The organism is Anabaena sp. WA102 (assembly GCF_001277295.1).
In the GTDB taxonomy this organism is placed as follows: Bacteria; Cyanobacteriota; Cyanobacteriia; order Cyanobacteriales; family Nostocaceae; genus Dolichospermum; species Dolichospermum heterosporum.
In genome coordinates this window covers 1384115-1614800 of sequence record NZ_CP011456.1, presented here as the reverse complement: position 1 = coordinate 1614800, position 230686 = coordinate 1384115, and the positions used below count along the sequence as shown (strand labels likewise).

At 38.6% G+C, this 230686-nt stretch carries 223 protein-coding genes, 2 tRNA genes, 1 other RNA gene and 1 pseudogene (2 of these 227 cut by a window edge); 128 read left to right on the top strand and 99 right to left on the bottom strand.

Annotated features, from left to right (window positions below; translation table 11 throughout):
• The 3 genes from AA650_RS07005 to AA650_RS06995 form a co-directional block, all read left to right on the top strand.
• Positions 1 to 87 carry the final stretch of a hypothetical protein gene (locus AA650_RS07005; protein WP_053538484.1) on the top strand. 1332 nt of this gene lie to the left of the window's left edge, so only the last 87 of its 1419 coding nucleotides appear in the window; its start codon lies off the left edge, out of view; the stop codon is at positions 85 to 87.
• 368 nt (positions 88 to 455) lie between these two features.
• Positions 456 to 1415 carry an IS110 family transposase gene (locus AA650_RS27665; RefSeq protein WP_027404406.1) on the top strand — a complete coding sequence of 320 codons (960 nt, stop codon included), beginning with the start codon at positions 456 to 458 and terminating at the stop codon, positions 1413 to 1415.
• A 292-nt stretch (positions 1416 to 1707) separates the two neighbouring features.
• Positions 1708 to 2004 carry a hypothetical protein gene (locus tag AA650_RS06995; RefSeq protein ID WP_053538483.1) on the top strand — a complete coding sequence of 99 codons (297 nt, stop codon included), beginning with the start codon at positions 1708 to 1710 and terminating at the stop codon, positions 2002 to 2004.
• A 220-nt stretch (positions 2005 to 2224) separates the two neighbouring features.
• Here AA650_RS06995 and AA650_RS06990 read toward each other — a convergent pair whose 3' ends face one another.
• The 5 genes from AA650_RS06990 to AA650_RS06970 form a co-directional block, all read right to left on the bottom strand.
• On the bottom strand, positions 2225 to 2587 hold the full coding sequence (locus AA650_RS06990; protein WP_442853953.1) for a PAP/fibrillin family protein: 363 nt from the start codon (positions 2585 to 2587) through the stop codon (positions 2225 to 2227).
• Between the two features lie 152 nt (positions 2588 to 2739).
• Positions 2740 to 2922, bottom strand: coding sequence for a chlorophyll a/b-binding protein (locus AA650_RS06985; protein ID WP_027402141.1), 183 nt, complete (start codon positions 2920 to 2922; stop codon positions 2740 to 2742).
• 409 nt (positions 2923 to 3331) lie between these two features.
• Positions 3332 to 4267, bottom strand: a complete 936-nt coding sequence (locus AA650_RS06980; RefSeq protein ID WP_053538482.1) for a cation diffusion facilitator family transporter — start codon at positions 4265 to 4267, stop codon at positions 3332 to 3334.
• Between the two features lie 355 nt (positions 4268 to 4622).
• Entirely contained in the window at positions 4623 to 5414 is a 792-nt protein-coding gene (locus AA650_RS06975) for a YdcF family protein (RefSeq protein ID WP_053538481.1), read from the bottom strand.
• Positions 5415 to 5660: 246 nt separating this feature from the next.
• Positions 5661 to 6377 carry a biliverdin-producing heme oxygenase gene (locus AA650_RS06970; protein ID WP_053541210.1) on the bottom strand — a complete coding sequence of 239 codons (717 nt, stop codon included), beginning with the start codon at positions 6375 to 6377 and terminating at the stop codon, positions 5661 to 5663.
• Positions 6378 to 6590: 213 nt separating this feature from the next.
• Here AA650_RS06970 and glmM point away from each other — a divergent pair, with 213 nt between their 5' ends.
• Both glmM and AA650_RS06960 read left to right on the top strand, forming a co-directional pair.
• Positions 6591 to 8027: a phosphoglucosamine mutase gene (glmM, locus tag AA650_RS06965; protein WP_053538480.1), complete on the top strand. Its 1437-nt coding sequence runs from the start codon at positions 6591 to 6593 to the stop codon at positions 8025 to 8027.
• 108 nt (positions 8028 to 8135) lie between these two features.
• The gene (locus AA650_RS06960) at positions 8136 to 8774 is read left to right on the top strand and encodes a peroxiredoxin (protein ID WP_053538479.1); all 639 of its coding nucleotides are present in this window, start codon (positions 8136 to 8138) and stop codon (positions 8772 to 8774) included.
• A 101-nt stretch (positions 8775 to 8875) separates the two neighbouring features.
• Here the strand turns inward: AA650_RS06960 and AA650_RS06955 are convergent, their stop codons facing one another.
• The 4 genes from AA650_RS06955 to AA650_RS06940 form a co-directional block, all read right to left on the bottom strand.
• Positions 8876 to 10486 (bottom strand): hypothetical protein, encoded by a 1611-nt coding sequence (locus tag AA650_RS06955; protein ID WP_053538478.1) that lies wholly within the window; start codon positions 10484 to 10486, stop codon positions 8876 to 8878.
• A gap of 68 nt (positions 10487 to 10554) precedes the next feature.
• On the bottom strand, positions 10555 to 11448 hold the full coding sequence (locus tag AA650_RS06950; RefSeq protein ID WP_053538477.1) for a hypothetical protein: 894 nt from the start codon (positions 11446 to 11448) through the stop codon (positions 10555 to 10557).
• On the bottom strand, positions 11432 to 12892 hold the full coding sequence (locus AA650_RS06945; protein WP_053538476.1) for an AAA family ATPase: 1461 nt from the start codon (positions 12890 to 12892) through the stop codon (positions 11432 to 11434). The genes AA650_RS06950 and AA650_RS06945 overlap by 17 nt, the downstream gene beginning before the upstream one ends.
• A gap of 90 nt (positions 12893 to 12982) precedes the next feature.
• Entirely contained in the window at positions 12983 to 13786 is an 804-nt protein-coding gene (locus tag AA650_RS06940; protein ID WP_053538475.1) for an AlbA family DNA-binding domain-containing protein, read from the bottom strand.
• A 245-nt stretch (positions 13787 to 14031) separates the two neighbouring features.
• Here AA650_RS06940 and argZ point away from each other — a divergent pair, with 245 nt between their 5' ends.
• From argZ to AA650_RS06925, 3 genes are all read left to right on the top strand, one after another.
• Positions 14032 to 16143: a bifunctional arginine dihydrolase/ornithine cyclodeaminase gene (gene argZ, locus AA650_RS06935; protein WP_053538474.1), complete on the top strand. Its 2112-nt coding sequence runs from the start codon at positions 14032 to 14034 to the stop codon at positions 16141 to 16143.
• A gap of 160 nt (positions 16144 to 16303) precedes the next feature.
• Positions 16304 to 16543 carry a type II toxin-antitoxin system HicB family antitoxin gene (locus tag AA650_RS06930; RefSeq protein WP_053538473.1) on the top strand — a complete coding sequence of 80 codons (240 nt, stop codon included), beginning with the start codon at positions 16304 to 16306 and terminating at the stop codon, positions 16541 to 16543.
• A 48-nt stretch (positions 16544 to 16591) separates the two neighbouring features.
• Complete coding sequence (locus tag AA650_RS06925) at positions 16592 to 17209, top strand: hypothetical protein (protein WP_053538472.1); 618 nt, start codon at positions 16592 to 16594, stop codon at positions 17207 to 17209.
• Between the two features lie 48 nt (positions 17210 to 17257).
• On the opposite strand, the gene AA650_RS06920 is transcribed toward AA650_RS06925, so the two are convergent.
• From AA650_RS06920 to AA650_RS06885, 7 genes are all read right to left on the bottom strand, one after another.
• Positions 17258 to 17497: a DUF4351 domain-containing protein gene (locus AA650_RS06920; protein ID WP_234413326.1), complete on the bottom strand. Its 240-nt coding sequence runs from the start codon at positions 17495 to 17497 to the stop codon at positions 17258 to 17260.
• Positions 17498 to 17598: 101 nt separating this feature from the next.
• On the bottom strand, positions 17599 to 18462 hold the full coding sequence (locus tag AA650_RS06915; protein WP_053538470.1) for a DUF4351 domain-containing protein: 864 nt from the start codon (positions 18460 to 18462) through the stop codon (positions 17599 to 17601).
• Between the two features lie 688 nt (positions 18463 to 19150).
• Positions 19151 to 21139 carry a bifunctional serine/threonine-protein kinase/formylglycine-generating enzyme family protein gene (locus AA650_RS06910; protein ID WP_053538469.1) on the bottom strand — a complete coding sequence of 663 codons (1989 nt, stop codon included), beginning with the start codon at positions 21137 to 21139 and terminating at the stop codon, positions 19151 to 19153.
• 464 nt (positions 21140 to 21603) lie between these two features.
• Positions 21604 to 21801, bottom strand: coding sequence for an NblA/ycf18 family protein (locus AA650_RS06905; RefSeq protein ID WP_027402129.1), 198 nt, complete (start codon positions 21799 to 21801; stop codon positions 21604 to 21606).
• A 780-nt stretch (positions 21802 to 22581) separates the two neighbouring features.
• Positions 22582 to 23310 carry a Stp1/IreP family PP2C-type Ser/Thr phosphatase gene (locus tag AA650_RS06900; protein WP_053538468.1) on the bottom strand — a complete coding sequence of 243 codons (729 nt, stop codon included), beginning with the start codon at positions 23308 to 23310 and terminating at the stop codon, positions 22582 to 22584.
• A gap of 21 nt (positions 23311 to 23331) precedes the next feature.
• Positions 23332 to 25017, bottom strand: a complete 1686-nt coding sequence (locus tag AA650_RS06895; protein WP_053538467.1) for an ABC1 kinase family protein — start codon at positions 25015 to 25017, stop codon at positions 23332 to 23334.
• Positions 25018 to 25334: 317 nt separating this feature from the next.
• On the bottom strand, positions 25335 to 25658 hold the full coding sequence (locus tag AA650_RS06885; RefSeq protein ID WP_053538466.1) for a DUF6825 family protein: 324 nt from the start codon (positions 25656 to 25658) through the stop codon (positions 25335 to 25337).
• 236 nt (positions 25659 to 25894) lie between these two features.
• Between AA650_RS06885 and AA650_RS06880 the strand changes: the two genes are divergently transcribed.
• The 4 genes from AA650_RS06880 (at position 25895) to AA650_RS06865 (ending at position 31868) form a co-directional block, all read left to right on the top strand.
• The gene (locus AA650_RS06880) at positions 25895 to 26140 is read left to right on the top strand and encodes a type II toxin-antitoxin system HicB family antitoxin (RefSeq protein WP_053538465.1); all 246 of its coding nucleotides are present in this window, start codon (positions 25895 to 25897) and stop codon (positions 26138 to 26140) included.
• A gap of 208 nt (positions 26141 to 26348) precedes the next feature.
• Entirely contained in the window at positions 26349 to 29417 is a 3069-nt protein-coding gene (locus AA650_RS06875; RefSeq protein ID WP_053538464.1) for a type ISP restriction/modification enzyme, read from the top strand.
• 971 nt (positions 29418 to 30388) lie between these two features.
• Positions 30389 to 31048: a Uma2 family endonuclease gene (locus AA650_RS06870; RefSeq protein ID WP_053538463.1), complete on the top strand. Its 660-nt coding sequence runs from the start codon at positions 30389 to 30391 to the stop codon at positions 31046 to 31048.
• 217 nt (positions 31049 to 31265) lie between these two features.
• Complete coding sequence (locus tag AA650_RS06865; protein WP_053538462.1) at positions 31266 to 31868, top strand: hypothetical protein; 603 nt, start codon at positions 31266 to 31268, stop codon at positions 31866 to 31868.
• Positions 31869 to 32105: 237 nt separating this feature from the next.
• On the opposite strand, the gene AA650_RS06860 is transcribed toward AA650_RS06865, so the two are convergent.
• Positions 32106 to 32681 carry a Uma2 family endonuclease gene (locus AA650_RS06860; protein ID WP_053538461.1) on the bottom strand — a complete coding sequence of 192 codons (576 nt, stop codon included), beginning with the start codon at positions 32679 to 32681 and terminating at the stop codon, positions 32106 to 32108.
• Between the two features lie 25 nt (positions 32682 to 32706).
• The gene (locus tag AA650_RS06855; protein ID WP_053538460.1) at positions 32707 to 35406 is read right to left on the bottom strand and encodes a CBS domain-containing protein; all 2700 of its coding nucleotides are present in this window, start codon (positions 35404 to 35406) and stop codon (positions 32707 to 32709) included.
• A gap of 346 nt (positions 35407 to 35752) precedes the next feature.
• Here AA650_RS06855 and psbZ point away from each other — a divergent pair, with 346 nt between their 5' ends.
• The 5 genes from psbZ to AA650_RS06830 all read left to right on the top strand — a co-directional run bounded on the left by psbZ (position 35753) and on the right by AA650_RS06830 (position 38840).
• Entirely contained in the window at positions 35753 to 35941 is a 189-nt protein-coding gene (gene psbZ, locus AA650_RS06850) for a photosystem II reaction center protein PsbZ (protein WP_053538459.1), read from the top strand.
• A gap of 323 nt (positions 35942 to 36264) precedes the next feature.
• A complete protein-coding gene (gene ribH / locus AA650_RS06845; protein WP_053538458.1) occupies positions 36265 to 36756 on the top strand; it encodes a 6,7-dimethyl-8-ribityllumazine synthase in 492 nt (163 codons plus the stop codon).
• A 136-nt stretch (positions 36757 to 36892) separates the two neighbouring features.
• Positions 36893 to 36964 (top strand) — tRNA-Gly (locus tag AA650_RS06840).
• 198 nt (positions 36965 to 37162) lie between these two features.
• The gene (locus tag AA650_RS06835) at positions 37163 to 37570 is read left to right on the top strand and encodes a hypothetical protein (RefSeq protein WP_053538457.1); all 408 of its coding nucleotides are present in this window, start codon (positions 37163 to 37165) and stop codon (positions 37568 to 37570) included.
• A 4-nt stretch (positions 37571 to 37574) separates the two neighbouring features.
• Positions 37575 to 38840 carry a glutamate-5-semialdehyde dehydrogenase gene (locus AA650_RS06830; RefSeq protein WP_053538456.1) on the top strand — a complete coding sequence of 422 codons (1266 nt, stop codon included), beginning with the start codon at positions 37575 to 37577 and terminating at the stop codon, positions 38838 to 38840.
• Positions 38841 to 38979: 139 nt separating this feature from the next.
• Here the strand turns inward: AA650_RS06830 and AA650_RS06825 are convergent, their stop codons facing one another.
• Positions 38980 to 39249 carry a hypothetical protein gene (locus AA650_RS06825; protein ID WP_053538455.1) on the bottom strand — a complete coding sequence of 90 codons (270 nt, stop codon included), beginning with the start codon at positions 39247 to 39249 and terminating at the stop codon, positions 38980 to 38982.
• A gap of 57 nt (positions 39250 to 39306) precedes the next feature.
• On the opposite strand from AA650_RS06825, the gene AA650_RS29280 reads away from it, so the two are divergent.
• The 4 genes from AA650_RS29280 (at position 39307) to AA650_RS06810 (ending at position 40734) form a co-directional block, all read left to right on the top strand.
• A complete protein-coding gene (locus AA650_RS29280) occupies positions 39307 to 39669 on the top strand; it encodes a 4-Cys prefix domain-containing protein (RefSeq protein WP_335337435.1) in 363 nt (120 codons plus the stop codon).
• 84 nt (positions 39670 to 39753) lie between these two features.
• Complete coding sequence (locus AA650_RS06820) at positions 39754 to 39984, top strand: hypothetical protein (RefSeq protein WP_053538454.1); 231 nt, start codon at positions 39754 to 39756, stop codon at positions 39982 to 39984.
• Positions 39971 to 40273, top strand: coding sequence for a hypothetical protein (locus tag AA650_RS06815; RefSeq protein WP_053538453.1), 303 nt, complete (start codon positions 39971 to 39973; stop codon positions 40271 to 40273). The genes AA650_RS06820 and AA650_RS06815 overlap by 14 nt, the downstream gene beginning before the upstream one ends.
• Positions 40274 to 40299: 26 nt before the next feature.
• Entirely contained in the window at positions 40300 to 40734 is a 435-nt protein-coding gene (locus AA650_RS06810) for a DUF29 domain-containing protein (protein WP_053538452.1), read from the top strand.
• Between the two features lie 43 nt (positions 40735 to 40777).
• Here the strand turns inward: AA650_RS06810 and AA650_RS06805 are convergent, their stop codons facing one another.
• Positions 40778 to 41860, bottom strand: a complete 1083-nt coding sequence (locus AA650_RS06805; RefSeq protein WP_199924394.1) for an ATP-binding protein — start codon at positions 41858 to 41860, stop codon at positions 40778 to 40780.
• Positions 41861 to 41920: 60 nt separating this feature from the next.
• Between AA650_RS06805 and AA650_RS06800 the strand changes: the two genes are divergently transcribed.
• Complete coding sequence (locus tag AA650_RS06800) at positions 41921 to 42580, top strand: Uma2 family endonuclease (protein ID WP_053538450.1); 660 nt, start codon at positions 41921 to 41923, stop codon at positions 42578 to 42580.
• A gap of 48 nt (positions 42581 to 42628) precedes the next feature.
• On the opposite strand, the gene AA650_RS06795 is transcribed toward AA650_RS06800, so the two are convergent.
• A complete protein-coding gene (locus AA650_RS06795) occupies positions 42629 to 43105 on the bottom strand; it encodes an NAD(P)H-quinone oxidoreductase subunit N (RefSeq protein ID WP_039204347.1) in 477 nt (158 codons plus the stop codon).
• A gap of 871 nt (positions 43106 to 43976) precedes the next feature.
• Between AA650_RS06795 and rplC the strand changes: the two genes are divergently transcribed.
• The 31 genes from rplC to prfA all read left to right on the top strand — a co-directional run bounded on the left by rplC (position 43977) and on the right by prfA (position 62446).
• On the top strand, positions 43977 to 44615 hold the full coding sequence (rplC, locus tag AA650_RS06790) for a 50S ribosomal protein L3 (protein ID WP_027402107.1): 639 nt from the start codon (positions 43977 to 43979) through the stop codon (positions 44613 to 44615).
• A gap of 95 nt (positions 44616 to 44710) precedes the next feature.
• On the top strand, positions 44711 to 45343 hold the full coding sequence (rplD, locus tag AA650_RS06785) for a 50S ribosomal protein L4 (RefSeq protein ID WP_027402106.1): 633 nt from the start codon (positions 44711 to 44713) through the stop codon (positions 45341 to 45343).
• Positions 45336 to 45653, top strand: coding sequence for a 50S ribosomal protein L23 (locus tag AA650_RS06780; protein ID WP_027402105.1), 318 nt, complete (start codon positions 45336 to 45338; stop codon positions 45651 to 45653). The genes rplD and AA650_RS06780 overlap by 8 nt, the downstream gene beginning before the upstream one ends.
• 136 nt (positions 45654 to 45789) lie before the next feature.
• The gene (rplB, locus tag AA650_RS06775; RefSeq protein ID WP_027402104.1) at positions 45790 to 46653 is read left to right on the top strand and encodes a 50S ribosomal protein L2; all 864 of its coding nucleotides are present in this window, start codon (positions 45790 to 45792) and stop codon (positions 46651 to 46653) included.
• Between the two features lie 142 nt (positions 46654 to 46795).
• A complete protein-coding gene (gene rpsS, locus AA650_RS06770) occupies positions 46796 to 47074 on the top strand; it encodes a 30S ribosomal protein S19 (RefSeq protein ID WP_027402103.1) in 279 nt (92 codons plus the stop codon).
• 91 nt (positions 47075 to 47165) lie between these two features.
• Complete coding sequence (gene rplV, locus AA650_RS06765) at positions 47166 to 47525, top strand: 50S ribosomal protein L22 (RefSeq protein WP_027402102.1); 360 nt, start codon at positions 47166 to 47168, stop codon at positions 47523 to 47525.
• A 57-nt stretch (positions 47526 to 47582) separates the two neighbouring features.
• Positions 47583 to 48368, top strand: coding sequence for a 30S ribosomal protein S3 (gene rpsC, locus AA650_RS06760; RefSeq protein ID WP_053538449.1), 786 nt, complete (start codon positions 47583 to 47585; stop codon positions 48366 to 48368).
• A gap of 74 nt (positions 48369 to 48442) precedes the next feature.
• A complete protein-coding gene (gene rplP / locus AA650_RS06755) occupies positions 48443 to 48868 on the top strand; it encodes a 50S ribosomal protein L16 (protein WP_027402100.1) in 426 nt (141 codons plus the stop codon).
• 3 nt (positions 48869 to 48871) lie between these two features.
• Positions 48872 to 49099 carry a 50S ribosomal protein L29 gene (gene rpmC, locus AA650_RS06750; RefSeq protein ID WP_027402099.1) on the top strand — a complete coding sequence of 76 codons (228 nt, stop codon included), beginning with the start codon at positions 48872 to 48874 and terminating at the stop codon, positions 49097 to 49099.
• Positions 49100 to 49105: 6 nt separating this feature from the next.
• On the top strand, positions 49106 to 49354 hold the full coding sequence (rpsQ, locus tag AA650_RS06745) for a 30S ribosomal protein S17 (RefSeq protein WP_027402098.1): 249 nt from the start codon (positions 49106 to 49108) through the stop codon (positions 49352 to 49354).
• A gap of 46 nt (positions 49355 to 49400) precedes the next feature.
• Positions 49401 to 49769, top strand: coding sequence for a 50S ribosomal protein L14 (gene rplN / locus AA650_RS06740; protein WP_027402097.1), 369 nt, complete (start codon positions 49401 to 49403; stop codon positions 49767 to 49769).
• Positions 49769 to 50119: a 50S ribosomal protein L24 gene (gene rplX, locus AA650_RS06735; protein WP_027402096.1), complete on the top strand. Its 351-nt coding sequence runs from the start codon at positions 49769 to 49771 to the stop codon at positions 50117 to 50119. The genes rplN and rplX overlap by 1 nt, the downstream gene beginning before the upstream one ends.
• 103 nt (positions 50120 to 50222) lie before the next feature.
• On the top strand, positions 50223 to 50771 hold the full coding sequence (rplE, locus tag AA650_RS06730) for a 50S ribosomal protein L5 (protein WP_027402095.1): 549 nt from the start codon (positions 50223 to 50225) through the stop codon (positions 50769 to 50771).
• Positions 50772 to 50791: 20 nt separating this feature from the next.
• Positions 50792 to 51193 (top strand): 30S ribosomal protein S8, encoded by a 402-nt coding sequence (rpsH, locus tag AA650_RS06725; protein WP_027402094.1) that lies wholly within the window; start codon positions 50792 to 50794, stop codon positions 51191 to 51193.
• An 87-nt stretch (positions 51194 to 51280) separates the two neighbouring features.
• The gene (gene rplF, locus AA650_RS06720) at positions 51281 to 51829 is read left to right on the top strand and encodes a 50S ribosomal protein L6 (RefSeq protein WP_027402093.1); all 549 of its coding nucleotides are present in this window, start codon (positions 51281 to 51283) and stop codon (positions 51827 to 51829) included.
• Positions 51830 to 51831: 2 nt separating this feature from the next.
• Positions 51832 to 52194, top strand: coding sequence for a 50S ribosomal protein L18 (gene rplR, locus AA650_RS06715; RefSeq protein WP_027402092.1), 363 nt, complete (start codon positions 51832 to 51834; stop codon positions 52192 to 52194).
• Positions 52195 to 52277: 83 nt separating this feature from the next.
• A complete protein-coding gene (rpsE, locus tag AA650_RS06710) occupies positions 52278 to 52802 on the top strand; it encodes a 30S ribosomal protein S5 (RefSeq protein ID WP_027402091.1) in 525 nt (174 codons plus the stop codon).
• Positions 52803 to 52866: 64 nt separating this feature from the next.
• Positions 52867 to 53310 (top strand): 50S ribosomal protein L15, encoded by a 444-nt coding sequence (gene rplO / locus AA650_RS06705; RefSeq protein ID WP_027402090.1) that lies wholly within the window; start codon positions 52867 to 52869, stop codon positions 53308 to 53310.
• Positions 53311 to 53440: 130 nt separating this feature from the next.
• Positions 53441 to 54754, top strand: coding sequence for a preprotein translocase subunit SecY (gene secY / locus AA650_RS06700; protein WP_027402089.1), 1314 nt, complete (start codon positions 53441 to 53443; stop codon positions 54752 to 54754).
• Positions 54754 to 55308 (top strand): adenylate kinase, encoded by a 555-nt coding sequence (locus AA650_RS06695; RefSeq protein WP_027402088.1) that lies wholly within the window; start codon positions 54754 to 54756, stop codon positions 55306 to 55308. The genes secY and AA650_RS06695 overlap by 1 nt, the downstream gene beginning before the upstream one ends.
• Before the next feature lie 208 nt (positions 55309 to 55516).
• A complete protein-coding gene (gene infA / locus AA650_RS06690; RefSeq protein WP_006276978.1) occupies positions 55517 to 55741 on the top strand; it encodes a translation initiation factor IF-1 in 225 nt (74 codons plus the stop codon).
• A 760-nt stretch (positions 55742 to 56501) separates the two neighbouring features.
• Positions 56502 to 56615 (top strand): 50S ribosomal protein L36, encoded by a 114-nt coding sequence (gene rpmJ, locus AA650_RS26185; RefSeq protein WP_015079193.1) that lies wholly within the window; start codon positions 56502 to 56504, stop codon positions 56613 to 56615.
• Positions 56616 to 56721: 106 nt separating this feature from the next.
• A complete protein-coding gene (gene rpsM, locus AA650_RS06680) occupies positions 56722 to 57102 on the top strand; it encodes a 30S ribosomal protein S13 (RefSeq protein WP_027402087.1) in 381 nt (126 codons plus the stop codon).
• Between the two features lie 54 nt (positions 57103 to 57156).
• The gene (gene rpsK, locus AA650_RS06675) at positions 57157 to 57552 is read left to right on the top strand and encodes a 30S ribosomal protein S11 (RefSeq protein WP_015079191.1); all 396 of its coding nucleotides are present in this window, start codon (positions 57157 to 57159) and stop codon (positions 57550 to 57552) included.
• Between the two features lie 97 nt (positions 57553 to 57649).
• Complete coding sequence (locus AA650_RS06670) at positions 57650 to 58594, top strand: DNA-directed RNA polymerase subunit alpha (RefSeq protein WP_027402086.1); 945 nt, start codon at positions 57650 to 57652, stop codon at positions 58592 to 58594.
• A 39-nt stretch (positions 58595 to 58633) separates the two neighbouring features.
• Positions 58634 to 58984, top strand: coding sequence for a 50S ribosomal protein L17 (gene rplQ, locus AA650_RS06665; protein WP_039201057.1), 351 nt, complete (start codon positions 58634 to 58636; stop codon positions 58982 to 58984).
• Between the two features lie 99 nt (positions 58985 to 59083).
• On the top strand, positions 59084 to 59917 hold the full coding sequence (gene truA, locus AA650_RS06660; RefSeq protein ID WP_053538447.1) for a tRNA pseudouridine(38-40) synthase TruA: 834 nt from the start codon (positions 59084 to 59086) through the stop codon (positions 59915 to 59917).
• A gap of 48 nt (positions 59918 to 59965) precedes the next feature.
• A complete protein-coding gene (gene rplM / locus AA650_RS06655; protein ID WP_027402083.1) occupies positions 59966 to 60421 on the top strand; it encodes a 50S ribosomal protein L13 in 456 nt (151 codons plus the stop codon).
• Positions 60421 to 60837 (top strand): 30S ribosomal protein S9, encoded by a 417-nt coding sequence (rpsI, locus tag AA650_RS06650; protein WP_039201058.1) that lies wholly within the window; start codon positions 60421 to 60423, stop codon positions 60835 to 60837. Before rplM ends, rpsI begins: the two co-directional genes overlap by 1 nt.
• A gap of 150 nt (positions 60838 to 60987) precedes the next feature.
• Entirely contained in the window at positions 60988 to 61224 is a 237-nt protein-coding gene (gene rpmE / locus AA650_RS06645) for a 50S ribosomal protein L31 (RefSeq protein ID WP_039201059.1), read from the top strand.
• A 121-nt stretch (positions 61225 to 61345) separates the two neighbouring features.
• Positions 61346 to 62446, top strand: coding sequence for a peptide chain release factor 1 (gene prfA, locus AA650_RS06640; RefSeq protein WP_053541209.1), 1101 nt, complete (start codon positions 61346 to 61348; stop codon positions 62444 to 62446).
• 194 nt (positions 62447 to 62640) lie between these two features.
• Here prfA and AA650_RS06635 read toward each other — a convergent pair whose 3' ends face one another.
• From AA650_RS06635 to AA650_RS06625, 3 genes are all read right to left on the bottom strand, one after another.
• Positions 62641 to 63720 carry a ParM/StbA family protein gene (locus AA650_RS06635; protein ID WP_422387084.1) on the bottom strand — a complete coding sequence of 360 codons (1080 nt, stop codon included), beginning with the start codon at positions 63718 to 63720 and terminating at the stop codon, positions 62641 to 62643.
• A gap of 513 nt (positions 63721 to 64233) precedes the next feature.
• Positions 64234 to 65079: a hypothetical protein gene (locus tag AA650_RS06630; RefSeq protein ID WP_053538446.1), complete on the bottom strand. Its 846-nt coding sequence runs from the start codon at positions 65077 to 65079 to the stop codon at positions 64234 to 64236.
• A 19-nt stretch (positions 65080 to 65098) separates the two neighbouring features.
• Positions 65099 to 66109, bottom strand: a complete 1011-nt coding sequence (locus AA650_RS06625) for a hypothetical protein (RefSeq protein WP_053538445.1) — start codon at positions 66107 to 66109, stop codon at positions 65099 to 65101.
• A gap of 277 nt (positions 66110 to 66386) precedes the next feature.
• Here AA650_RS06625 and AA650_RS06620 point away from each other — a divergent pair, with 277 nt between their 5' ends.
• Positions 66387 to 66611, top strand: a complete 225-nt coding sequence (locus tag AA650_RS06620) for an addiction module protein (protein WP_053538444.1) — start codon at positions 66387 to 66389, stop codon at positions 66609 to 66611.
• A 32-nt stretch (positions 66612 to 66643) separates the two neighbouring features.
• On the opposite strand, the gene AA650_RS06615 is transcribed toward AA650_RS06620, so the two are convergent.
• The 4 genes from AA650_RS06615 to AA650_RS06600 all read right to left on the bottom strand — a co-directional run bounded on the left by AA650_RS06615 (position 66644) and on the right by AA650_RS06600 (position 69730).
• Complete coding sequence (locus AA650_RS06615; protein WP_053538443.1) at positions 66644 to 67228, bottom strand: Uma2 family endonuclease; 585 nt, start codon at positions 67226 to 67228, stop codon at positions 66644 to 66646.
• A 123-nt stretch (positions 67229 to 67351) separates the two neighbouring features.
• Positions 67352 to 67852 carry a 2TM domain-containing protein gene (locus AA650_RS06610; protein WP_053538442.1) on the bottom strand — a complete coding sequence of 167 codons (501 nt, stop codon included), beginning with the start codon at positions 67850 to 67852 and terminating at the stop codon, positions 67352 to 67354.
• Positions 67853 to 68264: 412 nt separating this feature from the next.
• On the bottom strand, positions 68265 to 69164 hold the full coding sequence (locus AA650_RS06605) for a M48 family metallopeptidase (RefSeq protein ID WP_053538441.1): 900 nt from the start codon (positions 69162 to 69164) through the stop codon (positions 68265 to 68267).
• A 47-nt stretch (positions 69165 to 69211) separates the two neighbouring features.
• A complete protein-coding gene (locus tag AA650_RS06600; protein WP_053538440.1) occupies positions 69212 to 69730 on the bottom strand; it encodes a DUF29 domain-containing protein in 519 nt (172 codons plus the stop codon).
• 319 nt (positions 69731 to 70049) lie between these two features.
• Between AA650_RS06600 and AA650_RS06595 the strand changes: the two genes are divergently transcribed.
• Positions 70050 to 70340 carry a type II toxin-antitoxin system TacA family antitoxin gene (locus AA650_RS06595; protein ID WP_053538439.1) on the top strand — a complete coding sequence of 97 codons (291 nt, stop codon included), beginning with the start codon at positions 70050 to 70052 and terminating at the stop codon, positions 70338 to 70340.
• Positions 70337 to 70840: a GNAT family N-acetyltransferase gene (locus AA650_RS06590; RefSeq protein ID WP_053538438.1), complete on the top strand. Its 504-nt coding sequence runs from the start codon at positions 70337 to 70339 to the stop codon at positions 70838 to 70840. Before AA650_RS06595 ends, AA650_RS06590 begins: the two co-directional genes overlap by 4 nt.
• 714 nt (positions 70841 to 71554) lie before the next feature.
• Here the strand turns inward: AA650_RS06590 and AA650_RS06580 are convergent.
• Both AA650_RS06580 and AA650_RS06575 read right to left on the bottom strand, forming a co-directional pair.
• Positions 71555 to 73273, bottom strand: a complete 1719-nt coding sequence (locus tag AA650_RS06580) for an ABC transporter ATP-binding protein (RefSeq protein WP_053538436.1) — start codon at positions 73271 to 73273, stop codon at positions 71555 to 71557.
• A 100-nt stretch (positions 73274 to 73373) separates the two neighbouring features.
• Positions 73374 to 73979 carry a DedA family protein gene (locus AA650_RS06575; RefSeq protein ID WP_039201960.1) on the bottom strand — a complete coding sequence of 202 codons (606 nt, stop codon included), beginning with the start codon at positions 73977 to 73979 and terminating at the stop codon, positions 73374 to 73376.
• A gap of 373 nt (positions 73980 to 74352) precedes the next feature.
• Here AA650_RS06575 and AA650_RS06570 point away from each other — a divergent pair, with 373 nt between their 5' ends.
• A complete protein-coding gene (locus AA650_RS06570) occupies positions 74353 to 75135 on the top strand; it encodes an ABC transporter permease (protein WP_039201961.1) in 783 nt (260 codons plus the stop codon).
• Between the two features lie 102 nt (positions 75136 to 75237).
• On the opposite strand, the gene AA650_RS06565 is transcribed toward AA650_RS06570, so the two are convergent.
• The 4 genes from AA650_RS06565 to AA650_RS06555 all read right to left on the bottom strand — a co-directional run bounded on the left by AA650_RS06565 (position 75238) and on the right by AA650_RS06555 (position 80733).
• Positions 75238 to 75957 carry a Uma2 family endonuclease gene (locus AA650_RS06565; protein ID WP_053538435.1) on the bottom strand — a complete coding sequence of 240 codons (720 nt, stop codon included), beginning with the start codon at positions 75955 to 75957 and terminating at the stop codon, positions 75238 to 75240.
• A 39-nt stretch (positions 75958 to 75996) separates the two neighbouring features.
• A complete protein-coding gene (locus AA650_RS27660) occupies positions 75997 to 76158 on the bottom strand; it encodes a hypothetical protein (RefSeq protein WP_199924393.1) in 162 nt (53 codons plus the stop codon).
• A gap of 609 nt (positions 76159 to 76767) precedes the next feature.
• Positions 76768 to 78291, bottom strand: coding sequence for an ArnT family glycosyltransferase (locus tag AA650_RS06560; protein WP_053538434.1), 1524 nt, complete (start codon positions 78289 to 78291; stop codon positions 76768 to 76770).
• Positions 78292 to 78294: 3 nt separating this feature from the next.
• Positions 78295 to 80733, bottom strand: a complete 2439-nt coding sequence (locus AA650_RS06555; RefSeq protein WP_053538433.1) for a hypothetical protein — start codon at positions 80731 to 80733, stop codon at positions 78295 to 78297.
• 47 nt (positions 80734 to 80780) lie between these two features.
• Between AA650_RS06555 and AA650_RS06550 the strand changes: the two genes are divergently transcribed.
• The 5 genes from AA650_RS06550 to AA650_RS06530 all read left to right on the top strand — a co-directional run bounded on the left by AA650_RS06550 (position 80781) and on the right by AA650_RS06530 (position 85825).
• A complete protein-coding gene (locus AA650_RS06550) occupies positions 80781 to 81725 on the top strand; it encodes a glycosyltransferase family 2 protein (protein WP_027402068.1) in 945 nt (314 codons plus the stop codon).
• A gap of 130 nt (positions 81726 to 81855) precedes the next feature.
• Positions 81856 to 82230 (top strand): EamA family transporter, encoded by a 375-nt coding sequence (locus AA650_RS06545; RefSeq protein ID WP_027402067.1) that lies wholly within the window; start codon positions 81856 to 81858, stop codon positions 82228 to 82230.
• 356 nt (positions 82231 to 82586) lie between these two features.
• On the top strand, positions 82587 to 83525 hold the full coding sequence (locus AA650_RS06540; RefSeq protein WP_053538432.1) for a polysaccharide deacetylase family protein: 939 nt from the start codon (positions 82587 to 82589) through the stop codon (positions 83523 to 83525).
• A gap of 296 nt (positions 83526 to 83821) precedes the next feature.
• Positions 83822 to 84136 (top strand): hypothetical protein, encoded by a 315-nt coding sequence (locus AA650_RS06535; protein ID WP_053538431.1) that lies wholly within the window; start codon positions 83822 to 83824, stop codon positions 84134 to 84136.
• A gap of 489 nt (positions 84137 to 84625) precedes the next feature.
• Positions 84626 to 85825 (top strand): IS4 family transposase, encoded by a 1200-nt coding sequence (locus tag AA650_RS06530; protein ID WP_053537530.1) that lies wholly within the window; start codon positions 84626 to 84628, stop codon positions 85823 to 85825.
• Here the strand turns inward: AA650_RS06530 and AA650_RS06525 are convergent.
• Positions 85806 to 86156 (bottom strand): hypothetical protein, encoded by a 351-nt coding sequence (locus tag AA650_RS06525; protein ID WP_053538430.1) that lies wholly within the window; start codon positions 86154 to 86156, stop codon positions 85806 to 85808. The genes AA650_RS06530 and AA650_RS06525 overlap by 20 nt on opposite strands.
• 241 nt (positions 86157 to 86397) lie before the next feature.
• Between AA650_RS06525 and AA650_RS28625 the strand changes: the two genes are divergently transcribed.
• Both AA650_RS28625 and AA650_RS28620 read left to right on the top strand, forming a co-directional pair.
• The gene (locus tag AA650_RS28625; protein ID WP_233455368.1) at positions 86398 to 86679 is read left to right on the top strand and encodes a hypothetical protein; all 282 of its coding nucleotides are present in this window, start codon (positions 86398 to 86400) and stop codon (positions 86677 to 86679) included.
• Entirely contained in the window at positions 86622 to 87032 is a 411-nt protein-coding gene (locus tag AA650_RS28620; protein WP_233455369.1) for a hypothetical protein, read from the top strand. The genes AA650_RS28625 and AA650_RS28620 overlap by 58 nt, the downstream gene beginning before the upstream one ends.
• Before the next feature lie 229 nt (positions 87033 to 87261).
• On the opposite strand, the gene gltB is transcribed toward AA650_RS28620, so the two are convergent.
• Positions 87262 to 91947: a glutamate synthase large subunit gene (gene gltB, locus AA650_RS06515; protein ID WP_053538429.1), complete on the bottom strand. Its 4686-nt coding sequence runs from the start codon at positions 91945 to 91947 to the stop codon at positions 87262 to 87264.
• A gap of 1135 nt (positions 91948 to 93082) precedes the next feature.
• On the opposite strand from gltB, the gene AA650_RS06510 reads away from it, so the two are divergent.
• The 9 genes from AA650_RS06510 to AA650_RS06465 all read left to right on the top strand — a co-directional run bounded on the left by AA650_RS06510 (position 93083) and on the right by AA650_RS06465 (position 102564).
• Positions 93083 to 94936: a phosphodiester glycosidase family protein gene (locus AA650_RS06510; protein WP_053538428.1), complete on the top strand. Its 1854-nt coding sequence runs from the start codon at positions 93083 to 93085 to the stop codon at positions 94934 to 94936.
• A gap of 358 nt (positions 94937 to 95294) precedes the next feature.
• Positions 95295 to 95711, top strand: coding sequence for a phosphomannose isomerase type II C-terminal cupin domain (locus AA650_RS06505; RefSeq protein WP_027402060.1), 417 nt, complete (start codon positions 95295 to 95297; stop codon positions 95709 to 95711).
• Positions 95712 to 95900: 189 nt separating this feature from the next.
• Positions 95901 to 96227, top strand: coding sequence for a HesB/IscA family protein (locus AA650_RS06500; protein WP_053538427.1), 327 nt, complete (start codon positions 95901 to 95903; stop codon positions 96225 to 96227).
• A 313-nt stretch (positions 96228 to 96540) separates the two neighbouring features.
• Positions 96541 to 96924 (top strand): 30S ribosomal protein S12, encoded by a 384-nt coding sequence (rpsL, locus tag AA650_RS06490; RefSeq protein ID WP_015078104.1) that lies wholly within the window; start codon positions 96541 to 96543, stop codon positions 96922 to 96924.
• 381 nt (positions 96925 to 97305) lie between these two features.
• Positions 97306 to 97776: a 30S ribosomal protein S7 gene (gene rpsG, locus AA650_RS06485; protein ID WP_027402058.1), complete on the top strand. Its 471-nt coding sequence runs from the start codon at positions 97306 to 97308 to the stop codon at positions 97774 to 97776.
• A 178-nt stretch (positions 97777 to 97954) separates the two neighbouring features.
• On the top strand, positions 97955 to 100033 hold the full coding sequence (gene fusA / locus AA650_RS06480; RefSeq protein ID WP_053538425.1) for an elongation factor G: 2079 nt from the start codon (positions 97955 to 97957) through the stop codon (positions 100031 to 100033).
• A gap of 22 nt (positions 100034 to 100055) precedes the next feature.
• The gene (tuf, locus tag AA650_RS06475; RefSeq protein WP_053538424.1) at positions 100056 to 101285 is read left to right on the top strand and encodes an elongation factor Tu; all 1230 of its coding nucleotides are present in this window, start codon (positions 100056 to 100058) and stop codon (positions 101283 to 101285) included.
• 164 nt (positions 101286 to 101449) lie between these two features.
• The gene (rpsJ, locus tag AA650_RS06470) at positions 101450 to 101767 is read left to right on the top strand and encodes a 30S ribosomal protein S10 (protein ID WP_015113498.1); all 318 of its coding nucleotides are present in this window, start codon (positions 101450 to 101452) and stop codon (positions 101765 to 101767) included.
• 146 nt (positions 101768 to 101913) lie between these two features.
• Positions 101914 to 102564, top strand: coding sequence for an LON peptidase substrate-binding domain-containing protein (locus tag AA650_RS06465; RefSeq protein WP_053538423.1), 651 nt, complete (start codon positions 101914 to 101916; stop codon positions 102562 to 102564).
• Between the two features lie 12 nt (positions 102565 to 102576).
• On the opposite strand, the gene AA650_RS06460 is transcribed toward AA650_RS06465, so the two are convergent.
• On the bottom strand, positions 102577 to 103140 hold the full coding sequence (locus AA650_RS06460; RefSeq protein WP_053538422.1) for a WD40 repeat domain-containing protein: 564 nt from the start codon (positions 103138 to 103140) through the stop codon (positions 102577 to 102579).
• Positions 103141 to 104258: 1118 nt separating this feature from the next.
• On the opposite strand from AA650_RS06460, the gene AA650_RS06455 reads away from it, so the two are divergent.
• From AA650_RS06455 to AA650_RS06430, 5 genes are all read left to right on the top strand, one after another.
• Entirely contained in the window at positions 104259 to 105293 is a 1035-nt protein-coding gene (locus tag AA650_RS06455) for a helix-turn-helix domain-containing protein (RefSeq protein WP_053538421.1), read from the top strand.
• 827 nt (positions 105294 to 106120) lie between these two features.
• Entirely contained in the window at positions 106121 to 107485 is a 1365-nt protein-coding gene (locus AA650_RS06445; protein ID WP_205748390.1) for an AAA-like domain-containing protein, read from the top strand.
• 365 nt (positions 107486 to 107850) lie between these two features.
• Positions 107851 to 109980 (top strand): AAA-like domain-containing protein, encoded by a 2130-nt coding sequence (locus AA650_RS06440; RefSeq protein ID WP_053538419.1) that lies wholly within the window; start codon positions 107851 to 107853, stop codon positions 109978 to 109980.
• Between the two features lie 589 nt (positions 109981 to 110569).
• Positions 110570 to 111106: a GNAT family N-acetyltransferase gene (locus AA650_RS06435; protein ID WP_053538418.1), complete on the top strand. Its 537-nt coding sequence runs from the start codon at positions 110570 to 110572 to the stop codon at positions 111104 to 111106.
• Positions 111107 to 111534: 428 nt separating this feature from the next.
• On the top strand, positions 111535 to 111723 hold the full coding sequence (locus AA650_RS06430) for a hypothetical protein (RefSeq protein ID WP_053538417.1): 189 nt from the start codon (positions 111535 to 111537) through the stop codon (positions 111721 to 111723).
• Between the two features lie 195 nt (positions 111724 to 111918).
• Here AA650_RS06430 and AA650_RS28615 read toward each other — a convergent pair whose 3' ends face one another.
• Positions 111919 to 112059 (bottom strand): hypothetical protein, encoded by a 141-nt coding sequence (locus AA650_RS28615; protein ID WP_190382246.1) that lies wholly within the window; start codon positions 112057 to 112059, stop codon positions 111919 to 111921.
• A gap of 61 nt (positions 112060 to 112120) precedes the next feature.
• Here AA650_RS28615 and mutS point away from each other — a divergent pair.
• Positions 112121 to 114722 (top strand): annotated as a pseudogene (gene mutS / locus AA650_RS06425) (DNA mismatch repair protein MutS).
• A 103-nt stretch (positions 114723 to 114825) separates the two neighbouring features.
• Here mutS and AA650_RS06420 read toward each other — a convergent pair.
• Together AA650_RS06420 and AA650_RS06415 are read right to left on the bottom strand one after the other, a co-directional pair.
• On the bottom strand, positions 114826 to 115284 hold the full coding sequence (locus tag AA650_RS06420; RefSeq protein WP_053538416.1) for a DUF29 domain-containing protein: 459 nt from the start codon (positions 115282 to 115284) through the stop codon (positions 114826 to 114828).
• A gap of 220 nt (positions 115285 to 115504) precedes the next feature.
• Positions 115505 to 115828, bottom strand: coding sequence for a hypothetical protein (locus tag AA650_RS06415; RefSeq protein WP_053538415.1), 324 nt, complete (start codon positions 115826 to 115828; stop codon positions 115505 to 115507).
• Positions 115829 to 116261: 433 nt separating this feature from the next.
• On the opposite strand from AA650_RS06415, the gene AA650_RS06410 reads away from it, so the two are divergent.
• The 3 genes from AA650_RS06410 (at position 116262) to ssrS (ending at position 118125) form a co-directional block, all read left to right on the top strand.
• Positions 116262 to 116750 (top strand): pentapeptide repeat-containing protein, encoded by a 489-nt coding sequence (locus tag AA650_RS06410; RefSeq protein WP_039205198.1) that lies wholly within the window; start codon positions 116262 to 116264, stop codon positions 116748 to 116750.
• On the top strand, positions 116741 to 117901 hold the full coding sequence (locus AA650_RS06405; protein WP_053538414.1) for a 5-(carboxyamino)imidazole ribonucleotide synthase: 1161 nt from the start codon (positions 116741 to 116743) through the stop codon (positions 117899 to 117901). The genes AA650_RS06410 and AA650_RS06405 overlap by 10 nt, the downstream gene beginning before the upstream one ends.
• A gap of 39 nt (positions 117902 to 117940) precedes the next feature.
• Positions 117941 to 118125: non-coding RNA, 6S RNA (gene ssrS, locus AA650_RS26170), on the top strand.
• Positions 118126 to 118131: 6 nt separating this feature from the next.
• On the opposite strand, the gene AA650_RS28610 is transcribed toward ssrS, so the two are convergent.
• Entirely contained in the window at positions 118132 to 118296 is a 165-nt protein-coding gene (locus AA650_RS28610) for a hypothetical protein (RefSeq protein ID WP_234413324.1), read from the bottom strand.
• A 144-nt stretch (positions 118297 to 118440) separates the two neighbouring features.
• On the opposite strand from AA650_RS28610, the gene rimP reads away from it, so the two are divergent.
• The 6 genes from rimP to AA650_RS06375 all read left to right on the top strand — a co-directional run bounded on the left by rimP (position 118441) and on the right by AA650_RS06375 (position 127332).
• Entirely contained in the window at positions 118441 to 118902 is a 462-nt protein-coding gene (gene rimP / locus AA650_RS06400) for a ribosome maturation factor RimP (RefSeq protein ID WP_053538413.1), read from the top strand.
• 275 nt (positions 118903 to 119177) lie between these two features.
• Positions 119178 to 120455, top strand: a complete 1278-nt coding sequence (nusA, locus tag AA650_RS06395) for a transcription termination factor NusA (protein ID WP_174763439.1) — start codon at positions 119178 to 119180, stop codon at positions 120453 to 120455.
• A 169-nt stretch (positions 120456 to 120624) separates the two neighbouring features.
• Positions 120625 to 120894: a YlxR family protein gene (locus AA650_RS06390; protein ID WP_053538412.1), complete on the top strand. Its 270-nt coding sequence runs from the start codon at positions 120625 to 120627 to the stop codon at positions 120892 to 120894.
• A gap of 441 nt (positions 120895 to 121335) precedes the next feature.
• Positions 121336 to 124425 (top strand): translation initiation factor IF-2, encoded by a 3090-nt coding sequence (gene infB / locus AA650_RS06385; protein WP_053538411.1) that lies wholly within the window; start codon positions 121336 to 121338, stop codon positions 124423 to 124425.
• A gap of 512 nt (positions 124426 to 124937) precedes the next feature.
• Positions 124938 to 125186 carry a hypothetical protein gene (locus AA650_RS06380; protein WP_039205187.1) on the top strand — a complete coding sequence of 83 codons (249 nt, stop codon included), beginning with the start codon at positions 124938 to 124940 and terminating at the stop codon, positions 125184 to 125186.
• 490 nt (positions 125187 to 125676) lie between these two features.
• Entirely contained in the window at positions 125677 to 127332 is a 1656-nt protein-coding gene (locus AA650_RS06375) for a DUF1565 domain-containing protein (protein WP_053538410.1), read from the top strand.
• A 25-nt stretch (positions 127333 to 127357) separates the two neighbouring features.
• Here AA650_RS06375 and AA650_RS06370 read toward each other — a convergent pair whose 3' ends face one another.
• On the bottom strand, positions 127358 to 127648 hold the full coding sequence (locus AA650_RS06370; protein ID WP_039200401.1) for a DUF3493 domain-containing protein: 291 nt from the start codon (positions 127646 to 127648) through the stop codon (positions 127358 to 127360).
• A gap of 33 nt (positions 127649 to 127681) precedes the next feature.
• Between AA650_RS06370 and AA650_RS06365 the strand changes: the two genes are divergently transcribed.
• Positions 127682 to 127753 (top strand) — tRNA-Thr (locus AA650_RS06365).
• A gap of 755 nt (positions 127754 to 128508) precedes the next feature.
• Here the strand turns inward: AA650_RS06365 and AA650_RS06360 are convergent.
• The 6 genes from AA650_RS06360 to AA650_RS27655 form a co-directional block, all read right to left on the bottom strand.
• Entirely contained in the window at positions 128509 to 128763 is a 255-nt protein-coding gene (locus AA650_RS06360) for a hypothetical protein (protein ID WP_053538409.1), read from the bottom strand.
• A 45-nt stretch (positions 128764 to 128808) separates the two neighbouring features.
• The gene (rdgB, locus tag AA650_RS06355; protein WP_053538408.1) at positions 128809 to 129390 is read right to left on the bottom strand and encodes an RdgB/HAM1 family non-canonical purine NTP pyrophosphatase; all 582 of its coding nucleotides are present in this window, start codon (positions 129388 to 129390) and stop codon (positions 128809 to 128811) included.
• A gap of 152 nt (positions 129391 to 129542) precedes the next feature.
• Positions 129543 to 129692 carry a hypothetical protein gene (locus tag AA650_RS28605; RefSeq protein ID WP_234413322.1) on the bottom strand — a complete coding sequence of 50 codons (150 nt, stop codon included), beginning with the start codon at positions 129690 to 129692 and terminating at the stop codon, positions 129543 to 129545.
• Positions 129693 to 129712: 20 nt separating this feature from the next.
• A complete protein-coding gene (locus tag AA650_RS28600) occupies positions 129713 to 129862 on the bottom strand; it encodes a hypothetical protein (RefSeq protein WP_234413320.1) in 150 nt (49 codons plus the stop codon).
• A gap of 239 nt (positions 129863 to 130101) precedes the next feature.
• Complete coding sequence (locus AA650_RS06350) at positions 130102 to 130395, bottom strand: hypothetical protein (RefSeq protein ID WP_039204548.1); 294 nt, start codon at positions 130393 to 130395, stop codon at positions 130102 to 130104.
• A 325-nt stretch (positions 130396 to 130720) separates the two neighbouring features.
• Complete coding sequence (locus AA650_RS27655; protein ID WP_027402036.1) at positions 130721 to 130891, bottom strand: chlorophyll a/b-binding protein; 171 nt, start codon at positions 130889 to 130891, stop codon at positions 130721 to 130723.
• Positions 130892 to 131141: 250 nt separating this feature from the next.
• Between AA650_RS27655 and ald the strand changes: the two genes are divergently transcribed.
• Positions 131142 to 132233, top strand: a complete 1092-nt coding sequence (gene ald, locus AA650_RS06345) for an alanine dehydrogenase (RefSeq protein WP_053538407.1) — start codon at positions 131142 to 131144, stop codon at positions 132231 to 132233.
• A gap of 94 nt (positions 132234 to 132327) precedes the next feature.
• Here ald and AA650_RS06340 read toward each other — a convergent pair whose 3' ends face one another.
• A complete protein-coding gene (locus tag AA650_RS06340) occupies positions 132328 to 132717 on the bottom strand; it encodes an MAPEG family protein (RefSeq protein WP_015083489.1) in 390 nt (129 codons plus the stop codon).
• A 79-nt stretch (positions 132718 to 132796) separates the two neighbouring features.
• On the opposite strand from AA650_RS06340, the gene AA650_RS06335 reads away from it, so the two are divergent.
• The gene (locus AA650_RS06335) at positions 132797 to 133588 is read left to right on the top strand and encodes an ABC transporter ATP-binding protein (protein WP_053538406.1); all 792 of its coding nucleotides are present in this window, start codon (positions 132797 to 132799) and stop codon (positions 133586 to 133588) included.
• A 51-nt stretch (positions 133589 to 133639) separates the two neighbouring features.
• Complete coding sequence (locus AA650_RS06330) at positions 133640 to 135064, top strand: MlaD family protein (protein ID WP_053538405.1); 1425 nt, start codon at positions 133640 to 133642, stop codon at positions 135062 to 135064.
• Between the two features lie 138 nt (positions 135065 to 135202).
• Here AA650_RS06330 and AA650_RS06325 read toward each other — a convergent pair whose 3' ends face one another.
• Positions 135203 to 135499, bottom strand: coding sequence for a DUF3288 family protein (locus AA650_RS06325; protein WP_039204075.1), 297 nt, complete (start codon positions 135497 to 135499; stop codon positions 135203 to 135205).
• A gap of 243 nt (positions 135500 to 135742) precedes the next feature.
• Here AA650_RS06325 and AA650_RS06320 point away from each other — a divergent pair, with 243 nt between their 5' ends.
• Positions 135743 to 138193 (top strand): ATP-dependent Clp protease ATP-binding subunit, encoded by a 2451-nt coding sequence (locus AA650_RS06320; RefSeq protein ID WP_053538404.1) that lies wholly within the window; start codon positions 135743 to 135745, stop codon positions 138191 to 138193.
• A gap of 153 nt (positions 138194 to 138346) precedes the next feature.
• On the opposite strand, the gene AA650_RS06315 is transcribed toward AA650_RS06320, so the two are convergent.
• Positions 138347 to 138688 (bottom strand): hypothetical protein, encoded by a 342-nt coding sequence (locus tag AA650_RS06315; protein WP_053538403.1) that lies wholly within the window; start codon positions 138686 to 138688, stop codon positions 138347 to 138349.
• A 935-nt stretch (positions 138689 to 139623) separates the two neighbouring features.
• Entirely contained in the window at positions 139624 to 140991 is a 1368-nt protein-coding gene (locus tag AA650_RS06310) for a sensor histidine kinase (protein ID WP_053538402.1), read from the bottom strand.
• Between the two features lie 80 nt (positions 140992 to 141071).
• Between AA650_RS06310 and AA650_RS06305 the strand changes: the two genes are divergently transcribed.
• On the top strand, positions 141072 to 141764 hold the full coding sequence (locus AA650_RS06305; protein ID WP_053538401.1) for a response regulator transcription factor: 693 nt from the start codon (positions 141072 to 141074) through the stop codon (positions 141762 to 141764).
• Positions 141765 to 141992: 228 nt separating this feature from the next.
• Positions 141993 to 142304 carry a hypothetical protein gene (locus AA650_RS06300; protein WP_027402027.1) on the top strand — a complete coding sequence of 104 codons (312 nt, stop codon included), beginning with the start codon at positions 141993 to 141995 and terminating at the stop codon, positions 142302 to 142304.
• A gap of 205 nt (positions 142305 to 142509) precedes the next feature.
• Here the strand turns inward: AA650_RS06300 and AA650_RS06295 are convergent, their stop codons facing one another.
• From AA650_RS06295 to kdpA, 9 genes are all read right to left on the bottom strand, one after another.
• Entirely contained in the window at positions 142510 to 143034 is a 525-nt protein-coding gene (locus AA650_RS06295) for a DUF2085 domain-containing protein (RefSeq protein ID WP_053538400.1), read from the bottom strand.
• Between the two features lie 51 nt (positions 143035 to 143085).
• Positions 143086 to 143883: a Uma2 family endonuclease gene (locus tag AA650_RS06290; RefSeq protein WP_053538399.1), complete on the bottom strand. Its 798-nt coding sequence runs from the start codon at positions 143881 to 143883 to the stop codon at positions 143086 to 143088.
• Between the two features lie 386 nt (positions 143884 to 144269).
• Positions 144270 to 145931 (bottom strand): serine/threonine-protein kinase, encoded by a 1662-nt coding sequence (locus AA650_RS06280; RefSeq protein ID WP_053538397.1) that lies wholly within the window; start codon positions 145929 to 145931, stop codon positions 144270 to 144272.
• 288 nt (positions 145932 to 146219) lie between these two features.
• Positions 146220 to 146687, bottom strand: a complete 468-nt coding sequence (locus AA650_RS06275) for a hypothetical protein (protein WP_027402023.1) — start codon at positions 146685 to 146687, stop codon at positions 146220 to 146222.
• 84 nt (positions 146688 to 146771) lie between these two features.
• Positions 146772 to 147923, bottom strand: a complete 1152-nt coding sequence (locus AA650_RS06270) for an anhydro-N-acetylmuramic acid kinase (protein ID WP_053538396.1) — start codon at positions 147921 to 147923, stop codon at positions 146772 to 146774.
• A 395-nt stretch (positions 147924 to 148318) separates the two neighbouring features.
• A complete protein-coding gene (gene kdpC / locus AA650_RS06265) occupies positions 148319 to 148909 on the bottom strand; it encodes a K(+)-transporting ATPase subunit C (protein WP_053538395.1) in 591 nt (196 codons plus the stop codon).
• Positions 148910 to 149068: 159 nt separating this feature from the next.
• Entirely contained in the window at positions 149069 to 149206 is a 138-nt protein-coding gene (locus AA650_RS27650; protein ID WP_160290050.1) for a potassium-transporting ATPase subunit F, read from the bottom strand.
• Between the two features lie 403 nt (positions 149207 to 149609).
• Entirely contained in the window at positions 149610 to 151706 is a 2097-nt protein-coding gene (gene kdpB, locus AA650_RS06255; RefSeq protein ID WP_053538394.1) for a potassium-transporting ATPase subunit KdpB, read from the bottom strand.
• A 78-nt stretch (positions 151707 to 151784) separates the two neighbouring features.
• A complete protein-coding gene (gene kdpA, locus AA650_RS06250) occupies positions 151785 to 153470 on the bottom strand; it encodes a potassium-transporting ATPase subunit KdpA (RefSeq protein WP_053538393.1) in 1686 nt (561 codons plus the stop codon).
• Positions 153471 to 153629: 159 nt separating this feature from the next.
• Here kdpA and AA650_RS06245 point away from each other — a divergent pair, with 159 nt between their 5' ends.
• Both AA650_RS06245 and dnaN read left to right on the top strand, forming a co-directional pair.
• Positions 153630 to 154364 carry a DUF1995 family protein gene (locus AA650_RS06245; protein ID WP_053538392.1) on the top strand — a complete coding sequence of 245 codons (735 nt, stop codon included), beginning with the start codon at positions 153630 to 153632 and terminating at the stop codon, positions 154362 to 154364.
• Positions 154365 to 154451: 87 nt separating this feature from the next.
• Positions 154452 to 155624 carry a DNA polymerase III subunit beta gene (gene dnaN, locus AA650_RS06240; protein WP_053541206.1) on the top strand — a complete coding sequence of 391 codons (1173 nt, stop codon included), beginning with the start codon at positions 154452 to 154454 and terminating at the stop codon, positions 155622 to 155624.
• A gap of 363 nt (positions 155625 to 155987) precedes the next feature.
• Here the strand turns inward: dnaN and psbV are convergent, their stop codons facing one another.
• The gene (gene psbV / locus AA650_RS06235; protein ID WP_053538391.1) at positions 155988 to 156479 is read right to left on the bottom strand and encodes a photosystem II cytochrome c-550; all 492 of its coding nucleotides are present in this window, start codon (positions 156477 to 156479) and stop codon (positions 155988 to 155990) included.
• Between the two features lie 177 nt (positions 156480 to 156656).
• Positions 156657 to 157097 carry a hypothetical protein gene (locus AA650_RS06230; RefSeq protein ID WP_053538390.1) on the bottom strand — a complete coding sequence of 147 codons (441 nt, stop codon included), beginning with the start codon at positions 157095 to 157097 and terminating at the stop codon, positions 156657 to 156659.
• 369 nt (positions 157098 to 157466) lie between these two features.
• Here AA650_RS06230 and AA650_RS06225 point away from each other — a divergent pair, with 369 nt between their 5' ends.
• Positions 157467 to 158309 (top strand): lysophospholipid acyltransferase family protein, encoded by an 843-nt coding sequence (locus AA650_RS06225; RefSeq protein WP_053538389.1) that lies wholly within the window; start codon positions 157467 to 157469, stop codon positions 158307 to 158309.
• A 34-nt stretch (positions 158310 to 158343) separates the two neighbouring features.
• Here the strand turns inward: AA650_RS06225 and AA650_RS06220 are convergent, their stop codons facing one another.
• Together AA650_RS06220 and AA650_RS06215 are read right to left on the bottom strand one after the other, a co-directional pair.
• Complete coding sequence (locus tag AA650_RS06220; protein WP_053538388.1) at positions 158344 to 159069, bottom strand: DevA family ABC transporter ATP-binding protein; 726 nt, start codon at positions 159067 to 159069, stop codon at positions 158344 to 158346.
• 577 nt (positions 159070 to 159646) lie between these two features.
• Positions 159647 to 161497 (bottom strand): chloride channel protein, encoded by a 1851-nt coding sequence (locus AA650_RS06215; protein ID WP_053538387.1) that lies wholly within the window; start codon positions 161495 to 161497, stop codon positions 159647 to 159649.
• A gap of 368 nt (positions 161498 to 161865) precedes the next feature.
• Here AA650_RS06215 and AA650_RS06210 point away from each other — a divergent pair, with 368 nt between their 5' ends.
• The gene (locus AA650_RS06210) at positions 161866 to 162243 is read left to right on the top strand and encodes a hypothetical protein (protein WP_053538386.1); all 378 of its coding nucleotides are present in this window, start codon (positions 161866 to 161868) and stop codon (positions 162241 to 162243) included.
• A gap of 491 nt (positions 162244 to 162734) precedes the next feature.
• Here AA650_RS06210 and AA650_RS06205 read toward each other — a convergent pair whose 3' ends face one another.
• Positions 162735 to 164348, bottom strand: a complete 1614-nt coding sequence (locus AA650_RS06205; RefSeq protein ID WP_053538385.1) for an ArnT family glycosyltransferase — start codon at positions 164346 to 164348, stop codon at positions 162735 to 162737.
• Positions 164349 to 164605: 257 nt separating this feature from the next.
• Between AA650_RS06205 and AA650_RS06200 the strand changes: the two genes are divergently transcribed.
• Positions 164606 to 166132, top strand: a complete 1527-nt coding sequence (locus AA650_RS06200) for a hypothetical protein (protein ID WP_053538384.1) — start codon at positions 164606 to 164608, stop codon at positions 166130 to 166132.
• Positions 166133 to 166181: 49 nt separating this feature from the next.
• Here AA650_RS06200 and AA650_RS06195 read toward each other — a convergent pair whose 3' ends face one another.
• The gene (locus tag AA650_RS06195; protein WP_053538383.1) at positions 166182 to 167474 is read right to left on the bottom strand and encodes a recombinase family protein; all 1293 of its coding nucleotides are present in this window, start codon (positions 167472 to 167474) and stop codon (positions 166182 to 166184) included.
• A gap of 231 nt (positions 167475 to 167705) precedes the next feature.
• Here AA650_RS06195 and AA650_RS06190 point away from each other — a divergent pair, with 231 nt between their 5' ends.
• Positions 167706 to 169079, top strand: coding sequence for an MFS transporter (locus AA650_RS06190; RefSeq protein WP_053538382.1), 1374 nt, complete (start codon positions 167706 to 167708; stop codon positions 169077 to 169079).
• A 200-nt stretch (positions 169080 to 169279) separates the two neighbouring features.
• On the opposite strand, the gene accD is transcribed toward AA650_RS06190, so the two are convergent.
• The 9 genes from accD to AA650_RS06145 all read right to left on the bottom strand — a co-directional run bounded on the left by accD (position 169280) and on the right by AA650_RS06145 (position 176196).
• On the bottom strand, positions 169280 to 170233 hold the full coding sequence (gene accD / locus AA650_RS06185; RefSeq protein WP_053538381.1) for an acetyl-CoA carboxylase, carboxyltransferase subunit beta: 954 nt from the start codon (positions 170231 to 170233) through the stop codon (positions 169280 to 169282).
• Between the two features lie 239 nt (positions 170234 to 170472).
• The gene (locus tag AA650_RS06180; protein ID WP_053538380.1) at positions 170473 to 171294 is read right to left on the bottom strand and encodes a prepilin peptidase; all 822 of its coding nucleotides are present in this window, start codon (positions 171292 to 171294) and stop codon (positions 170473 to 170475) included.
• A gap of 26 nt (positions 171295 to 171320) precedes the next feature.
• Complete coding sequence (locus AA650_RS06175) at positions 171321 to 171581, bottom strand: hypothetical protein (protein WP_027402002.1); 261 nt, start codon at positions 171579 to 171581, stop codon at positions 171321 to 171323.
• An 85-nt stretch (positions 171582 to 171666) separates the two neighbouring features.
• Positions 171667 to 172761, bottom strand: coding sequence for a 3-isopropylmalate dehydrogenase (gene leuB / locus AA650_RS06170; RefSeq protein WP_053538379.1), 1095 nt, complete (start codon positions 172759 to 172761; stop codon positions 171667 to 171669).
• A 470-nt stretch (positions 172762 to 173231) separates the two neighbouring features.
• Positions 173232 to 173456: a DUF167 domain-containing protein gene (locus AA650_RS06165; protein WP_053538378.1), complete on the bottom strand. Its 225-nt coding sequence runs from the start codon at positions 173454 to 173456 to the stop codon at positions 173232 to 173234.
• Positions 173457 to 173657: 201 nt separating this feature from the next.
• Entirely contained in the window at positions 173658 to 174089 is a 432-nt protein-coding gene (locus AA650_RS06160) for a zinc ribbon domain-containing protein (RefSeq protein ID WP_053538377.1), read from the bottom strand.
• 241 nt (positions 174090 to 174330) lie between these two features.
• Complete coding sequence (locus AA650_RS06155) at positions 174331 to 174645, bottom strand: hypothetical protein (RefSeq protein WP_052149829.1); 315 nt, start codon at positions 174643 to 174645, stop codon at positions 174331 to 174333.
• 154 nt (positions 174646 to 174799) lie between these two features.
• A complete protein-coding gene (locus tag AA650_RS06150) occupies positions 174800 to 175987 on the bottom strand; it encodes a M20 family metallopeptidase (protein ID WP_053538376.1) in 1188 nt (395 codons plus the stop codon).
• Positions 175981 to 176196 (bottom strand): hypothetical protein, encoded by a 216-nt coding sequence (locus AA650_RS06145; protein ID WP_168637124.1) that lies wholly within the window; start codon positions 176194 to 176196, stop codon positions 175981 to 175983. Before AA650_RS06145 ends, AA650_RS06150 begins: the two co-directional genes overlap by 7 nt.
• Positions 176197 to 176765: 569 nt before the next feature.
• Here AA650_RS06145 and AA650_RS06140 point away from each other — a divergent pair.
• Both AA650_RS06140 and AA650_RS06135 read left to right on the top strand, forming a co-directional pair.
• Positions 176766 to 176984, top strand: a complete 219-nt coding sequence (locus AA650_RS06140) for a type II toxin-antitoxin system HicB family antitoxin (RefSeq protein ID WP_233455595.1) — start codon at positions 176766 to 176768, stop codon at positions 176982 to 176984.
• On the top strand, positions 176977 to 177198 hold the full coding sequence (locus AA650_RS06135) for a type II toxin-antitoxin system HicA family toxin (protein ID WP_053538374.1): 222 nt from the start codon (positions 176977 to 176979) through the stop codon (positions 177196 to 177198). Before AA650_RS06140 ends, AA650_RS06135 begins: the two co-directional genes overlap by 8 nt.
• A gap of 23 nt (positions 177199 to 177221) precedes the next feature.
• On the opposite strand, the gene AA650_RS06130 is transcribed toward AA650_RS06135, so the two are convergent.
• The 5 genes from AA650_RS06130 to AA650_RS06110 all read right to left on the bottom strand — a co-directional run bounded on the left by AA650_RS06130 (position 177222) and on the right by AA650_RS06110 (position 183511).
• The gene (locus tag AA650_RS06130) at positions 177222 to 178229 is read right to left on the bottom strand and encodes an IS4 family transposase (RefSeq protein ID WP_199924443.1); all 1008 of its coding nucleotides are present in this window, start codon (positions 178227 to 178229) and stop codon (positions 177222 to 177224) included.
• A 53-nt stretch (positions 178230 to 178282) separates the two neighbouring features.
• Positions 178283 to 179302, bottom strand: coding sequence for a transposase (locus AA650_RS06125; protein WP_053537527.1), 1020 nt, complete (start codon positions 179300 to 179302; stop codon positions 178283 to 178285).
• A 336-nt stretch (positions 179303 to 179638) separates the two neighbouring features.
• Positions 179639 to 181531, bottom strand: a complete 1893-nt coding sequence (ilvB, locus tag AA650_RS06120; RefSeq protein WP_053538372.1) for a biosynthetic-type acetolactate synthase large subunit — start codon at positions 181529 to 181531, stop codon at positions 179639 to 179641.
• 134 nt (positions 181532 to 181665) lie between these two features.
• On the bottom strand, positions 181666 to 182922 hold the full coding sequence (locus tag AA650_RS06115; RefSeq protein ID WP_053538371.1) for an MFS transporter: 1257 nt from the start codon (positions 182920 to 182922) through the stop codon (positions 181666 to 181668).
• 31 nt (positions 182923 to 182953) lie between these two features.
• Complete coding sequence (locus tag AA650_RS06110) at positions 182954 to 183511, bottom strand: hypothetical protein (protein ID WP_053538370.1); 558 nt, start codon at positions 183509 to 183511, stop codon at positions 182954 to 182956.
• A 168-nt stretch (positions 183512 to 183679) separates the two neighbouring features.
• Between AA650_RS06110 and AA650_RS06105 the strand changes: the two genes are divergently transcribed.
• Positions 183680 to 184660 (top strand): aldo/keto reductase, encoded by a 981-nt coding sequence (locus tag AA650_RS06105; RefSeq protein WP_053538369.1) that lies wholly within the window; start codon positions 183680 to 183682, stop codon positions 184658 to 184660.
• 169 nt (positions 184661 to 184829) lie between these two features.
• On the opposite strand, the gene AA650_RS06100 is transcribed toward AA650_RS06105, so the two are convergent.
• From AA650_RS06100 to AA650_RS28590, 4 genes are all read right to left on the bottom strand, one after another.
• A complete protein-coding gene (locus AA650_RS06100) occupies positions 184830 to 185399 on the bottom strand; it encodes a T4SS efffector SepA family protein (RefSeq protein WP_233455596.1) in 570 nt (189 codons plus the stop codon).
• Between the two features lie 295 nt (positions 185400 to 185694).
• Positions 185695 to 186078: a hypothetical protein gene (locus tag AA650_RS06095; protein ID WP_053538368.1), complete on the bottom strand. Its 384-nt coding sequence runs from the start codon at positions 186076 to 186078 to the stop codon at positions 185695 to 185697.
• On the bottom strand, positions 186075 to 186317 hold the full coding sequence (locus AA650_RS28595) for a site-specific DNA-methyltransferase (RefSeq protein WP_257720906.1): 243 nt from the start codon (positions 186315 to 186317) through the stop codon (positions 186075 to 186077). Before AA650_RS28595 ends, AA650_RS06095 begins: the two co-directional genes overlap by 4 nt.
• A 12-nt stretch (positions 186318 to 186329) precedes the next feature.
• Complete coding sequence (locus AA650_RS28590; RefSeq protein WP_053538366.1) at positions 186330 to 186566, bottom strand: site-specific DNA-methyltransferase; 237 nt, start codon at positions 186564 to 186566, stop codon at positions 186330 to 186332.
• 216 nt (positions 186567 to 186782) lie between these two features.
• On the opposite strand from AA650_RS28590, the gene AA650_RS06080 reads away from it, so the two are divergent.
• Both AA650_RS06080 and AA650_RS06075 read left to right on the top strand, forming a co-directional pair.
• Positions 186783 to 187658, top strand: coding sequence for a hypothetical protein (locus tag AA650_RS06080; RefSeq protein ID WP_053538365.1), 876 nt, complete (start codon positions 186783 to 186785; stop codon positions 187656 to 187658).
• Between the two features lie 148 nt (positions 187659 to 187806).
• Complete coding sequence (locus AA650_RS06075; protein ID WP_053538364.1) at positions 187807 to 189012, top strand: DUF4336 domain-containing protein; 1206 nt, start codon at positions 187807 to 187809, stop codon at positions 189010 to 189012.
• Positions 189013 to 189028: 16 nt separating this feature from the next.
• On the opposite strand, the gene AA650_RS06070 is transcribed toward AA650_RS06075, so the two are convergent.
• Both AA650_RS06070 and AA650_RS06065 read right to left on the bottom strand, forming a co-directional pair.
• On the bottom strand, positions 189029 to 189808 hold the full coding sequence (locus AA650_RS06070) for a DUF3226 domain-containing protein (protein WP_053538363.1): 780 nt from the start codon (positions 189806 to 189808) through the stop codon (positions 189029 to 189031).
• Positions 189805 to 190980, bottom strand: a complete 1176-nt coding sequence (locus AA650_RS06065) for an AAA family ATPase (RefSeq protein ID WP_053538362.1) — start codon at positions 190978 to 190980, stop codon at positions 189805 to 189807. Before AA650_RS06065 ends, AA650_RS06070 begins: the two co-directional genes overlap by 4 nt.
• 202 nt (positions 190981 to 191182) lie before the next feature.
• On the opposite strand from AA650_RS06065, the gene crtD reads away from it, so the two are divergent.
• The 3 genes from crtD to AA650_RS06050 all read left to right on the top strand — a co-directional run bounded on the left by crtD (position 191183) and on the right by AA650_RS06050 (position 196302).
• Positions 191183 to 192697 (top strand): C-3',4' desaturase CrtD, encoded by a 1515-nt coding sequence (gene crtD, locus AA650_RS06060; RefSeq protein ID WP_053538361.1) that lies wholly within the window; start codon positions 191183 to 191185, stop codon positions 192695 to 192697.
• Between the two features lie 684 nt (positions 192698 to 193381).
• On the top strand, positions 193382 to 195571 hold the full coding sequence (locus AA650_RS06055) for a transglycosylase SLT domain-containing protein (protein ID WP_053538360.1): 2190 nt from the start codon (positions 193382 to 193384) through the stop codon (positions 195569 to 195571).
• Between the two features lie 134 nt (positions 195572 to 195705).
• On the top strand, positions 195706 to 196302 hold the full coding sequence (locus tag AA650_RS06050; protein ID WP_027401978.1) for a Uma2 family endonuclease: 597 nt from the start codon (positions 195706 to 195708) through the stop codon (positions 196300 to 196302).
• A gap of 62 nt (positions 196303 to 196364) precedes the next feature.
• On the opposite strand, the gene AA650_RS06045 is transcribed toward AA650_RS06050, so the two are convergent.
• The 4 genes from AA650_RS06045 to AA650_RS06030 all read right to left on the bottom strand — a co-directional run bounded on the left by AA650_RS06045 (position 196365) and on the right by AA650_RS06030 (position 200544).
• The gene (locus AA650_RS06045; RefSeq protein WP_053538359.1) at positions 196365 to 197138 is read right to left on the bottom strand and encodes an ion transporter; all 774 of its coding nucleotides are present in this window, start codon (positions 197136 to 197138) and stop codon (positions 196365 to 196367) included.
• A 58-nt stretch (positions 197139 to 197196) separates the two neighbouring features.
• On the bottom strand, positions 197197 to 197691 hold the full coding sequence (locus tag AA650_RS06040) for a hypothetical protein (RefSeq protein ID WP_053538358.1): 495 nt from the start codon (positions 197689 to 197691) through the stop codon (positions 197197 to 197199).
• Positions 197692 to 198055: 364 nt separating this feature from the next.
• A complete protein-coding gene (locus tag AA650_RS06035; protein ID WP_053538357.1) occupies positions 198056 to 200152 on the bottom strand; it encodes a pentapeptide repeat-containing protein in 2097 nt (698 codons plus the stop codon).
• Between the two features lie 59 nt (positions 200153 to 200211).
• On the bottom strand, positions 200212 to 200544 hold the full coding sequence (locus tag AA650_RS06030; RefSeq protein ID WP_053538356.1) for a hypothetical protein: 333 nt from the start codon (positions 200542 to 200544) through the stop codon (positions 200212 to 200214).
• Between the two features lie 436 nt (positions 200545 to 200980).
• Between AA650_RS06030 and AA650_RS06020 the strand changes: the two genes are divergently transcribed.
• The 11 genes from AA650_RS06020 (at position 200981) to AA650_RS05975 (ending at position 208680) form a co-directional block, all read left to right on the top strand.
• Positions 200981 to 201877 carry a glycosyltransferase family 2 protein gene (locus tag AA650_RS06020; protein ID WP_199924392.1) on the top strand — a complete coding sequence of 299 codons (897 nt, stop codon included), beginning with the start codon at positions 200981 to 200983 and terminating at the stop codon, positions 201875 to 201877.
• A complete protein-coding gene (locus tag AA650_RS06015; protein WP_168637152.1) occupies positions 201861 to 202163 on the top strand; it encodes a hypothetical protein in 303 nt (100 codons plus the stop codon). Before AA650_RS06020 ends, AA650_RS06015 begins: the two co-directional genes overlap by 17 nt.
• Positions 202135 to 202410 (top strand): hypothetical protein, encoded by a 276-nt coding sequence (locus AA650_RS06010; protein WP_053538353.1) that lies wholly within the window; start codon positions 202135 to 202137, stop codon positions 202408 to 202410. Before AA650_RS06015 ends, AA650_RS06010 begins: the two co-directional genes overlap by 29 nt.
• A gap of 634 nt (positions 202411 to 203044) precedes the next feature.
• The gene (locus AA650_RS29065) at positions 203045 to 203179 is read left to right on the top strand and encodes a hypothetical protein (RefSeq protein ID WP_257720896.1); all 135 of its coding nucleotides are present in this window, start codon (positions 203045 to 203047) and stop codon (positions 203177 to 203179) included.
• A gap of 175 nt (positions 203180 to 203354) precedes the next feature.
• A complete protein-coding gene (locus AA650_RS06005; RefSeq protein WP_053538352.1) occupies positions 203355 to 203807 on the top strand; it encodes a DUF29 domain-containing protein in 453 nt (150 codons plus the stop codon).
• 54 nt (positions 203808 to 203861) lie between these two features.
• On the top strand, positions 203862 to 204725 hold the full coding sequence (locus tag AA650_RS06000) for a class I SAM-dependent methyltransferase (RefSeq protein WP_081424349.1): 864 nt from the start codon (positions 203862 to 203864) through the stop codon (positions 204723 to 204725).
• Between the two features lie 20 nt (positions 204726 to 204745).
• Positions 204746 to 205690 carry a DUF4351 domain-containing protein gene (locus AA650_RS05995; RefSeq protein WP_053538351.1) on the top strand — a complete coding sequence of 315 codons (945 nt, stop codon included), beginning with the start codon at positions 204746 to 204748 and terminating at the stop codon, positions 205688 to 205690.
• Positions 205691 to 205732: 42 nt separating this feature from the next.
• A complete protein-coding gene (locus AA650_RS05990) occupies positions 205733 to 206665 on the top strand; it encodes a DUF4351 domain-containing protein (RefSeq protein WP_053538350.1) in 933 nt (310 codons plus the stop codon).
• Between the two features lie 42 nt (positions 206666 to 206707).
• Complete coding sequence (locus AA650_RS05985; RefSeq protein WP_053538349.1) at positions 206708 to 207676, top strand: DUF4351 domain-containing protein; 969 nt, start codon at positions 206708 to 206710, stop codon at positions 207674 to 207676.
• Between the two features lie 79 nt (positions 207677 to 207755).
• The gene (locus AA650_RS05980) at positions 207756 to 208100 is read left to right on the top strand and encodes an aminotransferase class I/II-fold pyridoxal phosphate-dependent enzyme (RefSeq protein WP_199924391.1); all 345 of its coding nucleotides are present in this window, start codon (positions 207756 to 207758) and stop codon (positions 208098 to 208100) included.
• A gap of 145 nt (positions 208101 to 208245) precedes the next feature.
• Positions 208246 to 208680, top strand: a complete 435-nt coding sequence (locus tag AA650_RS05975) for a hypothetical protein (RefSeq protein ID WP_053538348.1) — start codon at positions 208246 to 208248, stop codon at positions 208678 to 208680.
• Between the two features lie 190 nt (positions 208681 to 208870).
• Here the strand turns inward: AA650_RS05975 and AA650_RS05970 are convergent, their stop codons facing one another.
• The 3 genes from AA650_RS05970 to AA650_RS05960 all read right to left on the bottom strand — a co-directional run bounded on the left by AA650_RS05970 (position 208871) and on the right by AA650_RS05960 (position 212434).
• On the bottom strand, positions 208871 to 209803 hold the full coding sequence (locus tag AA650_RS05970; RefSeq protein ID WP_053538347.1) for an energy-coupling factor transporter transmembrane component T family protein: 933 nt from the start codon (positions 209801 to 209803) through the stop codon (positions 208871 to 208873).
• Positions 209804 to 209950: 147 nt separating this feature from the next.
• Entirely contained in the window at positions 209951 to 211315 is a 1365-nt protein-coding gene (gene der, locus AA650_RS05965; RefSeq protein ID WP_039202145.1) for a ribosome biogenesis GTPase Der, read from the bottom strand.
• A gap of 375 nt (positions 211316 to 211690) precedes the next feature.
• Positions 211691 to 212434 (bottom strand): response regulator transcription factor, encoded by a 744-nt coding sequence (locus AA650_RS05960; protein WP_027401963.1) that lies wholly within the window; start codon positions 212432 to 212434, stop codon positions 211691 to 211693.
• Positions 212435 to 212666: 232 nt separating this feature from the next.
• Between AA650_RS05960 and AA650_RS05955 the strand changes: the two genes are divergently transcribed.
• Together AA650_RS05955 and hetI are read left to right on the top strand one after the other, a co-directional pair.
• A complete protein-coding gene (locus AA650_RS05955; protein WP_053538346.1) occupies positions 212667 to 213701 on the top strand; it encodes a YheT family hydrolase in 1035 nt (344 codons plus the stop codon).
• Between the two features lie 118 nt (positions 213702 to 213819).
• Entirely contained in the window at positions 213820 to 214542 is a 723-nt protein-coding gene (gene hetI, locus AA650_RS05950) for a 4'-phosphopantetheinyl transferase HetI (RefSeq protein WP_053538345.1), read from the top strand.
• 592 nt (positions 214543 to 215134) lie between these two features.
• On the opposite strand, the gene AA650_RS05940 is transcribed toward hetI, so the two are convergent.
• Together AA650_RS05940 and AA650_RS05935 are read right to left on the bottom strand one after the other, a co-directional pair.
• Entirely contained in the window at positions 215135 to 215356 is a 222-nt protein-coding gene (locus AA650_RS05940; protein ID WP_053538343.1) for a ferredoxin-thioredoxin reductase variable chain, read from the bottom strand.
• Between the two features lie 253 nt (positions 215357 to 215609).
• Positions 215610 to 217529: a protein phosphatase 2C domain-containing protein gene (locus AA650_RS05935; RefSeq protein ID WP_053538342.1), complete on the bottom strand. Its 1920-nt coding sequence runs from the start codon at positions 217527 to 217529 to the stop codon at positions 215610 to 215612.
• Positions 217530 to 217745: 216 nt separating this feature from the next.
• Here AA650_RS05935 and AA650_RS05930 point away from each other — a divergent pair, with 216 nt between their 5' ends.
• A complete protein-coding gene (locus tag AA650_RS05930) occupies positions 217746 to 218177 on the top strand; it encodes an NfeD family protein (RefSeq protein ID WP_039204334.1) in 432 nt (143 codons plus the stop codon).
• A 66-nt stretch (positions 218178 to 218243) separates the two neighbouring features.
• A complete protein-coding gene (locus tag AA650_RS05925; RefSeq protein WP_039204335.1) occupies positions 218244 to 219221 on the top strand; it encodes an SPFH domain-containing protein in 978 nt (325 codons plus the stop codon).
• Positions 219222 to 219481: 260 nt separating this feature from the next.
• Here the strand turns inward: AA650_RS05925 and AA650_RS05920 are convergent, their stop codons facing one another.
• Positions 219482 to 219883 carry a Fur family transcriptional regulator gene (locus AA650_RS05920; RefSeq protein ID WP_039204337.1) on the bottom strand — a complete coding sequence of 134 codons (402 nt, stop codon included), beginning with the start codon at positions 219881 to 219883 and terminating at the stop codon, positions 219482 to 219484.
• Between the two features lie 127 nt (positions 219884 to 220010).
• Between AA650_RS05920 and purS the strand changes: the two genes are divergently transcribed.
• The 4 genes from purS to AA650_RS05895 all read left to right on the top strand — a co-directional run bounded on the left by purS (position 220011) and on the right by AA650_RS05895 (position 228290).
• Positions 220011 to 220289, top strand: coding sequence for a phosphoribosylformylglycinamidine synthase subunit PurS (gene purS, locus AA650_RS05915; RefSeq protein WP_027401955.1), 279 nt, complete (start codon positions 220011 to 220013; stop codon positions 220287 to 220289).
• A 323-nt stretch (positions 220290 to 220612) separates the two neighbouring features.
• Complete coding sequence (gene purQ / locus AA650_RS05905) at positions 220613 to 221284, top strand: phosphoribosylformylglycinamidine synthase subunit PurQ (RefSeq protein WP_053538340.1); 672 nt, start codon at positions 220613 to 220615, stop codon at positions 221282 to 221284.
• A gap of 141 nt (positions 221285 to 221425) precedes the next feature.
• Positions 221426 to 224437, top strand: coding sequence for a hypothetical protein (locus tag AA650_RS05900; protein WP_053538339.1), 3012 nt, complete (start codon positions 221426 to 221428; stop codon positions 224435 to 224437).
• A 241-nt stretch (positions 224438 to 224678) separates the two neighbouring features.
• Positions 224679 to 228290, top strand: coding sequence for a helicase-related protein (locus AA650_RS05895; protein WP_053538338.1), 3612 nt, complete (start codon positions 224679 to 224681; stop codon positions 228288 to 228290).
• A 569-nt stretch (positions 228291 to 228859) separates the two neighbouring features.
• Here AA650_RS05895 and AA650_RS05890 read toward each other — a convergent pair.
• Both AA650_RS05890 and AA650_RS05885 read right to left on the bottom strand, forming a co-directional pair.
• Positions 228860 to 230260, bottom strand: a complete 1401-nt coding sequence (locus AA650_RS05890; RefSeq protein ID WP_053538337.1) for a TldD/PmbA family protein — start codon at positions 230258 to 230260, stop codon at positions 228860 to 228862.
• Positions 230261 to 230470: 210 nt separating this feature from the next.
• Positions 230471 to 230686, bottom strand: partial view of a DNA polymerase gene (locus AA650_RS05885; protein ID WP_053538336.1) — the 3' portion only. It continues 201 nt past the right edge of the window; 216 of the gene's 417 nt are visible here — the last part of the coding sequence; its start codon lies off the right edge, out of view — the gene reads right to left on this strand; it ends in the stop codon at positions 230471 to 230473.

Here is a 230686-nt window from a genome sequence, read left to right as displayed (position 1 = left end):
CTATCTCAAGAAGATATAGATAAAATTTTGGAAGAAACTAGAAAAATGCGGACGGAATCATCCGGTAGTTTATCTATTCGCAAATAAAAAATGGCTCTACCGTTCCCTCCTTTATGTAAAACAATATTTATTGTAGGTTGGGTTGACGCAAGGAAACCCAACAACTCTTACTATCTTACCGCCAATGTTGGGTTTCGTGCCTCAACCCAACCTTGTATCTTAGAGGTATGTTAGAAGAAGTGGTAGACCGTCCCAACCTGGGTCAGAAAAGACCGCTTTGTAGCAAGGATCACCACAACAATCTCCATGACAGAACTCGAACAGTCGCCTGGGGTAAAAACTATGAACAAAGACATAGATAATATAGCCCGTATCGTGCAAGGATGAGTGAAATCAAGGGGATGAATAAAAACAAAACAAATTAAAAAGAAGTAATTGAAATTGGAGAGTTAAAAATGGATTATATCTCCCAATGGGTAGGCATTGACGTAAGTAAAGCAACACTTGATGTTTATATCCGTCCAATGGGTAAAGCATTTCAATTTGCTAATACTGAAACAGAAATAGCTAATCTAGTTAAGCAACTTCAATCTAACGATTTAAACCTAATCGTACTGGAAGCAACAGGAGGACTAGAAACAGAATTAATCATTCAATTGCAAGCGGCTCTTTTACCAGTAGCATTAATCAATCCTCGTCAGGGAAGAGACTTTGCTAAAGCTACAGGTAAGTTAGCCAAAACCGATGCCATTGATGCACAGATTTTGGCGCATTTCGGTGAAGCAATGAAACCGGAGGTGTTAGCAATCGAAAGTGAAATGTCACGTCAATTAGGCGAATTAATTAGTCGCCGAAGACAATTAGTAGAAATGTCTACAGCGGAAAAGAATCGCCGTGACCGCGCTCGTGGTAAAGCTTTGACAGATATTGAATCCCATATTGATTATCTTGAGCAACATCTTCAACAACTCAATCAAGAAATTGAGACGTTGACCCAAAATAATCAACAATGGATTGATAAAGTCAATCTACTCAAAACTACTCCTGGCATTGGTCAAGTAATTTCTACCACTTTAGTTTCTGACTTACCAGAATTAGGTCAATTAACTGCCAAACAAATCTCTCGCTTAGTTGGTGTTGCACCAATTAATCATGATAGTGGTCAGCACAAAGGTAAGCGCATGATTAATGGTGGTCGCGCCCATGTTCGTGCCATTCTTTATATGGGTGCTGTTGTTGCCATGCGTCATAATCCTGTTATCAAAACTTTTTATGAGCGCTTGGTTGAACGTGGTAAACCCAAAAAATTGGCCATTACTGCTTGCGTTCATAAAATGTTAGTTATTTTAAATGCGATGATTCGAGATCATCTTCCTTGGTCTATTTCTCAAGACTCACAACCAATTTCTGCATAAAGTTCTACTGTCGTTTTTATACCTCCAATCTAGTTTGGTAATTTATGGCAATCTATAATTTACCTGTTTTGTTCTGTTCTGTTTTTCTCCTCTATTTTCTGACTTTTTTCCTAGACTTTAAATTTTTCCTTAACAATCGCTTGACAATCAAGACAGTCGCTACAAAAATTAAATTAATATTCTTTTCCATAAGGGGAGCGGTAGAATCTAAAAAATTAGCCAATAGATAGATGAGAATTAGGAGGATTTTTGTCAGGATGGGATTTAGTTGTACTTGTGATTCATTAAAAACATGAATAAAATCATAAATACCGATATTAATCAGATTGATATCAGGTTACTTCTAGAAGAGATAAATCCCGGACAAGCAGAAACTTTATGCGGTGGTTATTGTCAATCATCACAGGATGATCAAGATGCGTACATGAGTGATATTGCTGAGATTATCAATAATGCCAAAAAACAAGCTGAAGGTGTAGATAATAAACGCAGTAATCAGAAGATTAATACCATAAGTAATTCCAAAAAAACCTACCTAAATGGGGTAGAAATACCCCGTAAGGGAAAAACCGCAGCTATATCCTTGTGAAATCCAAGTTAGCTAAATCATTAACTTTATGGAGAGTCAACCACCCATCACTTCCCTTCGGGTAAGTGAGGGCTTGTAAAAGCCTAGTTGGACTCAGTTCTTAACCGAACTACGTTAGAGGTAAGAGTTAAAGACCTACCAGGGGATGCGTAGCTAGTTCCCTGCTCTAGAACTTCAAAGTTAAACAGGCTTAAGGGTTAAACCAGTGCTTTTAAGATAGTTACCGACCTCTAACATTGTCAAAGCTAACATTACCCCAGAAATGGGAGGCTCTTCGGAGCAAAATATTATCGGCAATATTAATTACTTGATAAACTTTACCTATTTGTAATCCCAATGGTAGAGAGTCTAAAGAACGGATTTCTCTGGCTGTGGAATATTGTAATTGCCAAACACCTTCTAATAAAGCTGTAGCATGAATGAGAGGTTGAGGATTGAGACTTTCTAATTCGGCTGTTAATTGTTCAATTTCTGCGACTAAAGTTTGATCAAGCTTTAAATTAGTAATAGGAGAACCATCACTTTTAGCTTGATTTCTCTTGATTGTTGCTTGTAATTTCTCTTTCAAAATTTGATTATTCATAAGATTAATTTTTTTGATATGTAGTTATAAAGACCCCAGCCCCCTCCCCGCAAGCGAGGAGGGGACTATGATGTATTTTTTCAAGTAAATAACCTGGCAGTTGATGACAACTACCAGGCTTTTGATTAATCAAAAATTATGTTATGGAAAAATTAAAGAATACCCCAGAAGTGGAGAAAGCCTTTACCAGAAAATAGTTCAATCAAAGCTGCTGCTGAAAACCCAATCATTGCTAAACGGCCATTCCAGATTTCTGCTTCAGATGTAAAACCCCAGCGCCAACCGTTGCGATCTGTAGCTACAGGTGTGTTAGCTGCTTTTGTTGCGTTACCCATGATCAGCACTCCAATTAGGATTTACTAAGTTTTATTGACTTATGTAAATAAATATAACATTTTTTTGCAAAAAAAACAATATTTATTTATATTTTTTTTGCAACTATGTGTGCATCAGTTGCAAGCATCAGGATTTTTTAACATCGTGAAATCAGCAATGGTGGTCGATGAGGAATGAACACTTTCTTGGTGTTTTTTCAAATATTTTGATATAATCTTAACCAGTAGGTGTAACTCAATTAAATGCTGAAAAGCAGCCTATCGAAAAAGTTCAAAATTATCTCCAAAAGTCCCTAGGGCATAGGGCTTTAAAGCTCAGTTAATGTCTTCCTAGAGGAGTCACTGAGAAGCCCACACTCATCTGTTCGCGCAAGCGTGCCGCAAGGTATAAGGGAGTGTGTGGAGTATGTCACACAACGTGATCTGGTTCTAAGGCGCAGGGATAAGCTGAATCGCCTGTTTCTACCTGAATAGTAGAGTGTTTGATCCCAAAATGGTGTTCGAGTTCCTGGGAAACTTCCCATAAGAAAGCATCACCAGGATAACCTCCTGGCATGACTAAATGAACTGTGAGTGCGGTTTCGGTTGTACTCATAGCCCAGATATGAAGATCGTGGATTTTCGACACTCCAGGACATTCAATTAAGTAATTTTTCACGGCACGGGGTTCAATTCCTGCTGGTACGCCATCAAGTGCTAAATTTACAGAGTCTCTGAGTAAATGCCACGTGCCGACCACGACGACTCCCACAAGCACTAAGCTAACTAATGGGTCAAGCCATAGCCAATGGGTGAATAAAATCACAATTCCGGCTACCACAACTCCCAATGATACCAGGGCATCAGCAGCCATGTGTAAAAATGCGCCCCGAATGTTTAAGTCGCTTTTACGTCCTGACATAAACATAAGTGCAGTAGCAGTATTAATGATAATACCAACTAGGGCAACACCAATAATTGTTCCTCCTGATACTGGTGCGGAATCATGAAAACGACGAATGGCTTCCCAAGCGATCGCCCCCATAGATAAAAGTAAAACTACGGCATTGGCTAAAGCTGCTAGAATTGATGAGGCACGCAATCCATAGGTATAGCGGTGGCTGGGAGGACGACGGGCAAGGGAACTTGCACCCCACGCCAGGAGAAGTCCCAATACATCACTCAGGTTATGACCCGCATCAGCAAACAAAGCCAAGGAATGTGCTAGGTAGCCATAGGTGGCTTCAACGATGACAAATCCTATATTCAATGCAGTGCCAATAGCAAAAGCCCGACTAAATGTTGCTGGGGTGTGATTGTGATTATGGTGTCCATGTTCGTGATGATGATGGTGGTTGTGTGTCATGGTGATGTGGGTATAAGGGATGGATGGTTTTTCACGCAGAGACGCTCCAGGCGCAGAGAGTAAGAGTTTGAGAGATGGAATTTTTGACTTTCTTACCTCAATTCTCCAACGCCGAAAATTCTATGTTAATTCTGATTTTTGAGTTAATATTCAGGGATGTTCATCTTTGCAAATACCTTTTTCTTCGGCGTTGCTGATTAAGGGTATGAATTTTAGTCTCACGCAAAGGCGCAAAGACGCAAAGGTAAGAGTTTTAAAGGTTCAATTTAGGAATTTCATACCTCAATTCAGTAACGCCTTTTCTTCTTTCTTCTCTCTTCTGAACTCCTGACTCCTGATTCCTTCTTTCGGACTCCTATAACCAACCTCGCAGGCTATAAATAAAAGTGCCAATATATTCTTTTAATGCACTTGTGAATTGATCTAAATTATCGGTATCAGGTAATAAATTGAGAATTGCGGCTTTGGGAGTGTTGGTAAGTTCTTGAAGTTCCCCTTGACTAACTAGAAAATCGGTGGGTGCGGGAATGACATTAATACCTTGACGTTGAAAAATTTTCAAAGATCGGGGTGTATGTGTTGCTGAAGTGACTAATAATACTTTTTTAATTTGACGAGTTTCGAGGATTTTACGGACGTTGACAGCGTTCTCATAAGTATTGAGGGAATTGGGTTCTTGAATAATGGCTTCAGCCGGAACACCAATGGATGTGAGAATAGCTGCCATGTCTGCTGATTCTGGAGAACCACTACCGCGCCAATCAATGCGACCGCCACTCAGGATAATTATAGGGGCTTTTTTCTGAAAATAGAGTTGGGCTGCATAAATTACGCGATCGCCTGCTTCGTTTAAATCTGCCATTACCCTGGGCCAAGTTGGTGATCTGGTTGCACCTCCTAAGACGACAATGGCTTCAGCGTTGGGGATTTGTGGAGTGGGGATGTTTTGCCATTCTAAGCTGCGGACTAAGGATTTGGCGACCCAGGCATTGCTACAAACTAGCAACAAAGCTAAGGATAAGGAAATGGCGATAGTCGCAATGCGGGGATGTTTTCGTAAGGTGATTAAAGCTACTATTAAACTTACACTTGCCAATCCTAACGGGTAAAAAAATAGGGGGATGATTTTAGATAAGTATAAAAACATAATTGTTTAAGCTAAATAGATAATGTAACGGTATAGGTTTTGGAAATGTCAGGATTTCTTAAAATTTAGGGGCAACTTCCTTCTGGTTGCTTTCATCTACACAAAAACAATCACAAGGCTATCACCCCTAGATATTATGAGAAAAGTTAATATTTCTCAACTTACAGCAAATGGCAGATTAATGAGGTACAGAATATAGATTCAAAGTCAGACACCAAGCCAGTTTGACTCCTGACTCCTGCTGTATTATTCCGCAGTTACCAATTCAGTGCTACCTTTTGTCCGTTTTCGGGTCATGGCATTATAAACCATGATGCCGATCGCTTTAATTAGATTACCTTCCAACTCTTGGAACATTTTCATGTTCACACCAAAAGCGGCATTTGCTTCTTCGGTAATGCGATCGCCTGTAGTATCATCAATAGGCATAGCATCTAAATTGGCTCTATACTTAGCCTTAAATGCCTTCTCATCGGTAATATCTGCAAACTCATAAAAAGCAGTTCCTTCACCTTCACCCAGCTTCATTGCAGTTTGGGCAATACCTTTGAGGATTTGTCCCCCGGACAAATCACCTAGATAACGGGTATAGGAATGAGCAATTAATAATTCTGGTTCAGTGGCGGAAATTTCCCGAATCCGGTTTACATAAGCCGCACCCGCAGGAGATAATTTGATTTGCTCTCGCCAATTGTAACCATAGTAGTAATGAAGGTCTTGCTCTAAGGTATGCTTGCGGTTAAGTTCGGGAAAGTAAATTTTGCTTAAAATTGGGTGATGCTTGTGTTTTTCCATTTCCTCTTCCATAGCGGAGTAAATGAAGTAAAAGTTAGCAACCAACTTGCGGTAAGAGTTTTTCTCCACAACTCCCTTTAAAAAACACTTGACAAAACCCACATTTTCTGCCATGGTGTGTGCTTTTTTTGTACCTACACGTAATTTGCTTGCTAAATTGCTGTTCATATTATTAAAATTCTCAACTGTAAAAAAATTAACTGTGGAAGTTTTTTGTCCGTAATGGTGAAAAAACCCCATTAAAACGTAAGATTAAAACTATTTGATGAGAATTTATATTAAAAATAATTAAGCAATGAGTTTCTTTGGCGTTTTATTAACGTCAAGGATAATGGAAGAAAGTGCTATTCTCCTGTGTGATTGTGTGGAGTTTTTAAATTTATGGTTTCATCAATGGCTCGAAATCAAGGCTGTATTTCCGAAGTTGAGAAGAGTGGGGTGTTTAATTCCATACCACTGCCAACTAATGCTTTATTTGGTACGGATGGCATTCGTGGCAAGGTGGGAGACTTACTGAATGCGCCTTTGGCTTTACAAGTGGGTTTTTGGGCGGGGGTTGTCCTCCGTAATTATGCGACTGTTCCCGGTCCAATTATTCTGGGACAAGATTCCAGAAATTCCAGTGATATGTTAGCAATGGCTTTGAGCGCCGGGTTAACTGCTGCTGGTTTGGAAGTGTGGTATTTAGGATTATGTCCTACACCTTGTGTAGCCTATTTGTCCAGCATCACCGATGCCATTGGGGGAATCATGATTTCCGCCAGCCACAATCCTCCAGAAGACAATGGAATTAAAATCTTTGATGCCCAGGGTGGTAAGTTATCTAAAGCCCTACAAGGTGAAATTGAGGCGGGATTACGAGGTCAATTATCCCCCGATTTGAGCATAAATAATTGCGGTAGACATTATTCCCGAACAGAGTTAATTAAAACATATAGCCAGTCTATCCAAACACCTTTAGCATCTGGACTGACTCTCCAAGGCATGAAGATTGTTTTAGATTTAGCTTGGGGTGCAGCGGTGGGTTTAGCACCGGCGGTATTTACAGAAATGGGTGCGGAGGTCATTTGTTTACATAATGAAGCTGATGGCGATCGCATTAATGTTAATTGCGGTTCTACACATTTGGATATTCTCCAAGCCGCTGTAGTCGCCAATCAAGCCGATATGGGTTTTGCTTTTGACGGCGATGCAGATCGGGTTTTAGCTGTGGATAATACGGGCAGATCCGTTAATGGTGATTACATTCTTTACCTGTGGGGTCGCCATTTACAACAAAAACAACAACTCCCAGATAATCTGATAGTTTCCACTGTTATGGCTAATTTAGGCTTTGAAAGAGCTTGGCAACAAATAGGTGGTAGATTAATTCGTACCGCTGTTGGTGATCAATATGTGCAAGCGGAAATGCAGAAAACTGGGGGAATGTTGGGAGGAGAACAATCGGGACATATCCTGTGTAGTCATTATGCCATGACTGGAGATGGTTTATTAACAGCTTTGCATATTGCAGCGGTGGTGAAAGAGGCTAATCTTTCTTTGGGAGAAATGGTAGATCAAAGTTTCCAAACCTATCCCCAAATCTTACGGAATGTGCGAGTATTAGATCGGGAACGACGGTTAGGATGGGAAAGTTGTCAACCTGTGCAACAAGCGATCGCTAAAGCCGAAGTAGCAATGGGTGATAATGGCAGAGTCCTCGTCCGGGCTTCGGGAACAGAACCTGTAATTAGAGTCATGGTAGAAGCCGCTAACGCTGAACTTGTCCACCATTGGACAAATGAATTAGTCTCAAAAGTTGAGGAACACCTGGCTTAAACTTAAAATTTTGTTGCCAACCGCGACAGTCCGATAGGATAATCGGTCTTTTGTGTCATACTGTCACGGTAGAATATAGATGTTTTCTTAAAATACAGGGAATCTTACATGACTCTTCGTCTTGGTGATACAGTACCTAACTTTACTCAAGCCTCCACTCATGGGGAAATTGACTTTTACGCCTGGGCTGGTGATAGCTGGGTGGTACTATTTTCTCATCCTGCTGACTTTACACCAGTTTGCACCACCGAACTAGGAACTGTTGCCAAACTCAAACCAGAATTTGACAAACGCAATGTGAAGGCGATCGCTCTCAGCGTTGATGATGTAGAATCTCATAATGGCTGGGTTGGTGACATTGAAGAAACCCAAAGCACCACTCTCAATTACCCAATTTTGGCAGATCCAGATCGTAAGGTTTCTGAACTTTATGATATGATTCACCCCAACGCAGCGGCTACTGTAACAGTGCGTTCCGTGTTTGTCATTGACAACAACAAAAAACTGCGTCTGACTTTCACCTATCCTCCCAGCACTGGCCGCAACTTTGATGAAATCTTGCGCGTCATTGATTCTCTGCAATTAACTGATAATTACAGTGTTGCTACCCCCGCAGACTGGAAAGATGGTGAAGATGTGGTAATTGTCCCTTCTTTGAAAGATCCTGAAGTCCTCAAAGCCAAGTTTCCTAAAGGTTATGAAGAAATTAAACCTTATTTGCGGATGACTCCTCAACCTAACAAGTAGGTTTTCATAACAATGAATATGTCTCACGCAGAGGCGCAGAGGCGCAAAGAGTAAATATTACAAAGTAGGGGCGGGGTCTCCCCGCCCTCCATTGTATTGCTTTAATTTACAAGGTTGATGACATTAATATTTAAGCCTGTAACGCCACTCAAGATAGCTAGAGTTCTGTTACCAAAGATGATATCAGTATCGCCAGCCGTTTGATTCAATACTAAATTAGTGGCAGAAATACCAAGTGCTTTAGCACCAAAGATACTTATAGTATCAATACCTGTCTGAAAATCTAAAATCCTATTAGGAGTTTTAGGGAGTTCAAGAGTCACAATCTGGAAATTATCAGCGCCAGCACCACCACTGATTAAATTATTACCACCTGTTTGGATAAAGAAGGTGTCGTTACCATCACCACCCAAAGCGCGGTCATTACTACCCAAGAAAAAGGTATCATTACCAGCGCCACCGGACATCCGATTACCACCTTTACCATCAGTAGCATAAAAAGTATCATTACCTAAATCGCCAAAAGTGCGATCGCTTTTACTCACATCTATCACGTCATTACCACTACCTAAGAAGACGTTATTATCACTTGCATAGGTTTTGATAGCCAGATCAACTTTGTCATCACCAGCACCAGTAAATACAATATCTGCAACTGCTTCTAAATCTTTACCCGCAACCAAGTCATCGTTTCCAGTAGTTCCAGATACCAACTGATTTTCTGTAGGGAAAAAAGTTATCCCCACAGGACGTTCAAGAACCGGGTTTGTAGGAACTAAAACCTGAAATGGACTAACAACTGAACTACTCTCACTTTCATAGCTGAGAATAGCCCCCTGTGTAGTGCTAACATTAAAACCCACAGTGAGTAAATTACCATTAGGCGCAAAAGCAAGTCCGCCAATAAAATTATTACTGGGTGACTGACTAGTTGTATAATTTGTAGAAAGAGTATTGACTAAATTCCCAGTTTCCAAATCATAGCGTTGAATACCGTTAGCAAAATCACTCACATACAAATCATTATCTTCACCCACCGCTAAACCCAGCAAACTGACAAAGTTAAAACTATCAGGTGATGGTGTGGGAGTAGCAAAGACTGTGGGAGTTGTTCCCGCTGCTAGGGAGTCGTAACGTAAAACTTGACTAGACAAACCTGCACTAAAATCAGCCTTAACCTCTCCAGTTTGAGGATTAACAGTGGCTACACTTCCTTGGGTGGTAACATAAAGACTATTTTTGATAAAGAGTAGCCCATTTGGTCCATTTAAGCTATCTTTTTTACCATTTCCTTGGGCAAAAACATCAATAAATGCCCCCGTTGCGCCATTATAGCGTAATATTTGGTCGGTTAAGAAGCTGGAAACGTAAAAATTACCATCTGATCCATAAGCAAGACCATAGGGACGAATTAAACCACCACTTTCATCTAAACTTGTATTGGGATTATCTCCCACAAATACATCAATAAAACTACCAGTTTGTCCGTCAAACCTCAATATAGAGGAACTGCCTTTTTTTGTACCACTGGCTATGTAAAGGTCACTTTTACCATCACCATTTCCATCTGGTCCAAAGAGTAAGGTGTCAGGGTTATCAAGTCTACCCTTTTCGATAAATGTCCCCAGGGGACTGCCTGTATAGGCATCAAACATCAGAACGTTATTGCCTCTGGTGTTACCAACTAGAAACCGACTATTTTTGTTTTGCATATCTCTATAAAACTATCATGGGCTACCTCTGTAAGAATTTACCATGATATTACTGAAAAATAGGTAAATTAGTCGTTAGACTCTGATATTTTATGATTTGAAAATTTTATTGCTAATCTATTTATTAAATTTAGTAATACTAATTCATCTTTGATTTTTTCTTTGTCTTCAGATTCTTGCATATTAATTTCAGTAAATTTTGTATTCGATAATAAAGTTATATAATCGCTGTCATTTGGTAATAAATGGTTGATATAAATCCCTTCTCTATCATTACCAACTAGAAAATTGCTAGAATAGTAGTCATCAGGTATACGTTTGGGTAATGCTCTTTTTGTTAAAATCTCTTCAATCAACAAAGCTGTTGATTCAGTAATTTCTTGATGATTATATTTTTTACTTATTTCAGTTATTTCATTTTTCCTTGAAACATAAGGAAATAATTCTGCTTTATTATTATATTGAATTGGTAAAATAATAAAACCATTTGAAGCTATTTCTGCTATTTTCTTTAATGGAGGTTGTGAATTATATGGAGTTAATAAAATTCCTTGATATTTAATTTCTAGTTTACTAGGTAAATGATTAGATATCTCAGTTTGTAAAATTTCTTTCAATTTTAAAATTTGTTCAATTCCATTTTCTAAGGAGTTGTGATTCTTACCTTTCATTTCAATGATTGTGCAAATACAAGAATTAGAATCAAGATAAAGAGACATATAATCTGGACGCTTTAAGGCTTGATTTCTAATAAGAGGATCATTTCTTCTATCTATTTCAAACAAAATACATATAGCTTGATTTTCAGAATATAAAGTTATCCGAAAATGTACTCCACTTTCTTTAGGAACACTTCTTCCTGGTACTGTACAGAAAACTAGGAGATTCTCTAAAAAGTTAAAATTTTGCCAGTCAAGTTTATCTTTTTTATCCTTAAGATTAGAACTATTCTTCTGTTTCATCTGCTTTTTCTTGTCCTGCTTCATAAATTTCAAAAAACTTTTGTTGAATATCTACAGAAACATCACTTAAAGTATCCCATCTAATGCCATAATCTGGATCATTTAATGAAACTAATTTATTATCTTTCATTTCATACGCACTAACTTGATCTATAGGTAAAAATGCTCTTTCATCTTGAAGATATAAAGATGAAGATTGACGTTTTAAGATTTCAGGATTTTCATGATTACCATTAACTAAATTATTTAGATGTGCCATAACATAAGGACTATGGGTTGTAAGTAAGATTCTCACACCAAGATTAACAAGAATAGATAATGCTTCCAGCAGCTTTGCTTGTGATTCTGGATGTAAGTTCATCTCTGGTTCATCTATTACCAGAAAATCACCTTTACTTGCACGATATCTTAAATATAACAGTAATGGTGCAAGTTGTTTGATAGAAGATGAAGCATTATATATATCAATTTCTAAACCCTTTTTAACTAAAACTTTTATTTCTTTTCCACCAAGTTTAGTAGATTTTAAATTAGTTTTATTTTTGTTTTGTAGTTGTTTTTCAATCTCATCTGCTAATTTCTGAAATTCATTTTTATTGCTTGAATTAGTTTTCGGTATTTCTTGAAGTTCTATTTCCGATAAAAAATCTAAAAAATCTTCTACTGGTTGTGGATAACGAATATCACCTTGTTCTTTTAGTATATCAAGTTGTCTTTCTGAACTACTTATACTTAATAATTGTCTTTGAGTTTGTTTAAGAAGTTGATAACGCCTATTTGCCAGCATTTTATAGGTATTTATAAAAGCATTTCTTTCAGCAGGAAAAGCAAAAATTTTAGTAGAGAAAATTATTTGCTTAATAACATCAATAAAATATATTTCTGGTGTATTTGTTTTATAAAAATCCTCTATTAATATCTTGTTTTCGTTTATATTGTTTTCCTGATTTTGAGATTGAGTTTTGAAAAACAACGTATTATTTTGGCGACTAATTTTGAGTTTTATAGAAATTCCGTATGACAAATGAAAAATCTCCAAGAAAAAAGATTCTTGTTGAGTTAATATATTTATCGCATCTTCGACTTCTTGACGAGAAATTATGATTGAAAATAATGTTTTAGAGAAAAGTTTATGACTTGAATCCTGAAAGAATGATTCTAAAGAACTTCCTTGGAAACTTTTTGCCATTTCTTCAGCATCTCTAACAAAAAAATCAAGTAGGTTATTATCTATTTGCAGTGACCAACCACCTTGATTTTCTTGCTTGAAGTCTAATTGACCTTTATACATATTCAAAGTTCGTGTCACACGCTGCCACAAACCATAAATAGAATAGGCAATATAAGTTTTACCTGAGTTATTTGGTCCAATAATTACTGTCAGAGGACGCAAATCTAACTCTGTTTCTTGAATACTACCTAAGTTTGAGAATTTGATTTTCATTTTTCACCTATATATTCCAATAGAAAATATTATTTTAGCATCAAGTCCGTTAATACAGTATCTCCCGTATAATATGAGGTGCTATGTGTGTTATCTAAAAAATTTATCAGATTTTATTATTGATTCGATTACTGATTTTTTTAAATTTAACATTCTCACTACAAAATCATCATAATCTTCTTTTGGATATTTAGGATTAGCTACAAATTCCATAAAGGGATAATCATCATAATAATCTGGAGGAGGAACAGGAAACCCAAAATCCTCATACCACCAGCCTCTGTTTATCAATGAATAAATCTCTTTTAGCTCTTTAAAATGCTCTGTTAGTGATATTTCTCTGGCAGATGAAAAACTTGTTTCTAACCTACGATTAAAAATATCTTGCAAATCGTTATAGTCAGCCGTTTCTGAACTGGCATTTTTCCGAACATAGATCAAATTTTTCTTGATACCTTCCCCATCTTTTTTAGACAGAAAAGGAATATATTCCGGTGAATATTCAATAATAACTACTCGAAATGATTTACCTTTTATTTCTGTATACTCAATTTCATTAAAATTAAAATCAATTACCTCATAACTTAATTTATCAGGTACATAAGCATTAATATCTCTTAAAAAATGAGTTTTATCATTTAATCCAATTCCTACAGACTCAAATTTTCCATTCTCTGTTTCCTTAACTCCAAAGACAATTACACCACCAGCTTTATTTGCCATTGCGATAATATGCTTGGCTAAAATTGGCGGAGTAATTAATGCACTTTTAAAATCTAAATCATCATGTTCACCAGTATGATCAACTAATAATTTACGTAGTGAATCACGACTGGGATTTTCAAAAAACACTGCAAAAGCTTCTTTAAGTCCTTTTCTTTTTTCAGTATTCATAAATAGTTATTCAATATCTATGCTTTTTCTAAACGGTTATTAGCCATACTATAACATCTCTTCATAAACCTTTTTTATTTCATATCCTTATATTGTCCCTAGCAGTAATAGAATAATAACGATATCCTTGTAAAGCCTACCAGGAACAAAAGGTAGAGGTTAAGTAGCAGATTTGACAGAATTGGATCGCCAAAACTCTGTATCCAGAAGACATTAGTAGCATTTTAGAAGTTCGTAAAATTTTTATGGTTTCCCAAATTCGTTTTTTGATGTGCGCTCCTGACCATTATGATGTGGATTATGTGATTAATCCTTGGATGGAAGGGAATATTCATAAGTCCTCACGCGATCGCGCTGTGGAGCAATGGAATAAATTATACCATGTAATTAAAGATCATGCCATTGTTGATTTAGTTGCCCCCGAAAAAGGTTGGCCTGATATGGTATTCAGTGCTAACGCGGGTTTAGTCCTCGGTGAAAACGTTGTTCTCAGCCGCTTTTTACATAAAGAACGCCAAGGAGAAGAACCGTATTTTCAACAGTGGTTTGAACAAAATGGTTTTAATGTTTACACACTTCCCAAAGACCTCCCCTTTGAAGGTGCTGGTGATGCACTCCTAGACCGAGAAGGACGCTGGTTGTGGGCTGGATATGGTTTCCGGTCAGAATTAGATTCTCACCCCTACCTGGCTAAATGGCTGGACATTGAGGTGATTTCTCTGCGCTTAATGGATGAGCGTTTTTATCACCTGGATACCTGCTTTTGTCCTTTGGCAAATGGTTATTTGCTGTATTATCCTGGCGCGTTTGATTCCTACTCTAACCGCGTGATTGAAATGCGCGTCGCACCGGAAAAGCGGATTGCTATTGAAGAAGCTGATGCTGTTAACTTTGCTTGTAATGCGGTGAATGTTGATAGCATCGTGATTATGAACAAAGCTAGTGATAATTTAAAATCACGGTTAGCGGAAGTTGGTTTCCAAGTTATTGAAACCCCGTTAACAGAATTTCTCAAAGCTGGTGGTGCGGCTAAATGCTTGACTTTGCGGGTAACAGAACCCATAGGTGAGGAAATTCACGCTAATGTATCTGTAGAAAGTCGTGTCATTCGCATGGAAGGACACCTTCTCGATGCAGGTTTGATTAACCGCGCTTTAGATTTGATTGTAGAAATGGGGGGAAGTTTCCAAGTTCTCAAATTCAACTTGGGAGAACAACGTCAAAGTACATCTGCGGCGGAAGTCAGGGTATCTGCACCATCTCACGAAGTGATGGAAGAAATTATCTCCCAGTTAATTGATTTGGGTGCAGTTGATTTACCCCAAGACGAACGAGATTCTAAGTTAGAACCTGTGATCCAAGCGGGTGTTGCTCCTGATGATTTCTATGTCAGCACGATTTATCCCACTGAAGTCAGGGTAAATGGAGAATGGCTGAAGGTGCAAAATCAACGCATGGATGGGGCGATCGCTATTTCCACAACTGCTAATGGTATAGTAGCAAAATGCAAACTCCTCCGGGATTTAGAAATCGGCGACAAAGTAGTTGTGGATGTTTTAGGTATTCGCACCGTTCGCAAAGCTGAATCACGCGAACAACGCAATTCCCAAGAGTTCAGCTTTATGTCTTCTGGAGTTTCCAGCGAGAGACGAGTGGAATTAGTCGTGGAACAGGTGGCTTGGGAATTACGTAAAATTAAGGATAGCGGCGGTAAAGTAGTTGTTACGGCAGGTCCTGTGGTGATTCATACAGGTGGTGGTGAACATCTCTGTCGCTTAGTTCGAGAAGGCTATGTACAGGGACTTTTGGGCGGAAATGCGATCGCTGTTCATGATATGGAACAAAACCTGCTGGGAACATCCCTGGGTGTGGATATGAAGCGGGGCGTGGCTGTGCGTGGTGGACATAGACATCATTTAAAAGTCATTAATATCGTCCGCCGTTTTGGTAGCATTGCTAAAGCTGTAGAAGCGGGAGTGGTGAAAAGTGGGGTGATGTATGAATGTGTGAAAAATAACATTCCCTTTTCTCTCGCTGGTTCAATTCGGGATGATGGTCCGTTACCCGATACCCAAATGAACTTGATTTTAGCACAACAGGAGTATTCTAAAATCATTGAAGGTGCAGACATGATTTTGATGCTGTCTTCCATGCTGCATTCTATTGGGGTGGGAAATATGACTCCCGCAGGTGTGAAGATGGTTTGTGTGGACATTAACCCGGCTGTGGTGACAAAATTGAGCGATCGCGGTTCAATAGAATCTGTAGGTGTGGTGACTGATGTGGGTTTGTTCCTCAGTCTGTTAACTCAGCAATTGGATAAGTTAACAAGTCCTTATGTTGCTAATGTAGGTTAAGAAATATCTCACGCAAAGGCGCAAAGACGCAAAGGGTTTTTCTGGGCGTTTTTGTGTCTTTGGTTTGGAAGTTTTTTTCACGCTCCAGGCGCAGAGGACACAGAAAAATATAATATAAGCAGTACCATTTATTCCTGTACTCACTATCAAGGTTAACTAAATGCAAATGCTAATTCGACTAAAAATTGAAAAATTTATTGAAGATGAACAAGAATATTTTGTAGCTACAAGTGATGATTTACAAGGTTTATTGGCAGAAGGTAAAACAGTACAAGAAGCTATAGAAATTGCTGAAGATGTAGCTAAGGTATTATTGGAATTGGAGAAAGAAAAAAATCATAATTTTCATTTACAAGATTTACCTTCTCAATTTGAATATCCGTTAATTATGGAGGTATAATGGGGGATTAGCGGGTTTTTCCTATCGAGAAGAGTTAAAAATAGAATTATGGTAAAAATACAAATAATTGACTCTAATCAATCCTACACATTTGCTGATTATTTCAAATTGAATTATGAACCAGATGAAATTATAGGATATTTTGGCTATAAGTTTCAATCACAATCTCTAACTTTACCAACAACTCAACAAAATTTAGAAAGATTAACAGACCTAAAAAATCGTATTGAAGAAAGTTTACCCTATATTAGTTTAACCAGTGAAACCGCCAGAAGAGAATTTTTGATTGCTCCTGTAATTATGGAACTAATTCACTATACCCATGCTAAAGTTAGAGTAGAGTATGGGTTGAATATCAATAATCAATTAAAAGGAGTTGTTGATTATTATATTAAAGCTGATAACCAATTATTAGTTATTGAAGCTAAAAATGCCGATTTAGAAAGGGGAATTGTCCAATTAGCCGTAGAATTAATTGCCTTTGATAATTGGTCTCCTATTGATAATCCTATCCTGTATGGTGCAGTTTCTATTGGTAATATTTGGCAATTTGTAATTTTACATCGGGAATCAAAAGAAATTACTCAAGATTTAAACCTTTATCGTGTCCCCAATGATTTAGAAACTTTAATGAAAATTTTAGTAGCTTTAATGAAAAATTTGTAATTATCAAGTAGGTTGGGTTGCAAAACCCAACACCACAAATTATTATTTCTAATGATCTTGTTGATTTAACCAAGTTACTAAATCAGCAACTTCAGAAATATTAAACAATGCAGCACCTAAATTTTCTAACTGTTCAACAGGTAAACCTTTGACTTTTTCAACTATTAAAGAATCAATTTCCCCAAACCGTTGATTAAGTAAACGTAGACAAAATTTAACTTCTCCTCTTTGTTCTCCAATTCTTTCTCCCTTCTGCAAAATGTCCTGATAAATGACTGATTCTTGCATAATATCCTCACTTAACAATTGACGAATAAAGTCTTTCTCAAACTGCACCCCCAATTTTTTTACAAATTAGGTTGGGTTGCAAAACCCAACACCACAAATTATTAGTTCTGATGATCTTGTTGATTTAACCAAGTTACTAAATCAGCAACTTCAGAAATATTAAACAACGCAGCACCTAAATTTTCTAACTGTTCAACAGGTAAACCTTTGACTTTTTCAACTATTAAAGAGTCAATTTCTCCAAACCGTTGATTAAGTAAAAATAAGCAAAATTTCAGTTCTCCTTTCAGTTCTCCTCTTTGTTCTCCTCTTTGTTCTCCAATTCTTTCTCCCTTCTGCAAAATGTCCTGATAAATGACTGATTCTTGCATAATATCCTCACTTAACAATTGACGAATAAAGTCTTTCTCAAATCGCAAACCTGCTAAAATCTCTGTGTAAGCGGCAATATTCTGTTTAGTCTCCCTATCTGCAATTTTAGCAACATTATTGGCAATCTGGGATAATAGGCTTTGAGGTGAATTTGTCTGTGTTAATGGTGCTAATGGTAATAATGCCAGATTATTGAGAAATAAAGCTGAATCTTGTTCCCACATTCTGATTACACGATAACGGTGTCGTGTTGTTTCGTTAATATATTCTTCAGTAAAAACAATTGGATCATTTGTTTCTTGCAGGAAAATCACTACTTGGGTTACAGGAACTTGATATGTACGGATTAATCTCACTGAATAGTCTAACTCTCTAAAAGGAATTGGAGGTTTAGATTGTGGGTTGGTTTGAAATTCAATATGTAAAATCCGATTTTCTGTTTGTAAGAAGGTGACAAAATCAGCGCGAATTGGTTCTATACTCAATTCGGTTTTTAAGACTTTGATGGTTTTTGGTGCTTGGGGAAGTAACCATTTAGCAAAATCAAAGGGATATTTTTCTGCTAGTAGTTTACAAACGTTGTCAAAACTCATGAGGTTATAAAATTAAATTGTCAGAATCAGGATATCCAGGATTTAAGGATTTCCAGGATGTTTGTTTGAGTTGTGTTTTTAGGGTTTAAGAGTTTATGATTAATGTTAATATATACGATTTTCAACATAAAATTTTCAAAATAAAAATTATAAATACTCAATTCATTTAAAATAATTTAGGGATAGGGATATGGATATTACAAAAATCCTGATTCAGACAATATTCAGTTTCGCGCAAAGACGCAAAGGAAAACCAGCAATTTATCAATAACATCCTGTAAATCCTTAAATCCTGGATATCCTGATTCTGACAATATTGAATATTCATTTTCACGCAAAGACGCAAAGGAAAACCAGCAATTTATCAATAACATCCTGTAAATCCTCAAATCCTGGAAATCCTGATTCTGACAATATTGAATATTCATTTTCACGCAAAGACGCAAAGGAAAACCAGCAATTTATCAATAACATCCTGTAAATCCTTAAATCCTGTACTTCGACTTCGCTCAGTAACCGGATATCCTGATTCTGACAATTTAAAAAATGTGTGCTATCCTAAGCAAAGACACCACAATCTGCTTTACTGTCGAAAGAAAAAATTTTATTTTTCCGCCTAACGGCGGGGGTTAAGAAGGGAAAAGAGAAAGAAAAGAAAAGAGCAAAAGAGCAAGAGTGTAAAGGGCTACTAAGTCCTCGCCGCACCACTACACACAACCCGAAAACCAACAATGTCGTTGCCGAAGTCGAGAGTGTAGGGGTAGCGAAAAGCAGAACGGCAATTAGCAAGACCGTTGAACCACGAACCATCGCGCAGCAGTTTTACATCGCTTCGTCCTGTCAAAGCAATACCGTCTCTAGGCGCATCACTATAATTATCTATATAATCATCCAAACACCATTCCCACACATTACCGTGCATATCATACAAACCAGAAGCGTTAGGGGGAAAAGAACCTACATCTGTGGTTTGTTGACGGTTTTTGCCTTCTGGTGCAGAAACATAGGTGTAATTACCATCATAGTTTACCAAATCAGTGGTTATGCTTTCACCAAAATAAAACGGTGTAGTAGTTCCGGCTCTACAAGCATACTCCCATTCAGCTTCACTGGGTAATTTATAGTTTTTTCCTGTTTTTTGACTTAACTTTTCACAGAATTTAACTGCATCATTCCAACTGACTCGTTCAACTGGGCGATTATTGCCTTTGAATGCAGAAGGGTTACCACCCATGATAGCTTGATATTGTGCCTGTGTCAATTGATATTTTCCCATGAAGAAACTAGGAACAGTAACTTGATGTTGGGGACTTTCGGTTGAATTCCTTCTTGCTTCGTTTTCCGGTGAACCCATGATAAATGTTCCTCCTGGGATTTCCACCATTTCCAATGTCACACCATTTCCTAAGTCTTCTGTAAAGTATTTCGCGCTTTCCTTGCGTCGGTTGGTGATATTTCCCCGTGCGTTAGTGCTGACCACTTCAAAACTAAAGGTTTTCAGGTTATTTGAGGAAGTTGTATTCTCAGGTGTTGGTGTATTTTCAGGAGTTGCTGTATCTGAAATTGAGGTTTGATTTTTCTTCCCAGGAAATAAACTTTGTCCTACAAATGCGACAGTTATACCACCTAAAAATAATCCTCGATAGATAAAACCGCGACGATTGATTGTAGTTGGAGAATTTCCCGAAATTTGATGTTGAGAAATTTGATTTTGAGAACTTCCAGAATTTCCCAAAATTTGATTTCGAGGAATTTGATTTCCCCCTGGAGGTACATAAACTGTAGGAGGAATTTGTAAATCTTTGATGACCTCATCCGCAGATTGATACCGTTCTTGAATCTCAATTTTCAACAACTTATCTAAAATTTGCCCCAATTCCTGACTCACAGAAACAGATAAATGTTGTTGCCAATTATTCACCCAACTAAAACCATTTCTTGTCCATAAATTAAAAGGATGAACCCCTGTTAAAAGATGAAAACAAGTTGCACCTAAAGCAAATAAATCACTGGCTCGATAAGCTTCACCAAGCTGAATTTGTTCCAGTGGACTATAACCATGAGTACCTATTCGTGTTCCTATTTGGGTGTGAACTGTGGTAGTTAATTGTTTCGATGCCCCAAAATCAATTAATACCAACTTACGATCACTGGCTCGGCGCATGATATTCTGTGGTTTAATATCCCGATGAATAACCTGGCGCTCATGAATAAACTTTAAAGATGGTAATAAATCTAGTAATAATTCCCGAATTTGATTTTCGTTATATTTACCCTTTTGTTTTAATTCATCTAATAAATTATCCCCTTTAATAAACTGTTGTACTAAATAGAGAAAACCATTATCTTCAAAATAAGCAAACAGCATTGTTATTTGCGGGTGTTCTCCTAAATCTTGTAAGCGTTTAGCTTCTTCAATAAATAATTCTGTGGCTTTTTTTAAAGCGTAAGTTCCTGACTGTTTAGGTGCAAGTTGCTTGATTACACAAGTTTCATTGAGTTTCTGGCTATCTTCCGCTAAATAGGTTCTCCCAAAACCACCTTCAGCAGAAAGCACCCGCAATACTCGAAAGCGATTGATTAATAATGGTATTAACGGGGTTCTGCAACTTTGACAGAACTTGTTATGATCAGGGTTGATAGCTTGGGAACAATCCGGGTTTAAACAGCAGATCATAATCTGTGGCAGATGACTGTATAACCTTTATCATACAACATAAGTAATTTTCTGTCCCTTCCTGATATAGCGGTATGCACTTAAATGAAATACATCATCAACCCTTGCAGATACCACTTGTGGTACACCGTAGCCTTTAAGGAGAGGGCTAGGGAGAGGTAGGGAAGGGGGGAAGGGGGGTTAGGTTTCTGGAGATTATCGGTTTCATCTAATACTTTTCAAACAACCTCTTATACCAAATTTTTTTCATCTAAAATCTAAAATCTAAAATCTAAAATTCTTATAAGGGAAACTCTCTATAGAATCCCCGCGTCTTTGGACCGGGGAGTGTCAACCTATTTACACTATGCTGTAGTAGTAATCGAAGTTAACGCCCCAGCATCCCCAGCTTTTTTCCTGTCTGGAAACGAGCAAGAGAAGGAGGTCGCCCACTGCGATACAGGAGAAGTTACTCATTCGTAACCCTATGCCATATTGGGATCTGATTCTAGACCCCATTGGTGTTTGAGCATTTCTTGGTAAGTTGCTTCACGGACGACCATTTGCTCATAAAGTTTGACCAAAAAATCCTGAGCTTGTTCGTGGCTCATGTGTTGGACTTGTGTAGCAAAGGAGCGAATGCTAAATTGCTGTTCCAAAGATAGTTCAGTTCGTTGATTCATAATGAACTCCAAAACAAACAAGGTTTAAAGTCGAAATTGATAACAGAATTGAAAAGTTGGAAGTCAGTATTTAAAGGTAAAACAGGCTGTTGCTTGTTATTTAAATTCCTTAGTTCCTTTATTTGCAATCTGTTGAATTACATAAAAGTCCGAAGAGGTAATCCTTGGGCTAGATTTTGCTTAACATTTGTTTCTCTATATTAAGAAAGATAACAAGTCTTTGACAATTTGCCCATCTTTTTGAATTTATTTTTCCGAGGTATGTGCTGGTATTGAATCTATTGATACAAGAATCAACTCCGCAGAGAGCGGATTTGTGCAAGTTGGATGGTTTGATTTTGGTGGAGATTCTTTAAATTACAGTAGTTATGGGTTGGTTGCTATTTAGAGGTTATGGGTGAGAAATCAGGACACAGGCAAGTTTTATGCTTGGCACTGATTTTGATTATCTGATGTCTTAACCGCTTATTTGCTATTTATTTAAGACATACTACAAGGTGCAATATGTCAATTGTGGAAATTATAGAAATTTAAGCTCCTGTGGTAATTTTTGGAGATTAAAAATATTTTTATCAAATTGTTAATATAAAAAATGCTCAATTTGAACAAATTGTTAAGTATATTTACTTTTTTAGTTAGGCAAGGGGGAAGGGTTCATCTCGTTCCCAGTCTCTGACTGGGAATGCTATCACAGAGGCTCTGCCTAAATCTGTTGTTGAAGGCAGAGCCTTCTGGAGTTCATTCCCATACAGAGTATGGGAACGAGAGGAGACTGGAAAATTAGGCTTTTACGGACACAAGGACAACGGTAATATTATCGTGTCCACCTTGTTCTTTGGCAGCTTCAACTAGGGTGTGAGCAGCTTTTTCTAAATTGGGTGCGTCGTTGATGTAGTTAAAAATTTTCTGATCTATGAGTTCTTCTGTGAGTCCATCACTACAGAGGAGTAAGCGATCGCCATTTTCCAGAGTTAGTTGCTGAATATCAATCTGATTCAGGTCTTCCCTACCTAAACAACTGGATAAAACATGACGATAGGGATGAACCCTAGCTTCATCAAGAGTAATATCACCGATTTTCATGGCTTTGGCAATCCATGTATGGTCTTCTGTAATTTGTTCTAATTGTGATTCTCGCAGACGGTAGAGACGGGAATCACCAACATGACCGCATACAGGTAACTCAGATGGACGGATAACTACTACTACGGCTGTCGTTCCCATATCAGCACGTTCAGGATGATTTTGCTGATCTTGAACTATGGCTTTATTTGCAGTGGATAAAGCTTGTTCTAGGAGTTTTGAGGAAGATTCGGGGGATTGCCAATTTTGCTCTAGATATGCACAAATTTCGGCAGTAGCGATGCGACTAGCCTCTTCTCCTCCTGCATGACCACCCATCCCGTCAGCGACTATAAAGAATCGCCCTGCGGGATCAATATAGTAGGAATCTTGATTATAAGCACGAATACGCCCCCGATCTGTACAACCGGTAGATTCAAGTTTCATAGATTTTTCGTGAACAATTAATTAATACATCCGATCATAACGGTCGAGGCGTAAAAGCAACCGAATCAGCATGAATGAAACTGATGCGGCAATTAAACCAATAAAGCTTGCTAACCAGACATAATGGCTAACTAGGAGAATTGTACCAGCAATTGTAAAACCACTGATAATAAGAGCATAACTTATTGCCAGTTGTATATTACTCTGCCGCCGGATCAGGCGTTCAGTTTCGACGGAGCGAACTCGCAGCCGGATATCCCCACGTTCTATTTTATCTAGGGTATCTTCTAATCTCCGTGGTAATCCTAAAGCAGTGCTACTAACTTGGACTGCTTGACGACTTAATTCATTCAAGAAGCTATTCCCCTCAGAACTACTGTTATCTGTCATAAGCTGCATTGCATAAGGCTGGGCAACTTCCATAAAGTTAAATTCTGGATCTAGACCTTTACCGACTCCTTCCAGGGTAGAAAAGGCACGCATGACGAAGGTAAAAGTGGCTGGAAATCTAAATGGTTGATCATAAGCGAGTTCATACAAGTCTTCACTGATAGCTGCCACCGATTGGTTTTCAAAGGGCTTATCCATGAAGTGATCCAGCATAAACTGGACTGAACGACGGACAGGTCCCATGTCATCAACTGGGGCGATCGCTCCTAAATCAACTAGAGATTTTACCACACGATCGCCGTCTTTTTGAGCGATACCAAATAAGGTTTCCATTAATCCTTCGCGGACATTGGATTTAATTGTTCCCATCATCCCGAAGTCGTAGAAAATCAAAGCGCCGTCGGGACTAACTGCCAGATTACCAGGGTGGGGGTCAGCGTGGAAGAAACCATTATTGAGCAGTTGATGGAGATAGGCTTGTGCGCCATAGCGAGCGATCGCTTTTCTATCTACACCCGCAGCATCTAAAGCATCATACTGACTAACTTTAATCCCTGGCACATACTCCAAAGTAATTACTCTAGAAGTAGCATAACGCCAATAAACCCTCGGTACTTTCACCCAATCATAAGGGCGGAAATTCCGGCGAAAAGTATCGGCATTGCGTCCTTCATTCAGATAATCAATTTCTTCCCAGAGAATGCGACAACATTCTTCATATATACCCATCCAATCTCTGCCGCGTCCCCATTTAGGATGATTTTGAAAATAGCGGGCAATACCTTTAAGAATGCCTAAATCAATTTCAAACAGCTTTTTGAGTCCTGGACGTTGGACTTTGACAACTACGGACTCACCAGTATACAAGGTGGCCTTGTGGACTTGACCCAAACTAGCAGCAGCGAGGGGAACAGGTTCAAAATCTTGGAAAAGTGTGGGAACAGTCTTACCTAATTCCTGCTCAATAATTCCTTCTACCTGTTCATAACTAAATGCTGGGACTCTATCTTGTAACTTAGATAACTCCTCCACATATTCAGCAGAGAAAATATCCGCACGAGTTGAAAACAATTGTCCAATCTTAATAAAAGTCGGACCCAAATCTAAAAACGTGGTTCTAATCCAGATTGCTTGGGCTTTGCGTCTAGCTGCTTGCTTAGATTCTGTTACACCACCGGAGTAACTCCAATCTTTGTTATAGCGCCAAATTTTGAACATCAAGGTCAAGACAAAAGACCAAATATCCACAAAGCGGCGTTTGCTAGAGTATTCTTCCCGATTCCAACGGTATGCTTTGTCTGAGTAACCTTGTTCCATATTTTTCTTATACCGTCGGGTTGTTACGGAGGGAGGTAGGGGAGGTAGGGGAGGTAGGGGAGGTAGGGGAGGTAGGGGAGGTAGGGGAGGTAGGGGAGGTAGGGGAGGTAGGGGAGGTAGGGGAAGTAGGGGAGGTAGGGGAAGTAGGGGAGGTAGGGGAGGTAGGGGAGGTAGGGGAGGTAGGGGAAGTAGGGGAAGTAGGGGAGGTAGGGGAAGTAGGGGAAGTAGGGGAGGTAGGGGAGGTAGGGGAGAATATTTTTTCACATTACCAATTACCCATTACCTATTCCTATTACCCATTACCCATTACCCATTACCTATTTTGCAGCATTACGATGCTTCTGCAATTCACTTCTTAATAGAGCGATTTCTGCCCTTAATTCGTCAATTTCTGTCTGTAAGTCTACTGTATCTCCACCAGATGAAGTATTACCTGTGGTTGTACCAGTTGCAGACGATTCTGCTGCTCGATTAGCTCGTGCCATCACTTCTTCTGTAAACTGGCGTAGTTGCTCTTTAGTTTCAGCATCAAATTTGCCTAGTTCACTCAAAGCATCAGTCAAGGCGACTTCTACGCGCTCATTAATCACTTCAGCTACTGCTCTGCCTACGAAAAAGGCTTGCACAAGGGGATTACTCATAAATTTTTGTAAAGTTGCTCCGCAAAAAGAATTATAACCTGTATATAGCCCGTAATGCTTCTATCTGAAAGTTTTCTGAGTTGGTGAAATGCAACCACTGTAGATAGGTATCTCTCGTCAGAGTAAACCCAAAAGGGTCAAGGCACAAAGAAATGGACTTATTCAGAGTATCGTTTAAATAGATGAAAACTGCTGTAACATAAGAAATATTTACGTCTTAACAGGAAATAGTAAAAATGCTGGCAAGTTACATTGATAAAGCAATGGAATTAGCAGTTTATGAAATTATTGAAGATGATGGTACTTATTGGGGTGAAATTCCAGGTTTGCAGGGAGTATGGGCAAATTATAAAACATTAGAAGGTTGTCGGCGTGAATTGAGAGAAGCTCTAAGTGATTGGTTGGCTTTACGTTTACGTTTAGGGTTAAATATTCCTTTGATTGAGGATATTAACTTAAATCAAATTACAGAGCCAGTATAAGAGGTTGTTTGGAAAGTATTATATGAAACCGATAATCTCTAGAAACCTAACCCCCCTTCCCCCCTTCCCTACAAGGGAATGGGGGTTTCAAAGCCTCTCCCCGACGCGGGGAGAGGTTTGGAGAGGGTTTTATTTATACATTAAAAACTTTTCAAACATCCTCTAAGAACCTAAAAATACAAATATACTTAAATTTTGTGGTGCAGCTATGTCTAGACTCCTGGTAACTCAATATCAAGCCGAAGTCGAAAAAATCATTCAATATGGTGGTTCTCGCAAAGAAACTTCTATTCGTGTCGCTTTTCAAAATCTCCTCAATGAATATTGCAAACCGAGAGATTTTTTACTGATTCCTGAATTAGATTATAGATTACCAAATGGTAAACTTGTTTATCCCGATGGCACAATTAAAGATGCTTTGCGGTTAGATTGGGGTTATTGGGAAAGTAAGGATCAATATGATAAATTAGATGAAGAAATTGCCAAGAAATTAAATAAAGGTTATCCCGATAGTAATATTTTATTTGAAGATTCCCAAACTGCGGTTTTAATTCAATCTAGCACAGAAACCATGCGTGTATCTATGCGCGACGCTGACGCAGTAGATGGAATTATTACCAATTTTATTAATTATGTGCGTCCTGAAGTTAAGGATTTTCGGGAAGCGATAGAAATTTTTAAGCAAGATTTACCCACTGTATTAAATTCTCTCAGAGATTTGATAGATTGTCAAGGGGAAAATAACACATCTTTTCAAACTGCGCGGGATAAGTTTTGGGGAATTTGCAAGGAATCAATTAACCCAGAAATCAGTTTATTTGATATTCGGGAAATGATGATTCAGCATATTTTGACGGAAGATATTTTTATCAATATTTTTAATGAATCGCAATTTCACAGAGAAAATAATATTGCGGGGGAATTACAAAGGGTAATTTCTACCTTTTTTACGGGAAGCGTGAAGAAAAATACTCTGGGAACGATTGAAAGATATTATGCAGTTATTCGACGCACTGCGGCTAATATTTATAATCATCAAGAAAAACAGAAGTTTCTCAAAGCTTTATATGAGAATTTCTACAAAGCATATAATCCCAAAGCTGCGGATAGGTTGGGGATTGTTTATACTCCTAATGAAATTGTTAGGTTTATGATAGAAAGTACAGATTTTTTAGTTCATAAACATTTTGGGAAGTTGTTAGCGGATAAAGATGTCGAAATTTTAGATCCTGCGACGGGAACGGGGACTTTTATTACTGAGTTGATTGATTATTTACCAAAGCAGAGTTTAGAACACAAATATAAACATGAAATTCATTGTAATGAGGTGGCAATTTTGCCTTATTATATTGCAAATTTGAATATTGAATACACCTATAAACAGAAAATGGGGGTGTATGAGGAGTTTGAAAATATTTGTTTTGTAGATACTTTGGATAATACTTCTTTTGCGGGTAAGCAAATGGATTTGTTTGCTATGAGTGTGGAGAATACTGCAAGAATCAAAAGACAGAATGATAGAACTATTTCTGTAATTATTGGTAATCCTCCTTATAATGCAAATCAACAAAATGAAAACGATAATAATAGAAATAGAAGCTATACGGCAATAGATTTACTCATAAAAAATACATACGTTCATCATAGTAAAGCTCAAAAAAGTAAAGTTTATGATATGTATTCTCGCTTTTTTAGATGGGCTACAAATCGGCTAAAAGATAACGGAATTGTTGCATTTATAACTAATTCTTCATTTATACATACTGGAACATTTGATGGTTTTAGAAAAGTTGTAGCTGATGATTTTAGTGACATTTATGTGATTGATTTAGGAGGAAATATTAGGACTGGAGATAAATCAGGTAATGTGTTTAATATTATGCTAGGTGTAGCTATTAGCTTCATGATAAAGAGAAATCACTCCTCAAAAAGTGACTGTAAGGTTTTTTATTCTAATTTACCAGGTTTGATAACTGCGGAACAGAAATTGCAGTTTTTATCAACTTCAAAATTTTCTGATATTAAATTTACTCATATTGTTCCTGACAAATATAATAGTTGGGTTAATCAATTAGAATATAATTTTGATGATTTAATTCCATTTTGTAACAAGGAAGCAAAATTTGATAAGAGTGATTGTCCTGAAGGTAGAATATTTAAACTATACTCCAATGGAATTTCAACAAATAGAGATGAGTGGGTTTATGATTTTGATAGAGATAATCTAGCAGCAAAGATGGAATTTTTTATCAATGAATATAATCATGAATTAGAAAGATGGTCTAAATATAAAAAAGATAATCGCACACCTGATATTAAAGATGAATCTAATCCAGTTTTAGATAAAATTCTCTCAGAAAGAAATCTTATAAAGTGGAGTTCCAGAATAAAGAGAGATAAATTAAGAAAGGATAAGCAAGGAGTTTTTGACAGCGTAAATATAGTAAAATCAGCTTGGCGGCCTTTTATAAAACAGTTTCTTTATTTTGAATATATTCCTATAGATATAATTGGACAACAAGCGGAGATTTTTCCTAATTATAATCATCATAATATTGCTATTTGGTTTAAAACTGGAACAGAATTACCAACATTTGCATTGGCTGTAGATTGTGTACCAAATCTACTAACTCAAGGTGGTTCTCAATGTTTTCCTCTTTACCGTTACGACAAAGAAGGAAAACGCATTGATAATATAACCGACTGGGGACTAAAACAAATTCAAACCCATTACCAAGATCAAACAATTACCAAAATAGACATCTTTCATTATACCTACGCAGTCTTACATAACCCAGCTTATCGCAGCAAATACGAACTCAACCTCAAACGCGAATTTCCCCGTTTACCCTATTATGAAAACTTCCAAAAATGGGTTAATTGGGGAAAACAACTCATGGAACTACATATTAATTATGAAACAGTTACACCTTATAATTTAACCCGTCTTGATATTCCCTTAAAAGACAATCAAAAAACACCCAAACCAAAACTCAAAGCCGATAAAACCAAAGGTAGTATTATCTTAGATGATGTCACCACATTAGAAAATATTCCGAAAATAGCTTGGGAATATATGCTAGGTAATCGTTGTGCGTTAGAATGGATATTAGATCAATATAAAGAAAAGAAACCAAAAGATCCAACCATTGCGGAAAAATTCAATACCTATCGTTTCGCAGATTACAAAGAACAGGTAATTGATTTATTAATGAGAGTCTGTACCGTGAGTGTGGAAACAATGAAGATAATTAAAGAAATGTCCGAATCAGGATAACCAGGATTTTAGGATTTTCAGGATGAAATATCAAAAATTAAACGCAGATAATTTTGACATTTTCTCTGTGTTCTCTGTGTTCTCTGTGGTTCGATAAAAAAAGAAATTGTCTGAATCAGGATACCCAGGATTTGAGGATTGTCAGGATTAATGAATATAATAATGTCTGAATCAGGATACCCAGGATTTGAGGATTGTCAGGATTAATGAATATAATAATGTCTGAATCAGGATACCCAGGATTTAAGGATTGTCAAGATTAATGAATATAATAATGTCTGAATCAGGATATCCAGGATTTAAGGATTTTCAGGATTAATGAATATAATCATGTCAGAATCAGGATATCCAGGATTTAAGGATTTTCAGGATTAATGAATATAATCATGTCAGAATCAGGATATCCAGGATTTAAGGATTTTCAGGATTAATGAATATAATCATGTCAGAATCAGGATATCCAGGATTTAAGGATTTTCAGGATTAATGAATATAATCATGTCAGAATCAGGATATCCAGGATTTAAGGATTTTCAGGATTAATGAATATAATCATGTCAGAATCAGGATATCCAGGATTTAAGGATTTTCAGGATTAATGAATATAATCATGTCAGAATCAGGATATCCAGGATTTAAGGATTTTCAGGATTAATGAATATAATCATGTCAGAATCAGGATATCCAGGATTTAAGGATTTTCAGGATTAATGAATATAATCATGTCAGAATCAGGATATCCAGGATTTAAGGATTTTCAGGATTAATGAATATAATCATGTCAGAATCAGGATATCCAGGATTTAAGGATTTTCAGGATTAATGAATATAATCATGTCAGAATCAGGATATCCAGGATTTAAGGATTTTCAGGATTAATGAATATCACATCCTGTTAATCTTTTAATCCTGTAAATCCTGATTCAGACAATTAATGTTATAATCAATAAATAACGACTTGGTGTCATATTATGATGATTACTCAAGAATTAGAACTTAAAGAAAACATCTCTCAAGATGTGATTTTTCCCCCCAGTGATTTATATAGTGATGAACCTCCCGTGGAAACAGAACTACATTTAAGACAAATAATTCTCCTTTTCAAATGTCTAGAATGGTTGTGGAAAGATAAAACTGATTTCTATGCTGCGGGAAATCTCACCATTTACTATAGTCCTAATCAGAAAAAATCAGAATATTTCCGAGGTCCTGATTTCTTTGTTGTGCTAGGAACAGAACGCAAAACTCGGAAAAGTTGGGTAGTTTGGAATGAAGACGGTAAATATCCCAATGTAATTTTAGAAATTCTCTCACCAACTACAGCGAATACAGATAGAGAATACAAAAAAGAACTTTATCAAAATACTTTCCGCACACCGGATTATTTTTGGTTTGATCCTTATACACTAGAATTTGCAGGATTTCATTTATTAGATGGAAAATATCAACCTCTAGAAGCAAATGAAAAAGGACATTTATGGAGTGAACAATTAAATTTATATTTGGGAATTCATGAGGGATTATTGCGCTATTTCACACCAGAAGGAAAGCTAGTTTTTACCCCTGAAGAAACCGCAGAACGTTTAGCAGCAAAATTGCGGGAGTTAAATATAGATCCTGATACAATTTAATCTAAAATCAAATGTAGGTTGGGTTAAGCGATAGCGAAGCGCTCCGCAGGAATCGCGCAACCCAACAAAAGTTTTAATAATATGTTTTAATAATATGATGTTGGGTTTCGTTCCGATTGCTCCGCGTTCACGCAGTGTCCCGCAGGGATACGTTTACGTTCCACAACCCAACCTACGGAACTAAACTCTGTTTTTCTAGCAAAAATTAATTATAACTATGCCCTACAGTGATTTTACACTAAAAAAAGTCCGTCAGGATTTAGCGATCGCCATCCATGAAGGAGGACGGTTTTTTCCAGATGTACCTCCTGCAAAACTTGATGATTTGCTACGTCAAGAACTAGAAGAAGGTTTACCATTGGTACTTGCAAGGGGTAGTGAAAAAGCCCGTTCTGAATGGATTATTAGCCCTGTATTAACAGCAGTTCGACGATTATTAGATCGTCAAATTAGCCTTTTTTCTGGAGAAGATTTTACCGTTGATTCTAGTATTGGACTCAATGGTATTTGTGACTTTCTGATTAGTAAATCACTAAGCCAATTAGAAATTCAAGCTCCAGTAGTTATAATTATAGAAGCAAAAAAAGAAAATCTTAATGGTGGTTTAGGTCAGTGTATTGCAGAAATGGTAGCTGCCCAAAAATTTAATGCTGCTAATAATGTCAACATTCCCATAATTTTCGGTTCTGTCACTAGTGGAACTACTTGGAAATTTTTAAAACTGGAGGGTAATTCAGTCACTATTGATATTACTGAATATCCATTGCCACCAGTTGAGCCAATTTTAGCATTTCTAACGTGGATGTTATCAGTAAATTAATATTGTTTTTAAATTCTGTAAATCCTGATATAGCTACGCTATCAGACAATAATATGATGTTGGGTAAGAGGATGTTTGAAAAGTATCAGAATTAATCGAGATCCCCCCAACCCCCCTTACAAAGGGGGGCTAAATTCCTCAAAGTCCCCCTTAAAAAGGGGGATTTAGGGGGATCTGCGGGTGTCAGATCCCACACGAAAAAGTTTTCAAACAACCTCTAAGATACGTCAACCAAACCTACCGGAAATTTACACCTTCATAAATATCATTGAAGGGAATTTGAAAATCTATGGATTTTAAAGACAATATATCATTTACTGATTCATATTCAGTTAATACCCATTGTCCTTCTGCATTTTTAGCAAATTGTTCAATAAAATATTCATATTGGTTAATCATAATATATTCTTTTAATTCAGGAAGAGAACGATAAAATCTAAATTTGTCGGTTTTATCATAATTTATAGTTGATTTAGATAACACTTCGACAATCATTAACGGATTTGTTACTTGAGTAGTTCCAGTTCCTTGATATATTGGTTCTCCTTGAATTACCATAATATCTGGATAAGTATAGATTTGATAACGTTCTAGCCATAATTTAACATCACCCATATAAATCTTGTAATTTTGATTCCGCATTTTTAATTTAAAATGTAGATAAAAATTACCTGAAATTTCATTATGATTTGTAGTTCCACCAGTCATAGGGATAATTTCCCCATCTATATATTCGTTTTTAAATTCTGATTTTTCTTCTAGTTCTAAATATTCTTCTGGAGTGTAATATTTGCTGGATGTTTGAATTTGCATATCAACCTCATATTTTTAATATCAATTACCCAGGATAATGCTTGGCTAAAAATTCTTCTGCTTCCGCTTTATCCTTAATTATACCATCTACAGTCGCAGTCAATAAATCATCAAGCATTTGCTTATATTGGGGACTAGGTTTATAACCCAATTGTTTTAAATTATTCCCATTTAATAGCGGTTGAATATTTCCCCAATTTGTTAAATATTGCCAAATCCGTCTTCTGATTTTGCGGGGACTTTGTAAAGCAATTAAGATTAAAGTCTGCAAATCATATTTCCTGAGTAAATAGAGAGTTTGACTAGGTTTTTCAAAAGTTGGTAATAACGTAATTACCTCAGCTTGAATTTGAGATAATTTATCTAATCTGACAATACTATCATCAACTAATTGCAGATTTTTAGCTACTTTTCCCCGATATTCTGGTTGTAAATAGGCAATTAATACTTCTAGACGCATTTGCCAATTTATTAAAGTTTGTTTTTTATCAAATTTCCTTAAACAGTGTTTTAATAAATTTAATTGTCGAGAAAGTTCCACATCTAATTTTAAAGTAGGATGAATACATTGTAAAGCCCCCAAATTATCCAATAATTCTAAAGCTGATTGCCAATAATCTGCTGCTAATATATATTTTAATTCAGTTTTTAGTCGAGTTTGCAAAGCCGGAGTTTTACTATTTTCTTGACTTGTTCTATCATAAACTCCACTATTTATAGCATAACGAATATAAGTTTCTGTTTGTGGTTCTAGAGAAAATCCAAACCGCACCGCAAACCGCACACCGCGATAAATCCGAGTCGGATCTTCAATAAAACTATTAGCGTGTAAAATTCTAACTTGCTGATTTTGTAAGTCTATAAAACCACCAAAGAAATCTAATAATTCACCAGCACGAGGAGAAGTTAACCTTAAAGCCATGGCATTAATCGTAAAATCTCGCCGATATAAATCTTGCCGAATGGAACTAGCTTCAACTTCTGGATTTGCTGCTGGATAAGGATAAAACTCCGTTCTTGCTGTGGCAATATCTACCCATAATGAGTCTAATACTAAATCTTTATGCCATAATAAAGCCGCAGTTTGAAAAGCACCATGAATTTCTAATCGTGCATTTGGATAAATTTGCTGTAAGGCTTTAGCTAATTCTACCCCTGCACCGACATCTGCGGTTTTATGAAAACCATCAACGACTAAATCAATATCATTAATCATCAAACTGCGATTCTCTGCTTTTGATAATAGTAAATCTCGGACTGCACCACCCACTAAATAAAGATGCCAACCGCGTTTTTCTGCTTCTTGGGATGCGGTACTGAGTAATCGCCAAAGCTGAGGAGTGAGACGTTTTTCTAATTCAGTATTAAGTCCTAAATTTCGAGAATAATTATCAGTTGTTAATTCTATATTTTGAATTGTTAGTTGGTGTAATTCTCTTAAAATATCGGTGCGGGTGACAATACCAACTAATTGCCCATGATCTAATACTGGTAATCTACCAATATCATAAGTTACCATTAAAGACTCAATTTCTGGTAAAGAAGTATCAGGGGTAATTGTCTTTAAATTACTTGTCATATAACCTTTAACTGGTGCATGACTAAACCCATGATGTAAAGCAATATCTAAATCCCGACGGGAAATAATTCCGATTAATAAATCTTGGCTATTCACTACAGATAAACCTGAATGTCCATAACGTAATAAAATCCGCTGGGCTTCGGCTATAGTAGTATCAGGGCGAATTGTCCGCACTGGAGAAGACATCAAATCTCTAGCTGTGGGAGGATGGGGAATTTGGGCTTTTAAACCATCTAATAATTGTTGTAAAATTGGTTGGGAATCTGTAGTGCGAAGATTAAAAGATGCGGCTTGAGAATGTCCACCACCACCATGAGGTTGAAATAAGGAATTAAGATTTGTTTGGGGAATTTGCGTTCTCCCAATTACTGTTAAGCGGAAATCATTTTCATCTAAAGAATATTCATTTGCTAACAGTACAGCATCGGTTTCTGTTAAATCAATAATTTCGGAAGCTAAACCTGATAAACCGGGGACAAAACCATCGGTTTTTAGTGTCACCCAAGCTATGGTATATCCCCGCAAACAAAGATATTGTAAATTCTCTAAAGCTGTACTTAATAACTGTTGTAATTGTGGTGATAAACCAGGATCTCGATAAGTAGAAATAACTGATAAATTTGCCCCTTGCTGCATTAACCAAGCTAAAGCTAAAGCATCTCTGGCTGTAGATTGTTTATAGGTTAATGAACCTGTATCAACATGAATACCTAAAGCCATTACAGTTGCTTGGGCAGAATTTAAAGAAATATTATTTTTTTGCAGTTCTTCTACCATTAAGGTAGTTGTCGCCCCCACTTCGTCAATATATAATTGAGTGCTGGGAATGTCTCTTTCCTGTCCAAAATGATGATCGTAAACAATGATTTCTTGGACATTGGGTAAATCGAACCAGATAGCGGCTTTACCAAGGCGATCGCGCTTTTGAGTATCCACAACCATTAAAGAGCGAATCTTTTCAGGATTTACGGAACGTCTTTCAATCAACGGATACTCATCACGGTGTAAGGCCAAAAAGTCCCGCACAGGAGGATGTGCGCCCCCAGTTAGGACGATTTTACTCCCTGGTTTGAGACAAGTTAACCCCACTGCTGCCCCCAAAGCGTCGAAATCCGCAGTTGTGTGACAAAGAATTAAATCCATATATTTTAAGTAGGAGTTCAGGAGTTCAGGAGTTCAGGAGTTCAGGAGTCAGGAGTCAGGAGTCAGGAGTCAGGAAGAAGGAAGAAGGAAGGAAGTAGAAGTCAGAGAATATAATTTCTATCTTAATCATTTTCCCAATCCCCAGTCCCCAATCCCCAGCACCCAATCCCCGAAAGAAAAAAACAGATTGGAAGATGAGAAGTGAGCAACTGTTACAAACCAGACGTAAAATATTAATTGATGAGGCGATGCCTTGTGATTTCATAAGGTTCACTGAAAACCCTAAACTGTTTATATAGCAGCAGTTTCGGGAAAACTAAGATTTAGTTATGTTGGGAAAAACAAAATGAGCATAGTATTTCAAATCGCTTTAATATCATTAGTCCTGTTCTCCTTCGTGCTTGTGATTGGTGTACCTGTTGTTTACGCTACTCCTCAAAACTGGGTAGAATCTAAAAAACTACTCTGGGTTGGTTCAGGAATTTGGACGGTGTTAGTTGTGTTGGTTGCTATATTAAACTTCTTTGTGGTTTAGTTGAATGTTTTAACCGTTCACTAGCATCTACCATACACAGTAAATGAGCAGAAAAGCTCAGTAAAGAGTCAAGAAGCAAAAACTTTGTTTTTTCAATATCTTCGCCATTTTTTGTAGGTTGGATGAAGCGACAGCACAACCCAAACCATTTGTTGGGTTTCCTTACGTCAGTCCAACCTACTAATCAAGGCTTTTTCAGTTTTGTGAAGGTATTGTTTTCTCAACGACTTTTTTCTGATTGTGCTTTCCTGCTCTTCTGTTTTGCTGGCAGAAAAGTATATTAGTAAAGCAGTTATTCTATCTAAATTTATTTAGAGGCAGTTATGGCAGTTTTTGAAGGAAATTTTCAGCACACCGAGTCTTTGCGCTTTGCATTGATTATCGCTCGCTTCAATGATCTTGTCACATTGAAGTTAGTAGAAGGATGTAAAGATTGCTTGAAGCGTCATGGTATAGATCCTGACCCCGAAGGACAGCAGGTAGACTATGTTTGGGTTCCTGGTAGTTTTGAAGTTCCTAATGTAGCCCGTCAGTTAGCAATATCTGGCCGTTATGATGCCATAATTTGCCTCGGTGCAGTCATTAAAGGACAAACACCGCATTTTGATTATGTATCGTCAGAAGTTTCTAAAGGTATTGCTGCGGCTAGTTTCCAAACAGGTATACCGGTGATTTTCGGCATTTTAACTACAGATACCATGCAGCAAGCCCTAGAACGAGCCGGAATCAAGAGTAATCATGGTTGGGAGTACGCTATGAATGCTATAGAAATGGCTAGTCTCATGCGGCAATTACGCCCGAATTTAGCAGGTTAATTGGGTGATGGGTAATGGGTAATAGGTAATGGGTAATTGGTTAAAAATTCTTGCCACTGACAACTGAAAAAAAAGTTTAGCTAAGGGGTTGACAAAGCTGAATATATCTGGAATAATAAGTTTATTGGTGAGTCTCGCGGGTGTAGCTCAGTGGTAGAGCGCAACCTTGCCAAGGTTGATGTCGTGGGTTCGAATCCCATCACCCGCTTTCTAGTTAAAGTAGATATGTTAAAATAACACTAAAGATTTTCCATCACCACTAAATTTGTAAATGATGGATTTTTTCGGAGTTTGTGAGAAAACTTTCCCAGCTACATTATTAGACGCAATTTCAAGGTTTCCCATACTGATTTTCAGGAAAATTAGGGAATAATGTAAGAAACCGCCCAAGTTATTTATCTCGCTTGTGCAACCTCAAAAACCAGATAAAATTGACTTAAATACGGAATACATTTGTCCTTGCCGTCGCAATGGACAGTTAATTCCCATTACACTCACAGAAGCGTTTGGATGCGATCGCTGTCAGCAAATTTTTGTTGTCGAAGACAATGGATATGTATTAGAGCAACTTTCTACTACTTATCCTTACAAGCGTGCTTGGCGCTGGAAAGGCAATAATTGGCAAATTGTTCAACCCCGATTAGGACAAAACTATTTACCAATAGCACTCAGCATTATTTTTGTGTTAGTGATTATATGGCTACCATTAGCTCTACGATTGGCTAATAGTTCCAACATCATAGCTTGGGCAATTGTAGCATTGCTATTGGTAATTCTGCCAGCACTAATGGTCTGGCTTACTTACAGACGTTAACTCCATGACAGGTGAAGTGATTGATGATTACCCCGAACCTATGACAAGTGCTAACCGCGCTTTTCAGGCTTCCTTAAAATTGGGAACGACTAAGGGGACAGATAGGAGTCGCGCTGTGTTAGCAATGGCACAAGCGATAGAAAGCGATTTTGATGAAATTCTCGAAGCTAATACTCTAGATTTAGAAGCAAGTCGAGAAATGGCAGTTCCCGAATTAATTTTGGACTGGTTGAAGCTAACCCCCTCTAGGTTGGAGAATACTATTAAGATTCTGCAACGATTGGGGGAATTATCTGATCCTTTGCGCCGGGTGAGAACTGCTGATTATCAACAGGAAGACTCTCAAAGTTATACTCAATTGATGCCTTTGGGGGTAATTGCCTTTATTTATGAGGCTTTCCCGGATTTGGGGGCGATCGCTGCTGGTTTTTGCATAAAAACTGGCAATAGTATTATTCTTAAAGGTAGTACGGAAGCTAGTAACTCCAATACAGCGATCGCTAACGCCTTGCAAACAGCCATTACTAAAGTCGGATTACCCGCAGGTTGTGTAGAATTAATCACGGCTGAACATGGTGCTTCAGTGCGAGATTTAGTTACCCAAGATCAGTATTTAAGTTTAGTTATTCCCTACGGACGTTCCAGTTTAATTCAACAGGTAGTCAGACAAGCAACTTGCCCAGTGTTAAAATCAGCAATGGGTAATTGTTATCTGTATTGGTCAGTAAATAGTAGCTTAGAAATGATTCGCTGGATGATTATGGATAGCCATGAAAGCGAACCAGATCAAGTCAATGCCATTGAAAAAGTTTTAGTGCATCGTCAAGCCTTACCATCTTCCTTATCAGTGCTGTGGAGTAGTTTGAAAGAAAAAGGTTTTCAACTTAAAGGAGATGCAGAACTAGTTGCAGCATTTCCCCAATTGCAATTAGCCAAAGATGAAGAATGGGGAACACCGTATTTAACCAAAACAGTAGCTTTTAAGTTAGTAGATAGTTTAGAAAGTGCGATCGCTTGGATTAACCAATATAGTAGCAGTCATGCTGATAGTATTGTCACTGAATCCTACCAAGAAAGTCGCCAATTTGCATTAGGAGTAAATAGCGCTTCCACTTACATTAATGCTTCCCCGCGTTTTTCCCGTCACTCCTCACGAGGAGAGGCTGTATTTTTAGGAATGTCCAATCAAAAAGGACATAGAAGGGGATTTATTAGTTTAGAAACTTTAACAACAGTGAAGCATATTATTCAGGGAAATGGACGGTTTTAGGGAGAATGTCTGAATCAGGATATCCAGGATTTAAGGATGAACAGGATTTCATTATTTTCATCTTCTTCATATTCTTAATATCCTGAAAATCCTAAAATCCTGAGTATCCTGATTCAGACAAATTCACATCCTAAAAATCCTAAAATCCTGAGTATCCTGATTCAGACAAATTCACATCCTGAAAATCCTTAAATCCTGGAAATCCTGATTCAGACAAATTCACATCCTGAAAATCCTTAAATCCTAAACATCCTGATTCAGACAAATTCACATCCTGAAAATCCTCAAATCCTGAGTATCCTGATTCAGACAAATTCACATCCTGAAAATCCTTAAATCCTGGAAATCCTGATTCAGACAAATTCACATCCTGAAAATCCTTAAATCCTGGAAATCCTGATTCAGACATATTTATTTTCCGTAAATAAAGGTAGAATATCAGATAAATGTGCTACCTACCAAGATTATGAGCCTGTGCATCAATCCTAACTGCCCAAAGCCGCAAAATCCCAACAATATCCTATTTTGTGAAACCTGTAGTTCAGGCTTGTTACTACAAGACCGCTATCGGGTAATAGTTAGGCTGGGAGGAGGTGGCTTTGGTGATACATTTGAAATCAACGAAGTCAGAACCAACAAAACCAAAGTTATCAAAATCTTGACCGATAATGCCTTTTATACTTTTGCTCTTTTGTCCTGCTTTTTCTTTTCTCCTTTTCCTTTAATAATATTTCCATTTTGTCTGAATCAGGATATCCAGGATTTAAGGATTTACAGGATTGAAGAATACGCAAGATGTGAAAATAACAAAATCCTGTTCATCCTCTAATCTTGCAAATCCTGATTCTGACAATAATCAAATACAGTTGTAGAATAAAAGTAAGATATCAACAATTGTGTCAGAAATATCAGTATGACTACAAATATACAGTTTAAAGCCAGAGTAAATAACGGTAAAATCGAAATTCCCCTTGAGTATCAAGACGAAATACACAATGCGGAAATAGTAGAAATTGTAATTTTACAACTTCCAAAAAAGAAACACTTTCCGCAAACAGGTATTATTAACCAATTAACCGCAAATCCCATTAAGATTGCAGATTTTCAACCACTCACTAGAGAACAAGCAAATGAACGCTGGTGAGAAGACACAATACTTTATTGATTCCAATATTTGGCTTTATCGTTTTATCGTAAATACAAATGATGCCAATTCAATAAAAAAGCAACAAATAGCCAATCCTGAAAATCCTAAAATCCTGGAAATCCTGATTCAGACAAATTCCCATCCTGAAAATCCTAAAATCCTGGAAATCCTGATTCAGACAAATTCCTATCCTGAAAATCCTAAAATCCTGGAAATCCTGATTCAGACAAATTCCTATCCTGAAAATCCTAAAATCCTGAAAATCCTGATTCAGACAAATAAATAATATATAGTAGTTTACAGGTAAAAACCATGAATACACTGTACAATTCTGATTTTTATGGATGGACAAAAACACAAGCACAACTACTCAGAGAAGAAAAATGGGAAACACTAGATAAACTCAACTTAATTGAAGAAATAGAAACATTGGGAAGACAAGAAAGAAGAGAATTAACTAATCGGTTAGCCTTGTTATTAGGACATTTATTAAAATGGCAATATCAACCAGAAAAACGTAGTAATATTTGGTTAGCAACAATTCGAGAACAACGGACTCAGATCAACCGAATATTAGCAGATAGTCCCAGCTTAAAATCCTATTTAGAAGAAGCCTTTTTATTAAGTTATCAAGATGGAATTAACTTAGCAGTCAAAGAAACAAACCTCCCCTATGAAACCTTTCCAGAAAATTGTCATTATGAAATCACACAAATATTAGAACCTGAATTTTTACCAGAATCATAACCTTCTTCCTTTGCGTCTTTGCGCCTTTGCGTGAGAAACAAAATTAACCTAACCGTTCCCGCAACCACAAAGCCAACAAAGGCATAGCTAACCGATAACCATGTTCAGCATCATAAATCAAACCCTTATGCTGCAACCCAGTTAACGCACCTTGCAGACTCCCACCCCGTGAAAGTCCATGCTTTTGAATATACTCCTTACTCTGAGGTTTATCAGTAGGATCAATAGCCAAAGACTCTAATAAATGTACCTGATTTGCCGGTAACAACATCAGCAAAGATTCATAAGTCATAGATAAATCTTTCAATAATCCGGCTATAGCCTTTTGCACATCTTCCTCCCGAATTAATCCATCTGCACAGTGCGACGCAGATAACCGCCGAATAATCGCCATCCCATCGCCAATATGTCCCTGTACTGCCTCTAAAAATAGCTGTAAAGCTTGACTATGACAATCAAAAGTGAAACCTTGCGTATGTAATATTTCTCTCGCCCACAAGGCTACAACGTCCTTAGCTAAAGGTGCTAATTGAATAGTTTCTAGCGGATAATTAGTATCATCTGGATGTTGACTAGATTCTGCAATCGTGGCTATTAATACATAACTAACATGAGGATAAGCCTTAACTTCTTTCCTAAATGTAGTTTCCCATAAACCATGACGATCCCAAGAACGAATATGGGGAAAACTTTGTAAAATCAGTAATATTCTTTGATTTAAATCAACCGCCATTATTTCCAATAAGTCTAACAAATTGGCGAATGCTTCCCATAGTTGTTCTTGTTCCAAAGAACGAATTAGTTTTAGTTGAGTTTCCGAATTAAAAGTAAAAAATTCAGATGTATTTTCATTCAACCAATTTTGAATTTTTCCCGCTTCCCAGTTTTGACTAATCGCTTCTGCTAATAGTTGTACAAATCTCTCCGCTTCCGTAGCGCGAATGCAGTCTATTTCCAAGATAACTGTATTCACCTCCTGTGCTGCACCTCTCACTAAAGTGCGTCTCCCACTACCAGGAACTCCAGTAATTAACAAATCACCATCTTTTGCGAGTATTTCAATAATCCGCTGAAACTCTACAGAACGCCCAATTAATTGTAAGGGAGTAGACAAATTTAAATTCACTCGGTTCTCGCTTTTGCGTAATATGTTATAATAACTATTAAGCTAAATTTAAAGGCAACTATGGTTAGTACAATCACTAAACCAAACAATATTACTCCAGAAACTACCCCCGCAGAACAGCGAGTAGTTTTCCACAATATCAGTTGGCAAAATTATCAGCAAATTTTAGCAGCATTAGGGCAAAGTCGTTCTTCTCGACTTATCTATGATCAAGGGACATTAGAAATTACCATGCCATTAGAAGAACATGAAAGTGCTACCAGATTAATTGAACTATTCATCCGCATTTTGGTAGAAGAAAGTGGATTAAAAATTAAAACAATGGGTTCAACCACCTTAAATCGTGATGATTTACAAAGAAGTGCTGAACCTGACAACTGTTATTACATTCAAAATCAACCTCAAGTAGTTGGAAAAAAAGTTGATTTAAACGAAGATCCACCACCAGACTTGATTGTAGAAGTAGATATTACTCATACTGACATCAATAAACTCCAGTTTTATGCCAGCATGGGAGTACCAGAATTTTGGCGTTATAACGGTGAAATAGTGCTATTTTATCAACTTCAAAATCATCAATATGTTGAAGGAGAAAAAAGTCCCACATTTTCTATAATCACTAAAGAAAAACTTTATCAATTTTTGCAAGATTGCCAAATAGATGAAGTGCAAGCTAGTAAATCTTTCCGTACTTGGGTACAACAGGAAATACAGAATTAGAAATAATTGCATAGTAGGGGCGGGGTTTTCCCCACCCTGACAATTTGCTTAACTAGCTAACAGTGTCTTTTCCAAAGGAGTCCAGCGGAAAGTGCGATCGCCACCTCTCTCAATTACCACTTTAACCCTTGGTTCTAACTTAGGCAAATCCATCAAATACTCAACTTCCTGATCAGAAAGAATATATCCCTCAATAATCCACAACACCAACCCCTTAGACTTAGGAGGTAATTGTGCCAAATGGGAACTGATCATTGGTGGTAAATAATATACATCACCCACAGCCGCACCACTACTATTGCTTCTTTTGCCTAAATGTGGTGGTCTGACACCATGAACTTGCGTCAGATATGCAGCCACATCACCCAGTCCTCTTGCAGTAATATGGAGGCCAACATAGCCAGCCGCCCGTAATCGGCGCAGATACCGACCTTCATAGCCCCCCTCCAGAGGAACATAAACACCCAACGCCCCAAATTTCTCCAAATTGCGGATGAAACCGTTGCCAGTGGTAATTAGTGCCATATATTTTCTTCCTATCCCACTTAGATATCTCTATTATTCACTCTCTAGTGGTAGATTAAGTTAAATGAACCTGCATATTTTCAACAATTTTGAAAATTCACAGCCGGAACATGGGTGATTTTCCTTACCCACACCTCAGCATCCCATAACAAAGCAAAAAAATACTAGACAAAAATTAACGAATAGTTTATATTATTAGATTGTGACCGAATAGTATAATTAGATAGCCATCTTTCTTATTTAGACTTCCTAGTTAGTCCTAGCATCTGAGTTTCTAGTTAGTTTCCCCAAAAGAATAAAACTGGCTCACTTCATAAGAGACTGCTAAACTAAAAAAGCTTTCAGGTCAAATAAAGAGCCAAAGTCATATTTAAGCTCCCACACCAAATCACTCCCGTAAATCCTAAAAAAATTAGGCAAAACCTTAGACAATAGTTTAGGGCATGAAAATAAGTAGTTCCTTAGCAATAATGTTGGTTTCATGGCATGATGTTAAGACTAAGGAAAAGGATACTGAGGGTCAATAACCACTTAAGTCCTGCTACAACGGTAGAGTGCCAAAGCAACTGCTTGGACGAAAGCATTGCTGCACACAGCGCAAAGCCATCAAGCCTCGCATTGAATTCCAGAAGTAATCCCTTCTCAATAGAGTAGGCAGTTATTCCTGTTATTGTGATTGAGTAAGTGAAAATAAACAAATTCACTAAAGCAAAAGGGACAAAAACTGTTGCGTCGCCAGGAATTTGCACTGTCTAACGCCAGTCCAAATTTTAGAGGTAAAGTTTACACTCAAGCGACAGTAGCAAAACCTGTCCCCATTCGACTTCCAGGTTTAGCCCAAAAAAATAAAACGAAAGGAGAACCAGTAACTGTGTCTGTAGGTATTCTCGGCACCAAACTGGGCATGACCCAAATCTTTGATGAAGCAGGAGTCTCTATTCCTGTTACCGTCGTCAAAGCCGGTCCATGCACCGTTACGCAAGTTAAAACGAAACAGACCGACGGTTACTCTGCCATTCAAGTTGGTTATGGCGAAGTCAAACCCAAGGCACTGAACAAACCACTGTTGGGACATTTGGCTAAATCATCCGCTCCAGCAGTCCGTCATCTGAATGAATATCGCACCGATAGCGCTGGTGATTATGCTTTAGGTCAAGAAATTAAAGCAGATATTTTTAGTGCAGGCGAAATTGTAGATGTAGTTGGTACGAGTATTGGTCGCGGTTTTGCCGGCAACCAAAAGCGGAACAACTTTGGTCGCGGTCCCATGTCACACGGTTCCAAAAACCATAGAGCGCCAGGTTCTATCGGTGCTGGTACAACCCCAGGTCGTGTTTATCCCGGTAAAAGGATGGCAGGACGTTTAGGCGGTACTCGTGTCACAATTCGCAAATTGACAGTAGTACGAGTAGATGCAGAACGCAACTTAATCCTGATTAAAGGAGCTATTCCTGGCAAACCAGGAGCCTTAGTCAGCGTCGTTCCTGCAACTATAGTTGGTAAAAAATAGTCATTTAGTCATTGCTTAGTAGTCATTGGTTAGTGACAAAAAAAGACAACCGACAACTGGCAACTGACAAAAGACAACTGACAAAGGACACAAAGATGGTAGAGAGTGTAATTAAAAATTGGCAAGGAGAGCAAGTTGGAGAGACAAACTTCGACTTACGAGTTGCCAAAGAAACAACAGCGGCGCATATCGTACACCGCGCCCTAGTCAGACAAATGACCAATTCTCGCCAGGGAACTGCCAGCACCAAGACTCGTGCAGAAGTTCGTGGTGGTGGTCGTAAACCTTGGCGGCAAAAAGGCACAGGTCGCGCCCGTGCTGGTTCTATCCGTTCACCATTGTGGCGTGGAGGCGGTGTGATCTTTGGACCAAAACCCAGAGACTTCGACCTAAAAATGAACCGCAAAGAACGCCGATTGGCATTGCGGACAGCCTTTATTAGTCGTGCTGAAGATTTAATTGTTGTTGAAGAATTTAGCAACGAATTACAGCGTCCTAAAACCAAGGATCTCGTAGCAGCATTAGCTAGATGGGGTGCTGCACCAGAACAAAAAGCACTATTGATTTTGTCTGAAATTGCAGAAAACGTGCTTTTATCAGCTCGCAATATCGAAAACTTAAAACTGATTCCTGCCGACCAGTTAAACGTTTACGATTTGCTCCATGCTGACAAAATTATCGTCACATCATCAACCCTAGAGAAGATCCAGGAGGTCTACAGTGCCTAAAGTAGTTGCCACCCGTGATCTACCGGATTTAGTGCGTCGCCCCATTCTCACCGAAAAAGCGACCATGCTCATGGAACAAAACAAATACACATTTGAAGTAATTCCTAAAGCCACCAAACCACAAATTAGAGCCGCAATTGAAGACCTATTTGCAGTTAAGGTCGTCAAAATCAATACCGCTAACCCACCCCGCAAACAAAAACGGGTAGGTAGATTTATTGGATACAAACCCCAATACAAGCGAGCTATTGTCACTGTTGCTCCTGGGGACGAAGAAAAAATCAGAAAAGTTCTCTTCCCAGAAGTCTAAAAATTTTAGATTTTAAATTTTAGATTTTAGATTGGGCTAATAAATCAAGAAAATGCCAAACAACAATTAAAAATCGGAAATTGAAATCAAAAAATTCTGACTCCAAAATCAAAAATCAAAACTCCAAAACTGAACTATGGGTACTCGTTCTTATCGCCCTTATACCCCCAGTACTCGCCAAGTAATCATCTCTGACTTTGCCGAAATTACGAAAACTGAGCCAGAAAAATCATTAACTGAATCAGTTCATCGTCCCAAAGGTCGGAACAATCAAGGGCGGATAACCAGCCGTCGTCGGGGTGGCGGACACAAACAACTTTACCGCATTATTGACTTTAAGCGAGATAAGCGGAATATCCCGGCTACAGTTACAGCCATTGAATACGATCCTAACCGGAATGCGCGGATCGCTTTGTTGTTGTATGAAGATGGCGAAAAACGTTACATCTTGCAACCAAATGGCATGACTGTAGGGACAAAGATCATTGCTGGACCTGAGTCACCAATCGAAGATGGTAATGCCTTACCTTTATCGAATATTCCCTTGGGTACTGGTGTTCACAACGTCGAAATGACCCCAGGTAAAGGTGGTCAAATTGTCCGTGCTGCCGGTGCAGTAGCACAAGTTGTTGCCAAAGAAGGCAACTATGTGACATTGAAGTTACCTTCAGGTGAAGTCCGGTTGATTCGGCGTGATTGCTACGCCACCATTGGACAAGTCGGTAATACAGACGCAAGAAACCTCAGTGCTGGTAAAGCTGGACGAAATCGCTGGAAAGGCCGTCGTCCCAAGGTTAGAGGTAGTGCCATGAACCCAGTGGATCACCCACATGGTGGTGGTGAAGGTAGAGCGCCTATCGGTAGATCCGGTCCTGTAACACCTTGGGGTAAACCTACGTTAGGGGCGAAGACACGTAAGCGCAAAAAAGCCAGCACTAAGTTGATTATCCGTCGTCGCCGCAAATCATCTAAACGTGGTCGTGGTGGCCGTCAGTCTTAGAATTTTAGATTTTAAATTTTGGATTTTAGATGGGAGGCTATTAATGGGCATTAAATGTTCAACTAATTAATCCATAGATAATTTATCCAAAATCCAAAATCCGAAATCCAAAATAGGTAAATCCAAAATCCAAAATTGAACTATGGGTCGTTCTTTAAAAAAAGGTCCTTTTGTTGCTGACCATCTGCTCAAGAAAATTGAGAAGTTAAACGCAAAAGATGAAAAACAAGTGGTTAAAACTTGGTCGAGAGCTTCGACCATTTTGCCCTTGATGGTAGGTCATACTATCGCTGTTCATAATGGACGGCAGCACGTTCCTGTATTTGTCAATGAACAAATGGTAGGACATAAGTTAGGAGAATTTGCTCCTACCCGTACCTACAGAGGTCATGGCAAAAGTGACAAAAAATCAGGGAGATAGTCATTAGTCAGTAGTCAGTGGTCATTTAGTCCTCTTGCAACTGACAACCGCTGACAATAGACAACTGACAAACATAGAGTAAGTTATGAAAATGGCAACTGACACTACTGAAGTTAAGGCGATCGCCCGTTATATACGCATTTCTCCCTATAAAGTGCGCCGTGTACTTGACCAAATTCGCGGGCGTTCATACAGAGAAGCACTAATTATTCTCGAATTTATGCCCTATGGTGCTTGTGACCCTATCTTAAAGGTTCTCAGAAGTGCCGCAGCTAACGCAGAGCATAATGCTGGTTTGGACAGAGCCAGTTTGGTGATTAGTCAAGCCTATGCTGACCAAGGACCTGTGCTAAAACGGTTTCAACCCAGAGCGCAAGGTCGAGCTTACCAAATTCGCAAACCAACGTGTCATATCACTGTTGCTGTTTCCGCTGGCGCTACTGCTGAGTAAACAGCCATACAGGCACAAAAAAATTGCGTACAGTAAGAAATTTTAGAGGAAGCTTTTGTGGGACAGAAAATTCATCCAGTCGGCTTTCGACTGGGTATAACTCAAGAACACCAATCCCGTTGGTTTGCAGAACCTGACCGTTATCCAGAACTTCTACAGGAAGACTACAAACTCCGTCAATACATTGAACAAAAACTAGGTAGATACGCTCAAAATAACGCCGGTATTTCCGAAGTGAGAATCGAGCGCAAAGCGGATCAAATTGACCTAGAAGTTCGTACAGCTAGACCAGGTGTGGTTGTAGGTCGGGGTGGTCAAGGTATTGAATCATTGCGTCTTGGACTACAAGGAGCTTTGGGTGGTAATCGCCAAATTCGCATTAACGTTGTTGAAGTCCAACGAGTTGATGCTGATGCTTACCTGATTGCCGAATACATTGCTCAACAATTAGAACGTCGGGTTTCCTTCCGCCGAGTTGTGCGTCAAGCAATTCAACGCGCTCAAAGAGCAGGTGTACAAGGAATCAAAGTTCAAGTCGGTGGTCGGCTCAACGGTGCAGAAATCGCCCGCTCTGAGTGGACTCGTGAAGGTCGAGTTCCTCTCCACACCTTACGCGCTGACATTGACTATTCTGGCTGCACAGCTAAGACAATTTACGGGATTCTCGGCATTAAAGTTTGGGTATTTAAAGGAGAAATTATTCCTGGTCAGGAACAAGCTCCCGCCCAACCCGCCAGAGAACGTGACCGTGACCGCGACCGGGGAGATCGGGACCGTGAACCTCGTCGCCGACAACAACAACGTCGTCGTCAACAGTTTGAAGACCGCTCCAATGAATCCTAGTCAATGCTCAATAGTCAGTGGCAAAAAAACTGACAACTGACAACTGACAACTGACAACCGACAACTGACAAATCATGTTAAGTCCTAGAAGAACTAAATTCCGCAAACAACAACGCGGACGCATGGAAGGTCTTGCCAGCCGAGGCAGTACCCTCAACTTTGGGGATTTTGGACTCCAAGCCCAAGAACCATCTTGGATTACCTCACGGCAAATCGAGGCTTCCCGTCGGGCAATGACTCGGTATATTCGCCGGGGTGGCAAAATCTGGATTCGGATTTTCCCTGACAAACCAATCACCATGCGTCCTGCTGAAACCCGGATGGGTTCTGGTAAAGGTAACCCAGAATTTTGGGTAGCCGTAGTCAAGCCAGGCCGGATCATGTTTGAAATTGGCGGCGTGACTGAAGAAATTGCCCGCGAAGCTATGCGATTGGCTGACGCTAAGTTACCAATTAAGACCAAATTTATTGTGCGCTCTCAACCACAGGAGCAGGAGTAGGTTATGCCTCTTCCCAAGATTGCGGAAGCTAGAGAATTAAATGACGAAAGACTGGCCGAGGAAATTGTCGCCGTTAAGAGACAATTGTTCCAGTTGCGCTTGCAAAAAGCCACAAGACAACTAGAAAAGCCTCACCAGTTCAAACACGCACGCCATCGTCTCTCCCAATTGCTGACAGTAGAAGGAGAACGGAAACGGGCAGCAAGTCTTTCAGACCAAGAGCAAAAGTAGGAAATTATGGCAGTCAAAGAACGAGTTGGCTTGGTAGTGAGCGATAAAATGCAAAAAACTGTGGTAGTAGCCATAGAAAACCGCGCTCCTCACCCCAAGTACGGCAAAATCGTAGTTCAAACCCGCCGCTATAAAGTTCACGACGAAGAAAATACCTGTAAAACAGGCGATCGCGTGCGGATTCAAGAAACCAGACCCCTGAGCAAAACCAAGCGTTGGCAAGTTGCAGAAATTCTGAACACCAAAGCTACATAGTAAACAGTTGTATTAACTTACAACGACCCCAAAAGAGAGACCAGTTGTGATTCAACCCCAATCTTATCTGAATGTCGCAGATAATAGCGGTGCTAAAAAACTAATGTGCATCCGCGTATTAGGTGCAGGTAACCGCCGTTATGGTGGCGTAGGCGATAGAATTATCGCTGTTGTCAAAGAGTCTTCACCCAACATGGCTGTCAAAAAGTCTGATGTTGTAGAAGCAGTAATCGTACGAACACGTAAAGCAATAAGTCGTGATAGCGGTATGTGCATCCGTTTTGACGATAACGCCGCAGTGATTATCAATAAAGAAGGTAATCCTAGAGGTACACGGGTATTTGGACCTGTAGCTCGAGAACTGCGCGATAAAAACTTTACTAAAATTGTTTCTCTGGCTCCGGAGGTGCTGTAATGGCAAAGCGCCCACAACCCAAAGTTTTTCATAAAATGCACGTCAAAACTGGTGATACTGTGCAAGTCATCGCTGGCAAAGATAAAGGTAAAGTTGGTGAAGTGATTAAAGCACTACCACAACTGAGCAAAGTTCTTGTCAAAGGTGTCAACATTAAAACCAAGCACGTGAAACCCCAGCAGGAAGGCGAATCAGGGCAAATAGTCACCCAGGAGTACCCCATTCATAGCTCCAATGTGATGCTCTATTCCACCAAGCAAAACGTTGCTAGTCGTGTCTGCTACACTTTCACCGCCGAAGGCAAGAAAGTGAGAATGCTCAAAAAAACAGGTGAGATTCTTGATAAATAGTTATTAGTCATTCGTCATTAGTAAACAACAACTGACAACTGACAACTGACAACTGAGAAAGAACTTTCCCTGACCAAGACCAGGGAATAACAGGACAAACACTATGGCCATAACACGACTCAAAACTGTATATCAAGAGACAATTACTCCCAAATTAATTAATCAGTTTCAATACACCAACGTGCATCAAGTGCCGAAGGTGATTAAGGTAACTATCAACAGAGGTTTGGGAGAAGCTGCTCAAAACGCTAAATCACTAGAGGCATCCATCAGCGAAATAGCCCTGATTACTGGACAAAAACCTGTGGTAACACGGGCAAAGAAAGCGATCGCCGGCTTTAAAATTCGTCAAGGTATGCCCGTCGGGATTATGGTGACACTAAGAGGCGAACGGATGTACGCTTTTTTAGATCGTCTGATTAACCTGACACTACCCAGAATCAGAGACTTTCGCGGTGTCAGCCCCAAAAGCTTTGACGGCCGTGGCAACTACACTCTGGGTGTGCGCGAACAGCTAATTTTTCCAGAAGTGGAATATGACAGAATCGATCAAGTCCGGGGTTTAGATATTTCTATCATCACCACGGCAAAAACCGACGAAGAGGGCCGCGCCTTACTTAAGGAAATGGGAATGCCCTTTCGCGATCAATAAGTTCATCTAAAGAGGGAACGATGGCGGCTAACGACACAATTGCAGATATGCTGACGCGCATCCGCAATGCCAATATGGCAAGGCATCAAACTACGCAAGTACCAGCTACAAAGATGACTCGTAGTATTGCCAAGGTACTGCGAGAAGAAGGCTTCATTGCGGAAGTTGAAGAAGCAGGAGAAGGAATTAAGCGGAACCTAGTTATTTCCCTGAAATACAAAGGTAAAAATCGCCAACCCCTAATCACTGCCCTAAAACGAGTGAGTAAACCAGGTTTGCGTGTTTACTCCAATAGAAAAGAATTACCAAGAGTGCTAGGCGGTATCGGTATTGCCATTATTTCTACATCCAGTGGGATTATGACTGACCGCGAAGCACGCCGCCAAAATCTAGGCGGTGAAGTGCTTTGCCACGTTTGGTAGTCGTCATTGGTCATTGGTCATTGGTCAGTGGCAAAACAACCAACAACTGACAACTGACAAAAAACAACTGACAAAGAACAAAAAATCATGTCTCGTATTGGTAAACGTCCAATTACCATTCCCGCCAAAGTGCAAGTGGCGATTGATGGTGTCAAAGTAGTGGTGAAAGGTCCTAAAGGTGAACTTTCCCGTCAACTACCTAACAATGTCATACTCTCCTTAGATGGAGAAACATTGCTAGTTACTCGTCGTGATGAAACCCGCACCTCCAGACAAATGCACGGTCTGAGCCGCACCTTGGTGGCCAATATGGTGGAGGGAGTATCCCAGGGTTTTCAACGTCGCTTGGAAATCCAAGGGGTTGGTTATCGCGCCCAACTTGAAGGCCGTAACCTAGTTTTAAATATGGGTTATAGCCATAAAGTGCAAATTGAACCACCAGAAGGAATTCAATTTGCAGTAGAAGGTACTACTAATGTCATAGTCAGCGGTTATGACAAAGAAATTGTAGGAAATACAGCAGCTAAAATTCGTGCAGTCCGTCCCCCTGAACCTTACAAAGGTAAAGGTATTCGCTATGCAGGTGAAGTGGTCAGACGCAAAGCTGGTAAGACTGGTAAGGGTGGTAAGAAGTAAACATGAAACTTACACGCAAAGAATCAAAACAACGTCGTCATCGGCGCGTTCGGGGCAAAGTCAAAGGTTCTCCAGAACGTCCACGTTTGGCTATATTTCGATCCAATGAGCATATTTATGCTCAGGTAATTGATGATACCAAGCAAGAAACTATAGTTGCCGCATCAACCGTAGAACCAGAATTGAAATCTAACGTAGTTTCTGGTGCTAACTGTGACGCATCAGTGCAAGTTGGTAAATTGGTAGCTGTACGCGCCCTAGAAAAAGGCATCACTAAAGTCGTTTTTGACCGTGGTGGCAACCTTTATCATGGTCGCATTAAAGCACTGGCTGAGGCGGCACGCGAAGCTGGTCTAGATTTCTAAGTCCGTCAGTAGTCAATAGTCAGTAGCAACTGACAACTGACAACTGACAACTGACAACTGACAACTAAAAGAGAGCATTGATTATGGTAACCGGTCGTCGTAAAGCAAGCCGTACAAAAAAAGAAGAAACCACCTGGCAAGAGCGAGTTATCCAAATCCGCCGGGTGAGTAAAGTCGTCAAAGGTGGTAAAAAACTCAGCTTCCGTGCCATTGTCGTCGTCGGTAATGAACGAGGACAAGTGGGAGTCGGAGTTGGTAAGGCATCAGATGTAATTGGTGCAGTTAAAAAAGGTGTCGCTGATGGTAAAAAACATCTAATTGACATCCCTATCACTAAATCCAATTCCATTCCTCACCCCATTGATGGTATCGGTGGCGGAGCTAAAGTCATGATGCGCCCAGCCGCACCAGGTACAGGGGTAATTGCCGGGGGTGCTGTACGGACTGTACTAGAGTTAGCAGGAATACGGAACATTCTTGCCAAACAACTAGGTTCAAATAACCCTTTGAACAATGCCAGAGCCGCAGTTAATGCTCTATCTACCCTGCGGACATTAAGTGAAGTTGCTGAAGATCGCGGTATCGCCATTGAGAAACTCTATATTTAGTCACCCTTTGTATCAGATTCTCAATCTAAAATCCAAAATCTAAAATCTAAAATCCCAAATCAAAATGAGACTTAATGATGTTAAGCCCCAAAAAGGCTCTAAAAAACGCCGTAAGCGTGTAGGTAGAGGTATTTCTGCTGGACAAGGTGCTAGTGCTGGTCTAGGGATGCGGGGTCAAAAATCCCGTTCCGGTAGTGGCACAAGACCAGGTTTTGAAGGTGGTCAACAGCCATTGTACCGCCGGATACCTAAACTCAAGGGCTTCCCCCTCATTAACCGGAGAATTTACACTACGATTAATGTAGAGAAATTAGCTAACTTGCCTGCTAACTCAGAAGTAACATTGGAATCCTTAAAAGCGGCGGGTATCTTAACCACTGTTAAAGGTGAATTGAAAATTTTGGGTAATGGAGAATTGAATGTTCCTCTTCAGGTAAAAGCTGCTGCTTTCACAGGTCAAGCTCGGATTAAAATTGAGGCTGCCGGTGGGAGTTGTGAAACTGTATAAAAGATGAGGGGTAAGGACTGCCGATAACCTCGTGATTGGGGGGAAGAGGTTATTGTTCACAAGATACCTTAATCATCTTCGTCATCATGAATCACGTAAATCATAGTTAGGACTTCAAAGGTAAAACTCTATGATCAGTCGAGACAAAGCCCCAACGGCTCAAGAAACTTTTATGCAGATGGCGCAAGCAGCCGGACTGAGAGGTAGGCTGCTTGTAACCGTCGGTATTTTAATTTTGGTTCGCCTGGGGATATTTTTGCCTGTTCCAGGAATTGATAGACCTAAGTTTGCTGAGGCTATATCGGGCAACAATTCCATCTTCGGTTTATTGGATATATTCTCTGGGCGGGGACTCTCTACTTTGGGGATCTTTGCTTTGGGGATTTTGCCCTTTATTAATGCCTCCATTATCATCCAATTGCTCACTGCTGCTCTGCCATCTTTAGAAAATTTACAGAAAAATGAAGGGGAAGCAGGTCGGCGGAAAATATCACAAATTACCCGCTATGTGACAGTAGTTTGGGCAATTATTCAAAGTGTAGCTTTTTCGGCATTATTCCTCCAACAATTTGCTCTCAACCCAGGTCCAATATTTGTCGCAGAAACTGCGATCGCCCTTACTGCTGGTTCAATGTTCGTTATGTGGGCATCGGAACTGATTACTGAACGGGGGATTGGCAATGGGGCATCTTTGTTGATTTTTGTCAACATTGTGGCTTCTTTACCCAAATCTCTGGGCGATACCATTGACTTGGTACAAGTTGGTGGACGGGAAATTGTTGGGCGTGTCATCGTCCTTGTACTAGTTTTTATGTTCACAATCGTGGGTATTGTGTTCGTACAGGAAGGAATGCGCCGCATCCCTATTATTTCTGCTCGTCGTCAAGTAGGCAGAAGAGTTTTAGCAGAACAGCGGAGTTATTTGCCCTTACGGCTTAATTCTGGCGGAGTAATGCCGATTATTTTCGCAGCCGCCATCCTGAGTTTGCCACTTTTAGTCGCCAATTTCACTAAAAATCCCGAATTAGCAAACATTGTTAATACCTATTTAAGTCCCGGTGGTTCTGCACCTTGGGTATATGCCCTCGTTTACTTAACTTCCATTGTTTTCTTCAGTTACTTCTATTCTTCGTTGATTCTCAACCCTGTAGACGTGGCTCAGAATTTGAAAAAAATGGGTTCTAGTATTCCCGGTATTCGTCCTGGAAAAGCTACTAGTGAGTATATCGAAAAGGTCACAAACCGACTGACTTTTTTAGGGGCTATCTTTTTAGGTTTAGTGGCAATTATTCCCACAGCCGTAGAAAGTGCCTTAAAAGTTCCCACATTTAAAGGTTTGGGTGCGACATCTTTGTTGATTTTAGTTGGTGTGGCAATTGATACTGCTAAACAAATCCAAACTTACGTTATCTCTCAGCGATATGAAGGAATGGTGAAACAATAGTGACGCGATTAATCTTCTTGGGACCACCGGGTGCTGGTAAAGGAACTCAAGCTCAAACCTTGGCTGCATTTTTGCAGATTCCCCATATTTCTACAGGTGACATTTTACGTCAAGCCATTCAAGACAAAACAAATTTGGGCATACAAGCCCAAAGTTTTATGGATAAAGGCGAATTAGTCCCCGACAAATTAGTAGAAGATATGGTTGAAGAACGCCTGAAACAACCAGATGCTAAAACAGGTTGGATTTTAGATGGCTTTCCTCGTAAAGTTACACAAGCAGAGTTTCTAGTAGCATTACTCACAAGTCTAGGACAGGGTGGTGAAAAAGTAGTCAATCTGGATGCACCAGATGAAACTGTTATTACCCGGTTACTAGGACGCGGACGAAAAGATGATACTGAAGAAGTAATTCGTCGGCGCTTGGAGGTTTACCGTGATGACACTGCACCCTTAATTAACTATTACAGCGATCGCCAAAAACTCCTCACAGTCAACGGTAATCAGTCCCAAGAAGAAGTTTTTACCGATTTGAAAAATATCATAGCTGCTTAAAGAAACTCAGGGGTAGCGGTCTATGTCGGCAGAGAGAAAAAACAAAATTTTCCCTTCCCTAATTACCTCGCCCCTATCTTCCAAGCTAGGCACAAGTCAATTTTAGCTAAGATGTATTAATAAACTGTTGATATTTTCTCTAATTGTGTTCTTGATGCCCATGAAAGTGTACAAGGACAATAGGAGATTGTTGAGTTGAGGAAAAAACTTGTCTAAGCAAGATTTAATCGAAATGGAAGGGACTGTCACCGAATCGTTGCCTAATGCAATGTTTCGTGTTGACTTAGATAACGGCTTTAATGTCCTAGCACACATTTCTGGGAAAATTCGCCGTAATTACATCAAGATTTTACCTGGCGATCGCGTCAAAGTTGAATTAACACCTTACGACTTAACCAAAGGTAGAATCACCTATCGCCTGCGGAAGAAATAAATCTATAGCAGGAGTCACCGAGTCACCGAGTCACCGAGTCACCGAGTCAGGAGCTAAAAACCCTTGATGCTTGGTTTTTGGTTGAAATTTTGTACTTAGTTCACCTGCAATCTGCTGTATTTAGAAAATCCTACCATAAATCAATTGGTCTTTTTCTAGTTACATAACTGAAATATTTCTTCTAGAAATGCTATAATTTACTATTTGGAGTCAATTTTAAAAGGCGTTAGTAACTCAGCCCTAAAAAGGACTGAGCTTGTAAGAAATTGCAAGCTGTACTGACCAGTCTAAGTCTTAACTGACTACGTTTTTTGAGTCACGACACCCACCGAATGCGTAGCCCCTTCGGGGTTCAGCAGTCGCTCATGGGGGAAACCCCCAAGACCGCGCTGCCTCACTAGTTCCCTGCTCTGTCATTTGCAATTAAACAGTTTTAAAGTCACTGAAACAGTGTTGCAAGTCTAAAAAGCTCTTAAAACATTGACGTTCGCGCAGCGTGCCGTAGGCATCAGCTAACATTACCCCAAAAATGGGAGGCTCTTTGGAGCAAAACATTATGCGTACAGAGTTGGGAAATTTGAATCGGTAATTGTCCCGTTGAAAGTACATCACAAAAGTACCCCGAATTTCTTGATTCCAAGGCGGTAATGACAAAATATTCAAGGCGGTTAAAACCGCACGATTCGTGGCTGGTGAGCCATGTCGAACCATCCCTCTCAGCACGCTTTGTGACTGAGTTTCCCACGTACCACAAGGTCTTATGAAAGTCAGAGCCTCAGTTAAGAAAATTTGCGAAAAGTGCAGCGTGATCAAGCGTCGTGGTCGCGTGATGGTGATTTGTGAAAATCCCAAACACAAACAACGCCAAGGATAGAAACTATCTATCAAAGCAAAGTTAAAACCGCGACAATTAACCGGACAAGAAAAAACTATCGCGCTTTGCTAACTGCAACTACGAAAACAATAGGGAGAGATTCATTGTGGCACGGATTTCCGGAGTAGACCTTCCACGCGATAAGCGTATCGAAATCGGTCTAACATACATTTACGGAATTGGCTTAACTAGATCACATCAAATTCTCGCAGCGACTGGTGTTAACCCAGATACCCGCGTCAAAGAACTGTCCGATGCTGATGTGGCAGCCCTCAGAGGAGAAATCGAAAGCAACTATCAAGTTGAAGGAGATTTACGCCGTTTAGAAGGACTAAATATTAAGCGTTTAGTTGATATTGGCTGTTACAGAGGTCGGAGACACCGCATGGGCTTACCAGTGCGTGGACAAAGAACCCGTACCAACGCTAGAACCAGACGTGGTAGAAGACAGACAGTGGCTGGTAAGAAGAAAGCCCCTGGTAAATAATTTCTCTAAACTTGCTGCAATTAGCAAGTTGTACCTTAAATTCACTAAAGAAATATGGCCAGACAACCAACAAAAAAATCCGGGAGCAAAAAGCAGAAACGGAACGTACCCAATGGGGTTGCCTACATTCAGTCTACCTTCAACAATAGCATTGTCACAATTACCGATCAAAATGGAGATGTTATCTCCTGGGCAAGTGCTGGTTCTAGTGGATTTAAAGGGGCAAAAAAGGGAACACCCTTTGCCGCGCAAACCGCTGCTGAAAGCGCAGCTAGACGAGCCACAGACCAAGGAATGCGGCAAATCGAAGTTATGGTGAGTGGTCCTGGTGCAGGTAGAGAAACCGCGATTCGGGCGCTTCAAGGTGCAGGATTAGAAATTACACTCATTCGGGATATTACCCCAATTCCCCACAACGGTTGCCGTCCACCCAAGCGCCGTCGAGTTTAAGCTTTTCTCCTCTAACAGTTAACTGTCAACTTTTGACTGTTGACTGTTGACTTTTGAATTTTGAATTTTGACTTTACGAAGTGAGGGAGGCTACTCCGTGGCGCAGTTTCAAATTGAATGTGTAGAGTCTAATGCTGAGGAAAGTCGGAGCTATTACAGTAAGTTCGTTCTAGAACCCCTAGATCGCGGTCAAGGGACAACTGTTGGCAACGCGTTGCGGCGGGTTTTACTTTCTAACTTAGAAGGAACATCAGTCACAGCAGTGAGAATTGCTGGTGTCAGTCATGAGTTTGCGACAGTTCCAGGGGTAAGGGAAGACGTACTGGAAATGCTCATGCGAATGAAGGATGTCATTCTCAAGAGTTATTCTTCTCAACCCCAAATTGGTCGGTTACTCGTTAACGGACCAGCAACAGTAACTGTGGCACATTTCGATTTACCTAGTGAAGTAGAAGTGATTGACCCAACCCAGTATATCGCCACCATCGCCGAGGGTGGAAAACTGGAAATGGAATTTCGGATTGAGCGAGGCAAAGGCTACCGGACTGTAGAACGAGGCAGAGAAGAAGCCACATCTTTGGATTTTCTCCAAATTGACTCAGTGTTTATGCCCGTACGAAAGGTCAACTATAGTGTTGAAGAAACTCGTGACGATGGCTTTTTGAAAGATAGACTTCTTTTGGAAGTATGGACTAATGGTAGTATTTCTCCTCAAGAAGCACTATCATCTGCTGCTGGAATTTTGGTAGATTTATTTAACCCATTAAAAGATATCTCCTTAGAACCAACAGACACAGGTTCCGATATCCCCGATGATCCCACCGCACAAATTCCCATTGAAGAGTTACAGTTATCTGTTAGAGCTTATAACTGTCTAAAACGCGCCCAAGTAAATTCCGTAGCCGACTTATTGGATTACACCCAAGAAGACCTTTTAGAAATCAAAAACTTTGGTCAAAAGTCAGCGGAAGAAGTAGTGGAAGCTTTACAGCGTCGCTTAGGTATTACTTTACCTCAAGAAAGAAGCTCTAAGCCTAGCTAAATCAAAACCCAATAAATGAAACTTCATTAGTGCATTGTTATGCGTCATCGTTGCCGAGTCAAAAAACTTAGTAAACCAGCGGATCAACGTAAAGCTCTTCTCAGAGCTTTAACAACAGAATTGGTACGTCATGGTCGAATTACTACAACTTTAATCAGAGCTAAAGTTGTCCGCAGTGAAGTAGATAAAATGATTACCCTAGCTAAAGATGGCTCTTTAGCATCACGTCGAAAAGCGTTAGGTTATATCTACGACACAGCCCTGGTTCATGCACTATTCGAGCAAGCTCCTACTCGGTATGCTAACCGTCAAGGTGGTTATACTCGCATTTTGCATACCGTCCCCCGTCGCGGTGATCATGCTGAAATGGCGATTATTGAACTAGTTTAAAGTTATTGGTTATTAGTCATTGGTCATGGGTCATTGGTCAGTAGCAAATAAAAAACAACTGACAACTGACAACTGACAATTGACAACTGATAAACAACTATGTTAGAAAGCCGCCAGCAAAATCAGACTCAGCGAGTAGCCTTAGTCATTCAGTATATAGGTACTCATTTTCACGGCTGGCAAAGACAAAAAGGACAGCGAACTGTTCAAGAAGAGATAGAAACAGCTATAGCCACTGTGCTAGGGTATCATGTGACACTACACGGAGCAGGTCGAACTGATTCTGGAGTCCATGCTGCCGCTCAAGTAGCTCATTTTCAAGCCGCAAGTTTAATTCCTGCTCATAGGTGGGCAAAAGTTCTCAATGGCTACTTGCCCCCAGGTATATTAATTAGGGCATCAGCAGGTGTAAGTGAAAGTTGGCACGCTCGTTTTAGCGCGATTTACCGACGATATCGCTACACTATCTACACTGAGGAGTTACCGAATTTATTCGCGCAGCCTTTCAGTTGGCATTATTATTATGCCCCTTTAGATGAAGCCTTAATTAGGTCTGCCTTAAAACCACTGCTGGGAAAACACCATTTATCTGCTTTTGAACGGGCTGGGTCAGCGCGATCGCATTCCTGGGTAGAAGTGCAAGCAATAGAATGTCGTCGGAGTGGATCATTTATCCATATTGAAATTCAGGCTGATGGATTTTTATATGGCATGGTGCGGCTGTTGATAGGAATGGTAGTGCAAGTAGGTTCTGGTCAGCGGACTCTAGATGACTTTACCGATATCTGGCAACAGGAACGCCGAGAAGAAGTGAAATATTCTGCACCCGCTCACGGGCTATGCTTGTTGAGAGTCGGTTATCCCGATTTTCCCTTTCCGCCAAAAATTTGGTATGACACCCAACCATACCTAGTCATGGGTCATGAATCATGAATCATGACAAAGGACAACTGACAACTGACAACTGACAAAGGACAAAAAATGAGTAGTAAAACCTACCTTCCCCCTCAAGCATCTCTTGAGCGTGATTGGTACTTAGTAGACGCGACAGATAAACGTCTGGGTCGTCTGGCGAGTGAAGTCGCTATGATCCTCAGAGGTAAAAGAAAAGCTGAATATACTCCCCATTTAGATACCGGGGATTTTGTCATTATTATCAATGCTGAGAAAGTGGCAGTTACAGGTAAAAAGCGCACTCAAAAGCTTTACCGTCGCCATTCTGGTCGTCCCGGTGGTATGAAAACCGAAACTTTCGCCAAGTTACAACAGCGATTACCAGAAAGAATTCTCGAACACGCTATTAAGGGTATGTTACCTAAAAATAGTTTGGGTAAACAGTTATTTACCAAACTGAAAGTGTATGCAGGCCCAACTCATCCTCATGCAGCACAACAACCCAAAGAAATCACAATTAGTACAATTCCTGGAGAAAACTAATGCAGGTAGCAGAAATTACTAGCGGACGTGCTGTTTATTGGGGTACTGGTCGTCGGAAAGCCTCTGTCGCTAGAGTTCGTCTAGTTCCCGGTGAAGGGAAAATGACTGTTAACGGTAAAGATGGAGATTTGTATTTCCAATTCAATCCTAACTACTTAGGCGCGATTAAAGCACCTTTGGAAACCTTGGGATTGGAAAGCGAATACGACATCGTGGTGAAAGCTGAAGGTGGTGGCTTAACTGGACAAGCAGATTCTATTCGTTTAGGAGTTGCTCGTGCTTTATGTCAACTTGACCCGGATAACCGTTCACCTTTGAAAACTGAAGGCTATTTAACTCGTGATCCACGAGCTAAAGAACGGAAGAAATACGGTTTACATAAAGCCCGTAAAGCACCTCAATACTCGAAACGTTAAGATAGGAGTCAGGATTCAGGAGTCAGGAGTCAGGAGGAAAAAAGAAGAGGGAAGAAGGAAGAACTTTTACCTAGTCCCCAGTCCCCAGTCCCCAGTCCCCAATCCCCAATCCCCAGTCCCAATTTATTATAGATTCCCCACAAAAAAACAATGGCTAAACCTGATATTCATCCCAAATGGTATCCAGATGCTAAGGTCTACTGTAATGGTCAAGTTGTTATGACCATTGGTGCTACCAAGCCCGAACTCCACGTAGATGTTTGGTCTGGAAATCACCCCTTCTACACTGGTACTCAGAAAATGATTGATACTGAAGGTCGTGTAGAACGCTTCCTGCGTAAATATGGTATGTCCAGCACTCAAACTGGCGACGATAATCAAAAGTAGCTGGTTGGCTGTAGCTGTTGATAGTGTGGCGGAAGCCACAGACGACCCTGCATAGTGCTGGGTCGCTTGTCATTTAATGCTTGAGCCAACTTGTTATTTTTTAGGAGCATTTATAGTCATCATGGCAGAATCATACTTACTGGAGAAACTTAAATCTGTTGAACAAACCTTTCATGAATTAACACGCCGTTTAGCCGATCCTGATACCGCTAGTAATCCTGATGAGTATCAAAAAATTGCTAAGTCTCGTTCTTCTTTGGAAGAGGTCGTTAATACCTATGAAACTTGGAAAACAGCCCAGGATGAATTGGTAGGGGCGCGTCAGATCCTCAAAGAGTCCAATAGCGATCTAGAGTTGCATCAGATGGCAGCAATGGAAGTTAGTGAACTGGAAGAAAAGCTAGGATATTTGGAAAGCCGCTTAAAGGTATTGCTGCTACCCCGTGACCCCAACGATGATAAAAACATTATGTTGGAAATCCGCGCTGGTACTGGTGGTGATGAAGCTAGTATCTGGGCTGGGGATTTACTGCGGATGTATTCCCGCTATGCTGATGTCCAGGGTTGGAAGGTGAAGCTGGTTAGCGAATCCTTGGGAGAAATGGGCGGGTTTAAAGAAGTAATTCTAGAAATTCAAGGTAATAGTGTTTATAGTAAGTTGAAGTTTGAGTCTGGTGTACATCGTGTTCAGCGCGTACCAGCAACGGAATCGGGAGGAAGGGTTCACACTTCGACGGCGACTATAGCGATTATGCCAGAAGTGGATGAAGTGGAAATCCATATTGACCCGAAAGATATTGAAATGAGTACGGCGCGTTCTGGTGGTGCGGGTGGACAAAACGTGAACAAGGTGGAAACAGCCGCTGATTTGTTCCACAAACCCACTGGGATTCGGATTTTCTGTACAGAAGAACGGAGTCAGTTGCAGAATAAAGAACGGGCGATGCAAATTCTCCGGGCTAAGTTGTATGAGTTGAAGTTGCGAGAACAACAGGAGGCTGTAACTTCCATGCGGCGATCGCAAGTGGGTACAGGTTCTCGTTCGGAAAAAATTCGTACTTACAATTATAAAGATAGCCGGGTGACTGACCATCGTTTAGGTCAAAATTTTACCCTTAATCCTGTTTTGGAAGGTGATATAGAGACTGTGATTCAATCTTGTATATCGCAAGATCAACAAGAACGGTTAGCAGAATTGGCCGCTTCTGGTTCTAGTAGCTAATTAACTTCATTAACTTCCTAAATATCTGAGAAAACCGCTTGTTGTTATTTTCTGCACTTACAGGCGGTTTTCTTATGGGAAGAGGGGTAAATATAAGTTGTCTGCAAGTTCTAGTATTTTTGATTCAAACTGCTCTCTAGTAATAGTCATAGATTGTCGGCTGGTATTTTGTGTTTATTTCAACTATTAAAATATTAATTTTCTGACCTAGCAGCACTCATAAATTGCACTTCTCCATAAATATACTGCCCTATAGCATTAGCTTGTCGGGAAGGTGCAGCTAAATAGGCGTTGATTTTAGCTTCTTTGAGGAGACGTTGGATATCTTCCCAGAAAAACTCTCCACCACCACCTGTAATAATCACATCATTTACCCGCTCTGGCAACCACGCTAACACACGAGAGCAAATTTCCCGTGAAAACTGCTCTGTCAGATTGGGGAGAAAATCATCTAAATTAGCGGGAGTGCTAGAGCCTTTAGGACGGTAGAAACGTTCCCCTTTAGGTTTATTAACCGCAGAAAGAAATGCTAAAGACTGACTATCAGCACCTCCTATTTCATATGCTATCAATTCATAAAACTTGCTCATTCCGAAGTCTTCACTCTTAGAAAGATATTTAACAAAACGGAAATTATCTACCATAATCATGTGAATACTTTGATGTCCAATATCAACAACTGCTAGTGGTATTTTTGTAAAGTCGGGAACTGCTGTTGCTTTATTAGGTTGAGTTTCTGACCATAGTAAACTACCATAGGCATTTGGTATTACCCATACCTTAGTAATATTCAAGGACACTAATTCACCTCTAAAATTCATTACATGGAGGCCAATTAACAACCTATTCAAATGCGCTTTCTCATCTTCAAACTGCTCTAAGGAAACGAAAGGTAAACTCAGGACAACAGCAATTTCATCTTTAAGCTTAAAGTAGCCAGCAGATGATAACACTTTGATAAGTGCGTCCTCTAATATAGATTGGCCAATACCGAGATTTGCACCAAAGTCTTCTGCTAATTGACCAACAGCATAACCAATATCTTGATATTCTATCCACAAATTCATTAATGGATCAGTTCCTTTGGCTTCCATCACCAAGCCACGAATTTGTTTTATTGACATTTGCTTCACAGGAGAAGGAATGAAAGCCACATTACCAGGTTCACGACTCACACAGGTTTTTATAGCACTTCTACCTAAATCAACACTGAGAATAGTTTTACAAAAAATATCATTTATTTTTGCTTCCTTAATTAGTGTTTTTTCTCTTATATTTTGTGCTTCTATGGCTTTTAAAAGACTCTCATAGTAGTCATTTGGAACGATAATTAACTCCTCGTGTAGTTGCTCAAGAACTTGGTTAGTTTGTTCTACTGCTGCTTGAAATTTGTTTAAAGTATCTGTTGTAGGTTCTCTATCAATCTCCCACATTAAGTAAATAAGGTTTTGCTGTAATAGTAATACCATCCGCAAACAATCTTTCTCTACTTCACTTAATGAATTCTGTTTCGTTAACTCCTTAATTTGCTTTTTACTTTCCTCAACAAATTTATAATATTTTTTCTCTAAATTTGTATATTTATCTGTTAATTCGTTTGCCACTTGTCTGTGATGTTTCGCAGATTGTCTATCCTTTTCTCCAGCAGCATGAGAAGTAAAAGCACCTGCAACAGTACCAACAGCTAGACCTAAAGCACCAAATACAAAAGGTAGTATGAAAATCATAGATTTTTTGATCAATCCTCTATTGATTAGTGTTGTTAATACCTGCAAAAATTAATTACTTTAGTTACTTTTAGTCTTAGTTTTAGCTGCATCATGATTTTTTTGATATTGAAATATTTTAGCTTTCAATTGTTCAAATTCTAGATCCCATCCTCTAATGTCTACATTACATAGATAAGCTGTATCTTGAGCAGATTTGTTAATTTTATCCAAAATATCTGTTAATCTCGAAATTAAGCCTGCCTGACTTTTGTATTGCGATAAATCATACAAAGCTTTTGTGATATTATCCTCAAAATTTTGCAGCTTTTTAATAATATCACATTCTTTAATACGTCTATTACGAGTCTCATTTAGATACTGTAAGAGTCTATTACCACTATTGTAAATTCTATTATATATATCCTCCAATTCTGGATTATTAATAAAACTAAATCTTTGTGGTAATCTTCGTTCTGGTTTTGGAACAACTCCAGAAATACGTTGATAGTAATCACTAGGAACAATAATTAATTCCTCATTTAATTGGTAGAGAACATAATTAGTTTGTTCTACTGCTAGTTTAAACTGATTTAAAATTTCTGCTGTTGGTTCTTTATCAATTTCCCACATCAAATAAATCAAACTCTGTTGCAATCTCAGTGCTAAACGCAAACAGTCTTTTTCTATTTCACCTAATGCAATCTGTCGAGTTAAATCGTCAATTTGTTTCTGACTTTCATCAGCAAGTTCATAGTATTGTTTTTTTATATTCGCGTATTTCTCAACTAATTCATTTGCAACTTGTCTGTGATGTTTTGCAGCTTGTCTATCCTTTTCTCCAGCAGTATGAGTAGTCAAAACACCAATAAAACCACCAACGGCAACACTTACAGCACTAACTAAAAAAGGTAGTATGAAAATCATAGAATTCCTGATTTATTATTTAGTGACTAGGAGGAAGGTAAACAGGTTGAGAATTAGGCAATAACTTACTATCTGCTGATGTAAGTCCTAAAGATTGAGCAATAGCCACTGATTCACGTAACCGTTGCATAGCCCCTTCTATTCCTGGTGCAGTTGGACGATTTGTAATTTCTTGATTAATTGCTTTTGCTTCTGCCAAAAATTCTAGATTTTTCTGATGTTCATAAATCAGTTCATTTTCAATTTCTTGTAATCTTCCTAATTCTTGCCGAGTTAAAGATTCATAATAGGTTTTTACAGCCTGTTTATGATCATCTAAGATTCTGAAAAACTCAACAGCCATACCTCCAGCACCAAGAACAGCTAATAAAGGTGCTACTGTGGTTAATGCGATCGCTATTGGTGGACAAGCCGCAGCTAATGTTGCTGTCGTAAATGCTGTTACACCCCCAACTGCACCACCCATAGCAGTATCTTTTAATGTTGCTGTAGCTGCTTCCTGTGCAGAAATTTCACCTCGAACTACACGCAGCCCATGAGTTAGAAGTGAAAAAGGTACAGTTGTAACTGCACCCACAGCCGCCCCCATTGGTGCAGCTTGCAACCCTGCTTTAACAGCACCAGTTAAGTTATCAAAGTGGTATTTAGCATTTAATCTCATTTGCTCCTGACTTGTCATGGTTTTATCACCACGAGCCATATTATCCTTACCATTCTCCCATCTGATATTATTCGGATCATTAGAACCTCCCTTACTGTGGGGTTTAATGTGACTAGCGTGCTTATCAGATAGGTAATCTTTGGCATTATTAGCGGCAGTTTGACTATCTATACCCGCACGTTGAGAAGGGGGAATTTTATCCAACATTTCTTGGGCTTGAATCCTAGTTCTAATAGGTTCACCAGGACGAACACCGCCTTTATATAATCTACGTGCTGTACTGAAAGGTAAATCTTGTAAATTGACGTGGTGAATGTTGGTTGTCGCAGCCGAATTGACAGCAGAATTACGCTGGGAATCGTCAGACATGGGTGATTACCTTTTGATATTTGATAGAAGCGGTTAATAAAATAAATTATACTCAATACAGTAATAATTGACTACTGCTCAAAATAAATCTATAGTCAGTTTAAATAAAATGGTTGTAATAGAGAAATACGCGATGCAATTTAGTCAAAACGAAATAATGTAGAAACACTGTCATCGTCAATCTGACATTTCCACAGAAAGAATGATAAAATAGTTTGTGAATAAAGTCTTTGTTTGTTCCTATTCTCAATTCAATTTACAGAGAATATAAATAATTATGCTATCAGTTGAAGAATTAATTCAGGAAGCCTTGTCTTTACCCAGTTATACCAGAGTATTTTTAGTAGAAAAACTAATTGAAAGTCTAGAATCTGATATTGATGAAAATATCCAAAAGAATTGGAACACAGAAGCTAAAAAACGCCGGGATGAAATACGTAATCATACCGTTGAGCCAATTTTTGGAGAAATAGCTTTAGCTCAAATCAGACAAATTTCATAAAAATGAAAGTAGAAGTTCCTACAATTTTTGTTCTATCCTGTTATTTTTATCCCTGCTCGAAATTCCCGCAGCGCTTGAGCATGATTTTCTATATTAATACAACGCATCAATAAATCTACATCTAAACTCGGTAAAAGTTGCGATTTACTAACAGCTTCATATCCCTCATTTCCTAAACTATAAAACAATAATTCATCATTCATCCAAAACCAAACTTCAGGAATTTGTAACCGTTTGTATGCTTCCAGTTTATTAATTCCTCCACTACTAACAACCACCTCAATTACTAAATCAGGATGTTTTCTATTTGCTCCTAATTCATAAGATTCATCACCTTCTTTTTTAACCTTTTCAAATTCATTTTCTAGGGTGACAGAACCAGTAGGAGTAAAATCTAATTCCAAAAATTCCAAATAAATTTCTACTAAAGAAGCAATACGTTTCTTGATAGTTTCGTGTTTTTTTCCTGGCATTTTCCGAATCTCCAATACTCCATCTAAAAAGGATAACCTTAACCCTGGGCGCTCAATTAGCTGTTCAACAGCTTTAAATTCTCTCCAGGTTAAGTCACTAATTAAAATAGGTTCTGCTTCTCGTTCAATGAGTGTAGTTATCATAATTTAAACCCAAATTTAGAGATTGAATTTTGCTCAACGCGAGATAATACAAAAACAGAGTCTCATGAAAAACATCATGCAAGCATACGAACTCAAAGGAAAAATTGATCAATCTGGTAACTCTTAAGGACTAAATACCTTAAACCACCTATTTAAAACTGTATTGATTGTTTGTTTAATTTGATGGTTGCGATTCCATCTTTGAAAGGCGATTTCGTAATCTTCACCTTTGGTTTGAAAAGTATTCCAAATATCTAAGGATATGGCTAATCCGCAACCTAGTAAGATATAAAGTGACCAAGAAATACCGCCACTAATTAAATCCATACCCAGGAAAAAAATATTGATGATTGCGTAATTGCCTAAACGTTTTTTAAATTTACTTTGGCGATAAAGATTAAAAGCTTTACGCTGTTCAACTTCGTTTTGCTTACCTAACCAATCCCGTTCCGCTTGTTGGAGGATATCGGGTGATATTTGTAACTCTGTGGCGATTTCCAGGATTTGCTGATAGGAAAATTCCTGATCATTATCGTCTACTTGACGAGCGATCGCTAATTGCAGAATTTGCTGTACATCTTCTTGGCTGTAAGAACGCAGGCTGTTAGGGTGAAACGTCGTCATAATTGTTGCTCAAATAATAGTTTTAATAGAAAAATGCACTACCATCAGCAATACAGCACTTTCTAATGTTATGAGGTACAGTTTTTTATCCCCAAATCCGTAGGGGCGCAGGGCTTGCGCCCTCCATTGTATTTCATTAGAGCGAAAATTGCTGTATTTACACCACTTCTAGATTAGCAAATATAAATCAATCTGGTGTTCAATTAGTTATGGTTGGGAAAAAGATATATGGTGGTTATTAGCAGTCCGATGAGGAGAGGGTGCAGGCCTTGCACCCCTACGGATTTTCAATCAGATGTGAAATTGATCCGCAATATCACAGGTTTATTGGGTGGTATTGCCTTGTGGAAAGATTAGGTAAGATATAAAAAGCGATTGTCTGAATCAGGATTAAAGGCGATCGCCTATTAAATTACCAAGAAGTCAAAAAATTCCATCCTTCTTTTTCGTCTCCTTCCTCTTCTTCTTTTGGAGTATTGACATTTTCTCCTTGAAGTACATGATCGTATTCTCTTGAATCAACCCATTTTAATAATTCACCAGTTCGCATTACTAACCAAGAAAGACTAGATTCCGAATAACTTAATATTTTCGTAACTTGATCTAGATTATCAACACTACTAGATGCAAACTCGCGGGATTGAATGAGAAAATCTTCGATCACATTAGGAGTTAAATACTCTTCTGGTAAACCTGCCAGTTTCATCAGTGCGGTAGTGGCAATATCAATATCTTGACAAGCTAATAAACCGGCCCGGTCAGCAGTGAACTTTGCCATCATTACCCAATTATATAACGCCAATTCTACACCACCAGCTATCAATCCGCCTAATCCTAATGTGGTACTGCTTAACCACATTTTTAACGCCGGCATGACAATTGATATTTGATGATAAATCATATGTTGACTCTTAATTCGAGCAATTTCGTATCCAAAAATAAACAGTAATTCATCATAATTCAACCATTCCATTGCTTCAATATTGATACCAATAATAGGTTTTTCTACGCCAATAATATAGGTTTGAATATGCCCTGTACCTCGAAACAAATACAATTCAGGAATAGTTGTCACATCAAGAATTTGGCAAGCTTCTAATAATGGTTGATATAGTTGGGGAAAATTCCGCGGTGTGACTCTGATTTCACTAGCAATACTTTGTAATCTCAGTAAACGATCAATACCATATTCGTTGACTTTTTTGAGCAAAGGAGAGATACCGGGCATACTTTGTAAAGAGGCTAAAGCTTTGCGATCAAATGGGTGTTCGTAAGTTTTTGAACTTAGTCCAGTTAATATTTTTTTTGTCATGGGAAGTGAGTTATTTTGGCAAAATAATTAAATTATATTGTTTGATTTTATAAAAAATCCAGGGAATTTATTCCCTGTCTAAGAGGATGTTTTAAAAGTGGTATCCCATAAAAATCCTCATCAAGAATTTCCTCTATCCCAAAAGGACAAATTATAGGATACTCACTCTCCTCCGGTACACGAACTCCGAATTTAGCCAGTTTGCCCTCTTTAATTGCCAATTTACGCCCATCAGGATAGGCTTTTTCTACTGCTTCTATTAAAAAACTTTTCAGAGATGGAGTATCTTCGAGATTATCAAGAACTCGTTGACGATGTTCCACAACTGAACTATACCAACTTGTTTTCATGGAGTCAGGTACATGATGCTGAATTTTTAATTTGAGTAAGTGAGCTAATAAGATTTTCAGATTACTTCTGAGTGTATTCTTCTCTGACTTACCCAAATCAACTAACTCCTCAATTAAATTCTCAATATCCAGGGACGCAAATTCACGATTTCGTAATTGTTGAATTGTTTGCTCAATCCATAATTGCAAATCGCTATTATATAGTTTATTAGACATCTTTTAGGTCTACTTCCATTCATTAGCTCTGCTACTATTGTAACTTATAGCAATTCTCGCTCTCATGAAATGCAATGGAGGGCGCAGACCCTGCGCCCCTACGGATTTGGCGATAAAAAACCGTACCTCATAACATCAGGAAGTGCTGTATAGCCGCAGACAGGGTAGTTAGGACGTTCCGGCGGAACATCTCTACTTAATGGCTATAGCTATAATTATTACCAGAAATAGCGATTTTTTCAGCAAATATTGTAATGTCATTGTCATTACAATATGCTAAAATGATTTAATCAATAATTACGCCCAAAAAAAATCCACCATGACCAATAAAACAAAAAATATAACTGTGCGTAACACCTTAAATTTACGCATTAAGCCAGAGGAACGTGATTTGATAGATATGGCCGCCAAAGTGTTAGGTAAAAATAGAACTGATTTTATTTTGGCAGCAGCGCGGAATGCTGCGGAGGAAACTTTGCTGGAACGGACTATTTTTTGGGCTAGTCCAGAGGCTTATGCAGAATTTATCGCCTTACTAGATGCACCACCCCAACCTAATGAGCGTTTACGCAAAACCATGCAGACAACTCCACCTTGGGATAAAGAATGAGTTTAACACCACCTGAAACTCTCTCTAGTCACCACTCCTGCTCTGATTTTTCCTGTGGAATTGCTTCTCTTGATGATTGGTTAAAACGTCGAGCTTATACCAATCAAATCAGTGGTGCAACTAGAACTTTTGTTCTTTGCGTTGACAATAGAGTAGTTGGGTATTATGCCCTGGCTTCTGGAGCGATTAGTGTACAATCAGCCTTAGGTAAATTTCGGCGAAATATGCCTGACCCCATTCCGGTAGTAATTTTAGCAAGATTAGCAATAGTAGCAATAGATAGTTCTTATCAAAGTCAAGGTTTAGGACGGGCTTTATTTCGTGATGCGGCGCTAAGGGTTGTTCAAGCTGCTGATACAATTGGTATTAGAGGAATTATTGTTCATGCTATTTCTGAAGAAGCTAAGGATTTTTATTTGGCTTTAGGTTTTATTTTGTCTCCTCTTGAACCAATGACGTTGATGATTACTCTTAATGATTTACGTGATTCTATTACTTAGAAATAAATACTGAAACTTTATGAAAAATGCTGCCACAACTCCCAAACGCATTTCAGCGTTAAACCATTCTGTAATTGATGCGATATATGGTAGGGGTTTAGCAGTGCTAAACCCTTACATATATCGAAGTTAAGGTAATTCATGTTGATTTAATATCACTAAAATTAATAACATTGACAGGTTTTGTATCACGTCTTTGTCAATTTGTCAATAGTAAATTTCTGCTCTCATTCAAATTAGATCATTCTTGAGCAAATTTATGGCTAAAATTGTTCAAGGAATAGCTATTAATTTTGTAAAGTTTTGTATCAGCCTGGGAGATTTATTTCTAAAACCACTGTCAATAAAGGGTTTCAGATTAACATCTTCTAAAAGATCCAAAATTGAAAATAATAGCCCAATTATGAAATTCTCTGAAATTATAGCAAATCGCGGAAAGTATTGCAACCTCGTTGATAAATAGAAAAGATTCTCAATTAATTATTAAGAAAATCTAAAGGCAAATTGCTATAAGTTATAAATATCAAAAGTATTCTTAGTTTAGGATAATTTAAACTTATGATAAAGCGATGACAACTGATCTATCTGAGAAAGAACGCTGGGGATTAAACTATGAGCATATTATTGGATTATAGCGGTTGCAGTAGCGTCTCGTATCCCTTGCGAGAATTTCAGATCCCCGACTTCTCTAAGAAGTCGGGGATCTTATGGATCTTATTGTTGAGCATAATACCGGGCATATCTCCCTTCTAAAGCTAATAATTCCTCATGATTTCCCGACTCCACAATTTGCCCTTTTTCTAACACCAAAATGCGATCGCACTTCCGCACCGTTGACAATCTATGGGCAATAATTAACACCGTACGATTTGCCATTAATCTCTCCAAAGCCTCTTGTACCAAAGCTTCTGATTCTGAATCTAACGCTGATGTGGCTTCATCAAGTATCAATATTTGCGGGTTAAGAAGGACAGCACGAGCGATCGCAATTCGTTGTCTTTGTCCCCCGGATAAATTCACACCTCGCTCTCCTACCCAAGTATGATAACCTTCTGGTAGTTGCTGAATAAATTGATGAGCATTGGCGATTTTTGCAGATTCTTCTACTGCATTCATATCAAAATCATTTTGTCCGAAAGCGATATTTTGGGCAATAGTTCCCGAAAACATAATTGTTTCTTGGGGAACAATCCCAATCTGTTTTCTTAAACTATTTAATGTTACATCTCGGATATTTATGCCATCTATAAAAATGTCCCCAAATTCAGGATCATAAAATCGAGGTAATAGATTCACAAAAGTAGTTTTCCCAGCCCCAGAAGCACCAACCAAGGCAATGGCTTGACCGGGCATGACTAATAAACTAATATTATTTAATACAGGTTCTCCTGACTTATAGGCAAAAGTAATATTGCAATATTCAACTTTACCATTGACAGCAGGAAGGGTAATAGCATTGGGTTTTTCTAATACCGTTGGTTGAATTGCTAATAACTCAAAAACTCGATCAACCGATGCCTCACCTTGTTTAAATTCATTATAATTATTAGTAGTATGACCAATAGGATCAATTAACAAAGCTGCTGCTGTTAAATAACTAAAAAATTCACCGACAGTTAAATTACGTTGAGATATTTGCCAAGTTCCTACCATTAACAAAGATAACGCACTGAGAGCTTCTAAAAAACCCACAATGGGAATTTGAATAGCTTTTAATCTTTCTACAGAATATTTAGCTTTAAAACTGCGTTCTGCTTCATGACTAAATCTATCAATTTCGTATTTTTCCGCAGCAAAAGCTTGAATTAATCGAATCCCGCTAAAAACTTCCGTTAAAATAGCTGATAAATCAGAAATACGACTTTGACTTTTGAGAGAATATTTCCGTAAACGTTCCCCAAACCAACCAATTAAAATCCCCATAATTGGAGCAACAATTACCGTCGCTAGGGTAAGTTGCCAATTTAAATAAATCATGTAAATGGGAATAGCAATTAACTGTAAAGCACAGGGAGTAAAATCATGAAAAAGCTTATTAATAACTTCTCCAACCCTGTCAACATCTTCCGTGAGACGATAAGATAAATCTCCAGCTTTAGCAGTTTCAAAATAGCTGAGATTGAGTTTTTGTAAATGAGTATAAACCTGTTGCCGGAGATAAAAAGCGATTCTTAACGCTGCCTTAGCCATGTATAAATCTTGTACAGACTGAAAAAAGCCGCGCACAAGAAATATAGCAGCACTGATTCCGGCTAATTGAGCGATCGCTAATACATTACCATTCCCGAAGGGAACTGCCAACTTACCCGCGACATTAATCAGGGTTAAAGTTGCCAGTACATATCCCAAAATCCCTACAAAACCCTTAGCAATAGGTTGCCATTGGGTGCGGATATAGGGTAAAAGTTGCCAATAATTAGAACGTGTTTTCAAATCGTAACATCCACAAAAAATATTTTCCTTGTTTGACGCTACCAGTTTTTGGGTACATTTGGGAATAGAGATTGGTAAACTGTAATCAAAACAAAATATTTTATCCTTTATTAGCTCTGTTTTCCTTAATTACATGAATAATCGAAGGTAATAAAGAAACAACAACAATTAAGCCAATTATTGGTAATAGATACTTATCTAATTGTTCCGCTGGTAAAGATTTTCCTAAGAAAAACCCTAACAAAGTAATACCAAATGTCCAAACAAAGCCACCAATTAAGTTATAAGACATAAAAGACCGATAGTGCATAGCTCCAACACCTGCTACAATCGGTGCAAAAGTTCTAACGATTGGCATAAATCTAGCTAAAACAATTGTTTTTTTACCATGCTTTTCATAAAAATCTTGAGTTTTCACAATATGTTTTTTATGAAATAACCAAGAATCATCCTTATCAAATAACTTTCTCCCAAATTTATGTCCAGTAAAATAACCGACATTATCACCCAATACAGCACAAACAAACGCACCAAAAATCAGCACCCAAATATTCAGCAAGTTCTGAGAAGCAACAAATCCCGCTGTAAATAATAAACTATCACCGGGCAGAAAAAAGCCAATCAATAAACCAGATTCAGCAAAGATAATTCCCCATACTCCAAAATAACCCAACGATTTAATTAGTTCCGGTAAATTAAAGTGCATAAAATCCGATTTGCTTAAGAAGTTGCATTCAACATTTTAGCGTTCATAAATTTATAAAAATAAAAAATAATATTAAGTTCATATAAAGTTACTTTATATTTAAGTAGGTGAACACAATAAAACCAAACTGTGCAAAGAAACGTAAAATCGCTGAAAACTTCTTTACTCTTGCCTTTTGCCTCTTGCCTTGCTATATACTCAAAACGGCTAGAAGCTGGACTTTTTTATCATACAAAGAACAAGTTCAAAGCCTCTCCCCGTTGCGGGGAGAGGTTTGGAGAGGGGTTTCATATTTGGTTAAACTATTAACCGTTTTCAGTATAACGACAATTTTCAACGCCAACCTACTTACCTATTGGGGTAGAGACGAAAAATGCCAAGATATTTAAAAGTGTTGAGATTATTTTGGAGTGCTGCCATTTCCGCAGAAATGGAATATCGTATCAATTTTATCATTTATGCTATTAGTAGCTTAGGCAATTTAGTGGGTGGTATCTTTAGTTTATTCCTGTTCTACCGTACAGGTTACACTTTTTCGGGTTGGTCATGGGAATCAGCTTTAGTAGTTTTAGGAATTTTCACACTATTACAAGGCTTTGCTGCCACCTTTCTCGCTCCCAACTTAAATCGGATTGTGCGTCATGTCCAAGAAGGGACTTTAGACTTCGTATTATTAAAACCTATTCGTAGTCAGTTTTGGTTATCTCTTCATACCATTTCCCCCTGGGGAATACCAGATTTAATCTTTGGACTATTGATCATTGTCTATGCTGGTACAAAACTTAACTTAGGTATTGATAAATACTTATTGAGTATCTTTCCGTTGACTTGTGGTTTAGTTATTCTTTATAGCCTGTGGTTTATACTAGGAGCAACTAGTATTTGGTTTGTAAAGATATATAATATTACTGAAGTATTAAGAGGGTTTTTAGAGGCTGGAAGATACCCAATTACAGGTTATCCGGCTGCCTATCGCTTCTTCTTCACTTTCATAGTACCAGTAGCTTTTTTAACTACAGTTCCCGCCCAAACTATGTTAGGTCAAATTCAACTTACCTGGTTGCTGGGTGCAGGATTATTAGCTTTGATATTGTTTTTCATTTCTACCCAGTTTTGGCGGTTTGCTCTCCGTTTTTATACTAGTGCTTCTAGTTAATTGGACTGACTAGACAAAAATTAAGATCCCCGACTTCTGTTGTAATCGTCTCCAGAAATTGTGATTTGTCTTGAGAAGTCGGGGATTTGGGAAACCTAACGATTACAACATATCTGGATTTTCACCCAATTCTCGTAATCTGGCAGCTAACCTAGCTGCTTTTGCTTGAGCTTCCTCCTCTCGTGATTTAGCTGCCTCCTCTGGTAATAAAACTAGATTGCCCGCAACATCATAAAACCGCACCCAAATCGCAGTTTCCCTATCTATAGTTCCTTCCCAAGTTCCCAACCATAAACCCAAACGTCTACACCATAGCCAACCATTTTCATTTGGTCTTAATGGCTGATACTGTTGTTCATGATCTAAATGCCATCCTTGTAAAGAATTAGCATCAAATGGGTCATAGACAAAATAATCGGAGGTATGGAAAGTCTGTTCATAAAGGTCTTTTTTAATTCCCTTATCTATTCCTGATGTAGACCGTGACATTAATTCCACAATCACATCAGGATAGCGACCATTTTCTTCCCAAACTACCCAACCTTGTCGAGGGTTACTACCATCAACATTGAGAACAGCAAAGAAATCGGGACCGCGAAACTCACGATTACGAATTTGGCTACTGCTGTAGTAAATAAACATATTGCCCCCAGTAAAATAATCATTGCGGTCAGACCAAAGCTGCTGCAATGACCGAATGAGGACATTCATCGCAATCCGGTGTCTATTTGATTCCAAGACTTCACCATCATGAAATATTAAGTCAGCAGGTGGATGATGGGGTTCCCAGTCCACAATGGCTAGATTGTTTTCGGTACTCATGAGTGATTATCACCTTTTTCATCAAGCCCTAAACTTCCATCATAATCTGTCTAAAGCTTTCTCAAAGTCTTTGATTATGGCGGTAATTGCTGAAAATTTAGAAAAATTTCCGATTTTATCCCGTACTATTACAGACAAGCGAATTTGATGGCGAATACGCAGCAATATTTTCAGAAAAAATAGGCGCACCAGCCAAGACATTTAGAGGGTGTTTGAAAAGTCATGATTGCTGTAAGTAGTGAGACAGAATTAATTACACAATGTCATTGCGTAAGCGCAGCGTGGCGTTAGCCATAGGGAACGAAGTGAAATGAAGCAATTCCAAGGGTTGTGATTGCTTCCCTTCGCTCGCAATGACTGTAAATATTTTTGTCCAATTACTTATCAAATGTTTTACCCCTCCCTAATCCTCCCTTTAAGTAGTGAGACAGAATTAGTTACACAATGTCATGGCGTTAGCGCAGCGTGGTGTTAGCTATATGGAACGAAGTGAAATGAAGCAATCGCAAGGGTTGTGATTGCTTCTCTTCGCTCGCAATGACTGTAAATATTTTTGTCCAATTACTTATAAAGGCATCGTGTACACCAATACTATTGCCAAAGCCCTGAAACCCTATTGATATCGTCACGATTTTCTTGGGTTTCAGACATATTTTGGAAAATTGGCAATAGTATTGGTACACACAAGTTAAATTACCCCCCTTAATCCCCCCGATGCTTTGGGGAGAAACCGGAAAAATTAGTTCCCTCCCCTTTACAAGGGGAGGGTTAGGGTGGGGTGATTCGATAACTTGTGTGTACACACTAGCCTTAATTTATAGCCACCAATTTAAAACCATTAGCTTCTCCCATAACCTTAATTTGATTTAAATTAATTTTCTGCAAAGTATCCTGACCCAATAATAAATAAGATTTATCAGCAAACTTATCTTTTAAATCTGCCATAGATATAGGAATAATTTTACAATCACTATAAAAATCTAAACTAGGACGACTATCAGGAAAAGAAGTATAAATTTGTGTTCCAGGTGGCACATTATCTCTAATTAACGCTGCCACTGGTAGAACAGGGAATTTTTCATTTAACTCCCATATCCACGATTGAGAACTCATCAACATTCCTAAAACTAAATACATTCCCGCAAATAAAACCGGGATAAATTGACGGTTATGCTGATTAACGAACCATGATGTCATCCCCATAGTCATTGCTAAAACAACACTCATTACAATTAACAATGGCTGTTTATCGAATATACTAAAATAAATGCAACCTGCTAAACCGACAATAACTAAAAATGCAAAAAATCCCGTCAAAAATCTGGTTTTAAACTTCTCCTCCTGCCAAATGTAACTTAAATTAGCCCCAATTGCTAAAGCTAAAAATGGATATATGGGCATAATATACCAGGGTAATTTGGTACTCATTAAAGAAACTATGGCAAAATAAACAATTGTACCAATGAGAGTTAAACAACCCCAAGCAGTATGACGATTTTTCCAACTTAAATATAAACCTCCTGGCAAAAATAACAACCAGGGAAAACCATATTTGATCACTTCCAGTAAATAATACCAAATCGGACCAGTATTACCTTCCACAGCTTTTCCCAGTCTGTCAAAAGCTTGGGATTGAAAATGCACTTCTAAGAAAATATTACCATAATGTTGCCATTGGGCAAAATACCAAGCAATAGCCGGTAAATTACCTAATAACATTCCTATCCATAGAAATGGATTTTTTAATATAGCTAATTGTTTATTAGCAATGATAAATAAACCTGCTATTACTGCTAAAACTACTACTAACATTCCCTTTGTCAGAGTAATTAAACCCAAACAAAATCCGATACCAACAGCATATTTTCTATCATGACGGGCTTTGAGAATGCAAAATAACAATAACAAGAAAAAGGAAACAGTCATTCCATCTAACATTGCTAGTCTACCATGACGGACTACAGGCAATAATGTTAAATAAACCAAAGCTGAAAATAAAGCTGGTAAATTTTTTATAAAAGCTAAACGTCCAATTAAATAAAGTAAAGGTACTCCTAAAGCTGTTAAAAATGCTCCCGGAAATCTGGTAGTAAATTCTTGCACTCCTCCGATATGATAGCAAACAGCAATAAACCATTGCATCAAAGGTGGTTTTAATAAAAAAGGATCTCCTTGGATAGTCGGATAAATCCAGTTACCAGTGCGATAAATTTCCCTGGCAACTATAGCATAAGTACCTTCATCCCAATCTCGTAAAGGTAAATTACCCAAACCTATTAGCGATAAAATTAAAGATGCTACCAATAAACCTAAAAACCATTGTTTATGACTCATATTTTATAAATGAATTAATGGGAGAAATTTCATGATATTTGTAACTGTTTTTAAAGTCTTTAATTCTGGTATATCTGGTTTTAATTTTTCTGCTATTATCAACTGCTTTTCGGCTTGTTTGGGTTGAAAGTCATACAAATAAACAAATGCTAAATAAAGCCAAGTATAGGGATTGTGACGATCATATTTAGTTAATTCTGTTAAATTCTGAATTAATTCCGGTGCTTTGCGCTGTAAAAGTTGTGATAAAACCAAAGTATAACGCCAATTCAGATTATTTGGTTCATTCTCTAGGTAATAATTAGCGGCAAATTCAATTTGTTTTAAATAATCTTGAGTAGGATCATATTGATTAAAATTATCTATTTGCACAAAGATATTATCTAATTTTCCCTGTTGTAAGTCTACTGCCAATTGTGACATTCGGGAAACTAAATCTAAAGGTGGTGTTTTTTCTAGTTTTCCTGTATCTGTAACATTAACAATTATATTAGGAATATTTAAAGGTGTAATTTTGCCATTAATTTTATCTAAATATAGTGCGGATAGTTGATATTTTCCTAGCGGTAATTCCTGGGGAATAAATGTAGCGAGATTCTCAATTACTCGAAAATTTCCTTGAGGATGACATTTTATACCACAATATAAATTACCCAGTGCGATCGCATGATCATGATACCAAGCTGATTGTCCATTTTGCCATTTCAACAGTAACAAACCATTTTGCAATTCATCCCATGAACCTGTAATTTCATAGGTAACTGAGTTATTTTGATTTGTAATTACTTCATTAGCAATTATTACTTTTTCTAAAGCAAGTGGCTTATTATCAACATTTAATTTTTCAACAACTACATGAGGATTTTTGCGATGATATAATCGTAATTTATCACCATGAGGTAATACCCAATCATTCTGTAATTTTAACTCAGGATCAGATTCTACTAAAGATTTTAATTTGCGTTTTGTTTCTCCCTTTTCTCCTGGTTCATCTGGTTCATTATCTTTGGTGACATACCACGATAAATACTGTAAATCCTGATTTACCTGAGATAATTTCATAGTTAATTTTCTTCCATAAATGCGAAAATCAGCTAATGTCCCGAAATAATCTAAAGTAAATTCATTAACTTGGGGTGTAGAAACTGGAATTACTCCTAAAGTTGTTCTTAAATATGGAGTAGTTTGATTTATTTTCTCCATTAATTCCGCAAGGGGATATTTTTTACTCTCATCATTTGGTAAATGTTTTCCTCCCCATGCTTGAATTAGGGGTAAGGGGAATAAATTATTGAGTAAAATTATCCCACTTAATACAAAAGTTGCTAATCTTAATTTATTAAACCAGATATTGTCAATCAAGTTAAAGAAGTAAGCCAAAATTAAACTAATTACCGGAAAACAAGGCAGAATAAATCTAATATCTTTATTTGTCCCCAAGGAACAAATTATATAACTACTAATTAGAGAAATAAATAACCAAGTTAACGCGGATTTTGATAAATTATCTGGCAATACATTTTGAGTAACCCGACGTTTAAACAGATAAATTAAGAAAATACCAATACTTACAAATAATATCGGAAAACCAACTGTTTCAGGAATAGCTTGCGGATAATATAACCAACCAGCAATTGTTGTTGCAGATGGATCACCTTCTCCTATTCCCACATGATTAGCATTTAAGGCAGAAGTAATAATAGTTAACCAATTTACACTATACCAAGAACCAGCAATCAACCAAGCTAAAATTAAAGATAATCCTGTTTGAATTAGTTTAATAAATTTACGTTTGCTGATAAAAATAATTAATGTGCAGATACTAGGAATGAGAATAAAAATAAAACCTGTGGGTTTAGATAACATGATTAACCCTATTCCTATCCCTAGTAAGAGAGTTAATATCCATGATAAAAACCCACTATAACTATCTTTCCAAATTGTTAAAACTGTGAAAGTAGCTATGACAATAGCCGTTAAACCATAATCTAATAAATAATCTGTGCGGATAATTCCCATAATAGGAAATAACAAGCAAAATATGCTGGCTGTGATGCCAATTTTTCGGTTTTGAAATAAATAATTCCCTAAATGATATACTGATAAAATAATTACCGCTGTATATACCAAATTGACTAAACTTGCTTGATCATGACCCTTACCAAACAATACTAAAAAGGGTACAGTACAAATATATACAAAAGGAGCGCGATAACTAGGGGTTAATTGCCATAGAGATAACCACCAATCACCTGATAAGATATTTAAGTTTTGAAAAATCCGATAATGATGTAATGCTCCCGTTAAATGTGCGCTTTGATCATAAGCTGGAATAGATTCATCTAAGAAAAACCATGTTCTATCTATCATTAATCCTATTAACCAGATGGTTAATAGTATGATATAGTCTTTATTGATTTTTAGATAAGAGGAATAATTCATTATATTTTTATTTTCAGGCAATTAAATTTTCAATAAATTTTATCATGATCAATCAGCCCATCTACTCCCTAGTTATCCCCATTTATAACGAAGAAGAAAATATTATGGAGATGTATCGCCGTTTACATGATGTTATGGAACAGTTAGACGGTGATGTGGAATTAATTTTAATTGATGATGGTAGCCGCGATCGCTCTTTGAGTATGATGCGCGAATTACATCACCGTGATCATCGAGTCCATTACCTCAGTCTCGCCCGGAATTTTGGGCATCAAATCGCCGTTACCGCCGGTTTGAACTTTGTCCAAGGTAAATGTATCATTGTTATGGATGCCGATCTTCAAGATCCACCAGAATTAATTTTAACAATGATCGAAAAATGGCATCAAGAATACCAAGTAGTATACGCTCAACGCATATCCCGTCAAAAGGAAGGTTGGCTAAAACGCTTAACGGCATACCTTTTTTATCGTCTGCTTCGACGCTTGGCTAAAGTTGATATTCCTGTAGATACAGGCGATTTTTGCTTAATGGATAGACAAGTAGTAGATATCTTGAATTCTATGCCAGAACGCAACCGTTATGTTCGCGGGTTACGTGCTTGGGTAGGTTTTCGACAAACCTCTGTACTTTTTGAAAGAAACCCTCGGTTTGCAGGAGATGTAAAATATACTTTTGGTAAATCTTTATCCCTGGCAATTGATGGTATTATCTCTTTCTCTACAGTTCCCTTACGACTGGCAACCTACTTAGGTATTATCTCAGCTACGATTGCTATGATTATGATAGTATTAGTCCTTTATTGGCGAATCTTTGCCCCAGTCTCTCACTTAATTGGTTACACATTAATTACAATTTCCATGTTTTTCTTGGGTTCAGTCCAATTAGTTTGTATTGGTATTTTAGGTGAATATATTGGCAGAATATATGAAGAAGTGAAAGGTCGTCCTCTTTATACATTAAAAGAAAGTGGAGGCTTTACAAAAAACTAAAATGTTGACTTAAAAAAAATAATACTATTCAATAGTTTTAAATCTCAAAAACCTAGGGGCGCAGGGTCTGCGCCCTCCATTGTATTTCATCCCACCAATCACCGTTATCAATAAAATTAAGGCAATATCAGTGTCAATACCAGAATTTAGTTTACTGCTAATATCAGTTCTTATTAGTGTAGCAGGACAATTTTTTTTGAAAATGGGGGCGATTAAATTAGGTAAAGTTCATATAGGAAACATTATTAATCTCATTCTCAACATGATCACCATACCAGAAGTTTTATTAGGATTAACCTGTTATGGTATTGGTGCAGTAACCTATATATTACTCCTAACCAGAATCAATCTCAGCGTTGCTGCCCCTGCTGTATCCATTGGTTATATATTTTCTGTATTACTAGGTTACTTTGTTTTAAAAGAACCTATTTCTCTAACCCGTGTTTTTGGACTAGGTTTGATTGTCACTGGAGTGATATTAGTGATTTGGAAAAAATCAACTTAACAGAACAAATGTTAATTTTTTCTGCTAAATCCACTATTATGGAAAAGTTATCAATCTATGATAAAAGTATATCCACTCAAGGTTAGATTAGTAGCTAATGTAACTACTAAATCTCATTCGTAAATGAGAAACTATCTTCAGTTAATTATCATCTAACTACTCATGGCATTGAGGAAAAAATTATTTTTTCTTTAATAGTGAATCATGAGTTCAATCAGCAGAATATACATGAATACCAAGGACATCATACTTCAGAGTATGGTAAACTACCTCAATTTTTAGAAAAATGTGTTATAACCTACCGTCAGAGCTATCACTGCCATCAATGGTTGCTCGTCCCTTGAAGGAGTTACACTGTGGAAAATAATAAGTCTTTTTTTGGAAAGCAGGGAATATTAATTGCAATACTTGGACTAACTGGCACTTTAAGCATTGCTTTGATGATTTTATTCAAAGCGAAAATCTCTGATGCTCAAAGTCAAGGTGTAATTGTTAAAAATAAAGATATTGCAGCTAATGTGAAAACTCAGCAGCGGTTAGAGGAATTTAAAACAGAAATGCTTACCACTTGGCAACAAGAAGCACAAGCCAAAGGGGTTTCCACTGATGTACCATCTAACTTTCAAGGGATTGTCATTAGCGAGGCTAAACTTCCCCCAGGAAACAAAGTTATTGCCCTAACGTTTGATGACGGACCTTGGCCTAGTAGCACCGCCAAAGTATTAGATATTCTCAAGAAAAATAATATTAAGGGAACATTTTTTGTTGTTGGACAAAATGTCAAAAACTATCCAGATTTAACAAAACGGGTAGTTACAGATGGTCATATTATTGCTAATCATACTTGGCATCATTGGTATCATCACATGAATGCACAGACAGCAGCTTACGAAGTTGCTAATACAACAGACATAATTTATAAGACTACTGGTATAAAAACCAGTCTGTTTCGTCCACCAGGAGGAAACATGAGGAATGGAGTAGCGGCTTATGCTAAAAGTAATAAATATGCTGTTATTATGTGGTCGTCTGATTCTATGGACTATTCACGTCCGGGTGTGCCAAGACTAATTAATAACATCTTTAGGGAAGCTAAACCAGGGGGTATTGTGTTAATGCACGATGGTGGTGGCGATCGCTCTCACACTGTCAAAGCCTTACCAGAAATCATTAGCAGGTTTCGGAAACAGGGTTATGAATTTGTGACTGTTCCCGAACTTTTAGAAATGCAAGATCAATATCCCCAGTTAGTTGCCCATAATAAAACAAAATCTCAAAAAGCGAAGAAACCATAAATAAAAATGTCAGAATCAGGATAACCAGGATTAAAGGATGAACAGGATGAATAAGCTGTTGGACATTTAGATTGTATATTGCTCACAACTAAAACTCTTGTGGAACAGGCATCCTGCCTGTTTTAATTATGCAAATTAAATGTTTCTCAGCTTATACCAATTCTGGATGAAGATGCACATAATCGTAATTAAATCCTGTAAATCCTTAAATCCTGGACATCCTGATTCAGACAAAAAAGATGAAAGGATAAACAGGATAAATACAGATAAAGTAGACATCTCCAAATACGCAATGAGTGGGATTAAGTATTCTCGATTATCTCACCAGGGAACGACTCAGACTCAAAGAATTAACCAAGGTTATTCGTTCTGGTGATTTTCCTGTGGAACAGTTACAGGTTACTCGGAAAATTAAGAAGGGTGAAAAGGCTCTTTTGGTTCTGGGTAATACTGGGGATGTTGTGACGTTTTATCAAGGAGTTCGGGGACTGACTAATTCTGAAAGCTATTCCAGTGGGTATTATTTGGAGTTGATGGCTAAAAAACGAGATGAGTTACTTTCGGTTGTTGAGCCTCAAGGTGATGTGGGAAAGCAGTTGAGTTTGTTTTGAGTGGGGGATTATACTAATGATGAGAGCGATCGCCCACTCCATTACCATAGGCGATCGCCTATAATTTTTTTCTCTCCAAGCTACCTGGATGCCTAAGCTAGAAAGTCACCTCTATGGCATAGGCATACAATATAAGAGTTACTCTACTAAAGCCTGAAATCCGCCCAAAAAACTGAGTTTCTCCAGAACGAATCGTACTTACTTATATCTTATATCTTATATCTCAGGTTCACGTCTACTTAACACTTTTGTTGTAAAATACTACTGCTAAATTACGAGTGAGTTTATAGTGACACCTGAGAATGCCGCCATTGCAATCATAAAAGCAACTCCTATGGCGTGTAAGCGAATCAATCAAATGTCTCGTTTTCTCCTAAAAACGAGAGGAGGTCTTAACGGGTGACAAGGCGGTTGAAGATGAGATGTGGCAATAATTTGAGAAAATAAGGGAGTAAAAAAATAGGGACAAAGAAGCCCCCGAAGCAAAAAATGTTACCACAATCATATCAAACAATTTTCCGAAAGCATTTGAGTGAACAGCAGTATTTGACACTAGAGATATTGTTGTTATTAATACAGGCTCATCGCCAAGTAAAACTGTCAAAATTGGCCAGCTTGTTTCCCCAACCAATTAAATATGAAAGCAGGAAACGTAATCTACAAAGATTTTTAGGAATAGGTAAACTCTGCGTAAAATTATTATGGTTTCCATTGATAAAATATTGGATTAGACAATCGTTAACACCAAAACAACTGAATCGAGAACAGCGCCGTTATTTTCATAAAAAACAGTATCAAAAATATGGTTATTGGATGGTAGCACTGGATAGAACACAGTGGAAGGGGCGAAATATATTTATGGTGACATTGGTATGGGGTACTCATGCCCTACCACTATATTGGGAAACATTAAATCATGTCGGAAATAGTAATTTACAAACACAGAAAAGATTAATAAAGACAGCAATAAAGTTGTTAAAAAAATGTCGAATTGTGGTGTTAGCAGACAGAGAATTTCATAGTCCAAAACTGGCTAAATGGCTTGATGAGCAAGGAGTTTACTTCGCTTTACGCCAGAAGAAAAACCTTTATTTTCAAGAAAAACCTGAACAAGAATATCAAGTTCTTAAAAATCAAGGATTTAAGCCAGGAATGTCGAGATTTTATGAAAAAGTTAAATGTGGTAAAGGGGATGAATTAGGCTTATTTAATATCGCTGTTTATTGGAAGAGAAAATATCGGAACTCTGGACCAAAAGAACCTTGGTATATCTTGACGAATCTACCAACTCTCCAACAAACTTTATGCCTCTATAGATGTCGATGGGGAATTGAGCAATTCTTTAAGGATTGTAAAACTGGTGGTTATAATTTAGAGGATACTAAAGTAAATGAAACTCGCTTTTTAGCTTTAGTATTATTGATTGTCATTGCTTATAGTTTAGCCACTATGCACGGTCAACGGATGAAAAAATTAGGTATAGAGACTTATGCCGGACGTATTCAACAACATCAGGACAAGTACCCACGTCAAAGTGATTTTAGCTTTGCTCTCTACGGACAACTATGGATTTATGGTATGGAATTATGGGCTGATTTAGCTCTGAATTTAATCAATCTCAAGCCTCATAAACGCCTCTTTTTTCAACGGGGCTTTCAGGCTCTATCCCTTATGAAACAAGCTCTTTAGCCGCCTTGTCACCCGTTAAGATTGATACTAGACGATTTTCAGCCTTTTCTAATTCATTTTCCTCGCTAATAGAAATCCAAAAAAAAGGTTCTCCATTAGTTGTTAACAAACGAATCCCAAAAAAGTCTTCAACTTCTAACTCCAAACTTTCAGAGTCAACTAAACTGATTTGATTTTCTAACCAGCCAGTTGGGTAGTTATAAGTTTCTAGAAGTTCTCGGAGTATCCACTGACGAATTGATTCTTTAGAACGGTTCTGAATCCCTAGACTGAACTCTTGAAGCAGCCAATCATCAGGATGTACTACATAAAAGCTTCTTAGATGGGGCATTGTATGATTTTGAAAGCACGACAGACAGATATATTGACTTGTGTAAAACATTATCATACACTCTTGACTGAACGTCAACTATCTTTGACAGTTTGTCAGCAGTGATTTCAATATGACATTAAGTAACCCAAGTTGAAGAACGAAAGTGCCATTTTGTTGAATGACTGCTTTCCCATGCAAACAAAATTATAGTAGGCTTAGAGCTAACGCTCATGTACGACAATACAATTGCCGTACTACCATGCCAACATACTTGTACTTTAGTGAAAACGAATTCTTTCTAACTCGCACCATCAAACAACTAAAAACCCACACTCTAGATCAACAATGGGCAAACTTCAACCATACAGAATACCCCCCAGAATCTAAAGAAACCATTCCTCAAGCATTATCCGATATCATGACACCACCAGTTGGGAGTAGAGGAAGATTAGTACATTTGCCCAACAGCACATTACTGGGAGTGTGTTCAAAAGAAATTTTGTTGCAGTTGGAGTCCATTCTGCTAATAGTTTACAACTAGCCAACGCCATTCGCTTGGGTAACATTGCTCAAGCATTAGAATTTGTTGAACACTTAATTAACTGTAACGAACCAGCTTTAAAGATTACCGCTACCCTGACTACAACCTTTCGCACTTGGCTAACAGTCAAACAGATGATCATCACAGGGTGTCAAGACGACAATACGATCGCCCAACTTGCAGACGTGAAAAATCCCAAACGCTTGTATTACATCCGCCAAGAGGTTGCTAATTGTTGTGTAAACAAGCTGAAAAATAGTTTAAAAATGCTATTGGAACTTGAGCTAATGCTCAAATCTGGTGTAGATGAAAAACTCGCCTTGCAAACTCAAATTATCCAACTTTGCTCGTAGGTACTACTTCTTGCAAATGCAATAGACACCTCGGAAATTTAACCTAAAAAGCTCCGGTTGTTGTAAGGAAATTAAATTTCTGGAGATGTCTAGTTATTAATTAAATCCTGGAAATCCTCAAATCCTGGACATCCTGATTCAGACAAAAAAGGATTAAAGGATAAACAGGATAAAGTATTTAATTAAATCCTGTAAATCCTCAAATCCTGTACATCCTGATTCAGACAAATTACACAGAACTCAATTGTTTTTCTGCTACTTTGGCTTCTGGACTATCAGATTCAGAAGGTGGTACTAATTGCCAGAACTTAGGTAAATATACTTCCCAATTAGCAATAATTTCCTGTGCCTTGGGTGAACCCGTTTTCTGGGCATGAGTTTGAATTAACTCATACAATTGTTTTGCACCTGCTTCACTCACAACCCGTTGCACTTTGACGATCGCATGATTGACAAAATCAGGGAAATTACCGACTTCATCAAGGAAATAAGCTAAACCGCCTGTCATACCTGCACCCACGTTGCGGCCAGCTTTACCCAGAACCACAATTACACCACCAGTCATATACTCGCAGCAGTGATCACCAGCCCCTTCAATTACGGCTGTACCTTTAGAGTTCCGCACCGCAAACCGTTCTCCGGCTAAACCATTGGCAAATAACACCCCACCAGTCGCCCCATAAAGGCAGGTATTCCCTACAATCACGTTTTCTGCTGGGTTATAGGTGGCATTGGCTGGGGGCTTAATAATAATTTCCCCACCGTTCATGCCCTTACCAACATAGTCGTTTGCTTCCCCTACTAAGTTGAGAATCACACCATCCAGGTTAAATGCGCCGAAGCTTTGCCCCACACTTCCCTGGAAATTCAGGTTTATTTGCCCTGTAAAGCCGTTGTCACCGTATTTATGAGCGATCGCCCCAGTTAACCTTGCGCCGACCGTTCTATCAGTATTTACGACGGTAACGGTTTTACTAACTTCACCCTGATTCTGAATCGCGGCTTGAATATCTGCATCAGCTAGTAACTGATCATCTAAAACTGGTCCATTGCTGTGAACTTTTTCATGCACCAACCAACTACGATTAACTTTTGCATCTGGCAGCTTAGTTAAACAATCCAAATTCAAAGCTTGTGTTTTATTCAGTCTAACTTCAGAACGCACCGTTAATAAATCAGCGCGACCAATTACTTCTGATAAAGAACGATATCCCAATTTAGCCAACAGACTCCGCACCTCTTCCGCGATGAAGTAGAAGAAATTAACAACGTGTTCGGGAATGCCAGTAAACCGTTTCCGCATTTCTTCTTTTTGAGAAGCTATCCCCACAGGACAATTATTAGTGTGGCAAATCCGCGCCATAATGCAGCCTTCCGCAATCATAGCTATGGAACCGAACCCAAACTCCTCTGCCCCCATTAACGCCCCAACTAGGACATCCCAGCCGCTTTTCAGACCACCATCTACCCGCAAGATGACGCGATCGCGCAGGCTGTTTTCCATCAATACCCGATGCACTTCCGTTAGCCCCAATTCCCAAGGACTACCCGCGTGTTTAATCGAAGAGAGGGGTGATGCACCTGTACCGCCATCATGTCCCGAAATTTGGATAATATCGGCGTTAGCTTTAGCCACACCCGCAGCAATTGTGCCAATCCCGATTTCTGCGACTAATTTCACCGAAACTTGAGCTTTAGGATTAATTTGGTGCAAGTCAAAAATCAACTGGGCTAAATCTTCAATCGAATAAATATCATGGTGGGGTGGCGGGGAAATCAAAGTTACACCCGGCTTAGAACGCCGCAACATGGCAATATAAGGGCTTACTTTGGGTCCAGGTAGCTGTCCACCTTCTCCTGGTTTTGCACCTTGGGCAATTTTGATTTCTAGTTGTTGGGCTGTGGCTAAGTATTGGGGAGTAACGCCGAACCGTCCTGAGGCAATTTGTCTAATGGCACTTGCAGCCGTGTCACCATTTTTCAACCCATTGAGATGAGGCAGAGTAGGAGATTTACCAGCGGTATCAACATCATTTAAAACGTTGTAACGAACCGGATCTTCGCCACCTTCACCAGAATTAGATCTACCACCAATGCGATTCATTGCGATCGCTAAAGTTTCATGTGCTTCTCGTGATAACGCCCCTAAAGACATCCCACCAGTACAGAAACGTTTAACAATATCATTAACTGACTCCACCTCTTCCAAAGGAATTGGTGAGCGCTCGCTGTGGAAATCTAGCAAATCACGCAACGCCGTTACCGGACGATTGTGCAGATGTTGCTTATAAACCTCATAATGGTCATACTGCTTACCATTGACAGCCTTATGCAGCGACTTCGCCAATTCTGGGCTATTCATGTGGTATTCACCACCGGGACGGTATTGGACAAAACCTAAGTTTTCCAACTTCTTCGCCGTCAATTCCGGGAAAGCCTTACTGTGGAAAGATAACACCTCTTGTGCTAATTCACTCACACTTAAACCACCAATCCGGGAAGTTGTTCCCCGGAAACCCAAAGCCAACAAATCACCACCAATCCCAATAGCTTCAAATATTTGCGCCGCTTGATAACTGGAAAGTAGGGAAATACCCATCTTCGAGAGGATTTTCAGCAAACCCGATTCTATAGCTTTGCGATAATTTTCTACGGCTTGATTTAAAGTCAGAGTGGCAATTTTGCCCCTAGTCATAAACTGCTGAGTTTTGGGTTCATGCCACCAAGCAGTTACAGTATCTAAAGCCATATAGGGACAAACCGCCCCCGCACCATAACCCAACAAACAGGCAAAATGATGGGTACTCCAACATTGGGCTGTATCCACAATTAAGGATGTTTTCATCCGTAACCCTTCACGGATTAAGTGATGGTGAACCGCACCAATGGCTAATAAAGGAGGAATATAGGTATATTCTGCCGCAATCCCTGTACCTGTTCTGTCACTTAATATGAGAATCTTCGCACCAGCCCGCACCGATTCCGCAGCTTGTTTTTGCAAAGATTCCACAGCCGTTTTTAAACCATCTGGTCCTGTGGCTATGGGAAATAAAGTTGACAATTCAGCCGTTGCAAATCCTGACAACTTAATAGTTTCTAACTCTGTTTGAGTGAGTACAGGAGACTCCAACTTGAGTCTGCGGGCGTATTCCGGTTTAGGTTCTAATAAATTCCCCTTTTCACCCAATTCCACCGTCAGCGACATCACCAACTTTTCCCGTAAAGGGTCAATCGCTGGATTAGTAACTTGGGCAAACCGCTGTTTAAAATAGTCATACAGCAAATGGGATTTTTCTGACAATACCGCTAAAGGAATATCATCTCCCATACAGAAAGTTGCTTCTGCACCCGTACTAGCCATAGGGTGAATCACCATTTCCACATCTTCTATGGTGTAGCCAAAGGCAATTTGCTGTTGCAATAAGACTTGTGAATCAATTTTGTCAGTTGTCAGTTGTTCGTTGTTTGTTGACAAATGCCCATTACCGTTACCATTGCCATTAACTACAGACTTACCCTTCACTAACTTACTCAATTCTTGGCGGTATTGTTGCAACCATTCGCCATAAGGATGTTGTTTAGCAATGCGCTGTTTAATCTCCCAGTTCTTGAGGATTTCTTGGGTGTTTAAATCCACCGCAATCATTTGTCCTGGACCGAGTCTACCTTTTTCGAGAATGTTTTCTTCTGGGAAATCCACAACTCCAGCTTCGGAGGCAACAACAATATAATCATCTTTGGTAATGACATAACGCGCAGGTCTTAAACCATTACGATCTAATGTTGCTCCAACTTTTTTGCCATCGCTAAATACTAACAGCGCGGGTCCATCCCATGCTTCTTGCAAACCGCTGTAATATTCATAAAAATCCACAATTTCGGGATATTCAGCCAAGGAAGGTTGATTTTTATACGCTTCGGGAACCATCATCATTAACCCTTCTAAAGGGCTGCGTCCCGAACGCACCAACAACTCTAGTACATTATCTAAAGTAGCAGAATCACTATTATCAATGTTCACCATTGGTTTGAGTTCGTCAAACCGATCTTCCCAAATCGGATGACTAAGGGTGGCTTCCCGTGCCATCATCCAATTAATATTCCCCAACAGGGTGTTAATTTCTCCGTTATGACCTAATAACCGCATTGGTTGGGCTAAAGGCCATTTAGGCATCGTATTGGTACTAAAGCGGCGATGATATACTGCAAATGCCACTTTAAAAGCCGGATTTTTTAGATCTTCGTAAAAATCCCCCAAGACAGCGGAACGCACCATGCCTTTATAAACAATTGTCCGGCTAGACAAGGAACAGACATAGAAATCTTCAGAAATTTTTCTGCCCGCTTGCATAATGCGGCGACGGGCAATATACAATTCTCTTTCTAGTTCATCACCGCTCTTATCAGCACAAGAAATTATAACCTGTTCTATTTGGGGTTGATTTTCTTTTGCTTGCATCCCTAATACTTCTGGACGCACCGGAACTACTCGCCAGCCCAGTATAGTTAATCTCTCCTCTGCTGCTATTTGTGCAAATGCAGCCTTAGCAGCTTTTGCGGCTGTTGCGTCTTGGGGAAAAAATATCATCCCCACCGCCATATTACTCAGCTTGGCAAAATCAATGCCATGATTCTTGTCTTGTGCCAATAATTCCCAAGGAATCGCTGTTAATATCCCCGCACCATCTCCAGAATCTTGGTCAGCACTACAACCCCCTCTATGTTCTAAGCAAGTTAAAGCAGTTAAGGCTTGATCCAAAATTTCATGACTGGCAATATTTTGACGATGGGTAATAAACCCGACTCCACAAGCATCCCTTTCTTCTACTAACCACTTTTGTCCTGGATATGTATCTGGAAAATTAGTATCTGACACTGTAATTTGCTGACCCTGATTCGATGGTTGATGATTCATACTCTATTCCTGAAATGTTGAGGTACAGATGTTGTTATTACTGCTAAAGGGAAATTTTCTCAGTTTTGGCACTGGATAAAAATACATAATTACCAAAGTTTAGAGATAACAATTTTAGCTTGACGTTTAACTAAAGCTGTGTTATCAATACCTATTTATTTTTTGTTTGTTTACAAGAATACTCGGTAATTTTAATCCCCGTCATCAATTCTTACTCAATTTCTATTTTCTCTTGTCATAATTTAGCATTTTATGGATAATATTACCTATACAGGAAGCAATACTACTCGGTTAAGCATGAAAAGTCATTATATGGTAGGTCGGGTTTCGTTCCTCAACCCAACCTTATCAAGGATTTTGTTTGGTTTCGCTGTCGCTCAACCCAACCTACATTTCCTTAACCGACAAGTATTGATACAGGAAGGGTAATCAACCTGTCTAAAAACCCAATTGCTGCCTAAATCGCAGACACCATACCTTGACAATTAAACGGCGGTTGCTCTACTTGGTGAGACCCCACCTCTGGTTTAGAAACCGCAAGGAATCTAAATTAAGTGGTTTCGGTGAACTAAGAATCTCACTGACTTTAGCCGCTGAGAGTGTCAATGCACTATATAAACAAACTACCCTAATCCAGAAAGACCTGTAAATCCAACGGTTTTGAAGTTTGCAGTTTTTTTGCTCACGGCTTACACCATGCAAGCTATTCTTGTTCTTTGCTGATTACTGATAGCTCCCAAAAATTAGCCTATTTTCACTATATGCCCATTTGACAATTCCTAAAACATATCTATTTTTCCCTGTATTCTGGCTGTTTATTCATGACCAACCACAGGAACTTGAGATTTTAGATTCAAACCCCAAAACCTAAAATTTTAGAGATGAGGATAGGGTGTCCGAATTTCACCTTTAACCCCCAACAGTATCATAGCAGGCTCCAATTAATTTGTATTATTTAAGACAATTGCAGCTAGTATTTTTAGCATAGTAACTGCCTGCTACTCTGAATAAGAGACACAGACCCAAGATAAATAATATCACGAATATTTCTAAAAAAGGTAATTATTTTTTAAATTTTCTGATAAATTTTCGCTAGGCTGGGTTTTGATTGATAACTTTTAAAAATACCCAGTCAATGATCTTGAAAATCCTAAATTCTGTATTACCGCTACTGTCAACAGCACTGTGTTTGACTGCTACTTATGGGGCATTTGCTCAAGATACTCCTAGTTTACTAACTCCCGTTCCCACTTCCGTTAGTGCTGGTAATCAAATTATTCTCAATGGACGGATTTTACCAGGAGCATGGTTACAACCAACAGCAACCACCATTAAAGGACAAACTTATCTAAGTGATGGTGCAGTTAAGCAATTAATAGGGATAGATTTACTCAATAGCAGTAATCCTGGCAAACAACCAGTACAGTGGTTTTCTGGCTTGACAAATCCCCTCATTTTTAACACGAATCTTAGCGGAGGATATCGTTATTTAGATATTACTCAATTAGCCCAAACAGCTAAATGGCAAATTCAAGCTAATGGTAACACTTTGGTAATTTCTACTCCCCCTTCTCAACTGAAAAACATTCGTCTGGGTAAACAACCAAAAGGAGATAGAGTTGTCCTCGATTTAGATATAGCGACCCCTTGGCAAATTCGACAAGAATTACCAGTTAAAAAAGTAGTAGATCCTGATGAGATTATCTCTAAATCTACCACACCACCCAACAGAGAATGGACGCTTACCCTAGATGGTATTGCTGATCCGACTTTAATACAACGCTATAACTCTCAACCCACTACACCACCCATTTCCGTATCAATAATTCAAAAAGTGGAAGTGGTTAATAATCAAACAATTCTCCGTCTTAGTATTCCCTTTGGTCAGTCTCTACAAGTTAGCACTATTCCCCAACCCAATCGCTTAGTTATTGATATTCAACCTGATGCCATGGTGGAAAAAACTATTGCTTGGGCGCAGGGATTACAATGGCGACAGCAGTTGGTAACTTTAGGAACAGATCGCTTTCCTGTGGTTTGGTTAGATATTAACCCTCGGTCTGTGGGATTAAGTATTAAGCCTATAATTACTAATCCGCAAACATTAACTGGTACAGCCCCTTTAATCCAAACTGCTCAAAATTACTTAGCAGTAGCCGCAGTTAATGGTGGTTATTTTAACCGTAATAATAAATTACCTTTAGGCGCAATTCGGCGAGATAATCAGTGGATATCCGGTCCAATTCTTAACCGAGGAGCGATCGCTTGGAATAATAACGGACAATTTTACTTTGGTCGGCTCACCCTCACAGAAGCCTTAATTACGAACAATAATCAACGTCTACCCATTTCCTTACTTAATACTGGCTATGTCCAACGCGGTATCGCTCGTTATACTCCAGTATGGGGAAATACTTATACACCTTTAGCTGATAATGAAACTATTGTAGTTGTCGAAAACAATCAAGTAAGCAATCAGTTAGCAGGAGGTAAAAGTGGTATAACTACCATTCCCATTCCCGAAAATGGTTATCTCCTCATCTTCCGCAATCAGACACCACAATTACCCATTGGGACAAAAGTTTCTCTTACCAGCACCACTACCACACCTGAATTTAGTCGCTACCCCCACATTATTGGTGCAGGTCCCCTATTAGTCCAAAATCGGCAAATAGTTCTAGATGGACCAGCAGAAACATTCAGCCCTGCTTTCATGACAAGTCAAGCAGTTCGCAGCAGTATTTGTACCACTTCCACAGGTAATCTTATGATTGCTGCTGTACATAGTCGGGCTGGTGGTGGTGGTCCAACTTTGGCAGAACAAGCAAAATTAATGCAAACAATGGGTTGTATTAATGCTTTAAATTTAGACGGTGGTAGTTCTACCAGTCTTTATTTAGGCGGTCAGTTACTTGACCGTTCTCCTAGTACAGCAGCCCGTGTTCACAATGGTATTGGGATTTTCATATCACCAAAAGTTCCTAAGTAGGTGAACCAAAATTCAGATAATCCATTATTTTTAGGACTTACGCACGCGTCGTTTTCGGCTTTGGGAATAACTTATTGGGTAGGGTGCGTCAGATAGAGGAAATCTGTTTTTTACCAAATTATCGGGTCTGACGCACCCTACAAGAGATAAAATCCGAATTACATATTTAAGAAACTTTGTCAATGCGTAAGCCCTAATTTTTTGATGAAGATTTTATGTAGACAGATTAGTTTCCGCCAGGGACTTTACCAGTCAATGGTGAGTTTTGCTATCTTTATCAAAGTGGCTAAATCTTGTCGCTTTTCCATCAACTGTTCTAACTAAAAACAGGTTTGTTATGTCTCCATCTGAGGTAACTATGGCTAAACTATCAGAAACTGCCCCAAATACTCTGACTCTACAACCAACAATTAATGCTAGAAGTATTGCTGCTGGTGAATTACGTCCTTGGGGTTCTTTCACAGTCTTAGAAGAAGGGCGCGGATATAAAATTAAACGAATTGAAGTAAAGCCTGGACATCGCCTCAGCTTACAAATGCACCACCACCGCAGTGAACACTGGATTGTTGTTTCCGGTACAGCTAAAGTAGTTTGTGGCGACAAAGAAATCTTATTAAGCAATAATCAATCAACCTATGTCCCCCAATGTACAACCCATCGGTTAGAAAATCCCGGTGTGATTCCCTTGGTTTTAATTGAAGTCCAAAATGGCGAATATCTCGGAGAAGATGATATTATTCGCTATCAAGATGATTATGCCCGTTCGGAAAAGTAGGCAGGGGCAGGGGGCAGGGGAGCAGGGCGCAGGGGAGCAGGGCGCAGGGCGCAGGGGAGCAGGGGAGAGAAATATTCTTTTGCAACGGACAACGGACAACAAACAACGGATCACTGACAACGGACAACGGACAACGGACAACTAACAACTGACAACTAACAACTAACAACTGACTAATAAGAAAATTCCATGATTCATTTCAGTCCAACAGCCATTAATGAAATCGGGCGCTTAAAATCTAAACAACCATCAGATACCTTATTTCGCTTGCGAGTCAAATCTGGAGGTTGTGCTGATTTGTTTTATGATCTGGCTTTTGATACAACAGTACAATCTCAAGATCAGGTTTTAGAGTTGCATGATATTCGCGTAATTATAGACCCAGAAAGCATAAATTACATTAATGAGTTATCAATAGATTATTCAGAAGATTTGATGGGTGGGGGTTTTCGCTTTCACAACCCTCAAGCAACATCAACCTGTAGTTGTGGTAATTCTTTCTCTATTAGTCATTAGTCATTGGTCATTGGTCATTAGTCATTGGTCATTAGTCATTGGTCATTGGTCAGTTGTCAGTTGTCAGTTGTCAGTTGTCATTGGTCATTGGTCATTGGGAAAATTCTTTCTCCCCCCCCTACTCCCCCTACTCCCCCAACTTCCCCAACTTCCCCAACTTCCCCAACTTCCCCTACTCCCCCTACTCCCCCAACTTCCCCTGTTCCCTATTCCCTATTCCCTCCCAAAAATGATTGACAGAAAATCAAAAAAAAAGATATAATCAGGATTTGTTAAAACTTAGATCATAAAGCAGCTTCACGCGCTGTAACTCATGCCAACAATACAGCAGCTAATACGTAGTGAACGCGAACTAGCGCGTCAAAAAACCAAGTCCCCTGCTCTGAAGCAATGCCCGCAACGGCGAGGCGTTTGCACCAGAGTATACACAACTACACCTAAAAAGCCTAACTCAGCACTCCGCAAGGTAGCCAGGGTAAGACTTACCTCTGGATTTGAAGTAACAGCTTACATCCCAGGTATCGGTCATAACTTACAAGAACATTCCGTAGTTATGATTCGTGGTGGTCGGGTCAAAGACTTGCCCGGAGTTAGATACCACATTATCCGTGGCACATTAGATACAGCCGGAGTTAAAGACCGCAAACAAGGCCGTTCCAAATATGGAACTAAGCTCCCAAAAGCAGGTAAAAAATAGGTAGGCGGCGGTTAATCGCGTTAAATACGGTTAATCGTCCTCCCTGCAAACTGCGTAATAAACCAGCAGTAACGAATTTTTTTTCAGAAAATCAAACTGGATCTGGCATAAAAACAAGTTGTATGAGTTTGGAGAAGATAATCTTGTCAACGATAACAGCACTTTAATCTAAATTTTAAAGTTGATTACGTTGTCGTCTTCTGTGTCTGGTAGCAGATAATAAGTGAATTAATTCAGCCTCCTCTCAACTGATAGCGATCGCATGGCGCAAGCCATAAAGGAAAATGCAGGAAAAATCAGCGGCTAATTAAACCGCTTTTAGTTTCCTGTGTTCTGATAGCATATAATTTCGTGGTCAAATTCCGTATTCAAGGATGAAGTATGTCTCGTCGTGGTGTTAGTCAAAGGCGTGCAGTCCCGCCTGACTCAGTGTATAATAGTCGCCTAATCAGCATGATGATGCGACGGATAATGCGTCATGGCAAAAAATCAATTGCCGCAAGAATAGTTTATGACGCTTTGAAAACTATTGAAGAACGCACTGGTGGAAGTCCATTAGAAACTTTTGAAAAAGCAGTGCGTAACGCTACACCATTAGTAGAAGTAAAAGCTCGCCGAGTTGGTGGAGCAACTTACCAAGTACCAATGGAAGTACGTACAGATCGCGGTACTACCCTAGCGTTGCGGTGGTTGGTGCAGTATTCTCGCCAACGTCCAGGAAGAACTATGGCTGGGAGACTAGCTAATGAATTAATGGATGCTGCGAATGAAACTGGTAGTGCTATTCGTAAGCGCGAAGAAACACATCGGATGGCGGAAGCGAACAAAGCGTTTGCACATTATCGTTACTAACTAGAAAAACGATATATCGTCTTCTCGTGTGCGGTATATCGTAGAATTTATAGCTAATGCCCAAAAAGGCAACTGCCTAGCTAGGCTAACAAAAAAAGACGGTTTTCCGTAAAAGTATAGAATCTTAACAAAGAGTAATATACAAGATATCATGAGGCGACAACGTTAGGAGGTAACTGTGGCACGCACGAACCCGCTAGAGAAAGTACGCAATATCGGTATTGCGGCGCATATAGATGCGGGCAAAACAACGACAACAGAGAGAATATTATTTTACTCTGGGATCATTCATAAAATTGGCGAAGTTCACGAAGGAACTGCTGTTACAGACTGGATGGAACAGGAACGGGAGCGGGGAATTACCATCACTGCTGCTGCCATTAGTACCAGTTGGAATGATCATCAAATTAACATTATTGATACTCCCGGTCACGTGGACTTCACAATTGAAGTTGAACGTTCCATGCGAGTATTAGATGGTGTAATCGCTGTATTTTGTTCCGTAGGTGGTGTCCAACCACAATCAGAAACAGTATGGCGACAAGCAGACCGCTATAAAGTCCCTCGCATTGCCTTTATTAATAAGATGGATCGCACTGGTGCGAACTTCTATAGAGTGCATGACCAAATGGTCGATCGCTTGCGAGCTAACGCCATTGCTATTCAACTGCCTATCGGTAGTGAAACTGAATTTAAAGGGATTATAGACTTGGTGAAAATGTGTGCATATATGTACACAAACGATCAAGGAACTGATATCCAAACCATAGAAATTCCCGCCGAACTAGCCGAAAAAGCAGCCCAATACCGCACCAAGTTGGTAGAAGCAGTATCAGAAACTGATGACACGCTGATGAATAAGTACTTCGATGGCGAAGAACTGACAGAAGCAGAAATCCGTACTGCTCTCCGTAAAGGAACAATTGCTGGGACAATCGTACCAGTGCTTTGCGGTTCAGCCTTTAAGAACAAAGGCGTGCAATTGATGTTGGATGCGGTGATAGATTACCTACCATCACCACTGGAAGTTCCACCAATTCAAGGCACACTGCTCAACGGTGATCCCGTTGAACGTCATGCTGATGATGAAGAACCATTATCAGCTTTGGCATTTAAGATTATGGCTGATCCTTATGGTCGCCTCACCTTCGTTCGTGTTTATTCTGGTGTGCTGAAGAAAGGTAGTTACGTTCTTAACGTCAGCAAGAATAAAAAAGAACGAATTTCTCGGTTAGTGCTAATGAAAGCAGATGACCGACAAGACGTGGATGAACTACGGGCAGGTGATTTAGGTGCTGCATTGGGATTAAAAGACACCTTGACAGGTGATACCCTTTGTGATGAAGGTTCACCAGTAATTTTGGAATCCCTATTTATTCCTGAGCCTGTGATCTCGGTAGCGGTTGAACCCAAAACCAAGAACGACATGGACAAGCTTTCCAAGGCTCTGCAATCTTTGAGTGAAGAAGACCCCACCTTCCGTGTGCGTGTTGATCCAGAAACCAACCAAACCGTAATTGCGGGCATGGGAGAATTGCACCTAGAAATTCTCGTAGATCGGATGTTACGGGAATTTAAAGTAGAAGCAAACGTTGGTGCGCCCCAAGTGGCTTACCGCGAAACCATTCGCAAAGCCGTCGAGAAAATTGATGGTAAATTTATCCGCCAGAGTGGTGGTAAGGGTCAGTACGGTCACGTGGTGATCAATTTAGAACCAGGTGAACCCGGTACAGGTTTTGTCTTTGTTTCTAAAATTGTCGGTGGGATTGTACCTAAAGAGTACATAGGACCGGCTGAACAGGGCATGAAAGAATGTTGTGAATCTGGTATTTTAGCTGGATATCCACTCATTGATGTCAAAGCCACATTAATACATGGTTCTTACCATGATGTAGACTCTTCAGAAATGGCTTTCAAAATTGCCGGTTCTATGGCAATCAAGGAAGCGGCTACAAAAGCCTCTCCTGTGATCTTAGAGCCGATCATGAAAGTTGAAGTTGAAGTACCTGAAGACTACATCGGTAACGTGATTGGTGATTTAATCTCCCGCCGGGGACAGATTGAAAGCCAAAGCACTGAACAGGGACTGGCAAAAGTGGTATCGAAAGTTCCATTGGCAACCATGTTTGGTTATGCCACTGATATCCGGTCGAAAACCCAAGGTCGAGGTATCTTTACAATGGAGTTTAGTACCTACGAAGAGGTGCCTCGCAGCGTGGCTGAGGGCATCATTTCAAAAAGTAAAGGGAACGCTTAATTAAAAAAGGAAACGATTATTCATGGCACGCGCAAAGTTTGAAAGAAATAAACCTCACGTTAATATCGGAACTGTTGGCCACGTTGACCACGGCAAAACTACTTTAACAGCAGCTATTACCATGACCTTGGCCGCTAATGGTCAAGCCGTAGGTAAGGGTTACGACCAAATTGATAATGCCCCTGAAGAAAAGGCACGGGGTATTACAATTAATACCGCTCACGTTGAGTATGAAACCACTGCTCGTCACTACGCTCACGTAGATTGCCCTGGACACGCTGATTATGTGAAAAACATGATCACAGGTGCAGCGCAAATGGATGGAGGTATCTTGGTAGTTGCAGCCACAGATGGTCCTATGCCCCAAACTCGTGAACACATCCTCTTGGCAAAACAAGTCGGTGTTCCTAGTCTTGTCGTCTTCTTGAACAAACAAGATATGATGGACGATGAAGAGTTGATGGAATTGGTAGAACTAGAACTGCGGGAACTACTGACCGCTTATGATTTCCCCGGTGATGATATTCCCATTATCAAAGGTTCAGGTCTGAAAGCTTTAGAAGCAATGACCGCTAATCCCAAAACTCAGCGCGGTGAAAATGAGTGGGTAGACAAAATCTATGAGTTGATGGACGCTGTAGATGCTTCTATTCCTACTCCTGAGCGGGCTGTAGACAAACCATTCTTGATGGCTGTGGAAGATGTATTCACCATCACAGGTCGTGGGACTGTGGCTACTGGACGGATCGAACGCGGTAAAGTTAAGGTTGGTGATACTGTTGAGTTAATTGGGATCAGAGATACCCGCAGTACCGCTGTTACCGGGATCGAGATGTTCAAGAAGAGTCTTGATGAAGGTATGGCCGGAGACAATGCCGGTGTACTACTACGCGGTATGAAAAAGGAAGACATTGAGCGGGGTATGGTAATAGCTAAACCAGGCTCAATTACACCTCACACTCAGTTTGAAGGTGAAGTTTACGTTTTAACAGAGAAAGAAGGTGGTCGGAAAACACCATTTTTCTCCGGTTATCGTCCTCAGTTCTATGTGCGGACAACTGATGTAACTGGTACAATCAAAGCCTTTACCGATAGTGATGGTAACGATGTGGAAATGGTTATGCCTGGCGATAACATCAAGGTAACAGTAGAATTGATCAATGCGATCGCTATTGAACAAGGTATGCGCTTCGCTATTCGTGAAGGTGGACGGACTATCGGTGCTGGCGTTGTCGCTAAAATCTTGAAATAACACTCACCTTTTTGCTCTTATTCAAAAGGAGTAGAGATGAATTATATAATCTCTGCTCCTTTCTATTCCCATAAACAATTTTAAATTTCAGATTTGGGATGGAATTTAACATCTAAAAATCTAAAATCTAAAGTCTAAAATTTACCGAACCTGGAAAACTAAACATGGCAACTCTACAGCAGCAGAAGATTAGAATTCGCTTGAAGGCATTTGACCGACGTTTATTAGATACATCTTGCGAGAAGATTGTAGACACCGCTAACCGTACCAACGCCACAGCTATCGGACCAATTCCTTTACCCACAAAACGCAAGATATATTGCGTACTGCGATCGCCTCACGTAGATAAAGATTCCCGCGAACACTTTGAAACCCGCACCCATCGCCGGATTATTGACATTTACCAGCCTTCTTCTAAAACTATTGATGCACTCATGAAGCTAGATTTACCTTCTGGTGTAGATATTGAAGTCAAATTGTAAGTTTGTCATTAGTCAATAAATAAGATCCCCGACTTTTTAGAAAAGTCGGGGATCTCTTGTTTTCTTAATGATAAAATATAAACAAAGTGCGGGTAAATTAGAGAACAATATAATACTTTAAGAATACAATTTATACTCAAATAACCATGACATCTTCCTCTAAAATTGCAGTGCGTGAACTACCTCTATTCCCATTACCCGAAGTGGTTCTATTTCCGACTAGACCATTACCTCTACATATCTTTGAATTTCGCTACAGAATCATGATGAATACGATTTTGGAGAGCGATCGCCGATTCGGCGTATTGATGATTGATCCCACCAAGGGGACAATTGCTAATGTTGGTTGTTGTGCGGAAATTCTTCATTATCAGCGGCTACCCGATGACAGAATCAAGCTATTAGCTTTAGGACAACAAAGATTTCGGGTGTTAGAATATGTCCGCGAAAAGCCCTATCGCGTCGGTTTGGTAGAATGGATTGAAGATCAACCGCCAGCTAAGGATTTACGTCCTTTAGCTTCAGATGTAGAACAACTATTGCGGGATGTAGTTCGTCTTTCGTCCAAGTTAACAGAACAAGAAATTGAATTACCAAACGATTTACCAGATTTACCCACAGAACTATCTTATTGGATAGCGAGTAATCTCTATGGTGTTGCTCCCGAACAGCAAGCATTATTAGAAATCCAGGATACAGTTGCTCGTTTAGAACGAGAAGCGGAAATTCTCACTTCTACTCGTAATCATTTAGCAGCGCGTTCTGTGCTTAAAGATACGTTTAATGAGATGGAATAAACTGACCAAACTTTAGACTTTCAAAGTTTGTACACAGCATCCAGTTTCCAGATTCCACAACTTGATTGTGTTATCTTCACTTGCTGTGGCTAAGATTTGCTCTGTGGGATGAAAAGCAACACTCCATACACAAGCATTATGTCCTTCTAGAGTTTGCACACATTTTCCTGTGGCTAGATGCCATACTTTAACTATATGGTCATTGTTAGCACTTGCAATAAATTGAGCGTCAGGACTAAAAGCCATCGGCTTAAAAATGCTAATATGTCTATTAAATTGTTGTTTACTATTGCTGATTTCTTGTTCCTGTATAATTCGCTTCAAGACTTTGTGCAGGTTGCTTTTGGTGACTTTTTCTCCTAAAGCTTGGGAGAGCGATCGCCATAGTTCTGAGCCAACGTCTTTAATGTAACCAAGATCGTAATCGGAATCTATAGCCATGTCTAAGTACGTCTGTCCAGTCCAAGACTGACGGAATACAATCTCTTGAACTGTTCTCAAGCGTCCCCGCTTTAATAACTGTTCAACTAGTACAAGAGCTTCTCTATCCGTAATTATCACTTCTTCAAGGGTCATTTACTCTTTTGGCAAAGTTAGTATTACAAGGGTGAGTTGATTGTTGTATTATACGGAGTGCGTGATTTGGTTCTTGTGACATATTTATTTAGTCACAATAGTGACATAAAAACCTCGTCGTTGTCAACGCATAAAAGTAAATTTTAAATATAGGGGAACACCAAAAAATAAATTACCCAATTTTGTGGGATGGGCATCCTGCCCGTCCTTGATGATTAGCGGGCTTTTCGTCCCCCACCACAAGAAATTTTTGGGTATTTTTTTAATTGGAAGTCCCTAGGCTCCTATTTGATTTTGATACAAGTAGGTGGGCGTTAAAAATTGTCGTTGGGGCAAGGGAACAGGGAACAGGGAAGAGGAAGAGAGTTTTGAGTGATTTTACTTTTCTTCACATACCTTTAAATTTTCTGTTCACCTACTTACTGAAAACGGTTAATAGTTTAACCAAATATGAAACCCCTCTGGTAAGTAGTGGGACAGAATTAATTACACAATGTCATTGCGTAAGCGTTGCGTGGCGTTAGCCATATGGAACGAAGTGAAATGAAGCAATCGCAAGGGTTGTGATTGCTTCGCTTCGCTCACAATGACTGTAAATATTTTGGTCCAATTACTTAAACCTCTCCCCGCACCTCTCCCTAACCCTCTCCTAAGAGGAGAGGGAAAAGGAATAATATTTAATACTGGAGAGGCTTTGAACTTGTTCTTTGTAAGTAGTGGGACAGAATTAATTACACAATGTCATTGCGTAAGCGCAGCGTGGCGTTAGCCATATGGAACGAAGTAAAATGAAGCAATCGCAAGGGTTGTGATTGCTTCGCTTCGCTCGCAATGACTGTAAATATTTTTGTCCAATTACTTATGATAAAAAGGTCCAGCTTCTAGCAGTTTTGAGTATAGCTTGCGTAGCATAGCCATACGTCGGGAGTTTCAGATCCCCGACTTCTCTAAGCAGTGGAGGATATTTCAGCAAAAAGGTCAACATTCTTACAAAAAAATGCCCTCACAGACGACTTTTATGGCTTACGCTACGCTATCAGCAAACCCTATATAGAAGTTAGGAATAATTTTAATAAAAATAGTCACGTCTGTGAATAAAATCCTGGTATAATCAAAAGATGAACCAACAACAGTTTGAACTTATATTTGAAAACCTGACAACCAGACCAAAGGAAGTCTTGCAAAGGATATTAGCGGGTGAAACAGATGCAGATATAGCAGTAGCTATGGAAATTGGAGAGCCTACAGTCAGAAAACATATTGAAAGAATATGTGAAAAATTTGGACTGAGGAGTGAACATACTGATAGTCGCCGCTACAAACGCTCAGAGTTAGTGACACTGGTTGCTAAGTATAAGCCTAACTTACTAACTGAATATCAGCTTAAATTTACAGATAAAGTAGCAGAAATTACAGATAAAGATGACAATAATATCTGCGAATTTATATTACAATTACTATCAGTCAACCAACCTATAAATGAAGAATTTAAGAAATTTATACTGCGTTTTAATTGCAATGAGCAGGAGAAGAAACAAATTGCTAAATCTCTGAATAAAACCGGATATCAACACTATTTGAATAGTGATTTTAACACAGCTTTATCCTATTTAAAATTAGCAATTGAATTTAAACCTGATTTAGCAGCGGCTCATTATAATTTGGGAGCAACCTACGAAAAAATAGATCATTGGACTCAAGCTTGTGAACATTATAAAATTGCTATGCAATATCAAAATCGGGCTGGAGAAGCTGCAATTAATAATTTAGCTCGATTGGAAATTTTACAAGGAAATAGTTCTGCTGCTGTGGAAATGATTTCGCCAATTTTATCAAAGGTTAAAGATCATACAGTCAAAGCTGCATTACATAAAAACCTTGGTTGGGCTTATTTTCAGCAAAATTTTTATGAACAAGCAAAACAGCATTTATTCATATCTTTAGAATTGGAAAATGATTATGTTCCAGCCTATTGTTTATTAGCACAAGTCCAAGCAGCAGTAGGAGATAAAGAAAATTCTCTAATATTCTGGAGAAAATTCTTAGAATCTTATTCCCAAGAGCAAGAATTAAAAAGTGTTCAATGGCATTTACCAGAACTAGAAATTTGGAAACTTGATGCTATGAGAAATATTATGGAAACAGCGATATAAATATGACTTACGCACAAGTCACAAAAGAATGAACCACGTTCGCGTAGCGTCCCGCAGGGATAGGAACGAAGGACACGATGGAAAGAGAGTTTAAGAGGTTGTTTGAAAAGTCATGATTGTTGTATCAAATGTTTTACCCCTCCCTAACCCTCCCCTTATAAAGGGGAGGGAACTGGATTTTTATTGTTTCCCCCCTTTACAAGCTATCGTGTAGACACAAGTTAAATTACCCCCCTTTCCCCTTATAAAGGGGGGTAACAATGTGATGAAAATTACGGGATACCACTTTAAAAACATCCTCTGAGAGATATTTTGCGTAAGTCCTAATAAATAGGAAAATCGCTGTAATTTTTTTCGATATAATATCAATTGGGAGGAACGATTGGATCATCATCCTCATCATCACCATTAATAATGTTTCCTATCATTGATAATGTAAATATCATGGCTCATTTCTCCATTGAGATTAATTGATGAATAAATCAAGAAGAAGCGAGGGTACCCATTTTGCTGTTTAAGTTTCTTGTTTCATATCTTTTGATTTGATGTTTTTATTATGGGTGGATTTGGAGAAAGTTCAAACACTAAAAAATAGGGAATATTTATCTAGGTTTAGCAGCAATTTAAACTCAAATCAGTAGTAAAAAATAAGTGGGAGTTATATTTATTAATTAAAAAGTAGGGAAAAGTAAGGTAGAACAATAAGATCCCCAAGATCCCCGACTTCTTAAAGAAGTCGGGGATCTGACCCATAAATTAGGATAATTGCTTGATCCAATAATCAAATTACGGTAAAATAATGAACATTGATTTTATGTATATTATTTATGTCTTTCAAAGTAGATATATCTTGGGAGCAAATTCAAGAATTTGTGGATGAAATTGTATGGAAATATACTGACAAACATCTAAGCGATGTGGAAGTACAGGTACTCAAAGGAAGTTGGGAAGGGAAAAGGTATGAAGATATTGCTACAGCACTACATTTAACTACTACATATATTCAAAATGATGTTGGTGCTAAATTATGGAAAAAGCTCACAGATATTATTGGAGAACCAGTGAGTAAAAGTAATTTTCGTCAAGCACTGTATCGGGAAAGAGAAAAACGAAAAACACCACAAATAGTTTTATCTATGAACAGACTGGAACTTCCTCATAACCCAGTATCCCTAAATTCTCCCTTTTATGTAGAGCGATACTCCATTGAGTCTCAAAATTATACGATTGAATCTTTATGTTATCAAGCGATCGCTCAACCTGCTGCACTTATTCGCATCAAAGCACCAAGACAGATGGGAAAAACCTCACTACTTGACAGAATTTTAGCTCAATCACGTAAATATGATTATCTAACAGTACGCATAAATCTACAAGATGTAGATGAATCAAACTTTAGCAATTTAGATAATTTTTTACGTTGGTTTTGTACGTACATTAGCCTAGAATTAGGGATTACAGATCGGGTTGATGATTTTTGGAAGCAGCCTATTGGTAGTAAAATTAGTTGTAAAACCTATCTACAAAACTACATTCTTAAAGAAATTAATAGTCCTTTAGTGTTAGCTTGTGATGAAATAGATCGAGTTTTTAACTACCCTCAAATTTCTCAAGACTTTTTTGGACTATTGCGAAGCTGTCATGAAGAAGCTAATAATCGAGATATTTGGAAACAACTGCGATTAGTTGTGGTGCATTCCACCGAAAATTATGGATTATTAGATATCAACCATTCACCTTTTAATGTGGGAGAACCAGTAGAATTAACGGAGTTTACCGCAGAACAAGTACAAGATTTAGCACAGCGTCATCAACTTAATTGGAATCATAGTTTAGTGCAAAAATTGATGGCTATGATAGGAGGTCATCCATATTTAGTTCGGATAGCATTTTATCACCTCGCTCAACCTGCTCCCGGAAAGTGGGGAGATATCAAACAGTTATTGCGAGATGCTCCTACAGATGTGGGTATTTATACTCAGCATTTACGTCGGCTATTGGGAATGCTCAGGGAAAATACAAGACTAGCAGCAGCATTCACAAAGGTTATTAGCACTACTGAACCAGCACAATTAGATTCCATACTTGGATATCAATTGTACAGCATAGGACTAATTAAATGGCAAAATAATCAAGTTATGCCTCGCTGTGAGTTGTACCGTCAGTATTTTGGAGAAAGGTTGGAAAGTTGACAGTCTCAATGTGTAAGTATTCAGCTATAGCACTCGTTTATACCCAGATCCCCGACTTCTGACATCAATTTATAATTTGTGGACACAATAAGTAATTAGACAAAAATATTTACAGTCATTGGGAGGGAAGGGAAGCAATCACAACCCTGGCGATTGCTTCATTTCACTTCGTTTCATATGACTAACGCCACGCTGCGCGAACAGAATGACATTGGGTATTTCTTTCTGTGGAGTTCTCTAAATAAAAGAAGTCGGGGATCTTATCACCCCACCTGAATTCTTACCTCAATGTGATATAGTAATCCCATCTAAGTTGTAACAATTAATTTTTATTATCCACACAAATGAACTCTGGCGTATCAATTATGTCAGCTTTTAATTATTACAAAGTTGGGGGTAGTTTACCATCTGACATTCCCAGCTATGTAAAACGACAAGCAGATGAAGAACTGTATCAAGGTTTAAAAAATGGAGATTTTTGTTGTGTGTTCAATTCTCGACAAATGGGAAAATCTAGCTTGCGGGTACAAACTAGAGAAAAACTTGAGTATACAGGAATAAGATGTACTTCCATTGATATGACAACTATTGGTAGCTGTGAATCCACTGCTGAAAATTTCTATGCGGGTATAACCTTTGAATTGTGGAATGGTTTTTTTGATGACTCATCTACTTTTTCTCAATGGTGGGAAAACCATATATTTTTGTCACCAGTGCAGCGATTAAGTCAGTTTATTGACAAAGTTTTATTAACCAAATTACCTCAAGATATTGTTATTTTTATTGATGAAATTGATAACCTAATTAACAGAGAAACTAAAGATGAATTTTTAGAATTTATTCGTGCTTGCTATAATCAACGTGCAGAAAAAACAGAATATAAACGAGTTACTTTTTGTTTACTGGGAGTGGTAACACCATCAGATTTAAAGGATAAAATGGGTACACCATTTAATATTGGTAGAACAATTGAGTTGACTGGGTTCAAAATACAAGAAGTGATCCCATCTTTATCTCAAGGATTGCTTGAAAAGGTAGATGATCCTGAAATTGTTTTAGAACAGATATTATATTGGACTGGAGGACAACCATTTCTAACTCAAAAACTATGCAAATTAATTATTGAAAAAGCTGAAACCCGAAAGCCTAATATTAATAATCTAGTGCAAAATTATATTATTAAAAATTGGGAATTTCAAGACGAACCGGAACATTTAAGAACTATTAGGAATCGGCTGATTGCGGAGAAGGAACTTATTTATAAAAAGTTAGAAATTTATAGACAAATATTGAGAAGTTACAGCATAGATACTGATGATACACCGGAAAAAATGGCATTAAGATTGTCAGGACTGGTAGTTAAACAACAAGGAAAAATGAGTATTTATAACCCTATATATGAAAAAGTTTTTAATGAAGATTGGATTGATAAACAATTATCTTTAATATCAGTATCTCCCTCATCAGAGATAAATTCTGATTCAAAAAATATCAAATTTTTAAACAAATTTTTGAGTCATGGTGTATTAGCAACTATAGCAATTATTCTATCTGTAATTAGTGGTACATCACTATCTTTTTCATATATAATAATTGACAGTAACCCTTGGCAGCTTGCATTTAATCAAAATGGAATGGGAGTGATATATGAATTTATTCGTACTTGTTTTTTATTAATGTTAGAAGTGTATTTAGTAGGTTATGAATTTAAGCAAGATGTCATTCATTTGATCTTGGATAAAAAGTTTGTTTTCAGACGCAAGGTAATGTTTTCTATAGCCTTAATATTTTTAACTATTGTGCTATTTCATCACTTGTGGTATGCTCCTCATGAATTATTGGCAAATGATCAAGTTAGCAACAATGAATATTTTGATAGTTATCTACTACCCTATATATGTTATTTGCCATATTCCTTAATTAACTTTATTTGTATAGGTTCTGTTTTAGCCAATTTGAGTATAAATATTGTGATAGAAGATTGTAAGCGGATTGGTCTAAAAATGCAAGAATATAAAAACTATCTAGGAGAAATTAGTAAGGATTCAGGAAAATATACTGCTGAGGATATTTCTGTGATTAATCAGGGAATTATTCAGCAATTAAAGCAAATATATTTAGAGTTTGGTCGAAAAACTCAACCGCATCTTAATCTATTTTTAGGGATTCAAATTGCTATTTCTACATTGGATACAAGTAATTTTTCAAAAAGTGCCTATACATGGACACAATTATTTCTTACATTTAGCTTAGTTCCTCCTATAAGTACATTGATTCTATGGGGATTATTAGGATACAATAAAATATTAGATCAAACTAACGAAGTTTTATTTAATTTAAACTGTGATTTCAGTGAAATTGAAAAAAAGTATAATCCTTTAAATTTGTTAAAGAAAATTTTTATATCAAATTTTTTCTTTTGGATAATTTGTATAATATTTTTATTAAAAATAATCTATTTGATATTTACGTCTTATTTCAAATGGTCTAGTTGATATATATAGCGGTTCTTAGAGGATGTTTTAAAAGTGGTATTCCGTAATTTTCATCACATTGCTACCCCCCTTTCCCCTTGTAAAGGGGGGAAACAATAAAAATCCAGTTCCCTCCCCTTTACAAGGGCAGGGTTAGGGAGGGGTAAAAAATATTTGATACATCAACCATAACTTTTCAAACACCCTCTTAGTTGAGTGAAATACAAGAACCCCACCCCCCAACCCCCTCCCCGCAAGCGAGGAGGGGGCTATAATATATCTCATGTGGATACTGCTATAGAATTTTGTGGTTCTAATAGGAAATTTTTCGGCGTTGGTGAATGAAACTATGAATTAGTCTCACGCAAAGGCGCAAAGATTAAGAGTTTCAGGAAGGGAATTTTTGATTTTCATACCTCAGAGGATATTTGAAAAGTATCAGAATTAATCGAGATCCCCCAACCCCCCTTTGTAAGGGGGGCTAAATTCCTCAAAGTCCCCCTTTTCAAGGGGGATTTAGGGGGATCTGCGGGTGTCAGATCCCACACGAAAAAGTTTTCAAACAACCTCTCAATTCAGCAATACCAATTTTTCACTACCTCCTTGATTTATGTTCAAAATCTCCAAAAGAAAAGTTACAAAAGCAGAAGCAGAGTTACTTGTTAGACAAATAAAACTAACACCTAATATTATGGGTTATTCATTAACGGAATGGATGTCAGCCGAATATATTATAGTTGCGGAAGATGAAAATGGTAAGATGGTAGGAGCTTGTTTAAATTATGATTTTCATGCAAATTGGCATAAGATAGCTGCATTATTTGTGATGGAAGAATATAGGGGTATGGGTTTGGGAAAAATGTTATTTTATGAATCATATCAGGATGCGATAATTAGGGGAAAAAAAATATATACGATGAGTATTAATGAAATTGTGATCAAAATGATGCAGGATTTAGATTTTTTGACTTTTAATAGTTTATTACAAATGCCAAGAATAACTAATGGAGATAAGTTAATATTTTATTTCCATTCTCTTCTATGGTTGATGAATTTTTACAGGATTAAGGAAATTATCAGAAAAACCATAGTTTATAACCATCACAAAACTTTTGTTTATGGAATTAAGTATTGCAGTAGTAAATGATAATATTTTTATTAATTTATATGTATATAGGCTTGTTTATGTAGTTTCCAACTAAGCAAAGCTCTTTTTGATGTAAGTATTATGCTCTAGCACGATATTAGATTAATTTATAAGTATATGTATAAATAGTAAGTTTTGTTTATTTAAAACTACAATTAAGAAAGAAAAATTGCAGCCTATTACAGCATACATTGCAGAGTATAGTCTTTTTTTATTTAAAAAGTTTACATAAATTTACTTATCAAAAATATCCGACCTTTTCCGACCTTTAATTTTTATACATAGCTGTAGAGTATTGACATGAATAAATTGGAGTACCAACAAGAAGTAGATAAGGATTTAAACGCCTGTTGTCTCTATCTTCAACAAGTGCTTTAAATGCCATTATGCGATGTCTTAATTTTTAATTATTTTTAGGAGGACTCACAATGCGTAAATTATTTCTGACATTGACCATACCACTCTTCACTATGGCAATTGCACCTGCTATCTTTAATGCACCTGCACAAGCTGAAACAAAAACTTTTAATAGACCACGTACTCGCAGTGTTGATTTAGACTGGTGTTTGACTTGGGATGCTAATTGTGGTGAACCAGCAGCTAAAGCTTTTTGTTGATCTAAAGGCTTTAAACTAGCTACAGATTATGACAAGACTAGTAGAAAAGTCACAAGACCAATACGTGATAATTTTTGTAAAATAGGAGTTAACAGTGATCATTATGATGGTTTTAGCTTCATAGAATGCTCGAATACTGATGATAATTAGAAAAAAACTAGCTTAAATATCTGTGATCGCATTTCCATAATTCTATTATTGTGTGCGATCGCATTTCCATAACTCGATTATTGTATGCGATCGCATTTTTACCACAATAACGGCAAAAATGGCTGGATCAACAGTAACCCTAACTAAAAATAAATAAACCTTAAGCGATCGCACCCTATCCCCCACATCAAGCTATGATCGAATAGAGTGCCAAAAATCTGTTGCCAATAAATTCTCAGCATCTACCATGACGACTTCCACACCAGAATCCAATCAACCCAACGCATCACTTACTGATACAAATCTGGTAGAAGATCGCAGTAAGCTGAGTAAGATGTATCAGCATTATGTAGAAGTGAAAGATAAATATCCTCATGCGTTGCTACTGTACAGAGTTGGTGATTTTTTTGAAACTTTTTTTCAAGACGCTGTAACTGTCTCCAGGGAATTAGAATTAGTTTTAACCAGTAAACATGGTGGTGAAGTCGGTCGCGTTGCCATGACAGGTGTACCTCATCACGCTTGGGAACGCTACACAACTCAACTGGTGGAAAAAGGTTATGCAGTGGTAATTTGCGACCAAGTAGAAGACTCCGCTGATGCCATTGGTTTGGTCAAGCGAGAAGTAACGCGCATCCTCACTCCAGGGACATTATTAGAAGAGGGGATGCTCAAAGCCAGTCGGAATAACTACATAGCGGCTGTGGTAATTGCTGTCAATCATTGGGGTTTAGCCTACGCAGATATATCAACAGGAGAATTTCTCACATCTCAAGGTAGTGATTTAGAACACCTGACTCAAGAGTTAATGCGGTTGCAACCTTCAGAAGTCCTGTTTCCCACCAACGCCCCCGATTTAGGTAGTTTACTGCGTCCTGGGGAAACCTCCCCATCTCTTCCCCAATGTTTACCACCATCATTTTGCTATAGTTTGCGATCGCAAGTCCCCTTTTCCCAAGCAGAAGCTAGAAGTAAATTATTGCAGAAATTCAAAGTGCGATCGCTCGAAGGTTTAGGTTGTGAACATTTACCCCTCGCAGTTCGCGCTGCTGGTGGTCTTTTAGAATACATCGAAGACACACAAAAAGCCCATCCTGTCTCCCTGCAATTATTACGCACCTATACCTTAACTGATTATTTAATCGTCGATCATCAAACCCGTCGTAACCTAGAAATTACCCAAACCGTCCGCGATGGTACATTTCACGGTTCTCTATTATGGGCTTTAGATAGAACTAGCACCGCAATGGGTAGCCGAGCTTTAAGAAGATGGTTGTTACAACCGCTACTGGAGATTAAAGGGATTAAATCCCGCCAAGATACCATCCAAGAATTAGTAGAAAATACGCCCTTACGTCAAGACCTGCGGCAGTTATTAAGACAAATTTATGATTTAGAGCGGTTAACAGTCAGAGCCGCCTCTGGTAGAGCAAATGCCAGGGATTTAGTCGCCTTAGCTGATTCTTTCTCCCGTTTACCCGAATTATCTCGCTTAGTTGCCGATGCCCGTTCCCCGTTCTTAAAAGCTTTGCAAAAAGTCCCACCCATCCTCGAAGAACTAGCAGAAAAATTACACGCTCACATCGTAGAATCACCACCGACTCATCTCAAAGAAGGTGGTTTAATTCGGGCGGGGATGAATCCGTTGTTGGATGAAAGAAAAGCCACTGTGGAAAGTGATCAACAATGGATTGCCAACTTAGAAGTTGATGAAAGAGCCAGAACAGGAATCCCCACTTTGAAGGTAGGATTTAATAAAACTTTTGGTTATTATATCAGTATTTCCCGCAGTAAATCCGACCAAGTTCCCGATAATTACATTCGTAGACAAACTTTAACAAATGAGGAACGTTACATCACTCCTGATTTAAAAGAACGAGAAGCACGCATCCTCACAGCGCGAGATGATTTAAATCAGTTGGAATATCAGATTTTTGAAGCATTACGCAATGAAGTGGGTTCTCAAGATGAAATCATTCGGAATATTGCCCGTGCAGTAGCCGCGTCGGATGTATTATGTGGTTTGGCGGAATTAGCTGTCCATCAAGGTTACTGTCGTCCTGAGATGGTTACGGGTCGGGAAATTGACGTAATTGATGGTCGTCACCCAGTGGTAGAACAGTCTTTACCTGCTGGTTTTTTTGTCCCTAATTCGACTTGCTTAGGGGGGAAGGAAATGAACCACGAAGGAGCGAAGGAAGCGAAGGAAGAGGAAAAGAAGAATTTATCTTCCCCTGATTTAGTGATTTTAACCGGTCCAAATGCGAGTGGTAAGAGTTGTTATTTGCGTCAAGTTGGTTTAATTCAGTTAATGGCGCAGGTGGGTAGTTTTGTGCCGGCGCGGTCTGCTAAATTGGGAGTGTGCGATCGCATTTTTACCCGTGTTGGTGCGGTGGATGACTTGGCTACTGGTCAATCTACATTTATGGTGGAAATGAATGAAACTGCCAATATCCTCAATCATGCAACGGCAAAATCTTTGGTTTTGTTAGATGAAATTGGTCGCGGAACAGCAACTTTTGATGGTTTATCAATTGCTTGGGCTGTAGCAGAATATTTAGCAGTTGAGATTAAATCGCGGACGATTTTTGCTACCCACTATCATGAGTTAAATGAATTAGCTACAATTGTTTCCAATGTCGCAAATTATCAAGTTACAGTTAAAGAATTACCAGACCAAATCATCTTTTTACATCAAGTTCAACCCGGTGGCGCTGATAAGTCCTACGGAATAGAAGCCGGAAGATTAGCAGGTTTACCGACAGTGGTAATTCAACGGGCCAAAACAGGTGATGGGACAAATCGAAAAACACAGTAAAATAGCCATGGGATTGCGTGAAGGACTTTAATATGAGGCTTCTTCGTCTAATGAAGTACAAAATTATCTGCGTTCATCTGTGTTTATCCTCTTCCATCTGCGGTTAATTCTTTCTTCATTGACTTATAGAAAAATTATCCTTCCCAATCTTGAAGAGTATCGCACAGAAAATTATCAGCAATTATATCATCAAATAAATAGGGGCAATCTTCAGGAAAAGTTCTTAATGGTAAATTAGTTTCTCGTAAGGCTAAATCAACTCCTGTTTCAAAAGCATCTAACATAGCTTCTGTTATCCGAGATTTTAAACTAGGGTTTTGTCTGAGATGTCTTTGAATAGCACGACGTTGTTCTCTAATTGTGAGAAACCAACTGCGAGAACGTTGTTCAGGTTGATATTCCCATTTCAATAAATGACCAATTAACACACCCAAACGACTTATCAATTCTCGATATTCATGTCTTCCCAAAGATTGAATTTCCTCTTGCAAATGTTGCCAGTCTAATTCTACAACTAGCTTTTGTTCTAAAGCTTTTGCTTGTTGTTGTGTCCAAGCATAGAAGTCTTGATTATACAAGGAAAAGTTATCCATATTCAGCGAATTTCATTTTCATTTTTAATGATATTTTAATCATATAACTTACAAAATAAGTCAGCAGTCAGAAATTTTTCAAAAAAGGGGCGTTGCTGATTAAGAGTATGAATTTTAGTCTCACGCAAAGGCGCAAAGGCGCAAAGACGCACTGAGGTTTGAGTTTTAGGTCAATGGATTAATCTTAATATCTTAATTTTTAATTTTCATCTGCAAAACTCTAAATATCCTCTGGTTCAAATTGTGCCACTGTGACAGCATTAAACGCAAAAGATAACACTAAAGGAATCGGACATTTCCACAAAAAAGTATAAATCACTGCTAAAATAGTGGTGGATATGGCAGCAAAAGCCCAGTAAATTTCCTGATTGGTTAAGCCGTTTTCTTCTTTAATTACTCTTAACACATTCATGGGAATTGGTTCTGGCATCACTCCCCCCGGAGGAAACGCCCAATAATTACCACGTCTCTCGACAAATAAATCTGTCCAGCCATTTTCTAAGCACCACGCTTCAATCCATTGAATAGAGTAATGATTTATCATATAAATACCAATTTTGTATTATTGATGTATGCTGTTCGTCAATTTTAATAAGTTCAAGATTCTTAGTCAGATATAGCAGCAGTCAATAAGTAAAAGATTTCTACTGGATAATTTTTCCCATAAACTTTTTACCTTATTTAAGTACATACTCGCTATAACCGTTGCTGATGATATTCAATTTCATGTCAACATTTAAATGGTTATCAAATATTTTTAGGCATCAAAAACCCCGCCCCCACGGCTACCTCTACGATCCATACATTATCAGTTTTTTTCACTACTAGACTTTAAAAGATAAAAAACTTTACTTGTCATCAAATTTAATGAATTATTGTAAACAGTAATTGGAAAAAGGAGTAATTGCCATTAACCTTCATGCAACGCCCGAATTATCAACTGTTAACTATTAATCACTAATTGGGACTCATCAACTATGTTTTGGCAAAAAGGCTTAGGATGGATTTTGGGAATTATGCTTTGGTTCATCCCACAAACAGCATTAGCAGATTGGACACATCCTTTATCATATAGTAATGCAGAGTTGTCAAGACAAGACTTTTCAGGACAAAGTTTACAAGCTGCGGAATTTTCTAACGCTAACTTGGAAATGGCTAACTTTACAGGTGCGGATTTGCGAGGAACAGTTTTCAGTGCTTCAGTCATGACAAAGGCAAATTTGCATGGAGCAGATTTAACCAATGCGATGATGAATGAGGTAAAATTAATAGGTGCTGATTTAAGTAATGCCGTTTTAATCGAAGCTCTTTTACTCCGCACTGTCTTTACAGATGTTAATATCACAGGTGCAGATTTTACAGACGCAATTCTAGATAAAGCGCAAATTAAGGAGCTATGTCAAAAAGCCAGCGGTGTAAATTCTCAAACTGGTGTAGAAACTCGTGAGTCGTTAGGATGTCAATAAAACTTGGTATAATCGGTGGTGGACAACTGGCTTGGATGATGAAAGGCGCGGCAAACAAGCTGGGAGTAGAATTAATAGTCCAAACTCCTAGTGCAAATGATCCAGCCGTATCTATTGCCCAAGATAGTGTTTTTGCCGCAGTTGATGATGCCGCAGCCACAGAAATTTTAGCAACAAAGTGTGATATCGTTACCTTTGAAAACGAGTTTGTGGATCTTGCTGCTTTATCACTACTAGAAAAACAGGGTGTCTGTTTTCGTCCGACCTTAGCAGCTTTAGCACCTCTGTTAGATAAATATGAACAACGGTGCTATTTACGGGATTTAGGTTTGCCAGTTCCTCAGTTTTTAGCATTATCAGGGGAAAAAGCGGTAGAATCTCAGATTGAAAACTTGGGATTTCCGGTGGTTCTCAAAGCGCGAAGACATGGATATGATGGTCAAGGAACTTTTATCATTCCCGATTTTCCGACCTTATCAAAAATAGTTAATCAAAGTCGTACCCAGTTTTTAGTCGAAGAATTTGTACCTTTTACCAAAGAACTGGCGATAATTGCAGCCCGTTCTGTAAATGGGGAAATTATCATCTATCCAGCGGTAGAAACTCGCCAAGAAGAACAGGTTTGTCGGTGGGTAATTGCCCCAGCTAAAATCACCCAAGAGCAAAATTTAGAAATTGAAGCGATCGCCCATAAACTATTAACTAGCCTTCAATATGTAGGAGTCTGTGGCATTGAACTATTTCTCACCGCCGCGGGTAAAATTCTAATTAATGAAATAGCACCACGCACCCATAACTCTGGACATTTTTCCCTGGATGCTTGTGAAACTTCCCAATTTGAACTACATCTGAGAGCGGTGTGTGGTTTACCATTAACCAATACTAGATTACGTTGTGCTAGTGCTGTGATGGTTAATCTGCTAGGATATGAAAGCAGCCATAGCGACTATCAGAAACAACGTCAACAACTTGCCGCTATTCCCAAAGCTACTGTCCACTGGTACGGCAAAACAGAAGCTCGTCCAGGACGTAAACTAGGACATATCACCGTTCTTCTAGAGCAAGATACCCCCAATGAAGCCAAAGACACCATACACAAAATTGAATCCATCTGGTATCCCCCAGCAAAAATTTGCCAAAATTTTCCCTAAATAAATACACAAACTATTTTTCAAAGCTATAATGAGTTAGTTGCACTACGACGATTGGTGACTGCCATCAAGTTTTTTGATCTATGTCTTTAACAACAAGGGAGCTAAACAATTCTCGTGGCAGTATACCGGGCTTGTACCCGGAAACTTTAAATGAGAACCCTCAGTTCCCACCTGGTTTAACCAGGTCATAAACTTAGGTAAAACGGCGTTGTGGTGAACTAAAAATTTTAGCTCCCTGGTTGATGAAACTGGGGAGCTTTACGATATTTGCCTGACATTTGGAGGCAAAAAGCAAAATACAGAGAGAAAAAGATTTTCCCAATGACCAATGACCAATGACCAATGACCAATGACCAATGACCAATGACCAATGACCAATGACCAATGACCATTTTTTCAAGTCTGTCATGACTAACTGAAGAAATAGGCTACACTCATCTTAGGGGCGAACTAATGCAGTTCGTCACAAGACTTCTTGGAAGATATCCCTGTCGCAGGAAGTGGGTTGAAGCCCACTTTTTTTATTGAATTCTCCCATGACTCATCCTTTAATACCACAAATTATTGATTTGGCGACACCAGTAGCCACAGAACTAGGATTGGAAGTTGTTAGTATAGTTTTTCATACGAACCAAAGCCCCCCAGTCTTGCGAGTAGATATCTTTAATCCTCTACAGGACATTGGCCTGAATGATTGTGAAAGGATGAGCCGTGCCTTAGAAGCGTCATTAGATGCGGGAGAGATCATTCCAGACGCTTATGTATTGGAAGTATCCAGTCCTGGTATTTCGCGGCAACTGGTAACAGACAGGGAGTTTATTTCCTTCAAAGGATTTCCTGTAGTTATTTCCACTTCCCCACCCTACGAACAACAGCAAGATTGGATAGGTCTATTGGTGCGTCGGGATGAAACCACAGTTTACCTTAATCAAAAAGGTCGTGTAATCAAAATCCCGCGTGACCTCATTACCAAAGTACAAATAGATGAGCGTAGCTAATCAATTTTAGATTTTAGACTTTGGATTAGGGACTGGTAACTGGTAACTGGTAAGGAGTAATTGGTTATGGAAACAATACCTTCGCCAAATTGGAAACCGCCATTCTTTGTAGATTTGTAGGTTGGGTTGAGGAACGAAACCCAACAAATGCGTTGGGTTGCACTGTTGCTTAACCCAACCTACAAAGAATGGCGAAGGTATTGAAGAAAACAATTATTTCTTAACAATTATCTAATTGTGCTGACTAGCTTACATAAAATTTTAGGAGATTGCGTATGTCAATGGTGACTTTATCTGGATTAAAAGAGCTAATTGAAAGTATTAGCAAAGAACGAAATTTGCCGCGTTTGGCTGTACAAGCGGCTATTAGAGAAGCCTTAATTAAGGGTTACGAACGTTATCGTCGCGCCCAAAATTTAGAACGCAGACAATTTGATGAAGAGTATTTTAATAATTTTGAAGTAGAATTGGATATAGAGGGTGAGGGATTTCGGGTTCTTTCCACCAAAACTATTGTTGATGCAGTTAGTAATACTGATCATCAAATTTCCTTAGATGAGGTACAGCAAGTAGCCCCTGAAGCTCAACTGGGAGATTCTGTGGTATTGGATGTCACCCCAGATCAGGGTGAATTTGGGCGCATGGCAGCCATGCAAACTAAGCAAGTATTGGCGCAAAAGTTGCGAGATCAACAACGTCAAATGGTGCAAGAAGAGTTTCAAGACTTAGAAGGCACGGTTTTACAAGCTAGAGTATTGCGATTTGAACGTCAGTCTGTGATTTTGGCTGTGAGTAGTGGATTTGGACAATCAGAGGTAGACGCGGAGTTACCCAAGCGAGAACAGTTACCCAATGATAACTATCGTGCTAATGCAACTTTTAAGGTATATCTGAAAAAAGTTTCCCAAGGACAGCAACGGGGTCCACAGTTGATGGTATCGCGTGCTGATGCAGGTTTAGTAGTTTATCTATTCGCCAATGAAGTCCCAGAAATTGAAGATGAGGTAGTGCGGATTGTGGCTGTAGCCAGAGAGGCTAATCCTCCTTCTCGTTATGTCGGACCCCGGACAAAAATTGCTGTTGATACCTTAGATCGGGATGTAGACCCCGTTGGCGCTTGTATTGGTGCGAGGGGATCACGAATCCAGGTAGTAGTTAATGAATTACGTGGTGAAAAAATAGATGTGATTCGCTGGTCTCCAGATCCAGCTACCTATATTGCTAATGCCTTAAGTCCAGCACGGGTAGATGAAGTTAGACTGATGGACCCAGAAAGTCGCCAAACTCATGTGTTAGTTGCGGAAGATCAACTAAGTTTGGCTATTGGTAAAGAAGGGCAAAATGTGCGGTTAGCAGCCCGTCTCACTGGTTGGAAAATTGATATTAAAGATCAGGCTAAATATGACCAGGAAGCTGAAGATATTAAATTTGCAGCGGTGAGAGCGCAAAATCAACCACGAAATGATGAGGATGATAGGTCTGACCGAGAATATGAAATGGCAGAAGAATTAGAATTGGATGAGGATAGATTCAACAATAGGGAGGAAGATTAATTCCCCAAATTTGCCTGCAATAATTTGAGAAAGTAAGGGAAGCAGGGAGCAGGGAGCAGGGAGCAGGGAGCAGGGAGCAGGGGGAATATTTCTTCCCAATGACAACTGACATTAAAAAATACATTGTTTAGTATCAGGAAGATATCTAGCTGAATCTGGCAAAAGACTGATGAAACCGAACTATCGGCGTTGTATTAGTTGTCGTCAAGTCAACTTGAAACAAGAGTTTTGGCGGATTGTCCGCGTCTTTCCATCTGGAAAGGTACAATTAGATCAGGGCATGGGGCGTTCTGCCTATATCTGTCCGCAAGAGAGTTGCCTGCAACTAGCTCAGAAAAAAAATAGACTAGGAAGATCGCTGCATGGGACAGTGCCAGACACAGTGTATCAAGCATTGTGGCAACGTCTAAATCACGGCGATCGCCAAAATCGGATTTAATGGTAACAACTAAAATTGCGATAACCTCTAAAGATATTATGACAAAAGCCGAACTATTCACGCTCTGATCATAACCTTTAGTATCGCTCAAGTTAGTGCCAAAATAGTAAATGGATGTAACTAGCTTTCTCGATCTCCTTTTTTTGGACAAGACGCAAGGCATTACTCCCAAAAAGTTTTTTTTTGATTGTATTGTGGAAGACTCACAAATCAGCAAAACAAAAGAACCAAAAATGGCAACCTGGTAGCGTCAAATCGCAGTTCTGCATCAACCATCATTCCTGGTGGAGATGTCAGTATTAACCCGAAACATCTCTCTTTCCTAACTGGAGGCACCGGCAATATCACCAAGGGCAACCGAAAAAACAGTGATCAAAGGGTGGAGATGTCACAAACCAGGCAACCATCCATTAAAACTGTAAATTAAAGGGGAAAGAGTGGATGAACAACGGAAAAGTTAGAATCTATGACTTATCAAAGGAATTGAATTTGGACAATAAAGAGCTACTAGCAATTTGCGATCAGCTCGATATTGCGGTCAAAAGCCATAGCAGTACGATTTCCGAATCGGAAGCTGAACAAATTCGTAGCGCCGCCGAAAAAGTGGCTGCCGCGAATTTAGTCTCCAAAAAGGAACAGGGTAAAAACGGCCATAAACCAAATTCATCCCCAAACCGTTCCAGCGCCAATCACAAACAGCAAATTCTAGAAATTCGCAAACCGAAAATATTGAGAAACACTACTACCAACTCACCAGATACTTCAGTTGCTACTGACGCTACTGAGGCTAATAGTCCTTCACCTCCACGGCCTTTCGCTACACCTGTCTCATCTATGAAGCCGACGGCACCAACTCGACCAGTTCCCCGGAATCAATCCGAGACTCCGCTCAAACCTAATCCTACCCAACCGGAACAGGTGTCTAATCCTCAACCGGTGGCGGAAAAGGTAGTAGGGGAAAAATCAGAGAAGATATCTACTCCTAGACCTAAACCAGAGAAACCGCAAAAACCCCAATTGGTTTCGCCCCCTGCCAGAGTAGATGGCACAAAATCACCAGATACGCCGGTAGTCGGAACATCGGAAAAACCTCTGCTCAAACGCGATCGCACCCAGCGGGTCGAGGAAGACAGGCAACCAGTTAGAAGTAAGGTTAATAAGCCCTCATCTGACCAAAGTTCACCATCTGCACCACCTAAACCTAGTCGGGCTAATTCAGCAGCCCCGACAAGACCAGAACAGCGCAGTGGCAGGCCATCCGTTGGCGGTGATATTCAACGTCCTAGACCCGCACGTCCCGGTGAACCAGCAGCCATTCCCACGGCAACTCCACCCAGGCATAATGCCGGCAGCGCAAAAAAAGAATCATTGGATGAAACACCAATTGTTCCCGATCTCCTTGATTTAAAACGCCCTACACCCCCGCGTTTAAACAAAGGTGGGAAGAAATGGCAAGAAGAAGAAATCATTGACGAAATCAAAGAAAAGGCTAAGTTGGGACCTAAGGGCAAACGGGTCAAACCAATCTTAGAAGATGATTTACTCGATGAGGATGATTTAGATGAAAACGGTCTAGAAATTTCCACAACCGTCCAAGCTAGTCTCTCTATTGCCCGTCCACCCAAACCTAAAGGGACTCGTGCTGGTGCGCCAACTGTAGCTGTTGTAGCTGCTCCTACCACCAGAGGTAAGAAATCTAGTTCTTCCCGCGACCACAATCGTCGTCAAGAAAATATCGAGCAAAAACCAGATCGTCCAGCCACACTAGCTGTCACTGGTCCATTAACAGTCCAAGAGTTAGCTGATGCCTTAGTAATTGCCGATACAGAGATTGTCAAAATCCTGTTTATGAAAGGCATGGCTGTCAGTATCACCCAAAATTTGGATATTCCGACCATTACCCTAGTCGCCAAAGAACTAGAAGTAGAAGTCGAAATCGTCGAACGAGAAGCTGAAGCCCGGAAAGTCACAGAAATGATTGACGTGGCTGACTTAGATCACCTCATTCGTCGTCCTCCAGTTGTTACCATCATGGGTCACGTAGACCACGGTAAAACCACTCTCCTCGACTCAATTCGCAAAACCAAAGTTGCTTCTGGGGAAGCGGGCGGTATTACCCAACATATCGGCGCATATCATGTTGATATCGTCCATGAAGGTAAACCACAGCAGATTGTTTTCCTCGATACTCCTGGTCACGAAGCCTTCACCGCGATGCGTGCCAGAGGAGCTAGGGTGACAGATATTGCCGTTTTAGTCGTAGCTGCTGATGACGGTGTTCGTCCCCAAACCATCGAAGCTATTAGCCACGCTAAAGCCGCCGATGTTCCCATTGTTGTTGCCATCAACAAGATTGATAAAGAAGGCGCACAACCAGAACGGGTTAAACAGGAACTCACCAATTACGGTCTCACCGCTGAAGATTGGGGTGGTGAAACCATCATGGTTCCCGTTAGTGCCATTAAGGGCGAAAATCTCGATACCCTCCTAGAAATGATTATGTTGGTGTCGGAAGTAGCCGAACTATCCGCTAATCCAGATCGGGTCGCAAAAGGAACAGTCATTGAGGCTCATTTGGATAAGGCGAAAGGTGCAGTTGCTACCTTGCTGATTCAAAACGGTACTCTCCACGTTGGAGATATGCTGGTCGCTGGTTCAGCCTTCGGTAAAGTCCGAGCGATGGTAAATGATCGCGGTAAGCGTGTAGATATCGCTAGTCCATCCTTTGCTGTGGAAGTATTGGGTTTAAGTGATGTCCCTGCTGCTGGTGATGATTTCGAGGTTTATGAAAACGAAAAAGAAGCTCGTTCTATAGCCAGCGATCGCGCCGACAAGCAACGTCAGTCTCGATTGTTACAAGGTCGTGTCACTCTCACTACCCTGTCAGCACAAGCACAAGAAGGCGAGTTAAAAGAACTCAACCTCATCCTCAAAGGCGACGTACAAGGTTCTGTGGAAGCCATTATCGGCTCTCTGCGCCAAATTCCGCAAAACGAAGTCCAAATTCGGATGCTCCTAGCTACCGCTGGAGAAATCACCGAAACAGACATAGACTTAGCTGCTGCCAGTAACGCTGTGATCATTGGTTTCAACACCACCTACGCCAGTGGAGCTAGACAGGCTGCGGATGAAGCAGGTGTAGATGTTCGAGAATATAACATCATCTACAAACTCTTGGAAGATATCCAAGGTGCTTTAGAAGGTCTACTCGAACCAGAATTGGTGGAAGAACCTTTGGGACAAACAGAAGTTCGTGCTGTCTTCCCAGTTGGTCGTGGTGCTGTTGCCGGTTGTTATGTGCAATCTGGTAAACTCGTTCGCAACTGTAAAGTCCGCGTCCGTCGTCATAATAAGGTAGTTTATGAAGGTGTCCTCGATTCCCTCAAACGGATGAAAGAAGATGCCCGTGAAGTCAACGCAGGTTATGAATGTGGTATCGGCATTGATAAGTTCCATGACTGGGTGGAAAATGACATCATTGAATCCTACCAATTGGTAACTAAACGTCGGACTTTAACTATGACTAAGTAGTGACGTGCATCCAGCGTTGAGTGCTGAGTTGATGAGTGTTGAATTGAGACTGTTTCGAGTTCAACACTCAAATAATGTAAAATCAGCACTCCGCTTAAAAGGAGTTAGGAATTAATGAACCACGTTCGTGTCCCGTAGGGATAGAAACAAAAAACACGAAGGCAGAAGAAAGAAGGAAGAAATAGGTAAAATCCTGTTTGGGTCGGAGTTTCATTATCTATTGATGTCTTAACCCCCTGGGTTTGCTATAAATTTTAAAAAAATTCCCTGTTTAATTGAAAACAAGTTGTTTTAGAAATTTCTCGCAGAAAACTCTGCATTTAGTGATGAATGCGACAGAATTTTCAGGTATAAAACCATTATCTTGAAAACAGATTAAACAAAAATTTTCAATTTTAGGTTTGGGTAACTAGATTTACGTCTTTCCCGGGAATGTGAAATAAATTATCAATCTGAAATCTAAAATCCCAAATTGTCTAAATCTGGAAGTGAACAACAAGGAATGAGGAATTATGGCTCAATTTCCAACTTCTAGCAACTACGCGCATAGTACCGATAGCAAAGGCTATGTCAATGGTGAGCGTATAAATCATCAATTATCTGCTAATACTCAATTTTGGCATAACCTGAAATACGTGATTTCTGCTAGTTCTGGTTTTCAAAGATGGCAATTAGAATGTAACGCTCAATTACAAAGTTTACGTCTAGATCAGCAAGTACAAATGTATTTAAGAGAGACTTTAGAAACTTTAGCTTATTAACCCTTTGACAAAACAAATATTTACCAATTGCTTTAAGCAAGGACTTTGGGGATAAGAAATCTTATCCTCAATTTTTATGTATAACAGAGAACAACAATAATAATTGGAGTTTAGACTAAGGGAACACCAAAAAATAAATTACCCAATTTTGTGGGATGGACATACTATGGCTAACGCCACGCTACGCTATCGACAAGCTCAGCACAAGTCCTGCCCGTCCTTGATGATTAGCGGGCTTTTCGTCCCGCACCACAAGAAATTTTTGGGTATTTTTTTAATTGGAAGTCCTTAAGTTTGTTACTCGTCCTACCATACCACATGATGTCTAGATATGTCTAGTATGTCATGGTAAATTGCGTTCTATATTCTCTCTAGAGAACTCTACAAAAAGAAATTTTCAATGTCATTATATAAGTTTTGCAGATGAATATCTGTTACACTGCACTCTTGTGAAAGTACCATAATTAAAAGCACATAATTCAGTAAAAAAATGAAAAATCAGGGTTTTCACATTTCTCGTTTATCTTTACAGACCAGTCTCACCGCTTTGTTATTAGTTGCTGGTAGTTCTCCTCTCATACTTAGTCAACTTAAAGCTGGTGCGTCCCCAACTTTAACAGCCCAAGTACCAGCTAGTGGGACTGTCATTTACGTTAACTCTGTCACTGGAAAAGATACTTCCGGTAATGGAACTACAGAAGCCCCCTATAAAACTATCACTTTTGCCCTTTCTAAAGCTACAGCCGGGACGGTTGTTCAGGTTGCTCCTGGAAACTATAGTAAAGATAGTGGTGAAACATTCCCCCTTGTTCTCAATTCTGGAGTCACGCTTCAAGGTAATGAATCCAACAAAGGTGAAGGAATCGTCATTATCGGTGGTGGCTATTATACCAGTCGCACTTTTGCTAGACAGGATATTACCCTGTTAGCGAATAATGGCACTATCATTACAGGTTTAACTTTTACCAACCCCAATTCACGGGGAACGGCTGTATGGGTAGAATCCAGTAACCCTGCAATCAAAAATAGTACCTTTATTAACAGCATCCGAGAAGGGATTTTTGTGACAGGTACGGGAAATCCCCAAATTGAAAATAACATCTTTTTGAAAAATAAGGGGAATGGAATTTCCGTAGCTAAATCGGCTCAAGGTGTGATTCGTGGCAATTTGTTTCAAGATACTGGTTTTGGTGTAGCGATTGGTGGTAGTTCCACACCTTTATTAGAAAGTAACAATATCACCCAAAATACAGACGGTCTTTTTATCTCGGAAACTGCAAAACCCATACTCCGTAAAAATGCCATTCGCAGTAATAAACGAGATGGTATTGTCGCTACTATTAGTGCAGTTCCTGACTTGGGTACGAGTGAAAATCCTGGTGGTAACCTCATCCGTGATAATGCCCGTTATGACGTGAACAATGCCACTAAAGCTGGCAAAATTGTCGCTATTGGTAACGATATCAACGAGAAGCGGATTTTTGGTGCTGTGGATTTTGTCGCGGCTAAGGTGACTACACCTCCCGATAACAATACTGGGAATACTGGAAATACTGGAAATACTGCTTTTAAAGATGTGCAAACAGGTTATTGGGCAAAAGCTTACATTGAAGCCTTAGCTTCTCAAAATATTATCGCTGGTTTTCCAGATGGTAGTTTTAAACCCAATGAACCTGTAACTCGCGCTCAATTTGCTGCCATTATCAATAAGGCTTTTAAACCTTCAGCAACACGCAAAGGCATTACTTTTAACGATGTCAAAAGCAATTATTGGGCTTATAGCGCCATTCAAACAGCTTCTAGTAGTCCGTTCCTGTCTGGTTATCCTGATTTAACCTTTAAACCAGAACAACAAATTCCTAGAGTGCAAGCAATAGTTGCTTTAGCTAATGGTTTGGGTTTAACTGCGAATACTCAGACTGTGATTAACTTCTATACTGATGCTAGTCAAATTCCCAGTTATGCAGTTAGTCCAGTAGCAGCCGCAACTTCACGGCAATTAGTCATTAACTATCCTACTGTTAAAGAGCTTGCACCTCAGCGTCAAGCAACTAGAGCCGAGATTGCGGCTTTTGTCTATCAAGCCCTAGTTAATGCTGGTCGTGTTCAACCCATTAATTCTCCATATTTGGTAACTGGTAAGTAGGTAGAGGCAGAGGGCAGGGAAATATTTACTCTTGCCTTTTGCCTTTTGCCTCTTGCCTATTCTTCCTGTTTTCCCATTTCCAGAGAAACACCATTAACCCAATTACTCCTAGCTGGATTGCGAAATTAGGCGCTGCTTGTTCAATATCGCGTCCTGCTAGGAGTTGAAAGAAGAAGACGAATGCACCAATAAAGCCAGAAGCACCGACACCAATATAGATAAATTGCCTTAACCCTCGATAGGGTGCGGCTACTTCGGCTTTGAGGCGTTCATATTGTTGCGGGTTGAGATTTTTTGGAGAATTTGGTTTTATCATCAATAAATTATGTTATGATGTGTAACTGTGTACGCCGATGTGGCTCAGGGGTAGAGCAACTGATTCGTAATCAGTAGGTCGTGAGTTCAAATCTCATCATCGGCTTTAAGTAATATATACTCTAAACGGCTTTGTCCTTTGATTCTATAGGTAGGGGTAAAGTAAAAGCTTATTGGTGTCAACTTAAGTTAAAAATGGCTTATCTGTTGCCTTCCACAACCGCCAGGGAATGAATTCCCTGTCTCATAGCTTAATTCCATTGAAACGTACTAATACACGGCGTAAGTGAATAAATCATTTTCAAGCCTTGTAATCAATCAAATTTTCAGAGATTTTAATGATCATGTTATTTACGCCAACCTGTACTAGGTAATGAGAATCATAATCAGCAGATAATTTGAGGGTTTTTGCTAGAGTTAGTGCCATTTCGTGAACTTGGGGAAATTGAGAACTTCCATAAAGAACTATCCCCAAATTAACGCATCTTGCAAAGCTTTTTTTGTCTCCTCAATGGTTAATAAATTTGCTTGATTCATGCGATGTAAAGCATTAGTGATTTCATAATAAAATAATGTGGGAGCAATAATAGTATCAGAATTTTGTTGCCAATTTTACCACAAGATCCAGATCCCCGACTTCTTAGATCAATTTACATTTTATTGACAAGATTAAAAAAGAAGTCGGGGATCTTCTTTACGCTAGCTTTATTTTCCGCTTCTTGTCTGATAGTATCTGTGATGGTATCAATGGGAAGAGTAAATTCTACTTTAGTCATAAGATCACAATTTTCTATTTGTAAGTAGTTCTCATTCTCAAAAAACTTGATACTATATATAATATCATTTCTAAAACAACTTTCATTATTCGTTATTTTCCCTGCGAACTTCTCGCACAATTTCACAAATCTCTTCTGTTGTCAAAGGATGAGGATCATTTACTGCTTCTCTTCTTTTCCTTAATTCATTCCAATCAAATTTAGCAGCTTTTTTAAAAAAAATACCATCTTCAGTCATGGTAACTGAATATTTTTGACCATTAACAAATTGTTCTCGAATTTCTGGAGGAAGTTCTAGGTTTCCTTCTGGTGTGAAAGTAATAGTAATTGTTTGTTCCATAATTACCTCATTTACTTACTTTTCAAAACAAAATAATACTATATATTATAGTATATCTAGAGCTTTTAATCGGGGAACTAAAGCTTTTAAAGCATTACCACGATGACTAATTGATTTTTTTAAATCCGTCGTCATTTGAGCAAAAGTCAATTGTTTATCTGGTACATAAAAAACCGGATCATAACCAAAACCACCATCTCCAGAAGGTGCAAACAAAATTTCCCCGTGACAAATACCCTCAGATTGAATTACTATTTCTCCTTGAGGATTTGCAACTGCGATCGCACACACAAATTGAGCTTGGCGATTTTCCTGATCACCTAATTCTCTCAATAACCTCTCAATCCGTTCTGTATCCGTGTTCCCATAACGAGCAGAATACACCCCCGGCGCACCATTGAGGGTATCTACCTTTAAACCAGAGTCATCAGCGATCGCCCAACTACCCGTAACTTTAGCAATTTCTGAGGCTTTCAGACAAGCATTTTCCGCAAAGGTTTCTCCCGTTTCTTCCACATCTAAATCTTCCGGTTTTAAAGCTAATTCCCAACCAGAATCAGCTAAGTAAGCTTGCATTTCCTTCAATTTTCCGGGGTTTCCTGTCGCTACTACGAGTAATTTAGTCATCAGTTGTTAGTTGTTAATAAAAAGGTAATTACAGCGGTTTCCGCTCTTATGAGCTACATCTTAGCCCCCTCATCGCTTGCGGGGAGGGGGTTGGGGGTGGGGTTCTTGTATTTCACTCAACCAAGAACCGCCATATCAAATTCTGAGATTATTTATGCTAAATTTTCCGAGAAATTGACTTTTTTATATAATTGCTTTAAAGATAATTCTACATTAATTGATGACAAATTTATCATAGCATCTTCAGTTTCATACTCCGTTAAAATCCATTGATTTTCCGAAGTTTTCACATATTGCATCACATAATATTTAGTTTGGTCAATTAAAATATATTCTTTAAATTCAGGAATTGAGCGATAATAAAGAAACATTCGTTTTTATAATCAGCTTTTTTTTCTAATTCTAAATATTCTTCTGGTGTATAGTAAGCTGTAACTACTTTGATTTCTTGGGTAGTAGTTTGTAATTTCATAGATCTATTTAGTAATAGTTACTAAGAGACTTCCAAATAAAAAAATGTCCCAAAACTGATGCAAAAATTCTCTCTCTGTGTACTCTGTGCCTCTGTGGTTCGTTTCTTGGGATAATTTATTTCTTGGAAGTCTCTAATTGAATTTTACCTGATTTTGAATAGTTTGATAATCACTAAATTACAAAACCCGTAGGGGCGCAGGGCTTGCGCCCTAATTTATATTACATTCAAAGGTTTTACTACTGACGGGGTTTCTTCTTGGAAACCTTTAATACAGGTAAAGGGTCAGCGGAAGACTGAGGAGGTAAATAATATTGTGCAACAGGTTCTTCTGGTAAAGCCGGACGCTGCTGCATTCGCCATAATTTAAAGACGAGAGCTATTCCGGCTGTCCCTAAACCAAAGGTGAAAAGTGACCAACTATCATCCAAACCACCAATCAGCGCATCTATTGTTCCCACTGTTATCAACGCACTAATGATAGGTTCTTTGCGGTAGGCTGACTTTAAAAAACGAGGTAATACAGCATTCATCACAGCTTACTTAGTTCCAATTAGAGTTTTTGTATAAATTTACTCAGAATATCCCAACTAAAATTTGTCTGTTTCATCAAAGGCAAATAATAGCACGAACAATTGTAATTTCCTTTGGCAACAAAGGGAGTACGGTAATTAACACCCACAGAAGTAATTGCTTTGAGGATCATCACAGTTATTTCTATTGTACTAGGACTGAGGCACTAAGTTAACTTGGGGAAACAGCCTGAGAGGACAAAAATAAACCGAAAACTAATGTAGAGACGTTCCATAGAACGTCTCTACACCCAATTCATACTATCAGTAACGCCAAATTAAAAGTCTACTTTAAACCGAGCCATGCAAGTACACCTTGATTGGTAACGTATTCAATTACTACCATTAAAATAAAGCCGATCATTGCCGCTCTGCCATTTAAACGTTCAGCATATTCATTGAAACCAAATTTAGGTTCTTCTAATTTGGGGGTGATGGTTGGTTGTTGTTGTGTCATAATCAGTGATTCCTTTCTTGATAATTGGCAAACAAAAATTTACAGGGATTTTTCAAGTAAATTGCTGAAGATGGTCGTCGGTACTTAACAATTTTTAATTATTCTTTATCTATTGTAAGAAGACTGGCGGATTAGTCAAGGTGTAGCGTGAGGGAGAATAAAAATTTTGCATTTTGAATTACTGAATACGGAAATAATCAGCTAGGTACTGGCACGCTAAAGTGAAACAATCAAATATAAGAGGCTATCAATGGAAATTGGTGTTCCCAAGGAAACTAAAGATCAAGAATTTCGGGTAGGTTTAAGTCCTTCCAGTGTTCGGGTATTACGGGAAAATGGTAATAATATTTTTGTAGAAAGTGAAGCTGGTACTGGCGCGGGATTTACTGATGAAGACTACCGCAATGCTGGGGCAGAAATTGTCAATACTGCCGATGCTGCTTGGAATCGGGAGTTAGTTATTAAGGTAAAAGAACCTTTGGTGAGCGAGTATAAATTATTGCAAAAGGAGCAATTGTTATTTACTTATTTACATTTAGCGGCGAATCGCCAGTTAACAGAATATTTAATTGATTGTGGCACTTGTGCGATCGCTTATGAAACCGTAGAACAACCAGGAGCAAATAAACTTCCCCTACTCACCCCCATGAGTATTGTTGCTGGTCGGTTAGCCGTACAATTTGGCGCAAGATTCCTAGAACGTCAACAAGGAGGCAGAGGCGTACTTTTAGGCGGTATCCCCGGAGTCAAAGCTGGTAAAGTCGTAATTTTAGGTGGTGGTGTCGTCGGTACAGAAGCCGCTAAAATCGCCGTCGGTATGGGTGCATTGGTGCAAATCTTAGATGTCAACGTGGAACGTCTATCTTACTTAGAAACCTTGTTTGGGTCGAGAGTAGAACTACTTTACAGCAACTCCGCCCATATTGAAGCCGCAGTCAAAGATGCCGATTTACTCATTGGTGCAGTCTTAATTCCTGGCAAAAAAGCCCCCATTTTAGTATCTCGTGAATTAGTTAAACAAATGCGCCCTGGTTCAGTGATTGTAGATGTTGCTGTTGATCAAGGTGGATGTGTAGAAACATTACATCCTACATCCCACACTAAACCAGTATACATTGATGAGGGAGTCGTACATTATGGTGTTCCTAATATGCCGGGAGCAGTGCCTTGGACATCCACGCAAGCCCTAAATAACAGTACCCTACCCTATACTGTCCAGTTAGCAAATCTGGGACTTAAAGCCTTAGACATGAACCCAGCCTTAGCAAAAGGTTTAAATGTCCAAAATCACCGTCTTGTACATCCTGCTGTGCAAGAAGTATTTCCCGATTTAGTTGGGTGATTGGTGATTGGTGATTGGTGATTGGTGATTGGTGATTGGTGATTGGTGATTGGTAAAATTTAACCCAGTCTCTCCCCAGTCCTCAGTCCCCAATCTACTTCACCATAGATAAAATAATCCCCACCAGCGAACCAAGAATTAGCACGATACCGCTGAGAGAACTAATTGCAAAACCAGGACCGCGTTTTTCAGCAGCTTGATAATATCCCCAAGCATAAGCAATTCTTCCTACTATCCAAGCTGCACCGAGAGCAGAACCCCAAATAGGACTAACATAAATAGAAAACAACCATAAAGCCGGGATAAATAAAGCTAGTTGTTCCAAGGTATTTTGTTGTACCCTTAGCACTCTTTCAAAATCCAGGTTTCCTGTAGTCTGCGGTACAGGGACTTGATATTTAGCTCTAGCTATACCAACATTAATTGTCACTACAAAATATAGTATAAGTGCGGAAACAGTAACTAAACTAGGATAAGGAGACATAGACTTGAGTAAAATGGGAAAATAACGTGCTTTACAAAATATTATAGGTGACAGATGAGAATTTAATTACTAACTAGCAATGACAGAAACATTAGAACCATTAATTGAATTAAAAGGTATTTCTAAAACTTTTGGTAACAACAAGGTTTTAGATAACGTTGATTTAAAAATATACCGAGGACAAGCACTAGGAATAATTGGCCCTTCGGGAACTGGTAAATCAACGGTTTTAAGGATTATAGCCGGATTATTAAAACCTGATGAAGGGGAAATTTATATTCAAGGAGTACGCAGAGAGGGTTTAATAGAAGATGCTGCTGATCCGGTGGGAATTGGTATGGTATTTCAGCAAGCGGCTCTATTTGACTCTTTGACAGTCGAAGAAAACATTGGATTTCTACTTTATCAACATTCTCGACTCAAGCGATCGCACATTCGGGAATTAGTCAATCAAAAATTAGAATTGGTAGGACTAGCAGATATTAGTCACCTTTACCCATCAGAACTTTCTGGAGGAATGCGAAAAAGAGTCAGTTTTGCTCGTGCTATTATGTCAAATCCTCAACGTCCTACAGATAGTCCAGAGGTTTTATTATACGATGAACCTACAGCCGGATTAGATCCCATTGCCTCAACGGTAATTGAGGACTTAATCCGTGACTTACAAAATACACAAGGAGTCTGTAGTACTTACTCCATTGTGACTCACCAAGAAAGCACTATTCGGCGGACATCCGATCAAATAGTATTTCTTTATCAAGGAAAAGTGCAATGGCAAGGTACAGTATTTGCCTTAGATCATACAGAAAATCCCCTAATTAGACAATTTATGAGTGGAAGTGTCAATGGCCCCATTCAAGTAGCTGGTTAAGTACCAAATCAAAGAAAATTGCTGAGTTTAACGCTATCAGTGGAGGAATAAATGCGAGGTCTAATTAGCAGTTTCACGTCTGCACGCATGATGAGAGAAGGTTCTGTAGGATTGTTGCTCCTGGTGGGGTTAGGCGCATTTGGCACAATTTTACTGTGGTTAAATAGAATCACCCCTGGAGAAACTTCTTACAGAGCAATTATCGAATTTGCCAATGCTGGGGGAATGCAAAAGGGTTCAGTAGTCCGTTTTCGGGGTGTGAAAGTGGGAACTATCACCAAGGTTCAACCCGGAACAAATGCCATTGATGTGGAAATTCAAATTAACTCCCCTGATTTAATAATTCCCAGTAATTCCCTCATTGAAGCTAATCAAAGTGGATTAATTAGCGAAAATATTATTGAAATTACTCCCAAAGGAGATTTACCAGGGAAGTTATCTGCCAAACCTCTAGATAAAGACTGTAATTCTAGCTTGATTATTTGTAATGGTTCTCGATTAAGAGGGACAATTGGCATCAGTGTAGATGAACTGATGCGTCAATCAACTATTTTTGCGGCTCAATATAGTAACGAAAAGTTCTATAAAAATGTGAATCGCACCTTAGAAACCTCGGCTAATGCTGCTGCTAATATCGCCGATTTAAGTAAGGATTTACAAGATTTGAGCAAAACCTTCAAAGGACAAATAAGTGTATTTTCTGGTACGGCATCTACATTACAACGCTCTACAGCCCAATTAACTACAACTGCTACCAAAACCGCAGATCAATTAGGGACAACAGCTAAGGATTTTAGTATCACAGCTAAACAAGCAAATCGCTTACTAACAAATTTAGATAATCTCATCACTACCAATCGTTCTTCTTTAGTTGGTACTTTAAATAGTATGACGGAGACCAGTAATCAACTTCGTCAAACAGTTACAAGTTTATCACCTGCCATTAATCGCTTAACTCAAGGACAATTATTAACCAATTTAGAAACCCTATCGGCAAATGCAGCCGAAGCTTCTGTGAATTTAAAAGATGCCTCTAAAACTTTAAATGATCCAAAAAACATTGTTTTACTGCAACAAACCTTAGATGCGGCGAGAGCAACATTTGAAAATACCCAAAAAATCACCGCGGATTTAGATGAATTAACAGGTGATCCTAAGTTTCGTCAAAATATGTTGCGATTGGTAAATGGTCTGAGTAAATTAGTTTCTTCTAGCAAAGACATTCAGGAAAAAACCAAGGTAGCTGTAACTCTAGATGGTCTCAAAGCTGATGCTAATCAATCAAAGGTAGTAATTACCGCACCTGTTTCCGAAAAACAAATATTAGTAATCAATCCCCAACCCAAAATAGTGGAGAAAGTGGAAACAACCCCCGCACCAGTCCCAGAACCACCCAATTTATCCCAAGAACAACTCCTCCAGCAACTTAGAGAATATCGAGAGAAGGGAATAGGGAACAGGGAACAGGAGAAGTAGGGGGAGTGGGGGGAGTGGGGGGAGTGGGGGGAGTGGGGGGAGTGGGGGGAGTGGGGGGAGTGGGGGGAGTAGGGGGAGTGGGGGGAGTGGGGGAAAAATAACACAACCGACAACTGACAACTGACAACTGACCACTAACTAATTCCAATCCTGCTCATCCTTTTTGCCACGACTTTTGTAAACTCCTCCTGTATCATGGATTTGACGGGTTTTGGCAAATAGTTCAGCTTCAGTTAAACCCCAGCGTTGCAAAACTTTATCTAAGTTGCTTTGGATGTCCCGCGCTCCCGGAAAACCTTGATAGCGAATTTTTAGTCTAGCTAATTCTGATAAATTGTAGTCCGTTGCGTCTTGAGCGAGTAAGATATCAATAAGGGGGCGATCGCGGTTGTAGAGTGGATGTTGTTGGTCTTTACCACCGAGAATTTCTGTCATCATCAATACCTGTACGAAGTTAGCAATCCATCAACAACTCAAGATGAAAAATCTCGACCATTGCTAATTATCCACCATTATCTACTGAATGACGGCAACTACGCCTTGTCACTTACGGCTCTCACTACTGCCATTCAGCTTAAAATAAAGATACATTATCTTTAAGAAAATACAAGAAACTTTAGATGAGGGTGAACTTATATCTCACCCAAAGTCCAAGCAGCACGAGGGAAAGAACCCGCTATGTTTGAACACTTCACTTCCGAAGCCATTAGGGTAATCATGTTAGCTCAGGAGGAAGCACGACGACTGGGACACAATTTTGTAGGAACAGAACAAATTCTCCTGGGTTTAATGGGAGAAGGAACAGGTGTTGCTGCTAAAGTGTTGGCTGAGTTGGGTGTTACCCTGAAAGAATCCCGTCGGGAAGTAGAAAAAATAATTGGCCGGGGTTCTGGGTTTGTCCCACCGGAAATTCCTTTTACCCCGAAAGTAAAAAGCCTGTTTGAGCAATCTTTCCGAGAAGCTCACGGTCTTGGACATAATTACATAAACACTGAACACTTATTATTAGGTTTAACGGAGGCTGGTGAAGGAGTCGCCGCCAAAGTATTACAAAATCTAGGAGTGGATTTACCAGTTATTCGTTCGGCTGTGATGAGCCGATTGGGTGAAGATACAGCGGTTGTCACTGGTGGTAGAAGTAATTCCCAGCGCAATCAAAATTTATCCATAGAGGAGTTTGGCAGAAACCTCACCAAACTGGCTCAGGAGGGCAGACTAGACCCAGTAGTCGGTCGCCAGCCAGAAATTGAAAGAACGGTGCAAATTCTCGGTCGGAGAACCAAAAATAACCCGGTTTTAATTGGTGAGCCGGGTGTTGGGAAAACAGCGATCGCTGAAGGTCTAGCGCAACGCATTGTCAATCAAGACGTTCCCGAAATTTTACTTGATAAACAAGTAATTAGTTTGGATATGGGGTCTGTAGTGGCGGGAACTCGCTTCCGGGGTGAATTTGAGGAACGCCTCAAAAAAATCATGGAGGAAGTCCGCACCGCAGGAAATATCATCTTAGTGATTGATGAAATTCATACCTTAGTCGGTGCAGGTGGCACAGAAGGCGGTTTAGATGCAGCTAATATCCTCAAACCGGCTCTAGCCCGGGGAGAACTCCAGTGTATTGGTGCGACCACATTAGATGAATATCGTCAACACATCGAACGGGATGCGGCTCTGGAGCGGCGGTTTCAGCCAATTTTGGTAGGAGAACCATCAGTAGCAGAAACTATTGATATTCTCTATGGTTTACGCGGTGCTTACGAACAACATCATAGAGTTAATATTACTGATGAAGCGGTAATTGCCGCGGCTGAATTGGCAGATCGTTATATTAGCGATCGCTTCCTACCAGACAAAGCCATTGACTTAATTGATGAAGCTGGTTCTCGTGTCCGCTTGCGTCACTCCCACATTGCCAAAAACAAGGAACTCAAACGAGAATTAACCACCGCCACCAAAGCCAAATCGGAAGCCATCAGAACTCAAGATTTTGGCAAAGCTGGTAAATTGCGGATACAAGAATTAGAACTGCAAGCCAGACTTGATGTAGAAGAAAATCAAGAAACCGTTAACTCTCCCCTCGTCAACGAAGAAGACATCGCCCAAATTGTCGCTTCTTGGACAGGTGTTCCCGTCAACAAACTGACTGAATCTGAATCAGAGTTACTTTTACATCTTGAAGACACCTTACATACAAGGCTCATCGGTCAAGAACAAGCAGTTACAGCAGTTTCCCGCGCTATTCGTCGCGCCCGTGTCGGCTTAAAAAGTCCTAATCGTCCCATTGCCAGTTTTATCTTCTCCGGACCAACCGGTGTCGGTAAAACCGAATTAGCCAAAGCCTTAGCTGCTTACTTCTTCGGTTCAGAAGAATCAATGGTGCGTTTAGATATGTCCGAATATATGGAAAGCCACAACGTTTCCAAGTTGATTGGTTCACCTCCAGGTTATGTAGGATACGACGAAGGCGGACAATTAACGGAAGCTGTGCGGCGCAAACCCTATACAGTGCTACTATTCGACGAAATCGAAAAAGCGCATCCCGATGTATTCAATATGCTGCTGCAAATCTTGGATGACGGTCATCTTACGGATGCGAAAGGTCGGAAGGTAGACTTCAAAAACACATTAATTATCTTGACTTCTAATATCGGTTCTAAGGTAATTGAAAAAGGTGGTAGCAGCTTAGGGTTTGAGTTTGATAATGCAGCAGACGCTAGTTATCATCGCATTCGTAACCTAGTTAACGAAGAACTCAAAGCATATTTCCGTCCCGAATTCCTCAACCGTGTTGATGATATTATCGTCTTCACTCAACTCAACAAAGATGAAGTCAAGCAAATTGCTGAAATCATGCTGCGTGATGTTGGTAGTCGTCTCAAGGATAAAGACATCGCTTTAGAGGTAACAGAAGCTTTTAAAGAGAAAGTTGTCCAGGAAGGCTATGATCCTAGCTACGGTGCTAGACCATTACGCCGTGCTATTATGCGTCTCTTGGAAGATTCTTTGGTTGAAGCGATCTTATCTGGAGAAATAGCAGATGGAGATAAGGCTATTGTGGATGTAGACGATGATGGACAGGTGAAAGTCAGAAAATCGGAAACCCGTGAGTTGTTATTAACTAACGTTGGTTAATTACGGATTTCTACAATATTGGTAATTTATTTGGTGGGTGACTTTATGGTTAACCCACCTTTTTTTATGGGTTTTTTATAGAAGAATATGGACTAATTGAACTTACCTGCTGTGTCATCATCAAGAATCACTCCAGGACTAACGGAATATAAATTAACTCGTAAGTTTCAACGCAGCGGCTAAAATATCATCATCAGATTCTATCTCATCTAAATTATCTACCTTCATTTGTTGCATAATTTGACGATGAGTGATTTCATATTGAGCATCTACTAAAGTACGTGCTATTTGATAGGTGATTTTTTGCCAATCTTCAGGTGAAGCTATTATTTCTATATGCTGCAATGCTGTATAAGCCTCTGCTGGTAGCTTTAGTAAAAACTTTAAAGCTAAATTAATATTTGGCGTTGGTGTTTGTTCAGCTATTTTAGATAAATCTATCATCACCCCATCAGTTTCTTTATCAGAGTAAGTCAATCTAGTTTCTTCAGACATATAAATTCCTCGTGAACTTTGTGGTATAATAAAAACTGTATTTTTTCTCAATTTAGAAATTGCTAAGATTAAGTACACCTAACTATATATTCATTAATAAATTATTTTTATTAAGTTAAATCTTATTTTAAAATGCTCCAACCACAAAATTTAATACGGTTATGTCTTGATCTTAACATCTGGTGTGCGTCTTTGCTGTCGGATCGGAAAGGGAAGCAAAATTCATCCAGTCAAAGTTTAGTTACAATCATCAGGGAAGGCTATTGTGAAATAGGGTTAGTACAGTTAATTATATCTTGGGGTTACGCCAGGGTAGTATTCCAAGTTTGGATAATTTTAAATAGAAAAATAGGAAAAACTAATAGGTAATATTGGGTTTTATCAAACTAAGATTTATACAATATTGGTAATTTATTTGGTGGGTGACTTTATGGTTAACCCACCTTTTTTTATGGGTTTTTTATAGAAGAATATGGATAAATGAACCACGAAGAGCGCGGAGGAAGAAGGAAGATATACTCAAGATGGCTTAATTATGTGGGTTCTATAGGTATGGGTAAGGAAAAAGCTCATTGGTTTCAACTTAAGCTACAGATAGCTTATTTGTTTGGCTGACCGACCCATCTGGAACTGAAGTTCCAGGCTAATAGCTAAAGTTTACTAAAGTAAACTAAACAAGTTCAAAAATTTCTGGGTTATTTAGTCATCTTCAGATGACTTCTGCTATAAGACTGGGAATTCATTCCCAGTCGGACTATGGGTTTTACAGGAATATCCGGTAAGCTGGCTGACAGACCCACTCTCCCCGATGCGGGGAGAGGCTTTGAAACCCACATTCCCAGCCTTCGGCACGCTGCGCTAACGTAGGGAAGGGGGGAAGGGGGGTTAGGTTTCTGGAGATTATCGGTTTCATCTAATACTTTTCAAACACCCTCTTAGAGGTATGTTAGAGGAATTTTTACAGTAAAAGTTGTTCCTACTCCAACTTTACTTTCCACCAAAATTTCTCCCTGGTGTCTTTCTACACACTTCTTAACAATTGGTAATCCTAACCCAGTGCCGACAATACCTTCAACATTTTGAGATCGAAAAAAAGGTTCATAAAGCCTAGCCTGTTCCGCTGAAGAAATGCCTATACCTTCATCTATCACCTGAAAGATAGTAGTATCTGGTTGAGAATTTAAAACCAAGGATATACTACCTCCAGATGACGAATATTTGATGGCATTTAAAAGCAAATTACTAAGAATAGAGTACAACAATTTTTCATCTAGATTAGCACGAAAAGATTGACCATGCTTGATAAACTTTATAATATGATTTGTGTGACTAAACATCTGCACATCTTCCAGCAGATTCAAACAAAAGTTTTCCACATTGATTAATTGAGGTTTATAATCTAGTTCACCTGCTTCGGCTCTAGTCAAAGTTAATATATCTGTTAATAAGTGATTGATCAACTTTGCTGAAGACTGAATGCGATCAAGATTTTTTAATTCCTTTTTATCCACCAAATCCAGCAGAATTTCCCGTAATAACTGAGATGAAAGCAATATTACACTTAAAGGTGTACGAAATTCATGGGAAATCATAGAAAATAGCTGAACCTTTAATTCACCAATTTTTTTTTCTTGAGCAAGGGAAGCTTCCAAGGATTTAATCTGTTCTTGTTTTACTCCTTGACGCTCGATGATAAAACATAAACTGCAAATCACAACCAGGCTTAAAATAGTTCCTATTATTTCCATGATTATTCGTAAGTGAATACTCTGTTGCGACTGCTTGAGAGAACTTTCTAGGAAACCTTGTTCTTCAGTTTGAATATTTACAATGATAGGTATAATTTTTTCTCTTAAATTAACACTGATTTCTGTAATATTAGTTTGCTGTTGTAATGCAGTTCTATCTTGTTGATAAAGTTGTATTGATTCTTCTAAAAGAGATAATCTTTGATTAACCAATGATTTTAAACTGGCAAATCTCTGTTTTTGATTGATATTATTATGGATTTGAGTTTCTAATAAACTGACCTTAGTTTTTATATTATTTATGGCATTTTCATAACGCTCTAAATCTTGTCTACTTCCCAAAAATATATACCCTCTTCGTGCTGATTCAGCTACTGTCATAGCCGCATATAAATCAGTCAAAGTATTGAGAGTTTGATAAGTATGCTGAACTTGATTAGCATTTTCCTTAATTTCGGTAGTGTTATTAAATGAAGCGAAGGTAACTAGCACCATTAGCGATATAGCTAAAGAAACTCCAGCCGCAATCCATTTTTCTGAAAAATACGATTTCATAAATTATCCATTTATTTATTTATCAAGTCAATTTAAGTTAATATTTCCCTCATTACCTCTAGTTGAATAAGGGATAAATTATGCGAATTCTGATAGTTGAAGATGATACTCAACTGGCAGAAGCACTTACAGAAGCTTTGACCGGAAGACAGTATGTAGTTGATGTTGCTAAAGATGGAGAAGCAGCTTGGCACGCAACGGAGTCAATGAAATATGATTTAGTAGTGCTAGATGTAACTTTGCCAAAGCTAGATGGAATCAAATTTTGTCAACGGTTACGGAATACTAGCACGAACAATCCAGCATACAGAAACTCGACAACACCAGTATTAATGTTAACAGCCCGTGATACTGTAGCTGATAAAATTACTGGTTTAGATGCCGGTGCAGATGATTATGTCGCAAAACCATTTGATCTAGAAGAATTAATGGCTCGCATACGTGCTTTACTTAGACGAGGTGGTGCTGCCAGTACAATCAGTTTATCTTGGGGAAAGTTAGCCTTAAATCCTAGCACTTACGAGACAACTTATGACGGTCATCTTATCTCCTTAACTCCTAAAGAGTATGCAATTTTGGAATTGCTAGTTGCAAATGGTAGAAGGGTTTTGAGCCGCTCTAGTATTATTGAGCAAGTTTGGTCTGTTGATGACTCTCCGGTAGAGGAAACCGTAAGGTCTCATATTAAGTCTCTTCGGCAAAAATTAAGACTCTTAGGTGCATCTGAAACTTTGGTTGAAACAGTTCATGGTTTGGGATATCGTCTCAACTAATACAAATTATTTGTGAATTTGCGCTTAATATTACCAATAATAGATAGGATTCATAAGATTTTCAATTTCCAGAATGGTTGATTTATAGAAAAATAGGCTCACCATCATCATACAGACCTCTATAAGATTTTATCTACACAAATTCTGCACAAATTCTGCACGCTAACTGCATATAGAGGTTGTATTCTGATAGTGAAGATAATTTTTAACCCAATAAAGAGTTTATCAATGGAATGGAAAGATCTATATTTTGGCTGGTTAATTGAATTAATACCTTTATCACAAGGTTATATATTCAAATGCTGGATGTCTAATGAAGAAATAGGGATTAGCAATAACCATATTTATCCTAGTTTATCTCAGGCAATGATGGCAGCTAGGACAAGAGCAAAAATCGAATCTGTTAGGTTAGTGCTGATTAGTTTCTTAAATGAATACCACGACAACCACAACTTAACTACGCAAGAATATAAGGATCTAAAAAATTCAATTTCTGAATTCGCTACTGTTGCTAGTCAATTAAAAATGCAGGACTATTAAACTAAGGCGATGAATCAGAAAATTATTGATTATTAAGAGAAGCGAAACAACGCTTTACCACCTATCTTCAAATAATAATCAATTCTTAAAAGATTTTAGTAGTTATGCAGGGTGCATAGCTTAAATCAATTTTTTTTGCATCAAAGAGAGAGAGTAGAAAATGTTAACAAACATTATGTATAGACTTGGACGTGGAAGTGGTAGGCTAGTTATCATTAATTTTTGCATCTGTTGACAGATACAAAATCGGCATAGTAAATAAACCCCAAGCCAAACCAGTAATCAAACCAAAAGGTGTAACAATATAATTATCAAAATCCCACAAACCAAAAATCTGCGCTGCTAATTCCAACGGATAAGCCATCATCAATATACTAGCAAAAGCCGCACCAGTCCAACCATATTGACTTAACCAAAAAATGCCTTTGCCATTAGTTACCGCATACAAAATTCGAGTAATTAATAACCCTGTCACTGTGCCATAGCAGCGCATACAAACTGCCATAATAAAAGGTGGTGCTAACTCCAAACCCATAGTAGGCTGCGGACATACATGATTACCCATAAAGTAAATAATGTCCGCAATCCCCGGAAGCACAAACACACCAGACCCAGCCAAAAAAGGAGCAAGAGGGGGACCAAAAACCATACCAGCTAATAGGAAATCAGCCAAAAAACTTACCCAATTAAGTTTAAACTGTAAATTCCCGGATAAAATTGCCCTTTGCATCTTTTCTCTGTATCCTCTGTGCCTGGAGTGGTTTGTTTATTTAATTATAAATCATAAATCATCATCTGGATTTATACCCATTGCTCGTAAACGTTCGGCTAATTGTGCAGCCTTTCGTTCTGCTTGTTCAGCCCTTTGTTGTTGTTGTTCAGCCCTTAATTTTTGTAATTGGGCTTCTTCTTGACCTACCAATAACAAATTACCATCTAAATCCCACCAGCGCAGCCAAAGTTGTTCAGGATTATTTAAGTAACTTCCTTGCCATAGTCCCAATTCTACACCTAATGGCGCAATAGGATAATGTCCACGTTCGTTAGGCTGGATTTTTTGGTAAGAAAAATCTACCAAGTGATAAACCTCTAATTTATCATTATTAACTTCATAGATGGCATAATAGGGAACACGGATAATACGTTCATATACCCAGAATTTACCAGGTTTTTCACCTCCCTGTAAACCCGCTAGAGGGGTTGAATCTCTTTCTTCTTCACCATTACCACTGGCTAATTCTATAACAATTAATGGAGGAATATATTCCCGCCATAAAACATAGGAACGACGAATTTTACCATCTAATCTTGGTGCTACATCAGGGACATAAAACCAATCTGGTGCTACTGTACCTTTTTCTGGTGGTTCAGTTTCGCGCCAATAAATCCCACAATCTTGACCTATACAAAATTGTCCGTCGGGATGTTTTTTTTGTAAAGTTTGAATTATGGAATCTGTGATAATTATGCTTTGGGGATGTTCTTGAAAGTTTTTCACAAACGTACCATCAGACTCTGGTAGTTGAGTATGATCAGGAAACTGCGGTGGTATAGCAATATCAGCCAGGGTTTCACTCATACTATTTAAAAGATTGCAGTTGTTTATTTAGTATTATATAGCGATTATCGGTTAAGTGAGATACAAGAACCCTACCCCCTCCCCACAAGCGAAGCTACGGTGTACACAGAAGTTATCGAATCACCATTATTCCTCAAATTACCCCACCCTAACCCTCCCCTTGTCAAGGGGCTACGGTGTACACACAAGTCGATGTAAACTAGGAATAGAATGAAAGCGAGGAGATAATATCCGCTTTTCAGGTATTACCTTAGATGTACGGTTCTTGCCCTGATCCTGTTTGCCATTACTGGCAGAATCATCTCTGACAAGCGTAACTTTCCGAGAGTCCCCCGGTAGGTTTTTAATGTCTTTGCTGACAAATTTTAAATTAGCTCCTAAGATAATCAACCAGAAATATCCCATGAAGAATCAGTATCAATTGCTTCTAACTTAGCTAATATTTTAGGTTTAATTTTTTCATATTCTTTTTTCAATATATTTTTACTAATCTGAGCATCCGTTGATAAAGTTGAACCCTGACTAGAAACAAGCCACTCTTGCAATCTTTCTCTTTGAGCCGCAGCAATACTTGATTGTAATATATGTGTGCAAGGATGAGGAGTTTCTTTAGTAAAGAATAATAAACGATATTGCCCAGTATTCTGTAGTAACCCCGTGATTTCTTGACCAGAATTAGTTTTGAGATCCAAATAATAAGACAACCATTTAGCCCCATGTTCACGAGTATAAATAACTGTAATCCACAACATGACCGGATGAGGAGAAGAAATAAATAGAAATTGATTGTAGCGAGTACAAACTAAGCGTTTTTGAATTTCTTCTTGGGGTAGCATCACCCATAACGCTGGTAACAAAGTTTTATCGTGGTAAATGGGTTGAATAAAAACAATATTGGCAATTGGTTTATTGTGTGGCCAAGTAACTAACTGCGTGATGTCATGATCAACTGAATATCTCCGTAGTTCGACTTGTGTATTGTGATTGGTAATGGGAATTGCCAGCAGATTGGTTTTTATTGTCTCTGCTGGTGCAGGAACTACAGGGAAGTTGGGGTTAATAATTTCTTGAGCATCTTGATATATAAGAGTATTATTAATAACCGAAGTATCTTTAATGAAATGAGTATTATTAATAACAGGATTATCTTTAGTGGTATTATGCGTGTCCTTTTGCTGTTCTACAGTAGCAAGAATATTAATAATTTCATTGATACTTTGGGGACGTTCACTAGGTTTTTTGCATAAACAATTCATAATTACATCTTCTAATTGGTTGGGTAGGTGCAAATTAGGAGAAATTTCCGCAAAGGAACAGGGTTTTTCAAAAGTGTGCGCTTTATACCATGATCCAAAAGTGTTGGTTGATGCCACCACAGGAATTTTACCAGTCAGCATTTCAAACATCATGATCCCAAAACTGTAGATATCAGAACGACTATCTAGTTCTTTACCTTCAATTTGTTCAGGAGAAGAATAAGCCAAAGTTCCTAAATAAAACTTGGTATGGTCACTATCAGACATGAGTAATTTAGCAATACCAAAGTCTAAAACTTTGACTAATTCTCCAAAACTGGGATCTTGAATCACCATGATATTGCCCGGTTTAATATCACGATGGATGATTGGACAAATTTTTCCATCTACAGGAATACCATCATGAGCGCACTGTAGTCCTAAACCGATTTGCTTGGCTATTCTGAGAAATCTTGGTAAACTTAGGTGTTTTTTGCGAATGATCTGACCTAATGTTTGTCCCTGTAGATATTCCATAACGTAGTATATTTCATCTACCCCATAGTCCATGACTCGGACGATATGGATGCTTTTTTGACCGAGTAAGGCGCAAGTTTTAGCTTCTCGCTCAAATCGTTCTTGCCAAGGCATCCTTTCGTTTTGCATTGATAAAGTTAGAAACTTGACTGCAACAGGGACACCTCCCAGCAACGTATCCTTAGCACGATAGACTCGTCCCATTGCGCCAAAGCCAATTAGCTCTTGTAGTTGGTAACGGTTTCCGAGTAAGCGACCAATGTTGGGGTCTGACATAGAAAATTCGACTCCAATGTTTAACAGTTCAAGGGATAGTTTTGTAGGTTTTGGTGATTAGAAAATAGGTTGAAAACCTGAAAATTAAAACCGAAAATTCATCAATCAAATCGGATTGCTATTAACTAAGTAGGTTAAGTAGGTGAACACAATAAAACCAAACTGTGTAAAGAAACGTAAAATCGCTGAAAATTTCTTTACTCTTGCCTCTTGCCTCTTGCCTCTTGCCTCTTGCCTCTCTGCTCCTTACCGCCTGATACCAAGGACAATTATTTACATCCCACTTACTTAATGTAATTGGCGTTCTAGACTAGCTTCCATTGTGCTATCTAAAAAATGACCAACAAGAATGCCACTAGTTAGATAATATTGATTATCATTAATTCGATGTAGGGTTTCAAAACCACTCTGTCTCTGACGGTGGCGAAGGTCAGTGGAGCTATCTCCGAGTACCCAATAACGCTGAACAATTGTATTTGGACAAATCCAGCCTTCACCTTCTATTTGTCCGAGGTAATTATGTTGAAGCAGAAAAGTATACTGCCGATCTCCTTCATGAAGTCGTCCTTTATACTGGAAAGAAATTTCTGGGCGATCGCTGTTAGGAAAGATTAATTTTGTAGCCATAGAGAACCAATTATCTCGATTCCAAACCACTAATGTTAAACCTTTCAAGGGAATTGGTTGACTATTGCGCTCCAACCAACTACCTTGGATCACCCACCGTCCTGGTTCTAATAAAAAAGTATGTCCCACCTGCTAAATCCCTTGTTTTAATCCAGCACAGTCGAAGTTTAGAAATACTTGCTAACATAGTATTTTGAGAGACAAGAGACTAAATTAGCGATAATTATCGTGAATTTCTCCTAAAAGCATCTCTTGATATGCTCCTGTGACTGCGGGTAAGTTACCAGGAATATTGATGTTTCGCCAGTATGCTAAAACCGCAAAAGCGATCGCTTCTTTAAATGCAGCACTTAAGCCAAACTCATCTGTAGTTGACACTGGAACATTCCCTAACAGCAACTGTAAGCGATTTTTCAAGTAACTATTACGACTGCCACCACCACATAATATTACCTTATGTGGTCTTCTGGGGAGAAAATTATCATAACTATGGACAATAGAAACTGCCGTTAATTCTGTGATAGTTGCTAAAAAATCTGCGGAATTAAGTTGGTAGGGTTGGGCATCCTGTAAACAATCATGCAAGTAGGTAATCCCAAATAACTCCCGTCCAGTGGATTTAGGTGGTGGTAAATGGAAATATTCGTGACTTAGCCATTGTTCCACCAAGGGGTAACAGGGTGTACCACTGGCTGCCCAATCACCATTATTATCATAGCTTTTAGTGCCACTTGTAAAATGCTGGACGGCTAGATCCAATAAACTATTACCTGGACCTGTATCCCAGCCGCGAATTTGCGACAACCAATCATCACTACGGGCGGGAAGATACGTAACATTACCAATACCCCCAATATTTTGAATACAACGTTTTTCCTGGGGATGACTGAGTAAATAGGCATCTACTTTAGGAACAAGGGGCGCACCATGACCATAAGCAGCTATATCTGCTATTCGGAAATTACTGACAGTAGTAATACCTGTTAAATGGGCAATCATCGCGCCCCGTCCCAGTTGGCAGCTATAACCCAGTTCTTCTAGTCCTTGGGGTGGACGATGGTAAACAGTTTGACCATGAGAACCGATGAGAGTGGCTCTGTGATGACCAATTTGAATATGTTGAGCAGCTTGGGCAAAATTATGAGCGATCGCATCATCTATGGCGGCTACATCTGCCATTGACATCGCAGTACCAGCCCCAAGCCCTAGAATATGTTCTCTGAGTTGAGGGGAGTAGGGATAGGTTTCCCCTGCCAGTAATTCCACCTTCAGATCCAAATCTCCACCAGAAATTTCTACTAAAGCGGTATCTATCCCATCTACAGAGGTACCACTCATTAAACCAATCACACGAGTCGGTTGCATTGACTCAAATACTTTTATGAATTTGCGATCGTAGTGTAATTGATCCTATTACCCATGTCAAAACAATACTTCTACTATGCTTGAACTTAAAAATCCCTTGTTATGTAAGGCTTGACCATACAACCTATAATGATTGTTCCTTCCTGCTACCTCCTGAATGGGCGCAAGCCCTGCGCCCCTACATTTTATACCACGCTTCATTATCAGCAACCCCTAAGAGGGTGTTTGAAAAGTCATGATTGCTGTATCAAATATTTTACCCCTCCCTAACCCTCCCCTTATAAAGGGGAGGGAACTAGATTTCTATTCTTACCCCCCTTTACAAGGGGAAAGGAGGTAACAATGTGATGAAAATTACGGCATACCACTTTTCAAACAAGCCTTAACTAATTTTGCTAACGATTAATATCTTGTAAATCCAAAGCATAATTTAAACGTAAAATATTTACCCCTGGTTCACCAAAAATCCCTAAAAACCTGCCATCAAAATACTTATTAATCAACGGAATAATATCATCTTCCTTAATACCCCGTGCCTGTGCCACTCTCTCTATTTGTTGTCGTACTGCTTTTAAAGAAATATGCGGGTCTAAACCAGAACCTGACGTATAAATCAAATCACCCACAGGTTGTTTATCCTGATTCTGTAATTCCTCCACCTGCTTGAGAATACGTTCTTTAAGTTCTGGATTAGTGGGAGCGAGATTACTACCTCCAGAAATACCAGTCGGTTGAGCTTTTTTACCTTGACTATATCTAACAGCGCTGGGACGACCATGAAAATAACGATCAGATGTAAATCCTTGACCAATTAAAGTCGAACCAATAGGTTGATTATTGATATTTAAAATCATACTACCATTAGCTGAAATCGGGAAAAAAGACTGACCGACTAGCAATATAAAAAGAGGATAGACAATTGCTGTTAATAACCAAATTACCAAAGTTATTCTAATTGCCTTGAAAGTTTCTTTAAAAATAGACATAATTTAATCTTGATTTAATCTTGAATTTAATAAGAGGATTCACCGAAGTAGGGGCGCAGGGCCTGCGCCCAGTCAGGATGTAGAAGTAAAAGTGCTGTATGGCTTTTTCTATAAATTTTGTAACCCATTCAAATACATATCGCCATGATTTATCAATTATTAAAATCGTTCTGGCTGAAAAATGACTGTTAACAAATAAACCACCAACATTATAGTAGTAAACCCTAAAACCCCCATTGCCCAAGTAGAAACCCTATCTAAACTGAGAGTAGTATTAGCATAAACCACTGGAGTCATAAATAAACTGAAACACATCACTATAAAAATAGTGATTGGTAATTGGTGTTTAAACTTGGATAATCGAATCAATGGTATCATTTTCATAAAGGAAAAGGGTTCTTCGGTTATTTTTATGGAAACCCTGGTTCAAAATCATTGAAAGCCCTATTGTGTAGGCATTTCATTGAAAATATGGAAATAATTGTTTATAACCCTTGTCCCGTAAGGGTTTTGTTATCATCAATCCTCAATCACCATAAAAGAGACGCAAGAGCCAGGAAAAGGTAATATACAAGAAGTAAAAGGCAAGAATTATCAATTACCTATTCACGTAATTACACCAGAATTCACCGAGTCAGGAGTAAAACTGTCTGGCTGTGAATATAGATCCTGGACTTGATTAATCTGCAATCTGCTATATTTACGCTAAACCCACAAATGTAATCATCATATCTATTAATTTAATCGCAATAAATGGAGCAATCACCCCACCTAAGCCATAAATTAAAATATTTCTTTGCAGAAGTTGATTAGCGGTTAAAGGTCGAAACTGAATACCTTTTAATGCTAGAGGAATCAAAGTTGGAATAATTAAAGCATTGTAGATCAACGCTGAAAGAATAGCCGAATTAAGGCTACTCAACTTCATAATATTCAAACTTCCTAAATTAGCAGCCGTGAAAAGTACGGGAATAATTGCAAAATATTTAGCAATATCATTAGCGATAGAAAATGTCGTCAACGCTCCACGAGTAATTAACAATTGCTTGCCAATACTAACGATATCAATTAACTTGGTGGGATCAGAATCTAAATCCACCATATTAGCCGCTTCCTTAGCTGCTTGCGTTCCCGTATTCATAGCCACACCTACATTAGCTTGTGCCAAGGCGGGAGCATCATTAGTTCCATCCCCTGTCATCGCTACTATTTTACCCTCAGCTTGTTCCCGTTGAATCACACTGATTTTATCTTCTGGCGTAGCTTCAGCAATAAATTCATCTACTCCAGCTTCTTTTGCAATCACAGAAGCAGTAATCCGGTTATCTCCCGTCAGCATGATAGTCCGTACTCCCATGCGTCGGAGTTGGTCAAATCGTTCGCGGATACCTGGTTTAACAATATCTTTGAGATAGATAACACCGTAAATTTCGTTATCAAGACAAACAGCTAAAGGTGTACCACCTTGATGAGAAACTTGTTGATATGCAACATCTAATTCTGGTGTATCTCTTCCATGACGGGAGAGAACAAAGCCTTGAATTGCTCCTACTGAGCCTTTGCGTACCTCCCTACCCCCAGGTAAATTAGTACCACTCATGCGGGTTTTTGCTGAAAATTCTATCCCCTGTGCTTGTTTGCGGTCTAAATCAAAATTTGCCCCTAACTTTTCTGCCAGTCGGACAATAGATTTACCCTCTGGAGTATCGTCAAAAATACTAGCCGCCAAAGCCACGTTAGCAATTTCCGCCATTGAATGACCATTGATGGGGATAAATTCTTCTGCTAAACGGTTGCCAAGGGTGATTGTTCCAGTTTTATCAAGTACCAGAGTATTAATATCGCCACAGGCTTCTATTGCCCTACCAGAGGTGGCAATGACGTTAAATTGTGCTACTCTATCCATACCCGCAATACCGATGGTACTCAGTAACCCGCCAATAGTTGTGGGGATGAGGGCTACCAAAAGAGCAATGAGAACAGGAATGCTCACAGGACTATTCACATAGTAGGCAAAGGCGGGCAGAGTGGCTACTACGAATAAAAATACTAAACTCAGAACTGCTAATAATACTGTTAAGGCAATTTCATTAGGGGTTTTAGTCCGTTCTGCTCCTTCGACCAGAGCAATCATCCGCTCAATAAAGCCTTTGCCTGGTTCAGCAGTAACACGAATAATCAGTTCATCAGAAATTATGCGTGTACCACCTGTAACTGAACTGGCAACGTCTGAACCTGATTCTTTGAGAACTGGGGCAGATTCGCCTGTAATTGCTGATTCATCCACAGAGGCGACACCCATGATGACTTCACCATCTGCGGGAATCACGTCGCCTGAGACTACATATATAGTGTCTCCCTGTTTTAAGCTGTTGGCAGGAACTTCTGTGATTGTGCCGTCAACGGTGATAGTTTTGGCAATGGTGGCTGATTGGGTTGAACGTAAAGTATCGGCTTGGGCTTTACCTCGTCCCTCGGCTACAGCTTCGGCAAAGTTGCTAAATAGAACGGTGAATAATAAAATTCCCGTTAATAGTCCGTTAAACAGATGGGGATTTTTTTGACTTACTGGACCAAATAATTCAGGGTAAATGGTGACAGAGAAAGTGATGATTGTTCCTATCCATACTAAAAACATCACTGGATTTTTGATGGCATATTGGGGATACAGTTTAATAAAGGCATCTCCTATTGCCCGGAAATACAGTCCTTTATGAGATACCCGCGTTTTTCTGTGTTTCTTACGGCGATAACGGGGACGGGGAGCTTTAGAATGAGAGGTAGTTGCTGAGTTCATATATAAGTAATTGGTCAGAGGCAAGAGGCAAGAGGCAAGGGGCAAGATAAATATTAGACCTATCTTTGTATTTCCTCATTACCTCCCAGAAGCGAGTTTAAAGCCTTCGGCAATTGGGCCTAAAGCTAGAACAGGGAAAAATGTGAGGATGCCTAAAATTAGGGTGACACTAGCAGTAATTCCCGTAAATAGCAGAGAATCAGTTTTTAAAGTTCCCCGGCTTGCTGGACTGGCTTGTTTTTTAGACATACTATCAGCTAAGAGAAGTAGGGCAATAATGGGTATATAACGTCCTGCGAAAATACTGACAGTTGTACTTAAGTTCCACCATAATGTGCTGTCATTTAATCCTTCTAAACCAGAACCGTTATTGGCTGCGGCTGAGGCGTATTCATAAACTACTTGGGAAATTCCATGAAAACTTGGGTTACTAATTCCCGACAAAGATATAGGATAAGCCATAGCTATGGAACTAGGAATTAAAATCATCATCGGGTGAATTAATAGGACTACACTAGCCAGAACAATTTCCCGTTTTTCAATTTTGCGTCCAAAAATTTCTGGTGTGCGCCCTACCATTAAACCGGTGATAAAAACGGTGAGCATCAGATAAATGAAGAGATAAGCTGTTCCTATGCCTTGTCCTCCCCAAATTATTTGTAAAAATAGGTTGAATAAGGTAGAAAATGTGCCACTGGGCATGAGGGAATCGTGCATTCCGTTAACAGCACCGCACATGGTGGCTGTGGTTGTAACCGCCCATAGTGCGGTTTGCGCCCAATCAAATCTGACTTCTTTGCCTTCTAAGTTGGGTAATTCTAATCGCAAAGCATTGTTAATGAGGGGATTTCCTTGTAATTCTCCTGTGGCTGTAACGCCAATGAGAACGACAAAGATGATAAACACCATTGAAAATAATAGCCAGGTTTGTTTGAGGTTGTTGGCAAATACTCCGTAGGTGTAAATTAGGGAGGTGGGGATAGCCAACATAGCGATGATTTCTATTAGGTTAGAAGCACCATTGGGATTTTCAAAAGGATGAGCAGAATTAGCTGCAAAAAAGCCGCCGCCATTTTCTCCTAACATTTTGATCATTTCCCAGGAGGCTACTGGACCTCTGGCTATGTACTGGATTCTCCCTTCTAAGGTTTCTACTAAGGCGGTTTTGGCTAGGGTTTGAGGTACACCGGAGATGATGAGAGCGATCGCCCCCACAACAGATAAAGGCAATAAGATCCTAGTGATAGCCTGGGTAAAATCTACATAGAAATTCCCCAGTTTTCTCCCTGTTAACCCACGAATAAAGGCAATTCCCACTACTAAACCACTAGCTGCTGAGGTAAACATTAAAAAACCTAAAGCTGATGTTTGACTAAAATAACTAAAGGTATTTTCTGTGGCGTAGTGTTGTTGGTCGGTATTGGTCAGGAAGGAAATTGTGGTATGTAGTAATAAATCCCATCTCATCCGCCCCAGTCCATTGGGATTCCAGGGCAGAAATTTCTGATAATAGAGGAGAGCATAAACTACCGCACCCATGACTAAGTTACTGCATAGTAAGGCGCGGATATACTGCCAACCCGTCATATCATTTTTTTTACCCACACCCCCTAAAATATAAATTATTGCCTCTAGGGGCTTGATCACAGGATCAAGAATTGTCCTCTCTCCCAAAAAAACACGGGCTATGTATTTCCCTAGCATTGGCGTAATAAATACGACAATGCACAGCGTTAAAGCAATTTGTAAAAAACCTTGACTCATGTAGTTTGCACTTTATTCAACTGAAGTTCTAGCCAGTTAACACTCAACAATAATGCCTAAATTAGTAATAGATTGAATTTTTAGTGATTGGATGATTTTTTACACCACCTAAATCAATATAGTAGAAAATTAGATATTAACCCAGCGACTTGATAAACTATGGCTGAACTACCAAAAACCTTAGAAGATGCGATCGCTCAATCTTGTGAAGCGGTAAAATCAGCTTTAGCTGATGGTATAACTCGGATTCAAGTTGAGTTATTATTTCCAGAACTCAAATTCATGACGGTTGCAGAACAATTTCTCCCCCAATTTACTGAATACGAATCCCGTCTCAAAGTCTTCTTTGCTGATGCTGGTGCGGCTGCTTTAGCCCGTCGTGATTGGACAGATACACAATTCCAAATTTCCGATATTGGTACTGGTAGGGCTGCATCCCTAGAAGCAAAAATTCAGCCAGAGGATGAAATTTTCCTATTTATTGCCCCCACCTCCGTAGAAGTGCCACAATTAGAAAAGCTGTGTGAACTAATCGGCGATCGCCCCGTAATCATGTTAACACCACGACTCGAAGATTCTAGTGTAGTTGGTATCGGTTATACAGCCAGAGAAACTCGTCGTCGCTTCATTAGTACCATCGAATCTTGTTACTATATCCGTCCTGTAGATGATGAATCTGCCCTTTTCCGTTGCTACCCTGGACAATGGGAAGTATGGCAAGAAATAGAGGACGAATATCAAAAAATTGTTGAACTCTCAAACAAACCCTCCGGTGATGAATTAGACGCGATTCTTATGGGAGGACAAACGGCAAACACTACGGACGCTACACCCGCCAGAAAACCCAGTGTATTCAAGAGTTTGCAAAGGTTTATCAAGGCTTTAAGCAGTTAAGATCACAAAGTAATGGGGAAATCGCTGAATCACCTGATTACCCATTACCAATTACAATTACCAATTCCCCCATTATTTAATTTAAAGATGAAATTAATCTGTTCTCAAAGTGATCTTAGTAGCAACCTTTCTCTCGTCAGTCGTGCAGTCCCGTCCAGACCAACTCATCCTGTTCTTGCCAATATCTTATTACAAGCAGATGCCAAAACTAATCAAGTTAGTTTAACAGCCTTTGACCTCAGTTTAGGTATCCGTAGCAGCTTTAGCGCCGAGGTCTTAGAAGGGGGGACAATTGCTCTCCCTGCCAAACTGCTTGTAGATATCACCTCTCGTCTACCAGAAGGGGAAATCACCCTGGATGATGCCTGCGGCGAGCGAAGCTATCAATCAGGAGATAATACCGGAGAAGGTATAATTGTTACTCTCAAACCTAAGAGCGGACGTTATCAAGTCCGAGCAATGGGCGCAGAAGAATTCCCCGAACTACCTGTAATTGAAAACGCTGAAGCCATTACTCTCACCACAGCCGCACTAATTGAAGGATTGAAAGGTTCTTTGTTTGCTACCAGTTCCGATGAAACCAAGCAAGTCCTCACAGGCGTACATTTAACCCTAAAACAAGACACTTTAGAGTTTGCTGCCACCGACGGACATCGGTTAGCAGTGCTGGAAACTACAAATGAGCGCCCTGTAGAGGGTAGCGAACAGGTAGAGGTGACAGTACCAGCAAGAGCATTGCGAGAACTACAACGGATGTTAGGACATAACTCCACATCGGAAGAAACTGTAGCCGTATATCTTGATCAAGGTCAAGTAGTATTTGCTTGGCAAAATCAACGCCTAACCAGCCGCACTTTAGAAGGGCAATATCCCGCTTATAGGCAATTAATTCCTCGGCAATTTGAACGCCAAGTCACATTAGAAAGAAAGCAATTTATTAGCACTTTGGAACGAATTGCTGTGTTAGCAGATCAGAAAAATAATATTGTCAAAGTCAGCATTGATAATGCCAATCAAGAGATTACTTTATCTTGTGAAGCGCAAGATGTTGGTAGTGGTACAGAATCAATGCCAGCACAAATATCTGGCGAAGATATAGACATTGCTTTTAATGTCAAATATCTGATGGAAGGTTTGAAGGAACTACCATCTTCAGAAATTCAAATGCACTTGAATCAAAGTTTAACTCCGGTAATTTTCACGCCTTTGGGTGGATTAAAAATGACCTATTTGGCTATGCCTGTACAGCTTAGAAATTAGTTTTTGATCCGTCACACAATTTTAGATTTTAGATTTTAGATTTTAGATTTATGCCACGAATAAATTCGCGGGCTTAGATGGTGTTTGAAAAGTCATGGTTGCTGTATCAAATGTTTTACCCCTCCCTAACCCTCCCCTTATAAAGGGGAGGGAACTGGATTTTCTTGTTTCCTCCCTTGATAAGGGGACACTAAGGGGGGTAACAATGTGATGAAAATTACGGGATACCACTTTTAAAACATCCTCTTAAGACCTTTTTGGATTTTGAATCTTCAATCCAAAATCTAAAATTTAAAATCTAAAATCCCGTCAGGGAATCTATTTTCTGTTCCCTGACAATTTGTATGACTGAATCAGGATAGTTTAGTAATAAATTTTACCGCCACCCCATTTAGTGCCAACAACTTTTGGTTCTAAGAGAATGTGTCCGGCGATCGCTTTCAAGTCCTTCTCAGTCAGATTTCGCATAACTCGGAAAATATTTGCACTCTTCAAACTGGGGTGAATTTCCGAAATTTCTGTTGCACCATCATAGGTAGTGGGATTTTTCATATAGTCCACCAAACCTTCAATATTATTGCGCTTAGGTAAAGCCCCTGCTAAGGCTTCTGGTTCAAGTCCCACATTTTGGTTAGTCTTGGTAACTCCACCGGCATGGCATTGAGCGCAAGCGTAATTGAATAGTCGTTTACCTTCTTTGACTTGTTTTAAGCTGAGAACAACTGTATCGCCTTTGTCATTTAATGGTACTGTACGGATAGTTTCATCCAGTTCTAAAGCTGTTGCAGTACCGACAACCATCTGTAATGTCAGCAAAATAGTAGCAACAACAACACCAATTAGTCTTTTAAACATATTTCTCCTCAAAGATTTTATTGAGTCACTGTAATACCAATATCATGTTAGGAGTCCAATTTGTTGCCAAAAATACGATCCCTTAAACTCTTGTAATTTAAATTTCTAGATAGGATAGGATCAACAAAGCTAAAATTGTTGTTGTTTTAGTGATGCCGTAAAAGCCGTGCAAATGTGCTACTGCAACGCTTGTTTTTGCTGGGAAATGGTAAGGGTGTAGTTGAACCTGTCTTGTGACAAATCACCCATATACAATAGGTATTTGCCTGGCTGCCAGTAACCGGAGAATTCGGCTTTGCCACCACTATAACTATCAGCAAGCACACAGAAGCGTCCTCCTGGTCCAGAAATCAATAGTGTTGGCTGTCCTTGACTTTCTACCGTCAATCGTAAATAAGGCAATGGCTCTGTAACTTCAATTATTTGATTAGGAGCGGTGTTAATATTCCCACAGTTACTTTTTACACTCCCTCCAGATGTACCGTTTAATACTAATGGGTCTTGATCAAACTTAGAGTTAATTTCTAATTGTGGGGTTTTAGCAAAGCTGGACTGATTCAGTAATAAGCCCATTGTGAGTGCTAAGGAAGCAATTGTAACTAGGCTCAAAGTTTTCATGTTATTTCTATGCTCTTAAATGTTTATATCGTTGTCAGGTGTCAGGAAGAAGAAGTTAAGTAGGTTGGCGTTAAAAATTGTCGTTATGGAAAACTTGCTTTGGGTAAGGAGTGTGTACACGGTAGCCTCTTCAATAGGGGAATAAGAGGTTTTTTATGTGTTATTGATATATAAATGTCTTAGATTTATTAAGCAAATAATCAGTAATTCTGACAGATTATTTATTTAGACGGGAACAATTAGATTGTGTTCCTACTGAACATTTTATCATTCCAGAGTGGGGAAAACAATTGGAAGATTGCGTTAGGCTGGATGAAACTGCAAAACAGCGGATTGTCTGATCCGTATAAATCCTGATAAAATTTCCTGATGTTCAAACTAAAGCATCTTCAAACGACTAACACAGGGTGGTCTTTGGATCAACGAGATCCAAGGTTCATCGAATCTATGATGCCTATCTTGGGCTTGTTATATAACTGTTATTTTCGAGTCCAAACCAGTGGCTGGGAAAATATCCCAAATGGCAAAATTCTGGTTGTCGGTTCTCATAATGGTGGACTGGCTTCTCCTGATACTTCCATGATGTTATATGATTGGTTGCGTCGCTTTAGTGTCGAAAGACAGATTTATGGTTTGATGCACCCTAAGGTTTGGGATGTGTTTCCACCGGCGGCAGAAATGGCGATGAAGGCTGGCGCAGTGAGGGCGCACCCCAAAATGGCTTACAAGGCTTTGCGGGCTGGCGCTAGTGTCTTGGTTTATCCGGGTGGTGCTGAGGATGTCTTTCGACCCCATGCGATGCGGGATAAAATTTATTTTGCCGAACGGAAGGGGTTTATTAAGTTGGCGTTGCGGGAGAATGTACCAATTGTGCCGGCGATTTCCTGGGGTTCACATGATACTCTGATTGTCTTGGCTGATATGTATGAAATCATGCAGCAATTTCATAAAATGGGGATGCCTTGGCTGCTTGGGGTTGATCCTTTGGTATTTCCCATTTATTTGGGATTACCTTGGGGATTGGCTTTTGGACCTCTGCCTAATATTCCTTTGCCTGTAACTATCTATACTAGGGTTTGTCCGCCAATTGTGTTTGCACGCTATGGAAAAGAAGCTGCAAGCGATCGCACTTATGTGGACGAATGCTATGAGTTAGTCAGAAGTAAAATGCAGCAGGAGTTAGATACTTTAATTCAACAAGCCAATCATTAATATCATCCTGGCGGTGCTTTTGTCGCCAGGTATTTCAACTCACTACATCTTGCAAAGAATCACTTTTTTCTCGGACAAGATGACCGTCTTCCATATAAACAATGCGGTCAGCAATATCTAAAATGCGGTTATCGTGGGTGACGAGTAAAATTGTACAGCCATGCTCTTTAGCTAATTTCTGCATTAGTTCTACTACATCCCGTCCTGATTGTTTATCTAGTGCGGCGGTGGGTTCATCTGCTAGGACTATTTTTGGTTGACTGACTAAGGCGCGAGCGATCGCTACCCGTTGTTTTTGTCCCCCTGATAAACTATCTGGATAGTAATTGAGACGATTTCCTAATCCTACTTCTTCTAACATTTGCTGTGACTGCATTAACATTTTTTTTGCTGACATTCTCGGCTGTACTTCTAAACCCATCCTGACGTTTTGGATTGCTGTTAAGCTACCGTGTAAGTTATGGGCTTGAAAAATATAACCGTTATTTCTGCGGGCTTGGGTTAATTGTTTAGCATTGGCTTGACATAGTTCATTACCTAATACCTGCAAACTCCCAAACTGGGCAGAACGTAACCCACCAGCCAAGGTTAATAATGTGGTTTTACCAGAACCAGAAGGACCTGTCATGATTACAATTTCCCCTGCATTTATAGTTAAGCTAATATTAAATAAAACTTGTTTTCGTAGTTGTCCAGATCCGAAGTAATGATCAAGATTGCAGATGGAAATTACAGGTTTAGTAGAGTTAGTAGTTTTCATAGTTGAGGTTTTAAGGATTTTTTTGCACGCAGAGCCGCAGAGACAACAGAGAGGAATTTTGAGGAATTTAAAACATATCTGCTGGGTCGGCTGATTGGAGTTTATTTGTGGTGCTTCCACTACTGCATCCATCTGATTTATTTGTCCAAGTTCGACAATGCCGTTACCGGATACTACTTCACCCGCACGGCTATAAATGTCAAAAATTACACAATTTTGAGGTGTTTTAACATAACTTTGAGCGAAATTGGCTTGTGCCTGTGCGGCTACGGCTATTTTATTTAAGGTGGCTTTAGACTAGAATATGCTGCATTGTGAAGAGATTTTATCAATGGAGAGCGATCGCTTGATTGATAATCTAGTTAATTTAGCGTTGCTGATAGCCTGCGTGGCGTAGCCATGTTGAGGTATGAAATTCCCAAATTGAACCTTTAAAACTCAAACCTCAGTGCGTCCACTCTTCGAGATCACGAAGCGTGATTGCGCCTTTGCGTGAGACTAAAATTCATACCCTTAATCAGCAACGCCTATGGAAATCAAAGCAATCACGAGAGGTTGCCCCCAGGATATTGACCAATTACCAATTACCAATTTCCTCTATATATTCGGCAGTGGGAATCACTGGTGAATATTGGTGCAGTATCTTAGTGATTGCCGTTAAATTACAAGTTAATTCAATTTGTTCCCTTTCTAGCAAACCCAGAATAAAATCGGGATTGTCTTTAGCTACCACTGGTAATTGATGTAAACCACGTAATGCCATCCGGTCTAAAGCTTCAGATACAGGTTCATCATCCCAAGCATAGAGAATATCTGTAGTACAAATATCTATCAGTTTTTGACTAGATAAATATTCCTGAATTTCCGGCAATGAATTAGGAAGATTTTGGCAGATAAAAAAAGTTCGTTTAATATCTTCTAGGGAAAGAATTCCCACTAGTTTACCCGTATCATCATCAATGATTAAAGCACTGCGGATTCGTTCCCGCGTCATTACTACCGCAGTCTCTAATACGCCTAAAGTTGCTGATAATTTTTTGGGACAGGTGTACATAGCATCTGCTACTAACATTTGCTGCCAAAGTTCTACCTTTTCATCTTTCAATTCAGGTAAACCAATCTGTTGCAGATTAGCATTGGCATCTACAGTTGGTTTGATTAGTTCCACCAACCAAACACTTAAGCCCACTGCTGCCATTAAAGGTAAAACAATGCGGTAATCACGGGTTAATTCAAATAACATTAAAATTGCTGTTAATGGCGCTCTCACGCTACCTGCTAAAACCGCCGCCATACCTACCATTGCATAAGCTGGAGGCGCAGCCATATATTCTCCAATTCCTGGGATGATCAAAGCCAAAAATTTAGCGTAGGCAGACCCAAAGGAAGCACCTAAAAACATAGCTGGGGCAAATAATCCGCCCACAAAACCACTACCTGAACTTACCGCTGTCATTAGCAGTTTTAATACTAGTAAAATGAGTAATAAATTGAGGGAAAAATCTTCATCCTGTAGTATCGCTTCTACAGTTCCATAGCCGATACCTAAAATTTGTGGGTATTGCCAACCGACTAAACCAAGAATTACACCACCAAAAATTGGCTGAATGGACTGAGGAATTTTACCTAATAACGTTAACCCTGAGAAATTGCCAGCAAAGATAGCTTTAGCTAAACGAATGGATTCAGTATAAGTAAGAGAAATTAAACTTGCACCCAAACCTAAACCCAGATAAAGCGGTAATTCTAGGTAACTGCGAACTTGATAAGCGGGTAAAGCAAAAGCTGGTTGTGAACCTAACCCAATTTGAGCAATTAAAGCAGCTACTACGGCGGCAAGTAACACCACACTTACGGCAGAAGTAGCAAAATATGTACTGCCCATGACTACTTCTAAGGCAAAAAATACTCCCGCAATGGGGGCATTAAAACCAGCCGCTAACCCAGCCGCAGCACCAGCCCCCAATAGTAACCGCTGACGCTCCTGAGATACTTGTAATACATCTGATAACAACACCCCAAAATTAGTCCCAATTTCTACACTTGGACCTTCTGGACCTAAAGATGCACCACTACCAAGAGAAACTGCCGCCGCGATCATTTTTGTCACCGGTCGCAGGGGTTTTTTCGCTTCTTTTCCCTGAGAAACAGCTATCAGAGATGAAAGTCCTGGACCAAAATCTTGAGTTCGCCAACGCATGAGGCCAACAATGATACCACCGAGAATAGGAACAGCCGCTAAGGTCCAAGCACCCCAAATTCCAATCTGTCCCATCAGATTTTCCAACATGAAGTTGTTAATTAGCTGGATTAAATAGTGAAAGGTGACTATACCCATACCTGTGCTACTGCCAATTAGCACGGCTAAAAACAGCACTACTGTTTCGGGAGAGGCTTGAAAACGATTAATTAACTGAGTGAACCGCATGGAATATGGGGGAAAGTAGGGTTTTAATCATTGAGGATTCTTAGATATTGATAAACGGGGTATAATGTTGGAAAAATCCGTTTTTTGTCTATTATTTCTTATTGTGGTTCATTATCAGAGAAACTGCCTGCTCAATAATTAACTAACAAAAATCACAAAATATTTAGAAAAAATAATTCTACTTTGTGGTGCTAACAACTTGGGTTAATATTGAGGGGAGTACGTCTTTGGAGCAATTGCATTCTTAAACTCCATAATAGTATTTTGCCAATCACTATCAGTGATTATGGCACGATTACTAGGTTTACAGTAAAATTCAATACAGATATTGTTATAAATAGAATCGAGGGACTAGGTGGACGAGGTAGATGAGTACAAATACTTTTCATAATCACTATGTTACTTGCCCAATTTGCCAAAAAAATAACAGAACAAAGCCAATAAAGTCTTATATTGGTTTGTTTACCTGTCCTTATTGTCAAGAAAAATTAGTTGTTTGCCAAAGTGGCCACTATGTGCGTGATCCATTTATTTGGAGACAAATAATGATTTCGTCGGCTCTCCGTCGTCAAAGCCGACCTTTGGCAAGGATTATCAGAGATTTTATTGTCATTAAGCATCCTTTACTGTCTTTAGTTGTGGGAAGTGCAATTTTTTTCGGGATTATGACTATGACTCAAGACAATATGAGTCGTAATGGTCAAGAAATTCCCCAAATTGAAAAAATGAATAGGGGTGAAAAATAGATTTCAAATTCAGGCGTTGCTGAATTGAGGTATGAAACTCAAACATTCTATTTCTCAAACTCTTACTCTCTGCGTCCTCTGCGCCTCTGCGTGAGAAAAAATCATACCTTTATTCACCAACGCCCAAATTCAATACTATTGCCAAAGCCCTGAAACCCTATTGATAAGTAATTGGACAAAAATATTTACAGTCATTGCGAGCGAAGGGAAGCAATCACAACCCTTGGAATTGCTTCATTTCACTTCGTTCCATATGGCTAACGCCACGCAACGCTTACGCAATGACATTGTGTAATTAATTCTGTCTCACTACTTATCGTCACGATTTTATTGGGTTTCAGACATATTTTGGAAAACTGGCAATAGTATTGATATTTATACGGGTTTGAGCAAATACGGGTGTTGTTTCTATGTTTTTTGGTAAGGTAAGTACGGGAGGTTGCCAATACGGTTCTGGGCAACCACGGGCTATTGCCCCTCCGATAACGGGTTTATAATGAGTTATTTTCTTTTGTAATTAATTGCCAGTCTTTTACTTGGTCTATGACTTTGATGGATTTAAATTGGAGGTTTTCTAAGGTAGATGTGTTAATGAGAAAATAAGGTTGGCTATCATATTGCCAGTAATATTGTAGTTCACCGATAGAAGCGGGAATAATGGTGCGATCGCTATAAAAATCCAAGGAAGGACGATGATAGGGAAAAGATGTATAGATTTCCTTAACTGCTGGATTAATTTTCGTGATCATTGCCGCTACGGGTTTAACGGGATAGGCTGTATTTAATTCCCAAACCCAGTAATTAGATTTCATTAATAATAATAGAGAAATATAACTTCCCCAAATTAAAATTTTCAGAAATTGTCTATCACCGCGTTCTGCTAAGATTGCGGATAAAGTCATAGTTAAAGCTACTGCGGCAAAAATAATCTGTAACTCGGCTTTGTCTAATGTTCTTCCCCCAAAATAAATACTGCTTGCAGAAGCCACTACCGCCAATATCGCTAAACTCGTTACCCAAGAGCGGGGATAGCCTGAGAATAAGGGGACATTTTCCATCTGGGCTAATTGAAACCCAAAAGCTAAAGCCAAACTAGGGTAAATGGGGAATATATACCAGGGGAGTTTAAAGCTAATGAGGGAAATAATTAATAGATAAACACCACACCAGATAATAATTAATTTCGCCCAACTTAAGTTATTATTTTCCCAGGTAATGCGGATAGTTTGGGGGAGAAATATCAACCAAGGCCATGTCCATTTAGCGATTTCTAAAAGATAATACCAAGGTGCTTGGGATGTGCCATTATTAATGGTTTGAATATGGGTTAAAGATGTATTGATGTCAATACTGAAGGGATATCCATAGTGCCATAATTGAAACCCATACCAGCAGCATACAGGTAGACAACCGATAAAAATACCTATCCAGAAATAATAACTTGTCAGTAGTCTGGGTGTATCCCAAAAAAGAAAGACTAAAACAATTGCACCTAAATAAATACCCATCATAGCTTGAGTTAGACAGATTAACCCAAAACTAATGCCTACACCTAAGCAGTAACGTAAATCCCGCCGCGATCGCAAGACAAACCACATCATCACAATTAAAAAACAGGCAACTGCCCCATCTAACATTGCCAACCTGCCATAACGTACCACAGGCAGCATTGTTAAATAAATCAAAGAACTATAAATAGCTGCCCAACGTTGACGAAATATCTCCCTTCCTAGACAATATAAGCAAGGCACAGAAGTTGCTGTCAAAATTGCACCAGGTAGGCGCGTTGTCCATTCATTGACACCACCCAGAGAATAAGCCCCAGCAATTAACCAGTGCATAAGTGGCGGCGTGTGATGATATGGTTCACCTCCCAAAGTGGGGTAAAGCCAGCGCATTGAATCTACTGGGGCTTGCCAAATTTCCCGCGCTACCCTGGCTACGGTTGCCTCATCGCCATCTTGTAAGGGCAAACCTCCAAGATTGATACTAAACAAAATCACCGCTGCTAATAACAATAGGATTAGCCATAGCCAATCAATCTTTTTTTCAATCACACGATGCTGTTTTTCTAGATGAGTCCAAACAAAGCTTCCTTCTTGCATATTCTATGCGAATCTTATAACTGCTAGGTTTAATCACATAGAGATCAAAGCGAATCTCCAATGTTGCCATCTAGGAACAATCTATATTCAAAGACAATGGCTAAATCCCAAATTAGCTCAGTTTCTCATGAATAGAGATAATTTTTTGGCGAAGATTTTCTTATTGATTTTTTAAGGAAGTTTACAAGCATCTTTACGATTAAATGATATAAATACTACCATTAGCATTTAGTCAACTACCCCGAAGGAGAATGTCAATGAACTTACCTTTTATTTTAGATGTGGCACTGGGTTTAATTTTTATTTACTTAATTTTAAGTTTACTGGCTTCGGAAATTCAAGAACTATTGACAACCGTACTGCAATGGCGGGCTGAACACTTGAGAAGATCAATTGAAATTCTTTTAGCTGGTGATGCTCAAACTTCAGAAAATCCTGAAATAATTCAACTTGTCAATAAAATTTATGGTAATCCTTTAATTCAAAGTATTAATCAAGAGGCGAAAGGTTTATTGGCAACTTTACCTCGGAAAGCGACTTGGGCAATTGGCTCATTCTTTAGTCTGTTTAGAAAGTCTAGTTCTAGATTTAAAAAAGAAACTGTGTTTGGTGATCAAAAACGTAGTGCGCCTTCCTATATTGGTGGTGAAAATTTTGCTAATACTTTTATGGATACACTCCAACTGCCAATATTGGTACAAAAATTAACTGAAATTAGGTTGGAGCAATTCAAAGCTGAACGGTTAGATGATGTTAGACAAATTTTGATTCAGTTACAAGTTTACATTAATAACCAGGAGCTATCTAGTGAATTTGCCACCAATATTGCCGCAGATTATAGACGGTTGGAGTTAGAGTATAATCTGATTATTGATGAATTCAAAAAGGAAAAATATGATATCTACATGGTGATAAATAGGATGGGAGATAGCCTAGCTAAATATATAGAAAGTTTTGTAGCAAGTATAGCTGATCATGAATATATTTTAGATAAGCCTTTGCGGGAACTAAAATTCTTAAAACAAGATATTTTTGAAAGTGCAGAAAAAGCCATAGTGATAGGAGGCTTAAAACCTAATATTAATGAAATTATCAAATCTATCAAGAAAGGTAGTGATATTCATGGTGAAGTCATAGCAGCTATCCAAGATAAAGATAGTGAAACATATAAAAAAGTTAAAGAATTGATTGATATTTTGCCAAGTTCTGTAGTTGATAACATTGAAACTATGGCAAAACGCGCCCAGATGAGAGCTAAAAGCACGGAGGAAGGTATTACTCTTTTGCGAAGAGAAATTGAAAATAGTTTTGATAGCTCAATGGAAAGAGCCGGTGGTGTTTATAAACGTAATGCTAAAGGAGTGGCAATTATCATTGGCATAACCTTAGCTATCACAACCAATGCCGATACTTTTCATATCATTAACCGTTTATCTAAGGATTCTTTATTGCGGGAAATAATTATTAACCAGGCTGTAAAAGTAGCACCACAAGACTCTAATCCTTCAGATATCAATAAAATAGATCCTAACGAGATTTTAAAGGAAGTTGAATTACCAATTGGTTGGACAAGTGCTAACGTACAACAGCAAATCAACAGCACAAAATATAGAGTTAATGGGTTGCCTGTTTTCAGTGTTTTAAGTATGATTGCTGGTTGGTTTGTCAGTGGTATTGCTATTGCGATGGGTGCGCCTTTTTGGTTTGATTTACTAGGAAAAGTGATGAATGTCAAAAATGCAGGTAAAAAAGGCAAACAGTCCCCCAAAAGTCAAGATGAATAATCAATGATTCAGATCCCCGACTTCTTAAAGAAGTCGGGGATCTGGTGGTTTAGAAAATAAAAATTATTTGTACATCCCATTCTCTATTTTGGCGGATAATTTGAATTTGTTGGATAAATTCACGGAAGTAAAATCTTCGTTCTACCTCTGATAAATCTAGCCAAAATTGGGGAATGGAAACAGCTTCAGCTACGGAACGCAAATTCACAGGAGGAAGAATTGCTAACTTGGCTTGAAGTTCGGAAATTTCTGTGCGAAGTTTGTAAGCTCTTAATTTTGCAGTTTCTATATCTAAAATCCCCGTTTCTATGAAAGTGGGTAATTGCTGGAGGATTTGTTGCTGACGAGATATATCATTGCCTAAACTATTTTTAATTGCATCTAATTGGGGAAAATTTATCCCGGCGACAGCTAAAGGTAAATCTCGACAAACATGATCAATGGTTTTTTCTAAAACTACTTGGTAAGGGATAGCACGACATTTAGGCTGTTGAGGACAGTCGGTTGCACGTAAATATAAATACTCTTGATCCTGATGACGCTGAGTAACACTGGTGACAATCATCTGTAATTGACATTGATGACAAATGACTAAACCAGCTAAAGAACGGGGCGCACTAGCTGTCCGCGATGGTAAGCGGCTGTTGCGTCGTAATAGTCTATCAATTTGCGCTGCTTCTTCTCTGGATATAATTGCCGCATGAGTATTAGAGATAATTTCCCTGTTTTGATAGGCTGTATCACCGCGATAAACTGGATTAGTTAACCACCGTCTGGCTGTAGTGACAGAAATATTTTTACTGTATTTTTTACTTATATAACGGACGGTAGCACGGACAGAACCATAGAGTAAAAAATATTCAAAAAAGTCTTTAACAACGGGTGAGGTAGTGCGATCAATAATATATTTACCTTGTCCTCTCCGGTAGCCATAGGGGGATTTTCCCGGTGGTGGTGAGGTTTCTAGGCGATTACGAGCGTGTCCCTGACGAATTCGGCGGCTACGTTGTTGATATTGAATTTCTGGTAATAATTGTAGTATTTCGGTGGGGATTTGACTAGATTTGGAGGCATAGGGTTGTTGTGTCGTAATGACTATGACTCCCATTGTTTCTATTTGATTGAGGCGATCGCTCACTTGGGATAAACTATCACCTAATTCTTCTAATCGGCGTACCAGTAGATAATTTACAGTTTCGGTTTGACAATCAATTAATAATTGTTCTAATTGGGTGCGTTTTCCTAAATCTTCATAAATTTTATCTACTTCCCAACCCCAATCATCTGGGCTGGGAACAGTATCTAGGAGTGGATCAGTATAAATATAAACAATAATTTTCATGGGGAGAAATAAGGGAGAATTGGATCTTTTCCTCAATTATTAATTGCAAAAACTCGACTAATCTCCTAATTATGCAATACTGATGACATTTTCTGAGGTGTTTTATAAACTGTGAGTCTGCAAACTGATATTGAAACAACAAACTTTTTGTTGAAAAATACAAAAGCAAAAGATAGCAATTTATCAGTAATTATATCCACTCTCTAATTTGTCATCAATTGACATGATAATATGAATTCTCTTCCAGTTGACATAGTTGAACCACTGGATATTCAGACTTCCAATCTTGACTCTTCACTAATTAAACAGTTTCCTAAGCAATTTACTAAAAACGATATTCGTACCAGTTTACAAGCTTCTGCGGCAGATGCTATTTTTGCATCTATTTTTTCTTTGAGTACGGGGGGAATTTTAGTCAGTAATTTGTTAGTCGAGTTGGATGCTACTCCAGTGATATTTGGAATGTTATCGTCAATTCCCATGCTGGTAAATTTTGTTCAACCTGTGGGCGCTTATATTTCCGAACAGACTACCAGTAGATTCAAGTATTCTCTCTTAACCTTTGGAACTTCTCGTTTATTATGGCTAATTCTGGTAATTGGTATTTTCGCTAATAATTCCAGTGTCCTAAATTCCCAACAATTGGTAATATTAACACTGTTAATTGTTCTTTTTAGTCATCTTTTAGGAGGATTAGGAAGTGCATCTTGGCTAAGTTGGTTAGCAATTATTATTCCCCGCAGGTTACGAGGGAGATATTTTGGGATTCGGAATAGTGCTTGTCATCTGACGAATTTAATATGTATTCCTTTAGCGGGATTAGTAATATCACATTGGTATGGTGGAACTATCCAAGGTTATGGATTAGTTCTATCTTTAGGGACTATTTGCGGAATTATTAGTTTGTTTTGCCAGTATTTCCAAGTAGATGTCAATCCACAATTACAAAATCAGTATAGTTTAAATGGTTGTGAAAGTCCTCCTGAAGATATTTGCCAAGAAAAAACTAATTGGACTAGTATTATTGGGAAGAACTCTAAATTCTTACTATTTCTACTTTATTTCAGTATTTGGATGTTGGCTGTGCATTTGAGCGCACCTTTTTTCAACTTCTATTTATTAGATACTTTAGATTTAGATGTTACTTTAGTAACTATTTATAGCAGTCTTCAGACTGGGGCAAATCTGTTAGTGTTGATTTTATGGGGGAAATTAGCTGATAGAATTGGTAATCGTCCCATTCTCATCTGTGTTGGCTTTTTAGTCGCAATTACACCATTATTATGGTTAGGAATTGGTAATCATCAACTTGACTTTTGGCTATGGTTGCCGCTTTTACATATTTTTACTGGCATCACTTGGGCAGGTGTTGATTTATGTAGCACTAATATGTATCTGGGAATTGCTCCTGTGAGGAATAAATCTATCTATTTTGCCATTGTTGCGGCTGTAGGGGGGGTAAGTGGAGCTTTAGGTACAACAATCGGCGGTTTTATTGCCCAAAGTCCTAATTTTGGCGGTTTATTAGGTTTATTTGCCCTTTCTAGCCTGTGCCGACTATTAGGGCTACTTCCCCTGATTTTCGTCCAAGAACCGGGAAAATGAAGAATGAAGAATGAAGAATGAAGAATGAAGAATGAAGAATGAAGAATGAAATTTCTCCCCTACTCCCCCTACTCCCCTCCTACCCCTCCTACCCCCCTACTCCCCCTACTCCCCCTACTCCCCTACTCCCCCTACTCCCCCTACTCCCCCTACTCCCCTACTCCCCTACTCCCCCTACTCCCCCTACTCCCCCTACTCCCCTACTCAACAGTAGCGGAACTCAATTTCATTGTTTCCCACAAAACCATGTTTGGTGTTGTTGTGGGGAGTGGTTGATGGAGGGCAATTAGTTGTGCCAAGGTAGTTTTTAATTGTGTGCGGGGGACGATATCATCAACAAATCCATGTTTTAGTAAGTCCTCGGCGGTTTGGAAATCTTCTGGTAGTTTTTCTCTGAGGGTTTGTTCAATTACCCGTCTGCCGGCAAAACCAATTGTTGCTTTGGGCTCGGCGATGATGAGATCACCCAACATGGCGAAACTGGCGGTAACACCTCCGGTAGTGGGGTTGGTTAAAATGGGAATATATAATAGTTTAGAGTCTCGGTGACGTTGGAGGGCGGCGGATATTTTTGCCATTTGCATTAAAGACAGCATTCCTTCCTGCATTCTCGCACCGCCTGATGTGCAAATGATGACTACAGGATAACGGCGTTGGGTGGCTTGTTCAATCATGCGGGTGAGTTTTTCACCGACGACAGAACCCATGCTTCCACCCATGAACCGGAAGTCCATGACTCCTAATGCTATGGGTAAGGTGTTAATTTGACCTAGTCCAGTTTTGACAGCATCTACAAGTCCTAGTTTTTCTTGTGTTTCTCGTAAGCGATCGCTATAGGGTTTGCGATCGCGGAATTGTAAGGGATCAGTAGGATGTAAATGCTCATCTAATGGTTTCCAAGTATTAGCATCAATTAATTGGCGAATCCGTTCATCACTATCAACTCGATTATGATGACCACAATCAACGCAAACCATTTGATTAGCTCTTAAATCTTTTGCATAGCTCAGAACACCACACTTAGGGCATTTATGCCATAAACCATCGGCAATTTCCCGTTCTTGGCGTTCTGAATTGGTGCTTCCCGATTTACGCCGATTTGCGAACCAATCAAATAGAGACTTTAAACCGCGTGATTCTTCGTTGTTTGCCATTTTTATTTTATGTAATTAGGTATTAGGTCAAAATCAGAACTATGATTTGGCTGATTAAATGTCTTAACTATGATTTGTGTGACTGTTTTGATTTGGATGATTAGTTAATCATAAAAATCATAGTTTAGACATATTACCAACATCTCAAATCTCAATGGGGTAATAGCAGCTACAGTCAGTATGGATACAGGCTTGGGTTGATAAAACCATAAGCATGAAAAAAGATTTAAAAAATGATCTTAATATCCAGGCAAAAATAATCTCAGATAGTTGGACAAAATAGTTTCACCACAAAAAACAGTGATTACCGCACCTAACGCGAGGAAGGGTCCAAAAGGCATTTTTTGTCCCATTTGGTGACGGGAGAGGATAATTGCGCCCCCACCGATGAATACTCCCAAAATGCAGGAAATAAACCCCGCTATGAGTAAATAACGCCATCCTAACCATGCTCCCATCATAGCAGCTAATTTAGCGTCACCTGCACCCATGACCGTTTTGCCAAAAGCCATAGAACCTAAAAGGGCGATCGCATCAAACAACCATAAACCCAGAACGGCACCGGCTATTCCGGTTATTAAGCGTTTTGATAAGCCCACCGCAGTCGGTTCTGATAGCCAACCAACAGATATTTGAAAGACTATTCCTAAAATTAAACCCGATTTAGTCAACGGGTTGGGTAGGGTCATTGTATCTAAATCTACAAGAGATAGAGCCAATAACCAACTACAAAAAGCCCAATATCCCAGGGTAAAAATTGAAAATTGAAAAACCCAAAATACTATTAAAAATATTATCCCTGTTAACGCCTCTATTAATGGATAACGGCGAGAAATCTGAGTTTGGCAATAACGACACCGCCCTTTTAACCACAACCAACCAAAAACTGGGATATTATCATAGGCTTTTAACCTATTTAAGCACTTGGGACAGCGAGAAGGTGGCCACAGCACTGATAACCCAGTCGGTAGCCGATAAACTACAACATTAATAAAACTACCGAGAGATGTCCCCAAGATAAAAACAATGATACTTGCTGGAATATAAATCAAAATGTCCATATTGTTATTTGTCAGTTGCTAGTTGACTAATACATATAGGACTCAATTTGATTTAAGGGGACAAAGCATTCCTGTGGTAACAGCACTGGGTAATGAGTAAAAATCACCTTACCCCGATGAGTTACCCGACTAATTGCTACCCCTGTAGCTTTTCCTACTATTTCTGGATGGACTTCACAGTAGGTATAGTAAATATGACTAGCGGCTCTAATTACAGTAGGATCAATCAAAGACGGGTGCTTTTTTGGTGAGGTAAAGTTTGCTTGTTCTTGTTGTAAAGCGTACACTATTTGCTTTTATGTAAGTTATAGATTTGCTCTTAGTTTATCTGAAAATTTTCACAATAGATGCTGAAATTTCCAGATTTATCCTTTAACGTGATTTTAATTCGAGAATTTCCATGAGTGCTTCACCCATAGCTTGACAACCGACTAGTTTCATTCCTGGGGACATAATATCTCCTGTGCGATAACCTTGTTGTAAAACTTGTAACACACTATTTTCAATTAAGTCTGCTGCTTCTGGTTGGTTGAAAGCATAACGCAACATCATGGCGGCACTTAAAACCTGTGCTAGAGGGTTGGCTTTATCAAGTCCGGCAATATCTGGGGCTGAACCGTGAACTGGTTCATAGACACCAGGACCATCAGCACCCAAACTGGCAGAAGGTAACATTCCTATACTACCAGTTAACATCGCCGCCGCATCGGAGAGAATGTCACCAAATAGGTTGCCTGTGACAATTGTATCAAATTGTTTGGGGGCGCGAACTAATTGCATGGCAGCGTTATCCACATATAAATGAGATAATTCCACATCAGTATACTCTAAGGAAAGTTGAGTGATGCGATCGCGCCACAATTGAGATACTTCTAACACATTGGCTTTATCCACAGAACAGAGTTTCCCACCCCGTTTCCGCGCTGTTTCAAAGGCTACGCGCCCAATCCGTTCAATTTCCGATTCTGTGTAAACCATCGTATTTACACCGCGTTTTTCTCCGGTTTCGGTAGCAAAAATGCCTTTTGGTTTACCAAAATAAATTCCGCCGGTGAGTTCCCGCACCACCATAATATCTACACCTTCCACAACTTCCCGTTTCAAGGTAGAAGCGTCAATTAATTGGGGAAGAATTTTTGCAGGACGTAAATTAGCAAATAGTTCTAACCCAGCCCGCAACCCTAACAAACCTGCTTCTGGGCGTAAATTCGAGGGCAGAGAATCCCATTTATAACCACCAATAGCAGCCAGCAGGACGGAATCACTATTGCGGCACATATCTAAGGTGACAGCAGGTAGAGGTTCGCCGGTTGCGTCAATAGCAGCGCCACCAATTAAGGCTGTAGAAAATTCAAAGCTAAGATCAAATCGGTTCCCTACGACTTTTAGCACGTCCACCGCTACGGACATAATTTCAGGACCAATGCCATCGCCAGGAAGTAAGGTAATGCGGTAGTTTTGAGTCATAGTCAGGTTTTGCTGGGTAAATGTTTGTAGATAAAATATCATACCTAGCAATTGTGCCAAATGGCGTGTTTAATTTTTTGGGCAATTTTGTTGGTGATTGGTGATTATAAAAACTATTATCTAAGTAGGGTTTGCTGAAAAAGTTGTCTGTGAGGGCAGGGAACTCTTAACTGGGAACTTTCTAACAGTTTCAACTATCTGGATATCCTCAATTTTCCAAATCCGACAAAGAAAAATGCACCTATTTTGAGACACCATCAGCGAAAACCTTGCACTTTTTTGTGATAAAAATCCACGAAACCCTTATTAATAAATGGTTTTAGCTTTATTTAGCAAGCCCTAAGTAGGTTAGCATTGAAAATTGTCGGTATGGGAAGGCAAGAGTGAAGAAGCTTTGGGCGATTTTACTTTTCTTTACACACTTTGGTTTTATTGTATTCACCTACTTAGTCCCCCTGGGCTATTTCATTCTAAATCCCATCAATTTCAATTAACTTTTGTCGAGATGTTGTCCCAGATTTAATTGTGATCGAGGATTTAGAAACATCAAAATTTTTAGCTAATAGTTTAATTAACTCTTCATTAGCTTTACCATCTACAGGTGGTGATTTTAAATGTACAGTTAAACTACCATCTGCTGATTCTTCAATCTTTTGCTGTTTGGAGTTTGGTTTAACTTTGACTCTTTTTTGCATGATTTATTCTCCAGAGTTTTTCTAACCACAACTAACCCAAAATAGGATCTAAAAGATAATGAAGAAAATCCCACTGCACCATAATTATTTAACCATTCATGTCCTATTCCTGGATAATATTTAAAGAAAGAAACTATCACAACAACGATGAGTTTGACACTCCCCGGTCTAAAGACGCGGGGATTCTTAATCGAATAATTGTCAAGACAACTGCTCGAATAATATCCGCTTTTCAGGTATTACCTTAGATGTACGGTTCTTGCCCTGATCCTGTTTGCCATTACTGGCAGAATCATCTCTGACAAGCGTAACTTTCCCGCAGTTCGCAGGTAGGTTTTTAATGTCTTTGCTGACAAATTTTAAATTAGCTCTTCGTAAAATTGTCCGGGAGGCTTGAGTATCAGCATGGTCAATATGACCGCAGTTTTCACAAATGAACTTTTCGCCATCTCTGTTAGCTTTACTAATATGATGACAAGCCGAACATTCTTGAGAAGTAAATTTAGGATTAACGGATAATACTGGCTTACCAGACTTCAATGCCAGCCAAGCAATCTTAGAAAATAATTCGCCCCAACTGGCATCAGAAATGGAGCGATTTAACCCACGTTTTGCAGATTGACCATTAGCCATAAATCGTCCTTTCTGCCGTTTAGGTTTGCAGCGGGACTTCATCGCCTTAACATTTAGATCCTCTTGGACAATTGCCTCAGCGGTGTTAACAACTTTGCACGAGTAGGCTTTCCCCCGCGCTCTAAAGAGACGCGGCTCCCAGCCTTCCCGCAATCTCCTGGTGGAAATGATAATTAATTTCGTTGGTTGACGGTTGTGGAGTATTTTTTATGAATAGGTAATTAGCTATTTATAGCCAAATTTACCCAATACCCAACATTCTATTCACTTGTGGTAATGCTAAAGGTTTCCGTTCGATATTTTGGAAACATTCAATTTTTTTAAGTTGTATACAAGCAGTTTTGAAATTACTGATTTTTAATAAAACAATATCTTGATAAACTGCATCTTGGGGACTTTTTATTTCTGTCACTAAATCCTGTAATTGATTTTGGCTAATAGCTAAATTCAGATATTTCAAAAATACTTCTCTTTTTTTAGAACGGACACTTACTAAATACCAATTATTAGTGGTTTGTTCTGATGAGTTTGAATCTATAGTTTCGATTGGTGGCATGATTGACAGTGTAATTTTCTTGAATTTATTTAAAGAGCGAATTTTCAACTGTGATTTTTTTGATTTGTTTGACTAATTAATCATGAAAATTAAATGAATACTAGAAATCATAGTTCCGACTAATTAATCATCGAAATTAAATAAATCACACAAATCATAGTTCTGAATTTAGCCAATATTTATAAGCTGCATAAGCTAATGTGACTACTCCAGTAATAATAGCAGATTCATCAACTTCAAATTGAGGATGATGCAAGGGATGGTTAATTATTCTCTCTTCATAGCCTACACCTAAACGAAACATTGAACCAGGGGCGTGTTCTAAATAAACAGAAAAATCTTCTGCACCTAAAGATGGTTCTGGTAAAATTCGTACACAATTATTAGTCCAAGCTTCTTCCGCTGATGATTGTAATAATTGTGTTAGGGCGTTATCATTTTGGACACTGGGTACACCTCGATGATAGTTAACTTGATATTTTGCATTGTAAGAATTACAAACATTAGCAACTATATTTTCAATCCACTGTGGTAGTTTGTCGCGGGTTTCTGGGTGAAGCGATCGCACTGTTCCCAATAATTGTACTTTATCAGCAATCACATTTGGCGCTCTTCCCCCATTAATTTGTCCAATACTCAACACTACGGGACGCAAAGGATTTTGAGTACGGCTAATAGCTTGTTGCAATGATGTAATCACTTGCGCTGCAATCCAGATTGCATCTATGGCTTCATGGGGACGCGCACCATGTCCAGATTCACCAATAATAATAATTTCTAAATTGTCTGCTGCGGCTGTTAATGCACCGTAGCGAATACCCACTGAACCCGCAGGAATGGAAGGAAAAACGTGCAACCCTAAAATAGCCGCGACATTATTCATCACTCCATCTCTTACCATCCAATTTGCACCCTGGGCAATTTCCTCAGCGGGTTGAAATAAAAACCGCACCTTTCCACCCAATTCTGAGGCAATTTGGGAAAGTACCATCGCTGTCCCCAAACCTACCGTAGTATGAATATCATGTCCACAAGCGTGCATGACTCCTTTAATCCGAGAGGCATATTCTAAGCTTGTCCGTTCTTGAATGGGCAAAGCATCCATATCAGTGCGAATTGCTAAGATTCTATCGCTAGATTGAGTTCCTTGTAATTCACCAATGACACCTGTTTTACCTATACCTTCTTCTACGTGCAAGCCATTAGCGGATAACACACCCGCAACAAAGGCAGCAGTTTGATATTCTTCGCCACTAAGTTCTGGATGCGCGTGAATATGGCGGCGGATTTCAACTAAGCGGGATGATATGTTTGTTGTTAAGTCTTTGATTCGGTTTAGCATAGGAATAATTTTAATTCATTCACCTTATTTAAATCTAGAATTTTGACAGCTTTAGCTGCTACCAGCATTCTGACTAATTTTATCGGCTTACCTGCTAATTTTTCAGCATCAAAGAACACACCCAAATTACCTCTCTTTAAGATAAAAGTCTTGACATTAACACTAGATTTTACTATATATCCTAACTCTTGCAAACACATTGTGGGCATTAGCTGCGATCGCTCCTTCCCCAATATACAACAATGGGTGATGACTTTCTCTAATTAATTGAATTGCCGCATTAACTTGGGGAGGATTTCCATTTAATAGATGACTCTTTATGAATATATTTTCATTATATTATATTACCCATTACCATAATTTACTAATTTGAACTAAATTTAGATAGTTTATGAATAATATAATATCTTGCGAATTGTTAAGTAGGTGGGCGGAGGAAAATCAAAATATATTTTGTTTTTTGAAATGGCTAAAACTCAACGATAATAACGCATCGAGGTGAATTTACATATCGTTACACATTTTGGTTATTTCACGTCCACCTACTTACAGCGATTTCCAATCATATAAGGTACATCTTAGCCCCCTCATCGCTTGCGGGGAGGGGGTTGGGGGTGGGGTTCTTGTTCCGGGTTTGATGACAATTTGCTGTAATAGGTAATCAACAACAAGCAATCAAAGATTTACAAACTCAGCTTAAAATAATGAGAATATGGTAGGGGTTTAGCAATGCTAAACCCCTACATTTAATGTTAGAATAAACCTAGATGTAACCCTCATGAAAACTATGAAAAGTCGCAGTTTCACAGTCATAATTTACAAAGAAGATGATATGTATATCGCTGAATGTCCAGAAGTTGGTACAGTAGATCAAGGAGAAACAATAGAACAAGCAATAACAGGTTTAAAAGAAGCAACACGACTTTATTTAGAAGAATTTCCTTTACCAGAAACCTCTCCTAGATATGTAACTAGCATTGAGGTTACTTGTGCCTAAATTACCACGAACTTCTAGCAAAGAAGCAATTCGCACATTAGAACGTTTGGGTTTTTATCAAATTAGACAAACTGGTAGTCATATAATCATGAAAAAACAAACACTCAATGGTGAAATTGGTTGTGTTGTACCATTACATCCAGAATTAAAAGTTGGTACATTAAGCGGTGCAGAAATGTTGAATAGCGTAATAAAACTTTACATATTGAAATAAACTTAGCCTATAAGTGCTATTTTTCATCTTATCCAAATAAGTTTTCTAAACCAATGAACATAACTTATTTCCTGACACATATAGGACTGAAGATAACGGAGTTTATCTAATAAAGTTTTGCCAAATTCTTGCGGTATTTCTATTAGTTGCAATATCAAATAAGCGATTAAACAGCACATTATCTGAATTCTAATTCCATTCTCATTCTTTGTCATAAGTCTGTCTAACTTGAGGTGCATTTTTAAGAATTTCCATAACAATTCAATTTGCCATCTTTGTATGTAAATTTCCATAATCTCTTGATTACTAACTTGCTCTTCTCCTTCATTTAATAAGTTTGTTGCTAAACGAAATTCACTCTTAGTTTCTATATCACAAAATGCTACTACTCTAATTTCCACTTCTCTTTCATCTTTGCCAACTTTACAATTACCATTTTCTAGCATTTCTAAAGTGACATTATTTTTAATTCTTAAGACAAAAGCTTTATTTTTTTGTTGTTTTAATTCAGATATTCTTTCGGAGGATGCAAATCCTCTATCCATTATCCCTACTCCTTTTGACGGAATTGCTTCTACTGTTTCTTGTCCATATTTATGGTCATGTCCTTGCCCAAAATGAATCACCATTCCACCAACTTCTGATGTCAAACTATCTAACCCACAAAATAGTTTTACTTGATGATATCCTTGACTCCATAATAATTTACTTGTTAATGTAATAATTGTTGAATCTATAGGAAATAATGCTTGGGTTTCTTCCTTTCCTTTTTTCTTTCTCAGTTGATTGTTTAATTCAGTTATTATCTCCAAAAATACTTGAGTATCTCTCTTTTTACTTGCCTTGGAAAAATTTGATATTTTTAAATCTATCCCTTGATTATTTAGTCTTTGAAATAAATCTCTCATACTCACTATACTTTTATCCATGACATACTGTAACCACACTGATACAAATGAAAATGTGTCCAGAACTGGATAATCTTTTTTGGGCAATGGTTTCAATATTGTTTTGACCCAGAAATGTTGAATAGCGTAATAAAACTTTACATATTGAAATAAACTTAGCCTATAAGTGCTATTTTTCATCTTATCCAAATAAGTTTTCTAAACCAATGAACATAACTTATTTCCTGACACATATAGGACTGAAGATAACGGAGTTTATCTAATAAAGTTTTGCCAAATTCTTGCGGTATTTCTATTAGTTGCAATATCAAATAAGCGATTAAACAGCACATTATCTGAATTCTAATTCCATTCTCATTCTTTGTCATAAGTCTGTCTAACTTGAGGTGCATTTTTAAGAATTTCCATAACAATTCAATTTGCCATCTTTGTATGTAAATTTCCATAATCTCTTGATTACTAACTTGCTCTTCTCCTTCATTTAATAAGTTTGTTGCTAAACGAAATTCACTCTTAGTTTCTATATCACAAAATGCTACTACTCTAATTTCCACTTCTCTTTCATCTTTGCCAACTTTACAATTACCATTTTCTAGCATTTCTAAAGTGACATTATTTTTAATTCTTAAGACAAAAGCTTTATTTTTTTGTTGTTTTAATTCAGATATTCTTTCGGAGGATGCAAATCCTCTATCCATTATCCCTACTCCTTTTGACGGAATTGCTTCTACTGTTTCTTGTCCATATTTATGGTCATGTCCTTGCCCAAAATGAATCACCATTCCACCAACTTCTGATGTCAAACTATCTAACCCACAAAATAGTTTTACTTGATGATATCCTTGACTCCATAATAATTTACTTGTTAATGTAATAATTGTTGAATCTATAGGAAATAATGCTTGGGTTTCTTCCTTTCCTTTTTTCTTTCTCAGTTGATTGTTTAATTCAGTTATTATCTCCAAAAATACTTGAGTATCTCTCTTTTTACTTGCCTTGGAAAAATTTGATATTTTTAAATCTATCCCTTGATTATTTAGTCTTTGAAATAAATCTCTCATACTCACTATACTTTTATCCATGACATACTGTAACCACACTGATACAAATGAAAATGTGTCCAGAACTGGATAATCTTTTTTGGGCAATGGTTTCAATATTGTTTTGACCACTTCTGGAAAATTCTTTAAGCGCATAATTTGATAATTCTTTATCTAGATTTTTTTAGATTGTATCAAATTATGGTACTTTTTTTTAATCTTTTCCTAACATTCAACACTTCTGGTTTTGACCACTTCTGGGAAATTCTTTAAGCGCATAATTTGATAATTCTTTATCTAGATTTTTTTAGATTGTATCAAATTATGGTACTTTTTTTTAATCTTTTCCTAACATTCAACACTTCTGTAAGCGGTGTTCTTAAACAAGCACAAATTACACCTGAAGAATTTATAGAAAATCTCTAAGAAAAGATAAACATAATATTGAATAGGTAAGGGTAAAGCATAATACTAAACCCCTACAAAATCTAACTACAACTTTGTTCCACAATCAGAACAGAAATTATGATTAGCTTGGTTTTGAGTGCCACAATTGCTGCAAGAAATTGATTCAACTGCGGTTCTTGGTGTTGGCTTAGGTAAACCAACCATTTGCGAGTTGTTCTTACCAGGGGCTACCATGGGATAGCAGTTTTCATCTCTGGTAACGTGGACATTGACAATTACAGGTCCATTGTGTGCCAGCATTTCGGCAATTTTATCTGCCAACTCTTCCCGCTTGGTAATTACCATGCCTTTGATGCCATAAGCCTGTGCTAAAAGCTCAATATCAGGCATTCCCACTTCCATGTTAGAAGATGAATAACGCTGTCCATAGAAGGCTTCTTGCCACTGACGCACCATTCCCTGCCAACCGTTATTTAAGATCAAGGTCTTGACATTAATCCCATATTGTGCTAGTGTTCCCAACTCCTGCAAACACATTTGGAAACTGGCATCACCGCTAATACAGACTACTTCTTCGTCCGGGAATGCTACCTTTACACCCATAGCCGCAGGGACACCAAAACCCATTGTTCCTAAACCAGCGCTAGAAATCCAGCGTCTTGGTCCGTTTTTGAGGAATTGGGCAGCCCACATTTGGTGTTGACCGACATCTGTGGTGTAAAATGCCTGGGGCGCTTGAGTGCCAACTTCGACAATTACCTCTTGGGGAGAAATGCTGTCAGCGTGATGGGGAACAATTAAAGGATAATCTTGTTTCCAACTGTTAATTAAGTTTAACCATTCTTGATTTTGGTTAGGTGTGGCTTTAGTATTTGCGTCTTGACATCGGCGTAATAAGTCTTTTAAGACGTTTTTAACATCACCAACAATGGGAACTTCGGGAACGCGGTTTTTACCGACTTCTGCGGGGTCAATATCAATGTGAATGACTTTAGCTAAAGAGGCAAATTCATCTAATTTACCTGTCACGCGGTCATCAAATCTAGCACCGACGCAAATTAATAAATCGCAATCTGTAACAGCAAAGTTGGCGTAAGCTGTACCGTGCATTCCCAACATTCCCAACGACAGGGGATGATGTTCGTCAAATGCACCGATACCCATTAAGGTGGTAGTGACGGGGAGATTAAATAATTCTGCCAGTTGTTTGACTTCTTCGTGGGCATTAGCAGCGATCGCTCCTCCCCCAACATACAACAATGGACGACGACTTTCTCGAATTAATTGAATAGCCGCATTAATTTGGCGGGGATTTCCCTTGACTGTGGGACGATAACCCGGTAACTTAATCGAACCCGGTGCGACAGGAACATAATCAAATTCCTCCAATGCCACATCTTTGGGAACATCAATTAAAACAGGCCCCGGTCTACCAGTGCTGGCAATGTGAAAAGCTTCAGCGACAATCCGCGCCATATCTTTGGCATCACGGACTACATAGGAATGCTTAACAATGGGTAAAGTAATCCCGTAAATATCTGTTTCTTGGAAGGCATCTGTACCAATTGCAGCGCGGGGTACTTGTCCCGTCACCACAATCATGGGAATAGAATCCATGTAGGCTGTAGCAATCCCTGTAACTAAATTGGTTGCCCCAGGACCGGAAGTACCAAAGCATACTCCCACTTTACCAGTAGCACGGGCGTAACCGTCGGCGGCGTGGGAAGCACCTTGTTCATGTCTAACTAAGATATGTTTGACCGTACCCCCAGCTTCTATTTTATAGAGGTCATCATAAATCGGTAGAATCGCGCCACCGGGATAACCAAAAATATGCTCAACACCATGACGGATGAGACTATCTATCAACGCGAAACCGCCAGATGCCCGTTTTGGTGAGGGAACTGACGAATTAGATACGGGAGACTGCTGATTATTTTCAGATTTTGGGAGACTGATTTGAGAAGACGAAACCACAGTTAACCTCAAAGTATAGCTAAAATTAACGCTTAGATTCTGTATTTAAAACTTCATTTTAATGTAAAAATTCTCACAATTGCAGAGAAAGCCGTATTTATTAGCATTAAGAACGGATCATAATTGTACAATTTCTAGATCACATCTTGCAATACCCGCCGAGTATTTTGCCATGTCCAAACACCAATAGCCCCGACAACTATACTCATTCCGAATAACACTGCCGACAATCCAAAGGCATTAACTAGCTTTGTCGTAATTAATAGAGGTGCTGTCAGAGCGATATTAATGGCATGATTTTGAAAGCCAAAGACTTTACCGTGCATTTCTGATGGTGCTTGTTGTTGAATTAAAGTTTGCATTGGCACGTTGACAAAAGCTGCACCCACACCCAAGAAAATACAAAGTCCTAATGCTAAGGGTTGGTTATCAATAAAAATGAATAAACCCAAGGAAAACGCCATGATTAAAAATCCGATTAAAGGCAAAGGTTTATTGTATAATCTATGTCCAAAATTGCCCAGAATAGCCGCACCTATCACCATACCTACCCCCGCCGCAGCGACGAAAGAACTAAATTCTTCTGGAGCTAAATGTAACCTTGCTGCCATACCAATGGCTAATTCTATCAGGGCGGCAAATACGCAGTATAAGGTGACAATTTGCAGCATAGCATTCCACACCAGCCGATTTTGTCTGAGATAGCGCAGTCCTAGCACAAATTCCGCCCAGGGATTAATTGCGGGTGCGGTTTTGTCAATATGTCTGTGTTCTCGAAACTGAATTGGCATCATAATCACGGCAGAAATCAGGTACAAGCAGCCGACAACCAATTCTTTGCCAAAACCTTTATTAAAGGTTTCAAACCAATTTAACATCGGAGTAGCCACTGCATTACCAATAATTAATGCTGCCATCATGGTGCTACTAAATAGGGCATTAGCAGCCATTAAACCTTCCTTTCTTACCAACAAGGGAATTGACGCTTGTTCCGCTGGGGCAAAAAACTGGGTAACGGTGGAGATACCAAAGGTGAAGAATAAAAGTATCCCAAATTGTCGTGGCAGGAAGGGAATTAACACCATGAATATTCCCCGCACCACATCTGAACCTACCATAATCAGTTTTTTTGGTACACGGTCAACGATAACACCACCAGCAGAGCCAAACAATATTGCTGGTACGGTAAATGCCATGTATAAATAGAAGCGTGCATCACCGTTTATCTCATTACTGGGTAGGTAGAGTTTGAGTAGGGCAATCATTAACACAAAGAATACCTTATCAGCTAATTGAGAAATTAGTTGACCAATCCACAGGAGCATAAAACCCCGGTTTTTCAGCAGTCCGGTAAAACCGTTATTAATAGCAGTAGGTTCAGGAGGAAGCATTAGATACTTGGGAATGGGGAATAAATAATCACTATTTCTTGTTATAACGTTCTAATAGGAAATTGAGAAATTCAGATGCACTGAGGTATTGTTTGGGTGGAGAGAACCCAACGGAGGGATTTGTCCACTGTCCTTGGACAGATTGGGGGGACTGCCACATTGATAAATGGTCAACTGCTGGATCGGCGTAAAAGTTGTTTTCTCCCATACCGAGGTAAGCTGAAGTCCAATGGGTGTAATGATCATGACTTAAACGATGTATGGGGAAATTGCCCCCTAGAGGGACTCCCCAACCATCAATAGCAATGAAGGCTTGAACATGACCTCCCCAAAGTTGCCATGCTGTGGCTGCACCTATACCGCCAATGACACCAGCACTAAAGCATAAGAATATAACAGGCGATTCTAGCTTATTACCGAGGCGATCGCACAAAAAATGTAAAATATGAAATGTTGATAAAGTTAAATAACCCTGTTCAGGATAAACCAGTATATCTATGGATTTTTCACCAGCTTGATTTAAGCACCCTTGGATAAAGCTTTTAGTTAATTCTGGTGCATGGATTCCCGGACAAATGATAATGGGCATTTAGTTTTTACTTTGGTATTTGTGACAGTTTTAAAATGAAAATTAAACGCAGATGCACGCGGATAAACGCGGATAAATAAAGATGATAATTATTCGGTTTAGCTTTACGGATCATTGGTATTATTCGTAAATAATTAGTTTATAACAATTGGCAAGTTTTTCTTAATTATGCTAACTCACAATTTATTAAATCTTCCTCTCATGGGTTGCGGAACTTGGGCTTGGGGAAATCAACTGCTCTGGGGATACGATGAAAGTATGGATAACCAGTTACAAGAGGTGTTTAATCTCTGTGTGAGCAATGGCATCACATTATTTGATACGGGTGATTCCTACGGTACAGGTAAATTAAAGGGACGCAGTGAGTTACTTTTAGGGAAATTTGCCCAAGCATATCAGGGAATAAATCAAGAGAATATTTGCATTGCGACTAAGTTAGCCGCATACCCTTGGAGATGGACTAGAAATTCAATTATATCAGCTTGTCATGCCTCTGCAAAAAGATTAGGTAAAAATGTTGATTTGGTGCAAATGCACTGGTCTACTGCTAATTATGCACCTTGGCAAGAGGTGGGTTTATTAGATGGTTTAGGTGATTTGTATGAGCAAGGTTTGGTGAAGGGTGTGGGATTATCTAATTATGGAACTAAAAGACTTTTATGGGTGCATAAAAGATTTCAGGAAAGAGGTATACCGATTAAAACTTTGCAGGTGCAATATTCACTTTTATCTACTTATCCGGTGACGGAATTAGGTTTAAAAGATGTTTGTGATGAGTTAGGAATTACATTAATTGCTTATAGTCCTTTAGGGTTGGGTTTATTAACCGGAAAGTTTTCGGAAAATGGCAGTTTTCCCAAAGGTATTCGCGGATTTTTATGTAAGCAGTTATTACCAGGAATGAAGCCGCTTTTAGGTTGTTTGCAGGAAATAGCAAATACACGCAATAAAACTATGTCTCAAGTTGCTATTAATTGGTGTATTAGTAAAGGCACAATTCCCATTCCTGGGGCTAAAAGTCTAAAACAAGCAAAGGAGAATATTGGGGCTTTGGGGTGGGTTTTGAGTGATGGTGAGGTGGTAGAGTTGGATAATGCTGCTGATAGGGTAGAGAAGAAAATGGTGCAGAATATTTTTCAGACAAGATGAAATTTCTTATAAATTGTGCAACACATATAATATATATATGTTACACAATAATATAGAAACAGTATAGGACTCACGCATCAGTCACAGAATAACGAACCACAGAGGCACAGAGGTCACAGAGAAATGGGAGTTTGAGAGGTATTTCGCGTAAGTCATAATTCATTTCAATCTATTTGGGTATCCAAATAAGTTTTCCTTTCTGACCAGGATAAGCAGATCCTTCTTTCATGCGCCACTCGAAATATACTTCAACTGGTATGTTCAGGTTTTTTGAGAGATGTAGAGTATTCCGCCATGCTAGATTTGCTTCTACTCCTTGGATCGAAATATCTATCTCTCGTAAGTAGTGGAAACCAGGGTCATTGCTCTCTCCCTTGACAACCCTTGCCAAACTAAGTTTTATTAGAGCTTCTGAAGATAAACCTTGTTTCCATGCAAGTATATGTGCCTCATCAAGTATTTTACTCCAGTTTGGCTGACGAATTTCCTTACCACCAATAACAGATCGAATAACCCTCGTATGGCGTAAATTACTAGATGCTTCAGGATCAAGAACTAGATATTTTTCGCTCTCCTCTGATTTTTGTGTCTCTATATCACCCGATTGCTGAGGCTTTTGACGTGCTTCATATTCACTCAACAGTCGCTCAATGACAGTAACAGGGGTGTCTTCAAAGGGAATAGCTATAGCTTGGAGTCTTTGGTAGATAAGATCAGGTATTCTAATGACTGGCATCATATTTATGATATCTAATTTTTCTATATATTTGTAACATATATATAGAAATGATGTCAATAGGAATCGCGTAATTAGAAAAAATAAGTATTTTATACGTATTGCAAGATTTTTTGTGTACTTTATTACTTTTACAGGAATTACCACTAATCATTCTCGCGTGAAGAGATGTAATTTATAGTTCAATACAATTCAGTTAAGAATTTGTTCTTCTATTTTCTCTGTGTCCTCTGTGCCTCTGTGGTTCGTTTTAAAAAAGAGTTTTAGGCTTAACTGAACCCTGAAAAATTACGACAACTCACCTTAAAACAAGAAAATTCCAGATAATTTCTGCGCGTGTTGCTTTAGTTAAAAACGCAGTTTCTTTATTAGCATATTTAGGAAATTTACTTTTAAAAAATGGTGTAGTTACCTTAGTATCAAGAACTCTTGCAGAATATCCATTGATAAATTTAGCCATGTGTAACCTAATATCTTGCTTAGGTTTAATTATTTTCTTGAGTAGGGTGGTAATAATTACCTGAATTAAAGATTTATCGGTTTCTATTTTTTGAATAAAAATATCTACACAGTTTTTTATTTCTTGATCAAATTCTGTAAATGATTGATTTTCAACTAATTCAATTGCTTGCTGATAGGATTTTTCTAATCTTTCTATTTCTTGATTATAATCATATTTCATATAAATAATTCCTGCTGCTGAGAATCAGATTCTTCCATACGGTTATTAGCTAAGTTTACATAATCAGGATTGATTTCAATTCCTAAATAATTTCTATTTAAATTTCTAGCTGCTATACAAGTTGTACCACTACCACAAAAAGGATCAAGGACAAAATCACCTTGTTGAGTTAATAATTTAATCAGTTCTTGAATAATATACATCGGATAAACTGCTGGATGATGATTATTTTTAGTAATCTCTACAGGACTTTAAATGATGTCCTTTTTCATCGTGTTCCCCAAAATTCTAATAATAGTAAAACCATTATTTTTGATTTGGTTATTTCTTCCTCCATCTTGTCCACCATTTCCATAATTACGTTGCTGAAAATATGGTGGTGAAGTAATGATTAAATCAAAAGTATCATTTTCTATTTGTTTGAGTACGGATAAATTATCCCCAAGAATAATTTTATTTTTGAGGTCTGATATTGCTCGTAATTTCATGTGACTTTATGCAATTTAAATTTAATCTCTAATTATGTATTTCAGTGTAACAGGTTTTGTATTTTTTAAAACATTCTCTCAATAAAATTTAATAATTTAACTTTTCAAGCATCAATCACACGCACATAAGCACTACATCAGAAAAACGTGATATTTTGAGTATAATGTAAGTTACAGGTTAAATACTCAATATTCAAGAATACTATAAAATTAGCAATGCTAGAAAAATCAAGATTATCTTTCCCAACAATTCCCAAACCTAGTTATCAACCCCAAAGCCAAGATACAGCAATAGAAGCTGATATTTATTTCTTTCAAAAATGGCGACAATTATCATTAAAACAACGCATAGAAAGATTTATTAGCCATGAACGAGGAGTTAAAAAACTATGTCTGATAGGAATTAAATCTCGAAATCGCAATTCAACTATACAGGAAATTCGTAATTTATTTACCCGTGCTGTATTAGGAGAAAAATTTACTCCTGATTTTCAACCAAAAGGTATTAAGGAAAATATGTGGATTCAAGATTCAATTTCTTTAGCAGGAGAACTACATCAACTTTTTGAGTCAATTAATATTGATTATTATGTAAGTAGAGGTGTTGCTAGTTCTATTCATGGAGAACCACGTTCTACTCGTGATTTAGATTTGGTGGTAGAAGTTAAACCAAATCAAATAGATTTGCTGGTAAAAACTTTAGAAGCATTTGGATATTATTGTCCAGTAGGTGCGGTAGAAGATTTGCAAAGAGGTTTGGGAAATATGTTGAATATTACCCATACAGAAACTATTGCTAATGCTGATATTTATATTACTGATAATTCACCTTTTGCAATATCTCAAATGCACCGAAGAATATTAGTTGATTTAGATGGAATTCCTGCTTTTTGGATAGCTTCAGCAGAAGATATTATTTTACAAAAATTGCGCTGGGGAAAGGGAAGTAAATCAGAAAAACAATGGCGTGATGCTTTGGGGATAATTAAGTTACAAGCAGAAACTTTGGATTATGGTTATTTAATAGAATGGGCAGAAAATTTAGATTTAGTTGCTGATTTGAGTGAGGTATTAACTCAAGCTGGAATATGAAATTAATATGAAAATTACTCATGTTGGAAAACCCAATCTTTCTAAAAAATCAATAATTTTATGTTGATCACCCCCATAATTTGCTAAACTCCAAATTTAGAAAAGCAAACAAAAATCTGAGTATTGGGAATTGAGAGAGGTTCGCAAAGTGGTGGAAAGTGGAGATATAGAAAAAATTCATCCCCAGGATTTTTCATGGCGGTTTTGGCCTGTTGTGCCAATTTATCCTTATGGTCAACGGCGCACTATCCGTAAAGAAGTTATTAAAGATACTATCTGGACTTTTGATCAATTACAGGGAATTTTCTATGTAGTTGTGCCAATCCGCATGACTGTAGTTAAGTTGGAAAAAGGCGGTTTGCTGGTTTATGCACCTGTCGCACCAACGGGAGAATGTGTTCGCTTGCTGAAGGAGTTGGTGGCAGAATACGGTGATGTTAAGTATATTATTTTGCCTACGATATCGGGAATAGAACATAAGGTTTTTGTTGGTCCTTTTGCGCGACGCTTTCCCGCTGCACAGGTTTTTGTTTCCCCTGGACAATGGAGTTTTCCCGTAAATTTGCCTTTAAGTTGGTTGGGTTTACCTGGTAAACGGACTCACATACTGCCTGAAAATAGCCAGGAAGCTCCTTTTGCTGAGGATTTTGATTATGCAACCCTCGGACCGATTGATTTGGGGTTGGGTAAGTTTGCAGAGGTGGCTTTTTTCCATAAGCGATCGCACACTCTCTTACTTACAGATACCATAGTTTGTGTACCAGCAGAGCCACCAGCAATTGTTCAACTTGACCCCTATCCCTTACTGTACCACGCCAAGGATAAAGCCTTTGACATGGTTGCCGATACCTCAGCAAATCGCCGCAAAGGGTGGCAGCGAATCACATTATTTTCCTTGTATTTCAGCCCTAGTGTGTTAGAAGTACCTACATGGAGTGAAGCATGGGGTGATGCTCAAAAAGCACCAGAACGTTCGCGCAAAGCCTATTTTGGGTTTTTCCCCTTCCAATGGCAAGAAAATTGGCAAGAGTCATTTAATATTCTGCAAGGAAATGGGCGAATATTTGTTGCCCCAATTTTACAAAGTTTGATTCTCAATCGCGCCCCGCAGGAAACTATAAATTGGGCTAATAAAGTTGCTAGTTGGGATTTTCAATGGATTATTCCCTGTCATTTTGATGCTCCAATTAAGGCAGAACCGCAGCAATTTCGGCAAGCATTTACGTTTTTGGAAAAATGTAGTTTATTTAGTAGTAATTATCCTTTACCGGAGGATGATTTTAAGTTATTGAGAAATATTGATTCAGGGTTAAACAAGTTGGGTATTGTCCCACCTGCGAGGGAGAGAGTGTAGAATTATAGGGTATTATTCAAGACTCTAAATTCAATAAATTCCTGAAAAACTTAGTTAAATTTTGAACTGCTGGAATTTGAGTTTCTGTTTCAGAACTAATCCAACTGTTATCACTAATACTTGTTTGATTAGTTTTACCAGGTTTTAGAACACTGACGACTGTAGCAATTATCGCCTTTTCTTGATCAAAAGGTTTCCATCTTAAAGGCTTTTTCTTCTTCTCTTCTTCAGAAAATTTATTTATATATTCTCTTGCTCTTTGCATATATTCAGGATAAACTAAATCTCCACAATCACAAATCAAAGTATCTAATACACCTTGTTGAGAATTATCTGGTAATATGTAAATTCCTAATCTTGGTAAACCTTCTATGACATTACCACTTTGATTAACTATAGTTGGAAAATTAGGGAAATATTCTTTAAAACCATGATGATATTTTTCCACAACTTTGTTAGGTGTATCGTCATCAGCATCAGCTATAATTGCAAACGCTAAAAGAGTGGAATAATCAATATCAGATAATTTATCATTCAAATTAGTAATTAAATTACTTCCTTCACCTGCATATAAAGCAATTGATAACGTCTCCGTATACAAAATTGTTGGCATATCAAGTCTTTTATATAAATTTCCCCCTTTAGGATAAGTAGGAATAAATTTCCGCCAAAAACTATCTAGATTTGATTCATCTCCCTTAAATTCAGAAAAGCCTAATAATTTACATAAAATCTTAGATATAAAAGCCTGATCATGATTCCCCTCAACACCAATTAAAACATATTTCCGACTCACCAACGCACCTCCTGACCTAATTCTTCTCTTAATCGTCTTAATCTATGTCCATCATGTCTAACTACTTTTGTTTTTCCTTCCTTGGGTTCTAAGCGATAAAGCACTAAATCTGAATCTGATTCAGTAACTTCTAATAAAGTATCAACAGCTTCAAGACTATGAGTAGTTGCAAATAGTTGAATATCCATTTCTGTACACCACTTAACTAACCATCGAAAAGAATTTTGTAAGGCTTCTGTATGAATTGTTGACTCTAATTCATCAATTAAAAGAATACCACCTTTGACGCTGGCAAGTTTAAGAGCTATATGTAATAAGCGACGAATACCATCACCAAAAGTGCTAACTGGTGCAAGTCCCAGTCTTTCATGTTGAATATATATATTAAATCGAGAACTTATAGATTCTGGAGATAACAAAATTTCTATGTCAGAAATATTTTTATCCATCTGTTGTAATAATTTCACTACATCAGATTTAAAATTTTGAAATCTAGCTTCTGAAAGTAATCGAAATTGTCCGATTTCTGAACGATGAGATGATGGTGTAACTATAGAAGTATTTAAGCATAAGCTAGGTTCTCTCGTTCTAGGTAATCTATAAAAACGTTCATCCTCCCATAGCAAAAAATTTTCAGTAAACGCAGGTGATTCACCAAATAAACTTATAGGTGATGCACCAAGTAAATTTAACTGATAACCATCTGGAAATACATTTGCAAATACCTCTATTTTTAAATCAATTCCTTTCCTAATTCTTGGGCTATCTTCATTTTCAATAGGATTTTTAGTCTTACTTTCTTCAGATAACCATATTTCCTCCATTTCTTCATAGCTTGCTATTAACTTGTTTACAGAGAATAAACCAGTGCTAGAAATAAGAATAATGGGTTTATAAAGTTCTACGGTAGACGCAGAATTATGTGTGAATAACCATCTTAGTGCATCAATTGACTGAGTACGGGATACTCTAATATCCTGCTCTCGTTGACTTGCTGTACTGAGCCATACTTTAATATCTAATGGATGACAGTAGACAGATAATGCTTCTAGTACACTGGTTTTACCTGAGTTGTTAATACCAACAAGCAGGTTAATCCGTCCAAGATCCTTTAGTTCTAAGTCTCGAAGTCCTCTAAATTGATGAATTGTGACGTTTTCTAAATTGCTCATAGGCTTATTTTAGCTCAAGCTGTATACCATAGATTATTTTTCTGAAAGCTGTCAATACATAACATACCATATTGATAATGTAAATAGAGTCATCTACCATTTATTTTATCGTGAATAAATCTGATATATTAGATGTGAATAATGATGATTGTTTGATTAGATCATATCTCATTAATTACTCTGAAATTGAAGTTAATCATCAATGTCAAATCTTACTGATCCAAAAAATCAATCCCGCGTTATCGTCATTGGTGCGGGTATAGGTGGACTTACAGCCGGAGCATTATTAGCACATAGAGGTTATAATGTCCTAATTCTTGACCAAGCAATTGTTCCTGGTGGTTGCGCTTCCACCTTCAAACGTCAAGGATTTACTTTTGATGTTGGTGCGACCCAAGTAGCGGGTTTAGAACCTGGGGGAATTCATCACCGCATTTTCTCAGAATTAAATATAGAATTACCCGCTGCGACACATTGCGACCCAGCTTGTGCTGTATTTCTTCCGGGAGAATCTACACCCATTAATGTTTGGCGTGATTCTCAAAAATGGCAAGCAGAACGTCAAAAACAGTTTCCCGGAAGTGAACCTTTTTGGCAATTATTAACCACTTTATTTAATGCTAGTTGGGAATTTCAAGGACGTGATCCGGTTTTACCACCCCGGAATTTATGGGACTTAGGACAATTAATTAAAGCTGTCCGTCCGAGGACATTTATTACTGCACCTTTTACTTTATTCACTGTGGGGGATGCTTTACGATTATGTGGGTTAGGAAATGACCAAAGACTGCGGACATTTTTAGATTTACAACTGAAATTATATTCTCAAGTTAGTGCGGAAGAAACGGCTTTACTTTATGCAGCTACAGCTTTGAGTGTATCCCAATTACCCCAAGGGTTATTTCATCTGCAAGGGAGTATGCAAGTTTTGAGCGATCGCTTGGTAGAATCTTTAGAACGAGATGGTGGTAAGCTATTAATGCGTCACAATGTTGAAAAAATCCAAGTTGTCCATAACCAAGCCAACGCCGTCATCATTAAAAATCAGAAAACCGGGAAAACTTGGACAGAATCAGCAGATCATATAGTTGCTAACGTCACCGTTCAAAACTTGGTTCAATTATTAGGAGAAAATGCCCCTTCTGGATATAAACAAAGGGTTGAAAAACTCCCACCAGCTTCCGGTGCTTATGTGATTTATTTGGGTGTAGATAAAAGTGCAATTCCTCCTAATTGTCCACCACATTTACAATTTCTATATGATGTAAATAAACCTATTGGCGAAAATAATTCCTTATTTGTATCTGTGAGTCATGAAGGAGATGGTCGCGCACCATTAGGAAAAGCCACCATTATCGCTTCTTCTTTTGTTGATTTTATCCCCTGGTGGGAAACTCAAAATTATGAAGAGTTAAAACAAAAATTTACTCAAGATGCGATATCCAAACTTTCTGAATATTTCTATTTGAAACCAGAAACTATTATTCATGTAGAAGCTGCCACACCTCGTACCTTCGCTCATTATACAGGTAGAGAATCAGGTATTGTTGGTGGTATTGGTCAAAGAATTCCCACCTTTGGACCCTTTGGTTTTGCTAATCGAACACCTATTCGTAATTTGTGGTTGGTTGGTGATTCTACTCATCCTGGAGAAGGGACTGCGGGCGTTAGTTATTCAGCTTTAACGGTAGTTAGGCAAATTCAAAGTCAAAATTAGCAAGACAATTGAGGGCGGGGCATTGGTGTCAACTTAGCCCTGTTTTGTCACTCTCGGAAAACAATAATCGAATCCATCTTTTGTAACTCTTATTTCATCAAGGTTTGGCGGTTTTTTATGTATCAAAAAATAAAATTGTTGCATAAAACGTCAAAACCAAAGCCCCGTAAACCTTTCAGGTATTGTATTTTCCAAATCTGACAGAACAGGGCTAAAGTAAGTAGTGAGACAGAATTAATTACACAATGTCATTGCGTTAGCGTTGCGTAGCGTTAGCCATATGGAACGAAGTGAAATCAAGCAATCGCCAGGGTTGTGATTGCTTCCCTTCGCTCGCAATGACTGTAAATATTTTTGTCCAATTACTTAAACTGGGGATTTTTAGTCATCTTCAGATGACTTTTGCTATGAGACTGGGAATATGGCTAACGCCACGCTACGCTATCATTCCCAGGTGGGCTATGGGTTTTACGTTAAGTTGACACCAATGAGGGCGGGGAGACCCCAACCCTACAATCTGTCACCACAAAATTAAAGAGAGATTACATTTGTATAAACTGGCGGAAAGTCTGGCATCATAGGCGTAAAACTTGGTGAGGGGTGTTACCCTAATGATAAAGTTGCCAAAATATTCATCTAATCGTCAACTTTCTCCGTGAGACGCTAGGCAAACAGCGAGTATCAATGTTGAAAAAACTACAGAAAACACAAATTTATCTACTTGCTGGTGCTGGACTATGTGCCTTTTTAGCCGGGGCAATGGTATCAGCCCCCCAAGCCAGCAAAACCGTCAGTCAATGGTTGAACTTGGGTCAGCGTAAGCCGGAAAAACTATCTGAGGCTGCAAAAGTTAAGTCAGTTGTCTTTTCGCTATTGTCTCAATCTGTACCAGAAAGATTAACAAAACTCACGGAAATTGCTGAAAAAGGCAGTTCCCCAGATCGGGAACGCGCCCGTTATCTACTCTCTTGTGATTATGTAGAAACTTCCCAAGGCAAAAAAGCCCTGAGTCTATTGACAGGACTGGAAAAAGATTATCCTGTATTAGCACCTTATATTTTACTTAAACAAGCCCAGGCTCATGATATTTTAGGTGCAGATAAGCAAGCTTCCGATTTGCGCCGCAAGGTGGTAAAAGAATATGGCAAAGAAGCAGCCGTAGTCAAGGCTATATATGCGATCGCCCAACCAAAATTATCAGATCAAGCGATCGCTCAATTTCCCTCCCATCCCCTCACCTGGGAAATTATCCGCAAACGGTTAAACGATAATCCAAATCAACCCAAATTACAATTAATCTTGGCTCAATACGCCGCAGACGAGCCGGGGATTGTGGGCGTATTAGATCAATTGGTAAAACAGCCACAACTCAAACCCACAGATTGGGAACTCATCGGTTCAGTCTACTGGGATAACAATGAGTTTACCAAAGCTAAAAATGCTTACATTCAAGCCCCAAAAACAGCCATTAGCCTCTATCGTATCGCCAGAGGATTACAATTAAATAAAGAGCAAGATCAAGCCATTGTAGTTTATAAACAACTATTACAAAAATTTCCCACCGCCAAAGAAACAGCAACCGCCCTATCAAGATTAGCCGATATTGCTAAAGGTAAAGATGCCATTATCTATCTTGACCAAATAATTAGTAATTTTCCCGATCAAGCACCTCCAGCATTAGTTAAAAAAGCCAAACTTTTAGAATCTCTCAAAGATAATAAATCAGCTAATACGACAGAGAAATTATTGCTAGGAAAATATAGCAGCACCGATGAAGCCGCAGAATTTCGCTGGAAAATCGCCCAAAATAAAGCCAAAAACAATGATTATTTAGGAGCATGGCAATGGGCGCAACCAATTACTATTAATAACAAAACTAGCATTTTAGCTCCTAGAGCCGGATTTTGGGTGGGCAAATGGGCAACAATACTAGGCAAACAACAGGAAGCTATTACTGCTTATAAATCTGTAATTAGTGAATTTCCTCAATCTTATTATGCCTGGCGTTCTGCCAGTATTTTGGGTTTAAATGTGGGGAATTTTAATACTTTGCGCGTGATGAATCCGGCAATTATTCCCCCCCAACGTCCTGTTCCTCCCGCCGGTTCTCAGACTTTCCATGAATTGTATTTACTAGGACAAGATCGTGATGCTTGGTGGCAATGGGAAACAGAATTTAAAAATAAAAAACAGCCTAGTGTTGCTGAACAGTTTACCGAAGGGTTGATGAGATTAACTAAGGGTGAATATCTCATTGGTATTGACAAAATCGCTAAATTGGAAGACCGAGAAACCCCCACTGAAAAAGCCGAATATGCAGCTTTAAGTCAACAACCCATCTACTGGCAAGCCCGTTATCCTTTTCCTTATTTTCAAGAAATTGAAAAATGGTCTACTTCCCGTCAACTTAATCCTCTGTTAGTTACAGCTTTAATGCGGCAAGAATCCCGCTTTCAATCCAAAATTAAATCCCCCGTCGGTGCAACAGGTTTAATGCAAGTTATGCCCAGTACAGGGGCATGGATAGCCCCACAAATCGGGTTAGATTTCAAAAAACTCAACCTAGAAAATCCTAACGATAATATTATGTTGGGGACTTGGTATTTAGATCATACTCATCAACAGTATGGCAATAATTCCATGTTAGCGATCGCTAGTTATAATGCCGGACCCGGCAACGTCGCCAAATGGCTACAAACCATACCCAAACAAGATCCCGATGAATTTGTCGAAGAAATTCCTTTTGACGAAACAAGAAATTACGTCCGCCAAGTTTTTGGCAACTACTGGAATTATCTCAGACTTTATAACCCAGAAGTGTCTGCCATAGTCAGCAAATATTCAGCAACACACCCACAATTACCAGCAAATTAATGAACCCGTAGGGGCGCAGGGCCTGCGCCCTTAATCAATTTAATAATATTCAATCCGATGTCAAATTCATTTTTTAGCCTAAACTAGATAACGAGGAACTTAGATAAAACACAAATCAGATTAGGTCATCTTCTATGATTGCAACTCCCAGCTATAACTATCTTTCCCCCACAGAATATCTCCAAGGGGAAGAAACCAGCCCTATCAAGCATGAATACAGAGACGGAGACGTTTACGCAATGGCAGGGGCTAGTAATACTCATGTAGTTATTACGCTCAATATTGCTTCAATGCTGAGAAATCATCTACGTGGTAGTGGATGTCAAGCCTACATTGCCGATACTAAAGCACACATTGAATCAATTAATACTTATTACTATCCCGATGTCATAGTCAGTTGTGACCAAAAAGATAAAGCCTTTCATAACTTTTTGCGTTATCCCTGTTTAATTATCGAAGTCCTATCTCCCACCACAGAAGCATTTGACAGAGGTGATAAATTTGCTGATTATCGCCACTTAGAATCACTTCAAGAATATGTATTAGTAAGTCAAACGCGAAGAAATGTAGAAATTTTCCGTCGTAATTCCGAGGGACAATGGGTATTTTATAGTTATGGACAGGGAGAAAATGTGCATTTAGCCAGTGTAGATTTTCACTGTCCTATAGAAGATGTCTATGAAGACGTGAATTTTGAATCCCCTGCTGTAGAAAATTCGCCCAAACCCTGACTGGGCGCAGACCCTGCGCCCCTACTGACTGTGATTTTACCCCCATGTAGTTCTAATAGCTACTACAATTGTTTACCGCACCTTTTACAAAATTCGGCATCTGCATCATGAAAAGCTAAACCGCACCCTTGACAAACAGTTTCCACTTGATTTGCCGTTTTTACCAATCGTCTAATTAAGTCACCAATCTGCCAAGGAATCAGAGCCACGCCTGTTAAAATCATCAATACCGTTAGTAAGCGCCCTAACTCAGAAATTGGTATCACATCACCAAATCCCACGGTTGTCATTGTCACAACTGAGAAATAAAAAGCATCTAAAAAAGTATCAAAATTCTGGGGATTAACTGGATGTTCAACTTGATAAATTAACCCAGAAAAAATAAAAACTATCGCAAATAAAGTAAATAATATTCTCGCAAAAATTACACTATCTTGATTACTGATACTACCAATTAGAAACTTTTTATCAATAAATCTCAGCAAACGCAAGATTCTAAACCAACGTAATAGCCGGATAAAACTAGTATTTACTAATCCTATACAAGATGGCAAAATTGAGATTAAATCAATAATTGCATAAAAACTCAGAATATATTTAATTCTATCTTTTGTACTCCATAAGCGCAGTAAATATTCTCCAGCAAAAATTATTAATACACAATTATCTAATACTCTTAACTCCCAGCGAGCCTCTTGAGAAAGATCATAAGTTTCCGCCACGAAAATTCCTGATGATACTAAAACCAACAGAGAAATAGCTACACTAATTACCTTACCTATAGGAGTTTCTATGTCTGTTAAGTAAAAATCTATTTTCTCTCGGTTTAGCACCATCTTTTCCAAAATTCAACATTAAAAATCAAAAGGTTACAAAATTTTTACCAATTAAGAATTAAAATTTTAACCCAACTCCACCTTGTAAAGATAAAGCTGTACCACCAGTATTTCGGTAGGCATCAAAGGCAATAATAGCATTACCAAAAATCACAGTATTACTATTAGGAATAACATAGTCAATTCCCGGTTGCAGAGCAAAGCTAATTTTATTACCAACAGGGGAAGGCGTATCACCACTAGTTAAGACTAAACCAGCACCTAAATAAGCATCAGTTTGCCAGTTGAGGGGGATGTCATAGGAAACAGTCGGAACTACTGCTGTTCCCCTACCAATTAAAGCTTGAGTGCGGAAAGAAATGGGTGTTTCTAGTAATTTGTAGCGAAAAGCCAGGACTCCGCCCAATTGAGTACCATCTGTCAACCCCACAGTCGGACCAATACCAACATAACTGCCATAAGCTACTTGTGCCTGTGCTGGTTGAGAGTTTACCACTAAACTCACAACTGTTCCGATTCCGATTATCCCAAGCCAATATTGAAAACGTTTCATTAGCCTACTCCTGACACACTCTGAATTTAATATAACTTAGGTAAGAGGTTTACTGAAAATCTTATTCTTGTCAGAGGGTGTTTTAAAAGTCCCTGATGATGTACCAAATATTTATTACCCCCCTTAATCCCCCCTTATCAAGGCTACGGTGTACACACATCCTTACCCAAAGCGAGTTTTCTACAACGAGAAAGAATCTATTGAAAATCCAGTTCCCCTCTCGAAGAGCGGGGAGGGGTTTTATGGTAACCAACAGGAAATTTCCGACTTGTGTGTACACCGTAGTTCATAATGGGAGGGTTAAGTGGGGTATAACTGTGCTAAAAATCACAGAATAATACTTTTCAAACATCCTTTCATGTGATTATGGACAACGGGAATTTAGTCCACCTTGAGTACAAATAAATGCCAATTGTTGCGGATCTAAATTTTTAGCTTGACTGAAATCTACTCCTTTAATTGAGGCACTTTGAGAACCAATATCAGGTGTTTCCACAAACTGATCTGCTAGATTTTGTTTACCAACAAAGAGAATTGTGCCTTGAAAATCTGCTCCAGCGACATTTGCTCCTCGTAAGTCAGCACGACTTAAATCAGCACTTCGCAAATTAGCGTTTTCTAAGTTAGTCGAGCGTAAACTAGCGCCAGTGAGTCGAGTAGCACTTAAGTTAGCATGACTGAGATTAGCATAATCTAAATAGCTTTCCGATAAATCTGCACCTTGCCAGTCCGTTTTAGTTAAATTCGCGTAGGCTAATTGTGTACCAATGGCAGAAACCCGGACTAAATTGGCGGCATATAAATTTGCTTCTGTTAAGTTAGCGTTGCTTAAATCTGCATTTGTAAGGCTGGCATTTTCTAAAATTGCATTTCGTAAATCTGTACCTACTAACTGGGTACTACTGAGATTAGTCCCAAATAAACGGGTGTATGATAAGTTGGCTTTGTTAAGATTAGCCCTACTTAAATCACTACGACTCATGGAAACCCGACTCAAGTTGGTATTACTTAAGTTAGCTCGCTTTAGTTGAGTGTTATTTAAATCAGCGATCGCATCATCATAAGTATCCCAACGTCCATCTTCACCAACGCTGCGAAAACGGCTACCTTGGAAGTTAGCTTGGTTAAGGTTTGCTGATTTCAAGACGACTCCTGATAAATCAACGTTATTTAATACCAAGTTAAATAAGGGCTTTTCCCCAGATGCTTGAGAACCTAATTGAGCATTGCTCAAGTCAATGTTGTTAATTTTGCCACTGTAGATAGCCAGAATTTTATTAATTACCTGCTGGGTGAGAATTAACTGATTTTGTCTAATTTCCCCATTGGGACTTTTACCCACAGATGCTAGTTCTCCAGCGAGAAACTGATTCATCCGATTTAATTCGGGGATGGCTTTAAAACCAGCATTAGTTAAGGCTTGTTGAATGGTATCCAGGGTTTTGGGGTCTGTTTCTTTAACTAATAAGTCAATTAATAATTTGATGGCTTGTTTATCATCAACACTACCCAAGGCTAAAATAACTCTTTGGCGGTCTTCGTTGGTAACACCGTTGTTGGGATTGAGTGCTTTGATGAGTTCAAGGAACTTTTGACTATTAGTTTGTTCGCTTCTCCGTTGGCTTTCTTGGGTTTGGATGTAGATTTGTGTACCTATTAAGGTTGATAACACAGCAATCATGCTAGTTAACCCTACTAAAAACAGGCTGATACTAGGATTATTTCTGGGGGAAGCAGGGGAAGGAGATTGTGAACTATCTACATTATTTTCGGTTATTGTTGAATGCTCCCCAGGAGGAATAACAGTGCTGGTTGCATCTATTGTATATGTCCCTGCAAGTTGATCATGGAAAGAGCGGGGACGCTTTTGGTTAGGACAGCCTTTTGATTCTGCTAAGATCATTAACATTGTTAAAGATGTAAACAGAGCCAAGTTGGGGAAAACAAAGCTGTAACGCCAAAGTAGATATGCGACGGAAACTGGGATTGTCCAACGTCCTAATCCTTCTCTAACTATGACTGCGCCTAAACCTGGGGCTGTTCCAGCTTCGTTTACGACTCGCACACCAAACCACCGTTTGGGAATGGTGCTGCCTGTTTTAGCCAGTAAATACAATTGCCACCCACAGAGGCTTGTGGGCAATAATAGGGCTAATGTCCACAGGATATTGGTCGGCCAGGCGACGTTGCGAATACCATAACTGATGGGTAATGCTAGTGGTCTAGCGATCGCTTTTTCTGTGACTACCAAGACAGGATTCAGCGGCACTCGCCGAATCTCACTACGAGAATTTACATATACGCCTAAACTATAAGGAACTAACCCACTGGCAATAAAGAGTGTTATTTCCACCGTCCAAGCTACAAAGCGCCTCGTTGCTAATGGTGTAATCTTAGATTTTTTCGGTTCTTTGGGGCGGCTAGACTGACTACTACTTTTGCCGATCATTGGATTCGCCATTGCATAATTACCTGTGATTTTTTTACGCCACCATTGGCATGACTCAAATAGGCTATTGCTTATTTTCCTTGTCCATTAGCAATAAAAAATTTGTATCCAAGATACACTAACACTGCCAAAACCGCCAGACTAATTACAGAAGCAACTAGAGCAAATACTGTTTGCAACATCCAAATGGTTATCAACATGACTATACCTGTCACTACCAGCTTTTTAATTGTTGATAAGCCATTAAACCAATTTCTGGACTTTTCTAAATATAACTTCCATTGAGTAACGCTAGTTACAGGTGTCTCTGTTTCTGATTGACGAGCATTTACACCGGCAGATTTGATTTCTGCTGCTAGGTTTTGGAGACGACGTTGTAAATCTTCTTCTGGTTGAGAGTTCATAAATTATAATGTCTAATTTTGGATGAGAATAATATGACCATAGATAATAATACTTTGGATTTAGTGGCTGGAGGATTAGCGATCGCTATTTTGATAGGGGGAATGTTGATGATGTTCACCACCATCTTCAGCACCAAAAAATAATTTTCTCCCAGGTAAATGAGGTATAAAACTAATGCTGGAACTCTGATTCCCACATTATCCCCCTTAATCCCCCTTACCAAAAGGGGAAACCGGAAAATTCTCTTCCTTACCAAGAGGAGGTTTAGCTATACCCTTAATAAAAATGTTACAATATGTTAAGAATTATATTAGCACAATGTGGCAGTATAGTATTGTATTGCTTATTGACTTTCCAGTAAATCTACTAGCTTAGATTATGCCTCACATTTCGGTGGTGATCCCAGTCTATAAAGCAGAAGACTGTTTGTAAGTTTTGTATAAGCGTTTTGCGGATTCATTAGAGACGATTACACAAGACTTTGAATTAATCTTAGTTGAGGATTGTGGGGGCGATCGCTCTTGGGATATAATTACTGAATTAGCTAACAGTGACTCACAGGTAAAAGGAATTCAATTTAGTCGGAATTTCGGTCAACATTATGGTATAACCGCAGGCTTAGACCATTGTGATGGTGACTGGGTTGTAGTTATGGATTGTGACTTGCAAGACAGGCCAGAAGAAATTCCCAGACTTTATGCCAAGGCTCAAGAAGGTTATGATGTTGTCTTAGCTAGGAGGGGAAAACGAAAAGATTCTCCTTTAAAACGAGTGACATCATGGCTATTTTACCAGATTTTCAATTATTTTACTGAACTGCAATATGATGGTGAAGTTGGCAATTTTCGGATAATATCTCGACAAGTTGCCCAGAGTTTTTGTCTAATGCGTGAACGACTGAGATTTTTTGGAGGTTTAGTAGATTGGATGGGATTTCCTACTGCTAGTATTGATGTTTTCCATGAAGAACGCTTTGCTGGGAAAAGTACCTATACCTTTGCTAAATTATGGAAATTAGCTAGTGAAACAATTATAGCTTATTCTGATAAACCCTTGAGATTAGCCATTAAACTAGGTTTTATCATTTCTAGTTTTGCTTTTATTTATGGACTTTATATACTTATTGAAGTTTTGGTTTATGGTGCAACTGTAACAGGTTGGAGTAGTATTATTGTTTCCCTATATTTTTTGGGAGGAATTATTATTTCTATTTTAGGAATTTTAGGCGTTTATTTGGGGAAAACTTTTGATGAAATCAAGAAAAGACCTTTATATTTAGTCAGAAATAAAACTAAAAATTTAGATTTTGATGAAAATGAAAACCGAAAATAAAATAACAATTTTTGCAATGACAGAAAAAGGTTATAGAGTTTTACAGAAACTATTAACCAAATTTAAACATAATATTGAAATAGTCATTGGTTCTCGTGACTCACAACTGCAAAAAGATTTCTACTCAGAAATAAAGTGTTTATGTGAAGATAATTATATTCATTTTGTCGACAGAAAAGACTTTGGAGAAATAACAACTCAATACGCAATAGCTGTATCTTGGCGATGGATTATTAATACGGATAATAGCAATTTGATTGTTTTTCAAATTAAAAAGATTTATTGATGCTGTGGGTTATCCATATAAGGGCGCTGCTACAACACTAAATGGTGATTTAGTTAGAATTTTAGAAGCTGAAATAGTAAAAGATGTTGTAATTGAAAATCGTACACCCGGGAAAGTTATCTTCATAGAAAACTCACAGCCTATAGTTGTTTGTGGACAAGGATTGTTGAAAATACAAAAACTGATGGATGATAAAGAAAATAAATCTTTAATTCCTTTATCTAAGTTTAGATCAAGGTTTGGATAAATTAATTTATAAATCAATACCTTGTCCAAATTAGAAAAAGCCTTGATTTGTAGGTTGGGTTGAAGCATGAAACCCAACAAATGCGTTGGGTTGCGCTGTCGCTTAACCTAACAAACCAGGAAATGGACAAGGTATTGATAAATAGAAACACTTTTACCTATTCTTTCAATGAAAACTGACAAATTATTTTACGGAGATTCTCTAGAACAAAACGAGGCTGCTGACTGCTTAGAAAAATCGGCGTTGCTGAATCGAGGTATGAAATTCCCAAATTGAATCTTTAAAACTCAAACCTCAGTGCGTCTTTGCGCCTTTGCGTGAGACTAAAATTCATACCCTTAATCAGCAACGTCGAAAAATCCATCGCTCTTCCCTTTGATGATTAGTACCAGCGCAGGGGAAACGCATCTTATCAATAAGGACTATTTAATCTCAATAATGACTCAAACATTTGCATTAACGTCTACTTATTGACAATAATTTAAACCATCACGATGACTCTGAAAAAATCAATCAAACGATAAATACCGATTCTTTCGTTTATACACAAAAATGGTGTTCTGTCAATAAAATTTAGATGCGTTTCCCCTGAGTACCAGCGCGGACAGCACTAAAATCTACGCTATATCTAGCAATGCGTAAAGTTGAACTTGTATCTACTCTCAATATTCATGAAAAGGAAGTAAAACAGATTCTAAATCCCCACCAGTCCACAAAATTATCTACAATGGAATCAACTCTAGCGGTACTTGGACAACGAGTTGAATGACAAATTAGTGCAAAGTAGAATCTGATACAAGCAAAACGAACATAATATTTTTTCCACTGTAAAAGTTTAAATCTCACCCGTGTTTAGTATACATCAATCATGACTTTTTAAACGCCCTCTTAGTTAAAAAATCAATAAGCATTAGCTTTACTCAACTATCTGTACATTCTGAAAAATGATGAAACTCACAAAACCTCTCTATGAATCTGATTTCAATTTGTGGATAGAACAAACCGTAAACCTGCTAGAAAAAGGAGAGTTTGCTCAGTTGGATATTCAGAATCTTATCGAAGAAATTGAGGACATGGGCAATAATCGTAAAGATGCTTTAGAGAGTAATCTGATCAGAGTTTTTCAACATTTACTCAAGTGGAAATATCAACCACAAAAACGCTCTAATAGTTGGAAAGCGTCAATTACTGAACATTCTTTGCGTTTAAACAAGTCATTAAAAAAAAGTCCTAGCTTAAAGAGATACTTGGAAGAGGTATTTGATGAATGTTATCATGATGCCAGATTAATTGCTTCTCAAGAAACAGGAATAGATATTCATGTTTTCCCGGAAATTTGCCCTTTTAATAGTGCTAATGTTTTAAATCCCCAGTATTTACCAGAGGAGGATATTTAGTAAGCTGCGGTGTCTGCAAAAGTTGAATTACCACGCTTTTTCAATAAAAATACCATGAAAATCTGCCCTCAATGTCACCACCATTTTAACCAAGAAAATTGGCATTGTCCAGCTTGTGGATATACCCCCCCATCCTTAAATGGACACTTGACCTTTGCACCAGAACTGGCTGCGGAAAGTGCTGGATTTGAAGCTGAATTTTTTCCTAAATTAGCACAATTAGAAGCCAAAAACTTCTGGTTTCGTTCCCGAAATCGGCTGATAATTTACGCCATAAAACATTATTTTCCCCAAGCCAAAAACTTCCTAGAAATTGGTTGCGGAACTGGTTTTGTCCTGCAAGGAATTGAAAAAAATCTCTCTCATCTTACCTGTTCAGGTAGTGAAATATTTACCGCAGGGTTAGAATTTGCTAGAGAACGTCTATGTAAAACAACTCTATTTCAAATGGATGCTCGGAATATCCCCTTTGCTGAGGAATTTGATATTATTGGAGCTTTTGACGTTCTTGAACACATAGAACAAGATACAGACGTTCTAGCAAAAATGTATCAAGCTGCACAACAGCTTATCATACTGACCGTTCCTCAACATCCTTGGCTATGGAGTCAAGCTGATACTCATGCTCATCATGTCCGTCGCTACGTTAAAAAAGATTTAATCATTAAATTAAAACAAGCAGGATTTAAAGTAGTTAGAGTCACATCCTTTGTTTCTTTCTTATTACCATTAATGCTAATTTATCGCATCAACAATCGCTCCAACTCCAAAGATTATGACCCCACCAGCGAACTGAAAATTAGCGGATTTTTAAATTACCTCTTAGAGAAAATCCTTGATATGGAACGCTGGTTTTTGACATTAGGTTTTTCCTTTCCTTGGGGTGGTTCTTTATTAGTAATTGCTTACAAAAAATAACCGGAGGATTTGACAAAAACATGAGTGAAAGAATAGACCATGACCGTTTATTTAAAGAATTGATATCCACATTTTTCATAGAATTTATAGAACTCTTCTTTCCCGAAGTTCTTAAATACATAGATATCAACTCAGTCTCATTATTAGACAAAGAAATATTTACAGATGTTACCGCAGGAGACAAATATGAAACCGACTTAATAGCCAAAGTCAAATTTCTCGGTGAACCTTCTTACTTTCTCGTTCACATTGAAGCCGAATCAGGAGCAAAATCGAAATTTAATCAAAGAATGTTCCGTTATTTTTCCAGATTACACGAAAAATTTGACTTACCAATTTATCCCATAGTCATTTTTTCATATTCTTCTCCCAAAACCTTAGCCACAAATAACTATCAAATCAACTTTCCTGATTTGGAAGTGCTAAAATTTAATTATCAAGTCATCCAACTAAATCAGCTAAATTGGAGAGACTTTTTAAATAGTCAAAATCCGGTTGCATCTGCTTTAATGTCGAAAATGAATATAGCACCAGCGGATAGACCAAAGGTGAAAGCAGAGTGTTTAAGGTTGTTAGTAACTTTAAAATTAAATCCGGCAAAAATGCAATTGATATCAGGATTTATTGATACATATTTGCGACTGAATAAAATAGAAGAACAGAAATTTGCAGCAGAAATAGGTTCATTAATACCAGCGGAAAAGGAGGAAGTTATGCAGATAGTTACTAGTTGGATGGAACAAGGTATTGAACAAGGGATTGAACAAGGTCGTCAAGAAGCAATTACCAAAGAAAAAGATTTAATTGTCCGTCAAATCAAGAGGAAAGTAGGAAATATTGACATAGAATTAGAAACCCGGATTAAAAGTTTAAATCTAGAGGTAATTGAAGTACTAGCAGAAGCAATATTTGATTTCGCTACTGTGGAAGATCTACGAAATTGGTTAGACAATTTACATGATTAAGTTAAAATATACCAATAATTAAAGAATCTATGTGACAAAAACATGAGTGAAAAAATAGACCATGACCGCTTATTTAAAGAACTGATATCCACATTTTTCATAGAATTTATAGAACTGTTCTTTCCCGAAGTTCTTAAATACATAGATACCAACTCAGTCTCATTATTAGACAAAGAAATATTTACAGATGTTACCGCAGGAGACAAATATGAAACCGACTTAATAGCCAAAGTCAGATTTCTCGGTGAACCTTCTTACTTTCTCGTTCACATTGAAGCCGAATCAGGAGCAAAATCGAAATTTAATCAAAGAATGTTCCGTTATTTTTCCAGATTACACGAAAAATTTGACTTACCAATTTATCCCATAGTCATTTTTTCATATTCTTCTCCCAAAACCTTAGCTACAAATAACTATCAAATCAACTTTCCTGATTTGGAAGTGCTAAAATTTAATTATCAAGTCATCCAACTAAATCAGCTAAATTGGAGAGACTTTTTAAATAGTCAAAATCCAGTTGCATCTGCTTTAATGTCGAAAATGAATATAGCACCAGCGGATAGACCAAAGGTGAAAGCAGAGTGTTTAAGGTTGTTAGTAACTTTAAAATTAAATCCGGCAAAAATGCAATTGATATCAGGATTTATTGATACATATTTGCGACTGAATAAAATAGAAGAAGAGAAATTTACAGCAGAAATAGGTTCATTAATACCAGCGGAAAAGGAGGAAGTTATGCAGATAGTTACTAGTTGGATGGAACAAGGGATTGAACAAGGTCGTCAAGAAGCAATTACCAAGGAAAAAGATTTAATTGTCCGTCAAATCAAGAGGAAAGTAGGAAATATTGACATAGAATTAGAAACCCGGATTAAAAGTTTAAATCTAGAGGTAATTGAAGTGTTAGCAGAAGCAATATTTGATTTCGCTACTGTGGAAGATCTACGAAATTGGTTAGACAATTTGCATGATTAAGTTAAAATATACCAATAATTAAAGAATTTATGTGACAAAAATATGAGTGAAAGAATAGACCATGACCGCTTATTTAAAGAATTGATATCCACATTTTTCATAGAATTTATAGAACTGTTCTTTCCCGAAGTTCTTAAATACATAGATATCAACTCAGTCTCATTATTAGACAAAGAAATATTTACAGATGTTACCGCAGGAGACAAATATGAAACCGACTTAATAGCCAAAGTCAAATTTCTCGGTGAACCTTCTTACTTTCTCGTTCACATTGAAGCCGAATCAGGAGCAAAATCGAAATTTAATCAAAGAATGTTCCGTTATTTTTCCAGATTACACGAAAAATTTGACTTACCAATTTATCCCATAGTCATTTTTTCATATTCTTCTCCCAAAACCTTAGCCACAAATAACTATCAAATCAACTTTCCTGATTTGGAAGTGCTAAAATTTAATTATCAAGTCATCCAACTAAATCAGCTAAATTGGAGAGACTTTTTAAATAGTCAAAATCCAGTTGCATCTGCTTTAATGTCGAAAATGAATATAGCACCAGCGGATAGACCAAAGGTGAAAGCAGAGTGTTTAAGGTTGTTAGTAACTTTAAAATTAAATCCGGCAAAAATGCAATTGATATCAGGATTTATTGATACATATTTGCGACTGAATAAAATAGAAGAAGAGAAATTTGCAGCAGAAATAGGTTCATTAATAGCAGCGGAAAAGGAGGAAGTTATGCAGATAGTTACTAGTTGGATGGAACAAGGGATTGAACAAGGTATTCAGCAAGGGATTGAACAAGGTATTCAGCAAGGTCGTCAAGAAGCAATTACCAAGGAAAAAGATTTAATTGTCCGTCAAATCAAGAGGAAAGTAGGAAATATTGATATGGAATTAGAAACCCGGGTTAAAAGTTTAAATCTAGAGGTAATTGAAGTATTAGCAGAAGCAATATTTGATTTCGCTACTGTGGAAGATCTACGAAATTGGTTAGACAATTTACATGATTAAGTTAAACTATATAAAACTCCACCTAACTTATTAAGTTTTAACTTCGCAATTTAAAATAACCTGCCAAAAATTAAAACCCATGAATAAAATCCCTTTCAATAAACCCTATATGACAGGTAAAGAGCTTTGGTATATTAGCCAAGCTCACCACGCTGGACAATTGGCTGGGGACGGGAACTATACCAAAAAATGCCATCAATGGCTAGAAGCGCAAACGAATTGCCACAAAGCCTTACTCACCCACTCTTGTACAGCAGCCCTGGAAATGTCGGCTATTTTAGCCGATTTAGAACCGGGAGACGAAGTGATTATGCCCAGTTATACTTTCGTTTCCACAGCTAACGCTTTTGTTCTCAGGGGAGCAGTTCCCGTATTTGTTGATATCCGACCCGATACCCTAAACTTAGACGAAACCCTCGTATAAGCGGCAATTACGGACTGTACTCGTGCCATTGTCCCCGTTCATTATGCCGGAGTAGGGTTATAACTATGCTCATCTCTTTTCTAATGTTGCTGCTTATACTAATACTATTCATAGGGATACACTATTCCACTCTGCTATTGTGGAAATGCTGGCTAAATTCAATACACCTTCAACAGGTTTGGACGGAGTAAAGCCATTAGAATATCATGTTGGGGTACATCCTTGGGTAGCAGCAAATCTCAATATTTTGGGTGGTCAAGCACCTCTATTATTAGCTATTTGTCAGCAAATTGCTTTTTTGCCTGTATTATTTTTTACCGCAGTATTAGTCCTCAGTTGCTTAGTATCTACTCAAGTCTCAACATTGGTAGCTTGTGGGTTTACTTTTTTAGCTTTGTGGTTGTCAGGAACTCGTATTTGGGATTCTTATTTAGCAGGTGAATCCTATGCTTTTTCCCTACCTATCTTTATGGCGATGTTGCCAGTAGGTCAGTCCTGGTTGTTTAAGGCTTGTCAAAGTGTAACTGAAACGAAAACTCAGCTATATTCTTGTAACCTGTCAAAAAAAATAGACAAGTAAAGAACTTACCAGTGTAAAAAAAGAGAAAATTACGATATTAACCTACCAACTAAAAATAAGGTAATTTGGCGTTGCTGAACTCAAGTATGAAATTGAAAAATCAATGACTTCAAACTCTTACTCTCTGCGACTCTGCGCCTCTGCGTGAGGTAAAATCATATTCTGAATCAGCAACGCCGGTAATTTTAAGTCACGCTGCGTTATCAGCACCAAAGGCTATTCTGATCCCCCAAAATACCATTAAAGTGGCGATCGCTAACCAATCACCCATTTTTAATTTTAACTCTTGCCATCTCACTCGATGTTCGTTAGGACTAGTAAAACCCCTTACCATCATCGCATTTGCCATTTGTTCTGCCCGCAAAAGCAGATTTTCTAATAATCTTTCCGTCACAATTAACCAAACTTTTGCTCCTCCTTTTAATCCTAGCTTTTTCCAATTAATTGCCCTAGTCATCACGGAACGAACTAGATTTTGAATTTCTTCTAAAACCAGGGGAATAAATCGCAAGGATAAAGTTAGAGTCAGGGTAATTTCTGTAACGGGAATATTGAACCTTCTCAACGGCTGCATTAAACTTTCCATTCCCGAAGTAATTTCTTCTGGTGCAGTTGTGAGTAAATATAAATTAGTGCTGTAGATTAATGTAAAAACTATTGTACTCAAGCTAATTGCTAAATCCAAAGAACGGCGATTTATTTTCACAAATCCTTTCTGAAATAACACATAGCTATATTTTTTATTGCTATCTGCTATTATTGGGGTAACTTGGGTCTTTTTATCAGTTATTGGTTGAGTGAGAATTTGTTCATTTGCGGGTAAACGGGATTGATAACTCACACCTAATCCATCAGGACTAATCGCGCCAATAACCAATACCATAAATGATAGTACCAATAACCAGCCCATTTGTTGTCGCCATACTCGCAGAGGAATTTTGGCAAATACAGTAAAAGTAATTAGCAGTAATACCAGTAATACCCGCCAATAGTTGTTAGCGATAATATAGCTACTGAGAAAGCTCAATAACCAAATTAACTTCACTCGCGGATCGAGTTTATGTAACCAAGTTTGCGGTTCTTCTAAGTAAAGTCCGAGGGGGAGCGATCGCAATAAATCCATATTTTGTCAGTTGTCATTGGTCATTGGTCAGTTGTCAGAATAAATAAAAATAAAACAGTCGGTTTTAACCGACTTTAGCTTTTAGACAGGGAATTTATTCCCTGGCTTCCTGGCTTCTGACTCCTGACTCCTGACTCCTTACGTTTCCTATTTTACACGAGTAGCACGATTTGGTCCGCCAATTTCCATTTCTCGAACTTTCTTACTGCGCCAAAATAACCGAATCGGTGTACCTTGAAAGCCAAGCTGTTTACGGAATTGGCGTTCAATGTAACGGCGATAATTGTCATTAAAGCGGGTATTATCATTAACAAACAGCGCGATAGAAGGAGGCTGACTGCTAACTTGAGTACCGTAGTATATCTTACCCTGACGACCGCCCCGTGAAGTCGGTGGTGAATGCCAACTGATAGCATCTTCCAGAACTTCATTAATGACTGATGTACTCACACGGCGTTTGTGTGCCTCAGCCGCTTGATTGACCAATTCTAAAATCTTTTCTACCCGTAGTCCCGTATTTGCGCTCACAAAAATAGTATCTGCCCATTCCGTAAAATGTAAGCGTGATTCTAGTTCTTTTTCATGGTCATAGATGGTGTAAGAATCTTTCTCAACAGCATCCCACTTATTTACAACCACAACACAAGCGCGACCTTCTTCTAAGACGCGCCCTGCTAATTTTTGATCTTGTTCAGTGACACCATCTAAAGCATCAATCACTAATAAAACCACATCGGAACGACGAATAGCTTTAAACGCACGGTTAATACTGAAAAATTCCGTCCCGTATTCTATATGTTTCTTTTTGCGAATACCAGCAGTATCAATTAACCTGTAAGTTTGCCCACCTCGTTCAACTATTGTATCAATTGTATCTCTAGTTGTTCCAGAAATAGGACTGACAATAGCTCTATTTTCACCGACAAAAGCATTGAGTAAGCTCGATTTGCCTACATTTGGTCTACCAATAATGGCAACTTTAATTTCTGTATTTTCCTCTACTTCTACTGTATGAGGAATGTGATTCATTAACTCATCTAGGATTTCCCCTGTCCCACTACCATGAATAGCGGAAATGGGGAAAGGTTCACCTAGTCCTAATTCCCAAAATTCAGCGGCTTGAATCACCCCTTGGTCTGGAGATTCACATTTATTCACAGCCAGTAATACGGGAACTGGTTGTTGACGTAACCATTCGGAAATTTCTTCATCTGCGGGCATCAAACCAGCTTGCCCATCCACTACGAAAATAGCAGCACAGGCTTCTGCAAGCGCCGTTAAAGCCTGTTGGCGAATCATGGGGAGAAATTCGGTATCATCGTTAAAAACCAAGCCACCTGTGTCTACTACGACAAATTCCCGATCATTCCAAAAAGCTGGACGGTAAGTGCGATCGCGTGTTACCCCTGGTTCATCGTGGACTATCGCCGTTTGATCTCCGGCAAGACGATTTACAAAGGTAGATTTGCCCACATTGGGGCGACCGATAATTGCAACAATTGGCAATGCCATAAACTAGAGTTCTTTAGTGCTGAGTGTGTAGGTGTGCTGAGTTTTGTCTCTACGTTCTTCACCCAGCACCATTTTAGAGAACTACTAATTATATCATAGTTTTTGGTCATTGGTCATTGGTCATTGGTCATTGGTCATTGGTCAGTTGGTAATTATACTAAACACGGGTGAGATTTAAACTTTTGCCAAATGACAAAGAACCCAGATGTGTAGGGGTTTAGCACCAAACAATCAAGCCGTTTTGAGTATAATTATTTTCCCCTGCTCCCCTGCTCCCCTGCTCCCCTGCTCCCTGCTCCCCTGCTCCCTGCTCCCCTGTTCCCTGTTCCCTGTTCCCTGTTCCCTGCCCCCCTGTTCCCAGTCCCCAGTTCCCTTTTACTCAACTACTGTAGCCATAGTTTCCTCCATTCCCGGAGGTACACTAGGTAATTCCAGACAATATCCTGCACCGTAAACGGTTTTAATGTAGCGCGGATGACGAGGATCAGGTTCGAGTTTAGTTCTCAAGTGGCGAATATGCACCCGAATAGTTTCAATATCATCATCAGGATCATAACCCCAGACTTCTCTGAGGATTTCGCTAGGGGAAACAGTTTGTCCATGACGTTGCAGCAAACAATGGAGTAACTCAAACTCTAAATGAGTCAGTTTCACCGTTGCTTTGAACCAGATAGCCTCAAATCTTTCGGGAACGAGGGTAATCGGTCCATAGTTGAGAATTTCGCTATGTTTTGCTGCTTGGGGAATCCGGTCAGTGCGTCGTAATAAAGCCCGTACTCGCGCTAACAATTCTTCTAGCTCAAAGGGTTTGGTCAGATAGTCGTCTGCACCAGCATTAAACCCTTCCACTTTGTCATGGGTTTGGCTTAAAGCAGTTAACATCAAGACAGGAATTTCGGCAGTCCGTTCATCCCGACGTAAGCGTTGACAAACTGTAAATCCATCTACTCTAGGTAACATCAGATCAAGCATAATTAAGTCAGGTTGTAGCTGGAGAGCCAGAGCCTGACCTTTAATGCCATCTTCAGCTTGACTAACATCGTAGCCCGCCATTTCCAAGTTGACGGCAACAAGTTCTGAAATCGCTGGGTCATCGTCTATGACAAGAATCCTCGGCATTCTTAAAAAATTATAACTACTTTATTTAACGATAATTGACGCTCTCCCAACTACCAAAATTTCGCTACGCTGATTCTGGGAAAAAGTTGAGGGATGATTAGATGATCAAGCAAACCATAAGGCTTTGTTTTCCTTGATATATAAAAAGATTACCATCTTAATTATGAAAAATATGTTAAATCTAATATAAATATTAAACTCAAACTATTGTAAGATACAATGCTCTTCTTTTATGTATAAATACGAATATTTACCGCCCTATTTTTTGCAAAATGGCGTGACCATGACGGCTTATACGGCTTTATGGGCTAATCGGGATTGGGAGAGTAAAATTACTCATCCAGAACCAAAATATCACGAGGTTATCTTCTCTGGGGGTCAAGGTGTGCCAATTTTTGGTCAAGTTGCTATTCCCCCAAATGCCCATAGTACAATTGTTGGCACCTATGGTATTACTGGAGAGCTAGACCAGCAATGGTTTTTACGAATTTTGGGACGCAAGGCTTACGCCCAAGGCTATGCTGTGGTGTTATTTGATTGGCGGGCGCATGGTAAAACCGCAGAATTATCGCCAACATTGACTTCGGATGGTTTGTATGAGGGGGAAGATTTTGTTAAAATAGCCGAAACTGCGGCAAAAATGGGTTGTCCTTCACCATTTTGGTTTACGGGCTATTCTTTGGGGGGACAGTTGGCTTTGTGGGGAGTGAAAGCTGCTGCGGATTTAGCACCTAAAGACATTGACATTGCCGGTGGGGCGGTGATTTGTCCAAGTTTGGATTCGTTGCGATCGCTCACCTATTTAGTTAAACACCCTTTTGGTAAATATGTCGAGTCTCGCATTGCTCAGGAATTGAAAAAACTAGCCTGGAAAATTCATGCTGCTTATCCTGAGTCTATTCAACCAGAAGCTATTGCCAGGGCTAATAGTATTTGGGGATTTGATGAAGAATTGGTGATTGCCCGTTTGGGTTTTGCGACGGTTGCTGATTATTATCAAGCCAGCAGTGGTTTAGAATTATTACCAAAATTATCTCAACCAACTTTCATTTTATATGCTGCTGATGACCCTTTATTTGATCCGGCTATCATTCCTGATTTAGAAGTTGCTGCTAGAAAAAATCCTGATATAGATTTATTACTGACTCGCTACGGTGGTCATGTTGGTTATGTGAGTAGCAAAAAATGTCAAAATCAATACCAAGATCCTGATCAATGGTGGGCGTGGAATCGTGTTTTAGAGTGGATAGAAGGAGTTAGGAGTTAGGAGTTAGGAGTTAGGAGTTAGGAGTTAGGAGTTAGGAGGAAGAAAGAATATCCCTAACCTTTCCGACTATATCAAACGTTTTGTCTCCCGAATTTTTACAGTTTAATTATTAGATATTGTGTGTAATTTGAATTGGCTACCCGCACCTAAAAAATTAGATTTGTTATTAAATGATGTGCATATTTGGCGCATTAATTTAAATTCTGATGAATTACAATTACAATTTTTTCGGGAAACTTTATCTAGTGATGAAATTGCTCGCGCCGAAAGGTTTTATTTTCCTGAACATCGGCAAAGATTTATGGCTGGACGTGGCACTCTCCGCGCCATTTTAGGGCAATATTTAGATATTGCCCCTAAACAAGTAGAATTTGAATATCAGCCGCGTGGTAAGCCTTTATTGGCGGCTAAATTTGCTGATAAAGGATTGTTATTTAATTTATCTCATTCCCAAGATTTGGCTTTATTGGGGATAAGTTATCAACATCAAATTGGTGTGGATTTAGAATATATTCGCACTATGTCCGATTTGGAAGGTCTGGCGAAAAGATTCTTTTCTGCTAGAGAATATGAATACCTGCGACTACTTTCTCTCGCCCAACAACAACAAATATTTTTTCGTTATTGGACTTGTAAAGAAGCTTATTTAAAAGCTACAGGAGATGGTTTAGTACAGTTAGAAGAAATTGAAATAGATTTAACACCAAATCAACCTAGTAAATTACTTGTCTCAGGAGATTGGAGTTTAAGGGAATTAACACCGGCAGATAATTTTGCGGCTGCGGTTGTGGTTGCAGGTAGTAATATTAATTTGCATTGTTGGGAATATTTTCTTGATTAAGTTAATATCTTCCTTTATCCCGTTCTAAATCGAAAATCGCCTTTTCAAGATACCATCGGTCAGACTGTCCGGGGTATTTTATCATGAGATGGTTGATTAGTCTTTCGGCGGTTGTATTCTCATTATTGAGTTTGCGAAGTAGTTGCTTCCACAACCTCGAATTTTTGTATGTATTGTGGGTATTTTTGGTATAGGTTTTAATCCTTAGTCTCCGTTGAAAAATGTTTTTAATGATCCAAATCGGGTTTTTATTTGGTGAAAATCTAACTCGCCTATAAGCATTTATTACCTGATCAAGTATCAAAAATATTACTCGTAGTCCCAGGAGGAAGAGAATGATCTGGGTGAGTATAAGAATTAGAGGACTCATACTTAACTAAACGGAGACATTGTTGAATTCATCTTTTAGCTTAATGTCTTTCTTTCCAGTGACTTAAATCACGTGAAAGCGTGTATTAGAAATTTCACGAAAAGGCGAACTGCCAAGTCAGCATCATCGCACACATCAATAATAAAACTAATCCGTGTAGCACTTTGGGTTGGCGACACGGTACGGACGGTATTTTTTAATTTTTAATTCCGCCCTGTGGTACTAGATATTTTCTATTTCAAAATCGCGTAAATGGGCTTTAAACTTTTTGCTGAACTGGACTAAAAAAGGAAAGTTGGCACTTACAGGTCTATTCTGCCATTGGGTGACAATAGCCACTAATTCCCCTTCTGCATCCTTGATGTCAAAAGCATCACCGCGATGTTCGGGATGATGATAAACTACTACTGATTCTTTAACACGCACGCGATCGCCTATTTTCATAATATCTTATGTATCTAACTTTTGTTGTTCCTAAACCATCTCCACAGCTATTTTGACTGCAAAATCCAGCATGATTTAATGGCAAACCCAATTTTACAACATATTGCGCTATTAAGCTGTAGAACAAACTTGTATATTTCTTATTGAGGTCATTGGTCATTGGTCATACTCTTTTCCCTACCTCCCCCACCACCCCCACCTCCCCTACCTCCCCCACCTCCCCCACCACCCCCACCTCCCCCACCTCCCCCACCTACTCCCTTCCCGGACATAATTCTCGTACCTTTTGCGGAAGTTGCCGACAGACTTGTGAGAATGATTGGGGTGATAATTGCCACCAAGCAAATAAACTGATTGTGGTACTTCCCAATAATAAAACTAATAATCCTGCTAATAGTACCAAACCTTTACTTCTAGATGGTTTTAGCGGTGCTTCTGTCAAACTTAAATCAAGCAAGGCTTGGGAACTTGCTGTTAAACCTGTTTCTATGGGTGCTGATATAATTAATGCTTCTGCGTCAGGGACGGCTAAGGGTTGGGGCGGAATAATTTCTGCTGGTGGTGCGGGTATAATTGCCATTGAGGATGGTTTGGCAACACGGCAAAGAGTCAGGACTACAGATATATTATCTTGGCCATTCTTTTCGTTAGCCAGTTTAATTAATTCCTGGGTAGCGTCTGCTATGTCTAAATCGCCTGTAAGTACGGGAATTGCGTAGTCTTGCCAAGATTGTTCGACTAAATTGCGATCGCTTAAACCATCGGAACACAGCAATAAAATCCCATCTTCTTCTATAATAAATCTTTGAACCGAAAAGTTGAGAAATTCCGCTTCTTTTGTGCCTAGTGCTTGGGTCAGGGCTTTAGCTTCTGGGATTTGCAATGCTTGACGATATAAACTTTTCCCTAAACCAACTTCTCGTTTTACCATATCATCGTCCACAGTCAGGAGTTGACAATAATTTTGAGTAATCCAATAAGCACGACTATCACCAACATGGGCTAAATAAAGTTCATGGGAATTTTCTAACTGTTCTCTTCTTTGAGGGATTTGCAATGACATAACTAAGGTTGTAGCCATGCGTTCCTTTCCCTGACGTTTTTGCTCGTCATTGCGCGACCATACTACATTATTAACGACTCGTAAACAAGACTCTATTTGTTGACATAAAAGCTTAGGAGTTAATAATTCTGTTTGTTCGTCTATTTGTGCCAATAAAGCCCGCATTTGCAACTTGAGAGACTGCAAAGCTAATTGACTCGCAACTTCACCACCTTCATGACCACCAATACCATCACAAATAATTGCTAGTCTTGGTTGTAATTGATCATCTATGTCCCTTGGATGACTAGGATAACAAGCATCTTCATTATGTTTAATGACGGGACCTGGATCTGTCCCCCCGGCTATAGTTAAATATAAAGGTAATTCTGTGGCTGTTGTTAATAATAGTTCATTGAGTTGAGTATTAATAATTTCTAAATCATTTTCAGGTTGACACATTAACTCGACTATGTATTCTAATTTTGGGGAACTGGTGGTTTTTGCAACTGTCACCCAATTGCGCCAAGAATTACCTAAATCTTGTAAAGTTAATTCTTCTATGTTTTGATGCAGTTCTAGTAAGCGAATACACCAACCTTGCACACATAAATTATCTGCTAATAATAAACTTTGGGCAACTCCCAATTCTGATAAAGGTGTCCACAATTGAAGAATTTGCCATAACCAATAAATCTGTCTCACGGGAGATGCTTGTTCCCAGGAGTCGGTAATTGTTGGGTAAATGCAGCCTGTTTCATCTATGGGGGCATTTTCTAGTAAAAGAATATCATCTTCTATTTCGGCTAAGGAGCTAAAACCATAGGCTTGGGGTATATGCAAATGTTCTGAGTATAAGCGTAGGTAGGGAATAACGATATTTGGTAGTTCTGCGGGGATATCTGGTAATAGTGCAGGTTGGGTATCTAACCAAATTTGGGGTTTGATGACTTCATATCTGTTTGCTACCTTTGTTTCTGGGGGAATTTCTGCGGCTTGGTTGCCAGTTGCCCAGAGATAGCGGTAAATTAGGGGGGTGTGACAGCGATCGCAAATAGTATCTCCGACGCAGTTCAAAGGTTGATCACATTCTGGATTTGGGCAATTAATCACCCGTTTGGTAGAAAACATAATTAAAATCAGGATTAGTTTTTTTTGTCAAGATTCACTGTATTGGTGTATCTAATGCCAAGTTAAGATAAAACTGCATGGAATAAGACTTTAAGAATATTTGACCGCAGATAAACGCAAATAAACGCAGATAAGAATAGATGAATAGATTTCATGATTCTGTTCAGCCTCACATAATATTGGTATCAGTAAATTCATTGTAAAGGGAAAAGCGTTATGCCAAGTTCTAGCTTAATTTGGCTGTTGGCGGGTTCGGTTCTGTGTTTGACAGAACTGTTTTTACCATCGGCTTTTGTTGCTTTTATGATGGGCATTAGTGCTTTAATTGTAGGATTATTGTCTTACTCTGGTATAGGAAACTTGTGGATACAAGTTGCAGTTTGGTTGTTTTTGTCTACTACTCTGATTATCCTTTCCCGGCGGTTTTTGCAACCACGACGACGAAAATCGCCCATTCAAGATGCAGTCATTGGGGAAACTTTAACGGAAATTTTACCAGGGCAGGTGGGTAGGGTATTATACGAGGGTAATTCTTGGCGAGCCAAATGTGATGATCACAAAATTAGCTTACCACCTCAACAAACTGTTTATGTGGTGAGAAGGGAAGGGACGACTTTAATTGTCATGCCAGATTATTTTTTGAGTTAGTTGTCAATTGTCAGTTATTCGTTCCGGCTTTAATGGTTAATACCTGCAAATTAGGAGAAAATTATTATGGAACAGCTTTTTTTACTGATCATTTTGGCACTTGGTGGTTCTGCTGTTGCTGGATCTGTGCGTGTTGTCAATCAGGGAAATGAGGCTTTGGTGGAAAGATTGGGTAGTTATAACAAGAAAATGCAGCCCGGACTAAATTTTGTGATGCCGTTTGTTGATAAAGTTATCTACGAAGAAACTATTCGAGAAAAGGTTTTGGATATTCCCCCTCAAAAGTGTATCACCCGCGATAATGTGGGGATTGAGGTGGATGCTGTGGTCTACTGGCGAATTGTGGATATGGAAAAAGCCCGCTATAAGGTGGAGGATCTGCAATCGGCTATGGTAAATTTGGTGTTGACTCAAATTCGTTCGGAAATGGGACAATTGGAGTTAGATCAAACTTTTACCGCTCGGACTCAAATTAATGAATTGTTATTACAGGATTTAGATATTTCTACTGATCCTTGGGGTGTAAAGGTGACGCGGGTGGAGTTGAGGGATATTATTCCTTCTCAAGCGGTACGGGAAGCAATGGAATTGCAAATGTCAGCGGAACGACGCAAACGCGCATCTATTTTAACTTCGGAAGGTGATAGGGAATCGGCTGTGAATAGCGCTAGAGGTAAGGCAGATGCCCAAATTTTGGACGCGGAAGCTAGGCAAAAATCCGTAATTATGCAAGCAGAAGCTGAACAGAAATCAATCATTCTCAGGGCGCAAGCAGAACGCCAACAACAGGTTTTAAAGGCGCAAGCGATCGCTGAATCGGCAGAAATTATCGCTGAGAGGATTAAGGCTAACCCTGATGCTCAAAAAGCACTAGATGTGCTGTTAGCCTTAAATTATTTGGATATGGGGACTACTATTGGTAAAAGCGATAGCAGCAAGGTGATGTTTATGGACCCTCGCACTATTCCAGCTACTTTGGAAGGTATTCGTTCTATTGTTTCAGATAATGCTCCTAATCCCAAACCTCTCTTTCCCACTAATTAAATAATTTCTTCTTCTTTCTTTTATTCCTTCTTTCTGACTCCTGATAGCGCAGCGTGGCCTTAGCCATACTCCTGAATGGGCGCAGTCCCTGCGCCCCTACCTCCTGATAGCACAGCGTGGCCTTAGCCATACTCCTTCTTTCTGACTCCTAACTAGTAGTCTGTCAACCCGAAAATGACGGGTGAAGGCAAGCAGGGGGAGAAGAGAGGCAGGGGGGGGTAGGGGAGGGAAGAACAGAAGTTTTTTCCGATCATTACCCGTCAAAATAAATTTGACGAACTACTAGCTTGACATTTTGTACATAGTCCAAAAAATTCTAGAGTGTGATAAAACACTTTAAATTGATGACTGGTTTGTAATTGATTTTCGAGTTCATGGACAGGACATTGATGAATAGGAATGGAAATGCCACATTGGAGGCAAGTTAGATGATGCTTGTCCTGTTGTATTAAACTATAAAGGGCTTCACCATTTACTAAAGTTCGCACTTGCACTAAGCCTTCTAATTTCAGAGCATCCAAGGAACGATAAACTGTTGCTAAACCCATGCTTTGGTTGAGATTACGTAGTTCTACGTAAATTTCTTGAGCAGAAATGCCTTGTTTAAGATTTTGTAACAGGTTTAAAATCCGTTCTTGACTACGGGTATGTATGGCTCTCATAAATCGTTGTTAAATTTGTATTTATGTAGAAGTAATTCATGAATTACTTCTACTTCCTGATTATATTTTCACTCAGTTAGACCGGAAAAGTTATAGGATAGCGATCGCAGCATTCAGCAAAAAGCCTGTGCAAATAAAATATTTAGCTAAAATTTTCGTGACTCTGAGAACTTCAGTTTTAGATCCTGCTGGTGTGGCTGTACAATCTGGCCTCAAACAAATGGGATACGACAATGTGGAACAGGTGAGAATTGGTAAGTACATTGAGTTAACCATTACCGCACCTGATGAAATGAAAGCGCGTCGAGACTTAAATCAAATCTGTGACCAAATGTTATCTAATCCGGTCATCGAAAATTATCGCTTTGACTTGATTGAGGTAGAATCACAAACTGGCGTATTTTGAAACTGCTAATGGGTAATTGGTGATTGGTAATTGGTAATAGAAACAATACTATTGCCAAATCCGTGAAACCCTATTGATATCCTCACGATTTTATTGGGTTTCAGACATATTTTGGAAAATTGGCAATAGTATTGAGAAAATAAATAATTTGCCTCTTGCCTCTTGCCTCTTGCCTCTTGCCTCTTGCCTCTTGCCTCTTGCCTCTTGCCTCTTGCCTCTTGCCTCTTGCCTCTTGCCTCTTGCCTCTTGCCTCTTGCCTCTTGCCTCTTGCCTGTTCCCTGTTCCCTGTTCCCTGTTCCCTGTTCCTATTCCTCTGACAAACAATGAAATTCGGTATTTTAGTTTTTCCAGGTTCTAATTGCGATCGTGATGTTGCCTATGTGACTAGAGATTTGCTAGGACAACCAACGCGGATGATTTGGCATCAAGAGACGGATATTAGTGATATAGATGTGGTAATTGTCCCCGGTGGCTTTAGTTATGGGGATTATTTACGATGTGGGGCGATCGCTCGCTTTTCTCCTGTGATGCAGCAAGTTATCAACCATGCACAACAAGGTAAATTTGTCATCGGTATTTGTAACGGTTTTCAGGTATTAACTGAGGCTGGTTTATTACCTGGGGCATTGGCGAGAAATCAGGATTTGCATTTTATCTGCGATCGCTCTCCCTTGAAAGTTGAGCGTAATAATTTACATTGGACTCAAGGTTATTTTGAAGGGGAAATCATCACTTTACCCATCGCACACGGAGAGGGGCGATTCTACAGTGACGAAACTACTTTAGCAGAAATCGAAGCCAACGGACAAGTTTTATTTCGTTATCAAGAAAATCCTAACGGTTCACTCAACAACATTGCGGGGATTTGTAATCTTCAAGGCAATGTTTTGGGCATGATGCCACATCCAGAACGAGCAGCAGATTCCGCGTTAGGTAATAGCGATGGTTTGCGCTTGTTTGAGGGTTTGTTGGGGAAGGTAGCGGCTTTGGTGTAACTGACTGATAAACAGATCCCTGACTTTTTGGAAAAGTCGGGGATCTATAATTTATTTTTTATTTATATATCTTGACTTGTCAAATCGCAAGGCATTATTATTTATAGTAATTAATTTTAAAAACAACAATGAAGGGTGCAAATGAACAAAATAACCATAAATCCAGACTTAGCCAATGTTGATTATACTGATTTATTAGCAAAAATCTTGTTAGTATTACAGAAACCCAATCAAGAAATATTTAAACTTTCTGATGATAATAAACGTTTACGAATCAATATTGATCAGGTAGCAACTCAAGTTGCTAATTTGCAAGTAGAAAATCCCTTGGGAGCATCTGCAAATAGTGTTCGTTCTGCTACCGTAAATATTAGTCCAGGTTCTGAAGTAAAATTTCGGACTCAAATTCACGCAATTAAAGATTGTGTTGAAAAAATATTAGAATCATCATTAGGAAATAGTAAATCAATAGAGGAATTTGTTAGTAACCTAATTACAGATTTACAGACATTCAAAGGGACAACAGCTAAATTAGACTTTACATATCCTTTTCTTCCTTATGACAATTTGCAAAAGCAACGGTTAACTTTTAATAAAAAGAATCATGAAAACAGAGAATTGCTAAAAGTTCACAAGCTAACTATTTCTGTGCAGAAAACCCGTGATTTTGATGCAGAATTGCGAAAGGGGTTAGAAAATTATATTCGGGTGAAATTTGCGGGTGCAAATGCTGAAGAAAAACAAGACTTAGAATACATTCTTGAAGACTTAGAAAAAGATAAAAATTCTGACCTTTTCCGGTTGCGGGATGTTTTCAATAAGGAAACATTAGGAAAACTCAAAAAACAAGCACAGATAAATTATTTAGAGTTCCTGCTAGAAAATATCAAGACCAAGACTAGTAATTTAAATGCAACAGGTGCTATCCCAGGTGCTATATATTTAGAAGATTTGATTAGAAGACTCAGACTTATAGAAACATACATCAATGATAGTAACAAAGCTGATGGTGATTACCTCGTTAATTATGCGGGTGCTGAAGTTAATTACAAAGATGCCTTTTCTAATGGTGAAGCATTTAATATGCTGCCAATTATTCCCATAGTAGAAGGTTTTTTGGGAGAAACAAAAGATGAAAATCAAGGAGCAATTCAATTTGTATTTGGACTAAAATTGAAGTTTGATGGTAAAGTTCATACTGACGGTGGTAAAAGCGTTTTTGATTATCGTCTCAATATCCTGAATCCAGATAGTCAAGAACATAAAGATGCACTTACAGATCCTTTACAGCGAGAATCATTTGCAAAAAAGGTATTAAGAATAGCATTTTTGTACTATTTTTTATTTGCGTCTTGTCAAGATCCAAAAAAAAAGGACTACAACCTGAATGATGAATTAAAATATGATCCTATTACAGAATTTGAACAAGGAGTAATATCAATACTGAAAGGGTCTGATGATATAGCAAAACAGGACTTATTTCAGAAAATTCTTGGAGATTTTACTGAGTTTAATGTTCATTTTAAAATTAATCGTCTCAAGAGTGTTCTGCAAAGTCTCCTCAAGCGTAAAACTTCCTTTCCCGCAAGAGAGTATCCTGTACATATTTCTGTAAAAAATGGCATTCTTGAAGAAGATACCCAGAATATTTTTAATAACAATACATTTTTTAAACCTGTTGTCAGAAGAAATCCCAAGGAAGTTCTAAAATACATATCTTTGGGAAAACCAAATACAGAAACAAATTCTCTTTGTACCCTACCAGCTAAGGTTACTATCAACGACATTCACTTTTTTGCTACAGATGATCAAGAAACCTTTAACATGGAATATGATTTAACTGCTATTCGTGCATTACCAGTAGTTTTTGCACCTTTAAATGATCAAAGATGTTTAAGGATTTACAGTCAACATTTCAAGAATCGGCAACTTTTATTATTTCCCTATCGTTTAGAAGATAAAAAACTAGAACCTCATCAAGCTTTTGTTTATAAATTTACTTACGGTTTGCTTGCTTATATTTGTCTTAAAGTTTTATTAGACAAGCAGAAAAGATTATTTATTCCCATTCTCAGATTACATCTAAATGCCAAAGATGATGATGCACCGATAGAAAAATTTATAGTTTCTTTATCTGCTGTTTTATCTCATTTATTCAACGAAACTCATCGTGCGAATGAACAGGGAATTGATATCCGAGATTTGGGATATAAAATCCCTAATACCATGAGTTCTTTGTACTCTGTTTTACCCAAAAAATTCACTTTCAATAGTTCCTCAAAATCTCCCAAATTAGACAAATTAGCCATTATTATTGTCTCCAGTCGTGAAAGTGATCGTGGTTGGAATGGTTCTGCAAAAATCTCCAACTTAATGGGAGAAATCATCTGTGTAAACATGAAAAATGGGAAAATTAAATTCCAGTTACCGACAACTTTTTCTGATAACTGTAATAACCAAGAAATGTTTACAAATCCCAGCGTGATTATTGATAAAGTGACTGAACTTTACCAATTGGGATACAAGCACATTGTCTATATTGCTAAAGCACCTTATACCAGCACATTGCATCTAACACAAACAGAAGATGACGATGGACTTTTCTTTATGTCAAGAGATGTAATTAGAGGTTTAAAATCTGAATATCATGATATTAAAATCTATCCCATGTTTTTTGATAAATACTATGCGGTTAGATTAGAAAATATTGCAGCTAGTTCTTTGTATATTCAAGACACAGTAGAACTAACAAAATTACTTGAAGATCCTAGCAAGAAATCTGTTGTATTTTTCAACTTATTTAATGGAATGAAAGTAGGTAAGGAGGAAGAAAGATATTATAGAGGTGTTATTTCCTATGCGACGCTGTTAAATAGTTATAAAGGAATTCTTGATGATGAAGATATCCATAAAGGACTTATTTTTGATGGTTCGTTAAAAGACGATATCTTACAATATTTAACTTTATTTCACTTCTCCCGCTACCAAAAAGCCGACAAACAAATTCACATTAAACTAGATCCTTGCGACAATTTAATCGGAGATAAATCCGTTGGTAAACTTTCTTTACTTAATCATTTTAAAGGAAAAGGTGAATTTAACTCTTTAGCATTTTTAACTCTTGTGAGAAAAGTGTTAAATGCAAAGCAGTAGGGGTAATTCATGTAGCTTGCTTCCCGAAGGGTATTAACCCTAAAACTTTCAGAAGAAGAAGCAACAGGGAACAGAAAAAAACTCATCTTTTTAAACATGAGATTGAAATAATGATACTGTTTTTTCGGGCTACACATCTTTTAAAAACATCTTTTTCTTAACTGAATCTCTAAACTGGTGAAACTTTAGTTTCTTATCTGTTCCCTATTCCCTTTTTTTGTAAAATTATCTGAAAATTAACATGAAATCTAAAATAGCTGAAGATTTGGGACGTTTGTTTGAAGTAGGTTTTAATATTGGGGTTCTTGCTTATATTGAAGAACAGAAAATTCAGCACAAATTTGGTGATTTATATCGTCAGGAACTACAGCAACTAAAGTTATCTAAAATTCAACAGCGAGTTATTGATAAAGTTATCAGCACTGTAGAAAGAGAAATGGCTAAAACTTGGAGTGTGTTCTTTATTCAAAAGGGGTTTTTAAGTGGCTTTAATTTCTTGCGAGAATACATCAAATCTACTGGTTGGGATAAACCACACAAGTTAAAAAATATAGAAATCTTATATTATCAATGTCGGTTTAATGGTGATAATAGTATTGGTACTTATGACACCAAAGATAATTTTCAATGGTTTGGTGAAGTCTTATCTCAATTTGATAACTTAGATAACATCCCTCAATATATTACAAATTATCAGAAAAAAGGTGAATTTCTGAATGCAGATACTTTAATTTTATTACGTCATCGAAAAGAGTATCGAGTTATTTGTGTTGATTTATCAGTATTTTCTATCAATTCTCATCAAGATGTTGAAAATATTGATTATATAGAAATTATCCGTCGGTTATTGCTGCGAGATATTAGCTATTTACGGTCAAAAAGTGTTTTTTCTAATCTGAGAATTGATACTGAATCTTTAGGTTTAGAATTTTCGGAAAGTTTAAAGACATACTTTACTGCTTTTAAATATAGAGACAAAGAAAGTACCAAATCAATTCAAGCTGCTTGTTATCTCCATAGCTTCTATGAATTTCTCCAAAAAACCACTATTCTCCCAGATACAGCAAATGTAGTTTTCAATTCTATAGGATATAGCGATCGCGGAATTAGCACAATATCCATTCAACGAGAAAATGTCGATATCTTAAAAACCTGTTATCAGATTTACAAGCATGATTCCAGTCCCCAAGAAATTCCCCAAGCACGTAAGCAAGTTTTAAATAAAATTAAAAGCAGTGCTTACCGGAGTTTTGAACGTGGTAAGGAGTTTGTTGATTCTCTTTTAGAAATTCCTGCTGATAAAATTACCCTTTTACCTCGTCACACAGAGAAAATTACGGGATTTATCAATTCTGTGGGGACAGTTCCTTCAGAATTAATGAATGATTTGGGTTTAACTGGAAGTATAACATTAAGAGATGCTCATGCTGAATTAATTAAAAAAGCCTTAGTTTCTCAATCAACTTATATATTTTTAACGGGAAATCCGGGAATTGGTAAAACTACTGCAATTGTTGATTTTTTGAAAGCACATATAAATGAAGGTTTTCTTTTCTTTTATGTTAGTCCTCGCAAACAAGTTAATTTGGATATTATCGAAAAATTCAAAGATAAAAATACCGGAAAATTATCTCATGACAAATTATTAGCTATAAACACTAACAGCAACCTAATTACAAATAATTTTGGTCGTTACACAGTTCAATACACATCTAACCAGCGTCAGGGTAAATTTATTGAAAAGTCTGTTGACTTTCTCGATAGTAGAGATATTGAACAAAAAGCCAGACGTTCGGACAGATTTCAGCGAACTAAGGAAGATGTAATTCAAGATATTGGACAAAAAAAGCAGGGTGTTTTAAATAGTATTTGCGAAGCTATTTCCACGATTATCGAACAAAAAATATCGAATAATATTATCGCAACTGCTTCTATTCAATCCTTGAAAATGACTGATGCTGGTAATACATTAAAGCATTTTGATAAGATATTTAGAAATGCTTATAATACCTCAGATGGTAAAGTTTTACCGCAAAAAATGCAAGAAATATCTGGGAGAATTAAACACCTATTTATCATGATAGATGAAATTACAGGTGATGATGGAGGTGTGGAGTTTTTAAATGGAATTCATCAAATAATAGAAAAGTATCAATTAATGGATTCTCAACATGGTTTTAATACTAAAGTAATTGTCGCTGATGCTTCTATTGTTGATAAAAACGTGATTATTCAACACCTATCTGATACCTCCCCAGAACCAGATAAAATATATTTCCGCCGTGCGGTAGATACGGCTCAACCTCTTTCTATTCAACCATTAATATTTAAAGGTTTAGAATCAACTGTTATTAATACTAACTCCTACCCAGCAAGCAGTTTATCTATTAGTTATCAAGTATTAGTTGAATCTTGTAGATTTAGGGAAGAAGGGGGATTAAAGCAACAATATAATTTAAAATCTGGGTTACAAACTGAGATTTTAAAAGATATTGAATCTCTCCTTCAACGGTCAGATGTTGAACAAATAATTGTTTATATTCAAAACAAGCGTAAATTAGCAGAATTGATTGATAAAATTAAGCGGAACTGGGGGAAGTTTGAAAAATGTACAGATTATTTAGAAATACACGCAAATATTTCTGAGAACGAAAAGAAAGAAATTCAGAAATTTCAGGAAAATGTCAAAGTCATTTTTATGACTGCTTGTGGTAGTCGGGGGTTATCTTTTCCTAAAGCTAAACATATTTTAGTAGAAATTCCTAAATTTGAAATTGAAAAAAACCTTATGGAAATAATTCAAGTTATTTACAGGGGTCGGGGAAATGAGAATATAGATAATCAGGAAAAAGAATTAATTTTTTACTTAGCAGAACGAGCAGTATATTATCAAGATGATGCAGAAATATCTTTACAAGAAAGTGCGCTGAGTCTATTAAATATATTATTGATTTTAAAAGGTTCTATCATGACCAGGATCTTCGGTTATAGTCGTATAGGTCGAGATAATTTTATGCTGATTCCTATCGGTGGAAAATCTGTTTTTGCTGCTGGAGAAACATTTTCTGCTCAAATGGTCAACCTGATTCGTCAATTAAAAACAGAATATCAACACAATAAAAGCGATATATTGCTAAAACAAGTTTATACAAATTTAGAAAATCTCCTCGGACGAGCAGATTTTGTCATTCAAAGTACAACTGAGTCTAATTATTTAGGACTACAAAAGTCTTTTAACAGCAAGTTTTCAGAAATTTCTCATACTTTAGATAAGTTACTAGATTTTGGAAAACTTGAACCTGGTTATATTAGTGGTGGTTTGCTGGTAGTACCTATTGCTAATAATAAATTAGAAGAAACTTATCAAATGCGACTAGCTGATATAGCAACCTACGCTAATGAAGAACTGTGGAAAAATATGCACGAAATTACCCGCCGCAAATCTTATTATCCAGAAAATTTACGATCTGCTATTCAAGATGCTATAGAATTAGTGAAAAATCTCAAAGATGATGTCAAGAAAACCCAAAAACTCGAACAAAGTAGTCAACACAATGATCAATATTACGCTTTACCATTATTTGCGTTTATTAGTGGGGAAGTTATGAAAGAATATTTTGAAAATGAACCCCAAGAACCGGAAGATCAACTTTTTCGGGATATTTTATCTACCTACATTCGTTCATTATATCCCGTTGGTAATGTTTTACCAATTGGTCATAATTACAAAGAATTTCCCTTTGTGGTATTTAGAAGTTATAGCTTAGAAGAAATCAGAAACAAAATATTTACAGAAAAGTACCTATTAAATTCTCATGAATTAAATGTGCTAAATTTGATTCTTTCTTCTTAGAGGGTGTTTAAAAAGTGGTATCCCATAATTTTCATCACATTGTTACCCCCCTCCCCTTTATAAGGCTACGGTGTACACACAAGTTATCGAATCACCATTATTCCTCAAATTACCCCACCCTAACCCTCCCCGATGCTTTGGGGAGGGAACTAATTTTCCGGTTTCCCCCCCAAAGCATCGGGGAGATTAAGGGGGGTAATTTAACTTGTGTGTACACGATAGCCTTTATAAGGGGAGGGTTAGGGAGGGGTAAAATATTTGATACAGCAATCATGACTTTTCAAACACCCTCTTAGAGGTTGTTTGAAAAGTTTATGGCGAGTACAAGGATACCTGTTATGGTAAATTGCGTTTTATATTTATCTCCATCTCCCGTCAGGGATATGCTACTATACAAACGAAGTCTGTTTAAACCCACGAAGATGGGTTTTGTCTGTGTAGCCGCGACTTCTAGTCGCCAAGGCTTTTTAAACATCCTCTAAAATGAATGATAATTTTTCGCGTTTTATGGGTTGAGGCTATTGACTTGCACCGAAAAATATGTTAGACTAGCTCTCGATAAGGAAGAACTATTCTCCACTTTCTCCTCCCACCACAACATCCCGAATGCGTAAACTCGGACCACCGCAACCGACGGGTAAACCATTTTGTCCACCTTTACCACAACCGCCGGATTCATCCCAGTAAAAATCATCACCAATGGCTTCGATATCTGCGAGGGTTTGGAAAACGTTACCGGAAAGGGTCACATCCTTTACAGGTTCAGCAATTTTGCCATTTCTAATCATCCAAGCTTCCCCAGCACTAAAAGTGAACATTTCCCCGTTCGTCATTCCCCCTAACCAATTTTGGGCAAAAACACCTTCTTTAATCCCCGTAAATAAGTCCGCGACTGGGGTTTTCCCCCGTTCAATCCAGGTATTTGTCATTCTCACAATAGGGGAATAGTGATAATTCAGACAACGGGCATTTCCTGTGGGTTTTTCTGCTAATTTCCCAGCAGTTTCACGAGAATGCAGTCTACCAACTAATACACCATCTTCAATTAACTGGGTAGTTGTCGCTGGTGTACCTTCATCGTCGTAAAAATAACTACCGCGATGTCCTTGGGGTGCAGCACCATCAAATATTTGCAGTTCTTCGGGTCCGAAACGTCGTCCTAGAGTCATGACTTCCAGAATATCAGGGTTTTCATAAGCCATATCTGCTTCAGAAAGATGTCCAAAAGCTTCATGCACAAATAAACCGCTGAGAATAGGATCAATAACTACAGTGTACGTATTACCCTTAACAGATGGTAAAAATAAAGACGTAACTGCTCTTTCTGCTGCACCTTTAACTTGTTTGTCTAAATTAGTTAGATCTTCGTAGGCTTTGCGAGAACCAGTGGTTTCTCTGCCAGTTTGGACAGTGTCCCCATTCCTGGCTGTGGCTGCAAAGCGCATTTCCATATCTACCCAAGATTGATCAATGAAAGTTCCTTCAGATGTGATAATAATTACTCTTTGGGTACTGTCACTATAATGAACTGAGGTGGTAGTAATTCGATGATCAACTGTTTTAAGTAAGTCAGTATAGCGATCGCATAATTGCTTTTTCTGCTTTAGCGAAACCTGACGGGGATCAGTACCCAACAGAGGTAATTTACATACGGCTTGTACGGGATCAATGGCTGCAAGTATAGTTTCCTCATCACCCACTATCCGGGCTGCGGCGATCGCCTCTTCTATGCGCTCTTCAATGGTTGCTAGTTTATTAAAACTACTTAATCCCCAACCACCTTTATAACAAGTGCGAACATGACCACCAATAGAAATTCCCTCGCTGAGAGTTTCCACTTTATCACCACGCAAAACAATATCTGTTCCTTCAGCTTCCTCCAAGCGAATCATTAAATAATCCACACGGGAAGAATAACGGGAAATTAAATCTGAGAGAAGATTTTGAACATCAGCAAGTTTAGTAGTCATTTTATAAATCGCTGTAAATTACAAAAGAAGGGAACTCTTAACTGGGAACTCTTAACTGGGAGCAAATAAGAAACAAAAGTTGCTGAGTTTAAAGCTCAGTCAAAAAAAGGATGTTTTTAAAAGATGCGTAGCACGAAAAAAACAGTGTCATTATTTCAATCTCATGTTTTTAAACATGAGTTTTTCCTGTTCCCTCTGAAATTTATTTTCTTATTCAAAAACATATTTTTCTGCTACTTTCCAATAACGGGAAAACCGCTTTAAATCAATATATCCGTCATATTCAAAAAACGGTTCTACAGCAAAAACTTCCAACTTTACAGACTTTTCTATTTGATCACAAATATCATCAAACCTGGGACTGGGACTATCTGTAGTTACAACTAAATTAGTATTATGTTCCTTCGCAAAAGCTAAAACTTGTTC

Coding starts and splice junctions, on each gene's coding strand:
- secY (WP_027402089.1), top strand. CDS start 53,441: ATGATCAGTCGAGACAAAGCCCCAACGGCTCAAGAAACTTTTATGCAG.
- AA650_RS06230 (WP_053538390.1), bottom strand. CDS start 157,097: ATGAAAACTTTGAGCCTAGTTACAATTGCTTCCTTAGCACTCACAATG.
- AA650_RS06625 (WP_053538445.1), bottom strand. CDS start 66,109: ATGTCTGACGATTCCCAGCGTAATTCTGCTGTCAATTCGGCTGCGACA.
- AA650_RS05985 (WP_053538349.1), top strand. CDS start 206,708: ATGAGTGAAAGAATAGACCATGACCGCTTATTTAAAGAATTGATATCC.
- AA650_RS05955 (WP_053538346.1), top strand. CDS start 212,667: ATGTATAAATACGAATATTTACCGCCCTATTTTTTGCAAAATGGCGTG.
- AA650_RS29280 (WP_335337435.1), top strand. CDS start 39,307: ATGAGCCTGTGCATCAATCCTAACTGCCCAAAGCCGCAAAATCCCAAC.
- AA650_RS06830 (WP_053538456.1), top strand. CDS start 37,575: ATGACAGGTGAAGTGATTGATGATTACCCCGAACCTATGACAAGTGCT.
- AA650_RS06035 (WP_053538357.1), bottom strand. CDS start 200,152: ATGGCGAATCCAATGATCGGCAAAAGTAGTAGTCAGTCTAGCCGCCCC.
- AA650_RS06985 (WP_027402141.1), bottom strand. CDS start 2,922: ATGGGTAACGCAACAAAAGCAGCTAACACACCTGTAGCTACAGATCGC.
- AA650_RS06205 (WP_053538385.1), bottom strand. CDS start 164,348: ATGCAAGAAGGAAGCTTTGTTTGGACTCATCTAGAAAAACAGCATCGT.
- AA650_RS06505 (WP_027402060.1), top strand. CDS start 95,295: ATGGCTAAACTATCAGAAACTGCCCCAAATACTCTGACTCTACAACCA.
- AA650_RS06290 (WP_053538399.1), bottom strand. CDS start 143,883: ATGAGTGAAACCCTGGCTGATATTGCTATACCACCGCAGTTTCCTGAT.
- kdpA (WP_053538393.1), bottom strand. CDS start 153,470: ATGAGTCAAGGTTTTTTACAAATTGCTTTAACGCTGTGCATTGTCGTA.
- AA650_RS06360 (WP_053538409.1), bottom strand. CDS start 128,763: ATGGAACAAACAATTACTATTACTTTCACACCAGAAGGAAACCTAGAA.
- AA650_RS06815 (WP_053538453.1), top strand. CDS start 39,971: ATGAACGCTGGTGAGAAGACACAATACTTTATTGATTCCAATATTTGG.
- AA650_RS06860 (WP_053538461.1), bottom strand. CDS start 32,681: ATGCAAATTCAAACATCCAGCAAATATTACACTCCAGAAGAATATTTA.
- AA650_RS06105 (WP_053538369.1), top strand. CDS start 183,680: ATGCTAACTCACAATTTATTAAATCTTCCTCTCATGGGTTGCGGAACT.
- rplM (WP_027402083.1), top strand. CDS start 59,966: ATGAGTAGTAAAACCTACCTTCCCCCTCAAGCATCTCTTGAGCGTGAT.
- AA650_RS06145 (WP_168637124.1), bottom strand. CDS start 176,196: ATGCCCACAATGTGTTTGCAAGAGTTAGGATATATAGTAAAATCTAGT.
- AA650_RS06970 (WP_053541210.1), bottom strand. CDS start 6,377: ATGAACAGCAATTTAGCAAGCAAATTACGTGTAGGTACAAAAAAAGCA.
- ald (WP_053538407.1), top strand. CDS start 131,142: ATGGAAATTGGTGTTCCCAAGGAAACTAAAGATCAAGAATTTCGGGTA.
- AA650_RS06165 (WP_053538378.1), bottom strand. CDS start 173,456: ATGCAAAAAAGAGTCAAAGTTAAACCAAACTCCAAACAGCAAAAGATT.
- AA650_RS06995 (WP_053538483.1), top strand. CDS start 1,708: ATGAATAAAATCATAAATACCGATATTAATCAGATTGATATCAGGTTA.
- AA650_RS06310 (WP_053538402.1), bottom strand. CDS start 140,991: ATGAAATCGTATTTTTCAGAAAAATGGATTGCGGCTGGAGTTTCTTTA.
- rpsK (WP_015079191.1), top strand. CDS start 57,157: ATGGCCAGACAACCAACAAAAAAATCCGGGAGCAAAAAGCAGAAACGG.
- AA650_RS06905 (WP_027402129.1), bottom strand. CDS start 21,801: ATGAATCAACGAACTGAACTATCTTTGGAACAGCAATTTAGCATTCGC.
- AA650_RS06920 (WP_234413326.1), bottom strand. CDS start 17,497: ATGCAAGAATCAGTCATTTATCAGGACATTTTGCAGAAGGGAGAAAGA.
- AA650_RS06125 (WP_053537527.1), bottom strand. CDS start 179,302: ATGCGCTTAAAGAATTTTCCAGAAGTGGTCAAAACAATATTGAAACCA.
- AA650_RS06915 (WP_053538470.1), bottom strand. CDS start 18,462: ATGAGTTTTGACAACGTTTGTAAACTACTAGCAGAAAAATATCCCTTT.
- AA650_RS06045 (WP_053538359.1), bottom strand. CDS start 197,138: ATGGTGCTAAACCGAGAGAAAATAGATTTTTACTTAACAGACATAGAA.
- AA650_RS05990 (WP_053538350.1), top strand. CDS start 205,733: ATGAGTGAAAAAATAGACCATGACCGCTTATTTAAAGAACTGATATCC.
- psbZ (WP_053538459.1), top strand. CDS start 35,753: ATGAGCATAGTATTTCAAATCGCTTTAATATCATTAGTCCTGTTCTCC.
- AA650_RS06870 (WP_053538463.1), top strand. CDS start 30,389: ATGATGATTACTCAAGAATTAGAACTTAAAGAAAACATCTCTCAAGAT.
- AA650_RS06945 (WP_053538476.1), bottom strand. CDS start 12,892: ATGAAAATCAAATTCTCAAACTTAGGTAGTATTCAAGAAACAGAGTTA.
- AA650_RS06455 (WP_053538421.1), top strand. CDS start 104,259: ATGAACCAACAACAGTTTGAACTTATATTTGAAAACCTGACAACCAGA.
- rplV (WP_027402102.1), top strand. CDS start 47,166: ATGGCAACTGACACTACTGAAGTTAAGGCGATCGCCCGTTATATACGC.
- AA650_RS06620 (WP_053538444.1), top strand. CDS start 66,387: ATGCTATCAGTTGAAGAATTAATTCAGGAAGCCTTGTCTTTACCCAGT.
- AA650_RS05925 (WP_039204335.1), top strand. CDS start 218,244: ATGGAACAGCTTTTTTTACTGATCATTTTGGCACTTGGTGGTTCTGCT.
- der (WP_039202145.1), bottom strand. CDS start 211,315: ATGGCATTGCCAATTGTTGCAATTATCGGTCGCCCCAATGTGGGCAAA.
- AA650_RS05890 (WP_053538337.1), bottom strand. CDS start 230,260: ATGACTACTAAACTTGCTGATGTTCAAAATCTTCTCTCAGATTTAATT.
- AA650_RS06855 (WP_053538460.1), bottom strand. CDS start 35,406: ATGGATTTAATTCTTTGTCACACAACTGCGGATTTCGACGCTTTGGGG.
- AA650_RS06325 (WP_039204075.1), bottom strand. CDS start 135,499: ATGACAGAAATTCTCGGTGGTAAAGACCAACAACATCCACTCTACAAC.
- rplR (WP_027402092.1), top strand. CDS start 51,832: ATGAAACTTACACGCAAAGAATCAAAACAACGTCGTCATCGGCGCGTT.
- rplP (WP_027402100.1), top strand. CDS start 48,443: ATGTTAAGTCCTAGAAGAACTAAATTCCGCAAACAACAACGCGGACGC.
- AA650_RS06940 (WP_053538475.1), bottom strand. CDS start 13,786: ATGAATACTGAAAAAAGAAAAGGACTTAAAGAAGCTTTTGCAGTGTTT.
- AA650_RS06800 (WP_053538450.1), top strand. CDS start 41,921: ATGGTTAGTACAATCACTAAACCAAACAATATTACTCCAGAAACTACC.
- AA650_RS06080 (WP_053538365.1), top strand. CDS start 186,783: ATGCTAGAAAAATCAAGATTATCTTTCCCAACAATTCCCAAACCTAGT.
- rpmC (WP_027402099.1), top strand. CDS start 48,872: ATGCCTCTTCCCAAGATTGCGGAAGCTAGAGAATTAAATGACGAAAGA.
- AA650_RS06215 (WP_053538387.1), bottom strand. CDS start 161,497: ATGCGGTTCACTCAGTTAATTAATCGTTTTCAAGCCTCTCCCGAAACA.
- AA650_RS28600 (WP_234413320.1), bottom strand. CDS start 129,862: ATGAAATTACAAACTACTACCCAAGAAATCAAAGTAGTTACAGCTTAC.
- AA650_RS06155 (WP_052149829.1), bottom strand. CDS start 174,645: ATGCCACCAATCGAAACTATAGATTCAAACTCATCAGAACAAACCACT.
- rpsJ (WP_015113498.1), top strand. CDS start 101,450: ATGGCAACTCTACAGCAGCAGAAGATTAGAATTCGCTTGAAGGCATTT.
- rplB (WP_027402104.1), top strand. CDS start 45,790: ATGGGTACTCGTTCTTATCGCCCTTATACCCCCAGTACTCGCCAAGTA.
- AA650_RS06390 (WP_053538412.1), top strand. CDS start 120,625: ATGAAACCGAACTATCGGCGTTGTATTAGTTGTCGTCAAGTCAACTTG.
- tuf (WP_053538424.1), top strand. CDS start 100,056: ATGGCACGCGCAAAGTTTGAAAGAAATAAACCTCACGTTAATATCGGA.
- AA650_RS06180 (WP_053538380.1), bottom strand. CDS start 171,294: ATGGACATTTTGATTTATATTCCAGCAAGTATCATTGTTTTTATCTTG.
- rpsH (WP_027402094.1), top strand. CDS start 50,792: ATGGCGGCTAACGACACAATTGCAGATATGCTGACGCGCATCCGCAAT.
- AA650_RS06335 (WP_053538406.1), top strand. CDS start 132,797: ATGACAGAAACATTAGAACCATTAATTGAATTAAAAGGTATTTCTAAA.
- AA650_RS06050 (WP_027401978.1), top strand. CDS start 195,706: ATGATTGCAACTCCCAGCTATAACTATCTTTCCCCCACAGAATATCTC.
- AA650_RS06990 (WP_442853953.1), bottom strand. CDS start 2,587: ATGAATAATCAAATTTTGAAAGAGAAATTACAAGCAACAATCAAGAGA.
- AA650_RS06200 (WP_053538384.1), top strand. CDS start 164,606: ATGAACTTACCTTTTATTTTAGATGTGGCACTGGGTTTAATTTTTATT.
- AA650_RS06895 (WP_053538467.1), bottom strand. CDS start 25,017: ATGGAACAAGGTTACTCAGACAAAGCATACCGTTGGAATCGGGAAGAA.
- AA650_RS06280 (WP_053538397.1), bottom strand. CDS start 145,931: ATGTCAGACCCCAACATTGGTCGCTTACTCGGAAACCGTTACCAACTA.
- leuB (WP_053538379.1), bottom strand. CDS start 172,761: ATGACTCAAAACTACCGCATTACCTTACTTCCTGGCGATGGCATTGGT.
- AA650_RS05900 (WP_053538339.1), top strand. CDS start 221,426: ATGAACAAAATAACCATAAATCCAGACTTAGCCAATGTTGATTATACT.
- AA650_RS06350 (WP_039204548.1), bottom strand. CDS start 130,395: ATGAATGCTGTATTACCTCGTTTTTTAAAGTCAGCCTACCGCAAAGAA.
- AA650_RS06210 (WP_053538386.1), top strand. CDS start 161,866: ATGAGTACAAATACTTTTCATAATCACTATGTTACTTGCCCAATTTGC.
- AA650_RS05960 (WP_027401963.1), bottom strand. CDS start 212,434: ATGCCGAGGATTCTTGTCATAGACGATGACCCAGCGATTTCAGAACTT.
- rplX (WP_027402096.1), top strand. CDS start 49,769: ATGGCAAAGCGCCCACAACCCAAAGTTTTTCATAAAATGCACGTCAAA.
- AA650_RS06095 (WP_053538368.1), bottom strand. CDS start 186,078: ATGAAATATGATTATAATCAAGAAATAGAAAGATTAGAAAAATCCTAT.
- rpsQ (WP_027402098.1), top strand. CDS start 49,106: ATGGCAGTCAAAGAACGAGTTGGCTTGGTAGTGAGCGATAAAATGCAA.
- AA650_RS06190 (WP_053538382.1), top strand. CDS start 167,706: ATGAATTCTCTTCCAGTTGACATAGTTGAACCACTGGATATTCAGACT.
- AA650_RS06460 (WP_053538422.1), bottom strand. CDS start 103,140: ATGACCCTTGAAGAAGTGATAATTACGGATAGAGAAGCTCTTGTACTA.
- AA650_RS06570 (WP_039201961.1), top strand. CDS start 74,353: ATGCCAAGATATTTAAAAGTGTTGAGATTATTTTGGAGTGCTGCCATT.
- rimP (WP_053538413.1), top strand. CDS start 118,441: ATGACTCATCCTTTAATACCACAAATTATTGATTTGGCGACACCAGTA.
- infB (WP_053538411.1), top strand. CDS start 121,336: ATGAACAACGGAAAAGTTAGAATCTATGACTTATCAAAGGAATTGAAT.
- AA650_RS06420 (WP_053538416.1), bottom strand. CDS start 115,284: ATGGATAACTTTTCCTTGTATAATCAAGACTTCTATGCTTGGACACAA.
- AA650_RS06225 (WP_053538389.1), top strand. CDS start 157,467: ATGTTCAAACTAAAGCATCTTCAAACGACTAACACAGGGTGGTCTTTG.
- AA650_RS06375 (WP_053538410.1), top strand. CDS start 125,677: ATGAAAAATCAGGGTTTTCACATTTCTCGTTTATCTTTACAGACCAGT.
- AA650_RS05995 (WP_053538351.1), top strand. CDS start 204,746: ATGAGTGAAAGAATAGACCATGACCGTTTATTTAAAGAATTGATATCC.
- AA650_RS06150 (WP_053538376.1), bottom strand. CDS start 175,987: ATGCTAAACCGAATCAAAGACTTAACAACAAACATATCATCCCGCTTA.
- AA650_RS06435 (WP_053538418.1), top strand. CDS start 110,570: ATGTTCAAAATCTCCAAAAGAAAAGTTACAAAAGCAGAAGCAGAGTTA.
- AA650_RS06440 (WP_053538419.1), top strand. CDS start 107,851: ATGTCAGCTTTTAATTATTACAAAGTTGGGGGTAGTTTACCATCTGAC.
- AA650_RS06140 (WP_233455595.1), top strand. CDS start 176,766: ATGAAAACTATGAAAAGTCGCAGTTTCACAGTCATAATTTACAAAGAA.
- AA650_RS05920 (WP_039204337.1), bottom strand. CDS start 219,883: ATGAGAGCCATACATACCCGTAGTCAAGAACGGATTTTAAACCTGTTA.
- AA650_RS06630 (WP_053538446.1), bottom strand. CDS start 65,079: ATGATTTTCATACTACCTTTTTTAGTTAGTGCTGTAAGTGTTGCCGTT.
- AA650_RS06380 (WP_039205187.1), top strand. CDS start 124,938: ATGGCTCAATTTCCAACTTCTAGCAACTACGCGCATAGTACCGATAGC.
- AA650_RS06865 (WP_053538462.1), top strand. CDS start 31,266: ATGCCCTACAGTGATTTTACACTAAAAAAAGTCCGTCAGGATTTAGCG.
- AA650_RS06005 (WP_053538352.1), top strand. CDS start 203,355: ATGATGAAACTCACAAAACCTCTCTATGAATCTGATTTCAATTTGTGG.
- AA650_RS06115 (WP_053538371.1), bottom strand. CDS start 182,922: ATGCTTCCTCCTGAACCTACTGCTATTAATAACGGTTTTACCGGACTG.
- AA650_RS06295 (WP_053538400.1), bottom strand. CDS start 143,034: ATGCAAAGGGCAATTTTATCCGGGAATTTACAGTTTAAACTTAATTGG.
- AA650_RS06950 (WP_053538477.1), bottom strand. CDS start 11,448: ATGAAACAGAAGAATAGTTCTAATCTTAAGGATAAAAAAGATAAACTT.
- AA650_RS06030 (WP_053538356.1), bottom strand. CDS start 200,544: ATGAACTCTCAACCAGAAGAAGATTTACAACGTCGTCTCCAAAACCTA.
- AA650_RS06955 (WP_053538478.1), bottom strand. CDS start 10,486: ATGCAAAACAAAAATAGTCGGTTTCTAGTTGGTAACACCAGAGGCAAT.
- AA650_RS06530 (WP_053537530.1), top strand. CDS start 84,626: ATGTTACCACAATCATATCAAACAATTTTCCGAAAGCATTTGAGTGAA.
- AA650_RS06605 (WP_053538441.1), bottom strand. CDS start 69,164: ATGACAAAAAAAATATTAACTGGACTAAGTTCAAAAACTTACGAACAC.
- AA650_RS06560 (WP_053538434.1), bottom strand. CDS start 78,291: ATGAGTCATAAACAATGGTTTTTAGGTTTATTGGTAGCATCTTTAATT.
- rplQ (WP_039201057.1), top strand. CDS start 58,634: ATGCGTCATCGTTGCCGAGTCAAAAAACTTAGTAAACCAGCGGATCAA.
- AA650_RS06430 (WP_053538417.1), top strand. CDS start 111,535: ATGCGTAAATTATTTCTGACATTGACCATACCACTCTTCACTATGGCA.
- AA650_RS06220 (WP_053538388.1), bottom strand. CDS start 159,069: ATGAAAACTACTAACTCTACTAAACCTGTAATTTCCATCTGCAATCTT.
- AA650_RS28590 (WP_053538366.1), bottom strand. CDS start 186,566: ATGAAATTACGAGCAATATCAGACCTCAAAAATAAAATTATTCTTGGG.
- AA650_RS06885 (WP_053538466.1), bottom strand. CDS start 25,658: ATGAGTAATCCCCTTGTGCAAGCCTTTTTCGTAGGCAGAGCAGTAGCT.
- psbV (WP_053538391.1), bottom strand. CDS start 156,479: ATGTTTAAAAGACTAATTGGTGTTGTTGTTGCTACTATTTTGCTGACA.
- AA650_RS06110 (WP_053538370.1), bottom strand. CDS start 183,511: ATGCCCATTATCATTTGTCCGGGAATCCATGCACCAGAATTAACTAAA.
- AA650_RS06315 (WP_053538403.1), bottom strand. CDS start 138,688: ATGTCTGAAGAAACTAGATTGACTTACTCTGATAAAGAAACTGATGGG.
- AA650_RS27650 (WP_160290050.1), bottom strand. CDS start 149,206: ATGACTCCAGTGGTTTATGCTAATACTACTCTCAGTTTAGATAGGGTT.
- glmM (WP_053538480.1), top strand. CDS start 6,591: ATGGTTTCATCAATGGCTCGAAATCAAGGCTGTATTTCCGAAGTTGAG.
- AA650_RS06960 (WP_053538479.1), top strand. CDS start 8,136: ATGACTCTTCGTCTTGGTGATACAGTACCTAACTTTACTCAAGCCTCC.
- AA650_RS06525 (WP_053538430.1), bottom strand. CDS start 86,156: ATGCCCCATCTAAGAAGCTTTTATGTAGTACATCCTGATGATTGGCTG.
- AA650_RS06340 (WP_015083489.1), bottom strand. CDS start 132,717: ATGTCTCCTTATCCTAGTTTAGTTACTGTTTCCGCACTTATACTATAT.
- rpmJ (WP_015079193.1), top strand. CDS start 56,502: ATGAAAGTCAGAGCCTCAGTTAAGAAAATTTGCGAAAAGTGCAGCGTG.
- prfA (WP_053541209.1), top strand. CDS start 61,346: ATGGCAGAATCATACTTACTGGAGAAACTTAAATCTGTTGAACAAACC.
- AA650_RS06415 (WP_053538415.1), bottom strand. CDS start 115,828: ATGATAAATCATTACTCTATTCAATGGATTGAAGCGTGGTGCTTAGAA.
- AA650_RS06880 (WP_053538465.1), top strand. CDS start 25,895: ATGCTGGCAAGTTACATTGATAAAGCAATGGAATTAGCAGTTTATGAA.
- AA650_RS06245 (WP_053538392.1), top strand. CDS start 153,630: ATGGCTGAACTACCAAAAACCTTAGAAGATGCGATCGCTCAATCTTGT.
- AA650_RS06980 (WP_053538482.1), bottom strand. CDS start 4,267: ATGACACACAACCACCATCATCATCACGAACATGGACACCATAATCAC.
- kdpB (WP_053538394.1), bottom strand. CDS start 151,706: ATGAACTCAGCAACTACCTCTCATTCTAAAGCTCCCCGTCCCCGTTAT.
- AA650_RS06055 (WP_053538360.1), top strand. CDS start 193,382: ATGTTGAAAAAACTACAGAAAACACAAATTTATCTACTTGCTGGTGCT.
- AA650_RS06595 (WP_053538439.1), top strand. CDS start 70,050: ATGACCAATAAAACAAAAAATATAACTGTGCGTAACACCTTAAATTTA.
- rpsL (WP_015078104.1), top strand. CDS start 96,541: ATGCCAACAATACAGCAGCTAATACGTAGTGAACGCGAACTAGCGCGT.
- AA650_RS29065 (WP_257720896.1), top strand. CDS start 203,045: ATGCGTAAAGTTGAACTTGTATCTACTCTCAATATTCATGAAAAGGAA.
- AA650_RS06410 (WP_039205198.1), top strand. CDS start 116,262: ATGTTTTGGCAAAAAGGCTTAGGATGGATTTTGGGAATTATGCTTTGG.
- AA650_RS28625 (WP_233455368.1), top strand. CDS start 86,398: ATGCCAACATACTTGTACTTTAGTGAAAACGAATTCTTTCTAACTCGC.
- accD (WP_053538381.1), bottom strand. CDS start 170,233: ATGGCAAACAACGAAGAATCACGCGGTTTAAAGTCTCTATTTGATTGG.
- purQ (WP_053538340.1), top strand. CDS start 220,613: ATGAAATTCGGTATTTTAGTTTTTCCAGGTTCTAATTGCGATCGTGAT.
- AA650_RS05935 (WP_053538342.1), bottom strand. CDS start 217,529: ATGTTTTCTACCAAACGGGTGATTAATTGCCCAAATCCAGAATGTGAT.
- dnaN (WP_053541206.1), top strand. CDS start 154,452: ATGAAATTAATCTGTTCTCAAAGTGATCTTAGTAGCAACCTTTCTCTC.
- argZ (WP_053538474.1), top strand. CDS start 14,032: ATGGTTTCCCAAATTCGTTTTTTGATGTGCGCTCCTGACCATTATGAT.
- AA650_RS06925 (WP_053538472.1), top strand. CDS start 16,592: ATGGTAAAAATACAAATAATTGACTCTAATCAATCCTACACATTTGCT.
- nusA (WP_174763439.1), top strand. CDS start 119,178: ATGTCAATGGTGACTTTATCTGGATTAAAAGAGCTAATTGAAAGTATT.
- AA650_RS27655 (WP_027402036.1), bottom strand. CDS start 130,891: ATGACACAACAACAACCAACCATCACCCCCAAATTAGAAGAACCTAAA.
- rplE (WP_027402095.1), top strand. CDS start 50,223: ATGGCCATAACACGACTCAAAACTGTATATCAAGAGACAATTACTCCC.
- AA650_RS06810 (WP_053538452.1), top strand. CDS start 40,300: ATGAATACACTGTACAATTCTGATTTTTATGGATGGACAAAAACACAA.
- AA650_RS06000 (WP_081424349.1), top strand. CDS start 203,862: ATGAAAATCTGCCCTCAATGTCACCACCATTTTAACCAAGAAAATTGG.
- ribH (WP_053538458.1), top strand. CDS start 36,265: ATGGCAGTTTTTGAAGGAAATTTTCAGCACACCGAGTCTTTGCGCTTT.
- AA650_RS06565 (WP_053538435.1), bottom strand. CDS start 75,957: ATGAGTACCGAAAACAATCTAGCCATTGTGGACTGGGAACCCCATCAT.
- AA650_RS06330 (WP_053538405.1), top strand. CDS start 133,640: ATGCGAGGTCTAATTAGCAGTTTCACGTCTGCACGCATGATGAGAGAA.
- rdgB (WP_053538408.1), bottom strand. CDS start 129,390: ATGACTAAATTACTCGTAGTAGCGACAGGAAACCCCGGAAAATTGAAG.
- AA650_RS06040 (WP_053538358.1), bottom strand. CDS start 197,691: ATGAAACGTTTTCAATATTGGCTTGGGATAATCGGAATCGGAACAGTT.
- AA650_RS06195 (WP_053538383.1), bottom strand. CDS start 167,474: ATGAAAATTATTGTTTATATTTATACTGATCCACTCCTAGATACTGTT.
- AA650_RS06590 (WP_053538438.1), top strand. CDS start 70,337: ATGAGTTTAACACCACCTGAAACTCTCTCTAGTCACCACTCCTGCTCT.
- gltB (WP_053538429.1), bottom strand. CDS start 91,947: ATGAATCATCAACCATCGAATCAGGGTCAGCAAATTACAGTGTCAGAT.
- AA650_RS06610 (WP_053538442.1), bottom strand. CDS start 67,852: ATGACGACGTTTCACCCTAACAGCCTGCGTTCTTACAGCCAAGAAGAT.
- AA650_RS05980 (WP_199924391.1), top strand. CDS start 207,756: ATGAATAAAATCCCTTTCAATAAACCCTATATGACAGGTAAAGAGCTT.
- rplO (WP_027402090.1), top strand. CDS start 52,867: ATGAGACTTAATGATGTTAAGCCCCAAAAAGGCTCTAAAAAACGCCGT.
- AA650_RS06445 (WP_205748390.1), top strand. CDS start 106,121: ATGTCTTTCAAAGTAGATATATCTTGGGAGCAAATTCAAGAATTTGTG.
- AA650_RS06015 (WP_168637152.1), top strand. CDS start 201,861: ATGAAAACCGAAAATAAAATAACAATTTTTGCAATGACAGAAAAAGGT.
- AA650_RS06500 (WP_053538427.1), top strand. CDS start 95,901: ATGATTCATTTCAGTCCAACAGCCATTAATGAAATCGGGCGCTTAAAA.
- rpsI (WP_039201058.1), top strand. CDS start 60,421: ATGCAGGTAGCAGAAATTACTAGCGGACGTGCTGTTTATTGGGGTACT.
- AA650_RS05895 (WP_053538338.1), top strand. CDS start 224,679: ATGAAATCTAAAATAGCTGAAGATTTGGGACGTTTGTTTGAAGTAGGT.
- crtD (WP_053538361.1), top strand. CDS start 191,183: ATGTCAAATCTTACTGATCCAAAAAATCAATCCCGCGTTATCGTCATT.
- AA650_RS05970 (WP_053538347.1), bottom strand. CDS start 209,803: ATGGATTTATTGCGATCGCTCCCCCTCGGACTTTACTTAGAAGAACCG.
- AA650_RS06320 (WP_053538404.1), top strand. CDS start 135,743: ATGTTTGAACACTTCACTTCCGAAGCCATTAGGGTAATCATGTTAGCT.
- rpsG (WP_027402058.1), top strand. CDS start 97,306: ATGTCTCGTCGTGGTGTTAGTCAAAGGCGTGCAGTCCCGCCTGACTCA.
- AA650_RS06370 (WP_039200401.1), bottom strand. CDS start 127,648: ATGATAAAACCAAATTCTCCAAAAAATCTCAACCCGCAACAATATGAA.
- AA650_RS06615 (WP_053538443.1), bottom strand. CDS start 67,228: ATGATAACTACACTCATTGAACGAGAAGCAGAACCTATTTTAATTAGT.
- truA (WP_053538447.1), top strand. CDS start 59,084: ATGTTAGAAAGCCGCCAGCAAAATCAGACTCAGCGAGTAGCCTTAGTC.
- AA650_RS05930 (WP_039204334.1), top strand. CDS start 217,746: ATGCCAAGTTCTAGCTTAATTTGGCTGTTGGCGGGTTCGGTTCTGTGT.
- AA650_RS06795 (WP_039204347.1), bottom strand. CDS start 43,105: ATGGCACTAATTACCACTGGCAACGGTTTCATCCGCAATTTGGAGAAA.
- AA650_RS06875 (WP_053538464.1), top strand. CDS start 26,349: ATGTCTAGACTCCTGGTAACTCAATATCAAGCCGAAGTCGAAAAAATC.
- AA650_RS06300 (WP_027402027.1), top strand. CDS start 141,993: ATGGAATGGAAAGATCTATATTTTGGCTGGTTAATTGAATTAATACCT.
- rplF (WP_027402093.1), top strand. CDS start 51,281: ATGTCTCGTATTGGTAAACGTCCAATTACCATTCCCGCCAAAGTGCAA.
- AA650_RS27665 (WP_027404406.1), top strand. CDS start 456: ATGGATTATATCTCCCAATGGGTAGGCATTGACGTAAGTAAAGCAACA.
- AA650_RS27660 (WP_199924393.1), bottom strand. CDS start 76,158: ATGTCTTGGCTGGTGCGCCTATTTTTTCTGAAAATATTGCTGCGTATT.
- rplD (WP_027402106.1), top strand. CDS start 44,711: ATGGTAGAGAGTGTAATTAAAAATTGGCAAGGAGAGCAAGTTGGAGAG.
- rpsS (WP_027402103.1), top strand. CDS start 46,796: ATGGGTCGTTCTTTAAAAAAAGGTCCTTTTGTTGCTGACCATCTGCTC.
- AA650_RS06575 (WP_039201960.1), bottom strand. CDS start 73,979: ATGCACTTTAATTTACCGGAACTAATTAAATCGTTGGGTTATTTTGGA.
- AA650_RS06555 (WP_053538433.1), bottom strand. CDS start 80,733: ATGAATTATTCCTCTTATCTAAAAATCAATAAAGACTATATCATACTA.
- AA650_RS06405 (WP_053538414.1), top strand. CDS start 116,741: ATGTCAATAAAACTTGGTATAATCGGTGGTGGACAACTGGCTTGGATG.
- AA650_RS06465 (WP_053538423.1), top strand. CDS start 101,914: ATGACATCTTCCTCTAAAATTGCAGTGCGTGAACTACCTCTATTCCCA.
- rpmE (WP_039201059.1), top strand. CDS start 60,988: ATGGCTAAACCTGATATTCATCCCAAATGGTATCCAGATGCTAAGGTC.
- AA650_RS06600 (WP_053538440.1), bottom strand. CDS start 69,730: ATGTCTAATAAACTATATAATAGCGATTTGCAATTATGGATTGAGCAA.
- AA650_RS05940 (WP_053538343.1), bottom strand. CDS start 215,356: ATGAAAATAGGCGATCGCGTGCGTGTTAAAGAATCAGTAGTAGTTTAT.
- AA650_RS06510 (WP_053538428.1), top strand. CDS start 93,083: ATGATCTTGAAAATCCTAAATTCTGTATTACCGCTACTGTCAACAGCA.
- AA650_RS06900 (WP_053538468.1), bottom strand. CDS start 23,310: ATGAAACTTGAATCTACCGGTTGTACAGATCGGGGGCGTATTCGTGCT.
- AA650_RS28610 (WP_234413324.1), bottom strand. CDS start 118,296: ATGGTCATTGGTCATTGGTCATTGGTCATTGGTCATTGGTCATTGGTC.
- AA650_RS06065 (WP_053538362.1), bottom strand. CDS start 190,980: ATGAGCAATTTAGAAAACGTCACAATTCATCAATTTAGAGGACTTCGA.
- AA650_RS06100 (WP_233455596.1), bottom strand. CDS start 185,399: ATGATGCCAGTCATTAGAATACCTGATCTTATCTACCAAAGACTCCAA.
- AA650_RS06160 (WP_053538377.1), bottom strand. CDS start 174,089: ATGGCTAATGGTCAATCTGCAAAACGTGGGTTAAATCGCTCCATTTCT.
- AA650_RS06270 (WP_053538396.1), bottom strand. CDS start 147,923: ATGCAACCGACTCGTGTGATTGGTTTAATGAGTGGTACCTCTGTAGAT.
- AA650_RS06975 (WP_053538481.1), bottom strand. CDS start 5,414: ATGTTTTTATACTTATCTAAAATCATCCCCCTATTTTTTTACCCGTTA.
- kdpC (WP_053538395.1), bottom strand. CDS start 148,909: ATGTCTATTTTTAAAGAAACTTTCAAGGCAATTAGAATAACTTTGGTA.
- AA650_RS06305 (WP_053538401.1), top strand. CDS start 141,072: ATGCGAATTCTGATAGTTGAAGATGATACTCAACTGGCAGAAGCACTT.
- rpsE (WP_027402091.1), top strand. CDS start 52,278: ATGGTAACCGGTCGTCGTAAAGCAAGCCGTACAAAAAAAGAAGAAACC.
- AA650_RS05975 (WP_053538348.1), top strand. CDS start 208,246: ATGCTGGCTAAATTCAATACACCTTCAACAGGTTTGGACGGAGTAAAG.
- AA650_RS06930 (WP_053538473.1), top strand. CDS start 16,304: ATGCAAATGCTAATTCGACTAAAAATTGAAAAATTTATTGAAGATGAA.
- AA650_RS06825 (WP_053538455.1), bottom strand. CDS start 39,249: ATGTCTGAATCAGGATTTCCAGGATTTAAGGATTTTCAGGATGTGAAT.
- AA650_RS06910 (WP_053538469.1), bottom strand. CDS start 21,139: ATGATCTGCTGTTTAAACCCGGATTGTTCCCAAGCTATCAACCCTGAT.
- AA650_RS06820 (WP_053538454.1), top strand. CDS start 39,754: ATGACTACAAATATACAGTTTAAAGCCAGAGTAAATAACGGTAAAATC.